This is a genomic window from Hymenobacter sp. R533113 (genome assembly GCF_056835965.1).
In genome coordinates this window covers 1,659,101-1,889,786 of the sequence record NZ_JAKWBD010000013.1, presented here as the reverse complement: position 1 = coordinate 1,889,786, position 230,686 = coordinate 1,659,101, and the positions used below count along the sequence as shown (strand labels likewise).

209 protein-coding genes, 1 tRNA gene and 4 pseudogenes (2 of these 214 cut by a window edge) are annotated in these 230,686 nt (G+C 56.3%); 112 read left to right on the top strand and 102 right to left on the bottom strand.

Going from position 1 to position 230,686, the window contains the following annotated elements:
* Together MKZ35_RS17695 and MKZ35_RS17690 are read left to right on the top strand one after the other, a co-directional pair.
* Positions 1-3,531, top strand: the 3' portion of a protein-coding gene (locus MKZ35_RS17695) for a right-handed parallel beta-helix repeat-containing protein (RefSeq protein WP_482514510.1). It extends 954 nt beyond the left edge of the window; the window shows 3,531 of its 4,485 coding nt (coding positions 955-4,485); its start codon lies beyond the left edge, outside the window; it ends in the stop codon at positions 3,529-3,531.
* Positions 3,532-3,622: 91 nt separating this feature from the next.
* Positions 3,623-4,588 carry an NAD(P)/FAD-dependent oxidoreductase gene (locus tag MKZ35_RS17690; RefSeq protein WP_482514509.1) on the top strand — a complete coding sequence of 322 codons (966 nt, stop codon included), beginning with the start codon at positions 3,623-3,625 and terminating at the stop codon, positions 4,586-4,588.
* A gap of 9 nt (positions 4,589-4,597) precedes the next feature.
* Here MKZ35_RS17690 and MKZ35_RS17685 read toward each other — a convergent pair whose 3' ends face one another.
* The 10 genes from MKZ35_RS17685 to MKZ35_RS17640 all read right to left on the bottom strand — a co-directional run bounded on the left by MKZ35_RS17685 (position 4,598) and on the right by MKZ35_RS17640 (position 15,788).
* Positions 4,598-5,977 (bottom strand): ATP-binding protein, encoded by a 1,380-nt coding sequence (locus tag MKZ35_RS17685; RefSeq protein WP_482514508.1) that lies wholly within the window; start codon positions 5,975-5,977, stop codon positions 4,598-4,600.
* 123 nt (positions 5,978-6,100) lie between these two features.
* Positions 6,101-6,409: a hypothetical protein gene (locus tag MKZ35_RS17680; protein WP_482514507.1), complete on the bottom strand. Its 309-nt coding sequence runs from the start codon at positions 6,407-6,409 to the stop codon at positions 6,101-6,103.
* 512 nt (positions 6,410-6,921) lie between these two features.
* Positions 6,922-7,149 carry a hypothetical protein gene (locus MKZ35_RS17675; protein WP_482514786.1) on the bottom strand — a complete coding sequence of 76 codons (228 nt, stop codon included), beginning with the start codon at positions 7,147-7,149 and terminating at the stop codon, positions 6,922-6,924.
* Between the two features lie 31 nt (positions 7,150-7,180).
* Positions 7,181-9,232, bottom strand: coding sequence for a transketolase (gene tkt / locus MKZ35_RS17670; RefSeq protein ID WP_482514506.1), 2,052 nt, complete (start codon positions 9,230-9,232; stop codon positions 7,181-7,183).
* 81 nt (positions 9,233-9,313) lie between these two features.
* Positions 9,314-10,645, bottom strand: coding sequence for a xylose isomerase (xylA, locus tag MKZ35_RS17665; RefSeq protein WP_482514505.1), 1,332 nt, complete (start codon positions 10,643-10,645; stop codon positions 9,314-9,316).
* Complete coding sequence (locus tag MKZ35_RS17660; protein ID WP_482514504.1) at positions 10,623-12,149, bottom strand: xylulokinase; 1,527 nt, start codon at positions 12,147-12,149, stop codon at positions 10,623-10,625. The genes xylA and MKZ35_RS17660 overlap by 23 nt, the downstream gene beginning before the upstream one ends.
* Positions 12,150-13,737: 1,588 nt before the next feature.
* A tRNA-Met gene (locus MKZ35_RS17655) sits at positions 13,738-13,810 on the bottom strand.
* Between the two features lie 135 nt (positions 13,811-13,945).
* The gene (locus MKZ35_RS17650) at positions 13,946-14,335 is read right to left on the bottom strand and encodes a BamA/TamA family outer membrane protein (protein WP_482514503.1); all 390 of its coding nucleotides are present in this window, start codon (positions 14,333-14,335) and stop codon (positions 13,946-13,948) included.
* Positions 14,263-15,159, bottom strand: coding sequence for a BamA/TamA family outer membrane protein (locus MKZ35_RS17645; protein ID WP_482514785.1), 897 nt, complete (start codon positions 15,157-15,159; stop codon positions 14,263-14,265). The genes MKZ35_RS17650 and MKZ35_RS17645 overlap by 73 nt, the downstream gene beginning before the upstream one ends.
* On the bottom strand, positions 15,072-15,788 hold the full coding sequence (locus tag MKZ35_RS17640; protein ID WP_482514502.1) for a hypothetical protein: 717 nt from the start codon (positions 15,786-15,788) through the stop codon (positions 15,072-15,074). Before MKZ35_RS17640 ends, MKZ35_RS17645 begins: the two co-directional genes overlap by 88 nt.
* A 227-nt stretch (positions 15,789-16,015) precedes the next feature.
* On the opposite strand from MKZ35_RS17640, the gene MKZ35_RS17635 reads away from it, so the two are divergent.
* The 7 genes from MKZ35_RS17635 (at position 16,016) to MKZ35_RS17605 (ending at position 21,241) form a co-directional block, all read left to right on the top strand.
* A complete protein-coding gene (locus MKZ35_RS17635; protein WP_482514501.1) occupies positions 16,016-16,597 on the top strand; it encodes an RNA polymerase sigma factor in 582 nt (193 codons plus the stop codon).
* A gap of 4 nt (positions 16,598-16,601) precedes the next feature.
* Positions 16,602-16,904: a hypothetical protein gene (locus tag MKZ35_RS17630; RefSeq protein ID WP_482514500.1), complete on the top strand. Its 303-nt coding sequence runs from the start codon at positions 16,602-16,604 to the stop codon at positions 16,902-16,904.
* A gap of 89 nt (positions 16,905-16,993) precedes the next feature.
* Positions 16,994-17,686, top strand: coding sequence for a ClpP family protease (locus tag MKZ35_RS17625; protein ID WP_482514499.1), 693 nt, complete (start codon positions 16,994-16,996; stop codon positions 17,684-17,686).
* A gap of 109 nt (positions 17,687-17,795) precedes the next feature.
* Positions 17,796-18,935 (top strand): radical SAM family heme chaperone HemW, encoded by a 1,140-nt coding sequence (gene hemW / locus MKZ35_RS17620; protein WP_482514498.1) that lies wholly within the window; start codon positions 17,796-17,798, stop codon positions 18,933-18,935.
* Positions 18,936-18,963: 28 nt separating this feature from the next.
* Positions 18,964-19,437 (top strand): hypothetical protein, encoded by a 474-nt coding sequence (locus tag MKZ35_RS17615; protein WP_482514497.1) that lies wholly within the window; start codon positions 18,964-18,966, stop codon positions 19,435-19,437.
* Positions 19,438-19,658: 221 nt separating this feature from the next.
* On the top strand, positions 19,659-20,342 hold the full coding sequence (locus tag MKZ35_RS17610; protein WP_482514496.1) for an alpha/beta fold hydrolase: 684 nt from the start codon (positions 19,659-19,661) through the stop codon (positions 20,340-20,342).
* Positions 20,343-20,470: 128 nt separating this feature from the next.
* Positions 20,471-21,241 (top strand): cyclase family protein, encoded by a 771-nt coding sequence (locus MKZ35_RS17605; RefSeq protein ID WP_482514495.1) that lies wholly within the window; start codon positions 20,471-20,473, stop codon positions 21,239-21,241.
* A gap of 119 nt (positions 21,242-21,360) precedes the next feature.
* Here MKZ35_RS17605 and rpmA read toward each other — a convergent pair whose 3' ends face one another.
* Complete coding sequence (rpmA, locus tag MKZ35_RS17600; protein WP_482514494.1) at positions 21,361-21,651, bottom strand: 50S ribosomal protein L27; 291 nt, start codon at positions 21,649-21,651, stop codon at positions 21,361-21,363.
* A 94-nt stretch (positions 21,652-21,745) separates the two neighbouring features.
* A complete protein-coding gene (rplU, locus tag MKZ35_RS17595; protein WP_133274414.1) occupies positions 21,746-22,051 on the bottom strand; it encodes a 50S ribosomal protein L21 in 306 nt (101 codons plus the stop codon).
* 471 nt (positions 22,052-22,522) lie between these two features.
* Here rplU and MKZ35_RS17590 point away from each other — a divergent pair, with 471 nt between their 5' ends.
* The 5 genes from MKZ35_RS17590 to MKZ35_RS17570 all read left to right on the top strand — a co-directional run bounded on the left by MKZ35_RS17590 (position 22,523) and on the right by MKZ35_RS17570 (position 29,547).
* Complete coding sequence (locus MKZ35_RS17590; protein WP_482514493.1) at positions 22,523-23,482, top strand: ribonucleoside-diphosphate reductase small subunit; 960 nt, start codon at positions 22,523-22,525, stop codon at positions 23,480-23,482.
* A 491-nt stretch (positions 23,483-23,973) separates the two neighbouring features.
* Positions 23,974-26,172 carry a ribonucleotide reductase N-terminal alpha domain-containing protein gene (locus tag MKZ35_RS17585; protein WP_482514492.1) on the top strand — a complete coding sequence of 733 codons (2,199 nt, stop codon included), beginning with the start codon at positions 23,974-23,976 and terminating at the stop codon, positions 26,170-26,172.
* Complete coding sequence (locus tag MKZ35_RS17580; RefSeq protein ID WP_482514784.1) at positions 26,064-28,739, top strand: ribonucleoside-diphosphate reductase subunit alpha; 2,676 nt, start codon at positions 26,064-26,066, stop codon at positions 28,737-28,739. The genes MKZ35_RS17585 and MKZ35_RS17580 overlap by 109 nt, the downstream gene beginning before the upstream one ends.
* A 245-nt stretch (positions 28,740-28,984) precedes the next feature.
* On the top strand, positions 28,985-29,173 hold the full coding sequence (locus tag MKZ35_RS17575) for a hypothetical protein (RefSeq protein ID WP_482514491.1): 189 nt from the start codon (positions 28,985-28,987) through the stop codon (positions 29,171-29,173).
* 68 nt (positions 29,174-29,241) lie between these two features.
* On the top strand, positions 29,242-29,547 hold the full coding sequence (locus tag MKZ35_RS17570; RefSeq protein WP_482514490.1) for a hypothetical protein: 306 nt from the start codon (positions 29,242-29,244) through the stop codon (positions 29,545-29,547).
* 57 nt (positions 29,548-29,604) lie between these two features.
* Here the strand turns inward: MKZ35_RS17570 and MKZ35_RS17565 are convergent, their stop codons facing one another.
* Positions 29,605-29,955 (bottom strand): type II toxin-antitoxin system HicB family antitoxin, encoded by a 351-nt coding sequence (locus MKZ35_RS17565; protein WP_482514489.1) that lies wholly within the window; start codon positions 29,953-29,955, stop codon positions 29,605-29,607.
* A 335-nt stretch (positions 29,956-30,290) separates the two neighbouring features.
* Between MKZ35_RS17565 and MKZ35_RS17560 the strand changes: the two genes are divergently transcribed.
* The 6 genes from MKZ35_RS17560 to MKZ35_RS17535 all read left to right on the top strand — a co-directional run bounded on the left by MKZ35_RS17560 (position 30,291) and on the right by MKZ35_RS17535 (position 33,128).
* A complete protein-coding gene (locus MKZ35_RS17560) occupies positions 30,291-30,887 on the top strand; it encodes a hypothetical protein (RefSeq protein WP_482514488.1) in 597 nt (198 codons plus the stop codon).
* Between the two features lie 697 nt (positions 30,888-31,584).
* Positions 31,585-31,818, top strand: coding sequence for a DUF433 domain-containing protein (locus MKZ35_RS17555; RefSeq protein ID WP_482514487.1), 234 nt, complete (start codon positions 31,585-31,587; stop codon positions 31,816-31,818).
* Positions 31,818-32,189: a DUF5615 family PIN-like protein gene (locus MKZ35_RS17550; RefSeq protein ID WP_482514486.1), complete on the top strand. Its 372-nt coding sequence runs from the start codon at positions 31,818-31,820 to the stop codon at positions 32,187-32,189. The genes MKZ35_RS17555 and MKZ35_RS17550 overlap by 1 nt, the downstream gene beginning before the upstream one ends.
* 58 nt (positions 32,190-32,247) lie before the next feature.
* Positions 32,248-32,526: a hypothetical protein gene (locus tag MKZ35_RS17545; RefSeq protein ID WP_482514485.1), complete on the top strand. Its 279-nt coding sequence runs from the start codon at positions 32,248-32,250 to the stop codon at positions 32,524-32,526.
* Positions 32,499-32,648: a hypothetical protein gene (locus MKZ35_RS17540; protein ID WP_482514484.1), complete on the top strand. Its 150-nt coding sequence runs from the start codon at positions 32,499-32,501 to the stop codon at positions 32,646-32,648. Before MKZ35_RS17545 ends, MKZ35_RS17540 begins: the two co-directional genes overlap by 28 nt.
* 3 nt (positions 32,649-32,651) lie before the next feature.
* On the top strand, positions 32,652-33,128 hold the full coding sequence (locus tag MKZ35_RS17535) for a dihydrofolate reductase family protein (protein ID WP_482514783.1): 477 nt from the start codon (positions 32,652-32,654) through the stop codon (positions 33,126-33,128).
* Between the two features lie 227 nt (positions 33,129-33,355).
* On the opposite strand, the gene MKZ35_RS17530 is transcribed toward MKZ35_RS17535, so the two are convergent.
* Positions 33,356-33,835 carry a YciE/YciF ferroxidase family protein gene (locus MKZ35_RS17530; RefSeq protein ID WP_482514483.1) on the bottom strand — a complete coding sequence of 160 codons (480 nt, stop codon included), beginning with the start codon at positions 33,833-33,835 and terminating at the stop codon, positions 33,356-33,358.
* A 471-nt stretch (positions 33,836-34,306) separates the two neighbouring features.
* Positions 34,307-35,299, bottom strand: a complete 993-nt coding sequence (locus tag MKZ35_RS17525) for a ScyD/ScyE family protein (RefSeq protein ID WP_482514482.1) — start codon at positions 35,297-35,299, stop codon at positions 34,307-34,309.
* 299 nt (positions 35,300-35,598) lie between these two features.
* Here MKZ35_RS17525 and MKZ35_RS17520 point away from each other — a divergent pair, with 299 nt between their 5' ends.
* Positions 35,599-38,337 carry a TPM domain-containing protein gene (locus tag MKZ35_RS17520; protein ID WP_482514481.1) on the top strand — a complete coding sequence of 913 codons (2,739 nt, stop codon included), beginning with the start codon at positions 35,599-35,601 and terminating at the stop codon, positions 38,335-38,337.
* An 80-nt stretch (positions 38,338-38,417) separates the two neighbouring features.
* Here MKZ35_RS17520 and MKZ35_RS17515 read toward each other — a convergent pair whose 3' ends face one another.
* Positions 38,418-38,963, bottom strand: coding sequence for a hypothetical protein (locus tag MKZ35_RS17515; RefSeq protein WP_482514480.1), 546 nt, complete (start codon positions 38,961-38,963; stop codon positions 38,418-38,420).
* 460 nt (positions 38,964-39,423) lie between these two features.
* On the opposite strand from MKZ35_RS17515, the gene MKZ35_RS17510 reads away from it, so the two are divergent.
* Positions 39,424-39,996, top strand: a complete 573-nt coding sequence (locus tag MKZ35_RS17510; RefSeq protein WP_482514479.1) for a GNAT family N-acetyltransferase — start codon at positions 39,424-39,426, stop codon at positions 39,994-39,996.
* Positions 39,997-40,219: 223 nt separating this feature from the next.
* Positions 40,220-40,936 (top strand): 3-ketoacyl-ACP reductase, encoded by a 717-nt coding sequence (locus MKZ35_RS17505; protein ID WP_482514478.1) that lies wholly within the window; start codon positions 40,220-40,222, stop codon positions 40,934-40,936.
* A 64-nt stretch (positions 40,937-41,000) separates the two neighbouring features.
* Here MKZ35_RS17505 and aspA read toward each other — a convergent pair whose 3' ends face one another.
* Positions 41,001-42,407 (bottom strand): aspartate ammonia-lyase, encoded by a 1,407-nt coding sequence (gene aspA / locus MKZ35_RS17500; protein ID WP_482514477.1) that lies wholly within the window; start codon positions 42,405-42,407, stop codon positions 41,001-41,003.
* 435 nt (positions 42,408-42,842) lie between these two features.
* Between aspA and MKZ35_RS17495 the strand changes: the two genes are divergently transcribed.
* From MKZ35_RS17495 to MKZ35_RS17425, 15 genes are all read left to right on the top strand, one after another.
* Positions 42,843-45,518 carry a substrate-binding domain-containing protein gene (locus tag MKZ35_RS17495; protein WP_482514782.1) on the top strand — a complete coding sequence of 892 codons (2,676 nt, stop codon included), beginning with the start codon at positions 42,843-42,845 and terminating at the stop codon, positions 45,516-45,518.
* 199 nt (positions 45,519-45,717) lie between these two features.
* Positions 45,718-47,040 carry a sugar porter family MFS transporter gene (locus MKZ35_RS17490; RefSeq protein ID WP_482514476.1) on the top strand — a complete coding sequence of 441 codons (1,323 nt, stop codon included), beginning with the start codon at positions 45,718-45,720 and terminating at the stop codon, positions 47,038-47,040.
* Positions 47,041-47,238: 198 nt separating this feature from the next.
* The gene (locus MKZ35_RS17485) at positions 47,239-48,117 is read left to right on the top strand and encodes a carbohydrate kinase family protein (RefSeq protein WP_482514475.1); all 879 of its coding nucleotides are present in this window, start codon (positions 47,239-47,241) and stop codon (positions 48,115-48,117) included.
* Positions 48,118-48,164: 47 nt separating this feature from the next.
* Positions 48,165-49,706 (top strand): glycoside hydrolase family 32 protein, encoded by a 1,542-nt coding sequence (locus tag MKZ35_RS17480; RefSeq protein ID WP_482514474.1) that lies wholly within the window; start codon positions 48,165-48,167, stop codon positions 49,704-49,706.
* A gap of 456 nt (positions 49,707-50,162) precedes the next feature.
* Positions 50,163-53,213 carry a SusC/RagA family TonB-linked outer membrane protein gene (locus MKZ35_RS17475; protein ID WP_482514473.1) on the top strand — a complete coding sequence of 1,017 codons (3,051 nt, stop codon included), beginning with the start codon at positions 50,163-50,165 and terminating at the stop codon, positions 53,211-53,213.
* A gap of 19 nt (positions 53,214-53,232) precedes the next feature.
* Positions 53,233-54,798 carry a RagB/SusD family nutrient uptake outer membrane protein gene (locus tag MKZ35_RS17470; RefSeq protein ID WP_482514472.1) on the top strand — a complete coding sequence of 522 codons (1,566 nt, stop codon included), beginning with the start codon at positions 53,233-53,235 and terminating at the stop codon, positions 54,796-54,798.
* Between the two features lie 212 nt (positions 54,799-55,010).
* Positions 55,011-56,699, top strand: coding sequence for a glycoside hydrolase family 13 protein (locus MKZ35_RS17465; RefSeq protein WP_482514471.1), 1,689 nt, complete (start codon positions 55,011-55,013; stop codon positions 56,697-56,699).
* A gap of 68 nt (positions 56,700-56,767) precedes the next feature.
* Positions 56,768-58,852 (top strand): kojibiose hydrolase, encoded by a 2,085-nt coding sequence (locus MKZ35_RS17460; protein ID WP_482514470.1) that lies wholly within the window; start codon positions 56,768-56,770, stop codon positions 58,850-58,852.
* Between the two features lie 157 nt (positions 58,853-59,009).
* Positions 59,010-59,606 (top strand): DUF4269 domain-containing protein, encoded by a 597-nt coding sequence (locus MKZ35_RS17455; protein ID WP_482514469.1) that lies wholly within the window; start codon positions 59,010-59,012, stop codon positions 59,604-59,606.
* Between the two features lie 27 nt (positions 59,607-59,633).
* A complete protein-coding gene (locus MKZ35_RS17450; protein WP_482514468.1) occupies positions 59,634-60,116 on the top strand; it encodes a hypothetical protein in 483 nt (160 codons plus the stop codon).
* Entirely contained in the window at positions 60,088-60,933 is an 846-nt protein-coding gene (locus MKZ35_RS17445) for a tetratricopeptide repeat protein (RefSeq protein WP_482514467.1), read from the top strand. Before MKZ35_RS17450 ends, MKZ35_RS17445 begins: the two co-directional genes overlap by 29 nt.
* 29 nt (positions 60,934-60,962) lie before the next feature.
* Entirely contained in the window at positions 60,963-61,730 is a 768-nt protein-coding gene (locus MKZ35_RS17440) for a creatininase family protein (RefSeq protein ID WP_482514466.1), read from the top strand.
* A 75-nt stretch (positions 61,731-61,805) separates the two neighbouring features.
* Positions 61,806-62,246, top strand: coding sequence for an alpha/beta fold hydrolase (locus MKZ35_RS17435; RefSeq protein WP_482514465.1), 441 nt, complete (start codon positions 61,806-61,808; stop codon positions 62,244-62,246).
* Positions 62,247-62,290: 44 nt separating this feature from the next.
* Complete coding sequence (locus tag MKZ35_RS17430; protein ID WP_482514464.1) at positions 62,291-62,743, top strand: alpha/beta hydrolase; 453 nt, start codon at positions 62,291-62,293, stop codon at positions 62,741-62,743.
* Positions 62,744-62,855: 112 nt separating this feature from the next.
* Complete coding sequence (locus MKZ35_RS17425; protein WP_482514463.1) at positions 62,856-63,677, top strand: haloacid dehalogenase type II; 822 nt, start codon at positions 62,856-62,858, stop codon at positions 63,675-63,677.
* Here the strand turns inward: MKZ35_RS17425 and MKZ35_RS17420 are convergent.
* Positions 63,613-64,044 (bottom strand): hypothetical protein, encoded by a 432-nt coding sequence (locus tag MKZ35_RS17420; protein WP_482514462.1) that lies wholly within the window; start codon positions 64,042-64,044, stop codon positions 63,613-63,615. The two genes, MKZ35_RS17425 and MKZ35_RS17420, sit on opposite strands and share 65 nt — an antisense overlap.
* A gap of 303 nt (positions 64,045-64,347) precedes the next feature.
* Entirely contained in the window at positions 64,348-64,542 is a 195-nt protein-coding gene (locus tag MKZ35_RS17415) for a M13-type metalloendopeptidase (RefSeq protein ID WP_482514461.1), read from the bottom strand.
* A 185-nt stretch (positions 64,543-64,727) separates the two neighbouring features.
* On the opposite strand from MKZ35_RS17415, the gene MKZ35_RS17410 reads away from it, so the two are divergent.
* A complete protein-coding gene (locus MKZ35_RS17410) occupies positions 64,728-65,585 on the top strand; it encodes a pirin family protein (RefSeq protein WP_482514460.1) in 858 nt (285 codons plus the stop codon).
* 165 nt (positions 65,586-65,750) lie between these two features.
* Here the strand turns inward: MKZ35_RS17410 and MKZ35_RS17405 are convergent, their stop codons facing one another.
* The 8 genes and pseudogenes from MKZ35_RS17405 to MKZ35_RS17370 form a co-directional block, all read right to left on the bottom strand.
* Positions 65,751-66,008 carry a hypothetical protein gene (locus tag MKZ35_RS17405; RefSeq protein ID WP_482514459.1) on the bottom strand — a complete coding sequence of 86 codons (258 nt, stop codon included), beginning with the start codon at positions 66,006-66,008 and terminating at the stop codon, positions 65,751-65,753.
* A gap of 63 nt (positions 66,009-66,071) precedes the next feature.
* Positions 66,072-66,611 (bottom strand): hypothetical protein, encoded by a 540-nt coding sequence (locus MKZ35_RS17400; RefSeq protein WP_482514458.1) that lies wholly within the window; start codon positions 66,609-66,611, stop codon positions 66,072-66,074.
* Between the two features lie 70 nt (positions 66,612-66,681).
* Entirely contained in the window at positions 66,682-68,067 is a 1,386-nt protein-coding gene (locus MKZ35_RS17395; RefSeq protein ID WP_482514457.1) for a M56 family metallopeptidase, read from the bottom strand.
* Entirely contained in the window at positions 68,067-68,435 is a 369-nt protein-coding gene (locus MKZ35_RS17390; RefSeq protein ID WP_482514456.1) for a BlaI/MecI/CopY family transcriptional regulator, read from the bottom strand. Before MKZ35_RS17390 ends, MKZ35_RS17395 begins: the two co-directional genes overlap by 1 nt.
* 167 nt (positions 68,436-68,602) lie before the next feature.
* Positions 68,603-71,929, bottom strand: coding sequence for an ExeM/NucH family extracellular endonuclease (locus MKZ35_RS17385; protein WP_482514455.1), 3,327 nt, complete (start codon positions 71,927-71,929; stop codon positions 68,603-68,605).
* A 180-nt stretch (positions 71,930-72,109) separates the two neighbouring features.
* On the bottom strand, positions 72,110-72,634 hold the full coding sequence (locus MKZ35_RS17380; RefSeq protein WP_482514454.1) for a GNAT family N-acetyltransferase: 525 nt from the start codon (positions 72,632-72,634) through the stop codon (positions 72,110-72,112).
* A 395-nt stretch (positions 72,635-73,029) separates the two neighbouring features.
* Positions 73,030-73,590, bottom strand: a complete 561-nt coding sequence (locus tag MKZ35_RS17375; protein WP_482514781.1) for a beta-xylosidase family glycoside hydrolase — start codon at positions 73,588-73,590, stop codon at positions 73,030-73,032.
* Between the two features lie 117 nt (positions 73,591-73,707).
* Positions 73,708-74,542, bottom strand: a pseudogene (locus MKZ35_RS17370) (glycoside hydrolase family 43 protein); the annotation flags it as partial.
* A gap of 702 nt (positions 74,543-75,244) precedes the next feature.
* Here MKZ35_RS17370 and MKZ35_RS17365 point away from each other — a divergent pair.
* A complete protein-coding gene (locus MKZ35_RS17365) occupies positions 75,245-76,276 on the top strand; it encodes a Gfo/Idh/MocA family protein (RefSeq protein ID WP_482514453.1) in 1,032 nt (343 codons plus the stop codon).
* Between the two features lie 184 nt (positions 76,277-76,460).
* Here MKZ35_RS17365 and MKZ35_RS17360 read toward each other — a convergent pair whose 3' ends face one another.
* On the bottom strand, positions 76,461-77,144 hold the full coding sequence (locus MKZ35_RS17360; RefSeq protein ID WP_482514452.1) for an alpha/beta hydrolase: 684 nt from the start codon (positions 77,142-77,144) through the stop codon (positions 76,461-76,463).
* A gap of 240 nt (positions 77,145-77,384) precedes the next feature.
* On the opposite strand from MKZ35_RS17360, the gene MKZ35_RS17355 reads away from it, so the two are divergent.
* A complete protein-coding gene (locus tag MKZ35_RS17355) occupies positions 77,385-77,765 on the top strand; it encodes an Hsp20/alpha crystallin family protein (protein WP_482514451.1) in 381 nt (126 codons plus the stop codon).
* 84 nt (positions 77,766-77,849) lie between these two features.
* On the opposite strand, the gene MKZ35_RS17350 is transcribed toward MKZ35_RS17355, so the two are convergent.
* Both MKZ35_RS17350 and MKZ35_RS17345 read right to left on the bottom strand, forming a co-directional pair.
* A complete protein-coding gene (locus MKZ35_RS17350) occupies positions 77,850-78,173 on the bottom strand; it encodes a hypothetical protein (RefSeq protein WP_482514450.1) in 324 nt (107 codons plus the stop codon).
* 228 nt (positions 78,174-78,401) lie between these two features.
* Positions 78,402-78,674 carry a VF530 family protein gene (locus MKZ35_RS17345; protein ID WP_482514449.1) on the bottom strand — a complete coding sequence of 91 codons (273 nt, stop codon included), beginning with the start codon at positions 78,672-78,674 and terminating at the stop codon, positions 78,402-78,404.
* Between the two features lie 146 nt (positions 78,675-78,820).
* Between MKZ35_RS17345 and MKZ35_RS17340 the strand changes: the two genes are divergently transcribed.
* From MKZ35_RS17340 to MKZ35_RS17330, 3 genes are read left to right on the top strand one after another with little or no spacing between them, the layout of a single operon-like run.
* Entirely contained in the window at positions 78,821-79,642 is an 822-nt protein-coding gene (locus tag MKZ35_RS17340; protein ID WP_482514448.1) for a glycoside hydrolase family 25 protein, read from the top strand.
* A 36-nt stretch (positions 79,643-79,678) separates the two neighbouring features.
* Positions 79,679-80,068 carry a septal ring lytic transglycosylase RlpA family protein gene (locus tag MKZ35_RS17335; protein ID WP_482514447.1) on the top strand — a complete coding sequence of 130 codons (390 nt, stop codon included), beginning with the start codon at positions 79,679-79,681 and terminating at the stop codon, positions 80,066-80,068.
* Positions 80,069-80,108: 40 nt separating this feature from the next.
* Positions 80,109-80,303 carry a hypothetical protein gene (locus MKZ35_RS17330; protein ID WP_482514446.1) on the top strand — a complete coding sequence of 65 codons (195 nt, stop codon included), beginning with the start codon at positions 80,109-80,111 and terminating at the stop codon, positions 80,301-80,303.
* A 65-nt stretch (positions 80,304-80,368) separates the two neighbouring features.
* Here the strand turns inward: MKZ35_RS17330 and MKZ35_RS17325 are convergent, their stop codons facing one another.
* Positions 80,369-80,782 (bottom strand): DUF6799 domain-containing protein, encoded by a 414-nt coding sequence (locus MKZ35_RS17325; RefSeq protein ID WP_482514445.1) that lies wholly within the window; start codon positions 80,780-80,782, stop codon positions 80,369-80,371.
* 168 nt (positions 80,783-80,950) lie between these two features.
* On the opposite strand from MKZ35_RS17325, the pseudogene MKZ35_RS17320 reads away from it, so the two are divergent.
* The 3 genes and pseudogenes from MKZ35_RS17320 (at position 80,951) to MKZ35_RS17310 (ending at position 82,721) form a co-directional block, all read left to right on the top strand.
* Positions 80,951-81,288, top strand: a pseudogene (locus MKZ35_RS17320) (DUF3140 domain-containing protein).
* Between the two features lie 116 nt (positions 81,289-81,404).
* Positions 81,405-82,352 carry a DnaJ C-terminal domain-containing protein gene (locus tag MKZ35_RS17315; RefSeq protein ID WP_482514444.1) on the top strand — a complete coding sequence of 316 codons (948 nt, stop codon included), beginning with the start codon at positions 81,405-81,407 and terminating at the stop codon, positions 82,350-82,352.
* A 45-nt stretch (positions 82,353-82,397) separates the two neighbouring features.
* Positions 82,398-82,721, top strand: a complete 324-nt coding sequence (locus MKZ35_RS17310) for a chaperone modulator CbpM (RefSeq protein ID WP_482514443.1) — start codon at positions 82,398-82,400, stop codon at positions 82,719-82,721.
* A 12-nt stretch (positions 82,722-82,733) separates the two neighbouring features.
* Here MKZ35_RS17310 and MKZ35_RS17305 read toward each other — a convergent pair whose 3' ends face one another.
* The 7 genes from MKZ35_RS17305 to MKZ35_RS17275 form a co-directional block, all read right to left on the bottom strand.
* Complete coding sequence (locus MKZ35_RS17305; RefSeq protein ID WP_482514442.1) at positions 82,734-83,471, bottom strand: ZIP family metal transporter; 738 nt, start codon at positions 83,469-83,471, stop codon at positions 82,734-82,736.
* An 83-nt stretch (positions 83,472-83,554) separates the two neighbouring features.
* Positions 83,555-84,295: a class I SAM-dependent methyltransferase gene (locus MKZ35_RS17300; protein WP_482514441.1), complete on the bottom strand. Its 741-nt coding sequence runs from the start codon at positions 84,293-84,295 to the stop codon at positions 83,555-83,557.
* Positions 84,296-84,538: 243 nt separating this feature from the next.
* Positions 84,539-84,913 (bottom strand): hypothetical protein, encoded by a 375-nt coding sequence (locus tag MKZ35_RS17295; RefSeq protein ID WP_482514440.1) that lies wholly within the window; start codon positions 84,911-84,913, stop codon positions 84,539-84,541.
* Positions 84,914-85,034: 121 nt separating this feature from the next.
* Entirely contained in the window at positions 85,035-85,658 is a 624-nt protein-coding gene (locus MKZ35_RS17290; RefSeq protein WP_482514439.1) for a hypothetical protein, read from the bottom strand.
* A 90-nt stretch (positions 85,659-85,748) separates the two neighbouring features.
* Positions 85,749-86,609 carry a carboxylating nicotinate-nucleotide diphosphorylase gene (gene nadC, locus MKZ35_RS17285; RefSeq protein WP_482514438.1) on the bottom strand — a complete coding sequence of 287 codons (861 nt, stop codon included), beginning with the start codon at positions 86,607-86,609 and terminating at the stop codon, positions 85,749-85,751.
* Positions 86,610-86,779: 170 nt separating this feature from the next.
* Complete coding sequence (locus MKZ35_RS17280; protein WP_482514437.1) at positions 86,780-87,178, bottom strand: DUF4783 domain-containing protein; 399 nt, start codon at positions 87,176-87,178, stop codon at positions 86,780-86,782.
* 45 nt (positions 87,179-87,223) lie between these two features.
* The gene (locus MKZ35_RS17275; protein ID WP_482514436.1) at positions 87,224-87,622 is read right to left on the bottom strand and encodes a DUF4783 domain-containing protein; all 399 of its coding nucleotides are present in this window, start codon (positions 87,620-87,622) and stop codon (positions 87,224-87,226) included.
* Positions 87,623-87,778: 156 nt separating this feature from the next.
* Between MKZ35_RS17275 and gpmI the strand changes: the two genes are divergently transcribed.
* Positions 87,779-89,329 carry a 2,3-bisphosphoglycerate-independent phosphoglycerate mutase gene (gpmI, locus tag MKZ35_RS17270; RefSeq protein WP_482514435.1) on the top strand — a complete coding sequence of 517 codons (1,551 nt, stop codon included), beginning with the start codon at positions 87,779-87,781 and terminating at the stop codon, positions 89,327-89,329.
* Positions 89,322-89,906: a hypothetical protein gene (locus tag MKZ35_RS17265; protein ID WP_482514434.1), complete on the top strand. Its 585-nt coding sequence runs from the start codon at positions 89,322-89,324 to the stop codon at positions 89,904-89,906. The genes gpmI and MKZ35_RS17265 overlap by 8 nt, the downstream gene beginning before the upstream one ends.
* 174 nt (positions 89,907-90,080) lie before the next feature.
* Here the strand turns inward: MKZ35_RS17265 and MKZ35_RS17260 are convergent, their stop codons facing one another.
* The 3 genes from MKZ35_RS17260 to prfA all read right to left on the bottom strand — a co-directional run bounded on the left by MKZ35_RS17260 (position 90,081) and on the right by prfA (position 93,266).
* Positions 90,081-90,512, bottom strand: coding sequence for a secondary thiamine-phosphate synthase enzyme YjbQ (locus MKZ35_RS17260; RefSeq protein ID WP_223284773.1), 432 nt, complete (start codon positions 90,510-90,512; stop codon positions 90,081-90,083).
* 8 nt (positions 90,513-90,520) lie between these two features.
* The gene (locus tag MKZ35_RS17255; protein WP_482514433.1) at positions 90,521-92,023 is read right to left on the bottom strand and encodes a hypothetical protein; all 1,503 of its coding nucleotides are present in this window, start codon (positions 92,021-92,023) and stop codon (positions 90,521-90,523) included.
* A gap of 172 nt (positions 92,024-92,195) precedes the next feature.
* Positions 92,196-93,266, bottom strand: coding sequence for a peptide chain release factor 1 (prfA, locus tag MKZ35_RS17250; protein ID WP_482514432.1), 1,071 nt, complete (start codon positions 93,264-93,266; stop codon positions 92,196-92,198).
* A gap of 393 nt (positions 93,267-93,659) precedes the next feature.
* On the opposite strand from prfA, the gene thrA reads away from it, so the two are divergent.
* The 5 genes from thrA (at position 93,660) to MKZ35_RS17225 (ending at position 100,842) form a co-directional block, all read left to right on the top strand.
* A complete protein-coding gene (gene thrA, locus MKZ35_RS17245) occupies positions 93,660-96,107 on the top strand; it encodes a bifunctional aspartate kinase/homoserine dehydrogenase I (protein ID WP_482514431.1) in 2,448 nt (815 codons plus the stop codon).
* Between the two features lie 178 nt (positions 96,108-96,285).
* Positions 96,286-97,215: a homoserine kinase gene (locus MKZ35_RS17240; protein ID WP_482514430.1), complete on the top strand. Its 930-nt coding sequence runs from the start codon at positions 96,286-96,288 to the stop codon at positions 97,213-97,215.
* Between the two features lie 102 nt (positions 97,216-97,317).
* Entirely contained in the window at positions 97,318-98,610 is a 1,293-nt protein-coding gene (thrC, locus tag MKZ35_RS17235; RefSeq protein ID WP_482514429.1) for a threonine synthase, read from the top strand.
* 86 nt (positions 98,611-98,696) lie between these two features.
* The gene (locus MKZ35_RS17230) at positions 98,697-99,386 is read left to right on the top strand and encodes a c-type heme family protein (RefSeq protein WP_482514428.1); all 690 of its coding nucleotides are present in this window, start codon (positions 98,697-98,699) and stop codon (positions 99,384-99,386) included.
* 196 nt (positions 99,387-99,582) lie between these two features.
* A complete protein-coding gene (locus MKZ35_RS17225) occupies positions 99,583-100,842 on the top strand; it encodes a protoporphyrinogen/coproporphyrinogen oxidase (protein WP_482514427.1) in 1,260 nt (419 codons plus the stop codon).
* Between the two features lie 90 nt (positions 100,843-100,932).
* Here MKZ35_RS17225 and MKZ35_RS17220 read toward each other — a convergent pair whose 3' ends face one another.
* The 6 genes from MKZ35_RS17220 to MKZ35_RS17195 form a co-directional block, all read right to left on the bottom strand.
* Complete coding sequence (locus tag MKZ35_RS17220) at positions 100,933-101,601, bottom strand: DUF4249 domain-containing protein (RefSeq protein WP_482514780.1); 669 nt, start codon at positions 101,599-101,601, stop codon at positions 100,933-100,935.
* A 205-nt stretch (positions 101,602-101,806) separates the two neighbouring features.
* Entirely contained in the window at positions 101,807-104,452 is a 2,646-nt protein-coding gene (locus MKZ35_RS17215; RefSeq protein WP_482514426.1) for a TonB-dependent receptor plug domain-containing protein, read from the bottom strand.
* A 28-nt stretch (positions 104,453-104,480) separates the two neighbouring features.
* The gene (locus MKZ35_RS17210; protein WP_482514425.1) at positions 104,481-105,320 is read right to left on the bottom strand and encodes a FecR family protein; all 840 of its coding nucleotides are present in this window, start codon (positions 105,318-105,320) and stop codon (positions 104,481-104,483) included.
* Positions 105,314-105,484, bottom strand: a complete 171-nt coding sequence (locus MKZ35_RS17205; RefSeq protein WP_482514424.1) for a DUF4880 domain-containing protein — start codon at positions 105,482-105,484, stop codon at positions 105,314-105,316. The genes MKZ35_RS17210 and MKZ35_RS17205 overlap by 7 nt, the downstream gene beginning before the upstream one ends.
* A 179-nt stretch (positions 105,485-105,663) precedes the next feature.
* Positions 105,664-106,194, bottom strand: a complete 531-nt coding sequence (locus tag MKZ35_RS17200; protein WP_482514423.1) for an RNA polymerase sigma-70 factor — start codon at positions 106,192-106,194, stop codon at positions 105,664-105,666.
* A 210-nt stretch (positions 106,195-106,404) separates the two neighbouring features.
* Positions 106,405-109,437: a M16 family metallopeptidase gene (locus tag MKZ35_RS17195; protein WP_482514422.1), complete on the bottom strand. Its 3,033-nt coding sequence runs from the start codon at positions 109,435-109,437 to the stop codon at positions 106,405-106,407.
* 316 nt (positions 109,438-109,753) lie between these two features.
* Here MKZ35_RS17195 and MKZ35_RS17190 point away from each other — a divergent pair, with 316 nt between their 5' ends.
* On the top strand, positions 109,754-110,176 hold the full coding sequence (locus MKZ35_RS17190; protein ID WP_482514421.1) for a hypothetical protein: 423 nt from the start codon (positions 109,754-109,756) through the stop codon (positions 110,174-110,176).
* Between the two features lie 54 nt (positions 110,177-110,230).
* Here MKZ35_RS17190 and MKZ35_RS17185 read toward each other — a convergent pair whose 3' ends face one another.
* From MKZ35_RS17185 to MKZ35_RS17150, 8 genes are all read right to left on the bottom strand, one after another.
* Complete coding sequence (locus MKZ35_RS17185) at positions 110,231-111,283, bottom strand: glycosyltransferase (protein ID WP_482514420.1); 1,053 nt, start codon at positions 111,281-111,283, stop codon at positions 110,231-110,233.
* Between the two features lie 290 nt (positions 111,284-111,573).
* Entirely contained in the window at positions 111,574-112,992 is a 1,419-nt protein-coding gene (locus tag MKZ35_RS17180) for an MFS transporter (protein ID WP_482514419.1), read from the bottom strand.
* Positions 112,993-113,231: 239 nt separating this feature from the next.
* Positions 113,232-113,711 (bottom strand): hypothetical protein, encoded by a 480-nt coding sequence (locus tag MKZ35_RS17175; protein ID WP_482514418.1) that lies wholly within the window; start codon positions 113,709-113,711, stop codon positions 113,232-113,234.
* A 76-nt stretch (positions 113,712-113,787) separates the two neighbouring features.
* Positions 113,788-115,626, bottom strand: coding sequence for an alpha-amylase family glycosyl hydrolase (locus tag MKZ35_RS17170; protein WP_482514417.1), 1,839 nt, complete (start codon positions 115,624-115,626; stop codon positions 113,788-113,790).
* Between the two features lie 109 nt (positions 115,627-115,735).
* Positions 115,736-116,443 (bottom strand): SDR family oxidoreductase, encoded by a 708-nt coding sequence (locus tag MKZ35_RS17165; protein WP_482514416.1) that lies wholly within the window; start codon positions 116,441-116,443, stop codon positions 115,736-115,738.
* Positions 116,444-116,482: 39 nt separating this feature from the next.
* Positions 116,483-116,893 (bottom strand): GxxExxY protein, encoded by a 411-nt coding sequence (locus MKZ35_RS17160; protein WP_482514415.1) that lies wholly within the window; start codon positions 116,891-116,893, stop codon positions 116,483-116,485.
* Positions 116,894-116,938: 45 nt separating this feature from the next.
* Entirely contained in the window at positions 116,939-118,849 is a 1,911-nt protein-coding gene (locus MKZ35_RS17155; protein ID WP_482514414.1) for a glycoside hydrolase family 13 protein, read from the bottom strand.
* Between the two features lie 185 nt (positions 118,850-119,034).
* Complete coding sequence (locus tag MKZ35_RS17150) at positions 119,035-120,480, bottom strand: hydrolase (protein WP_482514413.1); 1,446 nt, start codon at positions 120,478-120,480, stop codon at positions 119,035-119,037.
* A 377-nt stretch (positions 120,481-120,857) separates the two neighbouring features.
* On the opposite strand from MKZ35_RS17150, the gene MKZ35_RS17145 reads away from it, so the two are divergent.
* The 7 genes from MKZ35_RS17145 to MKZ35_RS17115 all read left to right on the top strand — a co-directional run bounded on the left by MKZ35_RS17145 (position 120,858) and on the right by MKZ35_RS17115 (position 127,263).
* Positions 120,858-121,430: an RNA polymerase sigma factor gene (locus MKZ35_RS17145; protein ID WP_482514412.1), complete on the top strand. Its 573-nt coding sequence runs from the start codon at positions 120,858-120,860 to the stop codon at positions 121,428-121,430.
* Positions 121,427-121,867 (top strand): hypothetical protein, encoded by a 441-nt coding sequence (locus MKZ35_RS17140; protein WP_482514411.1) that lies wholly within the window; start codon positions 121,427-121,429, stop codon positions 121,865-121,867. The genes MKZ35_RS17145 and MKZ35_RS17140 overlap by 4 nt, the downstream gene beginning before the upstream one ends.
* A 94-nt stretch (positions 121,868-121,961) precedes the next feature.
* Positions 121,962-122,366, top strand: a complete 405-nt coding sequence (locus tag MKZ35_RS17135; RefSeq protein WP_482514410.1) for a hypothetical protein — start codon at positions 121,962-121,964, stop codon at positions 122,364-122,366.
* 208 nt (positions 122,367-122,574) lie between these two features.
* Positions 122,575-123,444, top strand: a complete 870-nt coding sequence (locus tag MKZ35_RS17130) for a carboxypeptidase regulatory-like domain-containing protein (RefSeq protein ID WP_482514409.1) — start codon at positions 122,575-122,577, stop codon at positions 123,442-123,444.
* Positions 123,357-125,060, top strand: a complete 1,704-nt coding sequence (locus MKZ35_RS17125) for an outer membrane beta-barrel family protein (RefSeq protein WP_482514408.1) — start codon at positions 123,357-123,359, stop codon at positions 125,058-125,060. Before MKZ35_RS17130 ends, MKZ35_RS17125 begins: the two co-directional genes overlap by 88 nt.
* 554 nt (positions 125,061-125,614) lie before the next feature.
* Positions 125,615-126,961: an alpha-glucan family phosphorylase gene (gene glgP, locus MKZ35_RS17120; RefSeq protein WP_482514407.1), complete on the top strand. Its 1,347-nt coding sequence runs from the start codon at positions 125,615-125,617 to the stop codon at positions 126,959-126,961.
* Positions 126,958-127,263: a hypothetical protein gene (locus tag MKZ35_RS17115; RefSeq protein ID WP_482514406.1), complete on the top strand. Its 306-nt coding sequence runs from the start codon at positions 126,958-126,960 to the stop codon at positions 127,261-127,263. Before glgP ends, MKZ35_RS17115 begins: the two co-directional genes overlap by 4 nt.
* 192 nt (positions 127,264-127,455) lie before the next feature.
* Here MKZ35_RS17115 and MKZ35_RS17110 read toward each other — a convergent pair whose 3' ends face one another.
* The 5 genes from MKZ35_RS17110 to MKZ35_RS17090 all read right to left on the bottom strand — a co-directional run bounded on the left by MKZ35_RS17110 (position 127,456) and on the right by MKZ35_RS17090 (position 131,178).
* Positions 127,456-128,034, bottom strand: a complete 579-nt coding sequence (locus tag MKZ35_RS17110; protein ID WP_482514405.1) for an arylesterase — start codon at positions 128,032-128,034, stop codon at positions 127,456-127,458.
* A 72-nt stretch (positions 128,035-128,106) separates the two neighbouring features.
* Complete coding sequence (locus tag MKZ35_RS17105) at positions 128,107-128,718, bottom strand: TetR/AcrR family transcriptional regulator (RefSeq protein ID WP_482514404.1); 612 nt, start codon at positions 128,716-128,718, stop codon at positions 128,107-128,109.
* Positions 128,719-128,796: 78 nt separating this feature from the next.
* Positions 128,797-129,486, bottom strand: a complete 690-nt coding sequence (locus tag MKZ35_RS17100) for a carotenoid biosynthesis protein (RefSeq protein WP_482514403.1) — start codon at positions 129,484-129,486, stop codon at positions 128,797-128,799.
* Positions 129,487-129,709: 223 nt separating this feature from the next.
* Positions 129,710-130,081 carry a phytoene desaturase family protein gene (locus MKZ35_RS17095; protein ID WP_482514402.1) on the bottom strand — a complete coding sequence of 124 codons (372 nt, stop codon included), beginning with the start codon at positions 130,079-130,081 and terminating at the stop codon, positions 129,710-129,712.
* Complete coding sequence (locus MKZ35_RS17090; protein WP_482514401.1) at positions 130,057-131,178, bottom strand: phytoene desaturase family protein; 1,122 nt, start codon at positions 131,176-131,178, stop codon at positions 130,057-130,059. Before MKZ35_RS17090 ends, MKZ35_RS17095 begins: the two co-directional genes overlap by 25 nt.
* Positions 131,179-131,477: 299 nt before the next feature.
* Here MKZ35_RS17090 and MKZ35_RS17085 point away from each other — a divergent pair, with 299 nt between their 5' ends.
* Positions 131,478-131,975, top strand: coding sequence for a hypothetical protein (locus tag MKZ35_RS17085; RefSeq protein ID WP_482514400.1), 498 nt, complete (start codon positions 131,478-131,480; stop codon positions 131,973-131,975).
* A gap of 81 nt (positions 131,976-132,056) precedes the next feature.
* Here MKZ35_RS17085 and MKZ35_RS17080 read toward each other — a convergent pair whose 3' ends face one another.
* The 6 genes from MKZ35_RS17080 to MKZ35_RS17055 all read right to left on the bottom strand — a co-directional run bounded on the left by MKZ35_RS17080 (position 132,057) and on the right by MKZ35_RS17055 (position 136,693).
* Positions 132,057-132,482 (bottom strand): arsenate reductase ArsC, encoded by a 426-nt coding sequence (locus MKZ35_RS17080; protein ID WP_482514399.1) that lies wholly within the window; start codon positions 132,480-132,482, stop codon positions 132,057-132,059.
* Between the two features lie 23 nt (positions 132,483-132,505).
* Complete coding sequence (gene arsB / locus MKZ35_RS17075) at positions 132,506-133,504, bottom strand: ACR3 family arsenite efflux transporter (protein WP_482514398.1); 999 nt, start codon at positions 133,502-133,504, stop codon at positions 132,506-132,508.
* 206 nt (positions 133,505-133,710) lie between these two features.
* Positions 133,711-134,292, bottom strand: coding sequence for an ArsI/CadI family heavy metal resistance metalloenzyme (locus tag MKZ35_RS17070; protein WP_482514397.1), 582 nt, complete (start codon positions 134,290-134,292; stop codon positions 133,711-133,713).
* A 35-nt stretch (positions 134,293-134,327) separates the two neighbouring features.
* Positions 134,328-134,675 carry an ArsR/SmtB family transcription factor gene (locus tag MKZ35_RS17065; RefSeq protein WP_482514396.1) on the bottom strand — a complete coding sequence of 116 codons (348 nt, stop codon included), beginning with the start codon at positions 134,673-134,675 and terminating at the stop codon, positions 134,328-134,330.
* 259 nt (positions 134,676-134,934) lie between these two features.
* Positions 134,935-136,284, bottom strand: coding sequence for an NlpC/P60 family protein (locus MKZ35_RS17060; RefSeq protein WP_482514395.1), 1,350 nt, complete (start codon positions 136,282-136,284; stop codon positions 134,935-134,937).
* Positions 136,259-136,693 (bottom strand): hypothetical protein, encoded by a 435-nt coding sequence (locus tag MKZ35_RS17055; protein ID WP_482514394.1) that lies wholly within the window; start codon positions 136,691-136,693, stop codon positions 136,259-136,261. Before MKZ35_RS17055 ends, MKZ35_RS17060 begins: the two co-directional genes overlap by 26 nt.
* A 202-nt stretch (positions 136,694-136,895) precedes the next feature.
* On the opposite strand from MKZ35_RS17055, the gene MKZ35_RS17050 reads away from it, so the two are divergent.
* Complete coding sequence (locus MKZ35_RS17050) at positions 136,896-137,564, top strand: response regulator transcription factor (protein WP_482514393.1); 669 nt, start codon at positions 136,896-136,898, stop codon at positions 137,562-137,564.
* Positions 137,565-137,803: 239 nt separating this feature from the next.
* Here the strand turns inward: MKZ35_RS17050 and MKZ35_RS17045 are convergent.
* Positions 137,804-139,056, bottom strand: a pseudogene (locus MKZ35_RS17045) (class I SAM-dependent rRNA methyltransferase).
* A gap of 164 nt (positions 139,057-139,220) precedes the next feature.
* Here MKZ35_RS17045 and MKZ35_RS17040 point away from each other — a divergent pair.
* The 3 genes from MKZ35_RS17040 to MKZ35_RS17030 all read left to right on the top strand — a co-directional run bounded on the left by MKZ35_RS17040 (position 139,221) and on the right by MKZ35_RS17030 (position 140,918).
* On the top strand, positions 139,221-140,237 hold the full coding sequence (locus tag MKZ35_RS17040) for a Na/Pi cotransporter family protein (protein WP_482514392.1): 1,017 nt from the start codon (positions 139,221-139,223) through the stop codon (positions 140,235-140,237).
* A 223-nt stretch (positions 140,238-140,460) separates the two neighbouring features.
* Positions 140,461-140,691, top strand: coding sequence for a hypothetical protein (locus MKZ35_RS17035; RefSeq protein WP_482514391.1), 231 nt, complete (start codon positions 140,461-140,463; stop codon positions 140,689-140,691).
* A 2-nt stretch (positions 140,692-140,693) separates the two neighbouring features.
* Entirely contained in the window at positions 140,694-140,918 is a 225-nt protein-coding gene (locus tag MKZ35_RS17030; RefSeq protein WP_482514390.1) for a hypothetical protein, read from the top strand.
* 340 nt (positions 140,919-141,258) lie between these two features.
* On the opposite strand, the gene MKZ35_RS17025 is transcribed toward MKZ35_RS17030, so the two are convergent.
* From MKZ35_RS17025 to MKZ35_RS17005, 5 genes are all read right to left on the bottom strand, one after another.
* Positions 141,259-141,699 (bottom strand): SRPBCC family protein, encoded by a 441-nt coding sequence (locus MKZ35_RS17025; protein ID WP_482514389.1) that lies wholly within the window; start codon positions 141,697-141,699, stop codon positions 141,259-141,261.
* A 104-nt stretch (positions 141,700-141,803) separates the two neighbouring features.
* A complete protein-coding gene (locus tag MKZ35_RS17020; protein ID WP_482514388.1) occupies positions 141,804-142,784 on the bottom strand; it encodes a PorP/SprF family type IX secretion system membrane protein in 981 nt (326 codons plus the stop codon).
* Between the two features lie 72 nt (positions 142,785-142,856).
* A complete protein-coding gene (locus MKZ35_RS17015) occupies positions 142,857-144,431 on the bottom strand; it encodes a T9SS type B sorting domain-containing protein (protein WP_482514387.1) in 1,575 nt (524 codons plus the stop codon).
* Entirely contained in the window at positions 144,317-147,442 is a 3,126-nt protein-coding gene (locus MKZ35_RS17010) for a PKD domain-containing protein (protein WP_482514386.1), read from the bottom strand. The genes MKZ35_RS17015 and MKZ35_RS17010 overlap by 115 nt, the downstream gene beginning before the upstream one ends.
* Before the next feature lie 1,039 nt (positions 147,443-148,481).
* Positions 148,482-148,694 carry a hypothetical protein gene (locus tag MKZ35_RS17005; RefSeq protein ID WP_482514385.1) on the bottom strand — a complete coding sequence of 71 codons (213 nt, stop codon included), beginning with the start codon at positions 148,692-148,694 and terminating at the stop codon, positions 148,482-148,484.
* Positions 148,695-149,127: 433 nt separating this feature from the next.
* Between MKZ35_RS17005 and MKZ35_RS17000 the strand changes: the two genes are divergently transcribed.
* Positions 149,128-149,535 carry a BLUF domain-containing protein gene (locus MKZ35_RS17000; protein WP_482514384.1) on the top strand — a complete coding sequence of 136 codons (408 nt, stop codon included), beginning with the start codon at positions 149,128-149,130 and terminating at the stop codon, positions 149,533-149,535.
* Between the two features lie 37 nt (positions 149,536-149,572).
* Here MKZ35_RS17000 and MKZ35_RS16995 read toward each other — a convergent pair whose 3' ends face one another.
* Positions 149,573-150,187 (bottom strand): TlpA family protein disulfide reductase, encoded by a 615-nt coding sequence (locus MKZ35_RS16995; protein WP_482514383.1) that lies wholly within the window; start codon positions 150,185-150,187, stop codon positions 149,573-149,575.
* A gap of 254 nt (positions 150,188-150,441) precedes the next feature.
* Between MKZ35_RS16995 and chrA the strand changes: the two genes are divergently transcribed.
* Positions 150,442-151,632, top strand: coding sequence for a chromate efflux transporter (gene chrA, locus MKZ35_RS16990; RefSeq protein WP_482514382.1), 1,191 nt, complete (start codon positions 150,442-150,444; stop codon positions 151,630-151,632).
* 40 nt (positions 151,633-151,672) lie between these two features.
* On the opposite strand, the gene MKZ35_RS16985 is transcribed toward chrA, so the two are convergent.
* The 5 genes from MKZ35_RS16985 to MKZ35_RS16965 all read right to left on the bottom strand — a co-directional run bounded on the left by MKZ35_RS16985 (position 151,673) and on the right by MKZ35_RS16965 (position 157,995).
* A complete protein-coding gene (locus MKZ35_RS16985; protein ID WP_482514779.1) occupies positions 151,673-154,633 on the bottom strand; it encodes a DEAD/DEAH box helicase in 2,961 nt (986 codons plus the stop codon).
* A gap of 171 nt (positions 154,634-154,804) precedes the next feature.
* On the bottom strand, positions 154,805-156,034 hold the full coding sequence (locus MKZ35_RS16980) for an FtsX-like permease family protein (RefSeq protein WP_482514381.1): 1,230 nt from the start codon (positions 156,032-156,034) through the stop codon (positions 154,805-154,807).
* Positions 156,035-156,076: 42 nt separating this feature from the next.
* Positions 156,077-156,559 (bottom strand): hypothetical protein, encoded by a 483-nt coding sequence (locus tag MKZ35_RS16975; protein ID WP_482514380.1) that lies wholly within the window; start codon positions 156,557-156,559, stop codon positions 156,077-156,079.
* A gap of 85 nt (positions 156,560-156,644) precedes the next feature.
* On the bottom strand, positions 156,645-157,454 hold the full coding sequence (locus MKZ35_RS16970) for a class I SAM-dependent methyltransferase (RefSeq protein WP_482514379.1): 810 nt from the start codon (positions 157,452-157,454) through the stop codon (positions 156,645-156,647).
* Positions 157,455-157,566: 112 nt separating this feature from the next.
* Positions 157,567-157,995: a ribosome-binding factor A gene (locus MKZ35_RS16965; protein ID WP_482514378.1), complete on the bottom strand. Its 429-nt coding sequence runs from the start codon at positions 157,993-157,995 to the stop codon at positions 157,567-157,569.
* A 239-nt stretch (positions 157,996-158,234) separates the two neighbouring features.
* Between MKZ35_RS16965 and MKZ35_RS16960 the strand changes: the two genes are divergently transcribed.
* On the top strand, positions 158,235-159,218 hold the full coding sequence (locus MKZ35_RS16960; RefSeq protein WP_482514377.1) for a hypothetical protein: 984 nt from the start codon (positions 158,235-158,237) through the stop codon (positions 159,216-159,218).
* Positions 159,170-159,610, top strand: a complete 441-nt coding sequence (locus tag MKZ35_RS16955) for a hypothetical protein (RefSeq protein ID WP_482514376.1) — start codon at positions 159,170-159,172, stop codon at positions 159,608-159,610. Before MKZ35_RS16960 ends, MKZ35_RS16955 begins: the two co-directional genes overlap by 49 nt.
* A gap of 82 nt (positions 159,611-159,692) precedes the next feature.
* Here MKZ35_RS16955 and rpiB read toward each other — a convergent pair whose 3' ends face one another.
* The 3 genes from rpiB to MKZ35_RS16940 all read right to left on the bottom strand — a co-directional run bounded on the left by rpiB (position 159,693) and on the right by MKZ35_RS16940 (position 162,502).
* Positions 159,693-160,121, bottom strand: coding sequence for a ribose 5-phosphate isomerase B (rpiB, locus tag MKZ35_RS16950; protein WP_482514375.1), 429 nt, complete (start codon positions 160,119-160,121; stop codon positions 159,693-159,695).
* A 47-nt stretch (positions 160,122-160,168) separates the two neighbouring features.
* On the bottom strand, positions 160,169-161,038 hold the full coding sequence (gene tatC, locus MKZ35_RS16945) for a twin-arginine translocase subunit TatC (RefSeq protein ID WP_482514374.1): 870 nt from the start codon (positions 161,036-161,038) through the stop codon (positions 160,169-160,171).
* 171 nt (positions 161,039-161,209) lie between these two features.
* A complete protein-coding gene (locus MKZ35_RS16940; RefSeq protein WP_482514373.1) occupies positions 161,210-162,502 on the bottom strand; it encodes a serine hydroxymethyltransferase in 1,293 nt (430 codons plus the stop codon).
* A gap of 153 nt (positions 162,503-162,655) precedes the next feature.
* Here MKZ35_RS16940 and MKZ35_RS16935 point away from each other — a divergent pair, with 153 nt between their 5' ends.
* Positions 162,656-163,195 carry a hypothetical protein gene (locus MKZ35_RS16935; protein WP_482514372.1) on the top strand — a complete coding sequence of 180 codons (540 nt, stop codon included), beginning with the start codon at positions 162,656-162,658 and terminating at the stop codon, positions 163,193-163,195.
* Between the two features lie 99 nt (positions 163,196-163,294).
* Positions 163,295-164,095 carry a tetratricopeptide repeat protein gene (locus tag MKZ35_RS16930; RefSeq protein ID WP_482514371.1) on the top strand — a complete coding sequence of 267 codons (801 nt, stop codon included), beginning with the start codon at positions 163,295-163,297 and terminating at the stop codon, positions 164,093-164,095.
* Positions 164,096-164,190: 95 nt separating this feature from the next.
* On the opposite strand, the gene MKZ35_RS16925 is transcribed toward MKZ35_RS16930, so the two are convergent.
* From MKZ35_RS16925 to MKZ35_RS16915, 3 genes are all read right to left on the bottom strand, one after another.
* Positions 164,191-164,889 (bottom strand): metallophosphoesterase family protein, encoded by a 699-nt coding sequence (locus MKZ35_RS16925; RefSeq protein WP_482514370.1) that lies wholly within the window; start codon positions 164,887-164,889, stop codon positions 164,191-164,193.
* 163 nt (positions 164,890-165,052) lie between these two features.
* Positions 165,053-165,175: a hypothetical protein gene (locus MKZ35_RS16920; protein WP_482514369.1), complete on the bottom strand. Its 123-nt coding sequence runs from the start codon at positions 165,173-165,175 to the stop codon at positions 165,053-165,055.
* Positions 165,176-165,319: 144 nt separating this feature from the next.
* A complete protein-coding gene (locus tag MKZ35_RS16915) occupies positions 165,320-165,856 on the bottom strand; it encodes a hypothetical protein (protein WP_482514368.1) in 537 nt (178 codons plus the stop codon).
* A gap of 140 nt (positions 165,857-165,996) precedes the next feature.
* On the opposite strand from MKZ35_RS16915, the gene MKZ35_RS16910 reads away from it, so the two are divergent.
* The 5 genes from MKZ35_RS16910 (at position 165,997) to MKZ35_RS16890 (ending at position 170,372) form a co-directional block, all read left to right on the top strand.
* Positions 165,997-166,266: a 4a-hydroxytetrahydrobiopterin dehydratase gene (locus tag MKZ35_RS16910; protein WP_482514778.1), complete on the top strand. Its 270-nt coding sequence runs from the start codon at positions 165,997-165,999 to the stop codon at positions 166,264-166,266.
* 72 nt (positions 166,267-166,338) lie between these two features.
* The gene (gene rsmI, locus MKZ35_RS16905; protein ID WP_482514367.1) at positions 166,339-167,037 is read left to right on the top strand and encodes a 16S rRNA (cytidine(1402)-2'-O)-methyltransferase; all 699 of its coding nucleotides are present in this window, start codon (positions 166,339-166,341) and stop codon (positions 167,035-167,037) included.
* Complete coding sequence (gene lnt, locus MKZ35_RS16900) at positions 166,976-168,745, top strand: apolipoprotein N-acyltransferase (protein WP_482514366.1); 1,770 nt, start codon at positions 166,976-166,978, stop codon at positions 168,743-168,745. Before rsmI ends, lnt begins: the two co-directional genes overlap by 62 nt.
* A 103-nt stretch (positions 168,746-168,848) precedes the next feature.
* On the top strand, positions 168,849-169,661 hold the full coding sequence (locus MKZ35_RS16895) for an inositol monophosphatase family protein (RefSeq protein WP_482514365.1): 813 nt from the start codon (positions 168,849-168,851) through the stop codon (positions 169,659-169,661).
* 372 nt (positions 169,662-170,033) lie between these two features.
* Entirely contained in the window at positions 170,034-170,372 is a 339-nt protein-coding gene (locus tag MKZ35_RS16890; protein ID WP_482514364.1) for a hypothetical protein, read from the top strand.
* Positions 170,373-170,448: 76 nt separating this feature from the next.
* Here the strand turns inward: MKZ35_RS16890 and MKZ35_RS16885 are convergent, their stop codons facing one another.
* The 3 genes from MKZ35_RS16885 to MKZ35_RS16875 form a co-directional block, all read right to left on the bottom strand.
* The gene (locus tag MKZ35_RS16885) at positions 170,449-171,381 is read right to left on the bottom strand and encodes a mechanosensitive ion channel family protein (RefSeq protein WP_482514363.1); all 933 of its coding nucleotides are present in this window, start codon (positions 171,379-171,381) and stop codon (positions 170,449-170,451) included.
* A gap of 171 nt (positions 171,382-171,552) precedes the next feature.
* Entirely contained in the window at positions 171,553-172,575 is a 1,023-nt protein-coding gene (locus tag MKZ35_RS16880; protein WP_482514777.1) for an SPASM domain-containing protein, read from the bottom strand.
* 121 nt (positions 172,576-172,696) lie between these two features.
* Positions 172,697-173,158, bottom strand: a complete 462-nt coding sequence (locus MKZ35_RS16875) for a CHRD domain-containing protein (RefSeq protein ID WP_482514362.1) — start codon at positions 173,156-173,158, stop codon at positions 172,697-172,699.
* Positions 173,159-173,652: 494 nt separating this feature from the next.
* Here MKZ35_RS16875 and MKZ35_RS16870 point away from each other — a divergent pair, with 494 nt between their 5' ends.
* Positions 173,653-174,015, top strand: a complete 363-nt coding sequence (locus MKZ35_RS16870; protein ID WP_482514361.1) for a hypothetical protein — start codon at positions 173,653-173,655, stop codon at positions 174,013-174,015.
* Between the two features lie 66 nt (positions 174,016-174,081).
* Here MKZ35_RS16870 and MKZ35_RS16865 read toward each other — a convergent pair whose 3' ends face one another.
* Together MKZ35_RS16865 and radA are read right to left on the bottom strand one after the other, a co-directional pair.
* Entirely contained in the window at positions 174,082-175,560 is a 1,479-nt protein-coding gene (locus tag MKZ35_RS16865) for a TlpA family protein disulfide reductase (protein WP_482514360.1), read from the bottom strand.
* Between the two features lie 312 nt (positions 175,561-175,872).
* Positions 175,873-177,258, bottom strand: coding sequence for a DNA repair protein RadA (gene radA / locus MKZ35_RS16860; protein WP_482514359.1), 1,386 nt, complete (start codon positions 177,256-177,258; stop codon positions 175,873-175,875).
* Positions 177,259-177,546: 288 nt separating this feature from the next.
* Between radA and MKZ35_RS16855 the strand changes: the two genes are divergently transcribed.
* The 4 genes from MKZ35_RS16855 (at position 177,547) to MKZ35_RS16840 (ending at position 182,343) form a co-directional block, all read left to right on the top strand.
* A complete protein-coding gene (locus tag MKZ35_RS16855) occupies positions 177,547-178,935 on the top strand; it encodes a sensor histidine kinase (protein WP_482514358.1) in 1,389 nt (462 codons plus the stop codon).
* A gap of 256 nt (positions 178,936-179,191) precedes the next feature.
* Positions 179,192-180,844 carry an FAD-dependent oxidoreductase gene (locus MKZ35_RS16850; protein WP_482514357.1) on the top strand — a complete coding sequence of 551 codons (1,653 nt, stop codon included), beginning with the start codon at positions 179,192-179,194 and terminating at the stop codon, positions 180,842-180,844.
* 66 nt (positions 180,845-180,910) lie between these two features.
* Entirely contained in the window at positions 180,911-181,708 is a 798-nt protein-coding gene (locus MKZ35_RS16845) for a metallophosphoesterase family protein (protein WP_482514356.1), read from the top strand.
* A gap of 2 nt (positions 181,709-181,710) precedes the next feature.
* On the top strand, positions 181,711-182,343 hold the full coding sequence (locus MKZ35_RS16840; protein WP_482514355.1) for a hypothetical protein: 633 nt from the start codon (positions 181,711-181,713) through the stop codon (positions 182,341-182,343).
* Positions 182,344-182,443: 100 nt separating this feature from the next.
* Here the strand turns inward: MKZ35_RS16840 and MKZ35_RS16835 are convergent, their stop codons facing one another.
* On the bottom strand, positions 182,444-183,823 hold the full coding sequence (locus MKZ35_RS16835) for a lysophospholipid acyltransferase family protein (RefSeq protein WP_482514354.1): 1,380 nt from the start codon (positions 183,821-183,823) through the stop codon (positions 182,444-182,446).
* Positions 183,824-183,922: 99 nt separating this feature from the next.
* Here MKZ35_RS16835 and MKZ35_RS16830 point away from each other — a divergent pair, with 99 nt between their 5' ends.
* Together MKZ35_RS16830 and MKZ35_RS16825 are read left to right on the top strand one after the other, a co-directional pair.
* Positions 183,923-185,173 carry a hypothetical protein gene (locus MKZ35_RS16830; RefSeq protein WP_482514353.1) on the top strand — a complete coding sequence of 417 codons (1,251 nt, stop codon included), beginning with the start codon at positions 183,923-183,925 and terminating at the stop codon, positions 185,171-185,173.
* 288 nt (positions 185,174-185,461) lie between these two features.
* On the top strand, positions 185,462-186,226 hold the full coding sequence (locus MKZ35_RS16825) for a porin family protein (protein WP_482514352.1): 765 nt from the start codon (positions 185,462-185,464) through the stop codon (positions 186,224-186,226).
* A gap of 128 nt (positions 186,227-186,354) precedes the next feature.
* Here MKZ35_RS16825 and MKZ35_RS16820 read toward each other — a convergent pair whose 3' ends face one another.
* The 6 genes from MKZ35_RS16820 to MKZ35_RS16795 form a co-directional block, all read right to left on the bottom strand.
* Positions 186,355-187,806: a phytoene desaturase family protein gene (locus MKZ35_RS16820; protein ID WP_482514351.1), complete on the bottom strand. Its 1,452-nt coding sequence runs from the start codon at positions 187,804-187,806 to the stop codon at positions 186,355-186,357.
* A gap of 287 nt (positions 187,807-188,093) precedes the next feature.
* Entirely contained in the window at positions 188,094-189,194 is a 1,101-nt protein-coding gene (locus MKZ35_RS16815; RefSeq protein WP_482514350.1) for a chorismate mutase, read from the bottom strand.
* Positions 189,194-190,036, bottom strand: coding sequence for a prephenate dehydrogenase (locus tag MKZ35_RS16810; RefSeq protein WP_482514349.1), 843 nt, complete (start codon positions 190,034-190,036; stop codon positions 189,194-189,196). The genes MKZ35_RS16815 and MKZ35_RS16810 overlap by 1 nt, the downstream gene beginning before the upstream one ends.
* A 110-nt stretch (positions 190,037-190,146) precedes the next feature.
* Positions 190,147-191,334 carry a pyridoxal phosphate-dependent aminotransferase gene (locus tag MKZ35_RS16805; protein WP_482514348.1) on the bottom strand — a complete coding sequence of 396 codons (1,188 nt, stop codon included), beginning with the start codon at positions 191,332-191,334 and terminating at the stop codon, positions 190,147-190,149.
* Positions 191,335-191,543: 209 nt separating this feature from the next.
* Positions 191,544-192,377, bottom strand: coding sequence for a prephenate dehydratase (locus MKZ35_RS16800; protein ID WP_482514347.1), 834 nt, complete (start codon positions 192,375-192,377; stop codon positions 191,544-191,546).
* 501 nt (positions 192,378-192,878) lie between these two features.
* Positions 192,879-193,169: a hypothetical protein gene (locus tag MKZ35_RS16795; RefSeq protein WP_482514346.1), complete on the bottom strand. Its 291-nt coding sequence runs from the start codon at positions 193,167-193,169 to the stop codon at positions 192,879-192,881.
* A 164-nt stretch (positions 193,170-193,333) separates the two neighbouring features.
* Here MKZ35_RS16795 and MKZ35_RS16790 point away from each other — a divergent pair, with 164 nt between their 5' ends.
* Together MKZ35_RS16790 and MKZ35_RS16785 are read left to right on the top strand one after the other, a co-directional pair.
* Positions 193,334-193,960: an RNA polymerase sigma factor gene (locus tag MKZ35_RS16790; RefSeq protein WP_482514345.1), complete on the top strand. Its 627-nt coding sequence runs from the start codon at positions 193,334-193,336 to the stop codon at positions 193,958-193,960.
* Complete coding sequence (locus MKZ35_RS16785) at positions 193,947-195,419, top strand: TonB family protein (RefSeq protein ID WP_482514344.1); 1,473 nt, start codon at positions 193,947-193,949, stop codon at positions 195,417-195,419. The genes MKZ35_RS16790 and MKZ35_RS16785 overlap by 14 nt, the downstream gene beginning before the upstream one ends.
* Before the next feature lie 146 nt (positions 195,420-195,565).
* On the opposite strand, the gene MKZ35_RS16780 is transcribed toward MKZ35_RS16785, so the two are convergent.
* A complete protein-coding gene (locus MKZ35_RS16780; RefSeq protein ID WP_482514343.1) occupies positions 195,566-195,949 on the bottom strand; it encodes a dodecin family protein in 384 nt (127 codons plus the stop codon).
* Positions 195,950-196,108: 159 nt separating this feature from the next.
* On the opposite strand from MKZ35_RS16780, the gene MKZ35_RS16775 reads away from it, so the two are divergent.
* The 8 genes and pseudogenes from MKZ35_RS16775 to MKZ35_RS16740 all read left to right on the top strand — a co-directional run bounded on the left by MKZ35_RS16775 (position 196,109) and on the right by MKZ35_RS16740 (position 204,902).
* Positions 196,109-199,177 (top strand): DUF7948 domain-containing protein, encoded by a 3,069-nt coding sequence (locus MKZ35_RS16775; RefSeq protein ID WP_482514342.1) that lies wholly within the window; start codon positions 196,109-196,111, stop codon positions 199,175-199,177.
* A 76-nt stretch (positions 199,178-199,253) separates the two neighbouring features.
* A pseudogene (gene fumC / locus MKZ35_RS16770) lies at positions 199,254-200,653 on the top strand (class II fumarate hydratase).
* 110 nt (positions 200,654-200,763) lie between these two features.
* On the top strand, positions 200,764-201,825 hold the full coding sequence (locus MKZ35_RS16765) for a DHH family phosphoesterase (protein WP_482514341.1): 1,062 nt from the start codon (positions 200,764-200,766) through the stop codon (positions 201,823-201,825).
* Between the two features lie 101 nt (positions 201,826-201,926).
* Positions 201,927-202,520 carry a GNAT family N-acetyltransferase gene (locus MKZ35_RS16760; RefSeq protein ID WP_482514340.1) on the top strand — a complete coding sequence of 198 codons (594 nt, stop codon included), beginning with the start codon at positions 201,927-201,929 and terminating at the stop codon, positions 202,518-202,520.
* Entirely contained in the window at positions 202,513-202,905 is a 393-nt protein-coding gene (locus MKZ35_RS16755) for a diacylglycerol kinase family protein (RefSeq protein ID WP_482514776.1), read from the top strand. Before MKZ35_RS16760 ends, MKZ35_RS16755 begins: the two co-directional genes overlap by 8 nt.
* Before the next feature lie 172 nt (positions 202,906-203,077).
* On the top strand, positions 203,078-203,545 hold the full coding sequence (locus MKZ35_RS16750; protein WP_482514339.1) for a DUF6970 domain-containing protein: 468 nt from the start codon (positions 203,078-203,080) through the stop codon (positions 203,543-203,545).
* 140 nt (positions 203,546-203,685) lie between these two features.
* The gene (locus MKZ35_RS16745; RefSeq protein ID WP_482514338.1) at positions 203,686-204,177 is read left to right on the top strand and encodes a DinB family protein; all 492 of its coding nucleotides are present in this window, start codon (positions 203,686-203,688) and stop codon (positions 204,175-204,177) included.
* Between the two features lie 89 nt (positions 204,178-204,266).
* Positions 204,267-204,902, top strand: coding sequence for a thioredoxin family protein (locus tag MKZ35_RS16740; protein WP_482514337.1), 636 nt, complete (start codon positions 204,267-204,269; stop codon positions 204,900-204,902).
* Positions 204,903-204,989: 87 nt separating this feature from the next.
* Here MKZ35_RS16740 and MKZ35_RS16735 read toward each other — a convergent pair whose 3' ends face one another.
* A complete protein-coding gene (locus MKZ35_RS16735; RefSeq protein ID WP_482514336.1) occupies positions 204,990-205,829 on the bottom strand; it encodes a DUF4382 domain-containing protein in 840 nt (279 codons plus the stop codon).
* A 230-nt stretch (positions 205,830-206,059) separates the two neighbouring features.
* Positions 206,060-209,128 (bottom strand): AsmA family protein, encoded by a 3,069-nt coding sequence (locus MKZ35_RS16730; protein ID WP_482514335.1) that lies wholly within the window; start codon positions 209,126-209,128, stop codon positions 206,060-206,062.
* Between the two features lie 315 nt (positions 209,129-209,443).
* Here MKZ35_RS16730 and MKZ35_RS16725 point away from each other — a divergent pair, with 315 nt between their 5' ends.
* Together MKZ35_RS16725 and gldJ are read left to right on the top strand one after the other, a co-directional pair.
* Positions 209,444-210,454 carry a PorP/SprF family type IX secretion system membrane protein gene (locus MKZ35_RS16725; RefSeq protein WP_482514334.1) on the top strand — a complete coding sequence of 337 codons (1,011 nt, stop codon included), beginning with the start codon at positions 209,444-209,446 and terminating at the stop codon, positions 210,452-210,454.
* A gap of 76 nt (positions 210,455-210,530) precedes the next feature.
* A complete protein-coding gene (gene gldJ, locus MKZ35_RS16720; protein ID WP_482514333.1) occupies positions 210,531-211,805 on the top strand; it encodes a gliding motility lipoprotein GldJ in 1,275 nt (424 codons plus the stop codon).
* Positions 211,806-211,993: 188 nt separating this feature from the next.
* Here gldJ and MKZ35_RS16715 read toward each other — a convergent pair whose 3' ends face one another.
* Positions 211,994-212,695, bottom strand: coding sequence for a ComF family protein (locus MKZ35_RS16715; protein ID WP_482514332.1), 702 nt, complete (start codon positions 212,693-212,695; stop codon positions 211,994-211,996).
* Entirely contained in the window at positions 212,692-213,303 is a 612-nt protein-coding gene (locus MKZ35_RS16710; RefSeq protein WP_482514331.1) for a hypothetical protein, read from the bottom strand. The genes MKZ35_RS16715 and MKZ35_RS16710 overlap by 4 nt, the downstream gene beginning before the upstream one ends.
* Positions 213,304-213,439: 136 nt before the next feature.
* On the opposite strand from MKZ35_RS16710, the gene MKZ35_RS16705 reads away from it, so the two are divergent.
* From MKZ35_RS16705 to MKZ35_RS16640, 14 genes are all read left to right on the top strand, one after another.
* Positions 213,440-213,817, top strand: a complete 378-nt coding sequence (locus MKZ35_RS16705; protein WP_482514330.1) for a carboxymuconolactone decarboxylase family protein — start codon at positions 213,440-213,442, stop codon at positions 213,815-213,817.
* A gap of 2 nt (positions 213,818-213,819) precedes the next feature.
* The gene (locus tag MKZ35_RS16700) at positions 213,820-214,182 is read left to right on the top strand and encodes a hypothetical protein (RefSeq protein WP_482514329.1); all 363 of its coding nucleotides are present in this window, start codon (positions 213,820-213,822) and stop codon (positions 214,180-214,182) included.
* 77 nt (positions 214,183-214,259) lie between these two features.
* Positions 214,260-215,030, top strand: coding sequence for an exodeoxyribonuclease III (locus MKZ35_RS16695; protein WP_482514328.1), 771 nt, complete (start codon positions 214,260-214,262; stop codon positions 215,028-215,030).
* Positions 215,031-215,165: 135 nt separating this feature from the next.
* Complete coding sequence (locus MKZ35_RS16690) at positions 215,166-215,318, top strand: hypothetical protein (RefSeq protein WP_482514327.1); 153 nt, start codon at positions 215,166-215,168, stop codon at positions 215,316-215,318.
* Entirely contained in the window at positions 215,312-218,581 is a 3,270-nt protein-coding gene (locus MKZ35_RS16685) for a DUF4175 family protein (RefSeq protein WP_482514326.1), read from the top strand. The genes MKZ35_RS16690 and MKZ35_RS16685 overlap by 7 nt, the downstream gene beginning before the upstream one ends.
* 45 nt (positions 218,582-218,626) lie before the next feature.
* On the top strand, positions 218,627-219,088 hold the full coding sequence (locus MKZ35_RS16680) for an ATP-binding protein (protein ID WP_482514325.1): 462 nt from the start codon (positions 218,627-218,629) through the stop codon (positions 219,086-219,088).
* Entirely contained in the window at positions 219,085-219,576 is a 492-nt protein-coding gene (ybeY, locus tag MKZ35_RS16675) for an rRNA maturation RNase YbeY (RefSeq protein ID WP_482514324.1), read from the top strand. The genes MKZ35_RS16680 and ybeY overlap by 4 nt, the downstream gene beginning before the upstream one ends.
* 74 nt (positions 219,577-219,650) lie before the next feature.
* Positions 219,651-219,923, top strand: a complete 273-nt coding sequence (locus MKZ35_RS16670) for a hypothetical protein (RefSeq protein ID WP_482514323.1) — start codon at positions 219,651-219,653, stop codon at positions 219,921-219,923.
* A 62-nt stretch (positions 219,924-219,985) separates the two neighbouring features.
* Positions 219,986-221,854: a tRNA uridine-5-carboxymethylaminomethyl(34) synthesis enzyme MnmG gene (mnmG, locus tag MKZ35_RS16665; RefSeq protein ID WP_482514322.1), complete on the top strand. Its 1,869-nt coding sequence runs from the start codon at positions 219,986-219,988 to the stop codon at positions 221,852-221,854.
* A gap of 100 nt (positions 221,855-221,954) precedes the next feature.
* On the top strand, positions 221,955-223,118 hold the full coding sequence (locus tag MKZ35_RS16660; RefSeq protein WP_482511613.1) for an IS630 family transposase: 1,164 nt from the start codon (positions 221,955-221,957) through the stop codon (positions 223,116-223,118).
* A 65-nt stretch (positions 223,119-223,183) separates the two neighbouring features.
* Positions 223,184-224,077 carry a class I SAM-dependent methyltransferase gene (locus tag MKZ35_RS16655; RefSeq protein WP_482514321.1) on the top strand — a complete coding sequence of 298 codons (894 nt, stop codon included), beginning with the start codon at positions 223,184-223,186 and terminating at the stop codon, positions 224,075-224,077.
* 150 nt (positions 224,078-224,227) lie between these two features.
* Positions 224,228-225,865: an Ig-like domain-containing domain gene (locus MKZ35_RS16650; RefSeq protein ID WP_482514320.1), complete on the top strand. Its 1,638-nt coding sequence runs from the start codon at positions 224,228-224,230 to the stop codon at positions 225,863-225,865.
* A gap of 840 nt (positions 225,866-226,705) precedes the next feature.
* Entirely contained in the window at positions 226,706-227,197 is a 492-nt protein-coding gene (locus tag MKZ35_RS16645) for a DUF4385 domain-containing protein (protein WP_482514319.1), read from the top strand.
* Positions 227,198-227,244: 47 nt separating this feature from the next.
* On the top strand, positions 227,245-227,727 hold the full coding sequence (locus MKZ35_RS16640) for a hypothetical protein (RefSeq protein ID WP_482514318.1): 483 nt from the start codon (positions 227,245-227,247) through the stop codon (positions 227,725-227,727).
* 200 nt (positions 227,728-227,927) lie between these two features.
* Here the strand turns inward: MKZ35_RS16640 and MKZ35_RS16635 are convergent, their stop codons facing one another.
* Positions 227,928-229,328 carry an inorganic phosphate transporter gene (locus MKZ35_RS16635; RefSeq protein WP_482514317.1) on the bottom strand — a complete coding sequence of 467 codons (1,401 nt, stop codon included), beginning with the start codon at positions 229,326-229,328 and terminating at the stop codon, positions 227,928-227,930.
* A 319-nt stretch (positions 229,329-229,647) separates the two neighbouring features.
* On the opposite strand from MKZ35_RS16635, the gene MKZ35_RS16630 reads away from it, so the two are divergent.
* Positions 229,648-230,686, top strand: the 5' portion of a protein-coding gene (locus MKZ35_RS16630; protein ID WP_482514775.1) for a glycine--tRNA ligase. Its footprint extends 476 nt past the window's final position; the window shows 1,039 of its 1,515 coding nt (coding positions 1-1,039); it begins with the start codon at positions 229,648-229,650; its stop codon lies off the right edge, out of view.

Here is a 230,686-nt window from a genome sequence, read left to right as displayed (position 1 = left end):
GTTGAGCTAACGGGGGTTAGCTCCCGTAACGGCGTTCATGCCTGGGGTGGCCCAGCAGGTGACGCCAAAGTTGATGCCGGCGACAACTATTTGATTAATACCTACACCTACGGCAATACAGAGCAGCAAACGCAGCTATTTATCTTCAGCTACCTGTGCGACCCCGACGGCGACGGCATAGGGGATGTGGCCGATATTGATCAGGACAACGATGGCATCACCAACATCGCCGAAAGCGGCGGGGTAGACCCGGCTTTCATCACGACCAACAACGTGCCCCGCTACCTGGATGCCTTTGAGGCGAATTTCGTTGATATCAACAGTGATGGCGTCAACGACGTGTATGACCTTGATTTGGATGGACGCCCCAATTTCCTGGATATCGACGCCGACGGCGACGGAATTCCGGATGCTATTGAGGCCAACGGCGGCGCAGAACCCACTGGCTACAACGCTTCGCTTTCGCGCTTCCCCAGCACGGGCGTGGGGGCCAACGGTATGCCGGACGCAGCTGAAACTACGGTGGAGAGTGGCGTTACCAAACTGCCATTGACCAACACTGACAACATCGGCCGGCCCGACTACCTGGATATTGATGCTGACAACGACGGCATCGTGGATAATATTGAGGCACAAGCTTCGGCCGCTTACCGGGCTCCTACTGGCGTTGATACTGACCTGGATGGTCTTGATAATCGGTATGACCTGACGCCCGGTGGCGCAGTTACGGCCGGCGTAGCGGTACCCCTCACTAATACCGATGGTGATACACTACCTGACTACCGCGACCTGAACTCGGACAATGACTCACGCACCGACGCGGTAGAAGGCTGGGATACCAACAACGACGGCGTAGCTGAGAAAACGGCCTCCGGCCTAGACGCTGATAATGACGGCCTGGATGACGCCTTTGATAACGACGCTACCCGTACCAACCCCACCAATAACCAGACGCCGCAGTCGTTCCCGAACGTGAATATAACGGGCACGCCCGAGCTTGACTGGCGTGAGATCTTTACACCAGCCGCAATCAATACGACTATTAGTGGCCGCGTCTTCGAAGATGTGAACTACGGTGGCAGCGCGGGCCGGGACTACGCGACGGCTAATACTTCGGCCATGAATAGCGGCTTTACCACTGCTTCTATTCTGCGCGGCGGCGTAACGGTGGAGCTATATGATGCAAACGGAGGTTTTGCTGGTACGACCACGACTACGAATGGTACCTATAGTTTCTCTATAACTCAGCCGGGCTCCTACACCGTGCGGGTAGTATCCAGCACTGGTTTTACTTCGGTGCGAACGCCCGCAGCGACGGGTTTGGTGCCTGTTCAGACCTTTGCTTATGACCAGACTAATTTGGTTGGTGGTCAAATACCTAGCAAGGCGGATGGCCCCGCTCGCAGCGGCACCCAGACTTTGAACCAGATAATCAACGGTACCACAACGACTGCTCACTCTCTGGCTGCTGTATCGGTACCCACCACAGCTACGACTACGGCTGCTGTTACGAATGTCGATTTTGGCTTCAATTTCGATGTTATCAGCAATACCAATGATGCTGGTCAAGGGTCGTTGCGGCAGTTTATTATTAACTCTAACGCCTTGGCTAACACAAATCTGGCGCAAGCCGGCCTCCTAGCCGGCAAGGAAACTTCCATCTTCATGATTGGTGATGGTCGCACGACGAACGTTCCGGCTGGTTTGCGCAGCGGGGTAAATGGTGGTTTCAACACGGCTGCGCAAACCGCCACTATTGCGCTTGCCTCGGCACTACCCTCTATTACAGATAATAACACGGTGCTCGACGGTTCCCGGCAAACGGCAGTTACTGGCAATAACGTGCCCGCGGTAGCCGGAACAACTACCGGCCCGGAAGTGATTATTGATTTCAAGCTCTTTAGCGGACTAACAGTCACAGGTGCATCAGCTCGTATTGCTTCGCTGGGTTTTAGTAATGCCAAAGGAAATAGCACCAATACCGTTAGCATCGCACAAGGGGCCGCTGTGAACCTGAACACCGCAACTAGCGCGACGGTAACGGATGTGACGATAACAGAGAGTAATACGATTGGGATTCGTTTGAGTAATTCTGACGGGGCAGTGATAACGAATAATGTAGTGATTGGCAGTTCAACGCAGACCACTGGTGCTGACGGTATTCAGTTACTAGGAGGCACTGCTGATGCTTCCATCACTGGCAATACCATCAGCAAAAACCGCAACAACGGTATTGAACTTCTCAGCGGTAGCAATAATACCAACACGATCAGCGGCAACACAATCCGCGACAACGGCGCGGGTATTACTATCATCGTAGGTAACGACAATACACTCAGTCAAAATATTATCACTAATAACACCGGTGATGGTATCGTAGCCGCTCCTCTTACCTCCGGCAACCGCTTCACTCAGAATAGTATTTCTGGCAACGGCGACCTGGGTATCGACCTCTCGGCAACGGGAACAACTGGGGTTACCGGCGATGGCGCCACTAAAAACGCCGACAGCAAAACCGCAGCCAGCGGCGCAAACGGCCTCCTCAACTTCCCGGTCCTCACCCAGGCGGTGGTGACAGACGCAGTTACCGGCAGCCTCAAAATAACGGGCTTCGCCCCGGCGGGCAGCACCATCGAGCTATTTATCGCCGACCGCAATGCTTTGGCCTTCGGGCAGGGCCAGACGTATATATTCTCTGCCTTAGAAGGCGGCAGCATGGCGCAGGGCTTTACCGGAACCAGCGTTAGCATTACGGATCAGGATGCTAAAGTTGGCACTTACTCAGGCCTCATCAACGGCTTGGACCAAGGCAGCGAAACGAACGCGCCGCGCTTTGCTTTCAGCATTCCGATGAGCAGCCTGACTACAGCCCAGCGCACGGCACTTACTACCAACGGCGCCCGCCTGACGGCCACTGCTACTATGAATGGCACTGCTACCTCAGAATTCTCGGGTAGTATTCTCATTGGTCAAAATCAGCCGCTGCCCGTAGAGTTGGTCAAGTTTGAAGCTACTGCTCAAACTGGTAATGCCTTACTGACCTGGGCTACCGCTTCGGAGAAAAACAACGACCACTTCGACGTGGAGCGCTCCGTGAACGGCACTGCATTCGAGCGCGTGGGCACGGTGAAAGGCAATGGTACTACATCTAGCGCCCATCAGTACTCTTTTGTGGATGCAGGTGCCGGCCGCTTTGGCCAGCAGCTTTACTACCGCCTGCGCCAGGTAGATACTGATGGTAAGGAGAGTTTCTCGCCGGTACGCACGGTTACTTTTGCCCCCCAGACTGCACAGGTAACGCTGTATCCTAACCCGGCCAACACTACCGCTACCCTCGACCTGAGCACACTGCCTGCCGGGGCTTACTCGGTAATGCTGGTCGATATGACGGGTCGTACGCTGATGACGCAGCAGGTAGCCGGTGGATTGCATCAGCCGCTCGCCGTGAGCCAGTTGCCAGCGGGTACGTATTTGATACGCATACAAGGTATCAACACGAATCTGACGCAGCGGCTGGTAAAGCAGAAGTAGCGTATTAATACCAATTTTTTACGTAAAAAAGCCCCCCGGCCTAACCGCTGGGGGGCTTTTTTGGTATAGGGCTTTTAATCCTTCGTCTCTTATGCCTGCCTCAGTACCTCTGCCCAAAGCCGCGCGCCGCCTTCGGCCTGCTGCCGACTACGATGTTGTTATAATAGGCGCCGGAAGTGCCGGGCTCAGCGCGGCGCTGGTGCTGGGCCGCTGCTTACGCCGCGTATTGGTGTGCGATGGGGGCGCACCGCGCAATGATCCTTCGCCCGCGGTGTGGGGCTTCTTTACCCGCGACGGGGTGCAACCCAGTGAGCTGCTGCGCCTAGGTCTAGAGCAGCTGGCCGCTTATCCGAGTGTAGAAGTGTGCCCCCTGCGTGTTACCGATTTGACTGTAAGCGATATAGGCTTTACCATCGTAGCTGATACGGCAGCCAGCCGGACCCGGACCATAACGGCGCGCAAAGTACTGCTGGCAACGGGCGTGGAGGACGAATTGCCCCCTCTGGATGGCATGCGCGAGTTCTGGGGACGTGGCGTGCTGCACTGCCCGTACTGCCACGGCTGGGAAGTACGCGACCGGGCCATAGCCGTTTACGGGCGGGGAAAAGGCGTTACGGGCCTCGCACTGCTCGTCAGCCGGTGGTCGAAGGACGTGGTGGTGTGCACCGATGGTCCGGGGGGCCTTTCAGAAAAAGCCTGGCAGCGCCTGCAAAAGCAAGGTATTGCTGTGCGGGAAGAGTCTATTGAACGCCTGGAAGGCACCGAGGGCGAAGGTCTGCACCACGTACTTTTTAAAACCGGCGACAAGCTGGTGCGGGAGGCGCTGTTTGTGCACCCGCACCAGCATCAGCGCACCAATCTGGCCGAGCGGCTGGGGTGTCGCCTCAACAGCAAAGGAGCCGTGTGGACGGATAAAAGGCAGCAAACCTCGGTGCCAGGCCTCTATGCCGCCGGCGACACGACGACCGGGATGCAGCAGGCTATTCTGGCCGCCGCCGAAGGTTCGCTGGCCGCCATCATGATGAATGAAAAGCTAACAAAGGAAGAGTGCACCTGATGCGCTCTATCAGCCGGGTATGCGAATGGTAAACTCGGTGTATTCGCCTTCCTGGCTTTCTACCGTGAGCGAACCGTTGTGGCCTTTGGTAATGATATCATAGCTCAGCGACAGGCCCAGGCCCGTGCCTTCACCCGTGGGCTTGGTGGTGAAGAAGGGCTGGAAAATCTTATCCTTCACATTGGCCGGCATCCCCATGCCGTTGTCGCGCACATGCACTTCTACGTCGCTGGCCTCCGTGCGGCGGGTGCTTACGCTCACTGTCGGCACGTAGCCTTCCGGCATGCATTCTTTCTTTTTCTGAACTGCGTAGAAGGCATTAGTAAAGAGGTTGAGCATTACCCGACCTATATCCTGCGAAATAGCATTCACCAGCCCCAGCTCCGGATACAGGTTGGTGTAGAGAGTGGCATTAAAGGTTTTATCCTTAGCCCGTAAGCCGTGATACGCCAGGCGCAGGTATTCGTCGGCCAGGGTATTTATATCGGTAGGCTGAAGCTCACCCGTGCTGGCCCGGCTGTGCTCCAGCATGCCCTTCACGATGGATGCTGCCCGTTGGCCGTGGTGCGTAATTTTCTGGAGGTTCTGCTTCAGATCAATCAGCAGCTCGGTTTCCAGGTCGGCGTTGCGGGTAGGCTTGCGCTTTTCCTCCTCCAGCTCCGTAATCAACTCCGCGCTTACATCCGAGAAGTTGGTCACGAAGTTCAGCGGGTTTTGAATCTCGTGGGCAATACCAGCCGTCAACTCGCCCAATGAAGCCATCTTCTCGGCCTGAATAAGCTGGGTTTGCGTGGTTTTCAGCTCGGTCAGGGCCTGGCGCAACTCCTCCGTCTGCTTGGTAAGCGTGGCCGTGCGTTCGGCCACCAACCGCTCCAGCTCCGCGTTCTGGGCCGCGATGCGGTATTTTTCTTGTTCTTCTTCCTCGCGTAGCAGCCGTTCTTTCTCCAGGTGCTTTTTCTGATTGCGGGCAATCAGCACAAAGGTGATCATCCATATCACCGTAAAGCCCTGCGAGGCGTCGAAGGCATTTTCATAGTCCTCCGCCAGCTTCCAATCCGATACCGCCAGCAACAGCTCAATGGCGGAGTACAGGGTATACGGCACTACGGCCAGCAACAGTGTCCGGGCCGGGCGGTAGTCTCGCAACGATGTCGCTACCAGTATGACTACCCCAAAGACGAAGAGCATGTACACTTCGTCGAGCTGGTCGTTTCCAAAGTTGAAAAGAAGGTCAATAATACCCAGCCCCACCCCCGGCACCCAAATCCAAGTCAGCAGCTTATCCAAATGAGGCCGGCGCTTGGGCAAGTCAAAAAACCTACGCAAGAGCCGCACCACCAGCAGCTGGGCCAGCAGAATGCTAATTATTATTTGGCCATCAAATTTCATAGAGGAAGCCTGTTCTGAAACAGTAAGAAAACTGGCAAGCAAGAGGATCATTGCTTGCTAAGCTACTGAGTACCTATTTGCATGCCAGCTTGTCGGAGCGGTTCAGCTTAGTGGGAAATAGTGCTACTCATCTTTCGCTAACTTTTTGGTTAACCAGTTTTTGGGAAGCGGAACGGTAAAAACAACTGTTGGATTGCTGGTGCGCGGCCGGCGCCGGGTGGTGAGCTTTTTTACCTTGTCATCCTCTTTCGACAAAAGAATACTAGCATAATCTCTGATAAGCCCCACGGAGGAAGGAAGGGCGACGCGGACAGTGAGCTGCTGCTGCTGCGAGGTGTCGGGAGGTTTGGAGCCAGCGCGATTCTGCGCCTGGCTGCTCATGATGGAAAGCGGACAGGCAAGACATAGAAAGAATACTTTAACACCAGACATGGAGGAACGCGACGCTATACTACTGATTGTGAATAGAATTTATCCGGAACTCACTATCGAATTATGAACAAATCTACTGTGTTTGCTTTCTGAAGCAATAGGTCAGCAAACGCAACTACCCCCCGTTGCTTGTAAGGGAGTAACTGGCACTGTGGTAACGTGCCCTGTTCCTTCAAAGCCTGCTCTGGCAAGCGCTAATTCAGGGCATGTTACCGCGTAGCCACGCCTCAGAGCCCGTCTGCCCGATCAGTAAGTCTATCCAGGTTTTCCGTTGAGCTAATGGTGCAGCCAAATTCCTCGCTTCGTGCACCAGAAAAGAAGCCTGCCCACTTTGGACAGGCATCCTTGCAGAGCTAAGCTTCTTAAAATCAGCTTTTCCAGCAACGCGCCAAAGACGGTTCAGGCCGGTATGCAGGTAACGAGTTGGGGCACTTCATCATCGAAGGGGCGGCATAGCGCAAGCCTATGGCAGTCGTGAAATCCAACGCGTGGGACCAGCTATGCCTGCACCGTTACCGGGCCGCTGCCCATCGGCTGCATTCGATACTCCAGCTATGGACTGTTGCCGCGCTAGGCGTCTGGCTCCGAATAGTTCTGGGGAAAGCCGTTACACCCGAAAGCGTGCGGCCCAAATCTGAAAAAACGGTTTGCCATTTTACGCTGCTGCCGTTCGCGGCCTGGCTGCAGTGTTCAGCCGTCATTGATACATAGCCGTCGGTTTCTACAAAGACCTTCGCCAGCTTGGGTCAGGTGCAGCGTAGTCATTGAGATTTACGAAAGAATTTCTTTGGGCTCAGTTTCGGCGGGCTTATCTACTAATAAGGCTTTGGCCTTCTCCACCACATTTTCTACCGTGAAGCCAAAAAAGGCCATCACTTCCTCGCCAGGGCCCGACTCGCCGAAGCGGTTCATGCTGATGACGGTGCCTTCGTCGGTCGCGTACTTGTGCCACCCAATGGGCGAACCGGCTTCAATAGTGACGCGCTTGCGCACGGTGGGGGGCAAAACTTGCTGCTGATAGGCCTTGTCCTGCAGCTCAAACAGTTCCCAGCTCGGCATGCTCACCACTCGCGCCGCTACGCCCTGCTTGTGCAGCTCCTGCTGCGCCTGCATAGCTAATGACACTTCCGAGCCGGTTGCAACCAAAATTAGCTGGGGCTTGCCGCCGTCGGCTTCGCTCAAAATGTAGGCGCCTTTGGCCACGCCTTCGCGCGCCGAGCCGTACTTCTCCTGGTCTAGGGTGGGCAGCTTCTGGCGCGACAAAATCAGCACCACGGGCGAGGCCGGCTTGGTCATAGCCACGCGCCACGATTCTACGGTTTCGTTGGCATCGGCGGGGCGCAGCACGATGATGTTGGGAATGGTGCGCAGCGCGGCCACTTGCTCAACCGGCTGGTGCGTGGGTCCGTCCTCGCCCAGCCCGATGCTGTCGTGGGTGAAGACAAACGTCACGGCCGATTCGGCTAGGGCGGTGAGGCGAATTGCCCCCCGCATGTAGTCGGAGAAGGTGAGGAAAGTGCCGCCATACACGCGCACGCCTCCGTGGCGCGACATGCCGTTGAGGGCGCCGCCCATGGCGTGCTCGCGCACCCCAAACCAGATGTTGCTCTTCTCGTAGCTGCCCGGCTGGAAGCTCAGGTCGCCGCCGGGGGGCATTTCATTGGAGCTGGCCAAGTCGGCAGAGCCGCCAAACAGGAAGGGAATCGTTTTCTTCAACACCCCGAGCGCCTTGCCCGAGGCCTGGCGGGTAGCAAAAGCGCCGTCGGCGGGCGTAAAGACTGGCAGCTCCGCGTCCCAACCAGCGGGCAGCTCACTCGCGTAGGAAGTCAGGAACAGCTCGCTTTCGGGCTTGAACTGCTGCTGGTAGGTTTCAAACTTTTGCTGCCACTCCTGCTGCAGCTGAGCGCCGCGCTGGCCGGGCTCAGCCAGATGCTCACGCACCTCGGCGGGTACGATGAACGAATCGTCGGGATTCCAGCCAAAAAACTCCTTGACTTTGCGCAGATTCTCGTCGCCCAACGGGCTGCCGTGCACTTTGCTGGTGCCTTCCTGCGGACTCCCAAAACCAATAATGGTCTTGATGGAAATGAGCGAAGGCATGTTCGTTTCGGCTTGCGCCGCGCGGATGGCCTGCTCAATTCCGTCCAGATCGTTGCCGTCCATCACGCGCTGGGTGTGCCAGCCGTAGGCCTCAAAACGCATCAATGGGTCTTCCGTGTAGGACAGATTGGTGGGCCCGTCGAGGCTGATGTCGTTGTCATCGTAGAGGTAGATGAGCTTGCCCAGCTTCAGATGGCCGGCCAGCGAAGCAGCTTCGGCCGCAATGCCTTCCATCAGGTCGCCGTCGCTCACAATGGAGTAGGTGTAGTGATTCACTACCTCGTGGCCGGGCTTGTTGTACAGCGCGGCCAAATGCGCTTCCGCCATGGCCATGCCCACGCCATTGGCGAAGCCCTGGCCCAGCGGGCCCGTAGTTACTTCCACGCCCGCCGTGATGTTGGACTCCGGGTGACCGGGGGTTTTGGAGTGCAGCTGCCGGAAGTTCTTAAGCTCCTCGAGCGGCAGATCGTAGCCGTATAGGTGCAGCAGGCTATAGAGCAGGGCCGAGCCGTGTCCCGCCGACAACACAAACCGGTCGCGGTCGGGCCAGGCGGGGTCCTGGGGGTTGAAACGCAAGAACCGCGACCACAGCACGTATGCCATAGGCGCGGCCCCCAGCGGCAAGCCCGGATGCCCGGAATTAGCCCGCTGCACCATATCTGCCGACAGCAGTCGGATAGTGCTTACACTTTGTTCTTCTACGAATACCTGCTTCTCAACCATACGGCGCTACAATTAGAATAAAAAGCCCCCCAGCCGCCCGGATTGCATCCTAAGCAGCCAGCCAGCTTGGTTTTACTCAGTTTAGATGTATTGGTTGATAATACTTTCCAGCCACTCCTGCTTACCACTGCGCATAGCAGGTTCACCCGAGGCGTGCGCGATGCGGCGCAGGTCTTCCAGCGTGAGCTGGCCTTGCTCGAAGGCAGCGCCGTCGCCGCCGTCAAATGAGGCGTAACGCTCGGTACGGAACTTACGGTAGGGCGACTTTTCCAGAATATCGTTGGCCGTTACCAGAGCGCGGGCAAACGTATCCATGCCGCTGATGTGGGCCACGAAAATGTCCTCCAGGTCGGTGGAGTTGCGGCGCGTTTTAGCGTCGAAGTTGATGCCGCCGGGCGTAATGCCGCCGTGCTCCAGAATGATGAGCATGCACTCGGTCAGCTCGTTGATGTTGTTGGGAAACTGGTCGGTGTCCCAGCCATTCTGGTTGTCGCCGCGGTTGGCGTCCATGCTGCCAAGCATGCTGGCGTCGGCGGCTACTTGCAGCTCGTGCTGGAAGGTGTGGCCGGCCAGCGTGGCGTGGTTTACTTCCAGATTCAGCATGAAATCTTGGTCCAGGCCGTATTCTTTCAGGAAGCCGATAACCGTGGCCGCGTCGAAGTCATACTGATGCTTGGTAGGCTCGGCGGGCTTGGGCTCGATGAAGAACTTGCCTTTGAAGCCCTGCTTGCGAGCGTAGTCGCGAGCCATGCCCAGGAAGCGGCCCATGTGTTCGAGCTCCCGCTTCATATTGGTGTTCAGCAGGGTCATGTAGCCCTCGCGGCCACCCCAGAACGTGTAGCCTTCCCCACCCAGCGCGATGGTCGCGTCGATGGAGTTTTTCACCTGCGTAGCCGCGTGCGCCACCACAGCAAAGTCGGGGTTGGTGCTGGCGCCGTTCATGTAGCGCGGGTTGGAAAACACGTTGGCCGTGCCCCAGAGCAGCTTTACGCCGCTGGCCTCCTGATGCGCTTTGGCGTAGTCAACAATGGCTTGCAGGTTGCGCTCATACTCTTGCAGAGATTCACCTTCGTCTACCAGGTCGATGTCGTGGAAGCAGTAGTAAGGTGTGCCAAGCTTGGTAAAAAACTCAAAGGCCGCATCCATTTTATCCCTGGCCCGGCCAATGATTTCGTGGTGCCGGTCCCAGGCAAACTGCTTGGTACCGGGCCCGAATGGGTCGCCGCCCGTGCCGGTGAAGGTGTGCCAGTACGAAACAGCGAAGCGCAGATGCTCCTTCATCGTTTTGCCCCCCACCACGCGGTTCTCGTCGTACCATTTGAAGGCCAGCGGATTGTCCGACTCGCGTCCTTCGAAGCGAATAGTGTCAATGCCTTTGAAAAATTCCGTCTTAGAAAGTGTGTTGGACGACATTTGTCTGGGTAGTTGTGTGTGAAAGAAACTGTTGAGTAAGAGCCTGATGCCAGCGGGCATAGGCCGATTGATATTGTTTTTGCAGCTCCGGCGTGGGCTCCAGCGTCAGAATACGTTCTAGGCCCCCGAAGGCCTCGGCTGGGCTGGCATACACTCCTACCCCGATGCCGGCCCCGCGGGCAGCGCCCTGGGCGGCGTCAGTGTTATAAAGCTCCAGCGTCACGTTACCGGTATTCACGAAAGCCTCGCGGAACACCGGGCTCAGAAACATGTTGGCGTTGCCGGCACGCACCTTTTGTACTTGTACGCCCATACTCCGCATGGTGTCCATGCCGTAGTTCAAGGCAAAGACAATTCCCTCCTGGGCCGCCCGCAACACATGGGCCTGCGAGTGGATATTGAAGCTCAAGCCGCGCAGCTCAGCATCGGTAGAGCGGTTTTCGAGAATGCGCTCCGCGCCGTTGCCGAAGGGCAAAAACAGCAGGCCCTCCGACCCAATTGGCGCTTGCGCGGCCAGTTGGTTCATTTGGTCGTAAGGAATTTCGCCTACTACTTTGCGCAGCCAGCTGTTCAGAATGCCGGTGCCGTTCATGCACATCAGCACGCCGTTGCGCGGCTGCTCGGGCGTGCTATTTACGTGGGCGAAGGCATTGACGCGCGAATGCGGATCGGAGGCGGGCGCGTCGGTGATGCCGTACACGACGCCTGAGGTGCCGGCCGTAGCAGCTATTTCGCCGGGCTGCAATACGTTGAGTGAGAAGGCATTGTTGGGTTGGTCGCCGGCGCGGTAGCTGATGGGCGTGCCCGCGTGCAAACCCAGTTCCAGCGCGGCTTCAGGCGTGAGTTGGCCCTGGGGGGCAAAAGTATCGACCACTTCGGGAAGCAGGTCGCGGCTGATGCCGTAATAATCAAGCAAGTCTTGGGCAATGGCCTGCTCCCGGAAATTCCAGAAAACGCCTTCTGATAAACCAGAAACAGTCGTCTGCATCTGGCCCGTGAGCTGGTAGGCGATGTAGTCGCCGGGCAGCTGAATTTTATAGATCTGCTCGTAGATAGCAGGCTCATTTTCCTTCACCCACTTGAGCTTAGAGGCCGTGAAGTTGCCGGGCGAATTGAGGAAGTTCTGGAGGCAATACTCCTCTCCTAGCTCCGCAAACGCCTGATTGCCAAAATCTACGGCGCGACTATCGCACCATATAATGGCGGGGCGCAACACTTTGCCGGCCTTATCAAGCAGCACGAGGCCGTGCATCTGGTAGGTGATGCCGATGCCCGCCACTAGCGACGCATTGAAGCCGTACTCGCTTTTCAGCTCCTGGGTAGCATTCACTACCTCCTGCCACCACCGCTCCGGCCGCTGCTCAGCCCAGCCTACCGCCTCCGCAGTGATTTCCATTTCCTTCTTCGGCGACGTGACGCTGGCCACGCACTTACCAGTATCCACGCTGACTAAGGCTACTTTGATGGAGGAACTACCAATATCATAGCCGAGCAGGTATTTCATGGGTGGAATGAGGTTAAAAAGTGGGGTATTCTGGCGCAGGAAGCGCAACTCTTATACGCGATAAAGTTCAATTTACAAGGACCTCAACAACTATCTATCCTGTTCAGCTAGCAGGTATTTGCTATCAGGTTTTTCGCGCTTCGGTATCCGAATATACACTACAAGTCTCGATTGCCTTTCTTATAGACGTTGGCAAATAAGCTTAATTTTCAAATAAAAATATCGCAAACGTTACCGAAAACACTTTCAATAGGAATTCTCAAAACGCAGGAATATAAAAGATAACCTTGGATTATCTTCGGATGATTAAGGGACGTGAGTTGGTCTTAATAAAAGTCAAACCGGAGGCTGCTTCGAGCTACTCCTAATTGCTGGTTGCACAGTGGAAGTAACAGTACTGCCTAGGCACTGAAGATCATTTATGCCCGTGATTTACTTGGGCTCTTACTCTCCGTATTCCTCCCAGCTCATTTGACAAGCAAAATGCTCCGCTGGGTGGGGGCCGCACGCAACATAGCTATCTTTTGGAGTATGGTGCCCATCGCACCTAATGGCTTAAGCTACCTGTCGGGTCCGGCTGACCAAGGTGCCTAAACCCGTGGATTTGAGAGCAAACTCCTCATGTAGATGACTTTGGCCCGGTATTGTCTTGGGATAAGTAGAAGTACCCACTGTGATTTACTCGTGGCAGTAGTACTTAATATTTTTTCCACCCCGGCCTTTATGGTCGACTTTCCTCCTTCGCTTATGTATACGCTACTATTGCAAGGGGGCGGTTCCATCGGCAGCGATGGCATGCGTCTACCCGTATAAATTGCGGCTTGGTTCAGCTTGTGCGAAAAATACGTATTGTCGATCTTTGCAGTCCGTAATTATACGAATTGATCATGCGTGTCACCTCACCCTTAAGCCCCCGCCAAGCGCATCGCTTGGCAATCTCGTTAGCGCTCTGCTTCCCTTCATGCTCCTTTCTCACGCCAGGACCTTACCAGCACGAACTGCTTGAGGCTTTCGTGCACGGGGAATTGACAATTGATCAAGTACTGGTGCACTTAGAGGCCCACGAGTATGCGCCTGAAAGGCGGTCAGCAGCGTACTTCGCGTAATGCCGGAGCACGCGCAGAGTGAAGTGCGTTTGCTTCTTCGCTTAGGCGCGGCCTGCGGAAGCATCCGCACCGCCCGTTGGTGACTTGAATGTTGGAAATTTTAACCTGGGTCCAGGTGGCGGTAACGAGCATGACCACGTTCCTCTCTGCCTCGTCGCGGCTCTTGGCGTAGAGTTGACACGTTTCCCACCGCTCAATACCCAGGCCTTAAGGGGGTAGGAGCCGTTGAGCAGCCCCGTTCTGACTTGATAGGTAAAGAATCAGAAGTGATTTACACCGTGAAATTCGTGTACCAGTCAATAACCGTTCACTTAGTGCGGATAGCCTGATAGCCTAGTTATTCAACGGAATTTCGGCTTGGTGAAATCGTACGCCGGTGAAGATTACGCTACACATTAGCGGCTTATAGCACACAGAAAACGGGTGTGTACCCTCGAAAAAACAAGAGGCCCTTTCCTATCAGGAAAGGGCCTCTTCTAAGGTAGCGGGGACAGGACTCGAACCTGTGACCTTTGGGTTATGAGCCCAACGAGCTACCAACTGCTCCACCCCGCACTGTTTGGTTCTGCAAATGTAAGAGGCTTTTTCGGAATTAGATGGTGTAGAGTTGTAAAAAGTTGTTTTTCTAGCCTTCTATACTGATAATCAGCCGTTTTATTCTCTCGCAAAGTCATGATTGATAGCCTGATTCTAAAAGCGGCTGGTGATACCGAAGTGAATTTTGGAGGCATTGAGCGCCAATTTTTGATTTAGCTGCTCCGAACGCCCAAGAGAATAAACCAGTTGAAAAAGGCCGGCCCCAGTACGAAAGCTGATGCCTGCCCCTACCCCCGTGGGAACGTCTTCGTTGGTAGCTTGATTTAGCTTACGGTGCAAATAAGCCTGATCTACGAAGAGAAATACGAAGGAATCGGGGCCGGTGAACTGGCGGTACTCCAGGGTGCCAACGGCGTAAGAGCTGGCGTAAAAAGCAAATTCGCTGAAGCCGCGCAGGGTAGCCAGGCCACCTAAGCGAAACAAGTCGTTGAGAAACAGCCGGTCGTTGAGCAACGATTCGCCCCGCACCCGGCCCAGCAGCACACCGTTGCGGCCAATTGGGTAATAGTACTCGGCGCGGCCGCCCAGGGTAACCTGGGTGGAGCGCAGGGGCAAGCGGGTATAAAGCGAGTCGTTGAGGTCGGTGTTTTTGCTGATGCGCTTATTGCCGACGGCGGCCAGACCGCTAAAAAAGCCCCCCGACGCGGAAAATACAGGTCATCAAGCGTATTTTTTGAATAATCGAGGCCGTAGGAGGTGTACTCAGAATCGATGTTTTCGGGTAAAGCGGTGAACTCCCGGAACGTGGAATCGGAGAGCAGACGCGAGCTGCGAAACTCGGTGAAGAAGCTGATGCGCCCGGCCCGCGCCGTAGGATACGTAACCTGCAGGCGAGGCCGCAAGGTCAGAAAGGCGTCGGACTGGCGGTAGAGGTTAAAATTGCCCCCCAGCTCCAGGGGTGAGCCAAAGAAATTGGGATGCACATATTGGGCGTCCAGAAGCTGGGAGGCGGCGTCTACTTTGCGCCATTGCAAGCCAAGCTGCTTGCCCCCACCACGAATGTTGCGCAGGTTAATAGTCACGTCGCCGGTGAGCTGCACTTTGTTCTGACCCGGTCCGGGGTTTGGGTTGGGCAGCACGCCTACAATGGCGTCGAACTGGTTGGCGGGACGGTCGTCGAGGAGCAAGTACACCCGCGCTTTGCCTTGCGCGAAACGTACTTCGGGCTCGGCTTTTACCTGCAGGTACGGAAGTTGGCGCAGCAAGCGGGCGGCAGCTTCTACGCGCTGCTGGCTGTAGGGTTGGTTAGGAAAAATCTGTAAGTAGCGGAGCAGGAATTGCGTTCGGGTTTTCGTATTTCCCAGCACTTGCAAGGAGTCGAATACGATGACAGGGCCGCGGTCGAGCACCACGCGGCCTTCAATATCGGAGCCGGTGAGAGCCACGGAATCGAGACGCACGGTGGCAAAGGGTAACCCTGATTTTCAGCCTCAGCCAGTACGCGCTGCTGGAGCTGGGCCCACTCCTGGGGACGAAAGGGCTGGTCGCGAAAGAACTTTTCCCGGTAGCCAGCCTTGGTGAGCAGACCGTCGCCGAGGTTGCCATTGCGTAGCCGTGCCCAGCGGAACTGTTCGCCTATATGCAGGCGCACCTGCACCGTGTCGCGACTCCAGCGCATGGTGTCGGCCGAGGCAGTGAGGTAAGCGTCCGTTTGCAGGGCCAGTACCAGGTCGCGGATGGTGCGCAGGGCGGCGAGCGAGTCGGGGGCGCTGGGGCGAAATCGGTAGCGTCTCAGCGTGGACTGGTCGGCCTCCTCTGTGCTGAGCTGGATGAATTTTGCCCCCCGAAATGGTTTGCGCAGCCGCGCGGCGCTGGTATCGGAGCGGGCCGGGGGCAGCGGCGGCGTCTGCAAGGCAGGCTGGCCGGGCGCGGCTGGGGTGGGCGTTATCTGCGCCTGTACCGCGCCCAACCAGCCGACCAGCAGCAGACTTAACACACAGCGAAAGAGGGCGCGGGCAACCATTGGGGCAAAGAACGGGGACCGGTAGCACTTAATTTCAGGAGCTTCCCTAAAAGCAACCTAGCACCTGAAAGTGCGGCCTTTAGCTACTGCTGGTTTTGTGTTAGCAAGAAACCATTATAAGAACCTGAGCTTCACTTTCTTTCTTAACGGAGGGTGATACTTGCGATGAAAAAGGATTAACCACCAGACTGCTCGCTCCCATGAAACCACAGCCTCCATCCCAGACAATGCCAACAGCCGCGCTTCGGCAGGCATTGCAGCATGATCGTGAAGCCACGCTTACCCAGCTTTACCGGCACACTTTTCCGATGGTGCGGCGGCAAGTGAAGCAGCTAGGCGGCACGGAGCAGGATGCCCAGGATGTATTTCATGATGCGCTGGTTGTGTTTTACGAAAAGGCCGTGGGCGGCACGTTGGTTCTGACGGCTTCGGCCAGCACGTATCTGGTGAGTATTAGTCGGAACCTGTGGCGGCAAGAGCTAAGCCGCCGCCACCGGCAGCCTGCTATGGAGTGGCCGGAGGACATGCAGGCGGCCGATGATACGGCGCTGGTCACGCCCGAGTCGGAAGAGGCGTTTTCGGTGCTGGCGTATGTGGAGCAGCTGGGCGAGAAGTGTAAGAGCATTCTGCTTTCCTTTTACTATTTCCAGCAGCCTTTGGAGCAGATTGCGGCCACGCATCACTACCGGAGTGTGCGCTCGGCAACGGTGCAAAAGTTTAAGTGTCTGGAGCGGCTGCGTAAATCAGTGCGAGCCCTGCGGGCAGAACTATTAGCCTACTAACACTATGCGACCAGAGTTAGAGCGACTGCAACAGATTGAGCAGCAGCTTTTGGCTGTTTCGCCGCCGCTTGACCAAGCTAGTTGGGAGGTGCAGCTGCTACTTGACACCGATTTGCGTGCTGACATGGACGCGCAGCGCCTGCTCTACCAAGGAATTTTCTTGGCTGGTCAAAAGCAATTGCGCCGCGAGCTGGCCCTACTTCACCAGCGCCTGTATGGCCCGCGCCGTGGTAGCTGGATTCAGACGGCCGCGGCCAGTTTATGCTCTTTTCTGATGCGCCGCCTACGTGGCCGTGCTTCTGGCTGAGCCAATTTTCATTCCGCTCCTCACTTCTTATCGCACAAGGTAGCCTGTGCGCGGAAGATTTGTGTGCCTACTATTTAGCCTTTGTACTTATGTTGACGAAACAAGAATTCCGCAAGTTTGCCGTCAAAGGCCAGGGCCTGAGCGGCCTGGGCGTTGATCAGTACCTGCACCATATAGAAGGTCAGACCAGCCACTTTATTACGAACATGACCCGCTCGGTGATTGAGGAGCGCCCTACGCGATTCGCCGAAATTGACGTATTCTCCCGCCTGATCATGGACCGCATCGTGTTTCTGGGCACCGCGGTGGATGACCAGATTGCCAACATCATCACGGCTCAGTTGCTCTTTCTGGAGTCCGCGGATGCCAAGAAGGACATTCTGCTTTACGTTAACTCGCCCGGTGGCTCGGTATACGCCGGGTTCGGTATCTACGACACTATGCAGTATGTGGGCCCCGACGTGGCTACTATCTGCACGGGGTTGGCGGCCTCGATGGGGGCTTTTTTGCTGGCGGGCGGCGCGCTGGGCAAACGCTCGGCCCTGCCCCACGCCCGCGTCATGATTCACCAGCCCTCAAGTGGCGTGCAAGGCCCTTCGGCCGACATTGAAATTACGGCCCGCGAAGTGGTGAAGCTGCGCCAGGAGCTCTACGCTATTTATGCCGAACGCACTGGCAAAACCTACCAGCAAATCCACGACGACTCGGACCGCGACTACTGGTTGCGGGCCGATGAAGCCAAAGAATACGGCCTGATTGATGAGGTATTGGAGCGTAAATAAGCGAGGAGGAATCCGGGTTTAGGTAGCTTGCCGATTAATCAGAAAGAACTGAGCTAAACTAATTACACAGTTCGGGCTGTTATCCGGTACGCTCCCCTTCCTCTTCCGAATGCCTGGTCTTTACCTCCACATCCCCTTTTGCAAACAAGCCTGCCACTACTGCGACTTTCATTTCAGCACCTCTATGGCGCTGAAAGGCAGGCTGGTAGAAGCACTGGTGCGGGAGCTGGAGCTGCGCCATGAATACCTCGGGCCTCAGGCCACGCTCGACACTATTTACTTCGGCGGTGGCACTCCGTCGCTGCTAACGGGGCCCGAGCTGGATACTTTATTTGCGGCCATTCACCAGCACTTTAAAATTGCCCCCCAGGCCGAAATCACCCTCGAAGCCAACCCCGACGACCTTACCGCCGACAAGCTACGTGATTTGGCCGCTTCGCCCATTAACCGCCTGAGCATCGGGTTGCAAAGTTTCCACGAACCTCATTTGCGGCTTATGAATCGGGCCCACTCCGCTACCGATTCAGCAAGGTGCGTGCGGCTGGCCCAGGACGCGGGCTTTGAGAATATCTCGGTAGATTTAATTTACGGCGTGCCCGCCCCGGATCACGGCATTTGGGAGCAGGATATGGCGGCGGCGTTCGCGCTGCAAGTCCCCCATTTATCCTGTTATGCGCTTACTATTGAGCCCGATACGGTGTTTGGGCGGCGCCTGCGCAAAGGGCAGTTTACCCCGCCGCCCGACGACTTCGTGGCCCGGCAGTTTGAATTGCTCCTGGCAGAAATAGCCGCTCACGGCTATCAGCAGTACGAGATTTCCAACTTCTGCCGCCCCGGCCGGGAGTCGCGCCACAACTCGAACTACTGGCGTGGCGTGCCTTACCTGGGGTTGGGGCCGAGCGCCCATTCCTTCAACGGAGCAAGCCGGGAGTTCGCCGTAGCGAACAATACGCGCTACGTAACCAGTCTGTTAGAGCAGGACGAAGTGCCAACGACACGCGAATTACTTTCTCCTACCGACCGCGCCAACGAATACTTAATGACGAGCTTACGCACCGCTCGCGGTTGCGATTTAGCCCTACTACGGCAGGAATTTGGCGTCGATTTGCGCACTCAACGTGCTGATTACTTGCATGGTTTGCAGCAAAACAACTGGGCCACCCTTCACAATGAAGTTTTGGTGCTGACAGATCAGGGTAAACTGCTTGCCGACCACATCACCCTGGAATTATTTCAGGACCTTGGCTAAATCGACAAAATCAGCGTAATCTGTGCCTATGGAACGCCTGATTGATGCCCTCGCTGACGACGCCGACTTTTTTGTCGAGCACGTTCAAATCACCGCCATCGTCTTTGACACCACCGACGACGTGACCGTCTGGGCGACTACTTATTTTGATAACAATCTGCATTTCTTTCACTTAGGCCTGCAATTCCCGGCGCTGGATTTATTACTACGACTGGCGGGCGAGCGGGCGGAGGCCTTACAGGAGGAAGTTGCCGACGCCTTGGCCACCGTCACGGAGTGGCCCTGCCTGCTGGAGTACACCACCGAAGAAAAGCCCCCCGTACCTCTCCTAAACGTGGCTATGAAGCTGGCCTGTACTTATCCGGCTACATTGGTAGATGACGATGATGAAGGCGAGGAGGAAGAGGGCGCAGAGGAAGACGAAAGCGAGGACGATGACGCAGAAATTGCCCCCCACAACATCTTTTACCTGGAAGGTGTGTATCTGCGGCTGGAACCGTAGGTGTTGGTATTGTCGGTTATAGAGTTGAAGAACCTCTTTTTTCTTAGGCGAGACAAATACAACAAAAGAACGTCATGCTGACGAAGGAAGCATCTCGCTCGCTTTGTTGATTAGCATGGCAACATCAGCACACGAGATGCTTCCTTCGTCAGCATGACGTTCTGGTTTTAAGTAGTTGTTCAGTACTAGTTTAAACGCCCTTTTACCTTTCTAAACACTCCATGTTCTACCTGATTCCTGGTCTTGGAGCTGATGAGCGTGTTTTTCGTAAGCTACGGCCCTTACTGCGCGAACCATCTCAGGTGCTGGAATGGCTGAAGCCGATTGGCGATGAGCCATTGCCGGACTATACGCGGCGCATGGCGGCGACAATTCCGAAAGATCAGGCTTGCTTTATAGTCGGGGTATCATTTGGAGGAACAGTAGCCTTAGAAATCTGCCGCATTCGGCCTCGCGCCTGTGCTGTGCTGGTGTCCAGCATTCCAAATGCTGACCGCTTGCCTTCCCTGCTCCGCCTTATTCGGGCTACGCGGGTGTACAAATTGGTGCCGCCGCCCTTATTCAAGCTTTTTCCGTGGGCGGGGCGCTGGTATTTTGGTATTGATGACAACCTGGAATACCAGGTATTCAAGGCTATTCTGCGCGATATGGACTCGGCTTATACCAGTTGGGCTATCAAGCGCCTGCTGCATTGGGACAGCACCGGCGTCGGTAGCTGCGTGCAGATTCTGGGCTCCCGCGACCGGGTTTTTCCGCCTTCTTCTGCACCCATCGACTATCTTATTCCCGGCGGCACCCACTTTATGGTTCTCACACACGCTGAGCAAATCAGCCATATTCTGAATGACTTGCTGCGCCAACAACAGGCTACGAGTAATGTATGGGCGGCTTGCAGCCGCCCGTAGGAACGTCCCATCCATGTCCGAATTAGTGGCACTAGCTTGGTACGAATCATTTTTTTGTAGTCGCCTGCAACCGTGAAAACGGGCGGCTGCAAGCCGCCCCTACAGCTACACCACTTTATATTTACTTGATGCTCGCCACCTACCCCTACCAGGGCCATACCTTCTCCTTTGATCCCAGCGCACCTTTGGATATTTCGCTGACGCTGGCACCCGGCCCGAATCAAGTGAATTGCTTTTGGGCTGAGTCAGTGCAGTTTGACACGATTCGGGTGGGTGATTTTGTGGGGAGCGTGGCCGAGGGTGGTAGCACCAATTATAAGAGAGTGCACCTTACACCCCACGGCAACGGTACGCATACGGAGTGCTACGGACACATTTCCACTGATCCGGAGGCGACTATCAACCGCTGCCTGCGCCGCTTTTTATTCGTGGCACAACTTATTTCCGTCGAGCCACGCCAGCACGCGAATGGTAACCAGGTAATCATGCTAGCAGATGCGCAGTCGGCGCTGGGGGGCGTTTTTCCGGACTCTGAGGTGTTGCCGGAAGCTATTATTCTGCGGACGCTGCCCAATCATAAGGCCAAGCGTACGCGCCAGTATTCCGGCACTAATCCTACTTATATAGAGCCGGCGCTGGCCCAGTATCTGGCCGAACACCACATCGAGCACCTTCTGCTTGATCTTCCCAGCGTAGACCGGGAGGAAGACGGCGGCCAGCTGCTTGCTCATCATGCCTTTTGGCAATACCCGCATCATACCCGGCGCAGCAGTACTATTACCGAGCTAATTTTCGTGCCCGATGAGTTGAAAGACGGCTTATATCTGCTTAATCTACAGATCACCAGTCTGGAGCTGGATGCCAGCCCAAGCAAGCCAGTACTGTACCGGTTGAGCTAATTTTATTCCCAACTCAACAACAAGAACGCAAAAAAGCCCCCCAGGCAAATCTGGGGGGCTTTTTGATTGTCTCATCTTCTCCACGAAATCTGTGGAGAGCAACCAACTAGTGATTCAGACTAAGCAGCAGTTGCTTCGGTCAGTTCGGCGTCGCTGACAATGGGCACTACCGATACGAACGAACGATCCATGCGGCCCTTGCGGAACTGCACGGTGCCGTCGACCATAGCGAACAGGGTGTGGTCCTTGCCGATACCCACGTTCTGGCCGGGGTGATGCTTGGTGCCACGCTGACGAACGATGATGTTGCCAGCAATAATGCCTTGACCGCCGAAGATCTTCACGCCCAAGCGCTTAGAATGCGATTCGCGGCCGTTGTTAGATGAGCCGACGCCTTTCTTATGTGCCATTGTTGTATGTGTTGTGCGTTATGGGTGTTGTCTTGTCTGATGGCAATTCCGAGTTGAATAGTATTCCCACCCAGCAACCAATCAGTCAATTCAATTACCCGATGCTGTTGACCATTACTTTGGTGTAGTCCTGACGGTGGCCGTTGAGCTTCTTATAGCCCTTACGACGCTTCTTCTTGAACACCAATACTTTGTCACCTTTTACTTGGGCCAAGATGGTACCCTTCACTTTCACGTCCAGGAACGGAGCGCCGATAGTGAGCGAACCGTTATTGTCGGTCAGGAGCACGTTGCCCAGCTCAACTACGTCTCCGACGTTGCCGGCTAGTTTGTGGGTATAAACAAATTTCTCGGCTTCGACCTTGGTCTGCTTGCCAGCTATGTTGACGATTGCGTACATCGGCGTCTCGCGTGTTTTAAAAATGGGAAGGCAAAAGTAACAGGTTTAAGATTCAAAACCAAACCTAACTCTTTAGTCTTCATTTGGTCGGCTGTTCGAAACGAATTTCTGCCAAGCTTATCGGGAGACTTACAGAAGCGCGCACCGGGCACGCGAATACACTTTTTGTGGATAAGTTGGATTGTCCACAGGCCGAATGTTGATAAGTATTCAAAATTCGGGCGTTTTGGGGGCAATTTAGGCCGCTGCCACAAATTTCTTTCCAATAGTTGATCCGTAAGCCCGAAGAAAATTTAACCGAAGAAAATGATTTTCGGGGGGCATTTTGCCGGCTGCCGGGTTTATATTTGATCCCATAACCGGTCAAATTTTATCTAAAGCCGGCCCAAACATTTCTGTTTGCCGCTAGGTTGGCAAACCACAAGCCGATCATATTTCTGGTCGCGTTTCACCTTCAATACGCTATCTGCTATGGAACCTCTGCTCGTCGAAAACCCCAACCGCTTCGTGCTTTTCCCCATCCAGAACGACGACGTCTGGCAATTCTACAAGAAGGCGGAGGCCTCCTTCTGGACCGCCGAGGAAATCGACCTCTCCCAGGACCAGAAAGACTGGGAAAACCTCAACGACAACGAGAAGCACTTCATTTCCCATGTGCTGGCTTTCTTCGCCGCCTCCGATGGCATCGTGAACGAGAACCTGGCCGTGAACTTCATGCAGGAGGTGCAGATGCCCGAAGCACGCTGCTTCTACGGCTTCCAGATTATGATGGAAAACATCCACAGCGAGACCTATTCGCTGCTGATCGACACTTACATCAAAGACCCCAAGGAGAAAGACCGCCTCTTCAACGCCCTCGAAACCGTGCCGTGCGTGAAGAAAAAAGGCGAGTGGGCCCTGAAATGGATCAACTCTGAAGACTTCGCCGAGCGCATCATCGCCTTCGCGGCCGTGGAGGGCATTTTCTTCTCCGGCTCCTTCTGCTCTATCTTCTGGCTCAAAAAGCGCGGTCTGATGCCCGGCCTCACCTTCTCCAACGAGCTGATTTCCAGAGACGAAGGCCTGCACTGCGACTTCGCCTGCTTACTTTACGGCTACCTCCAGAACAAGCTTTCCGAGGAGCGCGTGCACAGCATCATCCGCGACGCGGTGCAGATCGAGCAGGAGTTTGTGACGGATGCACTGCCCGTGAACCTGATCGGGATGAACGCCAAAAACATGGCGCAGTACATCGAGTTCGTGGCCGACCGCCTACTTGAGTCGCTGGGCTACAGCAAGATCTACAACGCCTCCAACCCCTTTGATTTCATGGAGATGATCTCGCTACAGGGCAAAACCAACTTCTTCGAGAAGCGCGTGGCTGAGTACCAGAAAGCCGGCGTGATGAGCGAGCGTACCGAGAATGCTTTCTCGCTGGACGAGGATTTTTAAGTTGTTGATTCTTAATAAGAAAGCCCTCCAGTGTTGGCTGGGGGGCTTTTTTGTTGCTCAACGATTGGCCTCACCCCTAGCCCCCTCTCCCAGGGGAAAGGAGGGACTAGTTTTTAGTATTTCTAGATTAGTGGTGCTTTCTAGAAATATAGTGTTTAGAGCTAGTCCCCCCTCTCCCCTGGGAGAGGGGCCGGGGGTGAGGCCAATCGTTGAATATCTCTACCAAATTTCCCCTAACAGTACAACCCAATTTGCCCAGCAAAATTTAGCACCAATCCCCTAGCGCCACCCATCAAATTTGCCCCCCAGCGCCATATTTTAGGACTATGTGGATAACTTCTGTTGATAAGTCTTGTCCTACCCAATAGATAGAAATATCTTCCGCAACGATTAGCCGCATCCTACGGCTGCTTACCTCCCTTTCCTGACCCAACTGCCTGCTCTTGGCTGAGCCGGCAAACTCATATCCAACTACCAAAACACCCACGCTTATGCTGGTAATTAAACGCGACGGCCGGCGCGAATCCGTGAAATTTGACAAAGTCACGGCGCGCATCGAGAAGCTCTGCTACGGGCTCAACATGGTGTATGTCTCGCCCATTGAGGTGGCTAAAAAGGTCATCGATGGCATCTACGACGGCGTGACGACCATTGAGCTAGACAACCTGGCGGCCGAAACCGCCGCCTCACTCACTACCAAGCACCCGGACTACGCCATTCTGGCGGCCCGCATCGCGGTGAGCAACCTGCACAAGGTCACGAGTAAGTCGTTCAGCAGCACCATGAAGCGGCTGTACACCTACGAGGACCCCAAGACGGGCGAAAACGCCTCGCTTATTGCCAAAGACGTGTGGGAAGTTATCCACAAGCACGCGGCTACCCTCGACTCGGCCATTCTGTATGACCGCGACTACAGCTACGACTACTTCGGGTTTAAGACCTTGGAGCGCAGCTACCTGCTGCGCGTAGATGGCAAAGTGGTGGAGCGGCCCCAGCATATGCTCATGCGCGTGGCCATCGGCATTCACAAGGACGACATCGACTCGGCCATTGAGACCTACGAGCTGATGAGCGAGCGGTGGTTTACCCACGCCACGCCTACCCTGTTCAACGCCGGCTCGCCCAAGCCGCAGTTGTCGTCGTGCTTCGCGGCCGGCACCAAAGTCTTTACCGTGAACGCGGGGGTGAAGGATATTGAGGAAGTTGAAATTGGCGATTTGGTTGTAACCCACCGTGGCAACGTGAAGCCCGTAGTACAGCTACATAAAAATCCGCTCAACGGCCGACAGCTTTACAAGCTCCGCGCTTTCGGCTCGCCCGCGCTTTCGGTTACGGGTAACCACCGCTTCTGGTCGGTTACGAAGGAGCAGTTGGGCTGGGGCGAGCAGCCGCAGTGGAACGCTACGGAAGCCCTGCGCGAAGGCGACTACGTGGCTATTCCCAACAAAACCGAGGCCTACGTGCCCGAGGAGCTGGATTTGGCCGACAGCCTGCCTACCGGCTACGGCGGCATTGAGCTGGAAATAGAGCAGGATGAGGACTGGCTGTATCCACGGTCCGTGTGGGAGCGGGGCCACCAGCTCAACGCCACGGATACGGCGGTGCGGGTTTCGCGCAAGCACAGCCCCGTGAAGCGGCGGGTGCGCGTGAACAAGGACTTTGCCTTTTTACTAGGCGTCTGGCTGGGCGATGGCCACGTCATGCTGGGGCGCAACGCCCAGAAAACCCACCAGTTCGTGCGCGGCATTGGCTTCACGGCCCACCACGAAGCTTACGAGCTGATCGGCCGGATCACGGCGCTCTGTGAAGAGGTTTTTGGGGTGAAGGCAGCCGTCAGCGCCCCGACCAGCACCAACACGGTCAGCATCAGCGTAAGCTCCCACGTAGTAGGTCAGCTGTTTGACCAGCAGTTTGGTAAGCGGTTCGATGGCAAGAAGCTTTCCCCACTCATGTACCGCTGGGACGCGCCAATGGTGCAGGCGTTTATGGAGGGCCTGACCACCTCCGACGGGTGCGTAACCCCATGCGGCGACGTGCGCATTACGATGTCGAATGTAGGTTTGGTAAAGGAAATCTTTGCCTTGTGCCGCAACGTGGGCATGGAGGTTTCCTATTCTGAGGCGCAAGCCATCAAACAGGGAGCCACGGCCCGCACTGCCCGGATTTCGCTGCCCAAGCAGTCGGTGCTGCTGACCAACGTGTACAAGCAGTACACGGACAATCGCCTGGAGCGGATGCGGGAGAAGGAGTCGCATTCATCGCACATAAAGGAGATAAACGGACAGAAGTTTCTGCGCATCAGCGAGAAAGTCAAACGTAGCGACCAGCCCGAATTCGTGTACACGCTGGGAGTAGCCGACGACCATTCCTACTGCGTGGAAGGCGTAATGGTCGAAAACTGCTTTCTGCTCACCATGAAGGACGACAGCATCTCGGGCATTTACGACACGCTGAAGAACTGCGCCCAGATTTCGCAGTCGGCGGGCGGTATTGGCCTGAGCATTCATAACGTGCGGGCCACGGGCTCCTACATCAAGGGCACCAACGGCACTTCCAACGGCATCATCCCGATGTTGAAGGTATTCAACGACACGGCCCGCTACGTGGACCAGGGGGAGGAAAGCGCAAAGGCGCCTTCGCCATCTACATCGAGCCTTGGCATGCTGATATCTTCGACTTCCTGGATTTGAAGAAAAACCACGGCAAGGAAGAAAACCGCGCCCGTGACCTGTTCTACGCCCTCTGGACGCCCGACTTGTTCATGAAGCGCGTGGAGGACAACGGCGACTGGACCCTAATGTGCCCCAACGAGTGCCCCGGCCTGGGCGACGCCTGGGGTGAGGACTTCGAGCGCCTGTACCGCAAGTACGAGAAGGAAGGCCGCGGCCGCAAGACCATCAAGGCGCAGGAGCTGTGGTTTGCCATTCTGGAAAGCCAGACCGAGACCGGCACGCCCTACATGCTGTTCAAGGACGCGGCCAACCGCAAGTCGAACCAGCAGAACCTGGGCACCATCAAGTCGTCGAACCTGTGTTGCATTGCCGCCGACCAGCGTGTACCGACCAATAAAGGAATGCTTACCATCGGCGAGCTGTATGCCGACGGCACCGAGAGTCTGGTCGTGGGTCGGGAGCGCATCGAAACCGCCTCGGAGATGTACCTGCCCCGGCCTAATGCCGAGATGGTTAACATCATCACGCAGGAAGGCTACACCCACAAAGTAACCCCCGACCATAAAGTATGGGTGGAAAACGTGGGCTGGCGCGAAGCCCAGGAACTGCAAGCAGGCGACAAGCTCAGCATTCAGCAGATCGAAGGCTTGTGGGGCCAGGGCAAGTTTGAGGACGAAGCCTTCCTGGCCGGCCTCATCGCCGGCGACGGCACCTTCGGCAACAAGAACGTCTTCATTGATATTTGGGATAACGCGCTAGGGCTACGCTCGGAAATTGAAGCCGCCGTAGAGCGCGTGATTGAAAAATACGATGGCCTCCTGGATTACGCGCGCCTCACTGGCCACGAGCACGCCGCTACCTACGCTCCCGCCCAGCGGCCGAAGTTCCGGCTGTGCGCCACGCAGGATAACAGCACCAAATACCGCCTCTCGTCCAGCATTCTATTCCGCATTTTTGAGACGCTGGGCTTTACCCGCGCCAGCAAGCTGCGCGTACCGGAATTCGTGTGGAAAGGCAGCAAAAAGACGGTTTCCCGCTACCTGGAAGGTTTGTATATGGCCGACGGCACCGTGCAGGCCGGCGAAATCACGACCTGCTCACTGGCTTCGGTCAAGAAGTCATTGTTGGAAGAAGTGCAGCTGTTGTGGGCCAATTTTGGCGTGAAAGCCTCACTTACGCAAATGCGGGACGCGTCGTCGCGCTTGCTCCCTGATGGCCGCGGTGGCTACGCGATGGCGGAGTGCCAGCCGCTCTACCGCCTGCTGCTTACCTCCATTAAAGGCTGCCGCATCGCGGAGCGGGCTACGCGTTTAGGTGAATATCGTGGCAACGCGACGTACTTACAAAACCTCACTAAAGACGGCTACAAGCAAAAGCTGCACGCCACGTTTGAGCGCTTGGAGCGTCTGCCCAACGAAGACGCCTACTGCCTCATCGTGGACTCGGAGGAGCACTCCTGGACGGTGAACGGCTTGGTTACCAAGAACACCGAGATTATGGAGTACACCGACGAGCACGAAATTGCCGTCTGCAACTTGGCTTCGCTGGCCTTGCCGCGCTTCGTGAAGGAAGGCGAGCAGAAGGGCCAGCTGGTGTTTGACCACCAGAAGCTGTACGATGTCACGTACCACGCTACCAAAAACCTGAACAAGGTTATTGATATCAACTATTACCCCGTGCCTGAGGCCGAGCGCTCCAACCGCCGCCACCGCCCCATCGGGCTGGGCGTGCAAGGGCTGGCCGATACGTTTATTGCGCTGCGGATGCCTTTCGAGAGCGACGAAGCCACGGGCCTGAACAAGGACATCTTCGAGACCATCTACTTCGCGGCCTGCACGGCTTCCATGGATTTGGCCAAGAAAAATGGCCCCTACGAGACTTTCGCCGGCTCGCCCATGAGCCAGGGCAAGTTTCAGTTCGACCTCTGGGACGTGACGCCCGACTCGGGCCGCTGGGATTGGGAAGCGCTGCGCGCTCAGGTAATAGAGCACGGCATGCGCAACTCCCTGCTGGTGGCGCCTATGCCCACGGCCAGCACCGCCCAGATTCTGGGCAACAATGAGTCGTTTGAGCCTTACACCTCCAACATCTACGTGCGGCGCGTGCTGAGCGGGGAGTTTATGGTGGTGAACAAGCACCTGCTCAAGGACCTCATCAAGCTCGGCATCTGGAACGAGCAGATGAAGAACGAAATCATTGCCGCCAACGGCTCGGTGCAGAACATCGCTCGCATCCCGCAGCACATCAAAGACCTGTATAAGACGGTGTGGGAAATCTCCCAGCGCCGCATTATCGATATGTCGGCCGACCGGGGGGCATTTATTTGCCAGAGCCAGAGCCTGAACCTGCACGTGATGAACGTGAACTTTGGCAAGCTCACCAGCATGCACTTCCACAGCTGGAAGAAGGGCCTCAAAACCGGCATGTACTACCTGCGCACCAAAGCCGCCGCCGACGCCATCAAGTTCACGGTGCAGAAACAAGCCGCCGAGACCCTGGAGCCGCTGAACGTAGCCGCCCAGAACGCTTCGGATATGTCTTGCTCGCTGGATAATCCGGAAGGGTGCGAGGCTTGCGGGTCGTAGAGGAATGTTTGGAGGCTACAAGGTTGATTTTGGCAAAGTAAATTGGAATTGGTGCCACAGCTTAAATATCCAGATGGACGAAATAGAGGAGGTTCTGGAACTACCTGATCCCTCTTGGTTTTACTTATTGAACGACCGGCGCTGCGAGGTGCTGGCGTTCACTAAGTACCGGAAGTTTCTAGCAGTTTCTTTTAGCTTTGGGACTGACGATCACCTCATTATTGAAGACGTAAAACTGCCCGACTATGCAACCATCCAATCAGCCGTCATCCGACGATTTGTCGCAGAAGGCTAAGCTGTCCATGAACGGTTTGACCGATGAGCAGTGGAATGTCCAGCGCGTAACTGGTCCGTTGACGAAACAGGAGTTTCTAACTTATCTAAAGAAGATTGGCAAATTGCCCCCCAACGCTGATTTGAAGCAAGCTTCGTAACAAGTGCAGAAACAAGCCGCCGAGCCGCTGAACGTAGTGACTCATAAGGCGTTGGGTAAAAAGAAACCGTGAAATCTATTCCGTATCAGCAGTACGTGGCTTTGCTGAAAGTGCTGGGCTTGGTACACATTCGTACCGAGGCCAGCCATCAGCACTGGGATTTTCCGGCCGGCTCCGGTAAGACTTTGCTTCGCACGGTTACCATTCGGGAGAAGGACAGAGATATTCCACTGTTGCACATGCACACCAACTTAGTGACGCTGGAGCTGTCCGGTGTGGTCACGAAGGAAGAGTTTAATACGCTGCTGGCGGAACAAGCCAATCCGAAAGCGGCCCGTGCAGCGCGGAAGCGGCGCAGGAAAAACGAAGAATAAAAAAGAGCCTTTCCATGATGGAAAGGCTCTTTCTTCATGAAAAGCTAGCCACGGTTGCTAAGCAGGCAGCAGAATATCTTCGGTGAGGACGCGACGAGAACGGACGGGCGCATTCAGCAACTCCAGCGGCAAGCGGGGCGGCTCGTATACGGCCATAGGCTTCTTTACCAAGCGCCAGCCAAAGGCCAGCAATAGTTGGTCGAGAGTGCCCCGGCGGGCAGTGTCGGCGGCAAAGAAGCGTAAGGCTTCCTCAAAGGCCTGCCGGGCTTCGTCCTCGGTATCGCCGTAGGAGGAGAGCTCCAGCGCCGGACAGTAGGCCACATACTGGCCGCTATCGTCCAGCACGAGCAACACTTCCACCTGTACTTTCGTGACAGCGCCGTGGAGGTCAGTGGTGAGAGATGCCATAGTAGAACCAGATTCGGGGTTGAAGTAAGTAAAGTTACCAGAAAGGTTTCGTCCATAACAACCGAAGAAGGTCTTTCTGTTCGATAGCCCTTGCAAAGCATAACCAACCACGTACCTTCACTACCATAGCATGCCGGAGAGGCAGCTTACTTTCTGCGGTGCAGAAACAAGCCGCCGAGACCCTGGAGCCGCTGAACGTAGCCGCCCAGAATGCTTCGGACATGGCTTGCTCGTTGGATAATCCGGACGCTTGCGAGGCCTGCGGCTCGTAGGATAATCGAATTGTCATGGCATGAAGGGAGAGGCACTACCTCTCCCTTTTCATAAATGGTAGCATGAAAAACTTTATATACATAACAGCTCTTCTTATAATATGCATTGCCACTTCTTGTGGTAAGAACAAGAATAATCAAGTTAAAAAAGCTGTGCATGAGTATTTACTTAACAATCTGAATGATCCCGCTAGTTATGAAGAGGTAAGTTTTGGCCCTCTACTTATATATAGCAATCAGCTTACACCTTCTTATCATATAGAACACAAATATAGAGTCAAACCAAACGGAGATAATAAGCTTTTAATTAGAGCCGATTTTGCACTAGACTCTACATTTAGTATTGTAGGAGTCAGATATAAACAGAGTGATAATAACACATTCTTTGATGAGAATAACCAACCCATAAAAACAGTTCACTATACAATGAACAGTACAGAATCAATGATTTACAGTTTATTGAAAAGCAAAAACAAAATAAGAAATGATATACCAGCATATGAAGCAAAAAGTATTATCAGAAAATTCAACATATCGAATAATAATGACTCTATCCTATTAAATATATTCGACGACAACCAAATTAATAGAAGAAGATATGATAGCATATATATGAAGTATGAAGTTTTCAATAAATCTTTAGAGCCTGTTGAAAATTAGATACTCCCTATGTATCTGATGTTTCAAAAACGCCGTTGGAGGCACTTTTGAGTTGTCCACCTCAAGACATGCTACTTGAAAACAGGCTGTTTGTAGCCCTTTTTAGGGAAGCAAGCATTAGCAAATGCTAATTTTCAACAGGCTCTTATTTAATAGTGAATATAAATTCCGAGAGGTATATGATGAACTTATTAAAGAAGATATATCTGTACCTGAAGACTATCGTCTTTTTGTCGAATTATTATTCCAAGAGAATAGATTGCAAAGACTACATAAAAACGCTATTGATATGCACTGGAATACATCGAAAGATTTTAATTTTTTCAAACAAGAACTAATTGAAACGAACAACAAAAATATAGGACCCCATTTTTCAAGACAAATTTATGTTCTTTGCAAAAGACTGCGTCCAAACTTCTCAATCAGTTATGAAGATTTCATAACTGATATGAAAGATGACAATAACATAAAATCTTTACACAATAATTTATCCAAGCATTATACTGACATTCCCACTCTAGAAGTGTTCAAAATGAAAATTCGCGATAATTTGTATTAAATTTCACTAATTGGCGCGAGCTTATAAGTTTGTAGATTATAGCTCGTGACCAGCTTCGGAGTAGAGGTTTTACCTCCACTGCCGCATCAGCGGCAAGCCGGAACCACACCGCTTTCAGAAAATCCGTACTTTGGTTCTATGGCTGATTTACTTTCCCGTATTACCGTCAACCCCGCTATCTGCCACGGGCAGCCCACCGTACGCGGGTTGCGCTATCCGGTGCAAAACATCCTGGAACTGCTGGCTTCGGGTATGACAGAAGCCGAAATCCTGGCTGATTACGAAGACCTGGAAGTAGATGACTTGCGCGCTTGCCAAGCCTACGCTGCGGAACTGCTTAAAACCAAGACCTTCTATCGCCTGGCTTCTTAATGGCGCCGCCGCTGATTAAAGTATTGGTAGATGCGCAGTTGCCGAAACATCTGGCGCGTTGGCTCGCCCACGAAGCTGGCTTCGACGCGCTTCATACGCTCAACCTGCCGGAAGCCAACCACACTTCCGACGATTACATCAACGAGTTCTCGGCGCGTGAGAGCCGCATCGTGATTACCAAGGATGCCGACTTTGTGAACACATTCATTCTGCACGGTCGCCCTTACAAGCTACTGCTGGTTTCTACCGGCAACATCAGCACCAGTGAGTTGGTAGAGCTGTTCCGCCGGCATCTGCCAGAGCTAACAAAGACCCTGCAATGGCATAGCTACCTGGAGTTATCACGGGAGCAGCTGGTGATTCACCGATAATGACTAGCAGTTAGGTTTTCACATTACGTATGGCAAGACGTACATCTTCCTGCTACCTATGAAACCTCGGGTAATCTGCCACATGATGAGTTCCCTGGACGGGCGCACCATTCTCAGCCGCTGGGGCGACTCGCCCAACACCAAGGAGTACGAAACGACAGCCGCCACCTTTGAGGCCCAGGCCTGGCTGTGCGGGCGTGTGACCATGGAAAAGGACTTCACCCACGGCCTGGCCCCCGACCTGAAGCCCGTAGCCTCCCCCTGCCCCGCACCGACTTCGTGGCCGAGCACGCCGCCGAGTCGTTTGCCGTGGCCGTCGATGCCCACGGGAAGCTAGGCTGGGAATCGGCCGCCATCGGCGACGACCACATCATCAGCATCCTCACCGAGCAGGTAAGCAACGAATACCTGGCCTACCTGCGCGAGAAAGGCGTTTCGTACCTGTTCGGCGGCGCCTAGGAAATCGACTTTGCACTGGTCCTGAACAAGCTGGGCGAGCTATTCCCCATCCAGACCATCCTGCTGGAAGGCGGCGGCCACCTGAACGGCTCCCTGCTCAAAGCCGGCCTGATCGATGAGCTGAGCCTCCTGCATTACCCCGTGGTGGATGAAGCGCCCACCTCGCCCACCATTTTCGAGCAGGGCGATTCGCCGGGCCTAGCTACGTTCTTCAGGCTGCTCAGCGTAGAGCAGCGCCCCGACGAGATTCTGTGGCTTCGCTACGAGGCACAGCTTAAGAAATTTGCCCCCCAGACGGTGCTTGGCGGCGTGGGGGCTTTCTTCTTGTCAGGTGGTCTTACTCTAGGTTGTCATTCAGCGCAGCGCGAAGCATCTCGCGTGCAATCGTTGCCAAAGCATTTGTCATACTTGATCTGGCATCCGCTTGTCGAAGCATCTCTACCGCTTCGTTGCACTAGCATTGAGATTAGTCACCAGTAGAGATGCTTCGACAAGCGGACGCCAGATCCAGCATGACCGTCTTGTTAGTTGAGTTACTACTCAAATGACCGCACGCGAGATGCTTCGCGTTGCGCTGCATGAGAGCAACTCTTATCGTGCGTTCGTTTGGTGGTGAGAGACTTTCTGCAGTAAAATTCCTTGCTACCGTCACAAACACAAAAGGCCCAGCCGCAAGGTTGGGCCTTTTGTGTTTGTGACGGTAGTGATTAGCTCGCGCCCATGATTTGCTCTGCAATCTGCGTGTGCTGCTCATCGGCTTGCTTGGCCTCGTCCAGGCAGGCTTGCAGGTCCTGCTCGGCCTGACTCATTCCAACTTGCCCGGCGTAGGTGCGCAAGGTGCCGAAGGCGGCAATCCAATAGTGAAGGGCTAGCTGGCCGGCGGCGATGATGCCGAGGTCGCGGGAGGTATCGTCGGGGGCCTGCTGGCGAATCTTTTTGCTGACTTCGTAGTGGGCTTCCAGGATGGGATTCTCCTGCTCACCGGCGCCACCGGCTTCTTGCAGGGCCCGCTCGATGCGTTCCTTCCACTGTTTCGCGGTTTCGTTGCCTTGTTCGAGCGCCTGCTTGAGCTGGGGGTTGCGGGCGTCGTTCTGTATTTCAGCGGTTGCGCCCTCTGCAACTTTGCTGCCTGCCTTTAGCGCGGCCAAACCCTGTTGGACGAGGGTTTTCAGCTGTTCGTTTGCCATAGCGTCAGATATAAGTAATTGGTTAGGTATGCTTTGGAGTACGGAACAACCGGTATGAAAGCTATATAAATAGGCGTTTCTACGGTGTTTATCCGTATAAACGCCCAGCGATGCTGAGACCTGTTTGCACGCCGGCCGCAGTACTGCGAGGCACCATTGCCGTTAAGTGAAACGGTAGAGGAAACCGGGCGCTCACCTTATCAGCGCTCAGCCTCCTGACAGGATTCTGGGGCTTCCCTACGAGGCCGCAGCAGCTTCGTAAAATTTGCCCTCAGCAGGCTATTAATGGCGTGGAGACAACTGTTCTTTTCTAGGCCGTTCTGCTCTGCAGGACGGCCTATTGCCTAACGTAATGGTACCCTTTTCCTTAGTATAGTTGCTCCTGCGACCTATCCATAAGCAAGAACGCCCAACCTATTGGCTGGGCGTTCTGCGTTCTTAGCTCAAGAAAGCACCGATCATAAGGTTCATTTAAAAAGTTACGCGCCGTATCGTGCCGTTGCCGGTAGTTAATACATAGTAGGTGTTGCCGGCGATGCGCTCGATGTCGGTGGGCTGATCGAGACCGCCGAGCAGGGTGGTACCCGTTTCGCTGACGACGCGGCCGGTATTGGGCTGGAAGCCCACGGTAGGCGGCGCAAATACAAACTCCGCGTACTGGGTCACGATGGGCGTGTTGTTATTGGATAACACGATATCGGTGAGGGTGGTGAAGCCCGTGCGGTAGTCACTGACGACGCTGCTATTACTCACCTGCATTATTTTGGCGGTGCCGGTGGCGAAGGGGAATCCAGTGAGCAGACTAACCAGGAACCGGCTGCCATCGTGGACGATACCCGTGGGCACGGGCTGGGTCTGGGGCGTGAGGTTGGGGAAGCGGGCAAATACGCTGAGCGCCCCATCGTTCTTATCCCGCTTGATGATGGCATTGGCCCCCGCATCGGTGATGTAGAGGTTGCCATCGGGACCAAAGGCCATGTTGTAGAGGTTCGAATCGATGGGGTTGGAGAGGTTCTGGGAGCGCACGAACGTGCCGATATCCTCTGAGGTCAGACTGGAGGCGGGGCGGGAAGGGTCGCCAGTCCTGTACGCAGACACATCGACTCGGTAGAGCCGGCCCGAATAGCCCCCCAGAATGTACAAAATGCCGTCGCGGTAGAGCACGTGCCCCAAAGCGCCCAGTTCCCCATTCGGGAGCCGTTGCGAGCCAAAGCCGGTAAACACGGGGTACACTTGCCCCGCACCGTTCACGACCACCACGCGCGCATCGTTGTTGCCCGTACCGCTTTCGCTTACCCACACGCGGCCCTTGTTATCCACGCTCATGCCAATGGGAGCCTGAAGAGCAGTAGTTAGAACAGGGCGCGTAGAAGCCACCAGATCATCGAGGCCATCAATGTCGTTGCAGCCGGTGGTGAAGGCCAACAGAATAGTAGCACTCAGGAGGTAGCGTTTGTAGTTCATGGCGGTTGAGGTTTGGAGTGAAGAAAGATAATGTGGTTTTTCTAATCAAAATGCCTGTCTTTCAGCTTGTTACATCTAAATAATAAAGATAATCCCAGATTTCATAGTATTTTTTCTATCTATTTGGAGCTATTGTTTTGTAGCCGTTCAGTTTGTCGATCTTCCTCTTCTGGCTTTTAGCAAAAAGGGATGGTGGGGTTAAAGCAAATAAATTGCAATTACTCTATATTACTTGCGCTCTTCTCTTTGTATTCCAAGGCAAATAGTGTCTAACCCAATCTCAACTTCTTTTTAAGTCTATGGTGCTTCTCTACAAACGAACTCTCCTGCCAACGCTGGCCCTGGGCTTACTCATGGTCCCGGCTCTCGCCGCTCCGGCAGCCGTAGCCGATTCGGTTGCCGCTTTCAACATTGAGGCCGCCACTCAGCACTACCTTAACACGCTCACGCCGGCTCAAAAGGCCAGTTCCGACGCTTACTTTGAGGGTGGTTATTGGCTTCAAGTGTGGAACCTGGTGTATGCGCTGGGCGTAGCGGCTATCTTTCTGGTGCTGGGCCTTTCCAGGGTTATTAAAAGCTGGACGGTGCGGCTGCCGGGCAAAGTGCTGCCCACGCTGGCGTACGCGGCGCTGTACCTACTGCTGGCTTACCTGCTCAACTTTCCGCTAAGCCTCTACGACGACTATTTCCGCGAACATCAGTACGGCTTATCCAACCAGAGCTTCGGCGAGTGGCTGACCGATGATTTGAAGGGTTTGGCGCTGTCGTTGGTATTTGGGAGTTTGGTGTTGCTGGCGCTGTACGCGGCCATCCGGCGCACGGGTCGGAGCTGGTGGGTGTGGGGCACGGCCATTATTGCCTTCTTCCTGGTAGTGCAGGTATTTGTGTCGCCGGTGTTTATCTCACCCTTGTTCAACAAGTACACGCCACTGCCGGCCGGGCCCGTACGCGACCAGATTCTGAGCATGGCGCGGGCCAACGGCGTACCCGCCGACAACGTCTATCTCGTCGATGCTTCCCGGCAAAGCAAGCGCATCAGCGCCAACGTGAGCGGCCTGGGCAGCACCATCCGGGTGTCGCTTAATGATAACCTGCTCAACCGCTCCACGCCCGCCGAGGTACAGGCCGTGATGGGCCACGAGCTGGGTCACTATGTGCTCAACCACATTCCCAAAATGCTGATCTTCCTGGTCTTGATTATTGGCGTGGGCCTGTGGTTTGTCGATTGGGCTTTTCATCGCCTGATTGGGCGCTACGGGCTGCGCTGGGGCATTGCCAGCATCGCCGATGTGAGTGGGTTGCCGCTGGTAGTGGCATTGTTTGGGGTATTTTCGTTTCTGGCCACGCCGGCTTTCAATACCATTATCCGCACCCAGGAGCAGGAAGCTGACGTGTTTGGCCTGAACGCGGCCCGCCAGCCCGACGGCTTCGCCAACATTGCCATGAAGCTGTCGGAGTATCGTAAAATCGACCCTAGCTCGTGGGAGGAAATTATTTTCTTCGATCATCCCAGTGGTCACACCCGCGTGCTGACGGCCATGCGCTGGAAGGCCGAGCATTTGCAGGAAAAAAGCCCCCACAGCTGCCGACGGGTAACAGGCTTAGCGCAAAGAAGTAACAGCCACTTGCCAGGAAGCGACGTAGAAGGCAAAATAGTGCTGATCTCCCACTTCATCTATTGCGCCATGCATCGTTTCTTATTTGTCATCCTGCTGCTCGTATCGGCGGGGCTGAGCGGGCCGGTAAGGGGCGCTCAGGAGCCCACCGATGGGCTGCCGCCCCGACCTACGCCCTTTCGCTTCGTAACCGACCAAGCGCAGCTCCTCTCCCCGGCCGACGCCAAAACCCTGGAAGGGGGCCTGCGGCGCTACGCCGACAGCACCGGCACCCAGATTGTCGTCGTGACGGTGCCTACGCTGGGTGGCCGCACGGTGGCCGACTACGGCCGGGCTCTGGGCGAAGCCTGGGGCGTAGGTCAGCGCGATAAAAACAACGGTATTGTGCTGCTGCTTTCCGGACAGGAGCGCCAGGTCACGATTCAGGCGGGCAGCGGCCTGCGCGCTCAGATTACGCCGGAGCTGACCAATCGGGTTATCAGTCAGGACATGGCTCCTAGCTTCAAGCAGGGCCGTTACTTCGCGGGTCTGCGCTCCGGGCTGAACACGCTGATGCAGGCCGCAAACCCGAAATTTGCCCCCCAGGGTGAGCAGCAGGCAGCTACTGCGGCGGTTCCAGGCGCGGCCTCAGCATCGGGTGCTGCGGCAGGCTCAGGAATCACGACGAATGAATCGAGCCTGAACAATGAGCTGCCAGCAGCTTCTGATCCGGGCTCCGAACCCTATCGGCCGGCCGTATCGTCGGCCGAGCCTTCGTCTCCGGGTTTGGGCATCGGTACCATTGCCATCGGAGCTTTGGTTATTGGCGGGGTACTTTGGCTGGTGATGCGGTTATTTCGACGCAAAACGCCGGCCGCACCCCAAACTGTTTATTCCAACCAAAACCCCAACCAAACGCCCGATTTCCTGGGTACTCAATCGGCGGGCAACAACCGGCCTACGGGTCCGGCCGGCAATTATAACCGCGGCCCCGCGCCCCAACAATCCCCCGACTTTTTGGGCACCAACTCCCCGAACAGAGGCGGTGGTGGAGGCATAGGCAGCAACATGGGGGGTATTTTGGCAACAGGTGCAGCCGCTGCGGCCGGCGCTTACCTGGGCAACCGCATGGCCGGCAGCGGGCACAACGACCAACCTGGCCAAAACCTGGGCGGTCTTGGCAACACGTCGCCCCAAAACCTTGACCCAACTACTACTGCGGCCGCCGGGCTTGGTGGTGCCGCTGGTTCCACTGGCTTCCCGGCCCTGGACGGCGTAAACAGCGCCGACGAATCGTCTCCGGATTACTTTTCCAATCTGCCCGATAACTCCGAGCCCGACTACTTCTCGGCCGATGAGACCTCTTCCTACGACGACACTGCATCCGACGATACCGGTGGTGGCGGCTTCGATGATAACAGCGACAACAGTGGCTCCTGGTAAGCTTGCAGAAAGTTTGTTTATAGCAAGAAAGCCGCCCTATCTGGGCGGCTTTCTTGCTGTGTGCCATTCTTGCGTGAACATTATAGTCCAGTGCCATTAGCCGCAAGCGCGGGAGTTACCGCGACTGGTACTACCATGTCGAGGGCCGCCACCTGCTGACTTTTCCTGCCCAGCCGAACCTTCACGCTACGCACGGCGACCTCTTCGTTAGTGCCATCTGACAGCACCCGCAAAGCATAGCGGTAACTGTCCTTCCCGACCTTCAGGCACAACAGATAGTTGCCGGGCTGCAAATTCTCAAAGCTTAGGCGGCAGGAATAAAACGATTGGTCGAACGTTTCGTCGAATAGCTTTTGGCCGTTGGCGCGGTTGTAAACCTGCACCTGTCCATGCTGCTTGGCTAGGTTCTGGGTGCGCACCCGAAAGACGGCGGCTTCTACTTTGTCCACGGTCACGGGTTGCTGCTGCGCCACTGCCGGGCTGGCAAACAGAGCACCGCCAAACAACAGCACGCTCAAAGTGAACCGGCGCAAATAACCCAGAGGAGAGGAGCCCGGCCGGGCTTGAGCTGACTCAGGCGTGGAGGCCAAACGGGCGGCGAAGGAGGAGGTGAATGAGCTTTTCATGATAAAAAGTTTGGGGTTGGAAATGATGGAGGCAAGACCAAATGTGCTGCCTGGCAGCAGCTGGTTTCCTCTATAATCCCTCTGTTGTTTGCCAAACCCGTTGCGAAAAAAAGCAGCTCGTGTGCGGTTATGAACAGTTGAATTGTAGAGCTATAGGTACATTTCCAACAGCCATGCCATTTGTATAAGTTATTATAATGCAGCTATTTACACGAAACACAAGCTAAGCTTTCATACCAGAAAATGTTCGGTACCGGACAAGGCGTTCAGTTTTGAACCAGGTAGCAAGCCCCTATAAGTGCGCGGTTGAAAAGGCGTGGGGGCGCGGTGCGTTATCGTTGTCCGGCGGGCGGTTCATGCATCGGGCCACGCCTGGCTCACCCCACCGCCCGAGGGGCAGGTGGTATCGGTATGCTCGCGCTTATTACTTTAGCCAGCGCGTCAATATTAACTGCACTCTATGGAGTCAATTCCTACCCCAGTTCTCACTCCTCCCCTTCACCAGGTACCGGTGCTGAAAACCGCTCGCCTGGTTATGCGCGGGTACAAACCCACCGATTTTGAGCAGTATGTGGCCATGTGGGCCGACTCCAGGTTTTACCGCTACCTAACTGCCCGGCCGATGGTGGAGGAGGAAGTATGGGCCACCATGCTGCGCAGCATCGGCCACTGGGCCCTGATGGGCTACGGATTCTGGGCCATTGAGGAAAAAGCAACGGGCGCCTTTATCGGAGCGGTCGGGTTTGCCGACCCCAAGCGTGACATCGTGCCTAAATGCCACGGCATACCCGAGATTGGCTGGGTGCTGGCCGCCAACAGGCACGGCCAGGGCTATGCTACCGAGGCCGTAGAGGCAGCCATTGCCTGGGGCGACGCGCATTTTGAGGGCGCGCGTACCGTGTGCATCATTCACCCCGACAACCGCGCTTCCCTGCGCCTAGCCGAGAAGTTTGGGTACCGCAAATACCATCGCACTATGTATAAAGATGAGCCTATCATCATGCTGGAGCGGTTTGCCAAAGAGCTAATCTAACTATAGTCAACACCAACAAAAAAGCCCCCCAAAGCAGCTCTGGGGGGCTTTTTTATGTCAGGGTTCTATAGGCTTCGTGAGGCTTACGTTGTGGGGTGAATAACTGCACGCGGGTCAATTCATCTATTACTCGTCCGATCACCCAACCACTTACCTGAGGCAACCAAACACCTGCCTGCTTCGGTGGTTATGCCGTGTAGTACTCTCTTTTAGCTGAAATTTTATGGAATCATTAGCAGGAAAAGTCGCTTTGGTAACGGGCGCGGGCAAAGGCATCGGGCGCGCCGTAGCATTAGCGCTGGCCCAGGAAGGTGTACGCGTAGGCTTACTGGCCCGCTCCGAAGCGCAGCTACAGGCCGTTGCCGCTGAGATAAATGCCCTGGGGGGCAAAACGGCCGTGGTAGCCGCCGACATCACCGACCGGGCCGCCGTAGAAGCTGCCGCCGCGCAGGTAGCGCAGGAGCTTGGCCCCATTGACATTCTGATCAACAACGCTGGTATCGGCACCTTCGGCAAGTTTCTGGACTTCGACCCTACCGAATGGGAGCGCATTATTCAGGTAAATCTGATGGGCGTGTACTACGCTACCCGCGCTGTATTGCCCCAGATGATAGAGCGCCAGACCGGCGACATTATCAATATTTCGTCTACGGCCGGGCAGCGCGGCGCAGCCGGCACCAGCGCCTACAGCGCTTCGAAGTTTGCCGTGATGGGCCTTACCGAGTCGCTGATGCAGGAGGTGCGCAAGCACAACATCCGCGTGTCGGCCCTCACGCCCAGCACTATAGCTACCGAGCTGGCCATCAACAACAAGCTCACCGATGGCAACCCGGACAAAGTTGCCCAGCCCGAGGATCTGGCCGAGCTCATCATTGCGCAGCTCAAGCTGAATCGACGGGTATTCATAAAAGAAGCCGGCATGTGGTCCACGAACCCGTAGAAAGGTATCCAGTAAGATTGAAAAAAGCCCCCCAGAGAGAGTCTGGGGGGCTTTTTTATCGCTGTTACTGAATAAAGCTTGGCCTAATTAAATTCTCGAAGGTGAATATCTCGTCCCACTTGGCTTGGGTCAGCAGCTGCCGCTCGGTTACGGCTACGTCGTACACCGACTTGCCGGTGCGGAGAGCTTCTTTGGCAATTTCAGCGGCGGTTTCGTAGCCCAGCACGGGGTTCAGTTGAGTTACAATACCGATGCTATTGCGCACCAGCTGCTCGGTGTGCTCTTTATTGGCCGTAATGCCTACCACGCATTTCTCGCGCAGGGTGTGGCAGGCGCGGGTGAGGTAGGAAATGCTGGTGAACAAGGCAAAGGAAATAACCGGCTCCATCACATTGAGCTGGAGTTGACCCGCTTCGGCGGCCATAGTCACGGTGAGGTCGGCCCCGATAACGTAAAAAGCGGTTTGGTTGACTACCTCCGGCACTACGGGGTTCACTTTGCCAGGCATAATGCTGGAGCCGGGCTGCAAAGGCGGCAGGTTAATCTCGTTAAGACCAGTGCGCGGGCCGGAAGACAACAGGCGCAAGTCATTACATATTTTGGAGAGCTTCACCGCCGTCCGCTTCAGCACCCCGGATAGCTGCACGTAGGCGCCCGTATCGTAGGTGGCCTCAATCAGGTCGCCGGCTAGTACCAGGTCCAGGCCCGTAATCTGGCGCAGCTGCTCCGTCACGGCTTCGGCGTAGCCGGCCGGCGCGTTTACCCTGGTGCCAATGGCGGTGGCGCCCATGTTGATTTCGCTGATAAGATGGCGGCTGTCCTCAATGCGCAGCAATTCTTCGCGCAGGTTGGTGGCAAAGGCCTTGAACTCGTCGCCCATGCTCATAGGTACGGCATCCTGAAGCTGGGTGCGCCCCATTTTGAGCACGTTGCGAAACTCAGTGCCTTTTTCGGCAAAAGCATCGGCCAGCTGTCCCAGCGCCTGGCTGTAGCCCACCAGCTTATTATTCAGGGCAATGCGAAAGGCCGTAGGATACGCGTCGTTGGTAGATTGCGAGCAATTGACGTGGTTGTTGGGGTGGCAGAAATCGTATTCGCCTTTCTGCTTGCCCAGCAGCTCCAGGGCCACGTTGGCAATCACCTCATTGGCGTTCATATTCACCGAAGTGCCCGCGCCGCCCTGAATCATATCAGTGGTAAACTGGCTATCAAACTCACCCGCCGCCACCCGGTCGCAGGCCCGCACGATGCCCTCGGCAATGGTAGGGTCAAGCACGCCCAGGTCGCGGTTGGCCAGGGCGGCGGCTTTTTTTACGTAGGCCAGGGCCTGCACAAACAACGGCTCTGACCGGAGGGGAATACCCGTAATATCAAAATTTTCGAGGGCGCGCAGGGTTTGAATGCCGTAGTAGACATCGGTAGGTATGGCCCGTTCGCCAAGAAAATCGTGTTCAGTTCGGAATTGATTCATGGGTGGGAGGGGTGGAGTGCAGGAGGGTGGCTTGTCTACGTAAAGTAACGGATGAGGTCATTACCGCGAAGCACCCAGCCAGCAAAGGGTGACGAAGCATCTCTAATTCAAGAGACTGTTAAATTGATATTCAGGCACTTATATAAGTTTTCAGGCTCTTAGAGAAAAGCTTCAGCTCCGTAGTGCTGCGTACTCGCCTGCGGCTGCCGTTGCTCTTAACTTTATGGTTGCGGTAAAAGCAGTTAATTAAAACTTAACTTAACAAGCATAGCTGAGTTCTTCTCTTAGTTCATAAGCGCAGCTAATCAACTAGGTCTCCTTGCGGCAAATTCTCATTACTTGAGCACTTTACGCCTTACTCTTTGGTGGTATAAATGGCTGATTATCTCCTTATGGGCAGGGGTAGTCGGTTGCGCCCCAGCGGCCCAGGAGCCAGTGTACCGGATTGGGTTTTCGCAATGCACGACGAATGATGCCTGGCGACGGGCTATGCTGGCAGAGATGGAGAAAGAACTAAGCTTTCATCCGAATGTGCGGTTTCAGATGCTGGACGCCCACAACGACAGCGAGCTGCAACGACGCCAGGTACGCGCATTGATTCGCCAACGCGTTGATTTATTGCTGATTTCTCCTAACCAGTCGGGACCCTTAACGGCCCTGGCCGAAGCCGCCTACAACCAAGGCATTCCGGTAGTAATTCTCGACCGGCGCACCACCTCGCCCTTGTATACGGCTTACGTAGGAGGCAATAATCTAGAGGTAGGCCGCACGGCCGGACACTACGCTGCCCAGCTGCTGCGCCGGCGCGGCCAAGTGCTGGAGATTCTGGGCGCGCCCGGCTCCTCGCCCGCCACCGACCGCGACCTGGGCTTCCGGCAGGCGCTGGCGGCTTACCCCGACGTGCGAATGGTAGCTCAAGTGGAGGGTGACTGGCAGCCAGCCTCGGTGCTCCAACGTCTGCCAGCTGTACTGCGCGCCCACCCCGAAACGAACCTGATTTTTGCCCATAACGACCCCATGGCGCGCGCGGCCTATCAGGTAGCGCGCGAATTAGGCCTGGCCCAGCGTATCCGCATCATCGGCGTAGATGGCCTGTCCGGGCCCGGCAACGGGTTACAGCTGGTGGAAGACGGCGTCCTGAAAGCCACACTGCTTTATCCCACCGGGGGCGAAGAAGCCATCCGCACGGCCCTGCGCATCCTGCGCCGCGAGCCCTTCCAGAAGGACAACGTGCTAGGCACCATGATAATTGACTCGACCAACGTGAGCACCATGCGTACCCAAACCGAGCAATTGGCCACTCAGCGCCGGGATATTCAGTTGCAGCAGCTGCGGCTGCAAGCCCAGATGCGCCAGTACGCCAGCCAGAAAGCGACGGTGTACCTGCTGCTAATCAGCCTGTTGGGGGCCATATCTCTGGGGGCGCTGGCCTGGCGCTCCCTGCGTCGCATTCGCCGCATTCGGCGGACGCTGGAGGAGCAAAACGCCGAAATCAGCGCCCAGCACAACCAGATTGAGCGCCTGGCCGAAGAAGCCCGCCGCTCCTCAGAAGCCAAGCTGCGCTTCTTCGCCAACTTCTCGCACGAACTGCGCACCCCGCTCACCCTTATTCTGGGGCCGGTGGAAGATTTACTCACCAGTCCGGCCGAGCTGACGCCCACCCAGCGCCACGACTTGCAGCTGGTGCGCCGCAACACTCAGCGCCTGCTTCAGCTTGTGAGCCAGCTTCTCGACTTTCGCAAGATTGACGTGGGCAAGATGGCCGTGCGGGCTACCCAGAGCAATCTGGTCGTTTTCGTGCGCGAAATTATGGATGTGTTTGAGAAAACCGCCCACCGCCGCCACATCACCTTCCGGTTTTTGCCCGCCGAGCCGATCATTACGCTCTGGTTTGATGGCGATATTCTGGATAAGGTCTTTTCCAACCTACTCTCCAACGCTTTCAAATACACGGCCGATGGGGGACAAATTACAGTCAGCATTCAGCGCCGGCCGGCAGATAACACCGTGCGGGTGCGGGTAGAGGACAACGGGCGCGGTATCGCCGAAGCTGATCAGCCCCATATTATGGGCTGGTTTTACCAGGGAAGTCAGGCCTCGGCCAACGGCTCGGGACTGGGCCTGGCCCTGGCCGACGGCCTGACCCGCCTGCACGAAGGCACGCTCACGTTTCGGAGCCAGCCGGGCCAGGGCAGCACCTTCGACGTGACCCTGCCCCTGACCAAGCCGGCTACTTTCCTCGACGCGGCGGCGGTCCTGCCCCACACGCCCGCTACGGCCAACCTGCTCGACGATGACGAGCCGGCCGCGCCAGTTGCCGACGAAACCGCCCCGGCCCGCACCGCTACCGCCGTGCTGGTGATTGAAGACCACGAGGAGGTGCGCGACTTTCTAGTACAGAAGCTTCAGCCTCACTTTCAGGTAAGTACAGCCGCCGATGGCGCGACCGGCCTGCGCCTGGCCGGCGAAACCATTCCCGATGTGATAGTGTGCGATGTGAGCTTGCCCGGTTTGAACGGCCTGGAAGTAGCCACCGCCCTTAAAGGGGACTGGCGTACCTCCCACATTCCGCTGGTGCTGCTTACGGCCCGCGACGCGCCCGAGCAGCAAATTGCCGGCGTACAGGCCGGGGCCGACCTCTACTTGACCAAGCCCTTTAATCCGGCCTTTTTGCTCGAAAGCCTGCGTACGCTGCTGCGCAACCGGGACCAGCAGCGAGAGCATTTCCGCCGCGAACTGAGCGTGGACACGGCTACCGTGGCCCCGCAGCGCGTAGACCAGAAGTTCCTGGCCGACCTGACCGCCATCATCGAGGCCAACCTCGACCGCCCCGCCCTGAGCGTGGACGACATTGCCCGCAGCCTAGGCGTATCCCAGATGCAGCTCTACCGCAAAGTGAAAGCCCTGCTGGGCACTGGCGTCACCGACTATATTCAGAGCCTGCGCCTGACCAAAGCGCGCCAGCTGCTGCTGCAAGAGGGCAGCGCCATTGCACAGGTCGCCTACCAGACGGGGTTTTCCTCGCCTTCTTACTTCGCTACCTTGTTCAAGGGCAAGTACCAGGTGTCGCCCTCCGAGTACAAAGCCCTGCACACCCCCGCCCAGCACTGACGGATTTTTGCAAGTTGTGTCGGATTACTAAAGAGCTGCCCATAGCAGCAAAGTAAAATCTACACGCAAGCAATTGGTTAACAGGCGCTTAACACATAATAAGAAACTTGTAGGAATCGTATAACTATTTGAAAGAAAGCAGCAAGTCAGTAGCCATGAATAAGCTCAGCTTTGGGAAAACGTCTCAGTAGCGCTTCTCATGCTCCAACGCAAAGTACTTTTCTGGTCCATCGTTACGGCCCTGGGGGGCTTTTTATTCGGGTTTGATACGGCCGTCATCTCGGGGGCCGAAAAAGCCATTCAGCAACTTTGGCAGCTCTCAGCTTTCGAGCACGGCTTCACGATTTCAATTGCCCTCATCGGGACGGTGCTGGGGGCCATTTTTGGTGGTATTCCCTCCGACAAGCTGGGTCGTCGCCAAACCCTGCGCTGGATTGCCGTACTCTATTTAGTATCGGCGGTGGGGGCGGCGGTGGCACCGGGCTGGGTGTCGTTTATGGTGTTCCGGTTTCTGGGCGGGCTGGGCGTGGGCGCTTCCTCCGTGACGGCCCCGCTCTACATCTCAGAGATTTCGCCGGCCCGTTCCAGGGGCAAGCTGGTGGGCTTGTTTCAGTTCAACATCGTCCTGGGTATTCTCATCGCCTATCTCTCTAATTACCTGTTGGCCAACGCGGGCGAGCACTCCTGGCGGCTGATGCTGGGCGTACAGGCCGTGCCCTCCATCGCCTTTCTGATGTTCCTGTTTCGAGTGCCCGAAAGCCCCCGCTGGCTGCTGCTCCACGGTCACTTAGACGCCGGCCGCGAGGTGCTGCGCGTCATCAGCCCCGCTACAGTGGACGACGACGTAGCCGCCATTCTGACCTCCCAAAACCACGCGGCGCAGCAAAACGAGTCGCTTTGGGCAATGCAGTACCGCACGCCAGTGCTGCTGGCCGTAGCTTTTGCCTTTTTCAACCAGGTATCGGGCATCAACGCCATCATCTACTATGCCCCGCGCATTTTTGAGATGACCGGGCTGGGTCAGGACACGGCTCTGCTCTCGTCGGCCGGCATCGGGCTGGTCAACTTCATCTTTACTCTGCTAGGCGTCAACGTCATCGACCGGTTTGGTCGCCGCTTCCTCATGCTCGTCGGCTCATTTGGCCTGATTGCGACGCTGGGCCTGGTGGCGCGAGCCTTCTACACCCAGCAGTTTGGGGGCATGCTGGTGCCGGTCTTGCTCTTCGTCTACATCGCCTTTTTCGCTTTCTCGCAGGGGGCCGTTATCTGGGTGTTTATCTCCGAGATTTTCCCCAACACCGTGCGGGCCAAAGGTCAGGCCCTGGGCTCGTCCACGCACTGGGTGATGGCCACCGTCATTGCCTTCACCTTCCCTTACTTCGCCGAAAAGCTGGGCGGCGGCCACACCTTCGCCTTTTTCTGCGCCATGATGGTGCTGCAATTGATTTTCGTGTGGCGCTTTATGCCCGAAACCAAAGGCCGCAGTCTGGAGCAAATGGAGAAAACGCTGGTTATGCACTAATGATAATGGAGTGTAAGAGAACGTGATGCTGAGCGCAGCGCAGGGAAGTCGAAGCATCTCTACCACGAGAGTAAAATTCTACGGTGAGTGCTTTCGATTCGCTGCAACGAAGCGGGAGAGATGCTTCGACTCCCCTGCGCTGCGCTTAGCATGACGTTCTTTTCCAAATCAACCAGACCTAAAACAACTCATTTACTCATGCCAATCGCCTGCTTTGGAGAAATGCTCTGGGATGTGCTGCCGACGGGCAAGCAGCCTGGTGGCGCGCCCCTCAACGTAGCGGTGCACCTGCATAATTTCGGCTTGGACGCGCAACTAATCAGCCGGGTAGGCCACGACGATTTGGGGGCTGAGCTGCTGGCTTTCGTCGAAACCAAAGGTATCAGCACGCGCTACGTGCAGCGTGGCGAAACCCACCTGACCGGGGTGGTGAAAGCCAACGTGAGCGACAGTCAGGAGGTGACCTACCAGATAGTGAAGCCCGTGGCCTGGGACTACATCCGCTACGATGCCGGGTTAAGCCAACTAGCCGAAACTGCTGAAGCTTTTGTTTTTGGTAGTCTGGCCGCCCGCCACCCGCCCGCCCGCGAAACTCTGTACCGGCTGCTGCAACAGGCCCCGTTTAAGGTATTCGACGTGAACCTGCGGCCCCCGCACTACTCCCGCGACGTGGTTACTTACCTGCTCCAGCAAGCGGACATGGTAAAGCTCAACCACCACGAGCTAGCCGAAATAGCAGACTGGTTTGGTGTTAGCCCCGACGAAGCGACGGCCCTGCGCTGGCTGGCCGAGCGCTTTCAGCTGCAAGCCGTGTGCGTCACGAAGGGTGCCGAAGGGGCCGCGCTGTGGGTGGAAAACCAGCTTTACCGCAGCCCCGGCATTGCGGTGCGGGTGCAGGACACCATCGGCAGCGGCGACGCGTTTCTGGCGGCCTTGCTGCGGGGCTGGCTGGCCGGACAGCCCCCATCTGACTACCTGGCCTTTGCCTGCGCGGCCGGCTCGCTGGTAGCCACCTGCCGGGGCGCGACGCCCGCCATCTCCGAAGCCCAGATCCGGGCCATGGTTGCCGCCGCCTGATTACCACTTGTTTGCCCCTTATCCGCCCAAAAAAGCCCCCCACCTGCATGAAAAGAACGTTTCTATTCGCTTTCGTCCTGCTTAGCGCTCTTCCTGGTTTGGCGCAGGTGCCCGTCACTGACCCTTATCGGCCAGTGTATCACTTCACAGCGCCTAAAAACTGGATTAACGACGCGAATGGATTGGTTTACAGTAATGGGCAGTATCAGCTTTTCTACCAATACAACCCCTTCAGCGCCAACCCCGGCCACCTGAGCTGGGGCCACGCCGCTAGCCCCGATTTGCTGCGCTGGACCCATCTGCCCGTAGCCCTGACGGAGTACAAGGGGGCCGATGGTAGCAATACTATGATATTCTCGGGCAGCGCCGTAATTGATAAAGACAATACATCAAAGCTGTTTCCAGCCGCTAAAGCAGATAATTTGGTAGCCTTTTATACGGGTCACGTAGAGCGGGGCGGCATAACGGTGGCCCAGCACCAGAACCTGGCCACCAGCCAGGACGGGGGCCGAACCTGGCAGCGCTACGCCGGCAACCCCGTACTTGACATCGGCAGCAAGGAGTTTCGCGACCCCAAGGTGTTCTGGTACGCACCCCAGCAGAAGTGGGTAATGGCCACCGTAAAGGCCGACCAGCAGCTGGTGTACCTCTACGAATCAAAGGACCTGAAAAGCTGGACCTTTCTGAGCCGCTGGGGCCGGGCCGGAGATACCGTGCGGGAGTGGGAATGCCCCGACTTGTTTGAGCTACCCGTGCCGGGTGGCGGCACCAAATGGGTGCTGCTGATTTCCTCCGGCAACCCCACCGAGCAGTTTCGGGGGCAGCAGTACTTTCTGGGACAGTTCGACGGCAAGAAATTTATGCCCGACCAAGCCTACGACGAGCCAGCTTATATTGACTATGGTAAGGACTTCTTCGCCGGTGTCACCTTTAATAACGCCCCCAACGACCGGCGCATTCTGGTGGGCTGGACCAACAACTGGGCCTACGCCCGCGACGTGCCCACCGGCACCGAGTGGCGCGGCTCCTTCGCCGTGCCCCGCGAGTTGAGCCTGCGCCGAACAGCTGCCGGCCTCACGCTGGTGCAGCAGCCCGTGTCCGAGCTGCGCACGCTGGGTAAGGAAGCCGTGAACGTGAAAAATCAGCCCTTGAAGCCCGGTGCGACTGGCTATGAGGTGCCTTTCCGGGGCGAATCGTACGATTTGGAGCTGACAGTGAAGCCCGGCGCGGCGAAGGTGGTTACCCTCAACGTGCTTCAGAGCCAGACCGAGCGCACGGCCCTGCGCTACGACGTGGCCCAGCAGACCCTGACCCTCGACCGTACCCAGTCCGGCAACGTGGGCTTCAACCCCTTGTTCGCCGCTACCCTCGAAACGGCCAAAGTACCTCTACAAAACGGGGAGCTGCATTTGCGCATGCTGGTAGATAAGTCGGTGGTAGAAGTGTTTGCCCAGAACGGCGAAACGACCCTGACGGACCTGGTTTTTCCCCGGCAGCACGCCGGCCGCATTACCCTGACCGCTGAGGGCGGCCCGGCCCAACTGACCACGCTTCGCCTGACCGACCTGAGTAGACCAACGGTGCCTTAGTCATGGATTCCTCGATTTTACACTTTTTCCTGTTTCTCGCGCAATCGATTTTTTCTGCCATTGTTTCTCTCATACCTCCCCTGTAGCGCGGGGAGCCGCCCAGGGTCGGTGCTCACCTACCCATAGGCAGCCCCACTAAGCGCGTTGACTGAGGCAGCTTAATAAGCGTCTTTTCTTTAATTAGTTAGAGTTTACGCTGTCGAATTTCAGTGCTTTGAAAGTTGATTAGTTTCTAATAAATCAGCAGGGGTTGCGTCTGCCCAAAAAAGCCCCCCAGGGGTTGACGGACGAGTTCACAAATACACCTGTCTAAGTCCCGAACATTTTAGCACATTCTCTTTACTCAGTTCCATTTAGTCAAGCAGTAGCTACCGCGGCATTTCTTACAGAAACGGTTGCGGTAGGTAAGCCCGAGACTGGATGATTTAAGATTCTCACCATTTCACTTTTTCACTCATGGACAACAACTGGTACAAACGGTACAAATTGGATGAGCCAGCAGAAGGCCTTCTGACTGGCAGAAGCCTGCCCACGTGGCTACGGGTGCTGACGTCAGGCATTCTACTCCTGCTTTTTCCGCTCCTGAGTCAGGCCCAGGCCACCCGGACAATCTCCGGCAAGGTGACAGACGCCAATGCTTCCAGCCTGCCCGGCGTTACGGTCATTATTCCGGGCACTACTACCGGCACCAGCACCGGGGCCGATGGCACTTTCGAGCTAACGGTGCCCGAGGCGACGACGACTCTATCTTTTTCCTCTATCGGCTTCACCGCGCAGCAGGTTGATATTGCGGGCAAGTCTTCGGTGCAGGTAACGATGAGGGAAGATGCCCAGCAACTGAATGAGGTGGTAGTAACCGGTTACGGTACGACGCGGAAACAGGATCTGACTGGTGCCGTGGCGGTCATTGGCGAGAAGGACTTTAACAAAGGCACCTTCACCTCGCCCGACCAATTGCTTCAGGGCCGCGTATCGGGCGTGCAGGTGAGCAACAACAGCGGCCAGCCCGGCGGACCGTCTACCATCCGCATTCGGGGAAACTCGGCGGTAACCGGCACCGGCCAGCCCCTGTACGTGGTGGATGGCGTACCGCTTGATGGCCGCACGGCCCGGCCCGGCCTGGTGGCCTCAGCCGACGTGGGCAGCGGAGCCGACAGCAACCCACTCAACTTCCTTAATCCCGATGACATCGAGACCTTCACGGTGCTCAAGGATGCCTCGGCCACAGCCATCTACGGCTCCAGGGCCGCTTACGGCGTGGTGCTTATCACCACCAAAAAAGGCAATACCGGCGCTCCAACCCTCAGCGTAGGTGCCGCCACCGGCTTCTCGACCCTGCTGCGCCAGCCCGAGTTCCTCGACGCCGGCCAGTATCGGGAGGCCATAACCTACTACGGGGTGCCAGCGGCCAACGACAAGGGCAGCGACGTGGACGCGCTGGATGAGATTCTGCGCACCGGCTACCTGCAAAACTACAACGTGGCCATGAGCGGGGGCGGTGAAACCGGCCGCTACCGCCTCTCTCTGGGCTACCTTGATCAGGATGGCATAGTGCGCAAAACCGGCTTTAAGAAGTACAGCGCCAACCTCTCCACCAACCTGCAATTTCTGGAAAGCAAGAAGCTGGGCGTCGATGTGAACATCGCGACCAGCCAGTTCCGCGAAGAGCTGGCCAACATTACGACCGACGCCGGCTTCCGGGGCAGCCTCATCGGGCAGGCCTTGCAGTGGAACCCTACCCAGTCTCTGCGCAACCCCGACGGCTCACTCTTCATTCAGGCCGGCGACGTGGTGAACCCCCTGGCAGCCCAGGAGCTTTACAACGACGACTCGCGGGTAAACACCATTCTGGCTAGTATTGCGCCGTCGTATAAGTTCACCAGCTGGCTCGAATACCGGCTGTTGATGAGCGTAAACTACAACAGCGGCGAGCGGCGCACGTCCATTGATCAGCGCCTGATAAACTATCCCGGCATTGAAGGGCAGGGCTTTGCTGCCATCAGCAACAACGAGCTGACGACCCAGCAAATCGTTCACACGCTTACCTTCAACAAGCCGGTAGCCACCGATCTGAACCTGAACGCCCTGCTGGGTTACGAATACACGAAGTTTAGTAATTCAGGCTCCAACGTGAATGCATTTGGTAATCGCGATGAAGGGGGCTTTGGGAACTTCGGCCTCGATTATACTAACTACATTCAGTATTCGGCCGCCGGCAACCGCCTGGTGTCCTCCTTCTTTGACCCATCGTCGGAGCTGCAATCGGTTTTTGGCCGGGCCACTCTCAATTTTAAGAACCGCTATGTACTGACCGGTACGCTGCGCCGGGATGAGAGCACTAAGTTCGGCCCCAACAACCGGGTGGGCTACTTTCCCTCGTTTGCCGCGGCCTGGGACCTGAGCCAGGAGGCTTTCTTTCCAGCCGAGCAGCTCACCCAGCTCAAGCTGCGGGCCGGCTACGGGCTCACGGGCAACCAGGAGTTCCCGGCCGGCGCGGCCCAGTTTCGCTACACCCTCGATAACAATGGCGCCCAGTCGCCGCTCAATGATGCGAATGATGATTTGAAGTGGCAGGCAGATGCCCAGTTCAACGTGGGCATTGATATCGGGGCCTTCAACAACCGCCTCACCTTCTCGGCTGATTACTTCAACAAAACGACTACCGACATCTTGTTTCCGACTACCCCCGGAGAGCCCCGGCCATCCGTCGCGGCCATTCGCTGGGACAACCTCGACGCTAAGATTGTAAACAAAGGCGTGGAGATGGCCCTGGGAACCACGCTGGTAAGCAACGAGCAAGTAGAAGTAGGCCTCAACGTCAACGCTACCTTCATTCGCAACGAAGTGTCGGACCTGGTAGGAGCCGCCATTCCGACCGGAGCCATTAACGGGCAAGGCCTGTCAGGGGCATTGTCGCAGCTCATCACCAACGGACGCCCTATTAATGCCTTCTTCCTGCCTCAGTACAATGGCCTCAACGAAAATGGCCTGTCCAACGAGTTCGGGGCAATAGCTTATGCAGGCAGTCCTAATCCCCGCACGCTGCTGGGCCTGAGCGCCAACGCCCGCTACGGCAAATTATCCCTTGTTGCGAACATGACAGGTGTATTCGGCCAATACATCTATAACAACACGCTCAACGCGGTGGGTAACGTGGGCCAGATAGGAGCGGGTAAAAATATTGCCGTCTCCACGTTTGAAAACCCTATCAAGGAAGCAACCGGTAACCCGTCGGCGGCCACTACGCGTTACCTGGAAAAGGGCGATTATTTGAAAATGTCTAACCTGACGCTCGCCTACTCCTTTGGCGATGTGGGCAGTTTCGTGAAGGGTGCCCGCGTGTATATCACGGGTCAGAATCTGTTCGTACTTACTGACTACGATGGGTTTGACCCGGAAGTCAACACCGTGAAGCGCGGGGCCAACCAGGTGCCCTCTATCGGGATTGACTACCTGCCTTACCCCAGCGCCCGCACCTTCACGTTCGGCGTTAATTTCAATCTGTAACCTCTAATTTCTTTTCATTATGAGATACTCCAAGATTGCCTGTGCGGCTGCCGTTCTGGCTTTGCTACAGGTGGCCACCGGCTGTGAGCTTGACGAAACGCTGGAGGGACAGCTTACGGAGGACCAGGTTCGGCGCGGCGAGCTTACGTCGCTGCTTCAGGGCGTCTATAATGCCCAGCGCGACCCCATTCAGGGCCACGTAAGCGTGTTTGCCCTCCAGGAAGTGTCTACCGATGCCCGCGTCATGCCCACCCGCGGACCCGACTGGGACGACAACGGCAAGTGGCGGCAGCTCTACAACCATACCTGGGATGCCAATAACGAGCGGGTGCGCGAAACCTACACCCAGCTCAACGGCATCATCTACGCCTCCACCGACCTGCTGCGCTTCGAGCCTACCACTCAACAGGCGGCTGAGTCCCGGTTTCTGCGTGCCTGGGCGATGTTCCTGGTGCTCGACCTCTACGACCAGGTGCTCTATCGGGAGCCAGGCGAGAACCTGAGCGAGCTGGCGCGGGTGCGCAAGGGGACAGAGGCCCTCGACTACATTGTAAGTGAGCTGAACGCCATTCAGGCCAGCCTGCCCGACGCCCCCGTCAGCCGCGCCACCAAAGACGCGGCCAGGGTGCTGCTGATGAAGTGCTACCTCAACAAGGGCGTGTATGCCAACCGCGCGGCCCCGACCTTCGCCGCGGCTGATATGAACCAGGTCATTAAACTGGCCGATGAAATAATCAACAGCGGCAGATACTCCTTCACGGACAACTACTTCGACAACTTCGCGCCCAATAACTCGGCGATTGGCCGGGAGAACATCTTCACCCAGGCCAATACCTTCGGCAACAGCGGCCCCACGCGCGACTTATGGAAATTCGTCTCGCACTACAACATGCGGCCCGTGGACGGCTACAACGGCCCGGCCGCTACGGCCGAGTCATATGACCTGTTTGGGCCCACCGACAAGCGCCGGGGTATAGCTTACGACGTAGCCGGCGGCCCCGCTAACCCGGGTCGGCGCATCAATGTCGGCTTTCTCATTGGCCAGCAGTATAACCTTATCACTGATGCCCCACTCACCACGCGAAGCGGCGCGCCACTGGTTTTCACCAAGGAAATCAACCTGTTTGAGACCGGCGCCGACCTCGAAACCAAGGGCATTCGGCCCATAAAATACCCCGTCGACTACATAAGCGAGGCCAGAGGGGGCAATGGTGCTGAAAATGACCACGTGACCTTTCGGCTGGCCGATGTGCTGCTGATGAAGGCCGAGGCTATCCTGCGGGGCGGCACGCCCACCAACGCCGGAGGTTTTGGGGCTACGCCGCTGGCCATCGTTAACTCCTTGCGGACCCACCCCTCGCGCACTGCCGGCGCTCTACCCTCGCTCAGCCTCGACGTGCTGCTCGACGAGCGGGGCCGGGAGCTGTACAGCGAGTCGTGGCGGCGGCAGGACATGATTCGGTTCGGCAAGTTCCTGCAGGCCCGCAAGGATAAGCCCGTGAGCGCCCCGAAGTACCTGATTTATCCCGTTCCGCAGACTCAGGTGGATGTGAACTCTAACATCACCCAGAATCCGGGATATTAGCCCCCCATTAGCATTCGTCAGCCCATAAGCAGGCCGTTGGTTACTACTATTCAGCAGCAATCAGCGGTCTGCTTTTGCTTCTATAAAGTCCGCGCCTTAACTGATATTCATGAAAACTATCTTGGCCTTAGTAGCCGCGGCGCTGCTCCTGACTTACCCGAGCAGCGGCTGGGCACAGGCCGGCGGCAAGAAAAAAGCCCCCAGCTCCAGTAATGGCCCAAAAGCAAGACCAGACGTGGTGGAAAGAGGCCATCGTGTACCAAGTGTATCCGCGCAGCTACCAAGACAGCAACGGAGACGGAGTAGGCGATTTGCGCGGCCTTATTTCCCGGCTCGACTATATTAAGAGCCTGGGAGTGAACGTTATCTGGCTGAACCCGATTTACGCCTCGCCCAACGACGACAACGGCTACGACATCTCCGACTACCGGGCCATCATGCGGGATTTTGGCACCATGCAGGACTTTGATGAGCTGCTCAAAGGCATGCACCAGCGCGGGCTGAAGGTGGTGCTGGACCTGGTAGTGAACCACAGCAGTGACGAGCACGAATGGTTTAAGCAGTCGAAAAGCGCGCGTACCAGCCCCTACCGCGACTATTATCACTGGTGGCCCGAAGAAAAAGGCGTGCCCAACAAGCGCGTCAGCTTCTTCGACGTGAAAGGCGACGCCTGGGCCTACGACGCTGCCACCAAGGCCTATTACCTGCACTACTTCTCCCGCAAGCAGCCCGATCTGAACTGGGAAAACCCCAAGCTGCGCCAGGAGATTTACAGCATGATGCGCTTCTGGTTCGACAAGGGCATCGACGGCTTTCGCATGGACGTGATTCCCTTCATTTCCAAGGACACGACCTTCCCGCCCGTGCCGGCCAAGTACCACGTCGACTTCGGCCGCTACTACGCCCAGGGCCCGTACCGGCATGAGTACTTGCATGAGATGAACCGCGAGGTGCTCAGCAAGTACAACGTGATGAGCGTAGCCGAGGGCGCGGGCGTCACGCAAGCCGACGCGCTGGACTACGTGGACCCCGCCCGCCGCGAGCTGAATATGCTTTATCACTTCGAGGGCATGGGCGTGGGCCTGGTAGCGGGCAGCAAGTTTCGGATGCGCGCCCCCGGTCCTTACAGCCTACTGGAGTTCAAGGATATCTACACGAAGTGGGACAAAATTTTCGCGGAAAAAGGCTGGGGTACCATCTATCTAGGCAACCACGACCAGCCCCGCATGGTCACGCGCTGGGGCGACGACCGGCCTGAGTTTCGCACGGCCTCCTCCAAGCTGCTGACTACCTTTCTGCTTACCATGCGCGGCACGCCTTACTACTACGGCGGCGACGAGCTAGGCATGACCAACATCCGCTTCGACAAAATCGAGGACTATCAGGACATCGAAACCCGCAATCTGTACGCGCAGCTGAAAGCAGCCGGCGAGGACTTGCCGCAGTTTCTGGCGGCGCAGAAAATCACGGCCCGCGACAACGGCCGCACACCGTTTCAGTGGGACGCCACGGCTAACGCAGGCTTCACTACCGGCAAGCCCTGGCTGAAGATTAACCCTAACTACCAACAAATAAATGTAGCGGCTGAGGAAAAGGACCCCAATTCCACTCTTCATTATTTCCGCCGGGCCGCCGCTGCTCGCCGCTCGCATAAAGTGCTGGTGTATGGCCAGTATCAGCTGCTGGACGCGGCCAACCCCCACATTTACGCCTACACCCGCACCCTGGGACCAGAAAAGGTGCTAGTAGTGCTCAACTTTTCCGCCGATAAGCGCACTTGGGCTATGCCAGCCAATCTAAAGCTGAATGGGCAGCCCTGGCTTAACAACTATCCCACCTTCACCCCGGCCGCGACCCTGGCGCTGCTGCCTTGGCAGGCCGTGGTCGTGCCGTTGCGCTGAGCTTTGGACTGCTAAGCCAGGCTATGGCCGACCAGTTTCCCTTTCTTCCCGTCCCTCCCCCTTTTCAAATGCCAAAATTTGCCCCCCAACGCTCAAAAAAAGCCCCCCAGCGGTTGCCAGTCGGTGTATGCGCCTTGGTGCTGCTTTGCCTGACTTTTTTGCCCCCCGCCCTGGCCCAGCCCGACCCTTGGCGCATCGCCGCCAGCCAGATTGACCCGAGCAACTACTACGGCGTGACGGTGGCCAACGGCATGATTGGCATCGTGTCCTCGCCCGCGCCGTTTCAGGTCAAAAACGTGGTGCTGGCTGGGGCCTACGACCAGTACGGCCGGGGCCGGGTGAGCAACTTTCTCAACAGCTTCAACCTGCTGAATATGTACCTGGAAGTGGACGGCCGCCGGCTGTCGGCCCAGGACGCGACCAACTTCCGCCAGGAGCTGGATATGCGCCGCGCCGCCCTCACCACCAGCTTCGACTACCAGGACAAAGCCACCATCACCTACACCCACTATGCCCTGCGCCACCTGCCCTTCACGGTGCTGGCGGACGTAACGGTGACGGCCAAAAAAGACGTGGCCCTGACCGCCGCCAGCGTGATGGAGACCCCGGATGCCCTGCGTGATGCCCAGAACTACTACAACGAGATTGACCGGCCCCACGTCACGCTGAGCCTGCTTACTTCCTCGGCCAAAAGTCCCACGGGCAAGCTGCTGCTCTGTGCCTCCAATAGCTTTTTGTTCGGGGAAGCGCACGGGCAGGAGCCGCGGGTTATTCATGAGATGTGGGACAACAATATGCACCTGATGAAATTCAGCAAAAAGCTGAGCGCCGGGCAAACCTATAACTACGCCGTAGCCGGCTCATCCATCACCTCCGCCCACCACGACGATCCGCTGAATGAGGCCGAGCGCCTGACCATCTTTGCCCGCCTCGAAGGCAAAGAGCGCCTGTTGGATTTTCATGCCAAGGCCTGGAACGAGCTGTGGAAGAGCGATATACAGATTGAGGGCGATGCCCAGGCCCAGCAGGACGTGCGCAGTATGCTCTACCACCTGTACAGCTTCTCACGGGCCGGCACCGACTTGTCGCCCTCACCGATGGGCTTGTCGGGGCTGGGCTATAACGGCCACGTTTTCTGGGATACCGACGTGTGGATGTTCCCGGTGCTGGCCGTAATGCACCCCGAAATCGCTAAGTCCTTGATAGAGTACCGCTTCCGGCGGTTGGAACCGGCCCGGCGCAATGCCTTTGCCCATGGTTACCAGGGCGCCATGTATCCCTGGGAAAGCGCCGATACGGGCGTGGAGGAAACACCGGTCTGGGCCTTGAGCGGGCCGTTTGAGCACCATATTTCGGGCTGCGTGGCGTTGGCCGCCTGGCAGTACTACTGCGTAACCCAAGACAAGGAATGGCTGCGCGAAAAGGGCTACCCCATGCTCTCGGCCACCGCCGACTTCTGGGCAAGTCGGGTGGAGCGCAACGGCCCCGGTCACTACGACATCAAGAACGTGGTGGCCGCCGATGAATGGGCCGAAAACGTGGACAACGACGCCTTCACCAACGCCGCCGCCCAAGTGAATCTGCGCAACGCTACGGCCGCCGCCAAGCTGCTCGGCCTGCGCGCTAACCCCGATTGGCTGCACGTGGCCCAGAATATCCCAATTCTGAAAATGGCCGACGGCACCACCCAGGAGCACGCCACCTACAAGGGCGAAGGCATCAAGCAGGGCGACGTGAATCTGCTGGCTTACCCGCTGAACGTAATTACCGCGCCGGCTCAAATCAAAAAAGATTTGGCCTACTACGAAACCCGCGTCCCCAACGAAGGCACACCGGCCATGACCCAGGCCATTTTCGCCCTGCTCTACGCCCGCCTGGGCGACAGCGACAAGGCCCGGCTGTGGTTTAAAGACGCCTACGAGCCGAATCTGCTGCCACCCTTCCGGGTAATTGCCGAAACCAAAGGCGGCACTAATCCTTACTTTGCCACCGGCGCGGGGGGCGTTTTGCAGGCCGTGCTGATGGGTTTTGGGGGGCTAAACATTACGCCTAACGGCATTACGCAAACCAAAAGCACTTTGCCTACGGGCTGGAAATCAGTGAAGATTACGGGCGTGGGCGTGCAGCGCAAGACGTATTCCGTGGGGCGGTAAACCTGCTGCTTCCAGTTAGTGAAACGCCCCCCGATTGTTGCTTAGCCATTGGTTATCCTCATCTGGCATACCGAAAAAATTACCTTAGCCCAGCCATATACTAAGGAGGCTTTAGTTGCTTCCTACACTCGCTAAAAAGTTTCTTCTTGCAGGCAGCATGAGAAACTGGAAAGACCCGCGCTATCTACTTACTGGCAGTCCGCGCCAGCAACTGGCCTACGCCGCCCTGCAAAGCCTGGGCATACTTAACACGCTGCGTACTTTCGACCCGGCGCTGGCCGGCACCATTCCCCTGGCCATCGACATAGCCAGCAGCGATTTGGATATCCTGTGTGACGTAGATTCGGCGGAGACGGCGCGTTTCACCCAGCTGCTCCAAGCGCAGTACGCGCACTTGCCGGAGTTTGTAATAGCCCAAAAGCTACTCAACCAGAGCCCGTCGGTGGTGTGCTCCTTCCAGTATCAGGACTTTGTAGTAGAGGTTTTTGGGCAGGATTGCCCTACGGAGCGCCAGCAGGCTTTTCGGCATATGGTGGTGGAAGACCTGGTGCTGCAAGCCGGGGGCGAAACGTGGCGCGCGGCCGTACGTCAACTCAAGGAACAAGGCTTGAAAACGGAACCTGCTTTTGCTACGCTGCTCCAACTGCAAGGCAACCCCTATGAGGCGCTGCTGGCGCTGGAAGGAAAAAGCGTGGAGGAGCTTCGCGCTTGGCAAGCTACTCTCCCACCGCTTGCTATTAGCACAACTAATTGACTGCAAGACTTATACAATAGCTGATTCATGAAGTATTTTCTGGTCGCTCTTTTCCTGGTTATTGGCTTGCCTGGCATAAGTCAGAACTTCGTTCTTCCCAGCGGGGAATACATGGACACTACCACTACCCGTCACCCGGTGTGCGATAAGGTGGGCTACACCCGCTACTATAGCGTGGATGGCAAATATCCCCGTAGTTCTGCGACGCTGCTGAAGGAGACACGGGCGTTTCTACATCGGAAAAACCAAGTGTACGCGGGCAATGGCTACATCACGTTTCGGTTTGTGATTGACTGCATAGGCCGCCGGCAACCCTGGGTGCAGGTGCTTCAGACGGATGCCAACTACCAGAAATTTCACTTTCGCAAAGAGTTGGTTAATGAGCTATATAGCTTCCTAAATACCCTCACAGAGTGGCAGGCAGCCAAAACTCCGGGCGAACCAATTAACTATTTCGCGTATTTAACCTTTAAAATAAAAGATGGGCAAGTCGTCGCTGTTGTTCCTTAGCCTGCTGATTATATCGCGCCTGAATAGTTGTCAATCGGGGGCATACGAGGGGCCGGTGGATAAGTGCACCAGTCAGCAGTACCAGGACAGCCTGATTACCAGATATCTGGATAACGGCGCGCACAAATACGGCTATTTGCACCCCAACTGGACCTTATACTGCGACAGCCTGATTGCTATCTGTCCCAACATTGCCAGGGCCTATCAGCAGAAAGCTGTGCCGCTCATAAAAGATGGCAAGTACGAGCAAGCGTTTGCCTTGGAAGACAAAGCAGTAACGCTGGACCCAAAACGATGGATAGCGTACCGCGGTTTTCTCAAATGCATTTTTACCAAGGACTACGAAGGTGCTATCCTGGATTTTCAACAAGCCGCGCAGCTGACCCCCAACGGCTTGGAAATGGATCATACGCACTCATTTTTCGAGGGCTTATGTAACCTGGAGCTAGGCCGCTACGAGCAAGCCGAAGCTAATTTCAAAAAGGATATTTTAATTCAGAAAGGAGCGGACGGCAAACGCAGTGTTCATTTTAATACGCTGTTCTACGTCGGCGTTTTATACTTTGAAATGAAGCAATATGAGTTGGCTAAAACTTACTTGAAGCAATGTCTGCAAGTGTATGAGCAGCACCCGGAAGCCAACTATTATCTGGCTTTGACGCACCGCGCACAGGGCAATAACGAATTGACAGAGCAATATTTGAACGCCGCCCAGCAAGCTCTGGCCGCTGGCTACCGCTTGAATGAGGATAATATTTACTACGCCAATTATCCACACCAAATAACGGCCTACGAGGTGCGGCAGGCTTTACAATAAATCATATTCTTTACTCAACTTTCCTTCCCATGACTTCCCGCCCCTACATCTTAGCCGAAACCACTTGGCAGCAAGTCAAAGACACGAATTATGACGTAGTCGTGCTGCCCTGGGGCGCCACTGAAGCGCACAACTACCACCTGCCCTACGCCACCGACAACTACCAGTGCGACTATGTGGCGGCCGAAGCGGCGCGCAAAGCCTGGGACCGGGGGGCAAAAGTGGTGGTGCTGCCCACGGTGCCATTCGGCGTAAACACGGGTCAGCTGGATATTACGCTCGATATGAACCTGAACCCGAGCACGCAGCTGCTCATTCTGCGCGACATGGTGCAGGTGCTGGCCCGGCAGGGAATCCCGAAACTGGTGGTACTGAACGGGCACGGCGGCAACGACTTCCGGCAGATATTGCGCGAGCTGCAGGCCGAGTTTCCGCAGGTATTTCTCTGCACACTCAACTGGTTTAAGGCCGCCGACCGCAGCCAGTTTTTCACCGCCCCCGGCGACCACGCCGACGCGATGGAAACCAGCGCTATGCTGCATATTGCCCCCCAGCTGGTGCGCCCGTTGGCCGAAGCCGGCGACGGCGCTGCCAAGCAATTTAAAGTCAAAGCTTTTCGGCAGGGCTGGGCGTGGGCGCAGCGCGAGTGGAGCAAGGTGTCGGCGGATACGGGCGTGGGCGACCCCGCCGAGGCGACGGCTGAAAAAGGGCAAGCGTTTCTGGAAGCGGTGACGACCAACATCGGGCAGTTTTTGGTGGAGCTGGCCGCCGCCGACCCACGAGACATGTACGAATAAGCGGTGCTACCGCCTCGTCTGCCGAACATTGTGCAAGTTTAGCCCGGTGCTACCTTCGCCCTATTCTTTAACTATATGAAGCATTTGCTCCAGACCCGTTGCAAGCTGGTATTAGCCACCGTTCTGTGGGTGTTGGGGTTTGCCGCGCAGGCCCAACCACCTATGAAAGAAGGCTATATCGACGTGCCGGGGGGCAAAATCTGGTACAAAGTAATAGGAGCCGACAAGCCGGGTATTCCCTTATTGCTCCTGCACGGCGGGCCGGGCTCAAGTAGCAGCAGCTTCGAGGGCTTTGCGGCGCTGGCCGATGAGCGGCCGGTTATTCTGTATGACCAGCTCGGCTGCGGCAAATCGGATAGGCCCGACAACCCGCAGCTATGGACTATGGAGCGGTTTGTAATCGAATTGGAGCAGGTAGTGACGGCGCTGAGTTACCCGAAGCTGCATTTGCTGGGTCACTCCTGGGGCGGCACGCTGGCTGCGGAATATTTACTCACCAAAAAGCCCCCAGCGTAGTCAGTGTCATTCTTTCGAGCCCGCTACTGGATACCAAGCGCTGGGTGCAGGATGCGGAGCGCTACATTGCCCAGCTGCCGCCGGCCCAACAGCGGGCCGTACGCCTCTATGCCGCCACGGATGAGCCCAGCAAACAGGCCTATAAAGAAGCTGTGACGCTTTATAACCGGCAACACCTGTTCCGCAACGGCCCGATGCCGCCCAACCCCGGCTTCGGGACGCAGGTGTACGAGACGATGTGGGGCCCCGATGAGGCGCAGGCTACTGGCTCGCTGAAAAACTACTCCCGCGCCAACGACCTCAAAAAGCTCACGTTGCCAGTGCTTTACCTATGCGGGCGCTACGATGAGGCCGCGCCCGCCACGGTAGCTTATTTCCAGAAGCAAACCCCCAATTCGCAGCTGGTAGTTTTTGAAAATGCGTCTCATAAGGCCTATTGGGAAGTGCCGGAGCAGTATTTTCGGACCGCCCGGGCGTTTCTGCGAAAGCAGAAGTAAGACGTCCTGTTCTGCTACTCCGCCCCACAGAAAAATTTGATAGGCGCGGTCTGTGAATTGGTCTGCTACGTATTCTTGCTTACTTGTCCCTTTAGCCAGTCCTTATTCACTTATGCAGCAGCCCCGTTCTACCGGCAATTCTAAGGTTATTCTCTTCGACGTAAACGAAACGTTGCTGGATATGAGCAAGCTGAAAAATGCGCTCATCAAGGCCTTCAACAACAAGGCAGCCTTCCACCAATGGTTCGGGCTGTTGCTCCAGTATTCCTTGGTAGATACGGTTACCAATCATTACCATGACTTCCGCACCATCGGCGACGCGGCCCTGGACATGACGGCCGCTATGCTGCAGGAAAAAGCCTTGAAATCGGCCGACAAGCACAAGCTATTGGCGATTATGACCGAGCTGCCGGCGCATAAAGACGTGCCTGAAGGCTTGAAAATGCTGTCCAAAGCCGGTTATTCATTGGTGGCGTTCACCAACTCTACGCGCAGTGTGCTGGATGAGCAGCTGCGCTACGCCGATATCATCCAGCATTTTGAGCAGGGCCTAAGCGTGGACGATCAGCGCCTCTACAAGCCGTACCTGGGCACTTACCACACCGCAGCCCGCCAGGCCGGCGCCCCCGACCCAGCCGGCGCTATTCTGGTTGCGGCGCACGGCTGGGATATTACGGGCGCCTTGCACGCGGGCCTGCAAGCGGGTTTCATTGCCCGCAAGGGCCAAACGCTGTATCCGCTGGCGCCTTCACCTACTTACCAGGGCAAGACGCTGGTAGAGGTGGCAAAGCAAATCATCGAGAAAAAAGCCCCCAGCGACCTTAGCACGCCCTATTTCGCTGCTGCCAGCCGGTGGCTGCACTCCAGGCTCATGCCCGCAACCCGCGGGTTTGCTCCTGGGCAAGCCACTGCATCGCTTCGCCTTCATTGCTGAAAAAGGCTATTACGAAGGGCTTATCTTGGTAGGCGCTGGGTAATACGTAATCAGGTCCGTTGCTGATAGCCTCCAGCAGGGTGGGCCCCGTCAGGTAAGCTACATACAGGCGCCCGCCCAGCTTGACTGCCATTTGCGGGAAGAACTCCGTAAGCAACCAGCGGGTAATATCGGGGTCGTTGAAGGCGCGCCGCCGAATATCCTGCAGCCAGTAGCGGCAGCCAGCAGCCAGCGCATTGTGGGTCAGGTGCTCGTAAGCGCGGGGCAGCAATTCCGGCGCCGGCTGGTAACCCCAGCGCCCGACAAACAGGTTGAGGTCGGGCCGGTAAGTGGTTTGCAGTAGATCGGCGAGCTTTTCAGAAGCCATAATGCTATGTATTAAACGACGAAGGTAAGCTGTTGCGACGCATTATTGATTGATTTGGGGGCTGCTCAGTAGAACGTTATGCCCTATCTGGCGTCCGCAGCGCAAAGTATCTCGTTCGCGGTCATAGAATTAGTAATCAAACAAAACACGCGAGATGCTTCGTGCCTCAGCCTGACAAGATTCAGCACGCGAGATGCTCCGCTGAGCGGCTACCAGATAGAGCATTACTGCCTGATAATTTAAAAAAGCCCCCCAGACAATATCTGGAGGGCTTTTTTAGGCAAGAAACAACATTGAAAACGGCTACCATATCTTGGCCCTATCCGCTGCAACGCACACCATTTTCTGGCCTTCCTTGCAGCCGGACGCTTCGTAGAACTGGGGCATATTCAGGAGCGGGCCGATGGTGCGGTACTGGCCCGGTGAGTGCGAGTCGGGGAGCAGCTGCTGACGCAGGGCTTTAGGCCGGACGTTGGTGCGGCGCAGCTGGGTCCCCACGACAGGAAAAAGCGCTGCTCAGGCGTGAAACCGTCGTTTTTGGGGCGCGGGCGTCGTGCTGGTCGTGCAGCTGGCTCAGCTCTTGGGTAGCCCGCCGAAAACTATCTGGCTGGCCAACTGGTATTCCTCCACAAAAGCCACCGCCTCAGTGACGGCAACTCTAACTGATATTTGCCCCCCAGCTTATGCGCACCATCAAGCAGCAGCACCAAGCCGTTAGCGCCCCTATCGCCGACCTGATTACCTACCGGGCCCTGCCCACGCAATCGGTCGACCACCTCGATCCTTTTCTGTTTTTGAATCACCACGGCCCGCAGGTGTACCGCCCCAACAACCGGGGTTTGCCTTTCGGTCCTCACCCCCACCGGGGCTTCGAGACGGTTACGTTTATTCTGGCCGGCGACATTATGCACCAGGATTCCGGCGGCCACGAAAGCGTGATTGAGGCTGGTGGCATTCAATGGATGACGGCTGGCAGCGGCCTGATTCACGCCGAGGTATCGTCGCCCGCCTTCAAGCGCACGGGCGGCGACCTGGAGGTTTTGCAGCTGTGGGTAAATCTGCCCGCTAGACACAAGATGACGGAGCCCCAGTACACCGGTCTGCAAAAAGCCGATATCCCAGAGCTTGTGCAGAATGAGGGCCGGGTGGTTATCAATGCTGTTTCGGGCAACTGGTTCGACACGGCCGGGGCCATGCAGCCGCTCACCGATATTCAACTGGCCACCGTGGAAATGAAGGCGGGGGGCAGATTAGAGCTAACTATTCCCACCGAGCGCACCATTTTCTTCTACACCATTCGCGGAAAAGTGAGCGTAAATGGCCAGCAAACCGAAGCGCGCCGCCTGCTGGAGTTCAACTACGACGGCGACGAATTAAAGATTGAAGCTCTCGCCGATGCAGTGCTGCTGCTTGGCCACGCCGCCCCGTTTCAGGAGCCTATCGTGGCGGCCGGCCCGTTTGTGATGAGCTCAGATGCCGAAATTCAGCAAGCGTATCAGGATTACCGCGCCGGCAAGTTCGGCAGTTGGAAAGGGCAATAATTTCTCAACAAAAGCCTTACTCAAAATGGTGGTAATGCAGAGCAACGCGAAGCATCTCGCTCGCGGTAGTGGGAGTAGTAATCCACCATCAGCACGCCAGATGCTTCGCGTTGCTCTCATGACGTTCTTACGAAAAAGCCCCCAGAAACATCTTGGGGGGCTTTTTTAGATGTGCGATTTTCCTTTTAGGTCCCAGTGGCTGGATGCTACCTGAGCGCTGCCCGGCGTCCGCTTGATGGTGCGCTTGTACCGCTCGCCGATGATCACGCCATCGGGGCGGCGCTTGCCGATGAACAGCGTGACGGGCTCGCCATTTTCGTTGGTTACAAAGGTGACGTCGTGACCTTTGAACACATCATCAATCGTGGCAGATGGCTCGTACGTCTTGCTGAGCTTATCGGCTAAAAGGCGGTGGAGCGGCATGGCGGGCGGGTGAGTGACAGCACCGTTTACGCGGCGGGCCAGTTCCGGGGTTGGCTAAAGCGGCTACTTCGTCGTTATCTGCGCCGAGCCGTTTTTGCCTTTTTCCCCATAAGCTTCCACCGCTTTCTCCGGCGACAGAACGGTTATTTGCTGAATTTGGCTTGGCAGCAGGCGCTCAAATTCGGCGCGGGTTACTTCCTTATCATCTATAAGCAGCAACTTATCAGCGAGAACGACGCTACGATTCAGCTTTTTATTCAACTCCACGACAGCCGCGGCTTTTTCATTGCCTTTGGTCGTAACCAGAATGGCCTGTTGCTCAGGCACATCGCCTAGTATTCGCTGCACGCTGAGCCCCTTCAGCACATTCAGGTGGGCGATGCTCTCAGGCACTAGATTTTCGATAGTATACTTACTGGCTTTCTGCCCATTCAGATAATAGAGCACGGCATCGGGCAACCCTACGGCGCTCTGCGCTACGGCAGTTGGCGCGGCTGCATATGCGGCGGGAGCAATTGTAGTTAAGCTCACGGCAATTACCAATGGGCTAACGAACAAGCACTTGGCTACACGGCTAACAACGGTTTTCTTTCTTTTTGTCATGATGAGAAGTAGATAAGAATGAGAGTAAATGAATCTTAAGCTTTAGTTAAAACGATTCCGTGGCGGCATCTTACTCTGCCAGTGGTTTGCCGGCTGCATCGAAGCTCCCGAGCGCCTTGCCTTGGGTGTCAAACACAACATACTTGGGCCGCCGCCCCTGGGCAATTACAGCTTTATACCGCACCACGCTCGTGCTACCTTCCTTTATTTCAAGCAGTTCGATCAGGCGATGCCCCGGAAAGCGCTGTGTGATATAAGCCAGCGCCTCCGGATGCAGATTGCTGATGGGAACCGCCTTCTCCTCGGGTTTGGTATCTGCTTCCGGCAGCAAACTGCTGATTTTAGCATCCAATGCTTGCACGGCGGGCAGCCGCTCATTGACCTTCGTTGTCACTGCTACTACGCTGGTTGCGGCAGCATCATTCGTTAGCGCCTGGGCCGCTTCGCCTTTCAGCACTCGCACGTTGGCGATGGCATCGGGGGTAGTACTCAGCTTTTCCACCGCGGCTTGCACGGTGGGCTGCCCATCCAGATAATACTTCACGCCATCGGCTTGCGCGGTTGCTGGGCCGGAGGAAGCTGACTGCCCGGCCCGCGATGGAGCAAAGGCTAACAGCAACGTAGCCGCAAGCGGCAGCACCAGCGCATATTGCGCCAAATGCACGCGGGCCGAAGAAGGTTTGTTCATCATGGTAATCCGGGTTTTGAGGGTGAGAAGCGTGAAATGATTGGCCAGCGCGGCGCCCGATGCCAGGCCGCTGAGGCGGAGTAAGATGTATTGATATTCTTTTGAAGCCACTAAGCCAGCGCGTAGCACCGCGTCATCAGTCAGGAATTCCAGGTTCTCCTGCACGGCCCGCCCCAGCCACCACGCCGCCGGATTGAACCAGCACAGCACCTGGCCCACCTGCGCCAACAGTACATCCAGGGTGTGCCACTGCCGCACATGCACCCGCTCGTGCAGTAGAATGGCGGGCTGCTCGGCTGCGGGGCAGTGCTTAGGGTTTAAGTAAATAGTTGACCCAAAGGAAAAAGGGCTCCCGGTCCCCGGCAGGCATCGTACCAGCACGCCATTTACCATTTGGGGCACGGCTGTTCGGTGCAAGTGATAGAGCGAGAACAGTCTGCCCAGCAGGCGCAAGCTCATCAGCGCTACGCCCGTCCAATAAAGGGCAACCAAGGCGTCGGACCAGCCCAGCAGAGGCACAGCTGGCGCAGCCAGATTACCCGACCAATTAGGCACCATTGTGAGCAACGAACCGCTTAGGCGCTTGTGGGGGGCAAATAGGACCGCTATATCCAGCGCGGGGTACAAGGCCGAAAAAAGCAGCGCAAACAGCAGGTAGGCCCGGTTCAGTCTATAAAACGTGAGCCGCCGCAAACCCACATAATACAGGCCCGCGAACAATAGCAGCGCCCCATTTGCCTTCAGCAGATAAAGAAGCAGCGCCGTCATCAGTCCTTGTCTTGGCGGTTCTCAATCATGCCGATAATCTCCTTCAGCTCCTCAGCGCTGATCTTCTCGTCTTTGGCAAAAAAGGACACTACTTCCTTGTAGGAATTTTTGAAGTACTCACTCACAAAGGCACTCATGAAGCGCTTACGATACTCCTCGGCGGCAATCTGGGGGGCAAATCGGTAGGAGTTGCCGAGCTTCTCGCTGCGCAGATAGCCCTTGCGCTCCAGGTTACGGATGGTGGAGGCCAGCGTGGTGTAGGGCGGCTTGGGCGCGGGCAGCAAATCCAGTACATCTTTCGTGAAGCCGCCATTGAGCTGCCACAGCACTTGCATGGCTTCTTCTTCGGGTTGCGTTAATCTTTCCATAAGTCGAATATACGATATTTTCGTAATACTACGAAAATATCGTATTTATATATCAAATAGTTTAACCGGGCGGTATCTGAAAGGCAACAGAAAAGCCCCGTTCTCCAACGGGGCTTTTCACTGAGCAAACTACTGCGACAGAAATAGCCGCAGTAACCGTTTGACACTTACTGCTTTACTACGCGCTGAGTGTATACGGCATCGGCACTCACCAAGCGCAGAATGTAGATACCTGGGGCCAGCTGTGCGGAACGGGTGCCGAGCTGCTCTTGCAGGAATGGTAGGGCACCTTCCAGCGAGAGTAGCGGACGACCATCTTGGGCAGTTACCAGCTCCAGGTGAAATGACTGCTGGGGGGCCATTTTGCCCGTCAGCTCCATGTTCAACCGACCAATGAAGGGATTGGGATGCACTACCAAAGCATGAGACGAATTATCGCCGGGCTTGGTATTACCTGTGAAAGTAACGGCTACCGTGGCCGAGTAAATGCTGGTGCCATCGGCATCCAGCTGGCGGAGGCGGTAGGTGGCGGTGCCGGCAACGGGGTTATGATCCATAGCTGAGTACAGGCTCGCCTTCGGATCGTTCTTCTTATTCGCCTGTACGCGAGCTACTTCCTGAAACAGCTTGCCATCCTGGGAGCGCTCTACCACAAACTCACGGGTAGTAGGCTCCCGCACCGTCCAGGCCAGCTTAATCTTGTTGCCCGACTCCGTAGCCGTGAAGGCCGAGAGCTGGATGATGGTCGGGAAATCGAGGGCAATAAGCAGCGGATCGTGGTCAGACGAGCGGAAGGGGCTATTCACGTCCGTGTCGGCACCGGCTATATTGTACTGCAAAAACTCGGGCTCTTCGGCGTTGATGTTCCACTTCTTCACGGTTGCCAGCGGGGCCACGGCCGCTGACAGCACGGCGTGGTCCAGGGCACCGCTCTGTCCATCAAACACGTACGACACGGATGTAGGCGAGCCCGTAACGGTCAGGCCCGCAGCCCGGAAAATATCCAACGGGTCTTCCTCAAAATAAGCATTGTAGTCGCCTACGCTTACTATGTTATTGTTGCCGGCCGGAATGACGGTGGTAGTGAAGAAATTCAGCAAACCCAGGGCCTGGGCCTTGCGGTCACTATTGGAGGCTGCTTGCCCGTCGCCCTGGTCGGCATTGACACCGGAGCCGCTGCCCTTGGATTTGAAGTGATTTACTACGTAAGTAAACGTGTCGGGCGTGGCCGTGAGGGCAAATACCTGCGCGATGGGCGGACGATCAAACACCTCATCGGGGCTAAGCATCACGCCACCAATCGGCTTTACGGCGGCCGACTTATAGATAATTGCGCACCGGATAAAGTCAGGCCTCAGGTTAGGTATGGCGCGCTGCTCGGTCGCGCCATCGTCTATAATGCTGTAAATATTGCCCCCCAGTGCCGTGTTCAGGCCATTCACTAGATCCTGGATAGCAGAGTTGGGGCCAGTACCATCGTTCTCAATCTCAATCAGACCTACTACATCGGCGTTCATTTCCGTGAGGGCCTTGATGATTTTGCTGCGTTGCCGAGCGAAGTCGGCCGGGGTGCGGGCCCCGCGGGCAGTCGGAAATCCGCCCCCCAGACCGTCGCCATTAAAATAATTCAGCACGTTAAAGCTGGCCAGCTTCACATCGAGCTTGGCGAAAGCAGGCACGGCGGGCCGGGCTACCGATACCACGGGAGCATTGCCCGCGCCCGCCAGGGGCTGAATGCGATACGTACTGAAGCCGTACCCCAAAATTCCCTTCACATTCGACACGGTGCTGTTGACGCGTACGGTTTGCAGCGTCGCATCCAGGTAGGGCGTGGGCAATGGATTGGTGGCGGCGCTGCCGTCGTCCAGTACAATCGTCTTGTTGGTATTGGCCAGCTCGTAGGCCTTCACGGCGGCTACGTTGGTGACGCCGGCGCTGGTGGTTCCCGCGGCCGGATCATCGTTGGGGTCTACTACCTGCGTGGGCTGGTATACGGGCCCATTAGCTGACAGCTTCAGCTCGCCAAACCGCTTCACACGACTGGCGTCGGCAACGGTGAGGGGACCGGTAAACTGCACCAGCATTCCCTCGTATTTCTCTGCTTGGGCGGCTGAATAAGTGGTATTTACCAGCGTGGTGAAGGAGGGCAGCGCATTGCCCGATGAGAGAACCGTAACGGTGGGAGCAGCAAATACCCCCTGGTTGAAGGACGGGCTGCCGTCATTTTCCTGGGCCGTGCCCGTCACTTTTACCTTGTCGCCCACGGCTACCGAAGCACCCGTTTGGGCCACGAAGATGGCCTCGGAGGTGTTCACGTCGCCGTCGGAGTCCGCATCTTCTTCCTGAATATAAAAGCCCCCCGGATTGAGCGTGGCATACACGCCCGTCACGATGGCCTCCACATTATATCGTCCGGGCGCGAGGCTCGCACCCGCCCCCTGAATTGCGCTGATTTTGGTAATCACGTTCGGGTCGAAGCCGCTACCTGAAAGGCTCACGGTTTGAGCTTCGGCGCCGCCGCCCGTAGTGGTAACGGTACCCTGGGCCGGACCGTTAGTGGTGGGGCTAAACTGCACATACACTGGTGTGTTGCGGCTATTTAGCTCAGCGGCAGTATAAGTGAGGGAGGTAGCATAGGGGCCAGTTGGCGTTTTGGCTACCGCGAAAGGGGCCGCGGTGGCTACTAGCACGTCGGCGGTGGTAAGGTTGAAGGCGGTGAGCGTGAACGACTTCTCAGCGGAGACAGTGCCAGTATTTTGCGTACCAAAGCTTAGCGCAGCCGGGCTGATGGCCAGCGTGGGCGGGCCGGTAGCAGCATTGCTCCAGCTTAGCTCAAAGTCGTCGATGGCCGAACTAGGCCGATTGTTAGCGCCCGTAGTAGCGGTCAGCGTCACGACACGGATCCAGACGGTTTCGGCCGAGTTGTTCAGGTTTGGGCCAAAGTCAACGTTGATTTCGTTGTTGCTGAACGTGGCACCACCGGTTTGCAGGGTACCCGTCGCGGCCGCGGCCGTAAAGGTTGGGGTGGCACCCGTGCCGTAGTCGACGCGCCAGGTAGTGACGCGCGTCGGGACGACATCAAGCGACTGAAGCTTAAACTTTAGTCCGAAGCCAGTTTTGTTGATGGTGTTATCAACCTGAAAAACGAAGGCTGCGCCGGGGTCGCCAAATGTGCCCGTCTGCCGGACGCCCAAGGCCCGGTTGGTGGTGCCAGCCTGCTCAGCTGTAGTGGCGGCACTCCCCAAGTCAGTAGCGGAGGCGAAATTCTTAAACGCGCCGGCCGTGTTATTGCGGTTGGTCGCAGCAGTCGTCAGCGCAACCGATGTACCTAAAATAGTAGTCGTAGCACCGGTGCGAACCGTAAAACCCGTCGGCAAGCCCCCGCCAATGTTGTCGAAATTTTCCCGAAACGGTGATGTTGTTAAGGTTTGCTGGGCTACTGCACTCTGCGTTAGCAGAAGAGAAGCGGCTATTACGCGTAAAAAGTTCTTCATGAAGGGGGCGGGGGTATACAAGCAAAAAACAATACTTTAATGCAAAAGTACTACCCCTATGCTAGACCTACATTACCCCAATGTTATTTAACAATTTCATTATCAATATAATAAATCTCATGTGTATGAATATAAGCCCAAACATTGCTCAAAAGCACGCTTTTCGATTTGTTTAGGCAGCTACATTTTTTTATTCACAGCTACTACCTGCTTTTCATAACAGAAAAAGCGCAGACCGGGTCTGAAAGCCAATGTGATTTCGCCAGCAAAGCGGTAGCCCAGCTTGGGGAAAAGTCGCTGCGTGGCGCGGTTCTCGGAATTGGTATCGACTCGCAGCATGGGCAGGCCTTGCCCGATGGCTAGCTGCTCGGCTTGCCTGAGCAGAGCTATGGCCACTCCTTGGCCCTGAGCGGCGGGATCTACGGCCAGCCGGTGCGTTACGAGGGCGGGCAGCGAGGCATCCCAATCGGCTTGGGCATATTCGGGGTCTTGGTCGGTGGTGAGAGCGGCTACGCCCACGACTTTGCCCCCCAGCTCGGCTACCCACAGGTGCTGCTGGTCAATATCCTCTCGAAACACTGCTTCATTGGGGTAAGAGGCTTCCCACTGATAATTGCCGGCTGCGTGCATCAGCGGCACGACAAGCCTTATTAGCTGAAGAATACTGGCTAAGTCCTCAGTGCTCGCGCGACGAATGATTAGCATCGGTGGGTACGGCGGTTTGGGTTTGGGCTTTAAACGTAGTTGCCGAAAACTTTGAAGATGAGTAAGGGAAAAACTATGACGCGAGTCTAGAGGCTAGGTCCTGCCATTTTCGCCGGGCCGGCCACAAATGGGATGGACAGGAACTGTATTTACTATCTCGATTTATAGCAATAAAAAGCCCCCCAACTTGGTGCTGGGGGGCTTTTTTAACTTATATAGGACTTACGCACTAAGGATGTAGCGTGAAGCTTCCGCTTCGCGTATCGTGGCTGAGTATCAACTGATTCCGTTCAACGATACGCGAAGCGGAAGCTTCGCGCTACAAGCCTACGCCCCCTTTTTGCGTAAGTCCTGTTATAAAATTATAACGTATACAACTATAATAAGACTACATATTAGCGGCAGTTACGCAGCGCAAAATTATCAAAGGCTACGGTGGCGGTTTCGGGGCCTTGAGCCAGCAAACCGATGCGCACGCCCCGATCCCAGGGGGGCAGATACGTGCCGTTCAGCGCAAAGCTATCCAGCACGACGGGCTGCCAGGTGGTGCCGCCATCCGTGCTGAAGGCGAAGCGGAAACGGCTGCCGCCCCACGCCTCTAGGCGCAAACTGAGCATCTTGCAATTCTCTAGCTTTACTTCGGTTAAGGTCAGGTGCTTTTTGCCTTGCATGTGCCACAGCTGAAGACGGCCGTTGCCCGCTACCAGCGCCAGTGCATTGTTTGGGTCGCCGATAGCAGCCAAGCCCGCGTAGGTATTGGGCGCCAAGGCACCGTAATCGAGCGTGGTGGCCGCTTTGTAGGTGGCCGTAAACGTACGCTGAGCAACCAAGGCACCGAGACCCGTAGAACGAGCCGTCAGCAGTAGTTGACCGTCGCTGACGCCTACCGTGGGCTGCTCACTGACCGGCCATTGCCAGGCCGCCGACAGACGGTTGCCGGGAAAGCTGTCATCCACGTTCAGCACCCGCAAATCGCGCAGCGGCTCCGCCTGGGGGCTGCTATTCACAAACTCAGGCCAGCCTTCGGCGTTCCAGGTGAACTCGCTCAGCAGGCCCTGGCGACCCACAAACTCGTGACTATTGGTGTAGTAGGCGTGGTGCAGCAGGAACCAACGGCCTTCGTACTCCGTCACGGTGCCGTGGCCGGGGCATTTCCAAGTTTTATTTTTGGTCAGAATGGGGTTCTGGGGGCATTTCTCCCACGGCCCGAGCAGCTTTTGGAGCGTGCCACGCCGGTGGCGTAGTTGCAGCACTTGCCGCAGCAGCCGTTGCCCGCGTAAAACATATAGAAGTATTCGCCCTGACGCACGATGGCTGAGCCTTCCACCAGGCAGCCTTCCCACTTCTCCGTGTTGCGGAATAGCTCCTCTTTTTCCCTAGCAACGCCGTACGGCTTTCGTTCATGCGCTGGGCCCAGATCGGGGTATCTTTCTTGAAGGCGTTGCCATCCTCTTTCCACACCATATAGAGCACGCCGTTCTCGTCGCGTAGCGGAAAGCCATCAATGGAGCCCATGCGCTGGCCCACCAGTGGCCCGTGGTCGGTGTAGGGACCGGCGGGGTCATCGGCGCTGGCAATGGCTACGCACAGCTGGCCGCGCTTGCCTTTTTTGCGGGCCGTGTAGCAGATGTAGGTTTTGCCGTTTTCGTGGCTGATTTCTGGAGCCCAGAAGTTGGAGTCGGCCCACTCGGGCAGCTTATCCGGAAATACATAGCTCACGACTTCCCAATCGACGAGGTTGGTGGACTTGAGCAGTGGGAAAATTGGCCCCCATTCGGCCGAAGTGGCGCTGGCCCAATACGTATCACCAATTTTGGTAATGGTCGGATCGGGGAAGTCGCCGGGCAGAATAAGCTTATCGTAGATGGCCGCGGGGGCAGCCTCTATTAACGGCGCAGTATTTACCACCGGCTGGATAGCTACGGGGTAAGGGTGAGGCCATTCGCTGGGCGAACTGGCATCAGGGGCACCTGTTTCTAGATCGAAAGACACAACTGGAGAAAAGAGGGTGGGAAATTGATTCTCTCGGCCGCTGGAAAGGCCCGGTTTTGACGGGCGGGTGGCCCAAACCTTGCGAGCGGTATGTGTACCCTGAGCGGTTGCTCAGCGTATGTGAAGCAGAAAAAACAGACCGGAAAAGTATTGCGGAGGCCAATAACCTTGGGTAGTCATTAGCCTGGAAGCACCAGAATCAGAAAGGGTGAGGGGCAGCGTAACTGAACTTTCTTTGCGGGTAAGATACAGTCGTGCTACTCAGCTGTACTTTTCTTATAAATCTAAACTCTTTGATTTGATTCTCGTCAGCCAACTGACTAAGGTTTTAGCGTCAGTTGAAAGCAGCAAATATTATTTGGTTTAGCGCTTTCTACCTCCTTTCGGCAAACATTCTGCCAACAACAGCTGTCGAGCTATCCTTGGCCCGAATTTTTAACACTCTGTGTACAAGATAGATAATAAGCTATGTTATTTTTTGGATTCATGCAAGAATTATTTTAAAGAATACCCATTCCTTTTACCTCGCTTTAGCTGAGTATGAGTCAGCTCATTTAGATTGTTTGTCGCTGCTATCGACTAACTATGGGGCCTGCTTATGCTTACTCTCTGACTACTATGACAACGAACCCCATTCAAACCGGCCTGCTGGCTTATGGCATGTCGGGCAAGGTTTTTCATGCGCCGTTTTTGTCTGCTCACCCCGGATTTACCCTGCGTGCCGTAACGGAGCGCCACCAGAAGCAGGCGCAGCAGGATTACCCAGATCTTATCAGCTACGACAGCGTGGAGGCTCTGTTTGCAGACCCTAAAATCGAGCTTATAGTAGTAAATACGCCAAGCAACACGCACTTCGATCTGGCCCGGCAAGTATTGAAGGCGGGCAAGCATGTGCTGATTGAGAAGCCGCTGGTCACTTCTTCGGCCGAAGTACAGGAATTAGAGCAACTCGGGCAGCGCATGAAACGGCAAGTGCTGGCTTACCAGAACCGGCGCTGGGACAGTGATTTTCAGAGCGTGCGGCAGGTAATAGAAAGTGGTCAGCTCGGGCAGCTCATTGAGGTGCACTTTCGCTTCGACCGCTATAAGATGGCCCTAAACACGAAGGCCTTTAAGGAAACTCCGATTCCGGGCAGTGGGCTCGTGTATGACCTGGGGCCGCACTTACTAGATCAGGCCATTAGCTTGTTTGGCAAACCTTCATTCAGCCGCAAGACTACCGGCATATTCCGTCCCGGTTCGCAGGTAGCTGACTACTTTTCTTTTCACCTCCACTACCCCAATGGCTTGCAGGTGTTTCTGACCAGTAGCCTATTGGTAGCTCAGCCGCAAGCCTCCTTTGTGCTGCATGGCACGCAGGGCAGCTTCAGCAAGGCCCGAACCGATGTGCAGGAAACCCAGCTTCAGCAAGGAATTGCCCCCCAGGACGCTGCTTACGGCCTGGAAGCGCCCGGCCAGGAGGGTATTCTCACCTTAGCTACTGCCGATGGTCAATTGACCACTCATTCTTATCCTGCGCCGAAAGGTGACTTTATGCATCTGTTCGAGGCGGTATATCAAAGCATTAGGAACGGAATTTCTTACCCAATTACCTTGAAACAGATACGGTGGCAGATGGAGCTGCTGGAGCAAAGCGACGATACGCTGTAGGTATTCCAAGGTGAGGACATAAGCAATTTGCCTACCCAACTGCGCCGCCGGGCTTCGAGGTCTCAATGCTATCCTACAACGACTCGAATGAGATCCGCAGTTCCGAAAGAATAAAAGCTCAAAATCAGCGCTTTGTAGTTGTTGTATTCCATAAAAAAGCCACCTGAGCTGTTCGGGGGCTTTTTTATTCCGTAGGGTTAGGGTTTGACTCGTAGTTTATCGTTTCGGCGCCGGCACCCAGGGCTGCTAACGTGAGGCCATCTTCCGCGACATAGCTAAGCTGCGCCGTGAGGCCTACATCGAGCAAATCCTGCACGAGCCCTTCGCCGGCAACTTCGGGCGTGTACATCTCCACGGTGGTAGTTACCACGTTCACGGGACGTTCAGGTAGCCCAACTAGTGTAGCGCGGCGGTCGATTTCGGGCGGGAAGATGGCAGCATATAGAATCAGGCGGTCGTAGGTAATGCGGTTGCTGGCCAGCCAGCGACAGGCCGCCGCCGCGCCGTGCCCGTAGCCGAGCACCGTAACGGGAGTTTCGGGTGGGCAGGCGGCCAGAATCGTTTCGGCCAGGGAGTCGAGGTAATTGGTGAGGTCAGCGAGGTCGGGCAGCAAGTCGGAGGCGGCAAACCAGGTAGCGCCCGTGCTCAACGTACCATCGGGAGCAGGTGACAACGTGTAGCGCGACAGGGCTTCGGGCAGAATCAGCAGGCGTTCGGGCGTGACCAGGTTGCTGAGCTGGGCGGCAAAGTCGGCAACGGATTGGCCTTCGCCGTGCAGGCAAAACCAGACGTGACGAATCGTCGGGCCGGGTTCGCCCACACAATAGTAGCGGGCGGTACGTGTCGTATTAAACGTTTGGAGCTGCATACGGTCTAATTGGTGCTGTACGACAAAGTATTCTATACGGCAGCGACGCAAGCCATGGTTGGAAGGAGCCCAAAGTTGTGCTTAGGCACACCGCTTTTACCTGTCACTATGGCCGTTTAAATGGGTTTCAGACTGCTTTTGAGGCGTCAATCTGGCCGAAACCCGGCGCTAGTGACGTATAATAGAGGTTGGTACATCGTTTGAAATAAGTCCATCACAATCAAGATAAGAGACCTGACCATGAAGTTGATAAGCCAAGAATTCATTCGCAATATTGCCCCCCAGCTTAACCTGCTCAACACCTTGGGCGGCGGCACGGCCCAGGCGCAGCTGCGCGTCGATAAGGTGGCCAAGGGTGTGGTGGTACGGGTAGCGGCGCCTTCGGTGCGCCCCGAGAACTTTCACGTGTTGCTCGACAACAACCGTCTGACCGTGTACTGCGACTACCGCCACGAAGAGGGCGACAACATGAGCGCGCCGCTGTTTGCTCAAACGCTGGATCTGCCCGCTAATCTCGACCTCGACCGCATCGACGCCGTGCATGAGGCCAATGAGTTGCGCATCCGCATTCCGTTCCAGGACTCAGCCAGCCGCCGCGAAATCGATATCAAATTGCGCTAGGCTCCGCTTAGTTGCTTATAACGTCGGGACCGACCGACACCTTTTCACTGAAGCCACTGCGTAACCGCAGTGGCTTTTTTGGTTTTAATCGAAAAGCGGAATCAGCAGCAAAAACCCGGTAACCAGCGCCAAGTAAAACCAACCCATCACCTGCCCCCGATACCGGCGCGGCAGCCGGTTGCTGAGCACGAGCACCGCTACCACTATCACCAGCAGGTGTAGCAGCAGAAACACTACGGTTTTGACCCAGTTGCTGACAATCGTATTGTCGGGCTGGTACTGGTCGCTCATACCCAGCCCCGAAGTGGCAAAGCGCAGGACGTAGTACGTCACGGCTTCAAATACTACAAAGCACACGAAGCCAATCAGCAGCGCCTGGGAACCCGATTTCTGCGAAACGTCAGCCATTGTTTTTTGGTAAGCTACTATTGAATAATCGATCTCGTCTATTGGCCTATCAGGCAGAGCATCTCCTTTGCAGCCATTGAACAACTTGCGGTTGTCATGCAGAGCAGAGCGAAGCATCTCGCGTGTTTGGCCGGAGTACTAATCTAACGGTGCGAGCGAGATGCTTCGCTCTGCTCTGCATGACGTTCATATGAGAAGTTAGAAGACAACTGCCCAGCGTTACCCCACTCAGCTTTTCTTGCTCAACACCTCCTTGCTGCGGGTTTTTATGTAGAGTTCCTCCACTTTCGCTCGTGCCCAGGGCGTGCGGCGCAGAAACACCAGGCTGGACTTGATGCTGGGATCAACGGCGAAGCAATTAATGTGAATGCGCTCATCTAGTCCTGGCCAGCCATAATGAGCCACCAGATATTCCAGAATCTGGGCCAGGGTGATGCCGTGTAGCTCACGGATGAGGTGGCCCGATTCGTCGCGGGCGTCGGAGGGATGTGAAGTGGCCATGGGGCGGAGCGTTAAGAAGCGAAAGGTCGGGAAAAGCAGGGATTGGTGAGCTACATACGCTGGCGGGGGCTTTTTTCTGCGCCGCAACCGCTAGCTTAGGTACGAGCCAGGCACGTAAGTGCGTTACCTTTGCGATGGCCACGCTCATGAACCGACCCCGACGACGCCCTACTGCCTCACGCCGACCCGCTGCTCCTAGGCGGCGCTTGCCCCTGCTCATTGGCTTGGCCCTGCTACTGGCTGCGCTGGCTTTTTACGGGCGGTATTGGCGCCAGATCAATCGGTATGCCCGGCGCACTTATGCTACCTATACCGCCCATCAACTGACGGGCCGCGAGAAAACCCCGCTGCTCACCGGCTACACGGTGCACGGCATTGATGTCTCGTCGTATCAGGGCCGCATCGACTGGCCGGAAGTGGCGGAGCATCAGGTGCGTTTTGCGTTTATTAAAGCCACCGAAGGCGTTACGCTGCGCGACGCACGCTTTCAGCGCAACTGGCGCGAGGCCCGCGCCGTCGGCATTTACCGCGGAGCCTACCACTACTTTCAGCCCAACTACGACGGCGCTCAGCAAGCCGACCTTTTTGTGCGCAACGTACCGCTAGCCGCCGGCGATTTACCCCCCGTACTTGATGTGGAAGCGCCTAACTTTCACGATGTAGCCGTGATGCGGCGCAACGTAGCCACCTGGCTGCGCCTGATAGAGCGCCACTACGGCGTGCGCCCCATTCTGTATACCAACTATAACTTCTATAAGCGCCACTTAGCTGGTCACTTCGACCAGTATCCCTTGTGGCTGGCGCACTACGAAGTAGAAAAGCCCCTCCTACCCCGCGACAAATGGATTATCTGGCAGCATAGCGACGAATCGCACGTACCAGGTATTCGCGGCCCGGTCGACTTCAACGTATTTCAGGGCAACTTTGCCAAGCTGCTGGCCTTACGTATTCCCGAAAAGCCAGAGTAAGTGTAGGCTCTGGTTTGGTGTCATTTATATTTACTTATGCCTCCCATTTTCTTTCGTCGTTTTTGCTGGCTACTAAGCTTACCGTGGCTGCTGAGTGCCTGCGCCGGTGGCGCCAATACGTTCACCCAGAGCGGTCAGGGCTCCTACTACGCCAACAAATTCAATGGCCGGAAAACGGCTAGCGGCACCGTATATAGGCCCAATAAGATGACGGCGGCCCACAATACACTTCCTTTCGGCACGGTGGTGCGCGTGACCAACACGCGCAACAACCGCTCAGTAAAGGTAACCGTGACGGACCGGGGCCCGCACGTGAAAGGCCGCATCATTGACTTGTCGCGCAAGGCCGCCCGCAAAATTGATTTGATTGACGCCGGCGTAGTGCCGGTACAGGTAAAAGTGGTCAAGAAAGCTTCCTCGCGCTAATTGGGGGGCTTTTTTAACCTAATTTTTCTATTTGTCTCGCATGAGAATCCGCAAAAAAGTGCGCTGGACTGTACCTGCGGCCTCAAGTCGCTTCGTGGCGCTGGCCGCCTTCGTGAAAGCCGCCGAAACCCAGGCCTGGACCGAGGCCGAAATCCAGTACGTAATGGATGAAGTAGTAGAAGCCCGCGACGATGCCGAGGCCGCGCTGATCTTGCTGGACTACACGCAAGTCTAAAACGAAGCCGGGCAGCTCAGACCTTTATGGTTTGAGCCGCCCGGCCGCTTGGGAATTTGTGCAGGTTATCTCTTCTTTTTGCCTTTCGTTTTCAGATTTTCCTTCTTCACTAAAAGAAGGCTGTCTTGCTCGGCTTTTTGAGCACTTGTCGTGAGGCGACCACTCAGCGAAACCATATCGCCTTCCTGGAGTTGGGTGCTGACCCCAGCCGCCGTCACCACGCTACCGGCTGGGGTGATCTTGGTGCCATTGGTGAGGCTCATTTCCTGCGTGAGTGCCTTAGTCTGGCCCATCTGGGTTACCAATACCTTGCCCTCCTTCAGCATAGCGCCATCTTTCATGGTAGCGACGCCGGGCGTTACGGGCTTAGGGCGAGGAGCAGCGGCTGCCCTGCGTGGCGGCAGTTTAGTTTGGGCCGAGGCCGCTACGGCACTCGTAGTTAAGGCCAGAGCCAGGAGCGCGACAGTGCGTAGTTTCATACTGGAAGAGGGATAGAGAGTGGGAGTAATAAGTGAAGCGAATTCAACAAGCAATCGCCAACTGGGCAACAGCAACAAGCGAGCAACCCGGCTTAAGCTGAGCGCGTTAGAACAGGAAAAGAGCCATCGGTATGGCCATTATTTCTCTTTTCTACATCAGCTATTCCTATGGCAACTGAGAAAGCATCAAACAATATTTACGCCGATTTTAAGGCGCGAGTGAACATGACCGCGTCAGAGCTAGAGAAGTGGCTTGCCACGGAGGAGTCCAACTCGGTGGGGCAGGACAGCGGCGACGGTACCAGCATCGGTCACAAGTCGGGCGAGCGAATTATTGAGCTACTGAACAAGAAAAAACGGACCTGACGGAGGCCGACGAGGCGCACATGCACAAGGTTTACTCCTACATTAGCCGGCACTTAGCCCAGGGACCGGAAAAGGACATAGAGCACTCGCGCTGGCGGTATTCCCTGATGAACTGGGGCCACGATCCGCTGAAAAAATAGGCAACTTGGTGAAGGTTGAATTTTAATCAAGGTGCCCACATGCGAAAGGCGTTATTCAGAGGCCAGAGCAGTTCATGTCTTTAAAATTCAGCATTCATACGCCATAAATTCACAAAGTGGACTACAAGGATTATTACAAAGCGTTGGGACTGGATAAAACGGCTACCACCGACCAGATCAAGAAGGCTTACCGCAAGCTGGCGCGTCAGTATCACCCTGACGTGAACCCCAACAATGCGGAAGCTGAGCGCAAGTTCAAAGAGATAAATGAGGCCCATGAAGTGCTTAGCGACGGGGAAAAGCGCCGCAAATACGACCAGCTAGGCGCCGACTGGCAGCGCTACCAACAAACCGCCGGGGCGGGCCGCGCCGGCGGGGGCGGTTTTGACTGGTCGCAGTACGGGCAGCCCGGTGGGTATGGCGGCTACGGCCAAGCCGGCGGCGGCGACCCATTCGGCAACACCGACTTCTCCGACTTCTTCAGCTCCATTTTTGGCGATATGAACAGCGCTGGACGCGCTGAGGGGCATTCTGCACGGGCCAGCGCGGGCCATGACTACCAGGCCGAGCTGGAACTAACATTAGCCGAAGCTTACGAGGGTGGCCCGCGTACGCTCACCGTAAACGGCAAGAAGCTGCGCATCAACATTCAGCCCGGCGTCGAAGATGGGCAGACCATCCGGCTGCGCGACCAGGGAGCGGCTGGCAACAACGGCGGCCCGGCCGGCTCACTCTACATCACCCTGCGCATAGCCCCCGATCCGCGCTACACCCGCAATGGTGCCGACCTCACGATGGATGTTCCGGTGAGCATTTATACGGCTCTGCTGGGCGGGCAACAGGTAGTCGAGACGTTATCGGGGCCGGTTAAGATTAACGTAAAGCCTGACACACAGAACGGTACGCGCCTGCGTCTGCGGGGCAAAGGCTTTCCAATTTATAAGCAGCCCGGCCAATTCGGCGACTTATACCTGCGGCTGAATCTGACTTTGCCGCAAAACCTTACGGATAAAGAGAAAGAGCTTTTTCAACAGTTGGCTCAGCTTCGGGGCGAAGCTTCCTGATAATCGTTAGTCTTTGCTATTGCCACTCGCTATTCACTATCTGCTATGGAAACGTCAGCCTTTATCACGATTACCTTCCACGACTGCACCCTGCGTTACGGCCTGAGCGAACCTGACTTACATGAGCTTGTGGAGCTGGGCCTGCTGCACCCCGCGGATGCGCCCGACACCCTCCGTGCCGAGCTCGATCATCTGGCGCGGCTAGCCCGCTTGCACCATGAGCTAGGCCTAAATGCGGAAAACATCGATCTTGTACTGGCCATGCGTCGTCGGCTGCTGGAACTCCAAACTGAGCTGTCTCGTCAGCGCGCCCGCGTGGCTCAACTGGAGTATTACCTGAACAACTCTGGGCCGCTGGTAGATATGTAGCTGCCTTTTAAGTTAAACATCAATTGCCAGCGCCAGCAGCGTGCCGGCCAGCGTAGCGCCAAGCTTAGGCCAATTGAGACGGTGTTCCGGGCTGGTTTCGAAAAGAATGGTGGTGGATACGTGCAGAAAATTACCCGCTACCAAGCCCAGCAGCGCAGCGTATAAGCCGCCGGTCATCAGTTCCTCCAGCACGACGTAATTGCTAACTACGATGCCTATGGGCGCGGCCAGCGCGAACAGCACCAGATACGGCAAGGCCCGCTTAAAGCTGTGCAGGCGCAACAGTAAAGCCGCCATCAGGGCAAAAGCTGCCGGAATGTGGTGCAGGGCCACTCCCCCCAGAATAGCATAAAAGTTCTCGTTGCTGGGCGTGGCTTCGGGCTGCTTAATCAGAATACTGCCTTCCAGAAAAGAGTGAATTACCAGTGAGAACAACAGCAGAAATGGTACCTGCCCATCATGCGCCGTGTCGTGATGAATATGGCCGTGCTCAACGCCCTGCGAAAAAACCTCCAGCAATAACTGCCCGAAAAAGCCCCCCAGTACATAATATCCGATGCGGTGCATCTCATTGTTGGGCACTAGTAGTAGGGCTTCGGGCAGCAAGTGGGTGATAGTGAGCGTGAACAGATAGGCCCCACTAAAAGCCAGCAAGGGCTTCATCCAATTGGTGCGGGCCGTGGGCAGCAGGCGAGTGAGTAGGCCCGCGCCCAGCACGGTCAGAAATAGCAGCAGAACGGCAATCCACATGGATAATGTGTTGATTAGGTAGGCATTGATGAAGTTAAATAAACCAGCCGGCTACAGCCGGCCTGTTATTTAACTCACCAACTTTATTTCTTCACTATAAAAATCATGCGCGGGCTCAGTGCTTGGTTGTACGGGCCTAGTTGGTAGTCGCCCAGCACTTCGGCTAAGCGCAAGCCCGCCATCTGAAAATATTCCTCAAAATTGTTCAGGCCCAGGGCCCGAACCCGCTCTTCAAAGCGCTGCTCCTGTCCAAGCGCATCCTCGAAGCGAATCGTTTTGACTATAAATCCATCGTCGAGACGACGGGCGATGTGGAAGGTGATGCCACTTATGGTTTTCTTTTCCTCAAGTACCAGCTCACGCAGCGTGCGCTCGGTATTCATAAAGTCAATCACCATTTTGCCCCCCGGTCGCAATGCCTCTGCCGCGGAGCGCAACGCTACTATATTTTCCGTCTCTTGGGCGAAATAGCCAAAGCTGGTAAACAGATTAAAAATGAAATCGAACGCTCCGAACGGCAGCGGGTTGCGCATATCATGCACATGGAAGTGCAGGCGCTCATGCGCAAACCCTTGGGCGTAAGCGATGCTCTCCGGCGACAGATCGACCCCGGTAACCTCGTAACCTTTCTGACTCAGGTACACAGAGTGCCGGCCTTTACCGCAAGCCAGATCAAGCAGTTTCGCGTTCGGTTTTACCCGCAGATGACCCAGCAAAGCATTTATAAAACTCTTAGCCTCCTCCTCGTTACGGTCGCGGTAAAGCAAGTGGTAATAAGGCGAGTCAAACCAACTAATAAACCACTCAGTAGTAGGGTGCAACATTAATGTTATAAAAGAAAAAGCCTGCTGCTAAGTCATTGCCGCTGGAAGACACTAGCCGGCAATATTTGCAACAATGTTACAGATAAATTGTCTGGCTTCTGTTAATCTCCAGTCAGGGCCGTTGTCGTAAGCCAGCAATTTGCCCCCCTACAATACTATGGCAGCCAGCTAAAGCAATAGCCGCCGTCAGCATAACGCTAACGGCGGCTACTTCTAAGTCCTTAAAATTAAGCCATCTGTAACCTAGCGCTGAATCTCGCTACCATTTGCCATAGTATCGGCTTGGCTGGGCTTAGCGTTGATTTTAGCGGCTTCCTCTTTTCTGTTCGTACGCATTGCTTCCTCGGCGTTAGCCGAGATGCTGGCTTCAGCCGAAGGCTTGGGCTTGCCATTAATGCCTTCTAGTGCCGAGCTAACTGGCTTCGGAATAGCGGCACCTTTAGCCTGGTTGGTTTCGTAAGCCGTGCCTTGGTCGAAGTTGTCAGACGAACGTGAACCGGGCGCTACCAGATCAGTCGACACTTGATTGTCGGGGCGGAAGGCAGAAGGTTCGCTGCTACAGGCAGTCATTGATAACGCGAGACTGGCCACGCCAGCGAGCAACAGGTTCTTATTCATAAAGTTAAACTGAGTTGAGCTTGAGGGTTGAAGGCTGAGGAATCGCTTGGCTGCTTCATCTGAACAGGCAGCCAGCAAACCATTCAGCTACGCAAGGATTACCGATACCGGGGGGCAAATGTTACGCCGCCGACGCATCGGCGGCCGATGCTGGTGCTGTGGGCAGCAGGTTTTTACGGCGCAGCATGGCATCAAACAGCTTTATATCATTCGGCGAATTGAAAATACGCAGGGGCAGCAGCAAGAATACAGGCACATCGAAGGTGCGGGCAATCCAGCGGCGCCAGCCAGCTATTTCATCGGGCGCCTGGCCGGGGCGCAGCCACATGGTGAAGCCTTCGACATCGCGCTGGGCCCGATCAATCATGTCCCAGCTTAGGTTCATACCCTGCTTTTCATTGAGGCGCAGCAGAATCTGCCGCTGGTCAATCTCATAGTTAAAACGCTCAAAAAGTGGCTTGCTTTGCTCCATCTGCGTCACGCTTGTAATTTGGGCCGAGCGAAGTAATACAAACAGCACGGTCAGCAGTACTGCTAGCCCAACCCACCACCACGAGGGCCAGATGAGGGCTGGCAACAGCCCGATGGCCAGCGGGATAAGGGCATACCACCACTCCTTTTTCCACACCTGCGTCATGGCCATGCGGGTATAGGTGTTGGTGTTCAGCTGGTATTTCTTGGTACGGATGGCCAGCGGCGCGGCTCCTTGCGCCTGCCGGAAGCCCCGTTGATTTGGTTGCTGCATTGAAATGAATAATTGAATGGTTGACTGAGTGAATGGGTGAATATTTTTTGTTGAACAACCACTCATTCGGCCATTCACCCATTCACTCATTTAATACGCTTTTAAGCTCAAATCCAGGCTTTTAAGCGAATGAGTAAGTGCACCAACGGAAATAAAGTCGACACCCGTGGCGGCCACTGCGGCAATCGTGTCCTCCGTAATGCCACCCGACGCCTCGGTAGGAAAACGCCCCCCAATAAGCGCTACCGCTTCCCGCAGCTGGCTGGGGGGCATATTGTCGAGCATAATGCGGTCGATGCCGCCCGTATCAAGTGCCTCCTGCACTTCGGCCAGCGTCCGGGTTTCTATTTCGATTGGTAGCTGGCGACCCGTACGCTTCAAGTAAGTGTGTGTAGCTTCAATAGCCGCCCGAATTCCGCCCGCGTAGTCTACGTGGTTGTCCTTCAGAATAATCTGATCAAACAGGCCGTAGCGATGGTTCACACCTCCACCAATAAGTACGGCCCATTTCTCGCACAGACGAAAGTTAGGGGTGGTTTTGCGCGTGTCAAGGAGTTGGGCACGGGTGCCAGACAGCAGGCTGGTCAGATGCGCCGTGTGGGTGGCAATGCCGCTCATGCGCTGCATACAATTGAGCACCAGCCGCTCAGAGGTCAGAATACTCTGGGAACGGCCTTCCACCCGGAAAGCGATATCGCCTACCTGAACACGGACACCATCACTCAGCAATTCTTCCACCCGCAAGTCAGGGTCCACAGCGCGAAAAATATGATGAGCCAGTGCGACACCAGCCAGTATGCCTTCATCTTTCACTAGTAAATGCGCCCGATTCTGAGCATCCGCCGGGATGGAAGCGAGGGACGAATGGTCGCCGTCGCCCACATCTTCGGCCAGGGCCGTGCGGATAAACGTGGATATAGCTTCAGGCGTGAGGTAGGGAGCGTTTTGCACGGTGCAAAAATAGAAAAAGCCCCTGACAAAGCCTCTGCCCTAACATCTCTATCGTGTATTGTACCCTGCGAACGGGTGAACTCATCCTAAAGCAAAAACCCAGCATCAGTTGGATACTGGGTTTGAAATGTATGAATGAAGCTCGGCATTTGAGCCGACTATCTTAAACTCTACTCTTTCGTGAAATTGATGGAATCAATGACTAAAGCACCACCGATAGGTTTCATTTGCACAAACACCTGGTAAGAGCCTGTCTTGCCAATGTACTTGCCAGCGGCGTATTGAATGCTTTCGGCGCTGGTTTTTTGGTGGTCGTACTCAAAGCTGGCAGGTGAGTTCTTGGCGAAGAAATCCTTCATGACAAACTCTGCCTGCGTTGCGCTATAGCTTTGCTTATCGCCATCGAAGGCTAGCTCTACCGTGGGGCCAAAGAACTGGGAAAGGTCGCGGGCCGAGCCATTGCGAATTGCCCCCTTAACGGCCCCCAGCGACTCCCCTTGGGCTTGTACTCCAACAGCCAGCAAAGCAAACCATACAATGGCGCAGAACTGGAGTAGTATTCGTTTCATATAAAAAATTCTTTGTTCGGCTATAATACGCAGATTGGCCAGCCGTTATTCTTGGGTGAAATCAATTGTGTCGATGGTAGGCGAACCGCTGCCGGGCTTCATCTTCACGAACACGCGATAAGTACCGGTTTTGCCCGTGTATTTACCAATAGCGTACTTTGTTCCCTCATTACTGCTTCCCTGGTGAATAAACTCAAAAGCGGTAGGAGGGTTTTTGGTGAAAAAGTTTTTGAGAACCAATTCGGCTTCAGCAGCACTGTAGCTTTGCTTATCACCGTCGTAGCCCAATTCTACTTTCGCACCCAGGTAAGAAGCTAATTCCTGGGCCGAGCCATTGCGAATGGCGCCTCGAACGGCCCCAAAAGCTTCGCTTTGTGCGTAACTAGCAATGGAGAGCAGTCCTAGCCAAACCAGCAGGCAAACCCGAAAAACGTTGCGTTTCATACTAAGGAAAAGTACGAAAGAGTTAACTCCAAAACTATGCCAATAGGCAATAAATTGGTTTATTCCTCCACTAATTTGCACCAGTCCTAAGATAATTGAAAACATCCTGAAAGAACACAATCTAGGGTTAGGGTCCCTACCCTTATCTTTGCATGTATGAACAAACCAGTGTTGCTCGTTATTCTGGATGGCTGGGGTCTGGCTCAAAACAAAGCTGTTTCGGCTATTGATGCTGCTCAGACTCCCTTCGTTGACTCCCTTTTTCAGCGTTTTCCCCATAGCCGTCTTCAGGCCTCCGGTGAGGCCGTGGGCTTGCCTGATGGGCAAATGGGCAATTCGGAAGTAGGCCACATGAATATTGGGGCCGGCCGCGTGGTTTATCAAGATCTAGTGCGGGTCAATAAAGCTATCCGGGAGCGGAAACTGGGAACGGTGCCCGCGCTGGAAAAGGCGTTTGAGTACGCTCGCACCAACGGTAAGAGCCTGCACTTCATGGGGTTGCTATCCGATGGAGGTGTACATTCGCATATCGAGCACCTTAAAGCGCTTTGCACGCTGGCGCACGACGCCGATGTGTACAAAGTGTTCATTCACGCCTTTACTGATGGGCGTGACACGGACCCGAAAGGTGGCGTAAACTACGTCAACGACCTGGAGAAGCACCTGGAGCGGAATAGCGCCAAGATTGCCACTATTGTGGGGCGCTACTACGCCATGGACCGCGACAACCGCTGGGAACGGATTAAAGTAGCGTATGACTTGCTGGTAAACGGCAAAGGCACGCCGTCGCAAAACCTGATTCAGAGTATGCTCGACTCTTATAAGGAAGGCGTGACGGATGAATTTTTGCAGCCCATCGTGAAGGTAGGCGCTGATGGCCAACCGATTGCCACTATTCAGGAAGGCGACGTGGTTATCTGCTTCAACTTCCGCACCGACCGGGGCCGGGAAATTACGCAAGCGCTTACCCAGCAGGATTTTCATGCCTTCAACATGCACCGGCTCAACCTGCATTATCTCACCCTCACGAACTACGACGCCACGTTTACGGGCGTGACGGCCATTTTTGAGAAGGATAATCTGGACGACACGCTGGGCGAAGTATTGGCCGCAGCGGGCAAAATCCAGATTCGCATTGCCGAAACGGAGAAGTATCCGCACGTCACGTTTTTCTTCTCTGGCGGCCGCGAAACGGAGTTTGTCGGCGAAACCCGCATTATGCGCCCCTCTCCTAAGGTAGCTACCTACGACTTGCAACCGGAGATGAGTGCTTACGACCTGCGCGACGCGCTAGTGCCGGAGCTACAAGCTCGATCAGCCGATTTTATAGTGCTCAACTTCGCCAATCCCGATATGGTGGGCCATACTGGTGTGTTTAAGGCAGCCGTGAAGGCCGTGGAGACTGTAGATACCTGTGCGAAAGACGTGGTAGAGGCCGCGCTTGCCAGCGGTTACGCCTGCATTATAATTGCTGACCATGGAAACGCCGACATGATGATTAATCCTGACGGCACGCCCAATACGGCGCACACGACCAATTTGGTACCCTGCATTTTAGCTGACACTACTTATCGCGGTATACTCGCTGATGGAAAGCTCGGCGACATCGCGCCTACTGTGCTGGCCCTCATGGGTATAGCGCAACCGGCTGTCATGACGGGGCAGTCGCTGCTACAACCCGCTGCCACGAGCCCTGCTAATGCGTAAGGCTTTCTGGCTGCTGGGGTTACTCGCACTTGCTTCGGCCTGTGGGACTGAAGCGGTGGGCCCTGTTCCGAAGAAGGAGGCGCGCAAGCCTATGTATTTCGATATCAAGGCTTTTCTGGATGCTCAAACCCGAGAGCTGACACGACGTAATCCGGCGGTGGAAAAGCGCGTGGTGCTGCGTGGGGGGCAAATAGAAACTACCCGTGTGCCCAAAGTAGAGTGGAGCAAGGAACTGCAGATCTTTTACCAGGCTGACATCAACAAACCTGCTCTGCGCGGTGCCTATGCCGTCGACTCGGTAGCCAAAGACAAGACGCTGCTACGTACTTACAGCCGCAAGACAGGCATCGACAACTCGGTGGAGCGCATCACAGTTTTGTCGGCTGCGGCTAGTCCGGCAGTTGCCCAGGAAATTACGGCCACACTCACGCAGGATAATCCGCTGTTCTTCTCCCAGAAGCGCGTGGTAATGCACACCACCGATGGCCGCTTGTCTGACTATCAGGTAAAAGGCGTACAAAAGCTGGTGCTGTTCGACACGTTGCGCTATTCGGCGGCCGGGCGTGTTCTGGATTAGTACTGGGCAAAACCTGGCTTCGCAACGCGCAAGTCTTGAAGCTGAAGCGCAAGCCCGAGGGCAGCATTAAGACTATCAACCCGAAACTTCTACTTATTCAGAAAAAGCCCCCCACTGCTCTAGTGGGGGGCTTTTTTAGTGATAGTTTTATTGGAGATTTCTCTTGAGCGGCCGTTATTTGCTAGCCTTACCCATTAGCGTAGCCACTACCCAGCGACGCCCACCATCATTGCGGTGCTCACCCAAATAAATTCCCTGCCACGTTCCTAAAGCTAGCCGCCCACCGGTGATAGGCACGCTTACGGTAGTGCCCAGAAGTGCCGCTTTCAAGTGAGCCGGCATATCGTCGGGGCCTTCCTGGGTGTGGCGGAAATAGGGGGCATTTTCGGGCGCCACCCGATTAAAATATGATTCGAAATCCTGCCGCACCGTTGGGTCAGCATTTTCGTTGATGCTTAGGCTGGCGGAAGTATGCTGGATAAAAAAGTGCGCCGTGCCGACCTCAATGCCTTCCAACTCCGGCAATTCAGCCATGAGCAGGTCGGTGATGAGATGGAAGCCTCGCCGCACAGCAGGCAGGCGCAGACGTTTCTGAAACCAGATCATAAAACAAACTACGGATTCTGGCGCTCGTAGGCGCCCAGGTCGGGAGTGGCGGCCGCACGGGGCTTATTGAGCAGGTCGCGGGTGAGCAGAGGCGCAAACACGGGCCGGTTGCTGGCCGGTGAAAGCGTATCGAGGCGATAGTCAAACCGGTTGCCGCGGAGCCGGCCGGGCGTACTGATGAATTTCGGGTCGGTAAAGATGTTATTGGTGCCAGTGCCGTCAAACCCTAGTTGAGTGGCTGTGCTAGCTTCTGTACGCAGTAAGCTATTGCGAATGGTAACCTGATTTGCATAGCGGCTCACGTTTTCAAAGCCTAGCTCGTCTAGCTTATCACCCCAAATAATGGAATTCAAAATACTGACCGTGGGCAACACCGATGGGCCAGGCTGGCCGTTAGCCAACGTAAGCACATCGGAGAAAACCAGCGAAGGATTTAGCCGCACAAAGCCGGGGGTATAGTTGGCTACAGTGCAAAAATTGAGGGCAAAATTGCCCCCCTGCAAGCCCCGAATTGCAAACTCGCCGCAGTTGGTGAGCAGACAGTTGCGCAAGGTAAAATCGCCGGAAAAGCTTAGAATACCGGCGCCATCGAAGCTGGCGCTGCCGCTGGCAAAGTTGAGGCTGGCCCCGGAGATGTTCCGGATAATGCTATTCTCCACCAGCACGTTGGGCCGGGGCTGGCGGTTTTCGGGGTTAAACACCAGCAAGCCAAATCCGGCATTTTTGATTTCGGCGTAGCGAACCACATTGCCCTGGCTCGTCGCATCAAACTGAATGCCGCGCCATTGGCCTGGGATTTCATTGTACGCCGCTTCGAGCCTGTCGCCGGCGAAGCGCACGAAGCGGGGGTCATTGGGCTTCAATTCCTCACTGGGGGCCAAATCGGGGTTTACCAGCAGCCGTCCTTTGATAACAATTCCTGACCCCGCATGCACGTAAATGCGGGCCCCAGCTTCTATAGTAAGGGTGCAGCCCGCATCAACCCGCACAAAATCATAGATGACATGGGGCTTATCATTCCGCCACACGGTGTTGCAGGCTAGGGTTTCGGCCGTGTGGAAGTAGGCATTCTGCCCATAAGCCACCAGCGCTACTTGCTGCTCATTGCCATTGGTGCGAAACTGCACCTGGTCTTCCACCAGAAACGGCGTGTTTTCGGCTCCTGGTCCTAGCTTCGCCTTCACCAGCAACAGCAAACTATCACGGCCCCGAATTTCCACATCCTGAGCCAATGGCCCGGCAGCCCCGCTAACTGTCAGGGTGTAAGGTGAGTTGGCGGTTTTCAGGCTGATTTGCTCCACCCGCACGGCCCGCCGGTTGCGGTTGTATACCCACAGACGCTTCGTGACGGTGCCGGTTTGCACAAATACGGTGTCGAAAAGCAACGTATCGGCCGAAAACTCCAGGCGGGCGCTAGTGTCGCGCGTTACGAGTTCCTCCTTGGGCTCACAGCCCGGCAGCAGGGCTGCGAAGCTGATTAGAATGAGCAGTATAGGAAGAAATAAGCGCATGGAATAGATCGTTCAACGAAGCCTCACCCCTAGCCCCCTCTCCCGAAAAGAGGGGGAACTAGTTTCTAGTGCTTCTAGAAACCTAGCGTTCTATTAAAGTACTAGGGCTAGTTCCCCCTCTTTTCGGGAGAGGGGGCTAGGGGTGAGGCTTCGTTGAACGACCAGATTGAGGCTACGATACTCCCTCTTTCAGGCGCTCGGCGCTTTCAGCGATGCGCAGCTGCTCCACAAAGTCATCGATGTTGCCTTCCATTACGCTGGCCAGGTTGTACACCGTGTAGCCAATGCGGTGGTCCGTTACGCGGCCCTGTGGGTAGTTATACGTGCGAATCTTGTCGGAACGGTCGCCGCCGCCGATCATGCTTTTGCGCTGGGCGCCTTCAGCTTCGTTCTTCTTGGCTAGCTCTATTTCGTAGATGCGCGAGCGCAGCACTTGCAGCGCTTTATCGAAGTTCTTGAGCTGCGACTTCTGGTCCTGACACTGAGCCACCAGGCCCGTGGGCAAGTGGGTCAGGCGCACAGCTGAGTAAGTTGTATTAACCGACTGTCCTCCAGGACCCGACGACATAAATAGGTCCTTGCGCACGTCGTTCATGTCGATTTCCACATCTAGTTCCTCTGCTTCCGGCATCACTACGATGGAAGCAACGGAAGTATGAATGCGGCCCTGCGTTTCAGTGGCGGGCACACGCTGTACGCGGTGCACGCCGCTCTCAAACTTGAGCTTGCCGTACACGTCCTCGCCTTTCACCGACAGAATAATCTCTTTATAGCCGCCGCTGGTGCCTTCGGTAGCATCAATCAGATCCATGCGCAGGTTTTGCTTTTCGGCGTAGCGCATATACATGCGCTGCAAGTCGCCGGCAAAGATGGCCGCCTCGTCGCCGCCGGCACCGGCCCTAATTTCCATGATTACGTCCTTGGAATCGTTCGGGTCTTTGGGCAGCAGCAGGTCTTTGATAACGGTTTCCAGGCGCTCCTGCTCGGGCACCAGCTCGTCGAGCTCGGCCTTGGCCATCTCGCGGAAATCCTCGTCTTTTTCCGTGGATATAACTGCGCGGGCACCCTCAATATTAGAGAGCACCTCCTGGTATCTGCGATACTCAGCTACTATGCGGCCAAGGTCTTTGTATTCTTTATTGAGGGATTTGTAGCGCTTCATGTCGCTCATCGCCTCGGGCTGCATTAGCTGCTCATTCACGTCCTCGTAGCGTAGGCGAATGGCCTCCAGTTTTTCTAGCATCTTGCCTTCAGAGAATTATATTGGGAGTGCAAAGGTACTGAAAACAAACAGGTCCTGCGCACGGCAAGTTGCATTGCGCGGCGACAGGGCACTAGCCCACTTCTTTTCCAAGGATATAGATCTCATCAGAACTTATCCTTTCCAGAAAATCCCTACTTTACCGTCGTAAGTCTGCACCAATGACCGCACTTTTTAGTCTGAACTGCTTATTTCCCGCTCTGGGGGGCTTTTTTTCAGCGCCCATCTTTGGCTACACAACAGGTACCACAACCCGCTAGACGGGCTGCGCTACCTCTCCTTGTTTTGATGTTTCGCAGCCCGTCGCCGGCCGCTTCCTGACCAGAAGCCAAGCCGGTCCCGACGGGCTTTTTCATGTCCTTTAGCTTCTGTCTTATGCAGGTTCTCAAATTTGGAGGCACGTCGGTGGCTACGGCGGCCAACCTTCAGCGCGTCGCGCAACTCGTCGAAAAGGCGGCCCAGCAAACGCCCACCGTGGTGGTGGTATCGGCACTCGGAGGTACCACCGACGCGCTAATAGAAGCGGGCCGCCTGGCCGCCGCTGGCTCCGACGAATACCGGGCGCGGCTGCAACTATTGGAGGGGCGGCATCTGGAAGCCGTGCGGGGGCTGCTGCCCATCTCCGTCCAAAGCGCGGTTCTGAGCTTAGTAAAAACGCATTGCAATGAGCTAGACGGCATCTGCGACGGCATCTTTGCCTTGCGCGAGCTATCCGACCGCACGCTGGACCGGCTGATGAGCTTTGGCGAACTATTGTCGTCGCGGCTGTTGTCGGCCTGTCTCAAAGCGCAGGGCATTGCCCACCTCTGGCAAGACAGTCGGCAGCTCATCCGCACCGATTCGCGCCACGGCTTCGCAACGGTAGATAGCGAGACTACTAACGAGCAGATTCAGGCATTTGTGGCGACGCAGCCAAGCCCGATTTATGTAGTGCCGGGCTTTATCGGCAGCGATGCGAAGGGCGTTACGACCACGCTGGGGCGCGGCGGCTCCGACTATACAGCCGCCATTTTCGCGGCAGCACTAGCGGCGGAGCGATTAGAAATCTGGACGGACGTGAGCGGCATGATGACCGCCGATCCGCGCCTGGTGACGCTCGCTCGGCCTATCCCGCGCATCTCCTACCAAGAGGCCATGGAACTGTCACACTTCGGGGCCAAGGTATTGTATCCGCCTACTGTTCAGCCAGTAAGGACCCAGGGCATTCCGCTCTGGATCAAGAACACATTTGCCCCCCAGGACGCCGGCACGCTGGTAGAAGTGAATCCGCCGGCCAATAAAGACGTGATTCGGGGCTTATCAAGCATTGCTCAATTAGCTCTGCTCAACCTGGAAGGCAGCGGTATGGTAGGCATTCCGGGTTTCTCGCGGCGGCTGTTCGGGGCGTTGGCCCAGCAGCGCATCAACGTGATTCTTATTACCCAAAGCTCGTCGGAGCATTCTATCTGCGTGGCGGTTCGCACGGCCGATGCGGAGCTAGCCCAAAAGGCTGTTGATGAAGAGTTCACCTCGGAAATAGCGGCGGGCAAAGTAGAGCCATTGCGCTGCGAAAACGACTTGGCTATTGTAGCCCTGGTAGGCGACAATATGCGCAATCATCCCGGTATCAGCGGGCGCATGTTTGGCGCCTTGGGCCAGAATGGCGTGAATATCCGCGCCATTGCTCAAGGCTCGTCAGAGCGCAACATCTCGGCCGTGATTCGGGCTACCGATGTGCGCAAGGCCATTAACGTGCTGCACGAGGCATTTTTTGAGGCTACCGCTAAACAGGTCAACCTGTTTGTGGCGGGTGTGGGCAACGTGGGGGGCAAATTATTGGAACAGCTGGCTCGTCAACAGGAATGGCTGCGCGCAAAGCTTCGACTGAACCTGCGCCTGGTGGGGCTGGCTAATAGTCAGCGCTTTGTGTTGACGGAAGACGGAGGAATTGAGCTTAGCAATTGGCAGGAGGCACTGGAGCGTGGGCAGCCGCTTAATTTATCGGAGCTGGTTCGGCAGCTGCACGAGCTTAATCTGCGCAACACGGTCTTCGTAGATGTCACGGCCAGCGCCGATGTAGCCCAAATTTATGCTGCCTTGCTGGAAAAAAGCGTGGCAGTGGTGGCCTGCAATAAGGTGGCCTGCTCCTCAGAATATGTGAACTATGCCCACCTGAAAGCGCTGGCGCGGGAGTTCAACGCGGAGTTTTTGTTTGAAACTAATGTGGGTGCTAGTCTACCCATTATTGGCTCGCTCAACGACCTGCTGCGCAGCGGCGACGAGGTGCGCAGCATCGAAGCGGTGCTATCGGGCACACTCAACTTCGTTTTTAACCACTACAATGGCACGGTTCCCTTCGCCGACGTAGTTCGCCAAGCGCAAGCCGAAGGCTACACCGAGCCCGACCCGCGCCTCGACCTGAGCGGCACTGATGTAGCCCGCAAAATCCTTATTCTGGCCAGAGAAGCTGGTCAGGAAATGGAGCTGACTGATATTCACAATGAATCATTTCTGCCGGCTTCCTGCCTGGAAGGCGATGTAGAAGCGTTTTATCAGCAACTGGCCGTACACGAAGCACACTTCCGCAGTCTTTATGATGCGGCCGCGGCCCAAGGCCAGCGGCTGAAGTTTGTGGCGCGCTACGCCGATGGGCAGGCCAGCGTTGGACTGCAAGGCGTAGCGCCGGGCCACGATTTCTATGTATTGCAGGGCAAAGACAACGCTGTGCTCTTCTTCACCAATCGGTATTCTGAGCAGCCGCTGGTAGTAAAAGGTGCCGGCGCCGGCGCTGATGTCACAGCCTCAGGCGTTTTCGCTGATATCATCCGGGCCGCGCGGGCTTAATCCCAAGCTGTAGTTTGGGCGTCGTGGCAATGTAGCGCGAACTTTCAGTTCGTGTTTCGTTGAACGATGATAACTGGGGGGCATTTTTATTAACGATGACCCAACAAAACACGAACTGAAAGTTCGCGCTACATCACCATGACGCCCAAACCACAGCTTGGGATTACTCTCTTTCTTTATGCCTACTTCCGATTTTCTGACATTGTATTCGCCGGCTACTGTCGCCAATATGGTGTGCGGGTTCGATGTTCTGGGTTTTGCCCTGGAAGCACCTTACGATACCATGCACATGCGCCTCACCGATGAGCCGGGCGTACAAATTGTGCATGAGGACGACTTCAATCTGCCAACCGAACCAGCGCGCAATGTGGCGGGGGCGGCCTTATTAGCTTTGCTGAAAGCGGCCCCGGCGGGCACGGGCTTCGAGGTGCGCATCAACAAAGCCATTTTGCCGGGCAGCGGGATTGGGAGTAGCGCGGCCAGCGCGGCAGGAGCCGTAGTAGGTGCCAACAAGCTGCTGGGGGGCATTTTTTCGCAGCAGGAATTGGTTCGGTTTGCCATGTTTGGGGAAGAGGTAGCCTCGGGTGCGCAGCACGCTGATAATATTGCGCCAGCCATTTATGGGGGCGTCACGCTTATTCGCGCCACTGAGCCGCTGGATGTGGTGCTGCTGTCGGCGCCCCCGCTGCACGTGACGGTAGTGCATCCGCAGATAGAGGTACGCACCGCCGATGCCCGCCAGATTCTGAAGCAGGAGGTACCGCTGAAATCCGCTATCCGGCAGTGGGCCAATGTGGCTGGGCTAGTAGCCGGGCTCTTAAAGCCAGATTACCAGCTGATTGGTCGCTCGCTGGAAGACGTCATTGTGGAGCCGGTTCGCAGTATTCTGATTCCGGGGTTCGCGGCCGTGAAGTCGTGTAGTCTGGAAGCCGGGGCGCTGGGTGGGGGAATCTCAGGCTCGGGGCCGTCCATTTTTATGTTGAGCGAAACCGAATCTACGGCTCACGCGGTGGCCAGTGCCATGCGGACGGTATATGAGAAGATGAGCGTTGACTTTCATATCCACGTCAGCACCATTAACCCCGTTGGAGTGCGATTTAAGCAGTAGGACAAGTAGCCCGAAGCGGTGCTTGGGCCACAAGATGAGGCAGCCGTAAACCTGACGCAACGACCGAAGCGCCGCTTCGGGCTACATTCTATCTACAATATCATGCGTTACTATAGTCTCAATAAGCAAGCCCCGTCCGTCGATTTTCAGGCCGCTACCCTTGCCGGCCAGGCCCCGGATGGCGGACTATACTTTCCGGAGCAGATTCCAAAGTTTTCCTCAGATCTGCTCAATAACCTCAACACAATGCCGCGGGCGGAGGTAGCCTTTGAGGTCATCCGGCCCTACGTAGGCGACACTATCCCGGCAGATATATTGCGCGGCATCTGCGCCGAAACGGTGGATTTCGAGTTTCCCCTGGTGCCCGTAACGGAGCGAATAGCGGCGCTGGAGCTGTTTCACGGGCCAACGCTGGCCTTTAAGGATGTGGGCGCGCGATTCATGAGTCGCTGCCTGGGCTACTTTTCGCGGCAGCAGCGGGAACCCGTAACGGTGCTGGTGGCTACCTCCGGCGACACCGGCGGGGCCGTGGCCGACGGATTTTTGGGCGTAGAAGGCGTGGAAGTAGTTATTCTGTACCCATCGGGCAAAGTAAGCCCGCTGCAGGAACTACAGCTGACCACATTGGGCCAGAACATTACGGCCCTGGAAGTGCGCGGCAACTTCGACGACTGCCAGCGACTCGTAAAGCAAGCTTTTCTCGATCCGCTGGTTGCCCAGCACCGGCAGCTTACCTCCGCCAATTCTATCAATGTGGCCCGTTGGCTGCCCCAGCAGTTTTATTATTGCTACGCCCTGCAACAATGGACGCAAAAAAGCCCCCCAGTAGTGGCGGTGCCCAGCGGCAACTTCGGCAATGTCTGCGCGGGGTTATTGGCGCACGCCTCGGGGCTGCCCATCGGGCACTTTGTGGCGGCCTGCAATGCCAACTCAGCCGTGGCCGACTATCTGCGCACTGGCACTTTCACGGCGCGTACCGCCGTTGTCACGCTTTCTAATGCCATGGATGTCGGCAACCCCAGCAACTTCGGCCGGATTCTGGAGCTTTTTGAGCAGCGTCACGCCGCCATCAGCCAAGTAGTAAGTGGCGCCATCGTTTCTGACGAGCAGACCACGGCCACTATTCAGCGCGTGTATCAGGAAACGGGCTATCTGCTGGACCCGCACGGCGCGGTGGCGTTCTTTGCACTGGAAGACCACTTGCGGGAGCATCCCACAGAAAAAGGGGCGTTTCTGGAAACCGCGCACCCAGTAAAGTTTCCGGAAGTGGTAGAGCCGATAATCGGACAGGCGGTGCTGGTGCCAGAAGCCGTACGGGGCTTATTAAGCAGGACCAAGCACAGTATACTGCTGGAGCCTGAGTATGCTGCTTTGCAGGAGTTTCTGCTTCGGTAAAAGCGCCGGCGAAACATGGAGGCGGGGTGGCGGGTAGTTAGTGCGCTGGTTATCCTTTCTTTGCTGTGTCGATTTACTTTTTCCTCATGCGTTACGCTTATCGCCCGCTCGCCGGAGCTTTTCTGCTGCTTTTCGGACTGCTCAGTGCCTGTAGCTCCGACCAGATTGAGCACATCAAAGACGGCAACAAAATCGCCATCACGTTGGAAAACATGACGGTGAAGCGCATTATGCCCGCCGACCTGCTGCGCGCCACCCGCTGGGCCGGCGACTCGCTCACCGCCCACGCCGACCGCGAATTACGCCGCGTGCTGGCCGAAAAGCTGGCCGAGGGTGGGGTGGCGGTGGCCCTCCCCTACTGCCGCCCCGAAACGTTTGGCTCCGTCGATTCGCTGGCCAAGGTGTTGGAAGCCACGCCGCGCCGCCTGAGCCAGCGGGCCCGCAACCCACAGAATCAGGCCAAATTGCCCCCCAGCCAGCTTCAGTCCGATACCACCCGCCTCGTGAGTCGGCTAAATACGGAGCAGTTTAACTACCAGCGCCCTATTATTCTTGATAACAAACAGTGCTTGCGCTGTCATGGGCAGGTAGGCAAGGATATTAGCGCCGCCGATTACGCGCTAATCAAGCAGCGGTACCCGACTGATAAGTCCACGGGGTTTCGGCTGGGTGAGCCCATGGGCGTGTGGCGAGTACAGTTGCAGCGGGCCGGCGTAGCGGAGTTTTATACCATGAAGACGCGCAAAATCATGAAGCCCCGCCCCAAGTTGTTTTAGGTAAATTTCGGGGAGTGGGTGTGGTACTACGACTGAAGGAGTCGTAGTACCACTATTGTTGAACGACCTCACGTGTTACCGTTCAACAATAGTGGTACCACCAACCGCTGCGCGGAATTGGTAGTACCACGCCGCCCTGTTTTTGAGGGCGGCGGGACATTTACAGGCAAATTCCAGCATTACTTTTCAACAACTTATGTCTACTTCTGCGCCCACTATCATCGTCGGAGCTGGCTTGGCCGGCTTGGCTTGCGCCAATTACCTGCACCGCGCCGGTCGGCCGGTACTGGTATTGGATGCCGCTGATGCCGTGGGTGGCCGGATTCGTACTGACATCACGCCCGAGGGCTTCCGGCTGGATCGGGGTTTTCAGGTACTGCTCACGCGCTATCCGGAAGTAGAGCGCCTGCTTGATTATAGTGCCGCCGACTTAAAGGCCTTCCGCTCCGGGGCCGTGATTCGCCTGGCCGATGGCCGAGAAACAACCCTGCAAAACCCTTTGCAGCAGCCACTAGCCGCTTTTTCAGCTCTGACTTCGCCCATTGGCTCCCTTACCGATAAGCTGCGAATTGTGCAGTTGGCGCTCGATGTGCGCGCCCAAACGAGCCAGCAGCTACTGGAGCGACCCGCCACCGATACGCTCAGCTTTCTGCGGCGCTATGGCTGGAGTGAACAGATAATTAACAGCTTTTTCCGACCCTTTTTCGGTGGCGTTTTCCTCGACCGTTCTCTGAGCACGGCCAGCAATTTCTTCGAGTTCGTATTTCAACAATTTGTCATTGGCGAAGCCGTGGTACCGGCCCGCGGCATTCAGCAAATACCCGAGCAGCTGGCGGCTCGCCTGCTTGCGGGTAGTGTGCGGCTGAACACGCTTGTGGAAGCCGTGGGGGGCAATTTTGTGCGGCTCATGAGTGGCGAAACTCTCGCAGCCAGCGCCGTAGTAGTTGCCACCGACGGCGAGGCTGCTGCCCGCATTTTGCCCCCCAGCCCGCACGCTGCTCCAGCGTTAGCCTGGCGGCGCACTACCTGCACTTACTTCGCCGCCGACCGCTCCCCCGGCCGCGGCGATGGTTTGCTGCGGCTGAATGCCTCTCCCAACTCCTTGGCCCACAACGTCAGCTTTCCGAGCGATATAGCACCCGAATATGCCCCCCAGGGTCGCACACTGGTATCGGTGAGCACCCACGGCGAGCACGGCCTTGACGAGCAGACCCTCACTGAGCGCTTACGCCAGGAACTGACGGCTTGGTTTGGCTCTGAAGCGGCCCAGTGGCAGCATTTGCGCACCTATCATATTCCGTATGCGCTACCGGTGTATGCGGCGGGGCAGGCGCCGCGGCAGGAATTGCGGGTGGCTGAGGGCTTGTATCGTTGTGGCGACTACGCGGCCTACCCTTCGCAGAATGCGGCCCTGGCCACAGGGCGCGAAGTGGCAGAGCTGCTACTGGCGGGTTGACTTTTGAAGTGGTGTTTCATCTACTACAGCTATCAATTATTGCCTGTTGTCGCGTTTCGGGTTGCAAGTCCGATTTTGAAACGGGCCTACTCAAGGCCTGACAGTTATTACCCTAGCTGCATAGCTTCCGAATAAGCCGAAGCCATCTTGAATATTATTCGGTACGGGCACTGGGCCGGCCAGCGTAGCATTAACATCCGCGTAAGTCTGCCTGCGCAGGGTCCGGACGTACTCATAATAGGTTTTTGAGATGTGTGCCACGCGCACGTAAGCCGTTTTATCATGGCTGATGTCTAGGTTCAGCCGAACCTGAAGTGATTGGCCATTAAAGAGCCGGTCACTAAAAAAATAACGGTCCTCCATCGAAAAGTCTTCCTCCGCGGGAGAAAGGAAGCTCACGCTTATCGAGCGGTTATAGGGTTTTAGATTAGTAAATATGCTCGAATCAGGCGTGTATGCTTGCACGTAGTAAAAGTTCTCCTGCGCCGGATTATCGATTAGCACAAAGGATGCGTCCACGGATGCATCTATACTATTTGAAGTAGAAGCTATGGGAATTGCTTTTACGTCCGTTATGCTAGGCAACGCTGGCAGCGTGGTGCTAGCACTGGCGCCGGGAAAGCCGGGAGCCGTTACTTTTATCTCGTACTGCCGGAGTGCCTGCGGAAATTTGGCACTTCGGTAGCGGCCTTTGCCGGCATGGGTCAGGTCGTCCCAGTATTGTCCATCCTGGTACACTTGCACCGTAGCCTCCGTTATCAGGGTGTAAGGTTGAGTAACTAAAGCCCCCGGTTGGCACTAACTTCTACCATGAATACGCTATCGGGATTCACCACGCTGTTTACCACCAGCCGCGGCTCCGGGGTCGGTAATTCAAGCTCAACTATGGTCTCGCAGGCTGCGAGCAACCCGCCGAGAAGAGGCAGCCAATAGCGTATGTTGTTATAGGTTCTCATGGCGTCTTTTAAAAGGTAAAGCCGTAGCTGAACGAGGGCAGAATGGGGAATAGCGAAAACTGGGATACTCCACTGTAATTGCCACTCTTGCTCAAGTACACGTAATAAGGGTTTTTGTGATTATAAGCGTTGTACACAGATACGTTCCAAGTGCGCTCACCCCACTTCTTTTTCTTGCTGTGGGTCAGGCTTACATCCAGGCGGTGGTAGGCATTCATGCGGTAGTTGTTGCGCTCACCGAAACGATACACCGTCTCCACGAAAGGTGAACTGCCCCCCGGCCGGTAAACAGGCTCGTTATAGGCTTTGTAGTCTTCCAGGGGTAGCGTGGTAGCAAAGCCCGTACGGTATACCCAGCTAGCGCCCACGCTTAACTTATTGGTAAACTTGTGGTTGGCCACCAGCGAGAAGCTATGCCGACTGTCGTAGGTGTAAGGATATTTGCGGTCGAAGTTGATGCCCGGCAGCTGCCGCCACGACCAGGCCAGCGTGTAGCCCAGCCACCCCGTAGTTTTGCCCTGGTGCTTGCGCAGCAGCCATTCCGAGCCGTAGCTCCAGCCCTTGCCGCTCACCAGGCGCGTCTCATAGGGCGCTGAGAGAAGCGAGGCAAAGTTGGTTGCCGGACCATTACTAAGAAATTCGGTCAGAAAATCGCCCCCGTTGCTAAACTCCGTCACCCCGCGCATCTGCTTATAATACAGGTCGGACGTTAGCACCCACTGCGGCCCCAGCTGTTTGCTCGCGCCCAGCGTAGTCTGCCAGGAGCGCTGGGGCTTCACTTTATCAGTTGAGGGCACCCATACATCCGTGGGAGTACCAATGGATACATTACTGAGCAAGTGCAGGTACTGGGCCATCGTCACGTACGAGGCCCGAACGCTAAAGCCGCTCCCCGCCGTGTAGCCCACCGCTAGGCGTGGCTGCAACGAAGTATAAAAGGCGCCATTCACCCCAAAGCCCGAGGCGTGCAAACCAATACTGGCCTCTATCCGCTTCGTAAGCTGGATACGGTCTTCCGCGTAGGCATATACCTCGTGCGCCCGGATGCGGGAGAAGGAATTGGAAGTAAACGACAGACTGTCTGTTTTCAGCTTAAAAGCTTCGGGGTCGAACGTGTGAAAGGTGTAGTTGCTCCCAAACCGTATGCTGTGGCGCTCATTCGCGTAGAAGTCAAACTCGACTTTTGCCCCCCAGTCGGTGATATTGGAATAATAATCAGAAAACAGCCTCGTGCGGCGGTCACCTTGTTGCAGCTCACTGCTGGTTTGTTGACTAAAGCGGTAGCGACTGTAGATCAGCGTAGCGTTACTGAACAATCGCGGGCTGAACGTATGATTCCAACGCAGAGCCCCCGTAGCATTACCCCAGCGCATCCTGAACTTCCGGTTGTCGATTTGATCGAGCGCACTGCTTTTACTAACAAATCCATCCTGGCCGCCATACAAACTCAGGTAGAGCTTGTCCGTGGATGAAAATGTGTGATTTATCTTGGCGTTAAGATCATAGAAATGATAGTTAGTGCGGTCTTTATTTCCGCTAAGCAATGCGGCCGTTGTCGTTAGCAAGTCGAGATACGTGCGCCGTGCCGCTACCAGAAAGGACGTTTTCTTATTTTTGATGGGTCCTTCCAACAGCAGCTTGGATGAAATCAGACCAATGGCCCCTTCCCCGCCAAACTGCTGATTGTTACCTTCTTTCAGCCGCACATCAACCATCGAGGATAGCCGTCCGCCGTACTGGGCCGGGAAGCTGCCTTTGATCAGATCCACGCTTTTGACGGCATCGGGGTTGAAAACAGAGAAAGTCCCCAGCAGATGCGACACATTGTAAACCGGCACTCCGTCCAGCAATACCAGGTTCTGCTCCGGGCCACCGCCGCGCACACTCAAGTCGGAGGAGCCTTCGCGCCCGGCCTGCACGCCGGGCAGGAGCTGCAAGGCTTTGACGGCATCCGCTTCCCCCATCAGGCGGGGCAATTGCTTTAGCTCTGTACCGCGCAAGGATAGCCGGTTGGCTTGCTCCAGGTTGGTGACCTGTTCGCCCTGTATTTGCACTTCGGCCAGCTCCCGCGCCAGAGGCTGGAGCGATAAGGCAACCACCGTATCACGCTGATTATTAGGCAGCAGCACTTCCAACGGAGCATAGCCCAGATACCGCACCTGCAGCCGCACCGGACCAGTAGGCAAGCGCAGCGAATAGAACCCGTACGTGTTTGCGTTGACGCCGTTCGCCAAATCTCCGGCCAGCAGTACGCTAGCGCCAATTAGGGCTTCGCCAGAGGTTTTATCGGTCACATGTCCGCTAATGATTATTGTCTTCCTGCTCTTGTCTGGGTCGGGTTGGGGGGCAAATTGCAGCACTATCTGGGGGCCAATGAGCCGGTAACGGATGCCGGAGCCCTGAAATAGCTGGTCCAGCACTTGGCGCAAGGGCTGCTGTTCGGCCTGCAGGCTCACCTTTCGTTGCAGGGGCAGCCGATCGGGCGCGTAGGAAAAGCGGAGCTGGTAGGTAGCCGTCAAGTCGCTCAGCACTTGCTGGATTGAGCTATCAGTAGCCCTCACTGATACCTGTAGATCCAACGGTGAAGTTTGGCCAAAAGCCGAGAATATCACGGCTATCCAGCCAATGAAACCACACAGAAGATGTCTTCTCATAAAGGGATAAAAACCTGTTATAACTTGACTAGCGCTTTCTACAGCCGGGGCCCTGGAGCTGATAAACCTGCGCGGCCGGCTTGGTATAGCGCAATTGCAGGGTTGCTTCCAATACTTGCAGCACCTCTTCTAGTGGCGCACGATTGAAGGTGCCCGTGAAGCGGCAGTCTGCCAATGCCTCATCCGAGAGCCGGAGCGTTATGCCATAATAGTGTTCCAGCGCCGGCAAAACCTCACTCAGCGGCTGCCCCGCGAACTGTAGCCGCCCCGATTGCCAGGCCCAGGCATTTTCATCAGCCACGCGTACTTTAGTAAGCCGATTAGTCTGCTTCTCCAGCACTACCCCGTAACCCGGAGTAACAATAGCTGCGGCGCCCTGCTCACCGGTGAATGCTACTTTGCCCGTAGCCACTGTCAGCTCCACCATCGTGGCAGCCGGGTAAGCCCGCAGATTGAAAGAAGTACCCAGCACCTTTGTTGTGGCTGGCCCTGTTTCGACAATAAACGGCTGCCGAGGATTGCGGCGCACTTGAAAAAAAGCTTCTCCTTCTAGCTTCACCAAGCGCTCCAACTCATCAAACTCGGCTGCATAAGTGAGGGTACTGCCTTCATTGAGCCATACCCGGCTACTATCCGGCAACATAACTTCCAATCGTTTCTCCCCTGATTTTACTACCTGCATGGTGGGGCCAGAGAAGAAGGAGGCATACGCGAACCAGCCAATGCCCAGCAGCAGCAGCACCGAAGCCGCAATCCGCATCGCATACGAGTACAGCGGTATCACCTTCGCAACCGGTAGGGGCTCAGTAGCAGGTTGTACTTGGAGCTTAGCACTTACCTGCTGCCAGGCGGCATCAGTGTTTACCACCCCGACGATGGGTGGCGCAGTTTTCTCCCAAAGCTTTTTTGCTGCTGGTAGTATGCCTCGTTGGCCGGCTGTGCGGCGCGCCACTGTTGCAGTTCGCGCTGCTCGGCCGCAGTAGCTTTATTCGCGAACTCACGGGCTGCCAGATCCCAGTAGTAGGTGTCCAAATGAGTAGATGGTAAAGGGTTGATGAAACCACCACCTCTTCTCTACTGCGCAGAGGAAGACATTCTAGGTGGTTTCTGCTTCAATGACCAGTGAAAGTCACCGCACCGCTACTCGCTCTACAAAAAACTTATTACCTCCTTCTAAAAAGCCCCCCACCATAGTTTATACCCTTGTTTGTTCAGCTAATCAGGAACAAGAGCAGCCAACTCAATAACGCCTGCCGAAGAATGGTCAGTGCTTTCTTGATGTGATTATCCACGGTGTTGGGCGAGATACCTAAGAAATCGGCAATCTCCTGGTGACTCATCTCCTCGTAGCGACTCAGTAAAAATACCTTCCGGCACATGGGCGGCAGCCTAGCAAGAGCCTGCTCCAGCTGGAGCTGCAGTTCCTCCAATTGCAGGGCTTGGTCGGCGGAGCTGGTTGTGAGGGTTTGTTGGGCGCCATACTGTATTGCCAGCACGCTACGGCGCTGCTGCACACTGACGGCGTTGAGCGCTTTATTGATAACAACTTTGTAAAGCCACGCCTCCGGGTTCTCGATGGTCGGCCGCTGTTCGCTGTGCCAGTAACTAACGAATACCTCCTGCACAATATCCTCGGCCACAGCTAAGTCGCGCGTGATTCGCTGAACGCGCTGACAAAGAAGCGGATAATTGCGCCTAAATAACTCTTCGAAACGCGTAAGTTCTTCCGGATTGTCAGCCACTGTGGCGAGTAAAGAGCATAGTGAGGTTTATAAGCACGAGCTCTTCATGTTGTTGGCTTATATACTCCTGTTATAGGGACACGATGTCAGGTGATGCGAAGCTTATCGGCCGCAAGGTAGGTGTTACGAAGAAACCTGATCTTTTTAATCACACAAAAGCCCGGCTCCATGCGGAACCGGGCTTTTTAAATGGCAATCCAGAAAGCGAGGTTACTTAGTCTTCTCGCTCTTCTCTTTGATTTTCATCTTCTTGCCGTCGTCGGTCTTCATCTTCCGCTTGGCCTTCTTGTCGGTGGCGGCAGGAGCGGCTTCTGGGGCAGCGGCAGGAGCTACCACGTTGTAGGAAGCCGATATATCAGACTTTACCACCTTGCCATCAAGGTCAAGCTCCGTGATTTCGTAGCCTAGCTTCTGTAGCTCGGGCAGCTGTTTCCGGTCGCCGGTTACGACCATCACCATACTTTCGAGGGGCAGGTATTTCTCCGCGCTGGCCTTCACGTCCTCTTTGGTAAGATTTTTCAGAATCGCCTGCTGCTCCTTCAAATAGTTGGGGCTCAGGTCATACTCTAACAGACGGCCCAGGAAAGCGGCTTTCTGCTGACCAGTTTCGTAGCGTAGCGCGTCGTTCTGACCAACCGATGACTTCAGGAAGGCGAGTTCCTCGTCGGTAATCCCCTTTTTGCGATAGTCGTCGATTTCCTTCACAAATTCCTTCACCGAGGCCGCCGTGGCATCAGCTCGTACGCCGGCTGCGGCCGTAAATGGCCCTTTGTAGCGCGAGCCCGAGTAGCCCGAGCGGGCGCCATAGGTGTAGCCTTTATCCTCACGCAGATTCAGGTTGATGCGCGAGTTAAAAGCGCCCCCCAGAATGTAGTTGGCCAGATACGCCTTGTAGTAGTCACCCGTTGCGTCGTAGGGCAGGGCCAGGTAGCCAATACGAATTTCCGATTGCGCGGCATCGTCCTTATTCACGAAGTAGAGCTTCGTTTTTTCTGGCTTGGCTGCTGGCGTGCTGGCGGGAATAACTACGTCCTTACGGCCCCAGTTTTGCAAAAAGCCCAGCTTCGACACCAACGCTTTCTGCTCCACGTCGCCCACGGCTACCAGATACGACACGTTAGGCGCGTAGTTTTTGGCATAAAACTGCTTTACGTCGTCGAGCGTGAGGTTAGTTACCGAGTTCTGAGTGCCGCTGGTGGGCACGCTCATAATATCGCCAGGGCCGTAGAGCAGGCGGCTGTAGGTTTTATTGGCGATGGTTACCGGCTGGGTGTTCTGGTTAGCAATACCTTCCACGGTTTGCTTCTTAATACGGGCAAAATCGGCCGCATCGAAGCGGGGGCGCATCAGGCGCTCTTCTACCAAGGCCATCGTCTGGTCCAGGTTCTTGGTCAGCGACTCCACGTACACAGTGGTGTTGTCCTCACCGGCTATCACCTGTACGGTGCTACCGAGGCGGTCGAGGGCGGCACTGAACTCTTCACCGGTGTATTTCTGCGAGCCTTCATTGAGCATGGCCGCCGTCAGGGACGCGATACCAGCCTTGTCTGGGTCGGCCTGCTCCAGGCGGTGGCCACCCCGAATAGTGAGCAGCATGGTCACCGAAGGAATCTCAGTGTTGCGGGTACCCATCACGCGCAGGCCATTCTGGAACTGGTCCTGCCATACTGCCGGCACCTGCACCACGGGGTTAGCACCGCTCTTCGGCTGCTTGTTCCGGTCGAAGGTATCGGTAGCTTTGGCGTAGGTCAGGCCTTTGTAGATATCAGCCGGAGCCTGGTAGCCTTCTTTCGAAATGGTGTAGTTATCCGCCTTGGCGAGAAGGTTGGGGGCCGTTTTGGGCACTACACTGAGTATTACCGCTTTTTTGCCTTTGATGTACTGGTTGTACACCCGCACCACGTCAGCCTTGGTAAGCGCCCGCAGGCGCTTCAGCTCCTCGGTCAACCGGTTAGGGTTGCCGGTATACGTTTGATAGGCCGCCAGCTGCGATACTTTACCGCTCACGCTCGCCAGGCTGTTGACTACCTGTGCCTCCGTGCTCGACTTAAAGCGCTGCACTTGCTCGTCGCTGACGCCGGTCTTCTCAAACTCAGCTAGGGTCTGGCGCACGAGTACCTCCATGCTGTCGAGGCCTTTGCCGGGAAAGCTGAGAGCGGTAATATTGAACTCGCCGGCCAGCTCCGAGGAGCGATTAGAAGCCGAAGCCTGCACCGATTTCTGGTTCTTCACCAGGTTCTTATAAATCAAAGAGTTTTTGCCCTGACCCATAATTTCGGCTAACGCATCAAGCGCAACCTCATCGGGGTGATACTGCGGCACGCTTGGGAATACCATTTGCAGCATCGGGAAGCGCACGTTGTCTTGGTAGCTCACGTAGCGGTCGGCGGTCAGCTTCGGCGCTGGCAGCTTTACGTTTTCCACGGCGGGGCCGCGGCCGATAGAGCCGAAGTACTTTTCCACTAGCTTCACCACGTCGGCAGGCTTCACGTCGCCGCCCACGGTAATCGTGGCGTTGTTGGGGCCGTACCAGCGCAGGAAAAAGTTCTTAAGGTCGTTTACGTCCGAGCGGTCCAGGTCTTCCAGGTAGCCAATGGTCATCCAGGAATAGGGGTGGCCGTAAGGGTACAGGTTTTTAGATACGTTCTCGCCGGCCAGGCCGTAAGGGCGGTTGTCGTAGTTCTGGCCGCGCTCATTTTTCACGGTTGAGCGCTGTACTTCGAACTTTGGCTGCGTTACCGCATCCAGCAAAAAGCCCATGCGGTCAGCTTCCAGCCACAGGGCTGTTTCGAGCTGATTGCTGGGTACGGTTTCGTAGTAGTTGGTGCGGTCGCGGTTGGTGGAGCCATTGAGCGTGCCGCCTGAAGCCGTCACGGTTTTAAAGTGCTGCTCGTCGGCGACGTTATCCGAACCCTGGAACATCATATGCTCGAAGAAGTGAGCGAAGCCCGACTTCCCAATCTCTTCCCGCCCCGAACCGACGTGATAAGTCACGTCTACGTGTACCAGCGGGTCGCTGTGATCTTCGTGCACGAGCAGCGTTAAGCCGTTCGTCAACAGGTACTTCTCATAAGGAATAACCAGCTCGGAGCCTTTGCGGGTCACTTTTTCTACTAGCTTGGTGCCGCCGGTAGCAGCCGCTGGCTTCATTGTTTTCTTAGGCGCCGGGGTTTGTTGGGCCACTACTGGATTCAGCGCCAGTGTGAGGCCCAGGCCCAGCAGCCAAAATGATTTTGGGGTCATAAAAAGTACTTTCTACTGCGTGTGAGAAAAGGGATGGGTGAGCAAAGACACAGTGCCGTACCGTTAGGACGCACGTACTCTGATCCAAGATTACCTGTTTTTTACCATATTCCCCAGAGGTCAGCTCATTGGGGGGCATTTTGCCCATAACTTTCTGTATTTCAGCCTCTATATTGACTGATTCAGAAAATGCCTAGTTAGCTAAAGCGGGTGTGGAAAAGTTCTTAGCTGCGGGGCATAACTTTTTTAGCCGCTTCATGCTATTAACAGCCAATAAGCGCGGATACGCCGGTATCTTCGCAAGCTGTTTTGCACTATGCTTTCCCTCGACCTCAACTTTCTGCGTCTCTCTTACCGGCCCGATTTACAGGTGCTTTTTCTGCGCTGGGTGCGCCCGGTATCGACGGAGGAGCATCGGCAGGGCTACGCGGCGGCGCTGCACTTAGCGCGCACGGCCGGCTCGGGCCGCTGGCAGATCGACCTGCGCAGCCGCGGGCTGGCCTCGGCGGAGGATTTTGCCTGGGTTTTAACTGATTTTCGAACTCAAATGGGGGCTGCTTTGCCTCATACTCCGCGCCGCATCGCTTACTTAGTCGTGCCTTATCACAGCGAGCTGATCCGGGAGCGCCTTGCCTCGCTGGAGCCCACGTATCCGATAAGCGTACAGCAGGGCGCTGCCATTCGGGTTTTCACCGAAGAGCAGCCAGCGCAGCAGTGGCTGCACGCACACGTAGCCTGATTTGTGACGCCCATATTTTGCCCCCCAGCGCGGGTTTCTGGCTAAATCAGAGGCTTAGCCCTCAGCCCAGCGGTAGCGCCGCTCCTTCCACTGAATATAGCTTGGCCACAGCGTATAGGTCAGCACGGCCACCGACATTGCCGTCAAGTATAGCTCATATAGCAGCAGTACGGCTAATGACTCGCGGTGCCCAACCTGACGCAAAGTGATGTGTAGAAATAAGGTCTGCAGAATAAGTTTGGCGGTAAATACGCTGATAATGAGTCCGGGAGTAACTAACCCCGGCCAGTACAGCACCATATAAAACATGCCGTACAACCCGAATATAACGGATAGCTGCCAGGGTAAGCGCGTGGCGCCTCTCATCCAGCGCTTGCGCTGGCGCAGCAGGTGCAGCACCGTCGGTTGGGGCACGGACACGCCCAGCGTGCGTGGGTCCATGAGGTTGCGGTAGCCCCACCCCTGCGCCACGATTTGGGCAAACAGCTGTAAGTCCTCCGTGATGCTGAATGCCAGTGCCTCGTAGCCCCCAATCGATTCGTAGGCTTCGCGGGTGACGAGCATGTTATTGCCCACAGCGGTTACGGGTTGACCCATTTCGGTGAGCAAGCGAATTATGTTCAGGCCAAACAGCCAATCGAGACCCTGCAAGCGGCCAAATAAGCTGCCGTTGGCGGTGGTAGCGCCCGTCACGACGCCCACGCCGGCGGGAGCCGCGGCCAGCATGGTCAGGACCCAATCGGGGGCCAACGCCATATCGGCATCCGTAATAAGAAAAATATCAGCGGTGGCCGCCCGGCTCAGGTGAGCCAATACATTGCTTTTGCCCTTCGCCGTACCCAGGCGCTGTCGAATGGGAAGCAACCTGAACTGTGGCTTATCGGCAATAAAGCGTTGCACAACGGCCAGCGTGCTATCCGTCGAAGCGTCGTCGCCAATCAGGATTTCGAGCTGCTTGGGCGGGTAATTGAGTTGGGTAAGCGAAGTAAGGCAGCGCTCAATGATAGCTTCTTCGTTGCGGGCGGCAATCAGAATACTCACTTTCGGCCGTGCCGCGCCAAGTGGTGGAATGGGCTGTACGCGGAGCACGCGGAGTAAAATGAGCACACACAACCCGAAAAACAACCCAAAGAAAATCCAAGCAATTACCATAAGCTACCTTTTTTGATCTGTAGGCCGCACTCAACTGCTTAGGGCAGGAACGCGGCTAAATCCTCTAGAGGAATACGGCCGATTTTGGGGTTAGCGTTGCTGGGTAAATGCTGATTTTAAAGCGGTTATTCACGTACTAATACGGAGCTTCTATGGCGGGTTTCATTGCTGTCCTCAACTTTAGAAACACAAAAAAGCCCCCCAGCGGCCTGATATGGTCGCTGGGGGCTTTTTTAAAAGTATTATTATAGCCGTGGGTCGGTTTGAACGGGTGCGTCGTAGGCAGGAGTATCGAGAGTAACTGGCTCTGTGGTGGGAATGCGAATGTCATCGGCGTCATCCACGCGCAGGGTGAGCAGGCCGGAAATAATCATGGAAATGCCCCCCAGCACGAGGGTGTACACGGATTCGCCTTCAAATACAGTCTTGGTAAAAAAGCCCAGAATCAAGCCGGCTACTACCTGCGGAATCACAATGAAAAAGTTGAATACACCCATATAGTAGCCCATTTTGTTGGCGGGCAGTGCGCCGGCCAGCATAGCGTAAGGCACCGATAGAATACTAGCCCAGGCAATACCCACGCCCACCATAGAGAGCAACAGCAGGTTAGGATTCTGGATAAAATAAATCGAAATCAGCCCCAAGCCGCCCGCCACCAGACAGAGCATATGCGTGAAGCGGCGACTGGTAAGGCGGGCAATGCTGGGCAGCAGCAGCGCCGCAATAGCCGATACGCCATTATACACGGCAAAGCAGATGCCCACCCAATCGGCGCCTTCGTTGTATATTTTGGAGGTGGCGTCGGTGGTGCCGTAGATGTGGCTGGTAACGGCAGGCGTGGTATAAATCCACATGGAAAACAAAGCCAGCCACGAGAAGAACTGCACCAGCGCCAGCTGACGCATGGTTTTGGGCATGGCAAAAATACCGGCAAAGGACTCCCGCACGCCATTAAAAAAGCCCGCGTTGCGTAATTTTTCCTCCTCAAACTCCGCCATGTTTTCGGGTGGGTATTCGCGCGTACGCAGCACCGTCCAGAGCACGGCCAGAAAAAACGCCACCCCGCCCATATAAAAGGCGTACTTCACCGACTGCGGAATCTGGCCGGCGGGGGCGGTATTCGGGACGTCAAACCAGTTGGTAAACATCCACGGCAACGATGAGGCGACTACCGCGCCCACCCCAATAAAGAACGTTTGGGCCGCAAAACCCATCGTACGCTGCTCAGAAGGCAGCAAGTCGCCAACCAGCGCACGGAAAGGCTCCATGCTGATATTAATACTAGAATCCATAATCCAGAGCATACCAGCGGCCATCCACAGTGCTGTTACGTTGGGCATGGTCAGCAAAGCCAGCGAGGCTAAAATGGCCCCCACGAGGAAAAATGGCCGACGACGACCCCAACGCGGGCTCCAGGTGCGGTCGGAGAGGTAGCCAATGACCGGCTGCACCAGCATGCCCGTCACGGGCGCGGCCAGCCACAGAAAGGCAATGTTGTCGGCGTCGGCCCCCATTGTCTCGAAGATGCGGCTTACGTTAGCATTCTGGAGGGCAAAGCCAAACTGAATACCTAGAAAGCCGAAGCTCATATTCCAGATTTGCCAGAAGCTCAGGCGGGGTTTTTCGCGGGTACTGCTGGTCGGGGCGACGACGCTGGTGGCCATAAAGGGGAAGTTTTGGTGGGGTTGGGAGTAAGGGCGAAAAAGGTACAAAAAATCAGGGTAAAACGCAGCCGGCCGCGCCTGAGAGACAGACGCGGCCGGGGAGCGGACTTTCCTCGGACCCAAAAATAGTCGCGTGAACCACGACGATTTTTACTGGGATAAAGTAGGCTATTTCTTACGCTGAGCGGTTCTGCTGCCGAGTAGTGCAAGTAGGTGAGTTAGGTCATTGCCATCAAAACCTATTTATCCGAGCTATTGAGCTTCTCCAGAATCAAATCCAGCTTGCCATGTATTGCATTTTGCTGAGTTTTCGCTTTCTCCTGTTCAATCCGAACTCCTGTTAGCTCCGTTTTAATTGTCACCACATCGACTCTAATAGTCAGCTGGTCGGCTTTTATCTCTGCTTGGGCGGCTTGCACGTCCGCCACCTGCGTTTTCACTTCTACCTGCTCTTGCAGCATGAAAACGATATTATCGCTTTGCTGGATCACAGCAGTATTAAGTTGAGTAAGCAAACTCGTGTGCTGGTTCAGCAAGCTCGTGTGCTGGTTCAGTAAGCCCGTGTGCTGGTTCAGTAAGCCCGTGTGCTGGTTCAGCAAGCTCGTGTGCTGGTTTAGGATAACCGTGTGTTGCTTGAGTTGGGCCGTGTGGCGGTCCAGAACCGCTAAAGCTTCGGAGAGTAGCGGTTCGAGTTGGTCGAGGCGTTCATCGGGGGTCATGGGGGGCAAAATTCGTGTGCTGGAGGCGAATATCGGGATTATTTAACCGGGAAGTTTCACAGAATTAACGGTTTCGTTACTGCTTCGGCTTAATCTCAAACACGTAGGCGCTGAGCGGGGCCAAAGTCAGGTATAGACTGTTGGTGGGGGGCGCTTCGTTGAGCAGGTCGGTGTAGGTAAACTGCTGTTGCGTATTCAGGCCCATAGCGGCCATCGCCTCTTTAGGTATAACGATGGTAGACTGCATTGTTTTGTCGCGGCTGAAGTTGGCCACAATCAGCAGTTTCTGCTTGTCGGTGTAGCGTAGATAGCTGTATATGCGCTTCTGATCATACTCTTTGTTCAGGTTGTTGGCGTCCTGCAACTCATAAAACTTGCCGCGGCGAATGGCGTCGGAGCTGGAAGTGAGGTTGAGCAGGCGGGAGTAGAAACTGCGGAGCTGGCGCTGCTCGGCGCTGAGTCGGCCGCCGTCGAACTTGCCGCCGTTCATCCACTTTTGGTGTTCGGGCACGCCCCAATAATCGAAGATAGTGGTGCGGCCGTCGCCGGTATTAAAGCCTGCTACGCCTTTGGCGGGCTCCCCTACCTCCTGGCCCGAGTAAATCATGACCGGGCCAGAGGCGAGGGTGGCCGATACCGTCATGGCCGGAATAGCGGTGCGTGGATCAGTGGCAAATTCGGAGGAAGCAATGCGCTGCTCGTCGTGGTTTTCCAGAAAGCGCAGCATGTGCGAGCTAAAGCCCCGGCTTTCTTCCTTCCAGACTTTGGTGATGTCGTCCGTGTTGCCTTCGCCGCGCATGAGGCGGCGCAACCCATCATAGAGGCCAACTTTATCGTAGAGAAAGTCAAAGTTGCCCTGCTCGAGGTAGCGCTTGTATACTTTGGGGTCGTAGGCTTCAGCAATAAAAACCAGGCTGGGCTTCACCTTTTTCACCTCCGGAATTACCCAGGCCCAGAACTCCACGGGCACCATTTCGGCCACGTCGCAGCGGAAACCATCCACATCTTTTTTGGCCCAGAAAATCAGAATATCGCGCATCTTTATCCAGGTATCGGGCACGGGTTCGAAATACGTTTTGCGCTCCTGCTGGTAGTCCACGCCATAGTTGAGCTTGATAGTCTCGAACCAGTCGTCGATTTTGGGCTCGGCCGTAAACACATCGTTACCGGTGGCTTTGGCCGGCGTCTCCGCAAACTTCTTGTCTTCTTTTGGTCCCAGCGCTGCCCCTAAGGGATTGTTAGCCTTGGGCACTACTAATGTTTTGCCGGGCAGGTAATAGAAATTGTTCTGGGGGGCAAATGCCTTGGTTTTATCGTCTTTCTCACCCAGATCTACCACGCCCGCCGGTTTGGCATCCGACTTATAAGTGCGCGCTACGTGGTTGGGAATGAAGTCGATAATGAGCTTGAGCTTGTTGTCGTGGGTGCGCTTTACGAGGGCCTCAAACTCCTGCATCCGCTTGGTCACGTCCACGGCCAGGTCGGGGTCCACGTCGTAGTAGTCCTTGATGGCGTAGGGCGAGCCGGCGCGGCCCTTTATCACGTCGGCATCGTCGAGCGGGATGCCAAACTTGGTGAAGTCGGACATGGTAGCGTGCTCGATAACGCCTGTGTACCACACATGGGAAACGCCCATTTCGCGTATGGCCTGGAGGGCAGGCACGGTAATGTCATTGAACTTGCCGGTGCCGTTTTCAGCGCTGGTGCCATAGGGCTTGTTCACGGCCTTCTTATTGCCGAACAGACGGGGCAGCAACTGATAGATAACGAGCTTGTTATCCTGCGGAGTTTCGTCGGTGGTATTGGGGTCCGGTAGCGTAGTAGAGTCGGTCACGGAGGCAGGAAATGTCGAGGAAGAAAGCTTGAACGCCGTCAAAGCCAACGCGCAAGCGGCGATAGGAAGGAGTTTGTGCATAAGGTGAGATAGTGAAGTAGTGAGTTTGACGTTCTGGCGGCGTGGACTGGAAGGACTGTAGTAGCAAGAACGACAAAATCACCATCTCACCACTTACCATTTCACCGCTTCACCACTCCTGAGTAAGTGGATGGAGCATAAGCTCATCGACGACTACGTGGGGTGGGGCTTCCAGGATGTAGCGCACGGCCTGAGCAACATCAAGCGGCCGGAGGTGGGTTTTTTCAGTTTCGGGGCCGCCGGGGTGGGAGTCATTGAAGTAGGTATCGACCAGGCCCGGATAGATGGTGCTGACTTTTACGCCGTGCGGGCGCATTTCTTTGCGCAGGGCGCCGAGCACGGCATCCTGCGCATACTTGCTGGCTCCGTAGGCCGCTCCCGTGGCAAAAGTGCGCTTACTCACGTCGGAGGCAATACCGATAATATGGCCGTAGCCCTGCTGCTTAAAGTGAGGCGCGGCGGCCTTGCACAGCAGAAAGGTCCCCTTCACGTTTACGTTGAACATACGGTCCCACTCGGCGGCTTCCACGTTTTCGAGCAGGTTGAAGCTGCCTACGCCGGCGTTGCAGATAATCATATCGAGGCGGCCAAAGTGGCGTAGGGCCACTTCAACGACGTTCTGGGCGTCGTCCTCGTCGGATATGTCGGCGGGGACGGCCAGGCCGTTTATTTTATGGGCCACATCGAGCAGGTCGTCGGTGGAGCGGGCCACGCACACCACTTTTGCCCCCTGCATGGCCAGCAGCAAGGCAATAGCCCGGCCGATGCCCCGGCTGGCCCCGGTGACGATGGCAACTTTATCGGTGAGGTCGGTCATGTTGTTCTGACGTTTTTAGCCCGCAGAGGGCGCTGAAGTTTACGCAGATGACGCTGATTGTTCTTGTAAGCCGTTGACTTTACGGAAGATCCCACTCTTAATATACGGCACATTGAAGTTTATCAACAGACCAAGCTTGTGTCCAGATAGCTTCAGGTAGGTTAGTAGTTGCATATGATGGACTTCCAGCAGGACTTCCACTGATTTCAACTCGACTACAACTTTATGCTCTACTACCAAGTCCATTCGAAACCCATTCTCCAACTGCAAACCATCATACACAACTGGTAGCGCAACCTGACTCTGCACATCAAGCCCAAGCTTCCGAAGCTCATGGCACAGCAGCGTTTCATACACTGATTCCAGCAGCCCCGGCCCCAGGGTTGTATGAATGGTATAAGCGGCTTTCCTTATCAAATAAGAAACGTCATTCTCGTGCCTCTGCGTCATCTGCGTAAACTTCAGCGCCCTCTGCGGGCTAAAAAACAGAAGAACTTATTTCCTAAGCTCCAGCACCCAAGCCGTTTGCCCCGGAACGCGCAGGGTCTTCAAATCTGGAACAGTCGCGCCCGAAACCACATTCACCGCCGAAGAAAACCCGTTCAACCGCTCCGCAAAACGCCCCCCAGCCACGGCTTTTTCCTGCTTGGTGGCATTCATCATTACCATCACCGTTTCGCCCTTGTCGTTGTAGCGGAAGTAGGTGTACACGCCGTCTTCCGGGATGTAGTGCATAAGCTTGCCACTGTGCAAAGTCGGGTGAGCCTTGCGGTAGTTAGCCAGCTTGCTTACCAGCGTAAACACCTCCTGCTCAGGCGCTGTGCGGCCCGCAGCAGTAAACTTATTCACTTTATCCCCCGGAAAGCCCCCCGGAAAGTCGGAGCGCACGAGACCGTCGGGATTGGAGAAGTTCTTCATCAAAATCTCGGTGCCATAGTAGAGCTGCGGGATGCCGCGGCAGGTGAGCAGCCAGGTCAGAGCCATTTTCTGCTTGCTCACATCTTCGCCCAGCACCGAGAAAATCCGGCTCAGGTCGTGGTTGTCGAGGAAGAGAACATTACGGTCAGGATTCTCATAGAGCCAGTCGCTTTGGAGCGTGTAGTAGATCTTCGAAATGCCCTCCGACCAACCGGGTTCCTTGTTGAGCGCCTCCTGAATGGCATAATACAGCATGAAGTCGGTGATGCCGTTCAGGTTGCTTTTAAAGCCATTGATGGGCGGGAAAGCGTTGCGCGCCCAGTAGGCTTGTTGCGCTACACCTTCGGCGGCTTGCACCCAGGTTTCGCCAAACATGCCCAGCTGCGGGTACTCGTCCTGAATGGCTTTGCCCCATTTCATCAGAAAGCCCGGCTCCGAGTATGGATACGTGTCGATGCGGTAGCCATCGAGGCCGGTGTATTCTACCCACCACAGAAAATTCTGGATGAGGTACGTAGCTACCAGCGGGTTTTCCTGGGCCGGGTCGGGCATGGTGGTATCAAACCACGTGGTATTGAACAGCTTGCGGTCCTCGGCCGAGGCGTAAGGGTCATTAACCGTACCGTCGCGGTAGTTGCCGCGCGTGAAGGTGGGCCACTGATGAAACCAGTCTTTGGCCGGCTGATCGAGGTACAGGTAGTTCTTGCTGCCCATGTGATTGAGCACCACGTCGTGAATTACCTTCAGGCCGTTGCGGTGGGCATTGCGCACGAAGTTCACATAGTCTTCATTGGTGCCGTAGCGGGGGTCGATGGCGTAGTAGTCGGTGAGGGCGTAGCCGTGGTAGCTGGCCCTAGGCATGTCGTTTTCGACCACGGGCGTAGGCCAGATAGCCGTGACACCCAGCTCTTTGAGGTAGTCGAAGTGGTTTTCGATGCCCAGCAAGTCACCGCCGTGGCGGGCATACATGGAGTCGCGCGCCACGCGGTTGACGAGGGTAGCTTTTACCACGTCGTTTTTGGGGTCGCCGTTGGCAAAGCGGTCGGGCATGAGCAGGTACACGAAGTCGGCGCTCGTAACGCCCTGAATACGGCCGGGCTCCGTGCTGCGGGCGCGCAGGTCGTACTCGTATTTAATCTTTCTTTCGCCGTCAAACTCCAGCGGCAGCTTGCCGGGCTTGGTGTTGGGACTTATGGTCAGATTAACGAGCAGATAGTTCGGATTCTCCAGCTTTTGTATGCCGTCCAGGCTCACGCCGGCGTATTTCAAGCTGACTTTGCTGGCGCTAATTTTTGGACCATACACCAGCAATTGCAGCTTCGGATTCTTCATGCCCACCCACCAAAACGTGGGATCTATGCGGGTGATGGGGCCGGCTTTTTTCTTCGATGCAGTGGTAGACGCGACCTCGGGCGCAGCCAGTGCGGGAACCGTATTAGCCGCCAGCAAACCGGACGCGAGCAGGAGCAAGACGCGAAAAGATTTCATGGGAAAGAAGAATAGGAAGTGAGTAGGTGAGCAAGGTAAGCACATTCGAAAAAGTACCCTTATGGTGGTCCCACTCCCTGCACTTCCCGCCTCAAGCGAACTAGGAGCATAGGGCTGGGACCACCATCAAAAAAAGCCCCCAACCTAAGTTGGGGGGCTTTTTTTAAGTAATCTGAAACGATGGGCTACTGTAGCTTAGCCAGCCACAGCGACGCATTCATGTGCAGGCGCGGGTGGCTTACATTTTCACCCCAGCCGTCGTACACGGTGTTGCCGGGCGAGCCGGTGCCGTCGTCGGCCGGCGAGGAGTCGCCGATAATTACCACCCGGCCGGTGCCGAAGGTGCAGGAGGCAGCCATAGCTAAGTTATTGCCCTGGGTGGAGCTGGTGCGCCAGATCAGGCCCTGCACGGTGGAGTTGGTCGTCGGGTTCAGCGTCATGCTGGCTCCGTTATGGAAGGACAACTGGCTAACAGCACCTTGCGAGCCGTTCAGGATGGGGTTGGTGCTGGATACGCGCACGTTGCGGCTGTCTTCGGAGAAGTTGTCCAAGTTTACTTTAAAGCCAAAAGGATTGGCCTGCACCGAATTATTGGCCATCAGATCATTCCAGATGTCGGGCGAGTCGTAGCCGTCGTTGTTGCGGTCGGAGATATCGTGGTCGGAAATCATGAACAGGCCGCCGCCGTTTTGCACGAAACGCACGATGGCCGTTTTCTCGGCTGCCGTGAACAGAATGTTGGGCTCATCGACCACAAAAACGCTGTAGTTGGCTAAGTCCTGCGGATTGGAAGTGTTGCCGTAGGTGAGGGCCGCGCCGGCAGGAAGCTGCTCTACCTGGTGGCCTAGCTTGGCCAAAGCCACGCCCCAGGCCGAAATAGCGCCCGTCCAGTAGGTTTCGGCGGTGGTGCTGGTGATGCCGCTTTGGGCGGGCGACGGATAGCGCACGGCCACCCCGTTTTCTACGTCCAGCACCCAGTCGGCATTGCCGGCCAGCTCGCCGTGCGAGCCGTCAAACAAGAACTTTTTGCCCCCCGTGGCGGGTGGCGGCGTGGTGGTGGTGCTGTACTGCTGAATGTCAATAGTATCGAAGTTGACGCGGTTTGTACCGCCCGACATTTTGCGGACCTGAAAACGGAGGTTACCGCTTTGATTTACCGTAAAGCTCACCGTCTGCAACGTCGTGCTGCTCGTGGTAATGGTGTTGCCGACTTTGGCGTACGTGCTGCCGCCATCGGCCGATTTCCATAGTTCCCAGGTGCTGGCGCCATCGGTGCCGTACACAGCGTGGCTTACACTTACGGTACTGGCCCCAGTGGTTACATTAAAGTTCATGCCCACGATGCCCAGGTTGCGTACCCGCGCCGACTGCGCGCCGCTTTTACGGTCGGCGGTGGTGTTGCCGATGAGCGCGTCGCTCAGCGTCCAGGAGCCCGAGCCGAGCGTGACTGAGCCGGTGGTGTAGGCGGTTTTGGTGCCTGTCTCGAAGGTTTCGGGGAAGCCGGCCGAGCTGACGTCCTGCGGCGTGCTGGTGGCCGTGACGGTAGAAGCCTGCGGACTGAGGTCTTCTACTTTGGCGCAGGCAACAGATAAAGCCAGCAGCGCGGCAGTGAGTACGCGGGATAGTTTCATAGACGGGATAAGAGTGGAAAGAAGTATTGTCGGGTAAAAGTATTGGTTTACCGGCGGGCACAGCAGTATGTCATAATTATGTTTTAGTTACTAAATCCTATTTATGAGTTAGTTAGAACAAGCTATTGGGCCAGCGACTACCCGTATAGCGCCAACTCTTACCGCTCGCCACCGTTTGCTAAGGGGCTCTCTCAGAGAACGGAAAATATAGCACGTTAAGGGGCCCGGTGCCTCTAGTGAGTAGGCTGGATACCTCTCGGCTGAACTGGCTCCTCAGACCGCAGTCGAAAAATGCCCTTGTGCAACATCATTCCAGCTGACCGGTCTCATTCGTAGATGAGCTACTTGCCTACCCCCTCGCGACCGACCAGCAGCTTGTGGCGCAGGTGCTAGGAGGAAACACCGCCTCTTTCGGGCATCTCGTACAGCGCACGGAAGGGCTGGTGACGCAGCTGGTATTCAAGATGATTCGGAATCCCGCCGACCGCCCGGATGTCGCGCAGGAAGTGTACCTGAAGGTTTTCAAGAATTTAGCCGGGTTTAAGTTTCAAGCAAAACTCTCCACATGGGTCGGCCAAATCACCTACAATACGTGCCTTCATTACCTGGAAAAGAAGCAGCTAGTGCTGGTGGACCTGTCGGAACAAGCGCCGGATGACCCATCGGAAGAGGGCCGCAGAGCCCCGCCCGCGCCGGTCGCTGGTACGGACTACGACCCCGAAATGGTCCTTTTTGGCCAAGACCTGGCCAGCATTCTGGGCACGGCCATCGAGCAGCTGCCCCCGCTCTACCGCACCTTGATTTCCTTGTACCACCAGCAGGAATTGAGCTATGAGGAAATCGCCCAGATAACCTCCTTGCCGGACGGAACCGTGAAAAACTACCTCTTTCGGGCGCGGAAACTCTTAAAGCAACACCTATTGGCTACTTATCAACGCGACGACTTATGACTAGGCTCCATCTTTCCGAACGCGACCTCCAGCAGGCGGCCGAATCCACCCCCACGCTGCCTGCCCCCCAGGCGGCTCATCTGCGCACCTGCCGCCTGTGCCAGGGCCGGGTCGCTACTTACCAACACCTGTTTACGGCGGCGGCCCGACTGCCGCAGCCGGCTTTTGCTTTTGACCTTACAGCGCTGGTCCTGGCACAATTACCCCAGGCCAAACCCGCTTTCCCCTGGGTACTCAGTGGCGTGGCCGCCCTCGTGTTGGGAGTGGTGGTGACGTTCCTTGCCCTGTTTGGCGGCCTACTGGTACCGGTTTTCCAAAGCTTGTTCACCGGGCTAGGGGCCGGGCTGGTGGCAGTAGCCGGCTTCCTCATGGCCGGCCAGTGCCTGGAGCTGCTGGCCCGGCATCGCCGGCAAATGAGCCTGCTGGCTTTGTCTTAATTTTTTTGCAACATGACCGGCGCTGGCCGGTCTCATCCGGTACCGCCACCCGGCTCGACCTATGAAACGTTTTTGGCTGCTTCTGCTTTTCTGCGTGACTTCTTGGAAGGCTTCGGCCCAAAGTGCTGGTGCGCTGGTACCGGTCCTCGATGGCAACGCGCTGGAACTCGCCCGTCGGGTCTTCTTGCCCGTGGTGGGACTTTTCCTGCTCTGCAATTTCGTCTTGGCCGCCGTAAAACTGGTCTTGAACTACCTGCTGAAAAAGCAGATAGTGGCGGCCGCTACCTCGGAAAGTATTGTCGAGCGCCTGCTGCCCCGCCCGCAGGACGAGCAAAACAAGGTAGTGAAGTGGGTCGCGCTACTCCTCAGTACCGGCACGGGGCTTACGCTGTGCAGCCGGTACCTGCCCTTGGGCCTTCACTCCGTCATCATCCTGTTGTTCAGCACGGCCCTTGGATTTCTGGCCTACTACCTCTTCCTGCGGCGCCAACCGAAGTAGTACCGCGCAATGCTTCAGTGCCCAGTCATTTTTCGGTGTCCCTGACCGCAGTTTTAGCGGCTGGCCAGGGGATACTGTTCCCCCAGCCGCGTCTTTTTCCCGTGTCACATTAACTTCAATCCCCATGAATCAAGCGGCATCCTTTGCTCAATTTACTAGGTATTGCCTGGTAGCTTGTATTGAAATTAACTTTAATAATCAAGTAGTTATGAAAAACGGTGACAAATTAGCGGCGCAGTGGCGGCATTGTCTTTCCCTACGCTTACCCGTGGCGCGGTGGTTGGGGTGTCTCGGGTTGATGTTAGCCGGCCTGTTGCCCGGTACGCTATTCGCCCAGTCGTTGGGCGAAGTGTCCGGTAGGCTGCTGGACCAAGGCACGCGCCAGCCGCTGCCCTTTGCCAACGTCTTGCTGCTGCGGCTGTCCGACTCGACCCTAATCGGTAACACTCAAACCGCTGAAAACGGCACCTTTGCCCTGACCAACCTCGCGCTGGGCCGGTACTTCGTGCGGGCCGAGGCGCTGGGCTACCAGTCCGCCCGCCGACCGGCCACGCTGGACGCTGCCGCTCCGGTAGTTCGCCTGGGGGAGTGGTTGGTGGCGCCGGCGGCCGTGCAACTCGGCAGCGTGGTCGTGCAGGGCGAAAAAGCGGCGCTGGTCCACGAGCTGGGTAAAATCATTCTCACCGTGGGCAAAGACCTCAACAGCGCGGGCGGTACGGCGGCGGACGTGCTCCAGAAAGTGCCCTCGGTGGCCGTGGACGACAACGGGCAAGTCAGCTTGCGGGGCAATGCAAGCGTCACGCTCTACCTCGACGGCCAGCCCGCGCCCCCCAACCTGCGCCTCGACCAACTGCCCGCCAGCCGCCTCGAAACCATTGAGGTCATCACCAATCCCGGCGCGCAGTACGCGGCCCAGGGCACGGGGGGCATCATCAACCTGGTGCAGAAAAACCAACCAAGACCAGCTGGAACGGCGACGCGCTGGCCACGGTGGGCACCCGAAACAAGTACACGGCGTCGCTCAGCGGCAACCGGCAGGTCGGCAAACTCACCTTTTCTGGCAACGCCGACGGGTTGAGCAATCGGTTCCGTGGCAGCTCGGCCTTGCGGCAGGTCGCCACGGTAAACGGCCGCACCAACCGCACCGACCAAACGGGCGCCAGTACGCGCCAGCAAACCAACTACAGCCTACGGCTGGGGGCAGAGTACGCCCTCACCGACGAACAGCGCCTGACGCTCACGGCCCAGTACTACGCCCAGGACTTTCGCACCACGCAGGCCTTTGCCACCCGGCTCGCCCAGGACCCCAACCCCTCGTTCCGCCTGCGCAACCAGAACACGCAGGCCGAAAACCTGTACGGCGGCCGGGTCTCGGGTACTTACCGGCACACCTGGGCCGCGTCCCCTGGCCGGGCGTTAACCGCCAGTGCCTCGTATTACCTGGACGGCGGCACCGTCACGACCCAGCAGCGCGTCTTGGACGGGCCGGCCCGCTACCCGCGCAACGCCCGCCAGCAACTGCTCGACGTCACCATTCAGATGCCTTCGGGGCAGGTAGACTACGTGCATCCCCTGGACAAGAAGCGGCGCTGGGAAGCGGGCGTCAAGACCGACGCCCTGGTGACGCCCGGCACGGCCGATTATGCGGTGCAACCCACCCCGGGGGGCGAATTTGTTCGGCAGGAAGCGGGCTCGTACCGCTTCGAGTACCGGCAGCTCATTCCGCAGGCCTACGGGTCCTACCAACACAAATCGGATGTGTGGGAGTACCAGGCCGGATTGCGGGCTGAATTTACGGGGCTCTCCGCCCAGGTGCTGCCCACGGGCGCGGTCCGCCAACGGATTCTCAACGTCTTCCCCTCGGCAACGGTGGCGCGCACGCTGCCCCACGACCAGCGCCTGCAACTCAGCTACTCGCGCCGCGTGAACCGCCCCAACTTTGTGCAAATCATTGCGCTACCCATCTATTCCGATGCCCGCAATTACGTAGTGGGCAACCCCGACCTGCGCCCCGAGTACGGGCACGTCGCGGAACTGGGTCACCAGCTAACCTGGCGCGCCACGACGCTGAACACGACCCTGTTCGGGCGCTTGGCCAGCCAGTCCATCCAGAGCCTGCGCACCATCGATACCCTGGCCACCCGCCGCAGCGGCCAGCCCGATTTCATTGCCCGCACCAGCTACGCCAATTTTGGCCGCACGGCCAGCTACGGGCTGGAACTCTCGCTGACGCAGCCCGTGACCAAGTGGTGGAAACTCACGGCGAACGGCTCTTACTACCGCAATCAAGTGGCCAGCTTTACCGGCGATGGCACCCGGGCCAACTTCACCGGCACGGCGTATCTGCTCAACCAGTTTAGCCCGACCAAGACCCTGGCCGTGCAGCTCAGCGGCAACTACCGGGCCCCGCTGGTGGTGCCGCAGGGCCGCTTGTTGGCTGTGTACGGGGTGGATGTGGCCCTGCGCCAACGCCTGTTTCGCGACCGGGCGGCGCTGACCCTGCGCGTGAGCGACGTATTCAACACGCGCCGCCAGTACACGCAGCTCGCGGCCGACGGGCTTGCCGCCGACATTCAAACCAAATACGAAACGCGCGTGGGCTACCTGGGACTCTCCTGGTTTCTGGGGGCCCATAAGCCCGCCAGCACCATTGAAAACCAGCCGCAGGGCGATACGGGTGGTTTAGGTGGTTAGCGCCAAGCGACATAAGCTAGCCGTGCGCGCAAAGCTCGAAACTATGATGCCTGTCATCCTACGCTTTGGGTGAGTGGCACAGTATATATCTGCACTAGCTGATGGAACGCACGATGGGCAAACTCCAGCCCCTGGGGTCACTTTTTACGCCTTAACGTGCTATGTTTTCCGTTTTCTGAGAGGACCCGTACTTCTACCTGATCCGTACAGCGGTGAAGCGTCAGTTTTATACTTCAGCGAAGACACATAAGAAACTCAAGAAGCTGAAGCACAATCACTAAGCTATTCCCTGAAATCGTTTGTCAGGTAAAGCAACGCGAAGCATCTGGCGTGCTGACGTCTGGTTACTAAGCTCACATCAGCGAGCGAGATGCTTCGCTCTGCTCAACATGACAACCAGAAAGTCTCAACAGCAGTAATCCAATATCCGCCTAACCAGCGGGAGCCGAATAATTAATTCGGCTCCCGCTTTTTTTGAAACGAAATGCTGACCTTGGCCGCCGCAAAGGCCGGGCTTAGCCCGCCTCTACCATTTCATTCCGACTTTTCCCCTTATGGCATTTAACTTTAATTCTTACACGCCCGCCCCAGAATTTGCCCCCCAGGCCGCGTATTTCTCCATGGAATTTGCCCTGGATCAAGCCCTCAAAACCTACTCCGGTGGCCTGGGCTTCCTGGCCGGCTCGCACATGCGCTCGGCCTATGAGCTCAAGCAAAACCTCGTTGGTATCGGTATTCTGTGGTCGTTTGGCTACTACGACCAGGACCGCAATGAGGACCAGACCATGCGCGCCGACTTTCGCCAGAAGCACTACTCATTTCTGGAAGACACGGGCCTCGTATTTCCCATCGTCATTCATGATGCAGAGGTGATGGTGAAGGCCATGTATCTGGCCCCTGATACTTTCGGCACCGCCCCTATGTTCTTCCTCACCACCGATATTCCGGAGAACGACTTCATCTCACGCACCATTTCCCATCACCTCTACGACGCCGATACGGCCGCCCGTGTGGCGCAGTCCATTCTGCTGGGCGTAGGCGGGGGCAGGCTGCTGGATGAGCTGGGCGTGAAGGTGGACACCTACCACCTCAACGAAGGCCACGGCCTGCCGCTGGCTTTCTACCTCTACGATAAGCACGGCCGCAAGCTGGAGGAAGTGCAGAAGCGCCTGGTATTCACCACGCACACGCCCGAGCTGGCCGGCAACGAGGAGCACGACGTGAAGCTGCTTGCTAAAATGAGCTTCTTCGGCAACGTGCCCGCCGAGGAAATAACCCGCGTGGCCGGCGTGGAGCATGACCGCCTGAACTACACGCTCACCGCGTTGCGCTTCGCGCGCAAAGCCAATGCTGTATCGAAAGTGCACGGCATTGTGGCCAATCAGATGTGGGGCAAGAATGCGGGCATCTGTCCTATTATTCCTATCACCAACTCCCAAAACGGCACTTACTGGCGCGACCAGCAGCTGCATGAGGCCCTAAAAGCCAAAGACGATGTGGCGCTGAAGGCCCGCAAGCGGGAGCTGAAAAAGCAGTTGTTTGACATCGTAGCCGACCAAACCGGCACACTGCTAGACCCTGATGCCCTGACCGTGGTGTGGGCCCGACGCTTCGCCAGCTACAAGCGCGCCGACCTGATTCTGCGTGATTTTGAGCGCTTCAAGGAGCTGGTTTCTAACGCTGATCGACCTGTGCAGGTAATTTGGGCTGGCAAGCCCTATCCGAAAGACTACGGCGCTATCAACCTTTTCAACGACATCATCCGGCAGACCCGCCCCCTGAAAAACTGCGCCGTACTCACTGGCTACGAGTTGGCTTTGTCGGCGTCGATGAAGAAGGGCTCGGATATCTGGCTCAACACGCCCCGCTTCCCCGCGAAGCGTCGGGCACCAGCGGCATGACGGCCGCCATGAACGCCTGCGCCAGCCTGAGCATCGCCGACGGCTGGATACCAGAATTTGTGCGCCACGGCGAAAACGGCTTCCTCATCCCCCACGCCGACCTAAACCGCCCCGAGCACGACAAGGACGACTTCGAGGCCGACAGCCTGCTGACGGTGCTCGAAAATGAAGTAGTGCCATTGTACTACGACCAGCCCGAGAAATTCCTGGAGCTGGTAAAAACCGGCATGCGCGAGGTAGAGCCCGAGTTTGAGTCGCACCGCATGGCCACGGAATATTACGAGCTGATGTATAAAGTCTGAATCGCGGATTTTGCAGATTAGTCGGATTGCCCGGATTTTGGTGACGATTCCGCTTTAATCACCCAGTTTTAGTAAAAAAAGCCCCCCAGAGCAGTTCTGGGGGGCTTTTTTACTCAATACAAGCGGCGTATCTAGCAGAAAGTAATCGTCACCGAAATCCGGGCAATCCGACTAATCTGCAAAATCCGCGATTCAGACACTGATAACCGTTTGCAATACGGCCCACACGTTGTTGGCCAGAATCTTCTGGCCCTCGGCATTGGGGTGCACGCCATCCGGCAGGTTCAGGGCGCGCACGCCCAGCACATTTTGCAGCAGGAAGGGCACGAAGGCAACGTTGTTTTTATCGGCCAGGGTACGGAAGGACGCCTTGAATTCGGCAGCGTAGCGGCCGTACTGGTGGCTGCCAAAGGCGCTCAGGTCAAAGGGAAACTCTAGGCCTACCAGCACGATTTTGGCCTGTGGGTGCTTGATTTTTACCAGGTCAATGATTTCCTGTAGGTTCTGAGTCGTTTCGCGCACAGGAATGCCGCGCAGACCGTCATTAGCCCCCAGCTCCAGCACAAATACATCCACCGGTTGGCGCGCCAGCACGCTCGCTACGCGCTGGCGGCCGCCGGCCGTGGTTTCGCCGCTCACGCCGTAGTTCAGGGCTTTGTAAGGCAGCGTCAGCGAGTCGAGGCGCTGCTGAATAAGGGCTGGGAAGGCCTCGTTGGCGCGTAGCTGGTAGCCAGCCGTAAGGCTGTCGCCGAAGAAGATAATGTTTTGCATATGAACGGGTTAAGTCACTAGGGGGCTTCAGTGCGCTGCTACCGGTACCCACCACTGATTGGGGGGCTTTTTCTAAAGCTTCAGAAATTGCGCGGCCGCCAGGCGCAGCCCCTCCGTGGTGCAAAGCCCGCGGATGTAGTAGAAATACACCCCCCGAAATACGTCGGCGCGGCTGTATTGGTCGGGCGGGAACAGCTCGTGGTTGAACACCATGTTCATCTGCTGCATAATAATCTTGGTAACCAGTTCAATATCAATATCGTGGCGGAACTGCTGCTGCAGTACGCCTTCCTGAATCAGGTTGCGCAGCTGCGGGTAGGAGTAGTTGGCCAGATGATCGAGTAGCATATTCCAGGCTTTGGGGTGCAGATGCTGGATTTCCAGAAAGCTGTTGCCGGTTACCTTGTTCATCTCGTGAAAGCCATGCGCGTGCAGGGCCATCATTCGCTCTACGGGCGAAGAAAAATTGGCGAACAGCTCCGTATGCTCCTGCTTTTGCCGCTCCAAATCGTGCTGCATCGCCTGAAAAACCAGGTCGTCCTTGCCCCGGAACATCCCATAAAAAGTGGCCGGTGCTACCTGGAGCGCCTCGATCAATTCGCTTTCAGACAAGCGGCTAACGCCGAGGCGTGCAAACACCAGCTGAGCCTCTTTCAGCAGGTTGCTCTTAAAGGATTGCATCATAGGATAATAGCGGAAAACAGGCGCTGAGCAAGCGCCATTCCCGACACGTAAATACTTTGCTTTTAGAGATTTACCTCTTTACTTAACCAACCCTAAACCGAAGAAGAACAGCAGCTGTAACAGGTACACGAAAGGCACCAGTGCATTACGTTTGGCAAACTGTGTGCGGTTGAAATAGATCTGCAGAATGAATGAAATGACAAACCAGCCTTTGAAATTGAGTAGCGGAATCAGGTCGTATTGCCACTGCCAGAAATCCAGTGGGCCGGCCACGGGCTCAATACAGGCATCGAGGCCCACCATGAGCAGGGCCGCCACCACTGCCCGCCCGATACTGGGAAGCGGCAGATAGCGGGCCAGGATACCGGTGCAATAGGTTAATATCCACCAGTTTACCCCAATCAGCAAGGGCACGCCCAGCATCTTTATGCCCAGCGTATCGCCGTAGCTGTACTGCCCAAAGAGGTAGCCCGTATTGATGCCCACCACTTCCACAAAGAAGCCCACCACCATCACCACCAGGCTAAACCAGATGAACGTGGGGCTGCGGTCGGGGTGAAAAGCCAGCAGCAGAGCCGCCGTCAGCAGCAGATTGAGCGGGGTGAATTGCAGGAAAAAGCTGGGGTCCTGGGAAAGCGCCAAGCCCAGGAAGCCCGTGACGTGGAACAGAAGCAGAATGCCCTGCGCTATGCGCAACCGGCGATGCCCTGGGTCGGTGCCCGTAGGCGGCGCGATGGGCAGGCTTTGCGTGGATTCGGAAAAAGACACAGAGGAGGAAATTATCAGTAAGCGTTCTGAATGGAGTTTAGCAGTAGCTGGAAGAACGCATATTTTCGGAATTAAGATAAACCATTCAATAGAACGTCATGCAAAGTAGCGCGAAGCATCTCGCTCGCGCCGTTAGATTAGTAATCAGATGTCAGTACACGAGATGCTCCGCTCTGCATAACGTTTCGGAGACTGATTGACGATCTTAAGTTGAAGGGAGTTCTTAGCTTTTGATTAGTTCGGCCGCAATTTTGGCCGACAGCAAACACAGCGGAATGCCGCCGCCAGGATGCACGCTGCCGCCACAAAAGTACAAGCCATCGAGTTGGCGTGAAAAATTGGGATGCCGCAGAAAAGCGGCCAGTGCATTATTGGAGCTGCTGCCATACAATGCGCCGCCAAAGGATGACGTGCGCTCCTCAATTCCCCGCGGGTCCCAGACGCGCTCGGCCCGAATCAGGGGCTCTACGGCAATGCCCAGGGTGCGGGTTATTTTGGCAAGCACCGCTTGGCGGGTTTGGGCAATCAGCGCGTCCCAGTCCTGGCCCTGATGGTGGGGCACGTTCACCATCACAAACCAGTTTTCGTGGCCCACGGGCGCGTCGGGGGGCGTTTTTTGGACGTCACGTTCACGTACACCGTCGGGTCAGCGCTGACGGTTTTGTGCTCAAAAATGGCTTTAAACTCCTGCTGATAATCCTGGGAAAAGAAGATGTTGTGCAGGTCCAGCTCCGCGAATTCGTGGGCGATGCCCCAGTAAAAAATAAGCGCCGAGGACGAGCGGGGCTGACTAAGCGTGCGCTCGGGCGCGGGCTGCTTGGGCAGCAGGCGGCGGTAGGTCGGCACCACATCCATGTTGCTGACTACCAAGCCAAAGCTGTACACATTCAGGGGCGTGCGCACGCCGGTTACGCGGCCCTTCGCCGTCAGAATTTCCTCGACGGGCTCGTTGTAGCGAAACTCTACGCCTAGCTCTTCGGCCAGGCCAACGAGGCTTTGGGCGATGCTATAAATGCCCCCCACGGGATAAAAAGCGCCAATGCCGTGCTCCAGGTGCGGAATCAGGCTGAGCGTGGCGGGCGCTTGATAAGGGTCGGAGCCGTTGTAGGTAGCGAAGCGGTCGAAGAGCTGCACCAGGCGCGCATCGTTGAAGGCTTTGGTGTGGCGCTGGTGCATGGTGCCCGTGAGGCCCAGGCCCGGCAGCGCCGCCACGGCCCGCAGTACTTCCGGGCTGAGGTAGGTGGCCGCTTTGTGCAAAGACTTATGCAAAAAAGTGCTTTCCGTGGCCTCATAAGCGGAGGCGCTGCGACGCAGGAAGCTCAGCACATCGGCGGCTGGCACGCCCAGCTTGTCTTCTATTTCGGCGGCAAACTTTTCTTCGTCGGCCCAGGCTTTCAGGCGGGTGCCGTCGGCGAAGAAGTAATGGGTTATGGGGTCGAGGCGCTCGTAGCGAAAATGATCCTGCGGGTCGCGGCCGGCCAGCCGAAACAAGTCGTCGACAAGCTGAGGCAGGGTGAACAGCGACGGACCCGCATCGAAGCGGTAGCCGCCGGGCAGCTCAAACTGATACATTTTGCCCCCAAACGACTCCTGCGCCTCAAATACCGTGACGGCGTGGCCCTTGAGCGCCAGTCGCACGGCCGTAGCAATACCGGCAATGCCGGCTCCAATGATGGCGGCGGGTTGTTTCAAGCAGATCAGGTCTAAAAATCAGGAATGAGAAACGCGAAGTAAATGCGGTTTGCTTGTACTACCATTCCGGCATGATAGTAGTTTTATGTGCAATAAAATATTTCCTTCTTCTAGTTTCTTCTCATCATGGTGGCCATTCAATTTATGAGAGGGCGAGCTTTAGGGGCGGTCCTGATTGTTATTTTCTGCTGGTTGCTGTCCACCGGCTGCGCCACTCCCTTCGTACCTATACGAGCCCAACCCTGCACGCCGCCCACCAACGTCCCCGTACCATCGCCATTCTACCTATCTATCTGACGGTGAACAGCAACGAGGTATCGAGGGCTGAGCAAGTAGCGACCTCCACCACGGGCGAGGCTGCTATGTTTCAGCAGATGCTCTACTCTATGCTGTTGCAGCAGGGGCACCGCCGGCCTGTCGTTATCCGTAACATTGACCAAGGCCAGCTACCATCCAGCGAAGCTTCTTTGACCAACATCCTGCCGCTGGCCCGGCAGTGGGGCGTCGAAGCCCTGCTCGTCACCCGGCTCCACCGTACCCAGATTCCATATTCCGTAGCGCCGTCTACGGTCAACGTCTACAACGACGCGGCGGCTACGGCCACCAGCACCAGCACCAGCCCGGCGATTACTTCATTTAGCGAAGTGATGCTGGATATGGCTTTATATGACCTTGAGGGGCAGCTGCTTTGGAAATATAATGGCCGGGCTACCCCTCTGCTGGCGTCTACCACGGCTGGCCGCCTTACGGAGCGTTTGATGGAAGAAGGTCTTGGTACGTTTCCTTTTCGCCGCTGAGTAAATGGCGTAACAAACACATAAAAATGCCCCCCAGGTCCGTCGTATAGACTTAGGGGGCATTTTTATGGAGTAGACGAACTACTGAAAATACTGGCGTACAAAATCCTGAGCATAGGCTTTCACCTGCTCGCGCACGGCCCGAAACTGGTTCATGACCTCGTCAGCGGTACCGGTAGCTTTGGCGGGGTCGGGGAAGTTGTGGTGCAGCTTGGTGGCCGACGACGGGAACACCGGGCAGGCCTCGCGAGCGTTGTCGCAGACGGTAATGACGTAGTCGAACGGCACGGCCGCGTACTCGTCTACGTGGTTGCTGGTGTGGTGCGCTATGTCCACGCCGTCTTCCTGCATCACCTGAATGGCTTTGGGATTAACGCCGTGCGTTTCGATGCCGGCGCTGTACACATTGGCCTGCTCGCCCAGACTTTGAGTTAGATAGCCGTGCATAAGCTGACTACGACAGGAATTGCCGGTGCACAGCACCAGCACGTTTTTCTTATCAGACATAGGAAGAAGGAATTAACGAGTGCCTAGGCTTGAGCCGCCACCGTGCGGCCCGCGTACCAGCGACGGCGAAACCAGAAGGCCACATTGACCAGCGCAATGAGGGCCGGCACCTCAATCAGCGGCCCGATAACGCCGGCAAACGCCTGGCCCGAGTTCAGGCCAAACACCCCGATGGCCACGGCAATGGCCAGCTCGAAATTATTGCCGGTGGCGGTGAAAGCAATGGAAGCATTTTCGGCATAATCGGCCCCCAGCCACTTGCCCGCGGCAAAGCTGATGACGAACATGATACCGAAGTACAAAGCCAGCGGCAGCGCCACACGCAGCACATCCAGCGGAATGCGCACAATCAGCTCGCCTTTCAAACTAAACATGACTACGATAGTCAACAGCAAGGCAATCAGGGTGATCGGACTGATGGCGGGAATAAAAACCTGCTCGTACCAGGCGTCGCCCTTGAGCCGGCGCAGCACGTAGCGCGACAAAAAGCCCCCCAGAAACGGAATGCCCAGATACACCAGCACGCTTTGGGCAATATCCCAGATGCCGATGTTCACGGCGTAGCCTTTCAGCCCGAAATAAGGCGGCAGCACCGTGATAAACAGCCAGGCCAGCACCGAGTAAAACAGCACCTGAAAAATGGAGTTCAGAGCGACCAAGCCGGCCGCGTACTCGCGGCTGCCGTCGGCTAAGTCATTCCACACTAGCACCATCGCAATGCAGCGGGCAATGCCAATCAGGATCAGCCCCATCATGTATTCGGGCTTGTCGGGCAGCAGCCAGATAGCCAGGAAAAACATGAGCAGCGGCCCTACAATCCAGTTCAAAACCAGCGACAAGCCGATAATGCGGGTGTTCTTAAAAACCGTGGGCAGCTGCTCGTACTTCACCTTAGCCAAAGGCGGATACATCATCAGAATGAGGCCGATGGCAATGGGCACATTCACAGTACCCACCGTGAAGTAATCCACGGCCCGCTCTACGCCCGGCACAAGGTAGCCCAGCGCTACGCCCAGCCCCATAGCCAGGAAGATCCAGAGCGTCAGTCCTCTATCGAGACCGGAGAGCTTTTTTGGGCTACTGCTTCGGGCGGAGGACTTGAAGGAGCAGTGGAAGTTGGTTTCATGCGGTAATAATGGTCAGAAGGGCAGGAAAAAGCCCCCCGGAGTCAGCTAGTTGAAAGTAAATCAGCGGAAAGCAGGACTAGCCAGCAGAGGCACACTCTTTTTTAGCAGCACCCGCCGCCGGGCGTGCAGGACGCCTCGGCAGAGTTGGCCGGCGTGGCGTCGACCAGCGTGAAAGCCATAGGCGCGGTAGTCAGTATTTCCTCGGCTGCCGGCGCGGCTTTGGCGGCTGGCGCGATGCAGCACTGGCTATTGCTGCCAGTGGCCTGGTCGTATTCTTCCTGGTAGCGCGGGTCGTTGAACTCGGCGTCTTCGTGGAAGTAATACACTTCCCATTCCACGCCGTCGGGGTCGTTTACCCAAAACTTGTCCTGCTTGGCGTAGCAGCAGCTGGTGCCCATCTCTTCGCGGGGCAGCAGGCCGGTTTTGCGCGCCACTTCCAAGCGTTGCTCCATCTCTTCCACGGTCTCGACCTGAAAGCCCAGGTGCCCGAAATTACTGGCCACGCGGTCGGGGTTTTCCACGAAAGAAATAATCAACGAGGGCTTATCCAGCACATACTTAGCGTAGCCGCGCCGGATTTTGGCGGCCGGCTGACCAAAGAAAGCCGTGTAAAAGTTGACCGTAGCGGTCAGGTCAGACACGTACAGCGAGATGTGCATCCGGGGGAAAACGGTGGTTTCCATAGGTTTGAAAAGCTTAAAATGTGGTAGAATAATGTTTAGCAGCAGGCGCTACCCGGCGCGCACGCATCGGCCGCGGTAGCCTCGACGAAGAAAGCAGTGAACTGCTGGTACACCTGGCGCAGCAGCTCGGTATTAAGACAGTAGCAAACGGTGAGGCCATCAATCTCACCCCGAATCAAATCCAGCGCCTTCAGTTCCTGCAGATGTTGAGAAACCGTAGTGCGCGAAAGCGGCAGCTCGGCCGCGATATCGCCGGAGATACAGGTTCTCTTGGAAGCCAGCAGCTGAATAATAGCTACTCGCGCTGGATGGGCCAAGGCTTTGGCCACGCGGGCTAGCTGTTGCTGCTCTTCGGTAAAGGCGGTGGTTTTGGCGTATGTCATGGTACAACTATGAAGTATGACGTAAATATACGACATAGTATGACAAGATTTTACGCCACAGATAAAATTCATTGCGACTAAGCTTCTTGGCCCTTATCAGAATATCAGCGGCCGCTTGTCGAAATCAGCTGCCAAAATGTCGAACGCTGCCACTCGGCCGGGGGGCTATTTTGCCCCCCCGGCGCGCGGAAACTCACATTTAAACCATTTCCCAACTTTGTCCAGCTTAGCCAGACCACCTCAAAATAAGCCCCTATACTCAGTTCAACACGTAGGTATGGACTCCATCCTTACAGGCTGCGGAGGCACCGACCGAGTTATCGTCATAAATAGATATATAATTGGGGGTAACAACTTTGCCTTGTTCAAGACGAATAACGCCCGCCTGCAGGCTTAAGATGGCCTCACCCGAGCAAACGTAATAAATGTAAGCATGGTGTAGGGAAAAACTCCAGTTGTAGGTTCCCCCATTACTGCCATCCCCGAAGGTCATCGTGTACTTCCCGTCTGCCCCAAATTTGAGTGCGATAGGCGAGAGAGGCTTGCCCGCGCTTTTACCAAAGTTCCCGTAGTCACAGCTGATCGTCTGCCCCACGATGCGCGCATAAGCCTTATTGGAAAGCGTAACATCTAGCTTGAGGATGACCTCCCGATTGTTGGTAGCATCCCAAATCTTCACTTCATAGGAGGGATTATTGATATCCACCGCGGAAACAGGAGTCGCACCAAACTGCAACGCATGCCAGGGTAACCCAAACGGCCCAACTTTCACAGGCTTGTCATCGAGCGTCAAGCGCACCATCTGGCTCATAAAGTTGGGGACTGTGAGCTTGTCCTTCTCCTTGTAAGTTGCTTGGGAGGTAATTAAGTCATAATTAGGATTGTAGTTACCAATTTGCAGCTTGTAATCCAGGTTGGCCTCAAAGCGAATAGCGCCGATGTATCGGAGTGTGCCCAAACTAGAATTAATTCCAGCGACCGTAATTGTTCTAGGCCCCCTGGTTGGTCCATAGTTCAGAGAGCAAGGCTTGGCCGGTTTCGCCGGTATAGCTGGCTTAGCCGGTGAGGTAGGGGTCGCGGGTACTGCTGCGACGGCGTCTTCTGCTGGTTTAGCCGTATTACTTCCATTGGACTGATAGATTAGTAAGTTACCCCCTGTTTGCCGCAGGACAATGCCGGTATGGGCTATATTGCCACTACCGCTAGCAGGATCCGTCCAGAAAACAATATCTCCTACCTGCAGTTGCTCCTTTGGTAACTCGGTGGCCGTCTTTTTAACGGCTTCTAGAGCACTTAGGTCACTAGCCTTGCCTTTTGTGGCTTGCAACGCGCTATTCCAGTTATCTGCATTAAATTGCTGGGCTGCGTTATAGTCAATCATAGTGGGAAGACCGGCATTGGTTGCCATTAGGCCGATAAAGCCTGAACAGTCGACACCACGTATTTTTTCCGTACAGTACAGCGCGGGCGTAACAGGTGGCTGGCCGGCTAAGCGAATTTCCTCGGCACTCTTCCGAGTAGCAATCTGCTTGGAACCGAATACATAGCCTAAGCTGGTCTGCGCGGGCATATCAGGTTCTTCATCAGGCCGGAAGTGCTGCGGAGCCATCAATAAAGTTGGCTCCAACTTGCAGCATGTGAGCAATAAGCCATCGTTTTTGCACTGCCTCCGGCAATTCGCCCACGGTGACTCTGCTTGTTTCGGCAATCCCTTTTCCTGCGGGGAAGAGCTTGATAAACGCGGGGTCATATTCGGCGAGAAAGCTGGTGACACTTACACCGGGGGCCAGCAGCACGTCTTTCATGCTGACCTGCTGACTGGGTAAGCTATCTAAGATATCAATGACCCGCTGTGGAATAAACGGCGCTGTCACCGGCACTGGAATCACCGGTGGGGGAATTGGAGTAGTGGGCGGCGCCGGTGAAGGTGTGGCTGGCTCAGTGCCACTCTTCTCGCAGCCAAACCAAAACAGAACCGGCAGCAAGAGCAGCCAACGCAGGCGTAGGGGTGTTGTCATATATAGGGAGATAAGCTCCAAATTGAAGTCACCCCAAAGTACTATATCAACGCCAATTAATGATATACCCAATAGTAGGTATATTGTATTTCTGTGCCCGATATTTAACGGCAGAGAATCAGCAGAATAATCATTCCCGCTCTAGTCTAAAAAGCGCGGTCAAGCTATTTACTTTTCCCGTGTACCCACCCTCCAGCTTACCATGACCGACGAGCAGCGAATCCAGCAGACCCTAGCAGCAATTGCCGCCGTAGCCGATTCCCTACCCGGCGTGGTAATCATCCTCAACGACGACTGCCGCCGCGTGCTGTATATGTCGGGCCGGGGCCTGCGGCAGCTGGGCACCACTCAAGCGGAGGTGACGGCGCTGGGCGAGGAGTACTACGCCCGCTATTTCAATCCCGACGAAGCCCATGAGTACGTACCTAAGGTCGTGGAGCTGCTGGAGCGCAATGACCCCAGCTACGCGGTGACCTTCTTTCAGCAGGTGCGCACTGGCCCGCAGAGCCGCTTTGAGTTGCATTTGAGTACGGCCCGAGTGTTGCTGCAGGGTCAGCACGGCCAGCCCCTGCTCACCGTTTGCCTGTCCTGCGTCATCGACCCCGACAGCCATATCACGACGAAAGTGCAGCGGCTGCTGGACGAAAACGCCTTCCTGCGGGCCCACGCCGCCCGCTTTGCGGCCCTCACCAAGCGGGAGCGCCAAGTGCTGGCCGGCATTTGCCGGGGTCAGAGCTCAGGAGAAATGGCGGAGGTATTGTTCCTCTCGCCTCAAACCGTGGACACGCACCGGCGCAACCTGCGCCAGAAATTGCAGACTACCTCGGCCTTCGAGCTGGGGCAGTACGCGCGCGCCTTCGACTTAATCTAGTGGCGAGTTCTGGCTAACCATTTTCCTCGATTTCCCTTCTATGCCACAGGGTACTCTGGAAGCAGCAAGCCAATGAAAAAGCCCCCCAGCGCACCTAACAGAGCAAAAAGCCAAAGTCACAACGCTCCAAGAATATTTGGGGTGTTATGACTCCGGCTTTGCACGGCGGCTGAAGTCAGGCGCCAGCTCAGGCTGGTTCCAGCTTCTTCTTTGTCTTAGTGACCTTATGTTCTCCTCGCCTACTCCACCGCCAATACGAGTCCCTTCAGATACTCGCCTTCTGGGTGAAACAGGCTTACCGGATGGTCGGCGGGCTGGGTGAGGTGGTGGAGCACCCGCACCTGCCGGCCCGCCTCTATGGCTGCCGCCAGCACCGCGCCCTGAAACAGCTCGCGGCTCACGACCTGCGAGCAGCTGAAGGTAAATAAAATGCCCCCCGGCGCGATGCGGCGCAGGCCGGCCGCGTTCAGGCGCTTATAACCCATCAGAGCGTTGTGCCGGGCCGAAAGGTGCTTGGCAAAGGCTGGCGGGTCGAGCACGATGAGGTCGTACTGCTCCTCGCTGGCTTTCATAAACGTGAACACATCCTGGGCGTAGGCGGCGTGCTTGTCCTCCAGGCCGGTGAGGGCCGCGTTGCGCTCGGTTAGCTCGATGGCGCGCTTGGAGCTATCCACGGAATGCACCAGGGTGGCGCCGGCTTGCAGCGCATACACCGAAAAGCCCCCGTGTAGCAAAACGTATTCAGTACGCGCCGGCCGGCCGAGTAGCGAGCCAGCAGGTCGCGGTTGTCGCGCTGATCGATGAAAAAGCCCGTTTTCTGGCCCGTTTCCCAGTCTACGGCAAATGGGTGGGCGTTTTCGTGCACCAGGTGCTCGGTACCGGTGGAGCTGCCCAGCAGGTAGCCGTTCTGAGCATCCGGGGCGGCTTTGGCGGGCACGGTTTCGGCGCTTTTATCATAGATGGCCCGCAACTTATCGCCCAATACGGCCTTCAACGCCTCGGCTATCTGCGGCCGGGCCAGGTACATACCCGCGCTGTGGGCTTGCAGTACGGCCACGTCGCCGTACACATCCACAATCAGGCCCGGCAGCCCGTCGCCCTCGGCGTGAATTAAGCGGTATACGTCGGTGGCGCTGAATTTTGCAGACTGGGGGGCATTTTCAGCACCTTCAGCAACTTGCTGCAACGAATTTTCTCCCTGAGTCGTAAGGCCCAGGCGCTGGCGCAATTGGTACGCGTTGCGCAGCTTCCCTTCCCAAAAAGCAGCATCGGGTTCCGTGGCTTCAGGGCCAAAACCCAGCATACGTACCGCAATTGAACCCGGTGCGTAGTGGCCCACGCCCAGCTGCTCGCCATTTGAGGCCTGCACTATCACTACCTCACCTTCCTGGGGCTGGCCCTGCATGCGGGCAATGGCGCCCGAAAACACCCACGGGTGCAGGCGACGCAGGGATTGATCTTTACCAGGTTTGAGGGTGACGATGATAGGCATACAGGTGGCTTGGGGGAGAAACGAGCCCGCAAAGGTCGGCATTTCAGGCGCTTATCCCCGCCTGCGGTGCCCCTTTTTGTTTGAAATGGACACAGTTTGTTAACCTGCTTTAGCTACGAAGTTGCTCACTAGTTGCGTATTATGGTATTCAAAGCGCTAGCAAAATGACCAACGATATCCAAGTAGGACACATCATGCTGCTGGTAGCGGCCGGCCTGGTGATGTTTCTATACGCCGTCAATCGCCTGTCGCTGGCCCTACGCTCGGTGGTGGGCGAGCGGGCCAAAACCCTGCTTCAAAAGTTTACCCACAACCTGTTCATGGGCATCCTGACCGGCACCGTGGTCACGGTGATTCTCGATTCGTCCTCGGCCGTTATCATTATCGTTATTGCGCTGGTCAGCGCCGGGGTGCTCACGTTTCGGCACGCGCTGGGCGTGGTGCTGGGGGCTAATATTGGCACCACCATTTCCAGTCAGCTGTACGCCTTCGACCTGGGCGAATACGCGGCGGTGGTCATGGTGCCCGGCTTTTTGCTGTTGATGCTGGGCAAAAGCAAAGAGGTGCGCACGGCCGGCCGGGCGTTGTTCAGCTTTGGCTTGTTGTTTTTCAGTCTTTACTTCATTGGTGAAGCCGCCGCCCCGCTCAAAGACAGCCTGGCCTTCCGCGACTGGCTTCAGGGTCTCGAAAGTCCGCTGAAGGGGCTGTTGGTAGGGGCTGGCGTCACTTTCCTGATTCAATCGTCATCTGCTACGGTGGGCATGGTGGTGGAATTTGCCTCCAAAGGCCTGATGACGTTGCCCGCCGGAGTAGCCGTGATGCTGGGGGCCGAGCTGGGCACCTGCTCCGACACCCTGCTGGCCACCGTTGGCCGAGGCCGGGCAGCCTTAAAAACGGCGCTATTTCACCTGAGCTTTAATATTCTGACTATCACGCTTGGGGTCATCTTCGTTGATGCCCTCGTCGGACTGGTTACGCAGCTAGCCGGCCACGCGCACGTAGAGCGGCAAATTGCCCACGCTCACGTCTTATTTAATGTGCTGGGCGTGCTCCTTTTTGCCCCCTGGTACCGCTGGCCCAGCGCCTGCTCGACGCGTTGCTGCCAGATAAAGCCACGGCGAAAAAGAACAGCAATAAAGCGCTCCAAGTTTCTCCAGCTTAGGCAATTGGCATTTTGCTGACCGAAACAGCCGCTCATAGATACGCCGGCGCCAGGCAAATTGCGCCCACATGATGGGGTATAGCAGCGCGTCCGGCACTGGTGAAGCCGTGCGGAATTATATTACGTCGCCGCCGACAAGTGCCACTTTGCTAAAATGTCAGGCAATTGCTAGGATGGAACACTCGCATTAATTTTCTTTAGATTCGATACTTCTCCTCACTATTCCACTACCCTTCTCTAATATGGCGTTTTCTCAGCGCTTTTTCCGGACTGCTGCACCAATGGGACTGTTGCTGGCCACCCTGGCTGGTTGCTCCCGCCAAGACCCGACACCCGCCGCCCCGATGGGTCTCACTTGGACCGTTGATAACAAAACCATGTCAACGGTCTTCGATCAGCAGACCACGAATGGCCCCGATATTGAGGTCAGTGGGAGCGTGGACGCCTCCCAGGGGGCGCGTCAATGGTGTTGAATATGCCCAGACGTCTGGGTACCTATACGCTGACTCCAAACAGCTGGGACGTGTATGCGGCTTACTCCGGCGACGGCCTCTACCGCTCGACCAGCGGCTCCATTACCGTTTCCACCCTGACGGCGACCGTTATGAAGGGCACCTTTACCTTTATAGGCACGAGTAATTTAGGTAGCACGCCCCGGACAAAAACGATTACTCGGGGCACCTTCAACGTTGCTTTATAAGGGGCTGCCAGAAGCAGGACTCAGCTAATACTCCCCCGCAACCAGCCTGTCTACTCTAACGAAATTCTTTCTTCATTAGAGTTGCTATGCGTTGAATTTCACATTCGGAATTATCTTTCTGGATGCCCTCGTCGGACTGGTTACGCAGCTAGCCGGCCAGGCTAACGTAGAGCGGCAGATTGCCCACGCCCACATTTTGTTCAACTTGCCGGGCGTGCTCCTTTTTGACCCCTGGTGCCTCTGGCCCAGCGCCTGCTCGACGCGCTGTTGCCGGATAAGGTGAAGGCGAGAAAGGGTAGAAATAAACGTTTACAGCCCCACCTTAAAGCCAAAGCATTCTTCACCGAAACAGCCGCCGATAAATAGGCTGGCGCCAGGCAAACTGCGCCCACATCACCGGATATAGCAGGGCATCCAGCACCCGCGAGACTGTTCTGAATTCGACAGCATCGATAATAACGGTGCCGCCCTCAGGGCTGGGCTGCATGAGGTGGCGGTGGCGCCAGAAGCGCAGCGGGCCGGGCAGCTTTTGTCCTTCGTCAATGAAATAATGCGTACCGCCGGGCATCACACCATCGTCGGTAATCAGGCTGGTCCAGCGCTGGCTGATGGGGCCAACCGCCAGCTCGATTTCTACCTGGTCGCCGCGGCGGCTGCCATCGAAGCGGTGCAGGCGCATCTGAGGGAACGGGGGCGCCAGTTGCAGAAATAGCTCGCGGGTGAAACCGGCCATAACCTGAGCGGGCGGCTGCGCTACGCGGGTGCGGAGGGTGAGGTGCATACCACCTCAAACAGCCTACTGAGGGCTTAGGTTGCGGGGGGCTTTTTCTTCGCTTAAAATAACTTCAACTGCCAGGCCGGAGCTTGCCCGATTAACGGTAAGCCCTACCAGAACCGATTGGTGCACACCACTTGGGCTTTTTTCTTCAGCCGCAAACCCACCAGTACCTCATGGCTGCCGCCGTGGTAGCCAGTCAGCTCGGAGAGACCAGCGTCGTAGGAATAGCCCACCGTGAGCTGCTCGTAGCTGAAGCCCACCATCCCCACGAACGAGTCGAAGGCGCGCCAGGATACGCCGGCCCACAGCAGATCCTGGTACTTGAGCTTGGCATTGATGTCGAGCGAGAGCGGGGCCGGGTTCACGGCCTTTACCAGCACCGACGGCACCAGCGACCAATCACTACTGAGCGGTACCCGCACCCCGGCCGTAGCGAAGTAGTGCCGCTTCAGGGAGTTGCCAGGCGCGCCCTCACCTACCGTATTAGGTCCGTAGGAGAAATTGAGCTGATTGCCCAGCAGCTGCGCCCCCGATACACCCACGTAGAAATCCGAACTGTATACCCACAGGCCCACTGACCCATCCAGCACCCGCGAGGCGGCGCTGGCCGCCTGGGTCGTGGGGTCGAAGAATCGCAGCTTCTGCCCATCCACGGCAAACTGCTGCATGCCCACCGACACGCCCAGCGCCGCCCGGAGGTTGGGCCTCAGCACCAGATTGTAAGCATAGGAAGCGTAGGCACCGGTTCGGCTCGTGGGGCCGGTCTCGTCTCTATACACAATGCCCCCCAGCGCGTGAAACGGTCGGCGCAGGTCGCGGAGAGTGCGCTTGCTGGTAGAGCGCCACTTGCCCAGCGAGGAGCTGGCGCTGGCGTAGTAGGTTTTGGGCGCCCCTTCCAGGCCCGTCCACTGGGTGCGGTAGCTGAACTTGACGTCGATATAATCCTCCACACCGGTCGCGCCGGGGTTCAGGATGTAATTGTTGTTCATGTACTGGCTGTACTGCGCCTGCTGCTGGGCCCAGGCCGGCGCGGCGGCCAGTAGCAGCGGGAGCAGCGGGAACAGCAGTAGAGTTAAAGCTCTTTTCATAACAGGTATTATCTTAATCGTCTGTCTGAGAAGCAGATGCTCCTGCTTTGACAAGCGCAGCATGATGTTTAGTTAATACAGAATCGTAATCGACCCACTATAAGACTTGCCCAGCGGGCCTTTCGTGACGACGACGTAATAGTAGGTGCCGACCGGCGCGGGCTGGCCGTTAATGTCGCCGCGCCACTCATTGGCCCGGCTGTAGTTATTAGCCGAGAAAATCTGATTGCCCCAACGGTTGAAGACGCTCACAGTATTGTCGGGAAATTGCTCGATGAACTCAATCTGCCAGGTGTCGTCGCGACCGTCGCCGTTGGGTGTAAAGGCGTTGGGAATGCGGATAGGTGGGCGCACGGTTACCGTAACCTGGTCGCTGTCGGCGCAGCCACCTTCCCCGGCCGAGAGAGTGTAGGTTGTGGTCACCGTGGGCGAGGCCAGGGGACGCAGCGGGTTGTTGGCCGGGATATTCAGCCCCAGTGCTGGCGTCCATGTCACGGGGTAAGTGCCATCAGCGCGACCTTCCAATATCACCGATGTACCGGCCAGAATCTCCTTATCGGGGCCGGCATCCACGTCAACCGGTGGTTGAATCCGGACCGCTACGCCATTGGAAACGGCCGTGACGGGCTGCCCGCACACGTTGATCGTGCGCAGGCGCAGTGTCACGGTCTGGCCCTCGCGTAGCGTCGTGCTGGTGAAGACCGGACCCGTGGCGCCGGCCACGTCGTTGCCGTTGATCTGCCACTGGTACTCGGGAGCTGGCCCGGCTTCCGTCACACTCGCTATGTTGAACGTGAGCGGTGCGCCCAGGCAAACGGGCCCACCCGGCTGCACGGCAATTGCCAGCGTAGGCGCGGGCGTGGGTGTGCGCGTCACCGTGACCGTAGCCACGGCCGGACCAGTGCTGCACAGCCCCACCGTGGGCGTCACTTCCACTCGTACCTGGTCACCGGTTACTAAGGTGTTGCTGGTGAACGTGGGTCCACTGGCGGCGGCTACATTGTTGACAAACCAGCTGAAAGTAGGCGCGGGGCCTGCGTTTGTCGCTACAGCCGTGAAGGTAAGGGCAGTGCCGGGGCACTGCACGGGCGGAGCCGCCAAGCTCACACCGGGCGTCACTACCGGTTGCACCCGCACCACCACGGCATTAGAAACCTGCGTGGCGCAAGTGCCGGTGCCCGACGTTACCCGACGCCGGTAGTAGGTGGTGGCCGTGAGCGGACCGGGTGCGAAAGTCGGGCTGGTAGCGCCCGGAATTGCCCCCCAGTTCGTGTTATTCGCCGAGGACTCCCACTGGTAAGCAAATGTACCCGTGCCACCGCCGGCCTCGCTGGTGCTGGTGAGGGGAGCGGGCGTGGCGCCCGCGCAAATATCCTGGTCGGCCGCAATGCCGCCCGCGCTCAGTGCTGGCAACACCGTCAGAACCACGGATGCCGTAACTGTTGACCCGCAGAGCCCCGATGTCACCCGGCGCCGGAAGTAGGTAGTAGCCGTGAGCGAACCGGGTGCGAAGGTTTCGCCATTGGCGCCCACTATGGGCGTCCAGATGGCGTTATCTCCAGATGATTCCCACTGGTAGCTATAGTCGCCGGTACCGCCCGTGGCCGGGGCGGTGCTCGTAAGGGGGCGGGGGTAGCGCCCAAACACAGTGTCTGATCGGTGCCGATGCTGCCGGCCGATAGCGCTGGCGTCACGGTGATGGTCACGACATTGGAGAAGGCTGGGGCGCAGGCGGTGCCCGAACTCGCCTGGCGGCGGAAATATGTGGTGACGCTTAATTGTCCCGGCGCATACGTAGGCTCAACGGCCCCGCCAATAGGCGTCCAGGTGGAGTTATCCAGTGACGATTCCCATTGATAGACAATGGCACCCGTGCCGCCCGTGGCCGGGGCGGTGCTGGTGAGCGGCGCGACGGCACCGCCGGCGCACAGCGCCTGGTCGGCGGCTATGCTGCCAGCCGTCAGGGCAGGCACCACGGTCACGGTCACAACATTGGATAAGACCGGAGCGCAGGTGCCGGAGCTTACCTGACGGCGGAAAAAGGTAGTGGCCGTAAGCTGGCCCGGTGCGAAGGTCTCGCCGGTAGCGCCGACAATGGGCGTCCAGATAGCGTTATTTCCGGACGACTCCCACTGATAAGTAAGGGTGCCGGCGCCACCCGTGGCCGGGGCCGTGCTGGTAAGCGGCGCAATGGGGCTGCCGACGCATACAGTTTGGTCGGCGGCAATGGTGCCGGCTGTTAGCGCCGGCGCCACGGTTATCGTAACGACATTGGAGAAGGCTGCGGCGCAGGCGGTACCCGAATTTGCCTGGCGACGGAAATACGTGGTAGCGTTCAGCCGCCCTGGCGCGTACGTTGCCTCGTTGGCCCCGACAATAGGTATCCAGTTTACATTATCCGCCGAGGACTCCCACTGGTAACCAATAACGCCCGTGCCACCCGTGGCCGGGGCAGTGCTGGTGAGGGGAGCAGGCGTAGCGTCGGCGCACAGCGCCTGGTCGGCGGCGATGGTACCGGGCACCAGGGCGGGCACCACGGTTATCGTAACGGTGCTGGATAGCGAGGCGCACGGACCAGAGCGTACCTGGCGCCGGAAGAAAGTAGTAGCCGCCAGCGAGCCAGGAGCAAAGGTTTCGCCGGTGGCACCGGGAACGGCTGTCCAGGTGGTATTGTCCGGCGAAGATTCCCACTGATAAGTAAACTGTCCGGTGCCGCCCGTGGGGGCGGCGCTACTTGTGAGCGGCGCAACGGGGCTGCCGGCGCATACGGTCTGGTCGGCGGCGATGTTGCCGGCCGTCAGAGCCGGGAGAACGGTGATGGTGATAGGTGCCGTGGGGGTGCGGGGGGCACAGAAACCGGAGGTAACCAACCGCCGGAAATAGGTCGTGACGCTGAGTGGGCCCGGCGTGAAAGCCGGAGCGTTGGCACCGCCAATATCGGTCCAGTTGGCGTTGTCCGGCGACGACTGCCACTGATAGGTGAACTCCCCGGTACCGGCGCCGGCCGGGGCAGTGCTGGTGATTGGTGCCGGCGTAGCCCCGGCGCACAGCGTCTGGTCGGGTCCTACGCTGCCCGGCGTGGGCGCGCCGGGCACCCGAATAATGCCGCGGGTTTCGCGGCAAAAGCAGTCATTGGTGATGCGCAACGTAACGGTGTAGTCGCCGGGCGCAGGGTAGGTGTGGACGGGATCTTTTGCAGTTGAGGTGGTACCATCACCGAAAGTCCAGGCGTACACCAGATCGGGGGTTTGAACGGCAAAGCTGGCCCGAAAGGATATCTCCAGACAAGCCGTAGACTGAGCCCCGATGCCGACTCGCAGCAAAGAGCTTTGGTTGAAATTAGGCAGCCCCAACCCGCCACGACGCCCGCTCAGCGCCAGGCTGTCGTCGGCGTAGGCTATTTTTGCCCCCAGCGAATCGGGGTAAGAGATAAAGCCCAGGGCAGGTGCGTTTTCGCGGGCCACGTAAATCTTGCCATCCGGAGCGGCCTGCATGGAGCCCAGATTGACCGGAGGATTCTGATTGAGGGGAATAATCTGCTTGCTACCTGGTATGTCGGTGGCGTTCAAATCAAATTGCAGCAGCTGAGGCGGATTCTGTACGGTGGCATAGAGGCGGCTGCGGCTGGGTGAGAACTCGACACCATAGTAGCGCCCCGCCCCGCTGTCGAGAATCTGGGGGTTACTGACCACGCCCGTTTCGGCATCAAAGTCAAACAGCTCGACGGTGCTGCTGTTGTCGCCCAGGGTTTCGCTGAAGCGGGCCACAGCCAACTGCTCGCCGTCGGGTGATACTTTCATTTGGCCGCGGTAGCCCTGGGCCGCCACGCTCGGCGCGTGCAGGGCTCCAACAGTTGAAATTATGGGTGTGGGCTGTACGCCGACCGGCGTCACACGGTAAGCCAGAAAAGAGTCGCCGCGATTCGCGGCATTGGTGGTTCCATTTCCCCAGCCGTGCACGATTATCCAGATATCGCAGCCGTTTTTGTGCAGCACGCCCGTCATCTTCTCGGCCGTACCGATGGTAAGGGGCGCATTCTTGGTGGCGGCTACCACCTCACCTTGGCCCCCAACGGGGATAACAATTTCCGAGTAGCTTAGACCTTTGGGCCCACCCTGCGCATCTTGAGTGAAGAGAAGATAGCGTGTGGGGGCGCCCGGCGCTACTATGCCCGGCAGCTTGATAGCCAAAGGGCCGTCGGTGCCGAGGCCATTGCCCCCCAGGCCGGTGCCGTTGGGCATAATATTGTGGTCGCGGCTCCAGACGGTGTCACCGTTAGTATAGAAGAGCAGCCCACCATTACGATCCGACATCACCCCGGAGCCGGCGGGCGCCACCATCCGGCCATCAGTTAGTACCACGGGCTGAATAGAGTCCGTGGCTTGGTTGAAGTCCAGGCCCGCGCGCTGGCCGAAATACCAGTTGTTGATGAACTTCTCATCATCGCTGCACTCAGGGGCGGGCGTCGCTTGCCCCAGGGCCGTGGTGGCCGCCCCGCTCAGCAGCAAGAGCAGCAACGTCAGCAGCCAATTAGTCACCGTTCGCACCCGCCCAGCCGAGTACCGGCTGCTGACGCGAGCCAGCTGACCGGGCTTAGAAGTATGCTGAGAAAAAGCGCTGGTACTGGATAGTATGGGATGCGGTAGCTTTACGGGCATAGTGGAGCAGATAAGTAGGCGGACAGGCTAGCAGGTACCTATAAAGAGGAGTGCTGCCCGCCGTCCTTAAGAAACGAAGCCGGCTGGCTATCTATTGCTAAAAGGAAAGGGCTGTTAGCCGGCTTTAGTAAAGCTACGCACTGTTAGTCAAGTTTGTGCAAGGCAATGTCTGAATAGTGATGAAGGCCACCGCCAACCGACCCTTTCGGGCCAATTCGGCCATACTAGCACCTTGGGTGGCTTCCTACACTCCCTGTTTTCATCCTGATATGACGCAACTATTTCCCGCACCTTCGAATGGCTAGCCAGCTTAGTTATCTTAGCTAACTTGCTTTTTTTACTGCCTGTTAGCGGCGACAGTGCTGAAGATGAAGTGAGGTAATCCAGTTACGCCGCACAGAGGTGGGACTTGATTTGAAAGCAAGATTAGTTTGGGTTAGCCGTACGGAAGCAGAACGTATCTTTCCTGAGTCATGAGCGCAAAAAGCGCTACTCCACGCCAAATAAACGGCGTAAATACAATGACAGCTTTAAATGAGGCCCTGTATCATGCTTAGAGCGTGTTAATGACTTAGCAGGTGGATTTATATGCTTTGAAGAGCATAAAGCAGGTAAATACGAGGTAGTGTAGTGCATTCCTTGCAGGGTGATGGCGAGTCATTCCTATATTACGGGATAATCGCCGCACTTTTTGCATGCCCGAATCGGGGCCCGCAAACCCTACCAGCGCCAGAAGCAAAACCTAACTCGCTGCGTATTATTTTTTCATACCGGCAGCCGGCCACAAGAGGGGCGCAACCGCGAACGAGGTAAGCGGCGCTTGGCAAAAAGCTATATTTCGTGAACTAGCATGGAAAGCCAAAAAGCCCCCCAGCTTATTTTATTTATCCTTTTATAACCAAATCTTCTTCCAACAAATCAGCCCTTTCCACACAGCCTAACACGACAAAGCCCGCACTTTAGGAGTGCAGGCTATTATACAATGCTTTACTGGTTCAATAACAGAATCAGGAAGCCAGGTTGGGGAGAAAGTTGCTTTTTAGCGAACTGTGAAGCCTTTAGCTTCCCAAACGGGTACGTTTTGGGTGCGCACGAAGCGCGTTTCAACATGGCCCCAAGCATCCTGCTTGTACATCACCGTTTTGCCCTGCTCGCGCGTGTGCAAGGAAATCAGATGGTCGGCGTGCGACATTGCAGGGCCAGTAGTTTCAACGGGTTTGCGCGCCCGTGGGCGCTTAATGGAAGTAGACATAGACTGCTAACGTCAGGACTGACAAAAAAGGGTCAGTATGGTCAATTTAAATTATCATTTTTACGAATAGTAGCGCTTTTGAGGGCGTACGACCCGGTTTGGTGATCCTTGCACGGGCACATCACACACAGTATCGGCGCTACTTAGGTGCTGGCAGGCCTCTGGCAGATCCATTCAGGTTCTGGCTTAGACGCCAGAATGCTTTGTTTGCCGGCTCTTGGGGGGCAAATTTGCCCTCTGCAACACATCAACGCAGGATGCAAGGTCCGGGTTTTTTCTTGATTTATTGCTAGTGCCCGTTCAGCTTGCTACCAGAAGCATCCGCGCAAGTGCTGTTGCAGGAGAAGAAAGTGCAAGCGATTTTGTATCTTCTACTACCCAAACGCAACCCCAGCCGTGGTTAGTGGCGAAGCCCTGTTGTGCGCGGGCCGCTATGTTCTACCAACTAATCTATGTCAGCCGAGCGGTGGCGCACTTGAGTGCGGAGGAGATGCAGTCCTTAATTACGCACGCCCGCAACTTCAACTCGGTCCATCATATTACGGGGGCCTTATTCTATGACAGTGAGCACTTTGCCCAGATATTGGAAGGAGCGGAGAAAGAGGTGGACGACTTGTTTGCTCGCATTCAGGTCGATACCCGACACCAGCAGGTAACCGTTGTGACGCGCTCTCATCGGGCACGGCGCGAATATCCGCACTGGGGTATGGCAGGCCACCTGCTGGCGGCGGCGCAGTTTGCTGAGTTAGTAAAGTGTCTGCCAGACGAGGCCGAGCAGTCGGCGCCCCGTTCGTTGCGCGTCCGCCTGGAGCCTTTCATAGCGCATAGTCGGCGGCTGTAGCTATTATTCTATGCTTTTGAAAGCTCAAATGCTTTGTTTAGCCAGTAGGAACAAATAAATTCTCTAGCGCCGCTCTAAACTCGGGGGTATCATAGTCGGCCATGCCGTCGTGGCGGGCGGCTACCTGCCCATCGGGGCCCAGAATAACGGTAGAGGGAATCGCGCGGGAATTGAATGGAGTCACCAGCGGGGCGGCGGGAAAATACACCGGGAAGGTGTAGCCGCGCCGCCGGACCAGCGCCCGCGCCTTTTCCGGTTTTTCATCGAGTGAAATCATCACAAAAGCGACTTTCGACTTATCCACCTTCTTGTACAAAGCGTGTATGCCTGGCATTTCGGCCACGCAGGGCGGGCACCAGCTGGCCCATAAGTTCACAAATACCACCTTTCCTTTTAACTCACTCAAGTTGACATTTTTGCCCCCCAGCGTAACCAAGGACAGATTGTGAGGGTAAATCATGTCACCTGCGGACGTTGTCTTATCCGTTGGCGCGACGGTGGCAGTAGCTAATGTCGGAAGCTCAGGCTTCCACAGCCCGGTGGCCAGCAACCCGCGCTGCATGCCTCCCAAGACAATAGGACGCAGGTCGGTGAGCATAACGAGGGTCAGAATGGCGAGAGGCAGCCATTGCAGCAGATTTCTACGATTCATAGACGGATAGTTAAGAAGAAAACAAAGAAGAAGAGAAAAAGCGGCCGGCTTATGTCTCGGCAGGCTAGGACTCGGCCATAATTAATGGCTGCCAGCGGTCAAGCTTTATAGCAACTGTACCTCTCCCCTTATATTTCCGTTATTGCCATGTCTGCCTCAACGCTATCATACCACTACTAACATCATTATCTGCATGACCTTGCTGCTCAACGATATATTCTAGTCAGTAAGTGAGCACCTGCAACGGGGAACCCATGCGTGACTCTGGTGCCACCACTCTCGGCGAGCTGGCGCTGTTGTCTCTGCGCTTGGGCGCCACTGCCTTCGGGGGCCCCGCGGCGCACATAGCTATGATGGAGGAAGAAGTAGTGCGCCGGCGGGGCTGGCTTACCCAAGAGCGGTTTTTGGACTTGCTAAGCGCCGCCAACCTCATCCCTGGCCCCAACTCTACCGAGTTAGCTATTCATATTGGTTACGAGCGGCGCGGCTGGGCGGGGCTGCTGGTGGCGGGCAGCTGCTTTATTCTGCCAGCCATGCTCATCGTTATGGCCTTTGCCTGGGCCTACGTGCGTTTCGGCACCCTGCCGGCCCTGACCGGCGTGCTTTATGGTGTGAAGCCGGTTATCGTGGCGGTGGTAGCGCAGGCACTGTGGAGTCTGGGGCGCTCGGCGCTCAAAACCAGAACATTGCAGCTCCTGGCTGGCAGCGGTCTGGCGCTGGCGCTGTTAGGTGTAAATGAGCTACTGCTCCTATTTGGGGCCGGGGTGGCGATGGGCGCCCTGCGCTGGCCAACGCTGGAAAATAAGCGGGTGCCCCCGGCACTATTGCTTTTAATGGGAGCCGTGGCGGCACTGGCCTTGTTGCCCCTGGTCTTTGGGTTAAAGCCGGGTGAGGCCGCTGGCAGTGCGCCGCTGGGGCTGGGGCCTTTATTTTTGGCGTTTGTCAAAATCGGCTCGGTGCTCTACGGCAGCGGCTACGTGCTGCTGGCTTTCCTTGATGCCGACCTGGTACAGCGCTTCCACTGGCTTAGTCAGGCGCAATTGCTCGACTCGGTAGTGGTGGGGCAGGTTACGCCAGGGCCAGTGTTTACTACCGCCACCTTCGTGGGCTACGTGCTGCTGGGCTGGAGCGGGGCCCTAGTGGCTACGGGGGGCATTTTTCTGCCGGCCTTCGCTTTTGTTAGCCTGAGCATCCCACTGCTGGAGCACCTGCGCCAGTTCCCTTTGGCCAGTACCTTCCTCGACGGGCTGAACGCCGCTTCATGGGCACTCATGGCCGCCGTTTCGTTCACGCTGGCCCGCACCGCCGTTGTGGATGCTCCCACGGTGGCGCTTGTTGTGATCAGCGTGGTGCTCCTGCTGCGGTATAAGATCAACTCGGCATGGCTGGTGCTGGGCGGGGCCATACTTGGCTACGGTCTGCACGCGTTGGGCCTGGTTGGGTAGCCTAACGCGCCCAATGGATATAAGCGCACTTTATATAAAGCTACCCCAGTAGCTCCTCAATATCTTCCTTGGTCAGGCGCTTGATAATCGTCTCGTCGGTGGAAATCAGGTCCGTCACGAGCTGGATTTTCTTGTTCTGTAGAGCCAGAATCTTCTCCTCCACGGTGTTTTTCGAGATAAACTTATAGGTAAACACCGTGCGCTGCTGCCCGATGCGGTGGGCCCGGTCAACGGCCTGCGCCTCCACCGCCGGGTTCCACCACGGATCGAGGATAAATACATAGTCAGCGGCGGTGAGGTTGAGGCCGACTCCACCGGCTTTAAGCGAAATAAGGAAAACGCGCAAATCTTCCGTTTCCTGAAAGCGGGCTACTTCCTTGTACCGGTCGCGCGTGTTGCCGTCGAGGTAAGCATACTCGATCTGCTTTTCGTCCAAAGAAGCCCGCACAATATCCAAATGCTTCACAAACTGACTAAATACTAGCACCTTGTGGCCTTCGGCTACTACGCTACGAATCATGCGCACTACTTCGCGTAGCTTGCCTGACTCCGCTTCGTAGGTTTCGTCGGCCATGCGCGGATGATTGGCAATTTGGCGCAGCTTGGTAAGGCCTTGGAGCAGCATAAACTGCGTGCTGGCCGTGCCGTGCTCTTCGATATTGCGCAGAATCTTATTGCGGTAGAAGCTCTTGGTTTCCTCGTAGCACTGGGCCTGCTCGTCCGTCATGGAGCAGTAGCTGAGGTGCTCTATCTTCTCCGGCAGCTCCTTGGCTACCTGCGCTTTATGACGACGCAGGATAAAGGGTTTGATAAGGGCATGAAGCTTCCGGGTGCGGGTTTCGTCCTTGCCTTTTTCAATGGGCTTTAGGAATTCCTTGCGGAAAAATGCCTGCGAGCCCAGCAATCCGGGGTTGATAAACGACATCTGCGACCACAAATCCATGGTGCTATTCTCGACGGGCGTACCGGTCAGGATAAGCCGGTGGCGCGAGTGCAGCCCGCGTACGGCCTGCGAAGTAGTAGATGAAGGGTTCTTGATAGCCTGCGACTCATCCAGAATCACGTAATCGAACTTGTAGGTTTTGAGTAGCTCCGCGTCGAGGCGCACGATGCCGTAGCTGGTCAGCACTACATCGTAGTCGGAAAACTGCTCTACGTTTTTGTCGCGGTAGGTGCCGGTATAGATGAGCAGGCGCAGGCTGGGCGCAAACTTAAAGGCTTCGCTCATCCAGTTGAAAACCAACGAGGTAGGCATCACGAGCAGCGAAGCCGAGCCGGAGCTGTCGCCGCTTTCTTTGCGCTGAAGTAGCAAGGCCAGGGTTTGAATGGTTTTGCCGAGGCCCATATCATCGGCCAGGCAGCCACCGAAGCCGTAGTCTTTCACGAAGTGCAGCCAATCGTAGCCTGCCTTCTGGTACGGCCGCAATTTGCCCCGAAAACCAACCGGCATAGCCTGCTCTTCTACTATTTCGAACCCGCGCAGCTTCTCCAGCTTCCGCGACATGGTAACGGTGGCCAGATTGCCGTTTTGCAGGTCCGAGACCAACGCCAAATGGTGCTTGCGCAGGGTAAGCGTATTATCGTTTTCCTCCGAAAACGCGAACAGTTCCAGGTACTGCGAAAACCACTCTTCCGGGATGATGGCAATCTGCCCGTTGGGCAAACGATACTCGTGGCGCCGCCCCAGAATGTAGGAGCGCAGCTTCACGAAGGGGATTTCGAACTCCCCGAAGCGCACCGTGCCGTGTACATCAAACCAGTCGTTGGACTCGGTGATGCCGACCTCCACCGTAATGGCGCCGATGAAGTAGTCTTTGCCCGACGTGGTGCTCTGCTGCACGGTGAACCCCAGCCGCGACAGGTCTTCAGCGTGGCTGTGGAGCCAGCGAAAAGCAGTGGCTTTTTCGAGCACCGCACGGCCGTTGCGCACCTCCAGCGCCCGATCGGCGAGCTCCTGTATCATGGCCTCCTCGTGGTCGATATTGCGAATGAGGCGATGAAAAATGTAGCTGTCGGCGGTCTTTTCCAGCTTTACGCTCACCCGCTTATCGAAGCTGTTGGGCACGGTGTGGTCGCCGTAGCGGAAGGAAAGATCGAAGTGGATATGGCCGGAAGAAACAGCAGGCGTGGCGCTGGGGGGCAAATTTCCGTTCCGGGCGCCGTTACGCGGCAGCGTTTCCTCTGCCACTACCAACACACCCGGCACATCGGAGAAGGTAAGCTGAGGCCGAGCTACGTAGCGCTCCGAGCGAATATCAAAGCCGCGGGCGTGCACGTCAAATGACTCGACCAGCGGGGCCACGAAGCGTTGAAAATAGCTGTCTTCCACCTGCCGTGGAATGACGATAAACTTCTTATTCAGAAAGGGTTGCAGCTTCTTGCCATCCACGTCATTACGGAAGCTGTAGAGCACATCATTGACCAACAGCCACGCGGGCTGGGCACATACGACTACCGCGTTTTTAAACTGAAAATCCAGCTTTTGCCCCTTGAACTGAATGGTGGGGAAATAGTGGGTATTATCCTCGTTGCGACGAAAGTGAAAAAGCACCGAGGCAGGCTCTTCGGCCATACTTATTTCGTGCCAGGTGGGCTCTCCGTCTTTGCCCATAATAAAGACCCATTTGCCCCCCAGACGAGCCAGAATCTGCCCCATGCGCTCCTGCACATAGCGGGCTATCTGCTCCTGCAAGCCTTTATCTCCCTTGTCAGGATCATAGATCTTGAAGAAGAAATCGGCTGGGGTGGTCTTTTTGGGCCAGAACTCCTTGATGACGCAGTCTTGCTGAACCTGGTCAGTGAGGGCAATCAGCTCGAAATCGATTGCGTCGAGGCCGGCGGCAAACTCGGGGGCATTCTTAACCGAAACCGTCTGATGCTGAAGGGTAAGCTGGCCGCGCGGATTGCGCTGCACCACGTAGGACTCAAATAAATAGCCTAAGTATTCGTGTTCGAGCAGCGAATAAACAATTTGAAACGGCTGCGACGTAGAGACCTTCATAATCAGCGCCGACAACGGCGTAGAAATCAATGACAAACATCAAATATTAACTTTTCTAGCGAAAAGCGAAGTATAATCTGTCACTAATTATGATAAGCACAGACTACATCCCGGGCGGTTATAGCACTCCGGCGGGTTTATAGTGTGCATACTCTGATATGGTCTCCGGCGTTACAGATTTTCGCGTACGTCGAGGCGCGAGGCATTCAGCGCAGGTCGGATGGAAACCGCAATGGTGATAATAATGATGGCAATACTCGTCAGTACGATGTCAGAAGATTGCATTTTCACCGGGTAAGAATCGACGACGCTGGTGGCCATACCCATGGATACTAGCCCGAAGGTTTGCTGGAGCCAGCAGATTGTCATGCCCAGAACAAGTCCAACAATGGCGCCGACAAAAGCCACAATGGCGCCTTCCAGCAGGAACACATTGCGCACGGTGCGGTTGGTTGCCCCCATAGCCATCAGAATGGCAATGTCCTTGCGCTTGTCGATGACCAGCATGGAAAGCGAGAAGAAGATATTGAGCGAGGCAATAAGCAGGATGAAGGCGAAGGTGATAAACACGAACATCTTCTCTACTTTGATGGCCTTCAGCAGACTTACGTGCTGCTCATCGGAGTTTAGCACCCGAAACTTGGGGCCAATCAGGCGCTGAATATCGACTTGAGTATCCCCCACTGGGTAGTCCTCAGCTACGCGCACCTCCAAGGACGTGCGCCGGTTGCCGTATTGCAGCAGCTCCTGGGCAAAATCGAGGGGCACGAACACGTAGCTGTTGTCGATTTGCTGCTCAATCAGAAAAACGCCCCCCGCCAGAATAGATTGCTCGGAAAAGGCATTTTCGGGATTTATGGAAAGCGTGCGCTTGCCCGTATTGCGCGGATAAAGCAGGCGCAGGGGTGAGAAGCGGTTGTCGAGGGCGATGCTCAACTCGTGCTGCACGCCGGCCCCGATGAGGGCATACGCTTCGCCGGCGCGGCGCAGGCGGTGGTCACCCTCCACGATGGACGAATCGATATTGGTTTGGGCGAAATAATTGCCGGTCACGCCTTTCATCTTCACCACCATCTGCCGGTCGTGGTACTGGAGCAGGGCGTTATCCTCGATTACTTCAGTCACCAGACTCACGCCGGGCGCGGTACGCAGACGGTTGAGCAGGGTGTTGTTTACCCCGAATGACTTCCCTTCCACCGCCGTTATCAGCAAATCGGGGTCGGATTTGCCGTAGAGCGTACGCACCAGGTCTTCCAGCCCATTGAACACGGACAGCACAATAATCAACGACATGGTGCCCACCGCCACCCCAATCATGGAGATGTTGGAGATGATGCTGATGATGTTGCGCTTTTTCTTGGACGAAAAGTAACGCCGGGCTATGAGCAACGAAACGTTCATGCGGAGCGCAAACGGGGAATAAAAGCGGAGCTTATCAAGGATTTAACTGGCGCGACGCATGAATTCTTCGAGGCGGCGCAGGCGCTCCTCATGGTTATTGAGCACTATCTCTTTTACCTCACGCACATCCGTTCGGATGGCGCGCAGCTCGTGCAGCAAGCCCAGATTTACTTCTTCCTGCCGCTCATTGTATTGTTCCTGTCGCTCATTAAACTTCTCCTGTCGCTCGACAAAAGTTACCAGCCGCTCATTGAATTGCTCCTGGCGGGCGTTGAATTGCTCCTGGCGGGCGTTGAATTGCTCCTGTCGGGCGTTGAAGCCTAACTGCCGGTCATTGAAGCCTAACTGCTGAGCTTTAAACTCCTGCTGACTCGTGTAAATCAGCTCCATTTGATTGAGCATCCGGCCTTGCACATCCACAACAGTCCGCAGAATCTCGTTGGTCTGCTGGATGTGTCCATTCTGCCGATCCATGCGCAACAGCATTTCGGCTAATAGCTCCGAGAAGTCGTTTTTGTCAGGCATAGGTAAAAAAGGCGGACAGCGCAGCTAGCAAGTGAATAGGTCAGGCAAGATACGCTGCTTCGCGGAAAGGTGATGCGTTGGGGGGCTATTTCCAGGCTTTCACGATGAGACCCGTACCCGAATCGTGCTTAGAGTTGGCATCGACCCAGTTTAGAATTAAGCAGAACGGAAACGTGATGAGATAATAGAACGGCAGCAGTACAAAGAACCACTTGGAAGCGCCCAGCATCAGAATGGGGTACTTCATGCTCAGCCGCCACGAAATCTGGCCGGGCTCACCGTAGCTGTACTGCGCCTCAATGCGGTCGAAGCCGGCGGTGCGCAGCTTCTGCTGAATCTCGTGGATGTTGTAGCCATCGCGCACGTGTTCCTCGATAAAGCTGGTTTCGTCGTCGCCGTGTACGTCGGAGCCGCCCTGGTCGGAGGGCGTGGAAATAAGCAGCATACCGCCGTCTTTGAGCGACGCGTGAATGTTCGTGAACACTTCCACGTCTTCCAGAATATGCTCCATCACATCCACCGACAACGCCAGATCGAACGTATTCGGCTCCTGATACAGTACCAGGTCCTGCACGGCAAACTGCACATTCACCCGACCGATTTGGCGAAAAAAGCGGTTGGAATCGGCAATCTGCTCGTCTTTCACATCGACGGCCAGAATCTGCCATTTCTTACTCAGCCCGGATAGCCAGTAAGTATACTGTCCGTAGCCGGAGCCCGCATCAAGAATATTCAGGGCCTCATCGGTGCGGCCTTTGGCCCACTGCCGCAACTCGCGATGCACATGCCAAGTGCGCAGCAGCAGCAAATCGAGCAGATAGTAGAAGAGGCGGCGCAGCCAGGGCGTGCGGTTAAACACCTCCCCCAGCGACTTTTTAATCGGGTCGTAATACAAATGGTGAAATAGTGAGTGGTGAGATAGTGAGTGGTGAGGTGATGAGCTTCATGGTTTCAGTGCGCAAGTTGAACGTCAAACTCACTACTTCACCATCTCACCATTTCACTTTTTATTCGTCTTCGTCGGCAAATAGCTTAGGGCGCTTGCTCTCGGGCGGCGTATCAGTTTCGTCGTCGGAGGCAGGCACGGGCGGAATATGCAGGGTGCTGATTACCTCATCCATGCGCGCGGCGTACGAGGCGCTGTCATCGAGAAAGAAATTCAACTCCGGTATGACGCGCACTTGCTTGCGAATCCGCTTGGCTAAGGCTTGGCGAATGGCTTTGGCATTGTCGCGGATGTCGCGGAGCATGGCCTCACTGTCTTTCACCAATAGCAGGCTCAGGTACACGCGGGCCACGCCCAAATCGGGGGATACACGCACGGTGCTGATGCCGGGGGGCAAACCGGGAAACAGGTGAGGCAGGTCGCGTTGAAAGACGGCGGCCAGATCCTGTTGCAACAAGCTGGCGAATTTTTGCTGACGTTTACTTTCCATAATAGCCGACAAAGGTAAGATTTAGGTAATCAGTAGTTCATACTCCGGTAGCAGACTTCAAATGCAAGGCAATAATCAAAGCCGGGGGGCCACATGGAGCCTTCCATGCGCTTTCGTTCTAGCTTTACGCAGCAAAAGCTGATTGAGTATTCGGTTCAGCGCTTTTGGCTGCCTTTTACCTAAACCCTTCGCCCACGCTTTTCCTTGCTGCGTTTTTTAAAAGTCCGCTTTCTACCCGGTTGATCACGCTGCTGGTGCTGGTGCTGGCCATTCGGCTGCCGTTGCTCTGGCTGGGCGTGCCTCTTACGGCGGCCGAGCTGCGGGCTTTGCTGATTGGAGAGCGGATGCACGCGGGCGCCCTCCTCTACCACGACCTGTACGATAGCACGGCTCCGTTGGCGGCCGTCGTTTTCGCCGCCCTCGACCTGGTAGCTAGCCGGCCGCTGTGGCTTTATCGAATACTGGCCCTGGCGCTGCTTCTATTCCAGGCACTGCGGCTCAACCTGGTACTCAACCGCGCCGATGTTCATCCGGAACGAGGCTACGTGGCGGCCCTCACTTATCTGCTCGTGGCCAGCACCACCGCCGAGCTCGATACGCTTTCACCGCTGCTACTGGGCCACACGTTTATTGTGGTAGCAGTCAGCGCGTTGTTGCCTACCACCCGCGAGGGCTACGACAACCGCCGCCTGTTTCGGGCCGGATTTCTGACGGGGCTGGCCGCGCTGTGCTACTTGCCGCTGGCGCTGTTCCTGCTGGTAGGGTTATTTGCCGTTATCATCTTCGCCGCTAACTCTTTCCGTAGCTTTTTGCTGCTGCTGTGCGGTTTTTTCTTTCCGTATATCGTTGTCGCCACCTTTTTCCTTTACACCGAGAGCCTTCCCGGCTTCGTACAATTTCATCTGCGGCCCACGCTGCAAGGCCTGGTCGCTGGCACCGATGGGCTGCCCTTGTGGGTGCAGCTGCGGCTTCTGATTCTGCCTGGCTTTATTCTGCTGCTCGCGCTGGGGCGCGCCTTTACTACGTCGCTGGGGCTGGTATTTCAGGTAAAATTTCGGCAGCTGATGCTGGTTTGGCTGCTGGCTTCGGGACTGATGATGGCAGCCGGCGGCGGTGTAGCTCCCGGCACGCTGGTGCTGGCCTTGCCGCCGCTCACCTATTTCGGATTATTTCTGTGGCAAAAAGCCCCCGCCCTTGGGTGCCCGATGTGCTGCTGTTGGTAGTATTGGGAGGCATTTTGGTGGTTCGCTACCGTGCCGTACTTGGGCTGGAGCAGCTGGTTCAGATTCCGGCCGAAAGCAATTATGCCATGCAGCCGCACCCGGCGTATACGGCCGTGCAGGGGCAGCGCCTTCTGGTACTCGGCCCCGACCGGCGCCCTTACGTGCAAAACAGCCTCGCCTCGCCTTACCTCGACTGGCGACTAGCCCAGGCTGATTTCGGTCACCTGAACGAGTATGCCGCCGTCTTTCGGTTAGCGCAGAATTTTGCCCCCCAGCCCCCGACTTACCTCATTGATGAGGTAGGATTGCTGCCGGAGCTGCGCTACAAGCTGCCCGCCATCTTCGGGCGCTACCAGCCGACTAGCACGCCGCGCGTATATCAGCTGAAATAAATGGTTAAATGGTTGTGCGTTCTGACCACATATTCAACGCCAGTAAAACAACCATTTAGCCCCCAGCCATTTAACCATTCAGCTAACAATCAATCTTATTGACGCGCGTTTGGTGGCGACCACCTTCAAATTCGGTGGTGAGAAACCTCTCCGTAATTGCGCGGGCGGCGTCCTCACTCACGAAGCGGGCTGGCACGCACAGAATATTGGCGTCGTTGTGTTGGCGGGCCAAGGAAGCCAGCTCGGGCTCCCAGGCAATGGCCGCTCGTATGCCGCGGTGCTTGTTAGCGGTAATACATACTCCGTTGGCGCTGCCGCAGACCAGAATTCCCTGCTTGAACTCATCGGCCGTTATGGCCGAGGCTAATGGATGCACAAAATCAGGGTAATCGACGGAATCGGGCGAATGGGTGCCGAAATCCTGCACCTCATGGCCCGCTTCGCGCAGCCACTTGGCCAGCATCTGCTTGTACTCAAATCCGGCGTGGTCAGAGCCAATAGCGACTTTCATGTTGGTGCTGTACGACAGTTTATGAATGATAAAGCTTAGTAAGCCGCTTAGCTCTGGCCATTATTGGCCACTAAATCAGCATTAAGCTTTTTGAGGCTGTTACGCCGCACGATGCGGGCAATATTGATGCTCACCTCATACAGCAGCAAGATGGGGATGGTAACGATAAGCTGAGACGAGACATCGGGAGGCGTAATAATGGCCGCTACAACAAGAATTACCACAATGGCGTGCTTACGGTACATACGCATGATTTCGGGCGTAATAATTCCGGCTTTGGCTAAGAAAAACACGATCATCGGCAGCTCAAAGACAAAGGCGCAGGACAGCGACATCGTGGTGAGTGTGCTCAGATAACTTTGTAAGTCAATCTGATTTTCGATGCTGGGGTCGAGCTGATAGGAAGCTAAGAAGTTGATGCTCAGCGGCGCGGCAATGTAATAGCCAAACAGCAGGCCTAAAATGAACAGAATCGAAACGAAGAATACCGCGCCCTTTGAGTTAGCCTGCTCGTGCGGATACAACCCCGGCTTTACAAAGCGCCATATTTCCCAAAACGTATAGGGAAAACCCATTGCCAGCCCCACAATAAACGAGCTACTGATGTGCATGGTCAGTTGTCCGCTCATCTGGCGGTTCTGAATATCAAACGTGACGGGGTCCACACATAGGTCGGGGGCGTGTACGAGCTTCCCGAACTCACAGAACATGCGGTACGTCCAGAAATCGGGGCGCGAAGGGCCCAGAATCAGGTCGTGAAAGAGAAAGTCTTTTGCTAAGAAAGCCCCAATCGTGAACACTACGATTGCAATAGCGGCGCGAATGATATGCCAGCGCAGGGCTTCCAGATGATCGATAAAAGACATTTCCGGATGCTCGGCCGGCCGCGTTCCGGCTTGGATACTAGTCTGATCCACTGATGCTTAGATTAATAAAATGAAGAAGGTAGCGCACATGCGACGAAGTGCTTGCGCCAGACGTACGAAGTTTTTGGCTGCCTAGATAGCGTCTGGCCAAAAACTATGGGAATAGGGGGCCTTTTTAATTATTTACCCACGCCCGGTTCGCTCATCGGCGCTGATTTTCGGCTAGGCAAACAGCGGAAATGCTTGCATCCACTCGTTTACCTGCCCACGTACCCGACTGAGGTGCGTTTCGTCGGCGTGGTGCATAAGCACATCATCAATCAGCTCCACGATGCGCGTCATGTCCGTTTCAACGAGGCCGCGCGTGGTGACGGCCGCCGAGCCAATGCGCATCCCCGACGTCACGAAGGGAGACTTGTCGTCGAAGGGCACCATGTTTTTATTGATGGTGATATCGGCTTTGATGAGGGTGTTCTCGGCCAGCTTGCCCGTGAGACCTTTGCTGCGCAAGTCAATCAGCATCAAGTGATTATCGGTGCCGCCCGAAATAATTTGGTAGCCGCGCTCTGTGAAGGCCGTAGCTAGCGCGTTAGCATTTCGGATAACCTGGCGGGTATAGTCGGCATAGGTATCAGTGAGAGCTTCGCCAAAGGCAACCGCCTTCGCACCAATTACGTGCTCCAGAGGCCCGCCCTGCGTACCGGGAAACACCCCGGAGTCGAGCAGCGCCGACATCATCCGCAGCTCTCCCTTCGGCGTCTTCAGGCCAAATGGATTCTCGAAGTCCTTGCCCAGCAAAATAAGCCCCCCACGCGGGCCGCGCAGCGTTTTGTGGGTGGTGGTAGTTACGATATGACAATGCTCAAACGGGTCATTGAGTAAGCCTTTGGCAATCAGGCCGCTGGGGTGAGAAATATCGGCCAGCAGCAGAGCGCCTACTTCGTCGGCGGCCTCGCGCAGGGCCTTGTAGTCCCAGTCGCGGGAGTAAGCCGAGGCTCCGCAGATGATGAGTTTGGGCTGCTCGCGGCGAGCCGTGTCCTTTACCTTCTCCCAATCGATGAGGCCCGTTTCGGGCTCTACGCCATAAAAAGAAGGCGTATACAGCTTGCCAGAGAAATTGACGGGCGAGCCGTGCGTCAAATGCCCCCCGTGGCTTAGGTCGAAGCCCAGAATTTTGTCGCCGGGGTTCAGGATGGCCAGCATCACGGCGGCGTTGGCCTGAGCGCCGGAGTGGGGCTGCACATTCACCCATTCCACGCCAAAGAGCTCCTTCGCACGATCAATGGCCAGCTGCTCTACCTGGTCTACAATTTCGCAGCCGCCATAATAGCGCTTGCCGGGCAAGCCTTCGGCATATTTATTGGTGAGGATAGACCCTTGCGCCCGCATCACCTGCTCCGATACATAGTTTTCGGAGGCGATGAGTTCAAGACCGTGGGTTTGGCGCTCTTTTTCCTTACGAATAAGGTCGAACAGCACGGTATCGGGGGCGAGAGTAGTTGTGGTCGTTTCCATAGCCTCAAAGGTAGGGGTGAATCATTTAGCAATAAATAGACAACTAGTGGCAATGTTCAGTAGCACGTACCAGCAATTTACTAATAAGTGGCCGGCAAACTGGGGATCTTTCTTCCGCATGTCGATTGTTCCTCGTTACTTGCCCTACGCTACGTGAGCACTTCTATGGTATCGCCCCTCGCCGAACTTCTGGCCCAGCTTCGTGTGGGCAACCAGAAGTCCTTGATTACCTTTTACGAGCAGAACCGCGACCATTTTGCCCGCTGGGCCAAATGGCACTATAAACAGGAGCCCGCCACCGCTCATGCCACGCTGAGGGCCGTATTGCTGGAGTTTTATGACCGCGCCACCGATGGGCGCCTGACCAAAATGCCCCCCGATCTGCGCGCGTTTATTTATGATATGGCCCGGGAGCGCCTCGATGAAGCCACCGCTGAACGGTTGCCCCAGGCCGAAGCCAACCGGCGTCAGCACTTGCTGCGGGCATTTCATGCCTTGGGCGCCGACTGTCGGCAGGTACTTTCTTACTTTTATTTTCGGGGCTATAACTTCGAGAAAGTAGCCGGCAAAATGGGCTATCCTAATGCTGTAGTGGCTCGTATTCAGAAAGCTACTTACCTGCGTAAGCTCTACGAAGTAGCTCTGCAAACCCCCGACGCTGATCACCAAACGCTACCCTCTACCGACAATTAACCGGATGCTGGCCCCTTTCTTGTTTAGCGGCCTTCACGTCTTATTCCTCATGCTTCTCTAGCTTTTCGCGCTGCCTTGGTTCAAAGTTCCACCTCTTCTATGACGTCGTCCTTCGACTTACGCCCGTATTTGGAAGATATGGAGCGCTTCGCTGACGGGCAGCTTTCGGCGGCCGAGCAGGAGGCCTTTGAGGAACGCATGCTCGAAAACCCTGAGCTGCTTAAGGCGCACCAGGCCTACGAGCAGCTGACGGCCGATTTGCGCTGGGCGGCCGGGCATGAGATATTGCAGGAGCAGCTTCAGGCGCTGGATCAAAGCTTAGACCAGCGCCAGCAAGCCCTAACCAGAGTACAGCGTAGTCCGGCTACCACCCGCCGCCGCTCCCGCCGCTGGCTGCTCGCCATTATGGGAGTAATTCTGGTAAGCATTAGTGCTTGGCTGATGCTGCGCCCAGGCGAAGCGGACGCACCTGCCGCCTGGAGCCGCTATTATCAGCCTGATATGGGCTTGTCGGAAGATGACCCCAGCATCAGTCGTCGGCCTTTGCTAGCCGAGGCCATGCACCAATATCAGGCGGGCCGCTACCCCGATGCGCTCCGCATTTTGCAGCGCCTCTCCCCCGATCAAGTGGGCCAGGATACGCTACTCTACTACAATGGCATTTTTCTGCTTCAGCAAGACCGGGCCACGGCCGCCCGCTCTTACCTGCGCCGCGTAAGTCAGCAGTCGAACTCTCCGCTGGCCGGCAAGGCGCTATATCACTTGGGCATGGTGCATTGGCGCAATAAGCACCCCGTTGAGGCCCGCGCTATTTTGCGGCAGGTAGCCGACGACCCTAACAATCCGTACCGGGAAGACGCCCAGCTTGTCCTGCACGACAACGTACTGCAAGACCAATAAAAAAGCCCCCCAGTTATGAAGCTGGGGGGCTTTTTTATTGGTGGTTGATTTATTAACCGATGACTCTTCTCCAAAACCCTGATCTGCTCGCCTGCTCAGCGGCGCGCTATCGGGTACGGCTCCTCCTGATTAGGAGTAAGCCCAAGTTGAAACGTGTCCAGGTTCAGCACGGCTAAGTGAGCCAGCTCCGGATTGTGGCGGTAGACGCAGCCCGTATCGAGGCCAATTGCTCCCTGCCGGACATCTACTCGCCGCTGGACCTCAGCCGTGGGCGTGGGAACGTGGCCATGCAGCAAGCGCCGCCCCTGCAGCCGCGAGGCATCAAACACGAACTGCTTGGTATTTAGCATCGTGTTCCAATCCTGGCGCATTTCATTGGGGGGCAAATGAAAGTCGAAGCCAGCGTGAACGAGCGTGAAGCCTGAAATATCCAGCTGGTAAGGCAACGCATCGAGCCAGTGGAGGTAGGGCTCAGGAATCTGGGCTGCCTCTGTTACCCCAAAGCTTTGTAGCGTCAATGCCCGGTCATCGGCTGAAGCCCAGGTGACGGAAGCCCGGCCATGAGCGGCATCGAGCAGCTCCTGATCATGGTTTCCGCGCAAGCAGTATACCTGAAAGCCAGCGGCTTGCAGCTGCATCAGGTAATCGAGCACGCCGCGGCTATCGGGACCTTTATTTACGTAGTCGCCCAGCACGTACAACTCATCCGTAGGGCGCAGACGCAACTTCGTTTCTACCGCGTAGCGGAAGGTGTGCAGGCAGCCGTGCAGATCGGTGGTGGCGTAGCGGGCCATGAGAGCAGGCTGGTTGTTGGCAAAAATAGATAGTGGGGATACCCCGGACAAGCGGCCCGCTGAGCGGTGCCGGGCGGTCAAATCTTACCTGTTTGAAACCTAAAAAGCACTTTCTTCGCAGGAAGAAGTGCTTTTTAAGCCTAAAAAAGAGACACCGGACGGCTTAGGTATACGGCGTGTTGTCCAGGTCCGTCTTATCGAGGTTGCGGTTGGGGTTGTTGGTCAGGTGAGGCGGCACCTCGTCCAGCCCATCGTCGGTGTACTCATCGGCCAGCCGCTGCTCCAACTCGCCGCTGTTGAGGGGGTGCTGGTCGGGTCGCCTTTGGACTGGCCATCGCCGGCTGGATTGCCTTTGTTCTCCTGGGACTGCTGATTGCTTTTTGCCATGATTTCAATGCGTTAGATGATAAAACAGGGGCGATAATCTGGTCTACTCGCCCCGCAGGATGCCCGATTCCTGGGCGTTGGGGTCGTTTAGATCAGCGTTGGTTTCGGGCGTAGCCCGACCAGCCGGGCTATCTTGCACCGTAGACACATCGTGGTCATCCTTGGTTAGGGTATTGCGGATGCCATCTACGTCGCTCTCGCCGGCGCCGTGCAGGGTGCGTTGGGCCTTAGTAGCGTTGTTTTCCGACGGGGAAGGTGGCCGCCGAACCGTGTCAGCACTGGGCAGGTCCTGGTCGGGCATATCCTGGTCGGCGCGCTCGTCGCGGCCTTCTTCCGTGGTCAGCATATTATCGCCGGGGTGGCCTACTTTATCTGCATCTTCGTTCACCGAAATGGATGTATTGCCGCTGCCGCTATCTGTACCATAGCCCTCTTTGCCGTCGCGGTTGCCAAACCCGCCGCGGGCAGCTTCGTTTTTGGGTGGATCGGCATCGGGAATGATGTGTCCGGCAGCTAACTCCTGCTCAGTAGTGTCGTCATTGATGACGCGCACGGGACGATTATTAGGATCAATGGCCATAGAAAGCGTCGTTTAAAGTCGTGGGTGGATTACTTTAAAGTGTACTCTGGTTTGCGAATTTTGGTTTAAGTTGAACCGAAACAGCGTGACTTACAGCGAGTAAAAGGCGGTCGTGTCGAGCGTTTTATTTTTCGAATATCATCTCCTTAAAAAAGCCCCCCATGTGGACCGAACATGATAACGCCCTCACCCGCAGCTTCCATTTCCCCGACTTCAAGGCCGCCTTCGCCTTCATGACGGCCGTGGCCGCCGAAGCGGAGCGCCAGGATCATCATCCGTGGTGGTCTAATATGTACGACATTGTCGAGTTTCGCCTCTACACCCACGATGCGGGCAATACCGTCACCAAACGCGACCACCGCTTGGCGGAAGCCATCGACCGGATTTACGCTGCGCTCAATGAGCAATGAAGAATGTATTAGCGGACGACCTTCATTGCTCATTTTTCATTAAGCGAAGCGTCAACTTACCTTTGTGCAACTATGCCCGACGAAGCCTTTACGACCACTGTTCTATACCTCGTGCCCACCCCCATCGGCAACCTGGAGGATATCACCCTGCGGGCCATTCGCATCCTGGGCGAGGTAGATACGGTGCTGGCCGAAGACACCCGCAACAGCGGCCGCCTGATGCAGCATCTGGGTTTGAAAAAACCGCTGCTCAGCTACCACCTGCACAATGAGCACCAAACCGTGGCTCGTCTGATTGAGCGCCTGGAAAAAGGCGAACGCATGGCTTTGGTATCGGATGCGGGCACGCCGGGCATTTCTGATCCGGGCTTTCTGCTGGTGCGCGAGTGCCTGAATCGGGGCCTAAAAGTAGAGTGTCTGCCGGGCGCCACGGCGTTTGTGCCGGCCCTGCTCAAGTCAGGTTTCGGAGCCGAACGCTTTGTGTTTGAAGGGTTTCTGCCCGTTAAAAAAGGACGCCAAACCCGCCTGCGGGAACTGGCCACCGAAACCCGCACGTTGATATTCTACGAATCGCCGCACCGAATTGTGAAAACGCTGGAGCAGCTGGCTGAGGTATTTGGCCCTGAGCGGCAGGCGTCGGTGAGCCGGGAATTAACCAAGTTATTTGAGGAAACCGTAAATGGTACGCTGCCCGCGCTGGCAGCCAACTTTGCGGGTCGTTCATCCATTAAAGGAGAAATCGTTGTTGTCGTTCAAGGAAGTAAAGAATAGCCCGGCCGTTGCCGCGGCTCCGCGCCCCCTGGCGGGGTGGGCCTACTGGCAACCTTCGCTGCTGGCGCTGCTCAGCGCCGTGCTTTTGTGGGCCGGCTGGCCCGTACACCCCGCTGGCATGGCTCTGCTGCTGCTCGTGGGGTGGGTGCCGTATCTGCGGATGGAGCAGCTGCTTACGCGGCGCGGCGCGAGCGGCTGGAAGGTGTTTCGCTACACCTATCTGACGCTGGTGTTTTGGAATGCATTTACCACCTGGTGGGTGAGTTACAGCACCCTGGGCGGCGGCATTGCGGCCGTGGTGCTGAACGCGTTGCTGATGTGCCTGCCTACTATGGCGTTTTATCACACCAAAAAGCTGGCGGGTCCTACGCTGGGCTACCTGTCGCTGCCCGTTTACTGGATTGCCTTCGAGCAGCTGCACCTGCACTGGGACCTCACCTGGCCCTGGCTGACGCTCGGCAACGGCTTTGCCCAGGCCAATAGCTGGGTGCAGTGGTACGAATACACCGGCTTTCTAGGCGGCTCCGTCTGGATTTGGGTAGTGAATATTTTGGTGTTCAAGGCTTTGTTTAGCCTTAAAGCCAAAACGCCCCCCAAAGCTACTATCCTTGCCGGCGACGTTACTTTCCGCCCCGGTGAATCGTTGCCAGGTCGTCCTTTTGCCGCTCGCTGGCTGGCACCTGTGTTAGCCGCTTTGCTGCCGATTATGCTGTCTTACTTTATTAAGGCGGCTTATCAGGAAAAAGGCCCCCCAGCCGAGGTTCTGGTTATTCAGCCGAATATTGACCCCTATCAGGAGAAATTTCAGGGGGCGTCAAACTTCATTCCTGTTGAGGCGCAGGTTACCCGGCTCATTACGCTCACTACCGAAAACCTGACCTCCAAAACCCGCCTCGTGCTATGGCCCGAAACCTCGCTGGATCAGGCACAGTGGGAAAACCAGTTTGATGCCAACCCCAATACCCAGCGCGTACGGGCCATGCTGGCTCAGCACCCGAACCTGGAGCTGATAACGGGTATTACTACTCTAATAGCGTATCCGAGCAAGGAAAAGGCCACCATCACGGCCCGCTTCCGCGACGAGACGGGCTACTTCGATGTGTTTAATACGGCTGCCTTTCTGCCCAATGCCAGCACACCGGCTACTTTTTACCACAAATCCCGCCTCGTGCCGGGCGTGGAAAAAGTACCACCGCTCCTCACGCAGCTCATCGCCAACATTGATCTGGGTGGCACGGTGGGCAGCTACGGCAGCCAAACGAAGCGCACCGTATTTCGCTCTCCCACCGACTCCTCATTGCGGGTGGGTCCGCTCATCTGCTACGAATCGGTGTATGGCGACTTCGTGGCCGAATACGTGCAGAATGGGGCAACACTGCTGGGCATCATCACGAATGACGGCTGGTGGAGCGACTCGCCCGGCCACGAGCAGCACCTACAATACGCTACCCTGCGAGCCATCGAAACCCGTCGGGCCATTGCGCGTTCGGCCAACACGGGCATTTCGGCCTTCATTAATCAGAAAGGCGAAATCACGACTCAGACCGGTTGGTGGGTACCCGCCGCTAGCCGCGCTACCGTGCAACTTAACTCCGAGCTAACGTTTTACGTGCGTCACGGCGAGCTGATTGGCCCGACGATGCAAGTGCTGGCCGGATTGCTGCTGGGCTTCACGCTCGTGCGTCGGTTTTCGGGGCCGAAAAAATAGTTTAACCAATCATCCGTCATGCAGAGCGCAGCGAAGCATCTCGCGTGCTGACGCAGGATTAGTAATCAGACGACCGCGAGCGAGATGCTTCGCTGCGCTCTGCATGACATCTGTTCAACCTATGGATTTCAACTCACTAAGCCTGCAAGTAGCGGATATAGCGCGCCGCGCCGGGCAGTTTATTCGCCAGGAAGCGGCCAATTTCGACCTAGCCAGCGTGGAGCACAAAGGCTTGCACGATATGGTTTCGTACGTCGATCAGCGGAGTGAAAAGCAATTAGTCGACGAGCTGCACGCGCTCCTGCCTGAAGCGGGCTTTATCACGGAAGAAGGCACGGCGGCCAAGGAAAGGACCGAGGAGTATAACTGGATCATCGACCCGCTCGATGGCACGACTAACTTCATTCACGGCCAGCCCGCGTATTGCGTGAGCGTGGCGCTCATGCACCGCGACGAGCTAGTGGTGGGCGTGGTGTACGAAATAAACCAGGATGAGTGCTTCCGCGCGGCGCTAGGCGCGGGTGCTTTCTGCAACGAGAAGCCGATTCATGTATCGACCGCATCCGATTTACATGAGTCGCTTTTGGCCACGGGCTTTCCTTACTACAAGTTCGACAAGCTGGACGCCTACCTGAAAATCATGGGCGCATTTATGCAGTCTACGCACGGGATTCGCCGCGTCGGCTCGGCGGCGCTGGACCTGGCTTACGTAGCTGCGGGCCGCTTCGATGGCTATTTTGAGTTCAATATCAACTCCTACGACGTAGCGGCCGGCGTGCTGCTCGTGCGGGAGGCCGGCGGCCACGTCACGCAGTTTCTGACTGCTGGTGACCCCATATTTGGCCGGGAGGTGTTAGCCACCAACGGCCAGATACACCGCCAGATGCAGCAAACTATTGGCGATTACTGGAAGTAGTCAGCGCCAGCGCCAAACTTTTTTCGGATTGCGTAGTTTTGTGGGTGTTATGCTGTTCCAATATTTTCTCATCGGCGTTTTGTTTCTGGCGGCCACTTTTTATGTGGGCCGGATATTCTGGGGGCTTTTTTCTCCCCCGGCACGACGGGCTGCGCCAAGGGCTGCGGCGGCGCCTGCGGTACCATTGATGTAGATCGGCTGCAACGCACCATTGAAGCGGCGGCGCTGAAAGCTGAATCCCTTCCCAGTAAATAACTTTCTGTAGTGTCGATTCAGACAACCTCGCCCCGTGCCTACTGCGTATAGTCGGCACGGGGTTCTTTTTTGTTCCCTGCTCTGCCGCACCGTTCCACTCCCAAACGCCCCCTGATTATGCAAGATAAAGAAGAAGAACGCTCCCTGATTATGGTAGAACAGAAGCTGGCCAAAGACGGTTTTACCGAAGATTTTCGGGTCGCCGATGGCCGCCTGCGCCCTTTTAGCTCCGAGACTATCAGCTATGGCCCCGAAGACGTGACCATCGTGGATTTTTACCGCTTCGAAGGTGAAAGCGACCCTGATGATATGTCCATCCTCTACGCTATTGAGTGCACCGACGGTACTCGGGGCACGATTGCCTCGGCTTATGGCCCAGCGGGTGACTCCGATAACATGGAGTTTTTTAAGCAGGTAGAAGACTTAGGCAAAAATCTTCGGAAGGACCACAAGTAAGAAAACATTACAGTCAAAAAAGCCCCCCAGAATAGTTCTGGGGGCTTTTTTGACTGTAGACAGTACTCGCTGCTACTTATGCTTTCCTGTCCGTGTCGACTTCTTCATTTTGCAGCGCAATAGGCAAAGCGACTCCGCCCGGCACATGCAGCGTGCGAATAGGGAAGGGAATATTGATACCGGCCTCATCGAAGGCTTTCTTGATGCTCATAATGGCAGCGCTTTTGGCCCCCACGAAGTCGACTTGCCGCTTGTAAGGAATCCAGAAGCGGAGCTGAAATGTGATGGCGCTGTCGGCAAATTCGGTGAACATGACCTCCGGTGCCCGCTCGCGCACCAGGTGCGGCACTTGCTGCACGGCTTCTAATACTACCTCGCGCACCTGCTCCAGATCGGAATCGTAGCTCACGCCGCAGTCCAGATCGACGCGGCGCATGGTATTGACGGAGAAGTTGATGAGCGCATTTTCAAACACTTTGCGGTTCGGCACCAGCACCAGCTCGCCGGTGGGTTGGCGCAGGTCTACGGTGCGCAGCCGGATGCGCTCAATGACACCGAAGTAATCGTTGGTTTTAATCACGTCGCCTACGTTGAACGGGCGCTGAATAGCGATGATAATGCCGCTAATGAAGTTGGCCGCGATGTCTTGGAAAGCAAAACCCAAGGCCAAGCCAATGATACCAACGCCAGCCAGCAGCGAGGTCACGGTTTTGTCCAGGTTCAGAACCGACAGCACGAAAAACAGCCCAAATAGCAACACCACAAAATACACCAGCGTCGAAATCAGGCTATTAATTGTGACGCTGTGCGATACGCGCGGCAGAAAGCGGGTGGCGAAGCGGCTCAGCAGCCGGGCGGCAAAAATGGTTACTGTCAGCAGCAAGACGGCGACCACCAAGTTGGGTAGCATTATCACAAACTGCTCGGCCCAGGCAATGAGCTTATCAGTGACGAGGCTAAACGTATTTGAAAAATCAGAAGTCAGGGCAAATACTGCTTGTAATAGCATAGAATGAAATGCAGAAGCGTAACACACGGAAAGCCCACCAGAGCGGGCTGCTATGCTAGTAACAACGCGCTCAACTGAATAGAGGTTATTTTATTGACATCTAACGCGTTTCTATTCAAATCTGCTATGTTACCTCGCAGAATCGGGTGAGTACGAACCAGAAAAGCGGCTTCAGCCCCACACGCGGGTGCCCTCGGTGCAGTTGCGGCACATCTCAATCTGGTCGCGGCCTTTGAGCAGGGAAGCGCGAAACTGCCGGTATTTTGGCCCCTGCCATAATCCCCGAAAGGTTTGCTGGGATAAGTCGCCGAGGCGATACTCGGCGTCCTTATCGAAGCAGCAGGGCACCACCAACCCGTCCCAGGTGATGACGCAGGAGTGCCACATCTTCCAGCAATGGTTCAGCAGGCGGTTTTTGATGCTCCAGGTGCCGTTCTGGTTATTCTCGTAGCGCGAGTAGTAGTCGATGGTCGGGATGAGGGGCGAGCCGTGCTGGTAATCGTAGATCTGGGCGGTTTTGAACCACACATCGTCCACGCCCATTTGCTTCGCCAGCTGCCTGGCGTCCTCTATCTGATGCTCGTTGGGCTGCACTACCAGAAACTGAAACACCACGCGCGGCGTGCTCGATTTCAACTCTTTGCGCCAGCGCAGCACATTGCGCGTGCCCTCCAGTACTTTGTCAATTTTGCCCCCCACGCGATACTGCTGGTAGGTTTCCTGCGTGGTGCCATCCAGCGAGACAATCAGCCGATCCAGCCCCGACTCTACGGTGCGCCGGGCATTCTGGTCGTTGAGATAGTGGGCGTTGGTGCTGGTAGCGGTATAAATGCCCTTGTCAGCCGCGTATTTTACCAGCTCCAGAAAATGGGGATGCAAATAAGGCTCGCCCTGAAAGTAAAAAATCAGGTACCAGAGCCGCGCCGCTACTTCATCGATGGTGCGCTTAAACAGCTCGTCGGGCAGCATACCCGTAGGCCGGGTAAAGGAGCGCAGCCCGCTGGGGCACTCCGGGCAGCGCAGGTTGCAACTGGTAGTCGGCTCAAACGACAAAGCCATTGGCAGCCCCCAATGGTGCGCCCGGCCGGTTAGCTTGCTCAGGGCGTAGCTTCCTACCACCTGCGCAGTATTCAGCGCCCGCCGGGGCGTGGTTTTGGAAAGCAGGTTAAGCGCGTCGGTGAGCGTAGAGGCCATGGTGCGGGCAAAGGTCGGCAATGCCCAAGCAAAAACGCTCCCCAAAGTTTCGGCAGCGCTTCTGAAGCACAAAAAGCCCCCACGCTTGTCGTATGAGGGGCTTTCTAAGAAAAACAGAGCCTTACTTCACCTTAATATCACCCCGAATTTCGCCACCGGGGAATGCAGCACTATGCAGATTGGCATAAAAACCATTGTTCAGCAATAAAGCCTCATCGGCTTCGGTGAAATTAGCCGTTGCGGTGACGGGGGAGGTGAGCTGCGGAAATGGGAAAATTACGGGGCCGTTCATACCAGGCATACCACGGTGCAGGTGTCCAGCCACTGGTGTCAGTCCAGCATAGGTTACCGTGTAAGTTAATATGTTGGTGTTTTTGTCATAAACTCCTGTAAAAGTACCGGTGGCCGCAGAAGAGTTTGTGGGTACTTCCTGGCTGCTGTTCAGAACGGCCGTCAGGTTTACTTTAGTGCTAGGGGCCGGCTGCGCTATTTTGATGAACTCCTCTAAATCTGCTTGATCACAAGCGGAGAAAGAGACCAGGCCGGCGGTTAGGAGAAAGAGAGAAGTGAGTCTTTTTAGCATTGGTTAGGTAGTAAAGAGTGGATTAATAGGAAAGAAGAAAAGTGAACCCGCTGGCGCGGAAAGCTGAACCAGAAAATGTGCCGGTAGAACCTACGGCAAAACTGCGAAGTCGGTTCGTAACAATTTGGCTTTCTTGTATTTCCAGCAGACCAGAGGCTGCCTTCTTGCCTCGTCAGTCCTCCAGCCCCAACTGGTCGCAGGCCGAAAAGATCAGGAAGCGCAATGCCAAGAGGCAACAGCCGGTAAGCTTGTTTAGCATATATCGGGGAGTGAGGAGTGGAGATAAAACCGGTAGATAACTGCCCATCGAGGTGGAAATAGCTTGAGCCAAATCACTACTTTGAAGGCAAGGAAAGTGTTGTCATTCTTTTACAACACACTGAACATCTTATTGTTGAACAAATAAATAAGTATATCACAGCGGTTTTATACCATCTCTTAAAACCTCACCCCGACCCTGCCGTTAATCAATATCTAACCCTGATGCGCAAGCCATGAAAATTCCAGTTGAAAAAGGCCAGGAAAAAGGCTTTTTGCCCGATGGGCGCCACGTAGTAGAGATTACTGATATTCAAGAAGGCACCAGCGAGCACCAGCAAGTGCCATTTTTCGCGGCGCGCATGGAAAACGAAGACGGCTTCGTGACCCAGCGCTTCTACACTTCGGCGGCGGCCATGCCCATTTTACTCTCCCTTTACTCAGCCGTTGGCATTCATGCCGAAGGCGGCAAAGACCTCGACACCAAGCAGCTGCTGGGTAAGAGGCTTTCCATTGAAGTGAGCGACCATAGTTACGCCGAGCCAGCTTCCGGCGCCGAGCGCACTATCAAGCAAGCCACCGGCTTCCGGGCCGCTTAGCTGTTAACTAGATAGCAAAAAAGCCCCCCAGATCTAATCTGGGGGGCTTTTTTGTATTGGTTCAGCTTATTTATCGCCTATTACGGGCAGGGCACTGGTATACGTAGAAGCTTTCCCGAACGACTCTTTAATCTCATCGATGGCCGCGTGGCTGCTTAGGCGCTTGGGCTTGGTATTGAGGAAAGAGCCGTCTTCTGCCAGCAGAAAATACGAGGGCACTTCCTGCAAGGCGTAAGCCCGCGCCAGCGTCGAGCGCAAGCCGCCCGCCGCCCGTACATGGACGCCCGGTAGCTTCTTGCTTACTACCAGCTGCTTCCAGGCTGGGTCATTCTCGTCGAGGGCGATGTTAAGAAACACGATGTTCTTGCCTTCAAATTTCTTTGCTAAGTCTTGGGCATAAGGCAGGTCGCGCAGGCTCAGACCGCTGGTGGTGCGCCAGAAGTTCAGATACACCAGCTTGCCGGCAAAGTCGCGCAACGAAACCGTGTCGCCCTTCACCGTTAGGAGCTTGAAATCGGGGGCCGGGGCGCCAATAGCAAAGGCTTTGTGGCTTTCAAAATCGCGCTGCAACAGCGGATAAAACTCGTTTTTAGCATCTACGCTGCGAAAGTCGGTCAGCATAGCAGCCGACTGCTTCACATGGCCAAACCGAAATGACTCCTGCAGAATACGGCCCATCACTAGGGGTTTTGCCGGTCCCGTCAGCTGCTTCTTGGCCAGATCATAGCATACCCAGTAAAAATCGGGGTCGGTGCGCTGATGGTTGGCAGCCACCGCCGTGTGATGAATGTAGTTCAGCAAAAACTCCTGATGCTGCTCGCTCTGGGCGGCGCCGGGGTTGTTGATGAGCGTCGCGTCGTTGAGGAAACTGTAGTACTCTGGTGTCATTTTCAGGCGGCCTTCGGTGGCTACTACCTGCTCGCGCAGATCCTGAAAGGTGAGGCGGTCGTTGGCGTAGCTATAGTCAATCTCCGCTTGGGCGTAGGCCTTGAAAGCGGCCGACACCTGATTGTCCTCCGCGTAGCCATCCAGAAACTTCTGCTCCGCCTTGCGGCGATAATCCAGGAAAGACAGGAAGCCGGTCTCATACAGCATGATGTTATCGGGCAGCACCTGAAAACCGTCGTTTTCGATAAACTGCTCATCCAGCTCAACCAAATAGTTACTGGCCTCCGAACCAGGGCCTTTAAACTTAATACTGGACGCCAGATCGTTGCCTTTGAAACGCACTTCGATAGTATTGCCAGGCTCCAGAAAGAGGTCGGCTACGTCGTCGCCGTACACCAGGTCGGCGCGAGTCGGACCGGGCACGGCCACCGCCAGCCGAAACTCCCCTTTGCTATCGAGGCGCGCGTAGGTGATATGTTCCTTCGCGTCAAGTGGATGCTCGCGAAAGGAAACGGCGATAGTATCGGTCTTGTGGCTGCTTACTTTACCGGTAAGCACAACGGTGCCCTGAGCCCTACTTATAGCAGGCGCTAACAGCGCAACGGTCAGCAGACCAAGCAGAAAACGGAAAGGCGATTTGTTCGAAGCAGAATTCATGTAGTAGGCAATCGACAACACGGGGGATTCGTGGTGAATACTTAGCTAAATACTAATGACTGATTGAGTGAATCAATTCAGTATATTCTCGGTATAAGACAATTCTCAACCCAAAGATAAGGCATAAAAACCTATAAAATCCAATATCGCGGCTTACTTTTTCGTAACATCTTGTCAGGGTACGACTTTGAAATTATAAAGCTAAGCCGCCGAAAAGCTCTTTAGGCTGCCTTAGAAGAGGCAAAAAGGTATTTTACCGGAGTAGCAGCAGCGCCTAGCCATTTATTCCCAGCTATAAGCATGCCTAAATTTTTACCCAAACAGCCCTGTTAATACTTCATCTAGCCTCCCAACCGGGTGTACCCGAATGCCAAAGCGCCCTAAGTCTAATCCTCGGGCATTAAACTGCGAAATGTACATTTCCTGAAAACCAAGCTTTTCAGATTCTGACAAACGCTGATCAAGCCGACTTACGGCCCGTATTTCTCCGCTCAAACCTACCTCGGCAGCTAAACAGGTTTCGCCGCTGAGGGGAATGTCATTGAGCGAGGAAACCACAGCCGCGCATACAGCCAAGTCAAGAGCGGGATCTTCGAGGCGCAGACCGCCGGCAATGTTTAAAAACACGTCGTGCTGCCCCAGGCGCAGGCCGCTGCGCTTTTCGAGTACCGCCAGCAGCATTTGCAGGCGTTTGGAGTCGAAGCCGGTGCTGCTGCGTTGGGGCGTGCCATAAGTGGCAGGGCTCACCAAAGCCTGTACCTCTACCAGCAAAGGCCGATTGCCCTCCAAAGTAGCTCCGATGGCAATGCCGCTTAGGGTTTCGGTACGCTGACTGAGCAAAATTTCGGAAGGGTTGGACACCTGGCGCAGACCCGCACCCTGCATCTCGTAAATGCCCAACTCGGAAGTAGAGCCGAAGCGGTTTTTGATGGTGCGCAGAATACGGTAGCTTAGGTGCCGGTCGCCCTCGAACTGCAACACCGTGTCCACCATGTGCTCCAGAATTTTGGGGCCGGCAATGGAGCCGTCCTTGGTAATATGGCCGATGAGCAGTACGGGTACGCCGGTTTCCTTGGCGTACTTGAGCAGCTCAGCCGTGCACTCACGCACCTGCGACACTGACCCCGCTCCCGACTCCACGAGGCCCGATTGCAGGGTTTGGATAGAATCGACCACCACCACGTTGGGCTGGAGCTGGTCGATCTGGCGGAAGATGTTTTGGGTATTTGTTTCGGTGAGAATGTAACAGCCGGGGTGCTGGTCGCCGAGGCGCTCGGCGCGCATCTTGATTTGCTGCTCGCTTTCCTCGCCCGAGATGTAAAGCACTTTGAGCTGCCGTAAGCTCATGGCAATCTGGAGCATAAGGGTGCTTTTGCCAATGCCCGGCTCGCCACCGATGAGCACCAGAGAGCCCGGCACGAGGCCACCGCCCAGCACACGGTTTAGCTCGCCGTCGTGGGTGTCGATGCGGGCTTCTTCTTCGTAGTGAATCTCGCCGAGGGGGCGAGGCTTAGCGCTGGTTTTAGCGCCGGGCGAAGCCGTGGGCGGCTTCCAGGAGCCAGTAGACTGGTTGTTTTCTTTTTCGACTACTTCCTCCACGTAGGTGTTCCACTCCCCACAGGAAGGGCAGCGGCCAATCCACTTGGCGGATTGAGCACCGCATTTTTGACAGAAGTAGAGGGTTTTGATTTTGGCCATGAAGTCAGGTCAGATGAACCTATAGAATGCTCGGTGGGAAGGAAAAGTTTGGCAAGATCGGGATTTGCCGGGGCTCAGCGGGCAAGGTCGCGGCAACAGCGGAAGCAGAGGAAAGAGCAGCCGTGCTAACTTGCTTTCCTGGTATTGACTGAGCATCAGACCGTCAGGCTTTTACGTAGCTTAGCTAATTCAGAAAAGCCCCCCAGCAGGTTGCGGGCGGGCTTTGCAAACCCGGGCTCGGTTCTGCTTGTTACTGATCGATTTTTCTCTCCCTACCGTCTCTTTGCTATGGCTAGCCTTCCCCTTACTGATCTGGCCACCATTCCGGTGTTTGCCGATTTGCCCCCCGAGACGATTGACTGGCTACTAGACCATGGCGAGCGGCGGGAGTACGCGACTAACGACGTGATTTTTAAGCCCGGCGACCCGGCTGAATACATGGTAGCCCTGCAGGAGGGCGAAGTACAGTTTTTTGCCGTTCGCAACGGTAATCGTGAGCCGCTATTCCGGGTTGGAGCGGGGCAGGTGACGGGGGTACTGCCTTATTCCAGGCTGCGCGTGGTGGGTGGCTATGCCATAGCTACCGCGCCCATTGTCGCATTTGCGCTGCACCGCGACTTATTCCCCGAGTTGGAGCGCGTCAGTCCGGAGCTGATCCAGCGCCTGGTAGCCCTGATGAGCGACCGGGCCCGCGACGAAGCGCGCGCGCAGGAGCGCGACGACAAGCTACGGGCACTGGGCAAGCTCTCCGCCGGTTTGGCCCACGAGCTGAACAACCCCGCCGCCGCTATTGCCCGCGCCGCGCAGGCCCTCCACGACCTCGCGGCCGCCAAGCCTGGGCAGCTGCTCGACTTGCTCCGGCATTGTCCTACCCCCGAAGCGCTGTCGGCTTTGACCAGGTTAGCCACCGACCCAACCCAATTTGCCAAGCCAATGTCGGCGCTGGAGTGCGCTGACTATGAGGACGATCTGGCCGATTGGCTTGAGGAGCAAGGCGTAGCCGACGGGTATCGCCTCGCGGCCGGGCTGCTGGAAGCGGGTGTAACAAAGGATATATTGGCTCCGGTAGCCGCCAACTTACCCAAAGCGGCGCTACCGGCCGCGTTTGCCTGGCTGGAAGGTCAGCTCACCACGCAGCGCCTGATCCGGGATGTGCAGGAGGCGGGCGGCCGTATCAGCACCTTAGTGGCCAGCGTGAAAACCTATTCCCACATGGACCGCGCCACCGACCGTGCTCCGATGGATGTACAAAGCGGCCTGGAAAGTACACTCACGATGCTGGGCCACCAGCTGCGCGACAAAAAAATTCAGCTGATCCGCGATTTTGCCCCCCAGCTTCCGGTGGTGCGAGGTCAGGTCAGTAGCCTAAACCAGGTGTGGACGAACCTGCTCGATAACGCCATCGACGCCGTGGCCAGCGGGGGCGAGATTACCGTGCGTACCCACTTGCAAAGCGGCTTTGTGCGCGTGGCCATCATCGACAACGGCTCGGGCATCGCGCCCGAGGTGCTCAATCATATTTTTGAGCCCTTCTTCACCACCAAAGAAGCGGGCGCCGGTTCCGGCCTGGGCCTCGACATCGCCCAACGTATCGTACGCAGCCACGACGGACGTTTGGAGGTTAACTCAGTGCCTGGCCGCACCGAGTTTAGCGTGTGGCTCCCGGCGCTTACGTAAGTATTGGGGGGCTTTTTTTAGGAGCGTGGTACTACGACTCCAAAGTAGTAGTACCACTATCGTCGCTGATGTTGTTCGCTGTGTTAGGTTGTTCAACGATAGTGGTACCACGACAGGAAAAGTTGTAGTACCACAGCCACCAGAGCCGCGATTAAGCTATGTTTAAATGATTCGTTTTCAAGCAAATGAATCATTAGTTCGTCCACTATACTAGCACTCATCAGGCATCCACACTCTTCTCAGCCTATTCACCGCTATGAAAAAACCAGTTCTCCTTGTTGTGGATGATGATCCGCAGGTGCTCAGCGCCATCGACCGGGATTTGCGAAGCGAGTTTCGCCGCGACTACCGGGTACTGCGGGCCAGCTCGGGTCCGGAGGCATTGGAAATCTTGAATGAGTTGGCCACTCGCGCCGAGCCGCTGGCGTTACTTCTTGCCGATCAGCGCATGCCCGAAATGGAAGGCGTGGAGCTGCTGGAGAAAGCGCGCGGCATTTTTCCGGATGCCAAGCGGGTGCTGCTCACGGCCTACGCCGATACCGAGGCGGCCATTCGGGCCATCAACAATGCTCACCTCGACTATTACCTGCTGAAGCCCTGGGACCCACCTCAGGAGCTGCTTTATCCTACGCTGCGCGATTTGCTGGCCGCCTGGCAAGCCCACTACAAGCCCCGCTTTCAGGGACTTAGGCTGATCGGGTTTCAATGGTCGCCGGTTTCGCATGAGCTAAAGGACTTTCTGGCGGGCTACATGGTGGCCTACCAGTGGCTGGATTTTGAAACGAATCCCGAAGCAAACACGCTGTTGCAAAGTACTGGCCTCACCCCTGCCGATTTGCCGGTGGTCGTGTTTGAGGATGGCTCTGCGCTGGCCCGACCCGAGCGGGCGGCAGTGGCGCTCAAAATTGGCTTATCGCAGAAAGCTTCGGCCGAGCTTTATGACGTAGTCGTAATCGGGGCCGGACCGGCGGGTATGGCATCGGCGGTGTACGGCGCTTCGGAAGGGTTAAAAACGCTGGTTATTGAGCGCGGGTCGCCGGGCGGACAGGCTGGCAGCAGCTCGCGCATTGAAAATTACCTCGGCTTCCCCACGGGCCTGAGCGGAGCCGAGCTGGCGCACCGGGCGTGGGCTCAGGCTGTGCGCCTGGGGGCCGAAATAGTAGCCCCCCAGGAAGTCACCAGCCTCTGCCTGCAGGACGAGTACAAGGTATTGACCCTAGCCGATGGCAGCGAGGTACGCACCCGCGCCCTGGTGCTGGCCACCGGCGTAAGCTACCGCACCCTGAACGTGCCCGGCGAGCATCACCTCAGCGGAGCCGGCGTGTACTACGGCGCGGCCCGCACCGAGGCCCGTTCCTGCGACCAGCAGGATGTTTACATTGTGGGGGGCGGCAACTCGGCCGGCCAGGCGGCCATGTATCTGGCCACGTATGCGCGCCGTGTGTTTATTCTAATTCGGGGCGAAAGTTTGGCGGCTTCTATGTCGGCGTACCTGATTGACCAGATTGGGCAAACCGAAAATATTGAGATTCTGCCCTTTGCGGAGGTGAAGGAAGTATGCGGCCAGGATCATCTGGAGGAAGTAGTTATTATAAATAAGGGGCAGGAAGAAGTGCGGCCGGCGCGCGCCATGTTCGTCTTTATCGGGGCCAAACCCAGCACCGAGTGGGTCCAGGACATTATCCTCTGCGACAAGCGCGGCTTTATGCTCACTGGGCGCGACCTGGTTGGTGACCCACGCTTCGCGGCTGCCTGGAAGCGCAACCGCGAGCCGTATCTGCTCGAAACCTGCGTGCCCGGCATCTTCGCCGCCGGCGATAATCGGGTGGGCGCCATGGCACGGGTGGCATCGGCCGTGGGCGAAGGCTCGATGGCTATTAAGTTTGTGCACGAATACCTGGATGAATAAGCAGGCAACAAAGGGCAATCCGTTGATTTGATGATTTTTACTTTATTGATACGCAGTTGTCAGCTGATGCTTCTGACGGCGGCTACACTACTGCTCACCAGCTGCGAGCTGTTTGAATTCAGCCCCAATGACGTGCGCGCTCCCGCCGCCGACCGCGACCTGACGGCCAAAAATCTGGCGCGCCTGCAAGCCCAGCCGAAGCCGACTGGCGGCGACACGCTGCGCTTTGTGTTTACGGGCGACTCTCAACGGTTTTATGATGAAGCGGGGCCGCTGGTGGAAAGTGTGAACCGGCAGCGCGGTATTTCGGCCCTGCTGGTGGCCGGCGACATCGCCGATTTTGGCCTGCGCCGCGAGATGCAGTGGGTGAACGACCGTTTGCGCCATCTAACCGTACCTTATCTCACCGTAATTGGCAACCACGACCAAGTAGCCAATGGCCGGCAAGCGTATCAGGAAATATTTGGCCCCCTGAACTACACCTTCACTTACGACCGCACCCGCTTCATCCTCATTGACACCAACAGCCGCGAATATGGCTTCAATGGGCGCGTGCCCGACATTGGCTGGCTCCAGCAGCAGCTCGCTGATACCGTGGGCGTACGCCGCCAAATCGTGCTGTGCCACGTGCCGCCCACCAACGAGGACTTCGACCCCGCGCTGGTGAAACCCTACACCGAAGCGCTGGCAAAAGCCCCCCGCCTGCTCTTCCACCTCAACGGCCACGCCCACAGTTTCAGCACCGGCGAGCCGTACGCGGATGGCGTTACCTACATCAACTCCTTTGCTTTCGAGAAGCGCCAATACGTGATTCTGACCGTGTGGGGCGCCGATCAGTTTAAGCTCGAAAAAGTTGCCTTTTAGCTATGCGTATTCTTCTACTTCTGGGGGGCTTTTTTGGGCTGGTTCTATCTGCATTGCCTGCGGCGGCCCAAGTCCCGGCTGATTCGGCAGCCACGACACTTTTGGCGCGGCGGTGGTACGTGCCACAACATGCTGTACTGCAAACGGCCGGCGGCATCGGCATGATGAGTGGCGGCGTAGGCTACAGCCTGTTTCGGAAGCGCCTCGACGTAGATGTACTGGCTGGCTACGTGCCCCGGCGCTACGCGGGCCGCGAAGCCCTGGGCATTTTCACCCTCAAAACCACGTACACGCCCTACACGATTACGCTCCGCAATACGGCGTGGCGGCTGCATCCGCTGTCTTTTGGCGGCTTAGTAAACTACACGCCCTCACGCACGCTCAACCGCTCCCGCGACGAGAAATACTACGATGGCTACTATTGGTGGTCGTCCACGGTGCGCTTCGGGGCTTTTGTGGGCGGGCGGGTCACGCGCGGACTGAAGCCTACCGCAACAGGCCGGCCGCGGGCGGTGTCACTGTATTATGAGCTGGGCACCAATGACTTGTACGTAGTGAGCTTAGCAACCAACTTATCGGGGCTGAAAGTGACGGATGTGCTGACGCTGGGCGTGGGGGGCAAATTCACGTTTTGAGCGCGTGTAGCGCGAACTTTTAGTTCGCGTATCGTTACGGTCTTTGTTAGAAAGCGCTTCAACTATCCTCGTTCCACGACCCGCGAACTAAAAGTTTGCGCTACAGCTCCAGGCCCGCCAGGTACGCCGCCCGCGCCTCACCCAGCAGCCGCACAATAGTGGCCCGCTGACGCAACAGCTTCTCCACCGCCGGGCGCTGCTGCCGAAACAGGCGTAGCACGCGCAGGCGTTGGCGGCGGGCTTGCAGATTATTCCAGTAATAAAGGGCATAAAACCCGGTAATCGGTAAGCTCAGGGCGTAGAGCGTAGTCAGGCGCCAGTCTTGCACAAAGTGCTGCACGAGAGCAATCTGGGCGACGTAGGCAAGGCTGAAGGTAACCATGCCCGTTACCATCAGAATAGGGGCCACAAACTCTACTTCCTTCGTCGCGCGGCGGGCTACCACCGACGGAATCCGGTAGGGCAGGTAGTTGTTCACTACGCCGTACACATACACGGGGAAGCCCAGCGCCAGCCGCAGCGCCGTTTTTGCCCCCCGGAGCCACCGCTCGCCTTTATGGCCCGACTCTAACGACTCGTCGGTCAGGCGCAGAGCTTGCAGCTCGCGCAGGTACTCATTCAGCTTTTCCCGCACTTCCTGTAGGCGGGCGGGGTCGTGTTTTTCGAAGTAGCTAATAGCCTCCGACAAGTTGCGGCTAAGCTCGAAGTTGTCATACAGCGTTTCTTCATCGTCGGGGGCGAGGTGTTCGCCAAAGGTGCGCTCCACTTGCTGCACCAGCTCGTCCTCGGCCGCGTCGCGGGTAATGACCAGGTTTTCTTCCAGCCGCCGCCGGATTTCCTCGGTCAGCTCATCGGCGGCCGCGATGGGGTCCTGGGCGTACAGGGCCGCATAGTCGGTTACCTGAATGGGCAGGGCCACGTTGAGCAGCACATCGGAGCGAAACCGGCTGGGGTCGAAATAATTAATGCCCACCGGCAAAATCTGCACCTCCCGCTTAAAGTCATGGCGCGCCGCCGCGCCTAGCGCTATGCGGGCGGCCCCGGTTTTGAGGGGGCGCAGGCGCCGCTCGGTTACGCTGGTGCCCTCGGGGAAAATCATGATGGTGCCACCCTGATCGAGGTAGTCGTAGCTGCGGCCGAACGTGGCTTCGTTGCGGCGGGCCAGCTCGGCGGGACTTACCGGGGCGGCAGTGTCGGTGCCCTCCGTATCCTGGCGGCGGTAGATAGGAATGGAGTTGGTTTGGGCCATCAGCCACTTCATAAATGGCCCCTTAAAAAAGGTGCTCTTCGCCAAAAAAGCCACTGAGTCGCGCCGATTGGCCGCTACTACCAGCGGGTCCATGAGCGTATTCGGGTGATTGGCGGCGATAAGTAGTGGCCCCGGAGTTTGTAGCCGTTTGCGGTGGCGCACTTCAATGCGGCGGAAGAAAACGCGCAGCCCCAGTTGAATCAGGGGCTTGAGTAAAGCGTACGATAGCATAAACGGGAACAGTAAAACGTTAGCGAAAGTCAGGATTATTTCTCAACCCGGTATCTTCGGCGGGGCTTCGCTGCCACATTCATTTTTCCCGCTCTATTCATGCGTTCCGTCTTCTCGTTTTTTCTCGCTTTCCTGCTGACTCTCACGGCCGCTTCGGCCCAGACCGACAAAGCTGAATCAGCTGCCTTAAAACAGGCCAATGACCTGGTAGCTCAGCGCAAATACAACTCAGCCTTTGCCCTGCTCCAGCAGTTTGACCGCCAAAATACCCGGCCGGCCGTGGTCCTGCGCAAACAGGAAATTGCTCTGTCGTATTATATTACTACCCGCGAGTATGAAACGTTTTCGATGAAGGATCTGGCCTTGGTTGAAACGCTGGAGCAAATGCGCGCCCAGCGCTCCTACGACTCGGCGTATCGCTTTCCCATCGAGACGGCCCTGCTCAACCTCAAGCGGCGCAACCCTACCAACTATAAGCTGGATAAGGCTCTGGGCGACTACTACTTCAGTGCCCAGCAGTGCGACTGCGCCGAGAAAGCCAAGGGTGAGGATAAGCTTTTTGCTCTGATGGTCCGGCATTATGAAGTGGCTCACCTGCGCGGCTACGGCGACTACCTCTCTTACTACGCCCTGGGCTATGCCCACGAGCGCCTCGGCAACTTTGCTCAGTCGGTAGCGCCTTTCCGGCGCTCTATCCAGCTAAAGAAGGATTTTCCCGACGCTCATTACCACTTTGCTTACTCCCTGCTCGAGCTTAAGCAGCTGGAAAAATCGCGGGACGAGGTGCGCATAGCTATGAATCTGTACCAGGATGAGCAGTTCAAATCCGATGCCGCCTACATGCTGGCCGATATTGAGGAGCAGATAAAGCGCAAGGCGGAAGGTAAACCGCTCAAGACTTCGGCCCGCTCGAAGCCCCTTATTGCTTCCGCTTCCGCCGACCCTGAGCCCATCGACCCAACGGAGCTGGCGACGGTAAAGCCTAAGCTGCTGGCCGCTCTCAAAGGCAACAACAAGCCTGAAATCGCGCGGCTCACCAATCAGCTTTACCAGCTGGCGCCCAAGGATGAAAACACCTACCGCGAACTGCTCGAGTTGTATGTAGCTAATAATCAGGCATCCGACCTGATTACCTTTCTCACGGAGCAAGCCGCGGTGCCCAATCAGGAGCCGCTGGCTCAGGGCTATCAGCGCTTATACCTGGGCCACTTGTACCTCGACCAGAAAAATGCCCTCCAGGCGCATAATCAGCTTGTGCTGGCGCGCCAGTTTTTGGTGCAGGCCCTCCCCGCCAACAATCCGGCTTTCGCCGTGATTGATCAATTGCTCGCATCAACTCCGCAGCAGTAGGCGGGGGGCAGATTGCCAGCATTGCCAGAGCGGTCCAGGAAATTAAAATCTATGGACTTCAAATCACTTTACAGATAATTTTTGGGACCAGGCCAAGAAGTATAGCCGAGATTGCATGTTCATATTCTGATTTTTAATTGGCTATAAATCAGAATACTACAGCCATAAAGACTGCGTAACGCAGTGATTGGCACGGTTTTGCAACACTACCTTGCAACGCTCAGCTATTCCGAAGTGCACGTAGCGAATAGCAGCGTTTCGTTTCTTCTTCTCTACTACTTCCTGGATATGAAAAATCTGCGTCTTTGCGGTCGCCTGGCCGCGCTTGCTCTTCTCCTTTCTACTGGCTTCGGGGCCCAAGCTCAGGTTCGGCAGCCTTACAATGCGCCGTTGGCGCCCCGTCCGAAGCAATATTCTACGACTACTACTCTTGCTTCTCCTAGCCAGGGAGTGCGCTTTGGCCTGAGGGCCGGCGTCAACGTCGCTGACTGGTCGGGTGATGCCGTGCAAAGCGTGCTGGACGTAGCTGAGCTAACCAACGGCGCCGTGACGCAAGAAATGCGGCCTGGCTTCCACGCTGGCTTATACGCCACCTTACCCCTGGGTACTCACTTCGCTATTGAGCCCGGCCTGATTTACTCCGAAAAAGGCACCCAACTCTCAGGGCGCGTTCCTTTTGAGCAGTTCGACTTTCTAAACACCCGCGTAACCGCCACCGCCCGTATGGCTTATATCGACGTGCCGGTATTGGCCAAGGCGTACCTGACTCGCGGCTTATACATCTACGCCGGTCCTCAAGCTTCTTATTTAGTCAGCAATAAAGTGCGGGTGGAAGCGGGCGCGTTAGGCTTCTCTGCCTTCAAACAGGACTTCGACGTGCGCAATCAATTCCGGGAGCTGGACTTCGGGGTGGTTGGCGGTTTAGGCTATCAGTTCGACAGCGGCCTGGGTTTGAGTGCCGGCTACGACTACGGCCTCTCGTCCTTGGACAAGAGCAACCGCTTCGACGCGCAGAACCGCGTGATTAAAGCGTCAGTAAACTTTTCTTTCTGACCTTTCTACCTGTTCTTTCAACAACCACAAAAAAGCCCCCCAAGCATCTTGGGGGGCTTTTTTGTGGTTAACGGAATTCGTCACCGCTAGGGTTTTAACTGTCGAGTTGGGTGAAGCTTCCTTAAACTTTACGAGGCCACTAACGGCGCTGGCTGGCGCTTAAACACATCCTGCAAGGCCTGTAGGGCGGCGTGATGCCCACACATACCATGCACGCCGCCACCGGGAGGCGTGGAGGACGAGCAGATATAAATGCCGTTTGTGGAAGTACGGTAGGGTGAAGCTCGCAGGGCTGGGCGGGTGAAGAGCTGGGTCACGTTCAGCAGGCCCCCGTTGATGTCGCCGCCTACCAAGTTACTGTTAAACGCCTCCAGCTCATTCGTATTAAACGTGTGCCGGGCCAGTATTCGGTCACGGAAGCCGGGGGCAAAGCGCTCTACCTGGTTTTCAATGGCCGTGGTCATGTCAACGCGGGAGCCGTTGGGCACGTGGCAATAGGCCCACGCGGTGTGCTTGCCGGCGGGCGCCCTGGTCGGGTCGAAAAGGCTTTGCTGGGCCAGGAGCACAAAGGGCCGCTCGGGGTGCTTACCTTCGCTGGTTTGCTGCTCGGAAGCCGTAATTTCCTCCAATGAGTTGCCCAGATGGACGGTACCGGCCTCGCGGCACTCCGGCGCGGTGAATGGTATTGACCCATCCAGGGCCCAATCGACTTTGAAAACGCCCATGCCGTAGCGGTAGCGCTCGAGCTGCCAGCGGTAGAGCGGCGAAAAAGTGTGTCCCGCGATTTGGAGTAGCTGCCGCGGCGTTACGTCGAAAAGTACGGCGTGGGTGGAGGGCAGTTGATTTAGGGAGCTAACAGGAGCATTTGTTTCAATTTTGCCCCCCAGCGACACGAAATAGAAAGCCAGCGCCCGCGCTATTGTCTGCGCCCCGCCCTGCGGGAGCGGCCACCCGCGCACGTGCCCCATGGCCATCAATACCAGCCCGATGGCCGAGGTAGTGACATTGGTAAGGGGCTGAATGGCATGCGCGGCCATGCCGGCCCACAAGCCTCGCGCTTCCAGCGTCTGAAACCGCTTGGCCAGCAGTGTGGCCGAGGTAACCGCGTCAATGCCGAAGCGAGCCATAGCCAGCGGGTGCTTGGGAATACGCAACGGGCCCAGAATAGCGGGTGCCAGCACCGGCCAGTCGCGCACAATGGGCTGTATTAGCTGACGGTACGCTTTTTCGTCGGGACCCAGTCGCCGCGCCGTATCGGCCAAAGAGTTGTCCAGGGTGGCCGCCCGCCCGGTATCAAAGGGGTGCGCGGCGGCTACCGGCGGGGTGAGGAACTGTAGGCCGTGCTCGGCGAGGGGCAAGGTTTTGAAAAACGGCGACTCCGCCGCCAGCGGGTGAATGGCCGAGCCGATGTCGTGCACGAAGCCGGGCAATGTCAGCTCCGCCGAGCGCAGCCCGCCGCCAATAGCTTCTTTAGCTTCCAGAATGAGCACCGACAGGCCGGCTTGTTGCAGCGTAATGGCCGCGGCCAACCCATTCGGCCCGGCGCCAACCACGACGGCATCGAAATCTCGCTTATCCACTAGAAATGGCGTTTATAAAGTAAGTATCGCTTAAACAAGGCCTCACCTGAAAGGTAACTAACCATTAACAATCCATTAGACGGTCATGCAGAACGCAGTGCAGCATCTCGCGTGCTGATGTGAGAGTAGTAATCCCAACGACTGCACGCGAGATGCTGCACTGCGTTCTGCATGACCGTCTTCTAGGAGATGGTCTTACGGTAAACTCCGTGATTTGCTAGTCTACTTCCAAGCGCTGTTGGTACATTGCTAACCATACTCCTTTCAAGCAAAAAGCCCCCCAGGCCTTACTTGACGTCGTCGTGGGGGTTCATCACGCGGTTTTGACGGTTGATTGATTCCAAGTGAATGGCGTCGAAGTACTTGAGGATGAAATCTTTGGTGAGGCCCAGTTTGGCGCCCTTCTTTACGCCACGATCTAGGATTTCATTCCAGCGGTTGGGTTGAAGGATGGTGATGTCGTTCTCCTTTTTGTAGGTACCGATTTTCTCGGCTACGGCCATGCGACTGCTAATGAGCTGCATAATCTCGTCGTCGATGTGGTTGATCTGGTCGCGCAGCGTGGCCAGCACCGTGAGAAATTCCTGCTTGTCGGTGGTTTCGTGGCGCCAGATGAGGCTATCGAGCAGGACCACCAAGTTGGTGGGCGTTACCTGCTGGGCGGCGTCGCTCCAGGCCTGGTCGGGGTCGCGATGCGACTCCAGCATCAGGCCATCGAAGTCGAGGTCGATGGCTTTCTGAGCCACGTCGGCGAGCAGGTCGCGGCGGCCGCAGATGTGGCTGGGGTCGCAGATGAGGGGTAGCTCGGGCATGCGGCGCTTCATTTCAATAGGAAGCTGCCAGAGCGGCGCATTGCGGTATTCCGTGTTGCCGTAGCTGGAAAAGCCGCGGTGAATCAGGCCAATTTGCTTCACGCCCGCTTTGGCCAGCCGCTCCACTGCCCCGGCCCACAGCTCCACATCGGGGTTGATCGGATTTTTGATGAACACCGGCACGTCAATACCGCGCAGCGCATCGGCCACGGCCTGCACCGAAAATGGGTTCACGGTCGTGCGGGCACCAATCCAGAGCACGTCCATTTCGAAGGCCAGGCTGTCTTCTACGTGTTTGGGCGTAGCCACTTCCACCATCACGGGCAAGCCGGTTTGCTCGCGGGCCTTTTGCAGCCAAGGCAAGCCTTTGGTACCGATGCCCTCGAAGCCGCCGGGCTTGGTGCGCGGCTTCCAGATGCCGGCGCGCAGCATATCTACGCGGCCGGTTTGGGCTAGTTGGTTGCAGGTGTCGAGGAGCTGTTCCTCGGTTTCGGCGCTGCACGGGCCGGAGATGAGCAGGGGCTTCTTGCGGGTAAGCTCGGCGGCCGACGTGGTGTTTGTTTGGGTATTTTCCATTATTTCAAGATTTTACGAATGAGATTGGCTTGCTCGATGAGCTGATGAAAAGCGGGGTAATCCTCCTGTTCCAGCACGTCTTTCATGTGCTGGAGCTGGCGCAAATGCTCACTGAGTACATCGAGCACGTTGAGGCGGTTTTGACGAAAAATAGGCACCCACATATCCGGCGAGCTTTTGGCCAGCCGCACCGTCGACTCGAAGCCGCCGCTGGCGAGGTCGAATATTTGCTGCTCCTCTTTTTCCTTATTTAAAACGGTGAGTGCCAGCGCAAAAGAGGTTATATGCGAAATGTGAGAGATGTAAGCCGTGTGCAAATCGTGGGCAGCGCCGCCCATATATACCAGCCGCATCCCGATTTGCTCAAAAATGCCCCCCACGCGACTTACGGCAGCCGGGTCGCTGTGCTCGGCGTCGCAGATGACCAGCGTTTTGCCCTCAAATAAGCCCGACACCGCCGCTTCCGGTCCCGAATACTCGGTACCGGCCATCGGGTGCACGGCCACAAAACGGGCGCGGCGCGGGTGCTGCTCGACGCAGCCTAGCAGCTTTTGCTTGGTTGAGCCGACGTCGATAACTATTTGATTTTCAGTTACTGAGTCCAGCACCTGGGGCAACAGCGTGAGCATGGCATCCATGGGCACGGCCAGCACAATCAGGTCGGCGCGGCTGATGCCCGATGCGAGGTCAGCTACCTCATCGACAAGGCTCAGAGCCAGGGCTTTCGTTTGGTTTTCGAAGCTTTGGTCTACGCCAATGATGTGGGTAGCCAGGCCAGCTTCCCTGAGGCTCAGGGCTAAGGAGCCGCCAATCAAACCAATACCTATAACGGTGACTATCATTTCTTTAGTTGAAAATGTAGAGACGCGACACTTCGCGTCTTTTCGTTGCTGATGTTGTTATCACTGCGCGGCTCGTGTTGTTTAACGTGTAGACGCGAAGTGTCGCGTCTCTACATCGTGCGAGAAATAGCTGCGGAGGCTCGCGCTGTGATAATCCGCTCCAGCGCCGCCGCCAGCACGCTTTCAGGCTGGCACAGGCTCACGCGAATAAAGTCGTTGCCGTTGCTGCCAAAAATGCCCCCCGGCGTGATAAATACCTTGGCTTGGTGCAGCAGCTCGTCGCTGAGGGCGTACCCATCGGCGTAGCCCGCCGGAATTGCCCCCCAGACAAACAAGCCCGTTTGCTGCCGATCAAACTGGCAGCCGATGGTGGTGAGCAGGTTGAAAACCTGTTCCCGGCGGGCTCGGTAGGTAGCATTCAGCTGCTCAAACCACTCAGCCCCCAGCCCCAGCGCGACAATAGCGCCGCGCTGCACCGGCAGAAACATGCCCGAATCAAGGTTGCTCTTGAAGCGCAGTACCTGTTGCAGCCACTCAGCCCGGCCCACCAGCATGCCCACGCGCCACCCGGCCATGTTGTGCGATTTGCTCAGCGAATTCAGTTCCAGGGCCACTTCTCTGGCGCCCGGCACGGCCAGCAAACTCTGCGGGTTGTCGTTGAGAATGAAGCTGTACGGGTTGTCATGGACCAGCAGAATGTGGTGCTGCTGCGCGAAAGTTACCAAGCGCGCCAGAAACGCCATATCGGCGGGGGCACCGGTGGGCATGTGCGGATAGTTGACCCACATGAGCTTTACCCGGCTCAGATCGCGCTGGGCCAAGGCGTCGAGGTCGGGCTGCCAGTTGGTAGCGGCGGCCAGGTCATAGTCGACGGGCGTGGCACCGCTGAGCTGGGCGGCAGCGCGGTAAGCGGGGTAGCCCGGATTGGGAATCAGCACCTCGTCGCTGGCTTGCAGAAACGTCATGCTAATATGCATGATGCCCTCTTTAGAGCCTAACAAAGGCAGAATTTCATTGGCTGGATTCAGCTCTACCTGGTAAGCACGCTGGTACCACTCGGCCATGGCCTGGCGCAGGGCCGGGCTGCCCTGGTAGCCCTGGTAGGCGTGGGTGTTCGGCTGCTCAGCCGCCGTGCTCAGGGCCGCGATTACGCTGGGATGCGGCGGCAAATCGGGACTGCCGATGCCCAGGTTGATAACGGCGGCGCCCGCCTGGTTCATGGCCTCAATTTCGCGCAGCTTTTGGGAGAAATAATATTCTCCTGTGTGCTGGAGGCGGTCGGCGGTGGAGATATTCATGGGAGTAGCGCGTTTGTAGCGCGAAGCTTCCGCTTCGCGTATCGTTGCTGATGTTGTTCTGGTGGCGCGGCAGTGGGACCTCACCCCCCGGCCCCGCATCTGCTTTAAGCGCAGAGTCCCAAAGAGAGGAGGAGCCGAACGATGATTACTGGCAGGAAATCATTTAAATGGCTTAATCATCATTATTTACAGAAGTATATCTCTTATTTCTAGTTTCTCACTTCTCCTCTCTGATAAAGCCCCAGCACTCGTAGGTCTTCCGTTAACGGCTTCAAGTCACGGAGTACTTCGTGGAACTGATCGGCGTGATCGAACTCCAGGTCGGCGTGGAAGAAATATTGCCAGGCGCGGCCGGGCTGGGGAAATGACTGGAGCTTGGAGAGGTTCAGGTCGTGGTCGGCGATTTTGTTGAGCACCCGCGCCAGCGCGCCCTTCATGTGGGAAGTGTGGAAATACACCGACGCTTTGTTGGCCGTAGTCGGCTGGGGGGCTTTTTTGGGGGTGTTAATAATGAGAAAGCGCGTGTAGTTTTCCGGCACCGACTGGATATCAGCCGCTCCTATCTCTAAGTCAAAAAGCTCGGCGGCAGCCTGGCCGGCTACGGCGGCTATGCCGGTCAGGTGGCCTTCGCGGATGCGCTGAGCGCTTAGCGCTGTATCCTCGGTTTCAACCAGCTTCCAATCAGGGTGTTGGTTGAGAAAATCGGCGCACTGGAGCAAGGCCATCGGGTGAGAATGCACTTCGCGTAAGTCAGCCAGGGTTTGGCCGGGCAGCAGCAGTAGGTGCTGCCGAATGGGCAGGTACACCTCGCCCGTCACCCGCAGCTCCGACTGTTGGAGCAAATTGTAATTAGGCAAAATACTTCCGGCAATGGAGTTCTCAATCGCCATCACGCCCGCCGCCGCCGTACCACGCGCCACCTGCCGCACCACCTCAGCAAAGGTAGCGCAGGGCGTAACCGCGGTTTCGGGGCCGAAGTACTGGTGGGCAGCTAGCTGATGAAAGCTGCCAGCGAAACCCTGAATGGCGATGGTTGGCCTCATGAGGTGAGAAGTAAACTACGTAATATAAAAAAAGGCCCCCTGGGGTGCAGGGGGCCTTTTTTGTTGCTTCTTTCACTTAAGCATTATAAAAGACTCCCTGTTTCTCCCGGTAGAAGAAATAATAGAAGCCGTAAGTGAAAGAAGCGGAGAACTGCATGATCGGAGAATACTTAGGAGATAAAAAAAGCGCCTCTCGGGGGTCCGAAGGCGCTTGGTTGGTCAGGGTTGGTGTGGGGCAAGCGGCCTCGGTTCTACGCGGTGGCGTAGAAATAATAGCAGGTAAAATAATACCGAGTGGAGACCGTGCGCATGAAGAAAGTAGCCGTTTAGCTGCCCAAATCTGAAGAAAGCCAGGCAGGAAAACAAGTTTTAGCTGAATTTTTCTGATTTTATTGATCGGCCACAAGGCATTTACAACCTGGCTATTCGGCGGCCTAACGCTTATACTGACTGCTTCGTGCACCCTTGAGACAAGCCGCCACGCGCACCAAACCACGGGCTTTATTCCGTCGCTTGTGGATACTTCTTCCTCAGCTTTTTGCTTTGACGCTGCACTTGTTTTTCGCGGCGGACAGCTTGGGCAGGTGCCTCCTTAGCTTCCAGCGCCCGAATTTCAGCGCACTGCGCGGCCGTGGGTAACCACCAGGGCAATGGTACCGCTGTGGTATGTTGGGACGGCTCGGCAGCAGCAGCCAGCGTATCGGTGGGCGGCGCTGACGTTGGGGTAGTCTGGGCCGCGGCTGATACAGAGCCTAGCAACCCGGCGGCTAGCAAGAGGTATCGATAGTTCATTGCACAAATGAGTTGGTATAACTATTACCCTGATGCTGACTTTGGCTGGATTCCATACGGGTTGGTCGAATTAAATAGCGTTGCGGCGCGTCCGAAGCTTAAAAGCGAAACTTTGCCCCCCAACCCGTAGCTTCCCAATTCATTCGCTGGTCGTTCCGCCTTGTATGTTTTTTAAACGCCGTCGTCCTGAGTTGCCCGCTGCGCTATCCGATGCGGAGCTGTTGGTGCGCTACCGGCAGCACGGCGACGTAGTCGACTTAGGCACTTTGTATGAGCGACATATGGTAGTGGTGCTGGCTATTTGTCGGCGCTACCTGCGCGACGAGGACGACGCCAAAGACGCGGTGATGCAGCTATTTGAAAAGCTGGTCGAAAGTCTGCGGCGGCATGAGGTCGATAATTTTCCGGCCTGGCTGCATACTACGGCGCGCAATCACTGCCTGATGATTTTGCGCGCCCGACAGAGCGCTGGCCCGGATGGCGGCGCGCTCGTGCTGCACTTTCCCGACGCAGCGGGTATGGAATCGGCGGTGGCCGCGCATCTACCTCTTGATGACCCCGACGAAGCCGCTTTGACCGAAGAACGCCTGCAAGCGCTGGAACTCGCCCTAGCCGAGCTGCCGCCCGGTCAGCGACGATGTTTGGAACTGTTTTACCTCGAAAAGCAGTGTTATCGTACTATCGCCACTATCACCGGCTTCGAGCTGGGCTTGGTGAAAAGTCATCTGCAAAACGGCAAGCGCAACCTCAAACGTTACTTAGAATCTTCTGCTCCCGATGCGGCCCACTGACCAGCTACCTATTCCACTCTCGTCTGCCGAACCCGGCGGGCACCTGCCCGTGGCCTTGCTGCGACAGTACGTGGCTGGTACGCTCGCGCCGGCCGCCCAGCATCGCGTGGAGGCCCATACGCTTGACTGTCAGCGCTGCGCGGAGGTTCTTGAAGGTCTGGAAATGACCGACGCCGCGACTACTGACCACAGCCTGACGGACCTGCAAAGCCGCCTGCGCACCCGCGTAGCGCAGGACGCCGGCCGCAAGTCCGCGGCAGATTGGCCCTGGCTGCAAATGGCCGGCGCATTCTTGTTGCTCATAGCCAGCATTGTCGGCTGGCGCCTGAATCAAGCGAAAACCGAAGCGCAGTCGGAGCCGGTGGCGGCTGTGATGAGCAAGGAAGTCGGCGCATCGGCGCAACGCGAGGCAATAACGCCAGCGGAGCCCAAACCGGAATTGGAGGCGATGGAATCGAAGCCGGCACCCGCGGAGATAGCAGCGGCTAATGCGGCAGAATCCGAAGTAACCCGGCCCGCGCCGTCGCTGGCGGCGGCTTCCGTCCGCCAAAAAGCACCTAGTCGTACTCGCCCTGCGCGAGCTGCTGCACCGGCCGGCATTGATATAGCAGCAATAAGGACAGAAACCTTTAGCAATAAAGATAAAGTAGCAGCCGACACCGTTTCCCAACCAGATGTGGCCACCACTTCCGAAGCTCCGGCAGCGGCTACAGCTTCAGCCCCTCTCCCACCCGACCGGGCGCGCACTTCCCTTGCCCGTGTTGCTGCCCCAGCCGCTGGCGCTACTTCCGAGGCCAGTAAGCAAGCAGCAAAAATGCCCCCCAGTAGCAATACACGGTCTTTGGCTAGCAACAGTGCTCCGGCTTCAAGCATGAGCATGGTTCGAGGACGCATCACCGACCAAGCATCTGGCCAAGGACTGCCCGGCGTGACAGTAGTAGTGAAGGGTACCAAACAAGGCGTAAGTACGCAGGCTGATGGCTCGTTCGCGCTGCCCGTAACCGATAGCCAATCGATCCTGACCATCGCCTCCATTGGCTACCAAACCCGTGAGTATAAACTAACTAACCCAAGTGCTCCGCTCACGCTGGCGCTGGCCACCGATGCCAAGAGTCTCAGCGAAGTAGTGGTGACGCGGAAAGGCAAAATGCCTGCGCCTCCAGCCGTTGCGCCCACGCCTACTGGAGGCTTACTGGCTTTCCACGAGTATCTAAAAAAGGAGCTGGAATACCCCGAAAAAGCCCTTCAGGATCGAATCGAAGGAACTGTAAAACTGAAATTTACCGTGACACCCAGCGGAGCCATTGAGAATCTGGCGGTGGTGCGCAGCCTTAGCAAGGAGTGCGACGCGGAAGCCATGCGCCTGGTGCGCGAAGGTCCGGCTTGGTTTCCGGGTATTACAGGTGGTCGCCGCACCGCCCAGCAAGTGCGCATATCAGTACCATTTCGACTTCCGTAATTTTTTATCTAGTGCTTCGATAAGTTTGGGTAAATGGTAATGCGACGCATAACTGCTACTGGCCAATGTTGATATGCGTCGCTGCGTCGCACAGAAAAGCCCCCCAGAGCAGCTCTGGGGGGCTTTTTTATTCTTTCAAAGAATTCCTAGCCGCTGTAGCCGCCGCCGCTTTCTGGGGTGGTGGCGCTGCCACCGGGCTCTACTTCGCGGGGCAGATCGGGCTGAGTTCTTATTTCTACCTGGCTGTAGTCGGGAGTGCCGCCGCCGGTTCCGGGAGTTTCGGCTTGCACGGTTTCGGCGTTGCCTACGGCACCGGCGTTCCACTTGTGCAGTACTTCAAAGGTGATTTTGGCCGTGATGCGGTACTCCACAATCTTGTTGTCCTGCACCTTGCAGCTCTGATCTTTGATGTAGATAGAGCGAATGCCCTTGAGCGTGGTGCTGGCTTCGGTGAGGGCGCGCTGGAGGGCGTCTTCAAAGCTTTTGTCGGAGCTGGCCAGTACTTCAATTACTTTTTTGATGCTACTCATAGCTGGGGCGTTTGGAGGTGGAAAAGAGCGTAGGCGGTTGTCGGGCAACCGGGTAGCGTTATACGCGGCGGCTAACGAAAAGGGTGGCATTGGCAAAGTTTGTGACTTAATGTTTCTTTGCTAATTCATATATAGTACTCCTCCCTCATCTGCGTGCGAATGTCCCTTTTTACTCCTGGTTGGCGACTACTGGTAGTTGCCCTCCTATGCCTGTTATCAAACAAGTTAGCCGCTGAAAATTCACCGCGGAAAGCCAGCGTTTCTTTTATCGAGAATAAAAGCCAGTGGCCGGCGGCGGTTCGCTTTAAGGCCAGCGTGCCGGGCGGCGACGTTTATTTGAACGCCAGCGGCTTAGTGTACGATTGGCACAGCACCGCCGATTTAGCTAAAGCCCACACCGACTACGAGGCCGCCACTACTTCGGCCACGCCGCACCCGCCGCTACCCACCACCGCCATTCGTGGCCACGCCGTATTCGTCGATTTTGTGGGCGCGCGGCCAGCTGTGGCTCCCGTGGGAGAGCAACTTCAGGCGGCGCACCACAATTACTTCCTGGGCAACGACCCCGCGCACTGGGCCAGTAATGCCCGCTCGTTTGGCGCTGTTGAGTATCCGGCGCTTTATCCGGGGGTAGGGCTACGGGTGTACGGTACCGGGGCGGGCAACCTCAAATACGATTTTACTATTGCGGCCGGGGCCAGCCCGGCGCCTGTTGCGCTGCGTTACCGGGGAGCTTTGGGCCTCACGTTGCGGCCCGATGGGGCCTTGCTCGTGCGCACCTCCGTGACCGATGTAGAGGAGCAAAAACCGTATGCCTACCAAACCGACGCGCATGGTGCGCGCCAGACCGTGGCCTGCCGCTACCAGCTGACAGGCAGCACCGTACGCTACGAGTTTCCGGCCGGCTACGACCACAAGCGGCCCCTCGTAATCGACCCAACGGTAGTGGCTTGTACGTACTCGGGCAGCGTAGGGTCGGTGTGGGGCGAAACAGCGAGCTATGATAAGGAAGGCAACATATATACGGGGGGATTGGCGCAGCAAACGGGCTACCCCATTACGCCGGGCGCCTACCAAGCTACGTTTCGGGGGAGTAATGACGTGGCGATCAGCAAGCTGAACCCCACCGGCTCGGTTCTGCTCTACGCTACTTACCTGGGGGGCAGTGGCTACGACGAAGTTCGCAGCCTGGCTACCTCACCAACCGGGGAGCTGTATGTTTTAACGCAAACTTTATCCAATAATTTTCCCGTCACTTCAGCCTACGACCCAACCTTCAACGGGGGCATTGACTTGGTTATCAGCAAACTGAGCCCGACCGGCACGGCTTTACTTGCTTCTACTTACTTCGGTGGTGATGGCCCTGAAGCGGGCGGCGACCTGGCCTTAGCTAACACGGGTGCGCTCTACTTCGTCGGCAGCACCGCTTCTGGCAATTTTCCCGTCAGCGCCACGGCCTACGACCGGACGCTGAACGGCGGCCAGGACGTGTTTGTGGCGAGCTTCGATGCGAACCTGACCAGTCTGAACTGGAGCACCTTTCTGGGGGGCAATTCTTCCGAAACGTTATTCGCCCTCAGCGTCACCCCGACGGGTGAACCCCTGGTAGGCGGCGCCACCACCAGCCCCGACTTTCCGGTTACGGCAGGGGCCCTGGTACCGACATACCGCGCGCCGGGCGATGCTTTCGTTACTCGCCTACGAGCCGATGGCACGGGCCTCGTTGCCTCTACTTTTTATGGCTCGGCCAATAGCTCCGATAACATTACCAACCTTCTGGTAGATAAGGCCAATGAGGTGTACCTGTTTGGTACCACTAACGGCACCTTGCCCGCCACGCCGGGCGCCGTATCGGCCAGCACCGGCTCCGCGTTTATCACCAAGCTATCAGCGGATCTACGCGAGCTGCGCTTTACGGCCCGACCAGCTATGGGCTTTATTCAGCCAACTGCTTTCGGGCTGGATGCCTGCGAAAATATCTATGCCGCTGGCTTCACCAGCACATCGGGCTTACCCCTGGTGAATGCGTTGCCCAACAATACCAGCGCCGGCTACTACACCCTGACTTTGGGCCGCAACGCTACCCAGCAACTATTCGGATCCTATTTTGGCCCTAGTGGCGCGCACGCCCACAGTGCGGTGCACCGCTTTGATCCGCAAGGGCGGCTTTATCAGGTCCTTTGCACGAACAACATCTATCCCCCTACCCCGTCGGCCTACTCACCCTTCAACCGCACTGGCGGCTCGCTTGATATGCTGGTTTTTAAGATTGACCAGGGCGCCGCGGGCACAAGCATGCCCTTGCAAGCGGCCATTGCGGCCGTCGATTCGGCCTGTGCGCCTTATGCCATCACCTTCGCCAACGCTAGTATGGGCGCGGGCAAGCTGCGTTATCGTTGGAATTTTGGGGATGGCACCCCCGCGGATACTGCCCGCCAGCCTTCGCATATCTTCACCGCGCCGGGCCGCTACCGGGTACAGTTATCGGTTTTGTCGTCTAACACAACCTGTGGTGGTACGGGCCGCGACTCAACAGTAGTGTTTGTGCGCGTGAAGGCCAAGCCTACCGTAACGCTGCCCAAGAACCTGATTTTGTGCGCAGGTAGTCCACTGACTATCAGTGCCGCAAGCCCTGGCAACACCTACCGCTGGAGTACGGGCGCCACCACGGCCAGCATCAACATTGCCCAGCCGGGCAAGTACTTCGTAGTCGTAGATAACGGCCGCTGCACCGCCCGCGACAGTACAATTGTCCGGCTGGTGGCTGCGCCCACGCTCACGCCCGACACGACGGGCTGCGTGGCCGGCGGAATACGGCTGCGCACCACCGCTGAGCCGGGCAGCACCTATGTATGGTCGACCCAGGAGACAACGGCCAGTATTATGGCTCCCGCTTCGGGGCGCTATACGGTGCGCATTACGCAGAGCGGCTGCGTGACTGAAAAAGCGGTGAACGTGACGCTGCTGCGGCCCATTTTGCCCCCCAATATCATTACGCCCAATGGTGACGGCAAAAATGACGTGTTCAAGCCATCGGAGGCTATGGGCATTGAGCCCGGCACGCGTCTGCACCTCTATAACCGCTGGGGCAAAGAAGTATATGCGTCTGATAGCTACGCCAATGATTGGAGCGCCGCCGGGCAGCCGGCCGGGCTGTATTACTACACCTTCGAAAACGAGCGGTTTTGCACCCCGCGCGTAAAAGGCTGGCTGGATGTAGTGAAGTAAAAGGGGCAGACAGTTGCTCCCAGGTTTCTTACTTTTACTGCCTCGAACCAATCAGCCACCTTTAGCTTTCCGCTTCATGAATTTTCGCACCGAGAAAGACACCATGGGCCCCGTACAGGTGCCCGCCGACGCCTACTACGGCGCCCAAACCCAGCGCTCCATCGATAATTTCCGCATTGCTCAGGATATCAACCGGATGCCCAAGGAAGTCATCCGCGCCTTTGCTTACCTGAAGAAAGCGGCCGCTCTCACCAACCGCGACGCCGGCGTGTTATCGGCCGAAAAAGCTGAGCTGATTGGCCGCGTGTGCGATGAGATTCTGGAGGGCAAACTGGACGCGGAGTTTCCGCTGGTGGTGTGGCAAACCGGCTCGGGCACGCAGAGCAACATGAACGTGAACGAGGTGGTAGCTTACCGCGGCCACGTACTGCAAGGCGGCCAGCTCAGCGACGAGAAGAAAGCGTTGGCTCCTAACGACGACGTAAACAAGTCGCAAAGCTCGAATGACACTTTTCCCACGGCCATGCACATTGCGGCCTACAAGATTCTGGTGGAAGTGACCATGCCCGGCATTGAGAAGCTGCGCGACACGCTCAAGCGTAAGTCGGAGGAGTATATGCACGTAGTAAAGATTGGCCGTACTCACCTTATGGACGCCACGCCGCTGACCGTGGGTCAGGAGTTTTCGGGCTACGTATCGCAGCTCGACCATGGCCTGCGGGCTATCAAAAATACGCTAGCGCACTTGTCGGAGCTGGCCTTGGGCGGCACGGCGGTAGGTACGGGCATTAATACGCCCCCCACTACTCCGAAAACGTAGCCAAGCACATTGCCGACCTGACGGGCCTGCCCTTCGTTACAGCTGAAAACAAGTTTGAGGCCCTGGCTGCCCACGATGCCATCGTAGAAGCACACGGCGCGCTGAAAACGGTAGCGGCCTCGCTAATGAAGATTGCCAACGACATTCGGCTGCTGGCTTCCGGCCCGCGCGCCGGCATTGGTGAGCTATATATTCCGGATAATGAGCCCGGCTCCAGCATTATGCCCGGCAAAGTAAACCCCACCCAGAGCGAGGCCATGACCATGGTGGCCGCGCAGGTGATGGGCAACGATGTAGCCATTAACATCGGTGGTATGAACGGCCACTTCGAGCTGAACGTGTTTAAGCCGCTGATGATCTATAACTTCCTGCACTCGGCCCGCCTCATCGGGGATGTGTGCGTGTCGTTTAATGACAAGTGCGCGGAAGGCATTAAGCCTATTGAGGAGAATATTCAGAAGCACGTAAATAGCTCCTTGATGCTGGTAACGGCCCTCAATCCGCACATTGGCTACTACAAAGCCGCCGAAATTGCCCAAACGGCTCACCGCGAAGGCAGCACGCTGAAGGAGACTGCATTGAGGCTCGGCTACCTGACTGAAGAGCAATTCAACGAGTGGCTGAAGCCGGAGGACATGGTAGGCGAGATTAAGTAGGATGTAACGCGAAGCGGTGTTTCGCTCGTTGAACGACTAACGCTAGGGGCTTTCTTCCCGCGTCGGCCGTTCAACGAGCGAAGCACCGCTTCGCGTTACATCTTGTTTTCATGCCTGCCTATCCTCAATTTGCTGCCCCCTTTCGTGCCTTTCTTGACCAGATTCCCGATGCTGGCCGCGTTGTCGTGTTTTGCCACTTTGACGCGGATGGACTGGCTGCGGGGGGCTTATTTGGGCGTGGGCTGAACCGGATTAATGCCAGTTGGGAAGTAGAAGTCTTGCCGTCAGGCAAGGGTGAAAACGCCTTTCTAACACCTGTGGTGCGTGAGAAGCTCCTGGATTTGAAACCTGATGCGCTTATCGTCACCGACCTCGGCGTGCATGAAAATGGCACGCTGGAAGCTGATGGCGTGCCCGTGCTTTACGTGGATCATCACATTCCCGAAGGCCAGCCGCCGGCCGGTGGCACCGTGCTCACGGGCTACGGCCTGGAACCGGTGCCTTGCTCGGCTTGGCTGGCGTATGAGCTGCTAGCTACCGAAACCGACATAACAGACCTGCGCTGGGTGGCGGCCATCGGTATTCTCTCCGATTTGGGCGACCAGGCACCGTGGCCGCCGCTGTCCGAAACCAAAAAGCAGCATACCGCCAAGTGGCTCAAGGAAGCGGTAGCCATGTGTAATGCGGCCCGCCGCGCCGCCGCCTTCGACCTGGATTTGCCCTTACAGTATTTGCTGCACGATGATAATCCGCGTGCCTTAGCGCAAGATTCTACGCTGGCCGCCTACCGGGCCGAAGTGGCGGCCGCGCTGGCTATTGCCCGAAAAATGCCCCCCAGGTTTCCGCCCAAGGGCCCGGAGGCTGCGCCTGTGGCTGTTATCACTATTAATTCGCCCTGCCAGATTCATCCGCTCGTGGCCCAGCAATGGATTCAGCGCCTGCCGGACAGAGTAGTGCCGTGTGCCAACCTGGGCTATTTGCCGGATGGGGCAGTGGCCATTTCGGGGCGCGCCGCCAGCCGCGACCTCCATATCCCGGATATGCTACGGGCGGCGTTTGCCCGGATTGGGGCTACGCCGCCTGCCAACTTCGCCCATGGTCATCCACAGGCTAGTGGGGGGCATTTACCTCCTGCTGAGTTTAAATTGTTGTTGCAAGGTTTGGGGTTTTAGCGCAACGTATACTTTACCAAAAGCCGCTACTCCGTGTGAGCGTGGTGGCTTTCCTTTTTTCCAGCATCTTTAGGGCTGTCTTTCACGCATCTACCGTCTCTATGGATTTCGCCCAAGACATTATCCTTGAAAATAACCGGGCCCAGCTGCGCCCTTTGATTGCTGACGACTTTGAGGTTCTGCAGCCCGTTGCATTCGACCCTGAGCTGTGGCAGTTTACCCTTACTCGCGGCGACGACCGCATCGGTCTGGCGGCTTACATTGCGGCGGCGCTACAAGGCCGGGAGTCGCAGCAGCGCTACCCCTTCCTCCTTTTTGACAAGCAAACAAATCAGGTAGCCGGCAGCACCAGCTATTACAATATCAATCTGGAAGATGGGCGCTTGTCTGTTGGCTATACCTGGGTGGGCACGGGGTTTCAGCGCAGCGGCCTGAACCGGGCGGCGAAGCACTTGCTGTTTCGGTACGCCTTTGACGTGTTGGGCTGCGAGCGGGTAGAGCTGGAAACTGATGCCGATAATCTGAAGTCGCAGGCGGCGATGCGGCGTATGGGAGCGACGGAAGAGGGCACCCTGCGCAGCCACCGCTACACCCAGGGCGGGCGGCGGCGCGACACCGTGATTTTCAGCGTCCTGAAGCCGGAATGGCAGCAGTTGCGCGCCACCACCTTTAAGGATTTTGAAAACCGTGGCTGATTTGCCCCCCAGCCCACGCAGCCTGCTGCGCCGCCGCGCCGACAGCTTCGGGCATGCCTTCCGCGGCGTGGCGTCGGCGCTACGCTCGGAGGTGCATCTGCGCTTTCACGCACTGGCGACGGTGGTTGTAATCGGGTTGGGATTTTACTTTAACATCAGCCGAACGGAGTGGGCGTTGGTGGCCTTGGCGGTCGGCACCGTCTGGACGGCGGAGCTGGCCAATACGGCCATCGAGGCACTTACTGACTTGGTGTCGCCGGAATATCATCCGTTGGCTGGTAAGGCCAAGGACGTAGCTGCGGGGGCCGTTTTGCTGGCGGCGCTGGCCGCGCTAGTAGTGGGGGCGCTCATATTTGCCCCCCGACTGCTGTCATTTAACAATTAACATTTACCATTTAACGTCCGGCCATTAGCGCTCAGCAGGCTATGCTGAACAATTACCGGGAGGCAGCGTAAGCACCGTTGTCGAATTAAGCGCACTCTGGTGAGAAATCAGGCCACGCAATGAGCGCAGGACAACTGCCTGTTAATTGTTAAATGATAACTGTTAAATGATCATGCGCTCTGCTTTACTTTTTGCTTCCCTATCGGTGACAGCCTTACTATCAGTGGGTTGTCAGACCGGCGTGAACGTGACCACCCCCACCGATGCCCCCGTGACGGGCAGCGTATATGGCAACAACACCCCCGCCCCTACCAGCGCCAATACAGTGATGCCTACCCCCGTTCGCTCTTCCATAGTTGATACCACAGGGCGGCCAGTCTGGCTTAAGGAGCGTATTCAAAAAATACTGGCCGAGGAGCCCGCCAACCCGCCCGTACAAGTATTCCGCTACCTCTACAACGACCAGGTGGTGTACTATGAAACGGCGCCCTGCTGCGACTTTTTCACTACGCTTTACGCCGCCGATGGCGAAGTTATCTGCCAGCCTGATGGTGGTATTACAGGCAAGGGAGACGGCAGATGCTCGGATTTTCTTCAAAAGAGGGCGCGCGAAAGACTTATTTGGCAAGATCCGCGGTAGACTGAGCTACTTGATTTCAGATAAATTTGCTCGTCGTCCTTGGTAGCACAGCATATCTCGAAGGTTACTTGCTGTGTTTCAATTTACTGATTACGAAGGCCTACGGTTAATTTCTTATCCGTTTTTATTACTTAACACCCATGATTAACACCATCGAAAAACTGGCCGCTTATAATGTATGGGCCAATGATACGCTGCTCGCTCATCTGGATAAAGCAGTGGCGGGCGGCGCCGAAATTCCGGCCGTGGCCCTGCGCCTGTTCAGCCATGTGCTAAACGCGCAGGCTATCTGGATTGCGCGCCTCACCGACACGCAGAGCCCGGTGAAAGTGTGGCAGGAGCACACGCTGGAAGGATTGCACCAGCTGCACGCTCAAACCTCTGACCGCCTGCTGCAGATGGCTCAGGCCGCCGATGATACTGAGCTGTACCGCATGATTACTTACACCAATTCCGTGGGTGATGCCTACGTGAGCCAGGTATCGGATGTGCTGACCCATGTGCACGTGCACGCCAACTACCACCGCGGCCAAGTAGCTACGCGCCTGCGTGACAATGGATTAGAGCCCATCAACACCGATTTTATTACGTACTGCCGCGAGCTTTCCGCTCAGGAAACAGTAAGCTTATAAGATATCCAAATAGAACGTCATACTGAATCTGGCGTCCGCTTGTCGAAGCACGACCACCTGTTGTTTTAATTACAAATCTGCTCGTTTCTATGTCAGTTCCCTTATCTCCGGTTTTGGCCCCCGAGCGCCTGGCTTCTGCTTATACCTACGCCACGTACCGTCAGCTTATCGACGAATTGATGGCTCAAAATCTTACCACCGGCACCAACCAAACTGAGCAGATTTTGCAGTATGCCCGCCTGAATGTGCAGCGTATGCGGCGCGTTGATAAAACCATTGTATTGCTGCCCGAGCTGCGCGAGGCCTTGGCTAATCTGCAAAACAGGTATGTGTGGCTGACGCTCACCGAAGGCTGGTGCGGTGACGCGGCCCAGATCGTGCCGGTACTCGAAGCTATTGTGCAAGCCAGCAATGGGAAGCTGGAGTCACGGTATCTGTTGCGCGACGAGAATCTGGACCTCATGGACCGTTACCTCACCGATGGGGGCCGTTCTATTCCCAAGCTACTTGTGCTGCGCGCTGATACGCTCGCCGAAGCCGCGACCTGGGGCCCGCGTCCGGTCCCGGTGCAGGCCATGTTTCGGGAGTTGAAAAGCCAGAATCTATCTTTTGAAGACTTCGCCACTCAACTTCACACTTGGTACGCCCACGACAAAACTCAATCGACCCAACGGGAACTGCTGGAGCTGGTACAGACTCTTGAATCTGCGCTTAGCGCTAAGTAAGCGCAGATTCGGTTTACCAACGTCTTGTTTAAAAACAAAAAGCCCCCCAGGTTACGTCTGGGGGGCTTTTTTGGGTTGAAGCTAAACTTAATCCAGCTTGGTCTGACCCAGCTCAGTTATCTGGTTATTGGTAACGGTAATGTCGGTACGAACCACGTTTTTGTAGGCAGGCTGGTTAGTTGGCGCGGTGGTAGTGGGAAAAAACTCCACGCGGTAAACCCCTGAAGGTAAGCTACTCAACTGGTAGCCACCCGCTGCATCGGCCGAGGTGCTAAAGGTATCGGCAGGCGTGATAGAAGCGCGGATGGCCAGGATCTGCGGCAAAGAGGCGGCCGGAGTAACAGTGCCGCGCAGGCCGCCAGCAATATCCTGAGCGATAACGCGAATAACCGGCTTCAACAGAAAGCGCTCCTTCTTGTCGTTGCCGGGGCGCCAGCTGCCGCGCTGCACGATAGATTTAGCTACGTCGAAGTCGAGCAGCAGCTGGAAGGTTTCACGCTCCCGCAGGGTCGCCTTATCCAGCTTCAGCTTGACGCCGGAAGTCTGGCCGCTGGGCGTTTTCAGGTCATAAGTCTGCCCGTCACGGGTCATGACGGTGCTGTTTGGGCCTAGGATTAAGCGAATTTCTTTTAAGTCGCCGGGTTCGAAGTCGGTATCTACCAGCAGGGCGGAGCGACCATTTACATAGTCCAGCACGTTTAGCGTTCGAGGGGAAAAAGGCAGTAATTCCCAGCCGTCCGTGCTTTGCTCATCCTTGAGATGCACCTCAATCTGACGCACATCCAGCATTACTTTCTGGAAGTCGCCGGGCGCATCCGTCAGGCTGATTTGCAGCTTGGTGGCATTAGCAGTGCTTTTATCATCGGCGCAGCTTGCCAACGTAAGGCCACCGAGTAATGCAATAGGCAGGTAGTGAGATATTTTCATAAAAGAAAACGGAGGAAGAGGGAAGGAAAAAGGCTTAATTCGTTGCGGAACGGACTAGCTATATTCAAGCCATGATTATTGTTTTTATTATATCCATAAGAAATAAATATGCTTTTATATTGAAGGCAAAGCCCTCTGGTTATTCCCTTGCATATTTATAAGCACAAAAAAGCCCCCTACCAGCAATTGATAAGGGGCAGTTTGTGAGGAGGAAATAGCACTGCTATTTATTACCTGTTACCTGCGCCGGTAGTATCGGCGGGAGTGGGCTCAGTGCTGGCTGGCTCGGTTGGCTCGGTAGGGCGGGTTTTGGGCTTGCCGAACAGAATACCGTTGAGCTTATCCTTGGCCTGACTACGGAGCTTGGTTTCTGCTTCGAGGCGCTTTTTCTCGATTTCGAGGCGGGCTTTTCCCTCCAGGTCTTGTTGGCGGCGGGCCAAATCGCGCTGTAGGCTGTCCTGCGCTACTTGCGCGCGGGCTTGCAGCTGTGATTTCGCATCGGTTACTTTCGCCTGCACGATGTTCTGCACCAAGTCTTTGGCCTGCGCTTTCACACTGCCACTGTTTAGCTTCACCTGCGGATTCTTGACAGTGCCGCCAATAGTCAGGCCGAGGGTCACACGGTCGGTGCCCTGTAGGTTCTGAACGCCGGTAAGAGCGGTGAGGCGCGTGTTGAGCTGGTTGCCCAGCTTGCCGGTGGGCACGTTCAGCGCTGTGACGTATTCAAGGTTGCCGTTCACGTTGTTGGAGCCGCCCACGGTCATCTTGATCTGGCCCACGTTTACGTCAAACGGCTTCACGATGAAATTACCGTTGAGTATTTCAGCGGCCACGTCTTGGTTTTCGACGGCAAACTTCTTCAGCTCCTGAAACTGCGTGAGGGTGCTGATTTTGTCCATCACCTCGGAGCCACTGACGGCGGCCCGCACGACTTCGAACAAGCCTTTGCCGGTAAGGGAGCTGTACACGGGTAGCATATCCGGGCCCATTTCGCCACTCACGTTGAAATTGGTGGAGAATATACCTTCCAAATTGGCGGCCAGGGGCACCAGGGTTTTGACGGAGTTGAAGGCCTGAAAAGCGTTCTGGAAGTTCAGGTTTTTGATGTTTAGCCCGAGGTTAAACTTGGGATGCTGCAAATCTTTGCTGCTGTAGCTGCCGGTAGTAGCAAAATTGCCCCCCAGCGTGTTGAAGTTCAGCCCATCCATGCGCACGGTTTCGTCGCGGACTACTACGGTGCCCTTCACGTCGTCGAGTTTGAGGTTATCGTACACCACCTGGCCCACAGTGCTATTCAGGGTCAGGTCGAAGTATTTCGGGATTTGGAGCACGCCCTGGGCCTGGGCGGGTGCAGCGGTTTTGGCGGTGGTAGTAGGCTTGGCAGTTACCTCATCTACCATCCACTCATTCACGTTGAAGCGGTTGCTGTTCACCGTCAGGTTGCCGCGCAGGGGCTGGCCCGGCGTAAACAAGTAGCCCATATAGTTGCTGATGGTGCCCGAAGCGGCAATGTCGGAGCTGCCCACGAAGCCACTCATGTTTTGCAGCACGATTTTGTCGTTGTTGAACGTGGCCGTGGCGCGCGTCACTTTTACGCCCTGGGGCAAATCAGCGCTTTTATAGGTTACGTTTTGGGCATTCACCGTGCCCGAGGCAACTACGTTCTGGTAGCGCTCGGCTTCGATATCGGCCATGCTGCCTTTGGCGGCGATGTTGCCGTTCAAGCGCCCGGTTACGGTCATGCCTTCCAGCGGGAATATTTTGGTTAGCTTGGTCAGGTCCACGGTGCCGCGCACGTCGGTGTCGAAGATGGGCTTGTCGATATTTTGGGCAGCCAGGCGGCCTTCCAGCGGCTCGCCATCGAGCAGCATTTTGAACTGCGGAATATTCAGGCGCGTGTCGTTGGGCTTGCCCGTTGTGTTGGTGACGGTACCGTTCAGGGTCAGGTTTTCAATGGGCGCCGGGAACTGCTTCGACTTTACGTAGCCATTGGTCAGGCGCATAGCGGCCTGCACTACCGGCATTTGGGTGGCTGAATAGACGCCTTTGGCCGTAGCATCCACGAATAATTGCCCCCTGAGCAGCAAATCCTCAATCGGATACACCTTCATTACTTCCGCCAAATCGACATTAGCTTTTACCCGACCATCCACGCGCATCGGCTCCAGACCATCGATGGCTACGGTGCCGTCCACGGGGTTTTTGCCTAAGTCGAGGTGAAATTGCTTCACGTTCACTTTCACGTTGTTGGTGAAGCCCGAAGGATTATCCACCACCATATCCACATTGATGTTGCGGGCCGCCTGCGGCAAATCGGGGTAATGAAACATGCCGTCTTTGACTTGCAGATTCACGCCGTAGCCCGGCGACTTCACGTCGTTCATGGTGCCTTTGTAATAGCCATCAAACGCCATTTTGCCCCCCGTCTCGATATTCTTGAAGCGCTCCGTAAACACGCCGGGCACGATGCTCAGGATATTTTTAAAATCAGTTTCGAGGGCTTTAAAGGTCAGGTTGAAGTCGATATCATCCTGGGGCATGGCGATGGTGCCGGCAAAGCTGGCCGGAAAGTCATTGATGCGTACCTGGTTATCCTTAAACGTAAACAACATCTTGTCCAGGTCCATGGCCATGGTCACGTCGGCGTTGAGCTTGGTATTGGATAAATAATCCGTGCCAGCGTAGTTCATCGTGAAACGGTCGGCCGTAGTTTGCGACACCATATCAAACACGTTCTGCGTGAAGTCACCCGAGCCGGTGTGGTTCACGTTGTGGGCCTGCATGGCAAAGGGAATCGTCAGGTCTTCGTAGCGCATTTTGCCCCCCACGATTTCCCAGCCCTTTATTGCAATGCTCAGCTGGCTCGTGTCTTTGCCTTGGGTGGCCAGGGTAGAATCAGAGAGGAAAATATCCCAGTTGGCGCGCCCGCTTTTTAGTACCCGCAAGTTGATATCGGGCTGATCGAGCTGAATAGACTTAATTTTGATCTGCTCGCCCCGCACGACACTCATCAGATCCAGGCCTACCCGAAAAGCAGGCAGGTAAGCCAGCGTATCGCGGGCAAACGAATCCTGCCCGATTATGCGCAGCTTATCGATGCTTAGCGCCAGATCGGGGAACGTGCGGAATAAGCTTAAGCTTACATTGGCCGGATCGTATTCTACCTTTGCCGCGACGCGCTCCGCCAGCTGCCGATCCAGGGCTTGCTTGATCTTATCTTTGAACAATAGCGGCGCGAGGGCAACAGCGGCCACCAGCACCACTAACAATACCAGCAGGCCAACAAAAAATTTACGCATGAGTAAGAGGCTTTGAAACAGGAGAAGCGTACAAGTTCGGGACACGGCACGGCCGTCGAAACGGGTGCTACCTGAATTTTAAATCCTGAATGGGCAAAAATAGTGCAATGTTAGCCGGATGGGCACCGCTGAGACTACCATTCGATCCACGGGCATTTTACTTACTTTATTGGGCAACATTGCCTTTTATCTTCTTGCGCCACCCAGGTCCCATGTACCAAACGGGGTGGGTGGCGCGTTAGTGTTTTTCTTTATGCGTCTACTTCTACTTTCCTTTTTGCCCCCCAGCGGCTTCGTTGTACTTGGAGCCGCTTTGTGGCGCCGGTAGTGTTGATAGTAGGTTGTAGTATTGGCTTGCACCCCGTTGTGCAGGCCCAAGACCTGTACTTCTCGCAGCCCTACGCTACGCGCTTGCACACCAACCCGGCTTTTGCCGGCCTGCTCGACGATTATAGTGTCTCACTTAACTATCGAAATCAATTCCCAACCCTAGCCGGCACCTTCCAAACCAGTCAGCTAGCCGCCGACTACCGCATGCGGAACCAACGCAGCGCGGTCGGTTTTTTGCTCAACTACGACCGCACGGGTTCCGTCGGCTACACGCGTTTTGAGGTCGGGGGCCTGTATGCTTATCACACTCGCCTCACCGAATACATAAGTTTAAGCGCGGGCTTGCAGGCTAGCTACGGAAACCAGCGCGTGAGCTACGGAAACCTTGTTTTTGGCGACCAGCTTTCGGATGAAGGCCTCACTGGAAACCCCACCGCAGAGACGCTGGACGTGGATCCGGTAAATTATCTGACCATTGGAGTGGGAGGTTTACTATATACGGAACGGTTTTGGATAGGAGCTGCCGCACACCACTTAAATCAGCCAGATCTGGGGTTTGCTACCCAAACGAAGCTGCCGATGCGGTTGAACTTTAATACCGGTTACAAACATTATTTCGTGCGCACCTCTACTCCCATCAAAACTCGTGAGATTAGCCTGACCGGTACGGCCGGCTACACCCGGCAGGGTGGCTCGCAGCGAGCGGAAGTTGGGTTGTATGGTACCGTTTCGCCCATTACACTTGGAGCCGTGTATCGGGGAATGCCGCTGCCCGGCGCTCCTCAACCGCAGCAGATCATCGCGGCTATTGCCGGCATAAGCACCGGGGTTTTTCGCTTCGGCTACAGCTACGATGTCAGCTTGAGTGATTTTAGTGTCGATTTGGGTGGCGCGCATGAACTTTCGGTCAGCGTCCGCAATTTTGACCGGATAGAGGATGCCTGGCGCCGCTTGCGGCACCGCAACTTCAAAGCCATTCCGGTTCCAGCCTTCTAAACAACAGTACAAATAAGTACCTTGCGTCAAATTACCTTCTCTAACTCATTTTCTCTCAGGTAGTTTCTATTTCATCATGAATCTTTCCAAATACTTACGCTTTGCCATCGTGGGAGCCTGCGCGCTGGCTGCCTGCAGTAAAGGGGCGCCGACCGCCACCAAACCTGGTAAGTACAGCTCCACGACGGGCATCGAGTACAACACCGAAGAGGGCATGAAGGTATCCGACTACGCCGGTATTCCAGAAGGTCCGGGTCTGATCTTCATTGAAGGCGGCCGTACGGTACTCGGCTCGGCCGAAGAGGACGTAGCCATGACCCGCGACAACGTGGAGCGGACGGTCACTATCGCGTCGTTCTACATGGACGAGGCCGAAGTAGCTAACATTCACTGGTTGGAGTACCTGCACTTTGCTCGCAAAGACTCGGCTGAAGAATTTTATCAGTCGGCTCTGCCCGACACGACCGTATGGGCGCGTGAGCTATCTTTCAATGATCCTTACGTAGATTACTATCTGCGCTACCCCGGCTTCCGCTACTTCCCTGTAGTGGGTGTTAGCTGGTTACAAGCCAATGATTATTGCACTTGGCGTACTGCTAAGGTGAATGAGACCTTAGCAAGTGGTGGTGGCTCTAGCAAGAAGAAGGGCGGCGGCTTATTTGGCCGCAGCAAAAAGAACGCTGCTGCTGATGAGGCCGCTGATGCAGCTGAAGGTGCTGGCGCTGCAAAGCCCTCCATCGAAGATGGCAACACCCTGCCTAACTATCGTCTGCCTACCGAGGCTGAATGGGAATTCGCGGCTCAGGCCCTTGTCGGAACGCAGGAAGTTGGCAACGAGAACCAGGAGAACAAGCGTATTTACCCTTGGGATGGTCGTCAGGTGCGCAATCCCTATGGCAAAAAGATGGGCCAATTCCTGGCAAACTTCAAGCGCGGTCGTGGTGACTATGCCGGTATTGCCGGTAGCCTGAACGATGGCGCCATGATTACGGAGTACATCTATAACTATCCTCCGAACGACTACGGCCTGTATAACATGGCTGGTAACGTAAACGAGTGGGTACAGGATATTTATCGTCCGCTCTCGTTTGAGGACGTAGAAGATTTGAACCCCTTCCGCCGCAACGGCTTCCTTGACCCCGCCGAATCAGGTAACGGCAGCAGCACCGGCTACGACAAGAAAGGCTACCAGTCGCTCATCGACGACCATGTGCGCGTGTACAAAGGTGGATCATGGAAGGACGTAGCATATTGGTTGTCGCCTGGCACGCGTCGCTTCATGGCTGAAGACTCAGCTACGGCTGCTATCGGTTTCCGCTGCGCCATGATCAACGCTGGCTCAAACAAGTAAGGATCACAAATTACGCAGATTTTTGCGCTGATGCCGCTGATTTTGACGTCAATTAATTAAAGCAACCAGTACAAAGAAGGCCACTCTTGGGAGTGGCCTTCTTTGCTTTATAGTATTTGATAACTGTCGGCAGCAATACAAGCCATTCGAATCAGCGGCATCAGCGCAAAAATCCGCGTAATCTGTGATCAGTGCTCGGCGCAGGCAATGGTAGCAATGCTAACCTCACTGCAGCCAGCGGCCAGCAAGGCAGCCGCGCAAGCTTCGAGCGTGGCGCCCGTAGTCAGCACATCATCTACAAGAAGTACGCGTTTATTCATAACGTCGGCGGTATGCGCTACTTTAAATACATCCGCTACGTTTTGCCAGCGTTCCGCACGGTTTTTCTGCGTTTGGGAAGTAGTATGCTCGGTGCGGCATAGCGTAGTAGCATTCCACGACACCTGTAGGCCCAAGGACAATCCCTCGGCGAAGGTATCCGACTGATTATAGCCGCGCTTGGCCAGCTTGCGCGGGTGCAGAGGCACAGGCACAATCACATCGAACTCCGTGGCAAGGCCATGGTCGGCAAGCTCAGCACCGTACCAGCGACCTAACACGCGCCCAATATCACGCTGCCCCTGATATTTGAGCTGATGCAGCAAATGCTGCACCCGACCGCGCCGCAAAAAACGCAGATAGCTCAGGGAATAACGCACGGGCAGCTTACCCCAGAACTTGCGGGCCACCGGATTCTCGCTGGGGGGCAATTTGTGGTAATCGGTATAGGGAAATTGCGCGCGGCAGCCCGTGCAAATATGGTCTTCGCCGCGCGCTAAGGGCTCGTCACAAGCCAGGCATACGCGCGGAAAGATCAGAGAAACAAAATCGGCTAGCGCGGTACGAATCATGAAGCGCCGGGGGGCAAAAACGTAGCCACCCTTCGCCGGCGGTCAACTAACGGGCTAAGCCAGGCCAGCAGTAGGCCACTTCCCACCAGCCAGTAACTAACGCTTAGCGCCTGGTAGGAAACAAAAACGGCGGCTATTACTAACACTAAGCCCAATGACCAAAGCAGGTGACCGGTCAAAGTATGTTTAACCTGGCTTGTAAGACGAGGAGTATAGGCTTCATCGGCCCAAAGCACCCGCAAACGTGGATATTCTGACAACAGTAAAGCCAGGTTCATCAACAATAGAACCCCTACCAAGTATGACGTAGTGCCCCATTGCTGCGAGATGGTGATAAGCAAAATATTTAGGAGCATGGGCATCAGCGCTATTGCTCCCAGTAGCCAAAACCTTCGCGTAAGCAGCAAGAAGCCAGTCACAACCTGGCTAAGCGCAATAAAGGCGGCGTACATACCCAACTGATAGGCCTGCAGCTTCTCAATCAGCCATACGGGTCCAATCCAGCCCGGAAAGTAGTGACCGGCGTACAGCTTAGCCATGCCGGAAGTAAAGAAAGTGACTCCCAGAAATACCATCAGGCCAACACGCCACAACCGAACAATACGCATAGCCAGAATAGCAAAATGATAGAAATCGAGCGACGAGTAAGGTAGCCGGCTTCGCAATACCTAGCAAATAAGCGGGTCTTTTCTGCCTACTTTCGTGTTATAGATTCTCACTTCTGACTTATTTCCTCCACCTAATATGAGTCTCATCACCGAATTCAACGACTACCGGGAGCGCATGAACGAAAAGATCATGGCCGCCGACAACAAGGTCATCAAGCGTTTTTTCAACCTCGACACCAATACCTATCAAGCCGGTGCCATCGACGTCAAGACCAAGGAAATGCTGGGCTTGGCCTGCTCTATGGTGTTGCGCTGCGATGATTGCATCAAATATCACTTAGGTAAATGCCACGAAGAAGGCCTTACCGACGAAGAAATCTATGAGGTGTTTGCCATTGCTAACCTCATCGGCGGCAGCATCGTGATTCCGCACTTCCGGCGGGCCGTGGAGTATTGGGAAGCCCTAAAAGAGGAAGCCGTAACAGCTGCTCCTCTCCACGCCCACGACGCATAAGTATGGACGCTCAGGAAACCGAGGCTGAATTTGAAGCCCGCTGGTGGCAACTCATGAATGAGATGAAGGAGCGGTTTGGCAAAAAGCCGGACCTGAACGCGTTGCTACTACTAATTGGTGTGCAGGAACTCGGTCAGGGTGCGGGCCCGTTTACTAAAGAGCAGAAGCAGGACCTCATGCATATTGCCACCTGCATGCTCTTCAGCCTCTCGGGGCACTACGAGCTGGAACGCGTAGATGAGGAAGGCTGGCCGCACTACAAGCTCTTGCAGCCCGTGCCTTTTGCTAACCTCAAAGAGCAGGAACGCATGCTGAAGTGGCACATTCTGGAGTATTTTGATAAGTGGATGAAAGATGAAAGCTAAATGGCTGGATGATTAAATGGTTGATCGTTCAACGATGTGATGGAACGACTAGCCATTTAGCCATTAAATATTTTCCCTTGAAGATCATCAGCTATAACGTCAACGGCCTGCGCTCGGCTTTGAGCAAAGGCTTGCTTGACTGGGTGCGGGAGGCGGCGCCCGACGTACTTTGCCTCCAGGAAATAAAAGCCGGCCGCGAACCGCTCGACGTGTCGGGCTTCGAGGCGCTGGGCTACCACGCGTACTTGCATCCGGCGGCCAAACCTGGCTACAGTGGTGTGGCTACGTTTTCCAAGCACAAGCCTAATCATGTGGCCGTTGGCTCGGGCACGGCATGCTACGACTGTGAAGGGCGGGTTTTGCGGCTGGATTTCGACGATTTTTCGGTGCTGAACACCTACATGCCTTCGGGCACCAGCGGCCCTGAGCGGCAGGCGTTTAAGGTAGAATGGCTGCACTTTTTTCGCCAGTATGTGCGCGACTTGCGCCCCGCGCTGCCGCCCCTCATCATTGTCGGGGACTTCAACTGCTGCCAGCGCGAGATAGATCTTCACAACCCAAAGGCTAACCAAAACAGTACGGGTTTCACACCCGAGGAGCGGCGCTGGTTTGCCGATTTCCTGGCCGATGGCTTCACCGATTCCTTTCGTCACCACCATGGCGACACTGGGGGGCATTATTCGTGGTGGACGTATCGGGCCGGGGCCCGCGCCCGCAATGTGGGCTGGCGCCTCGATCATCTGCTGGTAGATGACGCCCTGCAACCGCGCCTGGCTAGTGCTGGTCTTTTGCCTGACGTGGTGCACTCCGACCATTGCCCAGCCGTAGTCGAGCTGCAACAGTTGTAAGCTTCAGCTTGGTGCATCGTTATCTTGGAACAATTGCCCCCCAGCGGTTGTCGTTCCGAAATAGCCCAGTGGAGCGGGTCATGCGCGGCTTTAACGCGTACCTTTCCTCAGCCTGGAAAGGCGTTTTTACACTTTGTGAAGAAAGAATCCGTGTCAGAAATCAACGCAACTACCACTACTCGCTTGCCGGCCCTGCAACAGGTGCTCGGACAGCTGGATGCGTTTAAGCGTAAATTCTACCTCAACCTGCTCGTGCGCGGCGCGCTGGTGGCTGGGGGCTTTTGCTGACGTTATTTTTGGTCCTGAGCCTGCTGGAGTATTTCCTGTACTTGCCTACCTGGGTGCGGGGCGGCTTGCTGTTCGGCTTTTTGGGCTTGGTGGTGTACACCTTCATGCATTGGATTTGGGAGCCCCTGGCGGCCCTCGCCAATCTGCGACGTCTACTTTCCGACGAACAGGCTGCGCAGCGCGTGGGTGAGCTATTCCCACAGGTGCAGGATAAGCTACTGAATGCGCTACAATTGCAGGGACAGGCCCGCGAGAATGCGCTGATTGCGGCTAGCTTGGAGCAGCGGGCGGCTCAGTTTACCGGCCTTGAGTTCAGCGAAGGCATTAAGATAACCGAGCAAAGCCGGCCGCTTTGGAAGTATGTAGCGGTGCCGGCAGCAATCGTATTGGGGGTGCTGCTCGTGTATCCGAGCCTGTTTGTGCAGGGTACGGGCCGCATTCTGAACTACCGCCGGGCATATTCGCCACCCGCTCCGTTTGCGTTTGTTGTTGAAAACAAGAACCTGCAAGCCTTTCGCAACGAAGACTTTAAGCTGCAGGTAAGAATAGAGGGCAAGGCCTTGCCCAACGAAATTACCATCCGCTACAACGGCCGCGAGCGTCGCCTGACCAAGGAGCCCGGCAGCGGCAACCGCTACAGCTATGAGTTCCGGCAGCTTCAAAGCAGCACCGAGTTTCAGCTGGCCGGCGCGGGCTTTATCTCCGCCGACTACGACCTGACCGTACGCGCCCGCCCCGATCTGCGCGATTTCGCGGTGCACGTTTCTTATCCTACTTATCTCGGCAAGCCCGCCGAAACCATCCGCAACAGCGGCAACCTGACGGTGCCGGAAGGTAGTACCGTGCGTTGGGAATTCGCCACCACGGCCACCGATGAGCTGCAATTGCTATTTAAAAACCCCGATGAAACGGTAACAGCTACCGTTGCCAACGACCAGTTTCAGGCCACGCGGCGGGTGATGCGCAGCCAGGAATATGCGGTGCGCCTGCGCAATGCAGCCAGCCTTAACCGCGACCCCATTCAGTACCAAATCACAGCCATTCCTGATCAGGTGCCAGAGATAACTCTGGAAGCATTTTCTGATACAACATCCTTACGTTATCTGGCGCTGGGGGGCAATTTGCGCGATGACTATGGGTTTACGCGCTTGCAGCTAAACTATCGGGTCACGTCGGGCCCTAAGTCCAACACGGGCTATAAGACGCGGGCGCTGCCCTTGCAAGGTGGTCCGGCGCAAGCCTACGCTTACCAGTGGGATTTGGCTGGCCTTGACATGAAGCCCGGCGACCGGCTCGAATACTTTGTGCAGGTGTGGGATAATGACGGCGTGAACGGGCCTAAAAGTGCCCGCACGCGCAGCTCAGAGTTCCGGCTGCCGGCCCGCAAGGAGTTGCGTGAGCAGCTAAATGCCCAGTCGCAGTCGGTGCAGAACCAGATGAGCAAGTCGGCCGAGCAGTCGAAGAAGCTGGAGCGGGAGCTGGCCAAAACTGAGGACAAGCTTAAAACCAAGCGCGAGCTGAACTTCCAGGACCGCAAGCAGCTCCAGGATATGTTGGAGCAAAAGCAGCAGATGGATCAGCAGCTGGCCGAGATGAAGAAGCTGTTTGAGCAGATGAACCAGCGCGAGGAACAGCTTGATCCTAAAAGCCAGGAAATGGCGGAAAAGGCCAAAGAGTTGGAAAAGCTGATGGAAACTCTGCTCGACCCCGAAACCAAGAAGCTATACGAGGAGCTGCAAAAGCTGCTGGAGCAGCAACAAGACCAAACCCAGCCCGAAATGCAGAAATTGCTGCAACAGCTCGAAAACAAGGAAAATACCCTGCAAAAAGAGCTGGAACGGGCCCTGGAGATGTTCAAGCAACTCCAGTTTGAGCAAAAGCAGGAAAACGCCATCAATAAGCTGGAAGAGTTGGCTAAAGAGCAGCAGCAGCTAGCTGAGCAAACCCAGCAGAACGATAAGTCGCAGCAAAAAGGCCCCCAGCAGCAGCAAAAGCAGCAGGAGTTACAAAAGCAGCAGGCCGAAAAGCAGCAGGAGTTTAACGACGTTAAAAAAGACCTCCAGGACCTAAAAAAGCTCGACGACCAACTCGACGGTGAGAATGGCGCCGATGAGATGAAAGATCAGCAGCAGCAGGTGGACGAGGAAATGCAGGACAGCCAGGAGCAGCTCAGCAAAAACCAGAACCAGAAGGCCAGCCAGAGCCAACAGGATGCCGGGCAAAAAATGCAGAAAATGGCCCAGCAGATGCGTGAGCAGCAGGAAGAAGAGGAAGGGGATAAGCAGCAGGAAAACATTGACAGCTTGCGCGACATCCTTGAAAACCTTCTCAAGATCAGCTTCGACCAGGAAGGCTTGATGAAAGACTTCCGCCAGGTGGACCAGACGGACCCGCGCTTCGTGCAGCTTGGCCAGACTCAGCGCAAGCTCAAGGACGACGCGGCCATTGTGCAGGATTCGCTGTACGCGCTGGCTAAAAAGGTATTTCAGATCCAGAGCTTCGTGACCCGTGAAGTAGGGGAAATGAACAACCAAATGGATGAGTCGTTGAACCAGATTCGGCAGCGCAACGTGCCCCGTGCCACGAATAGCCAGCAGCTGGCCATGACGAGCATGAACAACCTTGCTCTGATGCTTAACGACGCCCTGCAGCAAATGCAGGAGCAGCAGCGCCAGAGTCAGCAAAGCCAGCAGGGCGATGGCAAGCCGGGCAAGAAGAAAAAGAAAGGCCAGGCGGCCGGCGAAGGTCAGATGGGCCGTATGCAGCAACAGCTCAATCAGCAGATTCAGCAGTTGCAGCAGAGCGGTAAGCAGGGGCGCGAATTATCAGAGGAACTGGCGAAGCTGGCGGGCCAGCAGCAAATGCTCCGCGAGGCCCTCAAAGAGCTGGACAAAATGCAGCAGCAATCTGGGGGGCAAAAAGGCAAAGGCCAGGAAGGCCAGGGCGGCACCGGCGACCTAAAAAAATTAATGGAACAAACCGAAACCGACCTCGTAAACAAGCGGCTGACGGAGGAGACTGTTATGCGCCAGCGCCAGATCCTGACTCGCTTGCTGGAGGCCGAGAAATCGGCTCGGGAGCGGGACCTTGATGACAAGCGTGAAGCGCAAACAGCCCAAGCGAAGTCACCCGTTTTTCCACCCGCTTTTGATCAATATAAGCGGCAAAAAGAGCGGCAAACCGAGCTACTCCGCACGGTACCACCTGCCCTTACGCCGTACTATCAACGTGAGGTAAGTGAATATTTTCAGAAAATGAAGTAGCTCCTCGCTACTTTTACTGCTGCTGCCCTCCCTCTTACTTTTACTATGAAGCAGGTTAAAATACAGATTCCTTCGCTTGTTGAGAATATTCGCGTGGTAGAAAGCTTCATCGACAATTCGAAGGAAACCTTTGAAATCGAGGACGATATCTATGGCAACATCATGGTGGCCGTTACGGAAGCCGTCAATAATGCCATTCGCCACGGCAATAAATTCGATAAGGATAAAAACGTTTATCTGTCGCTCCAAATAGCCCCCGACCGCATCAAATTTGAGGTTGAGGATCAGGGCGACGGCTTTGACTATACCAACCTGATTGATCCTACTGCTCCTGAAAACCTGGAAAACCCAGGGGGCCGTGGTATCTTCCTGATTCGCCACCTCGCCGATGAAGTGGAATTTCAGAAAGAAGGCCGCAATGTGCAGCTTACGTTCCTGTTAGCTCCCACTTCCGATCTGGAAGCCTCGGGCTCCGATACGCTATCTTCCGATCATAACGCGGCATGAACCAACACCCGCCCGGTACTGAGGACGAAATGAACAACGGCCTGCCCGAGCAGTCGCACGAGGTACACGGCATTGAGTTTATTGTAGAAGACGTAGAGTTCGAGCTGGCCGAGGCCGAGGCGCTGACGAGCTGGATTGAGCGCATAGCTGAGGTACACGAGCACGAAATCGTGCAGCTCACGTACATTTTCTGCTCCGATGAGTATCTGCACCGCGTCAACGTAGAGTACCTCGACCATGACACCTACACCGACGTTATCACCTTCGACAACGCGGATATCTCAGACATCATCGAAGGCGATATTTTTATCAGTGTGGATAGAGTGCGCGAAAACGCCGGGCAGCTGGGCGTACCCTTCTGCGACGAGCTGCACCGCGTCATGATTCATGGCATGCTGCACTTGCTGGGCTATCAGGACAAAGACCTGCTGAGCCAGACGGCCATGCGCGTAAAAGAGGATTACTGCCTATCTTTGCGCACGTTCTGAACGGGTTAGACCACATTTTCATTTGAAATATAAACCGTTTCCGCTAGCGTGGAAGCGGTTTTTAGTTTAGTAAAATGAAAAAGCAAGTCGGCACATTTGCAGTACAGGAAGCTTTCCATGTTACTGGTCGTGGATGGTTTTTATCTGGCGATATCAATGGCGAAGTATCTACCGGCAATCAGTTGTTTTTCGAAAGCGGAGCCATACTGGTAGTCAGCAGGATTGAAATGGTCCAGAGTCACACTTTTTCAGGAAAATTCGCTTTGCTTGTTGCACCTCAGTTTGAGTCTCGGCAGGAATTAATTAATCAGCAGATTATCGGCGTTGAGGCGCAGATTCTTGAATAATTACTCGTCGGGCACAATTCACTAGCGTTATCTGTTGCTCGTCTTTGAACAACTCCCCAGCCATGTTTCAGCAAGAAGAATATGATGTCATTGTAGTAGGAGCCGGCCACGCGGGTTGCGAAGCGGCCGCCGCGGCTGCCAATCTGGGTTCCAAGGTGCTGCTCGTGACGATGAACATGAACACCATCGCCCAGATGTCGTGCAATCCGGCAATGGGTGGGGTGGCCAAGGGGCAGATTTTGCGGGAGGTAGACGCGCTTGGGGGGCAAAGTGGCATCGTGACCGACAAGACCATGATTCAGTTCCGAATGCTGAACCGGTCAAAAGGGCCGGCCATGTGGAGCCCGCGCGCCCAGAGCGACCGGATGCGCTTCGCCGAGGAGTGGCGCCTGACTCTGGAGCAAACACTAAACGTGGACTTTTGGCAGGAAGCCGTAACTGGCTTGGTGGTTGAGAATGAGACGGTAATTGGCGTGCGCACGGCGTTGGGCGTGGAGTTTCGCGGCAAAGCTGTTGTATTGACTAACGGCACTTTCCTCAATGGCCTGATTCATATTGGGGAGAAGCAGTTTGGCGGTGGCCGCGCCGCCGAAAAAGCTAGCTCCGGCATCACCGAGCAACTTATTGAATTAGGGTTTGAGGCCGGCCGCATGAAAACCGGTACGCCGCCCCGCGTGGATGGTCGCTCCCTGGACTTTTCCAAAATGGAGGAGCAGCCCGGCGACGAGATACCCGGCCGCTTCTCTTACCTCGACACGCCTACGCTGGTCAAGCAGCGGCCGTGCTACATCACCTATACCAACCCAGAAGTTCACGAAATTCTGCGCACGGGTTTCGAGAAGTCGCCGATGTTCCAAGGCCGTATCAAGGGTCTGGGGCCGCGCTATTGCCCGTCGGTAGAGGACAAAATCAACCGCTTTGCCGACAAGGACCGTCACCAGATTTTTGTGGAGCCCGAGGGCAGCAGCACCGTGGAAATGTACATCAACGGCTTCAGCAGCTCGTTGCCGGAAGACGTGCAGTACCGGGCGTTGCGCAAGATTGCGGGCTTCGAGAATGCCAAGATGTTCCGGCCCGGCTACGCCATTGAGTACGACTTTTTCCCACCAACTCAGCTCAACCTGACGATGGAAACCAAGCGCGTGCGCAACCTCTATTTCGCGGGCCAGATCAACGGCACCACGGGCTATGAGGAGGCAGCCTGCCAGGGCCTGATGGCTGGTATCAACGCCCACAATCGGGTACACGGCAAGCAGCCTTTCGTTCTGAAAAGGAGTGAGGCCTACATCGGGGTGCTCATCGACGACCTCGTAAACAAAGGCACCGACGAGCCTTACCGCATGTTCACGTCCCGCGCCGAGCACCGCATCGTGCTGCGCCAAGACAACGCCGACCTGCGCCTCACGCCCATGGGCTACGAACTTGGTCTGGCCTCGAAGGAGCGTATGCAGCGCGTAGAGCAAAAGCAGCGTGAAACGGCGGCGGTAATTGAGTATTTGCAGAAGAAATCCATTGAGCCGACGGAGATAAACGGGCTGCTCACGGAGCTAGGTTCGGCTACTATCAGCGAGAAAACGCGGGCGGTAAACCTGCTGCGCCGGCCCAACGTGGAGCTAGAGCATCTCACGCGCCACCTGCCCACGCTGGCGTTGGAGCTGGGCCAGTATCAGCCCGATAGTTTGGAGCAGGCCATTATTACCATCAAGTACGAATCATATATTCAGAAGGAGCACTTGCAGGCCGCCCGCGTGGGCGAGTTGGAGAACTTCGTGATTCAGGGCCGCCTGGATTACAAGCAGATGCCGGCTTTGTCGCACGAGGCCCGTGAGAAGCTACTGCGCGTGCAGCCCGAAACTATTGGTCAAGCCGCCCGCATTAGCGGTGTGTCGCCGGCCGATATTTCGGTGTTGATGGTCTATCTTGGCAAATAATTTCTTAGAAGTGAGAAATGAGAAGTGAGAAATGAGACTCATACTACTGCTTAGTCAGGGGGATTGGTTAACAAAACAAGCGGGTTAGCGTTGGGAATCTATGGCCCGTCCAATCACTCCCTTTCCCCTGCCGGCTGCTGACCAAGCCGCCCTCGAAAATTTTACGCGCACTGGTCGCCGGTCGGTACGGGCGGTGCGTCGCGCCCAGGCCCTGCTGGCGCTGGCCACCGGTATCGGCCAGCAGGCCGCCGGCCAAGCCGTGGGCTTAAGCCGACAGGCGGTGAGTCAGCTCCGCCGCCGCTACGAAGAAGGCGGCTGGCAAGCCGCCCTCAGTGAAGCGCCACGGAGCGGCGGCCCGCGGCGTTTCGACGGGGCAGACCGGGCCGCTATCACGGCCCTGGCCTGCACCCAGGCCCCGGTGGGGCACAGCCGCTGGACCCTGCGTTTGCTGGCCGACAAAGCCGTGGAACTGGCCCTGGTGGAAACCATTTCCCACGAAACAGTGGCGCAGGTGCTCAAAAACGAATTGCAGCCTCACCGCCAGCAGCACTGGTGCCTGGGGGCGGTGAATGCGGCCTTTGTGGCGCGGATGGAAGACGTGCTGGCCGTCTACGAGCGGGCCCACGATCCACGCTTTCCCGTTGTCTGCTTCGATGAGCGGCCCTGCGTGTTGCACGGCCAGCCCGTCGAGCCGCTGCCGCCTGTGCCGGCCCAACCCGCCCACGACGGCCAGCGCGCCAAAGCCGGCCGGCCCCGGCGCGAAAGCAGCACCTATGTACGCCAGGGCACGGCCTGTTTGCTGGCCGCTTTTGAACCAGCAACCGGCCAGCGCCTGGTCGAGGTTTCCGCCCGCCGGACCGGGGCGGACTACTGCCGTTTTATGCAGCGCCTGGCGGCGGCCTACCCGCAGGCGGAGAAAATCGTGTTAGTGCAGGATAATCTCAACACCCACACCGATGCCGTCTTTTACCAGCACCTGCCCGCCGCGCAGGCCCGCGCCCTGGCCGCGCGCTTCGAGCTCCATTACACGCCCAAAAATGCCTCCTGGCTCAACATGGTCGAACTTGAACTCTCGGCCATTGCCCGCCAGTGTCTCCACCAGCGCATCCCCACCCAGGACGAGCTCACCGCCCACGTGGCCGCTTGTGTAGCCGAGCGAAATGAGCGCCGGGCCACGGTCAACTGGCAGTTTTCCCTCGAAAAAGCCCGCACCAAACTCGGCCGACATTACCAGAAAATTAGGGTGCCTAATTCCCCTGACTAAGCACTACTATGGGTTTTGCTTCTCACTTCTCATTTCTCATTTCTCACTTCTAATATCTGCATTCAGTGTCCTACGAACGTCTGTTAGCCTGCCCGGTGTGCGGCAAAAGCGAGTTTCGCAACAAGCTGGTAGTAGAAGATAAGTCGGTCAGCAAGGAGAGTTTTGCCATTGTGCAGTGCGAGAGCTGTGGCTTTCAGTTCACGAACCCGCGGCCCGGCCCGGCCGATATTGGGCGCTACTACGAGTCGGACGAGTACGTGTCGCACAACAGCGGAGCCCAGGGCGTCATCAACCAGGCCTACAAAGTCGCGCGATTTTTTACCATGCGGCGCAAGGTGGCCTTGCTGAATAAAAAAGCCCCCCGCAAAGGAATAATCTTGGATTACGGCTGCGGAACCGGTCATTTTCTGGCGGCCTGCAAGTCAAATGGCTGGCAGGTAGCAGGCCTAGAGCCAAATGCCCGCGCCCGGGAAGAGGCCACGCGCCGCGTAGGCCAGCCCATTGGCGCGGACGATCTGGGGGGCTTTTCTGCTGAGTCGTTTGATGCTATTACGCTCTGGCACGTACTCGAACACGTACACGAGCTGACCGGTACGCTCAAGCAGCTTATCAGCTTGCTCAAGCCCGATGGTGTGCTGATGATTGCCGTGCCCAACGTGGAAAGCTTCGACGCCCAGCACTACCGCCAGGATTGGGCTGCCTACGACGTGCCCCGCCACTTGTACCATTTCAGTCCCAAAACCATGACCCAGCTGCTCAAAAAGCATAAGCTGGTGGTGCGGGAAACGCTGCCGCTGCCCCTGGATGCTTACTACGTGAGCATGCTGAGTGAAAAGCACCGCGCCGAGCGAAATGGTGGACTACTAAGCGTACTCAAAGCCGGCTATAAATCCAATCAATACGCTTCCGAGCACGAGGGGCAATATTCCAGCTTAATTTACGTAGCTGCTAAAAGGTGAGATGGTGAGTGGTGAAATGGTGAGTTTGAGGTTCTGGTTGTCGCCCTAGTGTGGTCGGCGGTGCGAGAACATCAAACTCACCATCTCACCACTTCACCATCTCACCACTTCACCATCTCACCACTTCACCATCTCACCACTTCACCATTGATGTCTATACGTGCTGGTCTGCTGTTTTTACTGGGAATTGGAGGTGGACTAAGTGGGTGCGCGTCAGTTGGCTCACCCCAAGGCGGACCCAAAGATCTGGAGGCGCCCAAGCTGGTGCGTACTTCGCCGGAGCAGGGCGCCCGCAACGTGTCGCAGCGCAGTATTCGGCTGGAGTTTTCGGAGACGGTGCAGCTGAAGGACTTGCAGAAGAACCTCATTATTGCGCCCGTTATTCCGGATGAGAATAAATATCAAGTGCGGGAAGACAAGGGTGGCATTACGCTCACCTTCGAACAGCCCCTCGATAAAAACACGACCTACTCGTTCAACTTCGGCCCAGCCATTACGGATATTACGGAGAGCAATGTAGCTCCCAACGTGATGCTGAGCTTCAGCACGGGTGCTACTCTTGATTCGGGCCGGGTATTCGGGCGCGTCACGGACCTGCTTACCAAGCGGACGGCCGAGGATATTTCGGTTATTCTTTACCCCGAAGCGGATACCGCCAACATTCGTCGGGGCAAGCCCTACTATCTGGCGCGCACCACCAAAAATGGGCAGTACGCTTTCCAAAACCTGCGGGAGGGCCGCTACCGTTTGTTTGCTTTACAAGACAAAAACAACACCCGACGCTACGAGGAAGGGGAGAAGATAGCCTACCTATCCGATTTGGTTACCGTGGCCCCCGGCCTTGACTCCATAGCGCTAGTGCTGGTGCGGCCCGATGCCCGCCGCCCCTTGGCCACCGGCCGGCAGGGCGCGCCTACGCAGTTTAAGGTGAGCTACAACGAGGGTGTCCGCCAAGCCGTGCTGGCCCCGCTGCCTGAAGGCGGCGCAACCGCTTCTCCCGAGGTGGTGAATCAGCTAAACAATGCCTTGCAGGTGACTGACCAGGGCAAGTCGGTGGTGCTTTACAAAACGAAAGCCGTTACAGAAGGACGCTATGTACTAACTGCTACCGACAGCGTGGGCAACATTGGCCGCGATACCATCAACGTCCGTTTTCAGGGCAACGCGCCGGCGCGGCGCGGGCCAGCCTATACGGTCGAAGGCAATCCGCAGGAAGTGTATCAGCAGGGCCAGGTCCGGTTTCTGTTCAATGAGCCGGTTATTTTGCCCCCCAACCAGCCTTTTGGCACGCTGGTAGAAGACTCGACGGCCCGCCGCGCGTTACGCCTGCCCCAGGATGGTACGCTGAGCCCTGACCGCGCACGCCTGACGCTTAAACTGAATTTGAAGTCCCGGAAAACGGCTACCATCATCCTCGATAGCACCGCCATTACCAGCGTCACGGGTCAGTCGTTGGGATTGCGGCCGTTGCGGCTGCGCATCTCTGAGCAGTCGCCGACGGGTACGCTTTCCGGCGCTATTCAAACCAAGTTCACGCGCTACCAAATTCAGCTGATAAACGACAGTTTTCAGCCCGTAGCTGTGCTGGACAATCCGAAAAACCGCTACGTATTCAGCAATATTGCCCCCGGCTCTTACCAGATTCGCGTTCTGATTGATGCCGATGCCAACGGTACCTGGCGGGGCGGCGACCCACAGTTTCGGGTGCCCGCCGAGCCGGTGTACCTGTTTCCGAAGAAGCTCGAAGTACGCGCAAACTGGGAGCAGGAAGAAAACCTTTCTTTTTGAAAGAAGCGCCTTCTCGGACCAAGCATCCTTAGTATGGTGGCCATCTGCCCAGCTGTATCAGGCACAGCGGTGTGTAGGCTCCCCTCAGAGCTTAGCGCAATTGCTGGCTATCGGAAAGCTGCTGAATCAAATGCAGTACAGCCTTCCTTAGCGCAGCCTTCGATTCTGATTTGCCTTTTCTGCCGCTTCCTGAGTTGCCGCGTTATAGCTGCTTGCTACCAGGCTTCGAAATACGGGCGCTAACTCCATCACAACCTATCCACACTGTATGAATTACCTTCCAGATGCACTGGGGGGCTTTTTTATGGTTTTCCACAAGCTATACACCAGGTTATCCACGGGGTTATCCATACGTCGGTAATCTGTGGATAATACAGGCGTAACGTGGGGATAACTCGTGGAGAAATTGAGGACAAGTTTTTTTGCACGCCTGGCAGCCAACACAGCACCGTTTGACTGTGGATAAGGGTGGACAACTTCGCCCCGAAAAAGACCTAATCCACACTGCCTGGCTCGTGTGAATTGTGGATTCGTGGATAACGTCGTGGATTGTGAATAAAGTCAATAAGCTGTTTTCAGTCAGTCACTTATAATCCACACACCCTGTTGATAGCTGGTGCATAAGCCCAAGCTTGTGCACAAGTTTTCAGCACTGTTTATAACTCTCAAATCTTATCAACTTATGCACAGCCCTAATGGTAGGGGATTAAAAAAAATTTCTTAAAATCTCTTTTAAAAAGTTATTAACCCTGTGGATAAATCGGCCGGTGCTCAAAAAAAGCCCCCAACATAATCCACCGGTTCTCGCGTATACAGCAGTTCAGCTTCCGTGCGTCTAATATGCCGTTCGATTACTCGCTCGATTTCAAAAAGGTCAATTTTCGGCAGCAGCCCGAGCTGTACCGCGTGGGTAAAGGCGAGCAGGGCGTACTTTTAGTTGAGCCATATAAATCGGAAATACTGCCGCATTGGCGCTTTCGGACGCCCGAAATAGCCCAGGAATCCTCGGAGCGTATCTACGAGTTGTTTCTGGCTTACCTGAAAGACGAGGACTTTGTAGGTGCTGATATGGCGCGCAAGTTTCTACAAATGGGCTTCACAAGGGCCCGGCGCTACGCCAATCATAAGGGTGGCAAAAAGTACGATGGGCCAGTGCCCGACGATAAAAAAGGCCAGAGTGGCGCCCACGGCCGCGCCGAGCTACCCCGCGCCCCCGAAGACCCCGAAAAGGCGGCGGCGGCGGCCATATTCAAACAGAAATGGGACCAGGCCCAGCACCACCCCGAGTACGAGCGGCAGCGCGCCGAATTTCAGGCGCGCTACGGCAAGTGAGCCGCAGATTCCTACCTTTAGCTAAACTTAGACCTCACCCTACGGCTATGACTAAGCCTGACCAACCAACCAGCATGGAAGAAAACGAAATCACCCTGGGCACCGGCATGGGTCCTCTGAAATTTGGAGCCTCCATGGACGAGGTGCGCGCCCTGATGGGCGAGCCCGAAGAAATTGAAGAGTCGGAGGATGACGACGAGTTCGAGCATCAGGCCTGGAACTACCTGGAGGAAGGCTACTCCCTTTATTTCGACCGTGAAGACGACTACCGCCTCAGCTGCATCGAAACCGATCATCCGGGCTTGCGCTTGTTTGGCGAGCCAATTCAGGGCAAAAGCCAGGCTGCCATTGAGGAGCTAATGAGTCGGCATGGGTATAGCAATCCCGAAATGGAGCGTATGGAAACCGGCGAAGTGCGCCTCTCTTACGAGAAGGAGATGATTGACTTATACTTCGATGAAGACGAACTGCAGTTCGTCAACTTCGGGGTGTTTATATCCGACGATCTGGAAGTACAGTGGCCAAGCTAGTCAGGTAGTTATCCACAAAATACCCATCTACCCCTGTGGAAAAGTGGATAACTCACTGCTGTCTCGATATTTAACACAAAATGATCATTGAAAAATGCCACTAGTAGCTTTTTCACATTTATTCCCATAAGAGACGAATCAAAAAAAGCCACCCTCCTGGAGGGTGGCTTTTTTTGGCTCTATTCAAGATAATCAGACCTTTATAGGATAGCTCGGAAGAACAAAAACAGGGCTCCCGACAGCACCATCGTGACAGGTAGCGTGAGCACCCAGGCTAGGGCAATGTTGCGCACCATCTGGGGGTTAAGGTTCTTCACGCCACGGTTGGCCACCATGGAACCCGCAATAGCCGACGACAGCACGTGAGTAGTAGAGCTGGCTAGTCCCAAGCCGGTGGAGGCCCCGATCATCGTGGCCGCGACCAGCTCGGACGAAGCCCCTTGCGCGTAAGTCAGGTGTTCCTTGCCGATTCGTTCGCCAATGGTTTTGACGATGCGCTCCCAGCCCACCATTGTGCCGATGCCCAGGGAAGTAGACACCATCAGCAGCACCCACCAAGGGGCATAATCCGTGTAGGAGCGCAGGTCGGTGACGCCAGTGCGGTAAATTTCCTGGTCGGTGGAGCTGAGGCTGAGCCGCTCGCTGCCCAGCAGCTTCTTGGTGCGATTGTCGAGCAACAGAATGGCCTTGCGAATCTCGAAGCGAGCATTCTGGGGCAAATCCCGCACGCTGGTCTTACCCGCGAAAACCTGATCCAGAGAAGCGGTCTGGGTTTGAATATCGGTGAGGGTTTTGCGGTCGTCAGCGCTTAGCTCTGCCGGATTTACCTTGGCTACCACCTGCTCGATGCGGGCCAGGGAGCTGCGCATATCCAGGGGGTTCAGATCATCATTGAGGGCGAAAAAAGAGGGTACGATACCGATGAGAATCAGCATGATCAGACCCACGCCCTTCTGCCCGTCGTTTGAGCCGTGAAAAAAGCTCACCAGCGTACAGGTCGCAATCAGAATCAGGCGAATCCAGAGGGGCGGGGGCTTGCGCTTGTGGGGCTCGCGGAAGATGGCTTTGTTGCGCACGAAGCGGCGCAGCAAAAACATGAGCAGAATAGTAAGCGTGAAGCCAAACAGTGGCCCTACGAGCAAAGCCACGCCCGTTTCGATGGCCTTGCTCCAGTTTACAGCCGCCCCGCCCGAGTCGGGCAGGAGCGAAAAGGCGATGCCCACGCCCAGAATAGAACCGATTAGGGCGTGGGAGCTAGAGGCCGGAATGCCGTAGTACCAGGTGCCCACGTTCCAGATAATAGCCGCCAGAATAAGTGCCCCCACCATAGCAATCCCGTGATACACATTTTGGTCGACAAGACTCTCGACGGGTAGCAGGTACACGATGCCCATGGCCACGGCAATGCCACCAGAAAATACACCAATGAAATTCCAGAAAGCCGACCAGATAACGGCTACCCACGGGCGCAGTGTGTTAGTATAAATGACCGTCGCGACGGCATTGGCCGTGTCGTGGAAGCCATTGACAAACTCAAAGGCGCAGGCTGCTACTAAGCATAGCATCAGCAGCAGTAACACTTGAGGCTCTAAGCCAAACATAGGAGGGGAAATAGGTACAAAAAAATGGGCGCCCAAAGGTAATGCCACCAAAAACGGGGCAAGATTATCAAATTGTTACCGGAGGTTGTTAGCCGGCAGTAATAAGCAAGCCGAAGAAAGCGAATTTGTGGGCGACATCAGCATGCGTAAAGGCCCCGATACGCAAGGGGCCGGGTGGGCGGCTAACTCAGCCTTGGAAAAGATTACGCCGGCGGCTGGGGGGCAAATTTGCCCCCCAGCCGCCGATGATGGCGGGCGGCCCGGCCCGAATCTGCATTTTCCGCCTACGCAGTTAACTCAACGAACTATCTTTGCCCGCATGAGCAACCCGACGCAGAAACCCTCTCTCGAAAATACCCAGCTAAAGGACATTGTGGCCCACGCCAAGGAATACGGCTTCGTGTTTCCTTCGTCCGAAATCTACGATGGCCTGCAGGCTGTGTATGACTACGGCCCCAACGGTGTGGAGCTGAAAAACAACCTCAAGCAGCTCTGGTGGCGGGCCATGACCCAGCTTAACCAAAACGTGGTGGGCATCGACGCGGCTATTTTTATGCACCCGCTCACCTGGAAAGCCAGCGGCCACATCGACGGCTTCTCCGACCCCATGATTGATAATCTGGACTCGAAGAAGCGCTACCGGGCCGACGTTTTATTAGAAGAAAAAGCTGCCCAATACGAAAACGCCGGCGACAAAGTGCGCGCCGATATGTTGCTTGCTGACATGGGCCGCCTGCTCACGGCCGAAGATCTGACCGGCGTACGGCAGCTCATCATTGATGAGAAGATAACTTGCCCAGTTTCGGGCACTGCCAACTGGACCGAAGTGCGTCAGTTCAACTTGATGTTCTCCACGCAGGTAGGCTCGGTGGAAGGCGACTCAACCTTGATTTATCTGCGGCCCGAAACGGCTCAGGGCATTTTCGTGAACTTCCTGAACGTGCAGAAGTCGGCGCGAATGAAGATTCCGTTCGGTATTGCCCAGATTGGTAAGGCCTTCCGCAATGAGATTGTAGCCCGGCAGTTCATCTTCCGCATGCGGGAGTTTGAGCAAATGGAAATGCAATTCTTCGTGCGCCCTGGCACTGAGATGGAATGGTACCAGCAGTGGAAAGAAACGCGCAAACGCTGGCACGAAGCTCTGGGTTTGCCCGCCGCGAAGCTGCGCTTTCATGACCACGAGAAGCTGGCGCACTACGCCAACGCGGCCGTGGATATCGAGTTTGAGTTCCCTTTCGGCTTCAAGGAAATAGAAGGCATTCACTCCCGCACCGACTTCGACCTGACCCAGCACCAGGCCCTGAGCCGCAAAAAGCAGCAGTTCTTCGACAACGACCTCGACGAGAACGGCAAGGCGT

Excerpts from the sequence above, each read along its gene's own strand:
- MKZ35_RS17350 (WP_482514450.1), bottom strand. The coding sequence starts at position 78,173 with ATGGCTGACGTTTCGCAGAAATCGGGTTCCCAGGCGCTGCTGATTGGC.
- MKZ35_RS17405 (WP_482514459.1), bottom strand. The coding sequence starts at position 66,008 with ATGCCGCTCCACCGCCTTTTAGCCGATAAGCTCAGCAAGACGTACGAG.
- MKZ35_RS16915 (WP_482514368.1), bottom strand. The coding sequence starts at position 165,856 with ATGGCCATTGATCCTAATAATCGTCCCGTGCGCGTCATCAATGACGAC.
- xylA (WP_482514505.1), bottom strand. The coding sequence starts at position 10,645 with ATGTCGTCCAACACACTTTCTAAGACGGAATTTTTCAAAGGCATTGAC.
- MKZ35_RS16645 (WP_482514319.1), top strand. The coding sequence starts at position 226,706 with ATGCCGTTCGATTACTCGCTCGATTTCAAAAAGGTCAATTTTCGGCAG.
- MKZ35_RS17050 (WP_482514393.1), top strand. The coding sequence starts at position 136,896 with ATGACCGACGAGCAGCGAATCCAGCAGACCCTAGCAGCAATTGCCGCC.
- MKZ35_RS17265 (WP_482514434.1), top strand. The coding sequence starts at position 89,322 with ATGCGTAAGGCTTTCTGGCTGCTGGGGTTACTCGCACTTGCTTCGGCC.
- MKZ35_RS17380 (WP_482514454.1), bottom strand. The coding sequence starts at position 72,634 with ATGCTAATCATTCGTCGCGCGAGCACTGAGGACTTAGCCAGTATTCTT.
- MKZ35_RS17305 (WP_482514442.1), bottom strand. The coding sequence starts at position 83,471 with ATGTGGATTGCCGTTCTGCTGCTATTTCTGACCGTGCTGGGCGCGGGC.
- MKZ35_RS17010 (WP_482514386.1), bottom strand. The coding sequence starts at position 147,442 with ATGCCCGTAAAGCTACCGCATCCCATACTATCCAGTACCAGCGCTTTT.
- MKZ35_RS17275 (WP_482514436.1), bottom strand. The coding sequence starts at position 87,622 with ATGAAACGCAACGTTTTTCGGGTTTGCCTGCTGGTTTGGCTAGGACTG.
- MKZ35_RS17400 (WP_482514458.1), bottom strand. The coding sequence starts at position 66,611 with ATGACAAAAAGAAAGAAAACCGTTGTTAGCCGTGTAGCCAAGTGCTTG.
- MKZ35_RS16740 (WP_482514337.1), top strand. The coding sequence starts at position 204,267 with ATGTCAGTTCCCTTATCTCCGGTTTTGGCCCCCGAGCGCCTGGCTTCT.
- chrA (WP_482514382.1), top strand. The coding sequence starts at position 150,442 with ATGCGTGACTCTGGTGCCACCACTCTCGGCGAGCTGGCGCTGTTGTCT.
- MKZ35_RS17505 (WP_482514478.1), top strand. The coding sequence starts at position 40,220 with ATGGAATCATTAGCAGGAAAAGTCGCTTTGGTAACGGGCGCGGGCAAA.
- MKZ35_RS17140 (WP_482514411.1), top strand. The coding sequence starts at position 121,427 with ATGACTAGGCTCCATCTTTCCGAACGCGACCTCCAGCAGGCGGCCGAA.
- MKZ35_RS17150 (WP_482514413.1), bottom strand. The coding sequence starts at position 120,480 with ATGAAACTATCCCGCGTACTCACTGCCGCGCTGCTGGCTTTATCTGTT.
- ybeY (WP_482514324.1), top strand. The coding sequence starts at position 219,085 with ATGAACCAACACCCGCCCGGTACTGAGGACGAAATGAACAACGGCCTG.
- rsmI (WP_482514367.1), top strand. The coding sequence starts at position 166,339 with ATGCCCGACGAAGCCTTTACGACCACTGTTCTATACCTCGTGCCCACC.
- MKZ35_RS16795 (WP_482514346.1), bottom strand. The coding sequence starts at position 193,169 with ATGAACTATCGATACCTCTTGCTAGCCGCCGGGTTGCTAGGCTCTGTA.
- tkt (WP_482514506.1), bottom strand. The coding sequence starts at position 9,232 with ATGGTTGAGAAGCAGGTATTCGTAGAAGAACAAAGTGTAAGCACTATC.
- MKZ35_RS17660 (WP_482514504.1), bottom strand. The coding sequence starts at position 12,149 with ATGAAATACCTGCTCGGCTATGATATTGGTAGTTCCTCCATCAAAGTA.
- MKZ35_RS17455 (WP_482514469.1), top strand. The coding sequence starts at position 59,010 with ATGAGAAACTGGAAAGACCCGCGCTATCTACTTACTGGCAGTCCGCGC.
- MKZ35_RS16825 (WP_482514352.1), top strand. The coding sequence starts at position 185,462 with ATGAAAAATCTGCGTCTTTGCGGTCGCCTGGCCGCGCTTGCTCTTCTC.
- MKZ35_RS16840 (WP_482514355.1), top strand. The coding sequence starts at position 181,711 with ATGCGTATTCTTCTACTTCTGGGGGGCTTTTTTGGGCTGGTTCTATCT.
- MKZ35_RS17000 (WP_482514384.1), top strand. The coding sequence starts at position 149,128 with ATGTTCTACCAACTAATCTATGTCAGCCGAGCGGTGGCGCACTTGAGT.
- MKZ35_RS17465 (WP_482514471.1), top strand. The coding sequence starts at position 55,011 with ATGGCCCAAAAGCAAGACCAGACGTGGTGGAAAGAGGCCATCGTGTAC.
- MKZ35_RS16850 (WP_482514357.1), top strand. The coding sequence starts at position 179,192 with ATGAAAAAACCAGTTCTCCTTGTTGTGGATGATGATCCGCAGGTGCTC.
- prfA (WP_482514432.1), bottom strand. The coding sequence starts at position 93,266 with ATGCTAGAAAAACTGGAGGCCATTCGCCTACGCTACGAGGACGTGAAT.
- MKZ35_RS16870 (WP_482514361.1), top strand. The coding sequence starts at position 173,653 with ATGAAAATTCCAGTTGAAAAAGGCCAGGAAAAAGGCTTTTTGCCCGAT.
- MKZ35_RS16855 (WP_482514358.1), top strand. The coding sequence starts at position 177,547 with ATGGCTAGCCTTCCCCTTACTGATCTGGCCACCATTCCGGTGTTTGCC.
- MKZ35_RS17630 (WP_482514500.1), top strand. The coding sequence starts at position 16,602 with ATGCGACCAGAGTTAGAGCGACTGCAACAGATTGAGCAGCAGCTTTTG.
- MKZ35_RS16705 (WP_482514330.1), top strand. The coding sequence starts at position 213,440 with ATGAGTCTCATCACCGAATTCAACGACTACCGGGAGCGCATGAACGAA.
- MKZ35_RS17450 (WP_482514468.1), top strand. The coding sequence starts at position 59,634 with ATGAAGTATTTTCTGGTCGCTCTTTTCCTGGTTATTGGCTTGCCTGGC.
- MKZ35_RS17425 (WP_482514463.1), top strand. The coding sequence starts at position 62,856 with ATGCAGCAGCCCCGTTCTACCGGCAATTCTAAGGTTATTCTCTTCGAC.
- MKZ35_RS16680 (WP_482514325.1), top strand. The coding sequence starts at position 218,627 with ATGAAGCAGGTTAAAATACAGATTCCTTCGCTTGTTGAGAATATTCGC.
- MKZ35_RS16730 (WP_482514335.1), bottom strand. The coding sequence starts at position 209,128 with ATGCGTAAATTTTTTGTTGGCCTGCTGGTATTGTTAGTGGTGCTGGTG.
- MKZ35_RS16925 (WP_482514370.1), bottom strand. The coding sequence starts at position 164,889 with ATGGCCCGCTACGCCACCACCGATCTGCACGGCTGCCTGCACACCTTC.
- MKZ35_RS16800 (WP_482514347.1), bottom strand. The coding sequence starts at position 192,377 with ATGAGGCCAACCATCGCCATTCAGGGTTTCGCTGGCAGCTTTCATCAG.
- MKZ35_RS16940 (WP_482514373.1), bottom strand. The coding sequence starts at position 162,502 with ATGGAAACGACCACAACTACTCTCGCCCCCGATACCGTGCTGTTCGAC.
- MKZ35_RS16880 (WP_482514777.1), bottom strand. The coding sequence starts at position 172,575 with ATGGCCTCTACGCTCACCGACGCGCTTAACCTGCTTTCCAAAACCACG.
- MKZ35_RS17330 (WP_482514446.1), top strand. The coding sequence starts at position 80,109 with ATGAGAATCCGCAAAAAAGTGCGCTGGACTGTACCTGCGGCCTCAAGT.
- arsB (WP_482514398.1), bottom strand. The coding sequence starts at position 133,504 with ATGGGGCTGGGCGTAGCGCTGGGCTACCTTGTGCCGGGCGTAGAGCGG.
- MKZ35_RS17460 (WP_482514470.1), top strand. The coding sequence starts at position 56,768 with ATGCCAAAATTTGCCCCCCAACGCTCAAAAAAAGCCCCCCAGCGGTTG.
- MKZ35_RS17310 (WP_482514443.1), top strand. The coding sequence starts at position 82,398 with ATGGAAACGTCAGCCTTTATCACGATTACCTTCCACGACTGCACCCTG.
- MKZ35_RS17480 (WP_482514474.1), top strand. The coding sequence starts at position 48,165 with ATGAAAAGAACGTTTCTATTCGCTTTCGTCCTGCTTAGCGCTCTTCCT.
- rpiB (WP_482514375.1), bottom strand. The coding sequence starts at position 160,121 with ATGAAAGTCGCTATTGGCTCTGACCACGCCGGATTTGAGTACAAGCAG.
- MKZ35_RS16780 (WP_482514343.1), bottom strand. The coding sequence starts at position 195,949 with ATGAGTAGCATCAAAAAAGTAATTGAAGTACTGGCCAGCTCCGACAAA.
- MKZ35_RS17215 (WP_482514426.1), bottom strand. The coding sequence starts at position 104,452 with ATGAGAAGACATCTTCTGTGTGGTTTCATTGGCTGGATAGCCGTGATA.
- MKZ35_RS16830 (WP_482514353.1), top strand. The coding sequence starts at position 183,923 with ATGCGTTCCGTCTTCTCGTTTTTTCTCGCTTTCCTGCTGACTCTCACG.
- MKZ35_RS17195 (WP_482514422.1), bottom strand. The coding sequence starts at position 109,437 with ATGACCCCAAAATCATTTTGGCTGCTGGGCCTGGGCCTCACACTGGCG.
- MKZ35_RS16670 (WP_482514323.1), top strand. The coding sequence starts at position 219,651 with ATGAAAAAGCAAGTCGGCACATTTGCAGTACAGGAAGCTTTCCATGTT.
- MKZ35_RS17290 (WP_482514439.1), bottom strand. The coding sequence starts at position 85,658 with ATGCAGCAACCAAATCAACGGGGCTTCCGGCAGGCGCAAGGAGCCGCG.
- MKZ35_RS17475 (WP_482514473.1), top strand. The coding sequence starts at position 50,163 with ATGGACAACAACTGGTACAAACGGTACAAATTGGATGAGCCAGCAGAA.
- MKZ35_RS17180 (WP_482514419.1), bottom strand. The coding sequence starts at position 112,992 with ATGGCCACCAGCGTCGTCGCCCCGACCAGCAGTACCCGCGAAAAACCC.
- MKZ35_RS17280 (WP_482514437.1), bottom strand. The coding sequence starts at position 87,178 with ATGAAACGAATACTACTCCAGTTCTGCGCCATTGTATGGTTTGCTTTG.
- MKZ35_RS17590 (WP_482514493.1), top strand. The coding sequence starts at position 22,523 with ATGGAACCTCTGCTCGTCGAAAACCCCAACCGCTTCGTGCTTTTCCCC.
- MKZ35_RS16640 (WP_482514318.1), top strand. The coding sequence starts at position 227,245 with ATGACTAAGCCTGACCAACCAACCAGCATGGAAGAAAACGAAATCACC.
- MKZ35_RS17025 (WP_482514389.1), bottom strand. The coding sequence starts at position 141,699 with ATGCACCTCACCCTCCGCACCCGCGTAGCGCAGCCGCCCGCTCAGGTT.
- MKZ35_RS17345 (WP_482514449.1), bottom strand. The coding sequence starts at position 78,674 with ATGGCCACTTCACATCCCTCCGACGCCCGCGACGAATCGGGCCACCTC.
- MKZ35_RS17020 (WP_482514388.1), bottom strand. The coding sequence starts at position 142,784 with ATGAAAAGAGCTTTAACTCTACTGCTGTTCCCGCTGCTCCCGCTGCTA.
- MKZ35_RS16735 (WP_482514336.1), bottom strand. The coding sequence starts at position 205,829 with ATGAAAATATCTCACTACCTGCCTATTGCATTACTCGGTGGCCTTACG.
- MKZ35_RS16765 (WP_482514341.1), top strand. The coding sequence starts at position 200,764 with ATGCCTGCCTATCCTCAATTTGCTGCCCCCTTTCGTGCCTTTCTTGAC.
- MKZ35_RS17615 (WP_482514497.1), top strand. The coding sequence starts at position 18,964 with ATGGAACGCCTGATTGATGCCCTCGCTGACGACGCCGACTTTTTTGTC.
- MKZ35_RS17550 (WP_482514486.1), top strand. The coding sequence starts at position 31,818 with ATGGCGCCGCCGCTGATTAAAGTATTGGTAGATGCGCAGTTGCCGAAA.
- MKZ35_RS17190 (WP_482514421.1), top strand. The coding sequence starts at position 109,754 with ATGCTTTCCCTCGACCTCAACTTTCTGCGTCTCTCTTACCGGCCCGAT.
- MKZ35_RS16875 (WP_482514362.1), bottom strand. The coding sequence starts at position 173,158 with ATGCTAAAAAGACTCACTTCTCTCTTTCTCCTAACCGCCGGCCTGGTC.
- MKZ35_RS16710 (WP_482514331.1), bottom strand. The coding sequence starts at position 213,303 with ATGCGTATTGTTCGGTTGTGGCGTGTTGGCCTGATGGTATTTCTGGGA.
- MKZ35_RS17130 (WP_482514409.1), top strand. The coding sequence starts at position 122,575 with ATGAAAAACGGTGACAAATTAGCGGCGCAGTGGCGGCATTGTCTTTCC.
- MKZ35_RS17110 (WP_482514405.1), bottom strand. The coding sequence starts at position 128,034 with ATGCAAAACATTATCTTCTTCGGCGACAGCCTTACGGCTGGCTACCAG.
- MKZ35_RS17325 (WP_482514445.1), bottom strand. The coding sequence starts at position 80,782 with ATGAAACTACGCACTGTCGCGCTCCTGGCTCTGGCCTTAACTACGAGT.
- MKZ35_RS16775 (WP_482514342.1), top strand. The coding sequence starts at position 196,109 with ATGTCCCTTTTTACTCCTGGTTGGCGACTACTGGTAGTTGCCCTCCTA.
- MKZ35_RS16965 (WP_482514378.1), bottom strand. The coding sequence starts at position 157,995 with ATGGAAAGTAAACGTCAGCAAAAATTCGCCAGCTTGTTGCAACAGGAT.
- MKZ35_RS17410 (WP_482514460.1), top strand. The coding sequence starts at position 64,728 with ATGCGCACCATCAAGCAGCAGCACCAAGCCGTTAGCGCCCCTATCGCC.
- MKZ35_RS17175 (WP_482514418.1), bottom strand. The coding sequence starts at position 113,711 with ATGACCCCCGATGAACGCCTCGACCAACTCGAACCGCTACTCTCCGAA.
- MKZ35_RS17545 (WP_482514485.1), top strand. The coding sequence starts at position 32,248 with ATGAAACCTCGGGTAATCTGCCACATGATGAGTTCCCTGGACGGGCGC.
- MKZ35_RS17575 (WP_482514491.1), top strand. The coding sequence starts at position 28,985 with ATGCAACCATCCAATCAGCCGTCATCCGACGATTTGTCGCAGAAGGCT.
- MKZ35_RS16930 (WP_482514371.1), top strand. The coding sequence starts at position 163,295 with ATGACGTCGTCCTTCGACTTACGCCCGTATTTGGAAGATATGGAGCGC.
- rplU (WP_133274414.1), bottom strand. The coding sequence starts at position 22,051 with ATGTACGCAATCGTCAACATAGCTGGCAAGCAGACCAAGGTCGAAGCC.
- thrA (WP_482514431.1), top strand. The coding sequence starts at position 93,660 with ATGCAGGTTCTCAAATTTGGAGGCACGTCGGTGGCTACGGCGGCCAAC.
- MKZ35_RS17420 (WP_482514462.1), bottom strand. The coding sequence starts at position 64,044 with ATGGCTTCTGAAAAGCTCGCCGATCTACTGCAAACCACTTACCGGCCC.
- thrC (WP_482514429.1), top strand. The coding sequence starts at position 97,318 with ATGCGTTACTATAGTCTCAATAAGCAAGCCCCGTCCGTCGATTTTCAG.
- MKZ35_RS17060 (WP_482514395.1), bottom strand. The coding sequence starts at position 136,284 with ATGGCTCCGCAGCACTTCCGGCCTGATGAAGAACCTGATATGCCCGCG.
- MKZ35_RS16865 (WP_482514360.1), bottom strand. The coding sequence starts at position 175,560 with ATGAATTCTGCTTCGAACAAATCGCCTTTCCGTTTTCTGCTTGGTCTG.
- MKZ35_RS17690 (WP_482514509.1), top strand. The coding sequence starts at position 3,623 with ATGCCTGCCTCAGTACCTCTGCCCAAAGCCGCGCGCCGCCTTCGGCCT.
- MKZ35_RS16975 (WP_482514380.1), bottom strand. The coding sequence starts at position 156,559 with ATGCCTGACAAAAACGACTTCTCGGAGCTATTAGCCGAAATGCTGTTG.
- radA (WP_482514359.1), bottom strand. The coding sequence starts at position 177,258 with ATGGCCAAAATCAAAACCCTCTACTTCTGTCAAAAATGCGGTGCTCAA.
- MKZ35_RS16985 (WP_482514779.1), bottom strand. The coding sequence starts at position 154,633 with ATGAAGGTCTCTACGTCGCAGCCGTTTCAAATTGTTTATTCGCTGCTC.
- MKZ35_RS16715 (WP_482514332.1), bottom strand. The coding sequence starts at position 212,695 with ATGATTCGTACCGCGCTAGCCGATTTTGTTTCTCTGATCTTTCCGCGC.
- MKZ35_RS17030 (WP_482514390.1), top strand. The coding sequence starts at position 140,694 with ATGCCCAGACGTCTGGGTACCTATACGCTGACTCCAAACAGCTGGGAC.
- MKZ35_RS16750 (WP_482514339.1), top strand. The coding sequence starts at position 203,078 with ATGCGCTCTGCTTTACTTTTTGCTTCCCTATCGGTGACAGCCTTACTA.
- MKZ35_RS17170 (WP_482514417.1), bottom strand. The coding sequence starts at position 115,626 with ATGCACAAACTCCTTCCTATCGCCGCTTGCGCGTTGGCTTTGACGGCG.
- MKZ35_RS17055 (WP_482514394.1), bottom strand. The coding sequence starts at position 136,693 with ATGACAACACCCCTACGCCTGCGTTGGCTGCTCTTGCTGCCGGTTCTG.
- MKZ35_RS17520 (WP_482514481.1), top strand. The coding sequence starts at position 35,599 with ATGGTGCTTCTCTACAAACGAACTCTCCTGCCAACGCTGGCCCTGGGC.
- MKZ35_RS17635 (WP_482514501.1), top strand. The coding sequence starts at position 16,016 with ATGAAACCACAGCCTCCATCCCAGACAATGCCAACAGCCGCGCTTCGG.
- MKZ35_RS17440 (WP_482514466.1), top strand. The coding sequence starts at position 60,963 with ATGACTTCCCGCCCCTACATCTTAGCCGAAACCACTTGGCAGCAAGTC.
- MKZ35_RS16980 (WP_482514381.1), bottom strand. The coding sequence starts at position 156,034 with ATGAACGTTTCGTTGCTCATAGCCCGGCGTTACTTTTCGTCCAAGAAA.
- MKZ35_RS17300 (WP_482514441.1), bottom strand. The coding sequence starts at position 84,295 with ATGTTGCACCCTACTACTGAGTGGTTTATTAGTTGGTTTGACTCGCCT.
- MKZ35_RS17365 (WP_482514453.1), top strand. The coding sequence starts at position 75,245 with ATGACAACGAACCCCATTCAAACCGGCCTGCTGGCTTATGGCATGTCG.
- MKZ35_RS17155 (WP_482514414.1), bottom strand. The coding sequence starts at position 118,849 with ATGAAATCTTTTCGCGTCTTGCTCCTGCTCGCGTCCGGTTTGCTGGCG.
- MKZ35_RS16790 (WP_482514345.1), top strand. The coding sequence starts at position 193,334 with ATGTTTTTTAAACGCCGTCGTCCTGAGTTGCCCGCTGCGCTATCCGAT.
- MKZ35_RS17390 (WP_482514456.1), bottom strand. The coding sequence starts at position 68,435 with ATGGAAAGATTAACGCAACCCGAAGAAGAAGCCATGCAAGTGCTGTGG.
- MKZ35_RS16745 (WP_482514338.1), top strand. The coding sequence starts at position 203,686 with ATGATTAACACCATCGAAAAACTGGCCGCTTATAATGTATGGGCCAAT.
- MKZ35_RS16885 (WP_482514363.1), bottom strand. The coding sequence starts at position 171,381 with ATGCTATTACAAGCAGTATTTGCCCTGACTTCTGATTTTTCAAATACG.
- MKZ35_RS17165 (WP_482514416.1), bottom strand. The coding sequence starts at position 116,443 with ATGACCGACCTCACCGATAAAGTTGCCATCGTCACCGGGGCCAGCCGG.
- MKZ35_RS17115 (WP_482514406.1), top strand. The coding sequence starts at position 126,958 with ATGACGGCCGCCATGAACGCCTGCGCCAGCCTGAGCATCGCCGACGGC.
- MKZ35_RS17565 (WP_482514489.1), bottom strand. The coding sequence starts at position 29,955 with ATGGCATCTCTCACCACTGACCTCCACGGCGCTGTCACGAAAGTACAG.
- glgP (WP_482514407.1), top strand. The coding sequence starts at position 125,615 with ATGGCATTTAACTTTAATTCTTACACGCCCGCCCCAGAATTTGCCCCC.
- MKZ35_RS17295 (WP_482514440.1), bottom strand. The coding sequence starts at position 84,913 with ATGAATAAGAACCTGTTGCTCGCTGGCGTGGCCAGTCTCGCGTTATCA.
- MKZ35_RS16760 (WP_482514340.1), top strand. The coding sequence starts at position 201,927 with ATGGATTTCGCCCAAGACATTATCCTTGAAAATAACCGGGCCCAGCTG.
- MKZ35_RS17340 (WP_482514448.1), top strand. The coding sequence starts at position 78,821 with ATGAACCGACCCCGACGACGCCCTACTGCCTCACGCCGACCCGCTGCT.
- MKZ35_RS17105 (WP_482514404.1), bottom strand. The coding sequence starts at position 128,718 with ATGATGCAATCCTTTAAGAGCAACCTGCTGAAAGAGGCTCAGCTGGTG.
- MKZ35_RS17470 (WP_482514472.1), top strand. The coding sequence starts at position 53,233 with ATGAGATACTCCAAGATTGCCTGTGCGGCTGCCGTTCTGGCTTTGCTA.
- MKZ35_RS17525 (WP_482514482.1), bottom strand. The coding sequence starts at position 35,299 with ATGAACTACAAACGCTACCTCCTGAGTGCTACTATTCTGTTGGCCTTC.
- MKZ35_RS17510 (WP_482514479.1), top strand. The coding sequence starts at position 39,424 with ATGGAGTCAATTCCTACCCCAGTTCTCACTCCTCCCCTTCACCAGGTA.
- MKZ35_RS17560 (WP_482514488.1), top strand. The coding sequence starts at position 30,291 with ATGAAAAACTTTATATACATAACAGCTCTTCTTATAATATGCATTGCC.
- gldJ (WP_482514333.1), top strand. The coding sequence starts at position 210,531 with ATGAATCTTTCCAAATACTTACGCTTTGCCATCGTGGGAGCCTGCGCG.
- hemW (WP_482514498.1), top strand. The coding sequence starts at position 17,796 with ATGCCTGGTCTTTACCTCCACATCCCCTTTTGCAAACAAGCCTGCCAC.
- MKZ35_RS17685 (WP_482514508.1), bottom strand. The coding sequence starts at position 5,977 with ATGAAATTTGATGGCCAAATAATAATTAGCATTCTGCTGGCCCAGCTG.
- MKZ35_RS16815 (WP_482514350.1), bottom strand. The coding sequence starts at position 189,194 with ATGGAAAATACCCAAACAAACACCACGTCGGCCGCCGAGCTTACCCGC.
- MKZ35_RS16810 (WP_482514349.1), bottom strand. The coding sequence starts at position 190,036 with ATGATAGTCACCGTTATAGGTATTGGTTTGATTGGCGGCTCCTTAGCC.
- MKZ35_RS17035 (WP_482514391.1), top strand. The coding sequence starts at position 140,461 with ATGGCGTTTTCTCAGCGCTTTTTCCGGACTGCTGCACCAATGGGACTG.
- MKZ35_RS17240 (WP_482514430.1), top strand. The coding sequence starts at position 96,286 with ATGCCTACTTCCGATTTTCTGACATTGTATTCGCCGGCTACTGTCGCC.
- MKZ35_RS17335 (WP_482514447.1), top strand. The coding sequence starts at position 79,679 with ATGCCTCCCATTTTCTTTCGTCGTTTTTGCTGGCTACTAAGCTTACCG.
- MKZ35_RS17490 (WP_482514476.1), top strand. The coding sequence starts at position 45,718 with ATGCTCCAACGCAAAGTACTTTTCTGGTCCATCGTTACGGCCCTGGGG.
- gpmI (WP_482514435.1), top strand. The coding sequence starts at position 87,779 with ATGAACAAACCAGTGTTGCTCGTTATTCTGGATGGCTGGGGTCTGGCT.
- MKZ35_RS17040 (WP_482514392.1), top strand. The coding sequence starts at position 139,221 with ATGACCAACGATATCCAAGTAGGACACATCATGCTGCTGGTAGCGGCC.
- mnmG (WP_482514322.1), top strand. The coding sequence starts at position 219,986 with ATGTTTCAGCAAGAAGAATATGATGTCATTGTAGTAGGAGCCGGCCAC.
- MKZ35_RS16785 (WP_482514344.1), top strand. The coding sequence starts at position 193,947 with ATGCGGCCCACTGACCAGCTACCTATTCCACTCTCGTCTGCCGAACCC.
- MKZ35_RS17530 (WP_482514483.1), bottom strand. The coding sequence starts at position 33,835 with ATGGCAAACGAACAGCTGAAAACCCTCGTCCAACAGGGTTTGGCCGCG.
- MKZ35_RS17230 (WP_482514428.1), top strand. The coding sequence starts at position 98,697 with ATGCGTTACGCTTATCGCCCGCTCGCCGGAGCTTTTCTGCTGCTTTTC.
- MKZ35_RS17680 (WP_482514507.1), bottom strand. The coding sequence starts at position 6,409 with ATGTCTGGTGTTAAAGTATTCTTTCTATGTCTTGCCTGTCCGCTTTCC.
- MKZ35_RS16650 (WP_482514320.1), top strand. The coding sequence starts at position 224,228 with ATGTCTATACGTGCTGGTCTGCTGTTTTTACTGGGAATTGGAGGTGGA.
- MKZ35_RS17625 (WP_482514499.1), top strand. The coding sequence starts at position 16,994 with ATGTTGACGAAACAAGAATTCCGCAAGTTTGCCGTCAAAGGCCAGGGC.
- MKZ35_RS17070 (WP_482514397.1), bottom strand. The coding sequence starts at position 134,292 with ATGGAAACCACCGTTTTCCCCCGGATGCACATCTCGCTGTACGTGTCT.
- MKZ35_RS16835 (WP_482514354.1), bottom strand. The coding sequence starts at position 183,823 with ATGCTATCGTACGCTTTACTCAAGCCCCTGATTCAACTGGGGCTGCGC.
- aspA (WP_482514477.1), bottom strand. The coding sequence starts at position 42,407 with ATGAATCAATTCCGAACTGAACACGATTTTCTTGGCGAACGGGCCATA.
- MKZ35_RS17160 (WP_482514415.1), bottom strand. The coding sequence starts at position 116,893 with ATGACGCAGAGGCACGAGAATGACGTTTCTTATTTGATAAGGAAAGCC.
- MKZ35_RS17355 (WP_482514451.1), top strand. The coding sequence starts at position 77,385 with ATGAAGTTGATAAGCCAAGAATTCATTCGCAATATTGCCCCCCAGCTT.
- MKZ35_RS16660 (WP_482511613.1), top strand. The coding sequence starts at position 221,955 with ATGGCCCGTCCAATCACTCCCTTTCCCCTGCCGGCTGCTGACCAAGCC.
- MKZ35_RS17255 (WP_482514433.1), bottom strand. The coding sequence starts at position 92,023 with ATGCGCTTATTTCTTCCTATACTGCTCATTCTAATCAGCTTCGCAGCC.
- MKZ35_RS17485 (WP_482514475.1), top strand. The coding sequence starts at position 47,239 with ATGCCAATCGCCTGCTTTGGAGAAATGCTCTGGGATGTGCTGCCGACG.
- MKZ35_RS17005 (WP_482514385.1), bottom strand. The coding sequence starts at position 148,694 with ATGTCTACTTCCATTAAGCGCCCACGGGCGCGCAAACCCGTTGAAACT.
- MKZ35_RS17445 (WP_482514467.1), top strand. The coding sequence starts at position 60,088 with ATGGGCAAGTCGTCGCTGTTGTTCCTTAGCCTGCTGATTATATCGCGC.
- MKZ35_RS17385 (WP_482514455.1), bottom strand. The coding sequence starts at position 71,929 with ATGAAGAACTTTTTACGCGTAATAGCCGCTTCTCTTCTGCTAACGCAG.
- MKZ35_RS16700 (WP_482514329.1), top strand. The coding sequence starts at position 213,820 with ATGGACGCTCAGGAAACCGAGGCTGAATTTGAAGCCCGCTGGTGGCAA.
- MKZ35_RS17555 (WP_482514487.1), top strand. The coding sequence starts at position 31,585 with ATGGCTGATTTACTTTCCCGTATTACCGTCAACCCCGCTATCTGCCAC.
- MKZ35_RS17360 (WP_482514452.1), bottom strand. The coding sequence starts at position 77,144 with ATGCAGCTCCAAACGTTTAATACGACACGTACCGCCCGCTACTATTGT.
- MKZ35_RS17585 (WP_482514492.1), top strand. The coding sequence starts at position 23,974 with ATGCTGGTAATTAAACGCGACGGCCGGCGCGAATCCGTGAAATTTGAC.
- MKZ35_RS16845 (WP_482514356.1), top strand. The coding sequence starts at position 180,911 with ATGCTTCTGACGGCGGCTACACTACTGCTCACCAGCTGCGAGCTGTTT.
- MKZ35_RS16995 (WP_482514383.1), bottom strand. The coding sequence starts at position 150,187 with ATGAATCGTAGAAATCTGCTGCAATGGCTGCCTCTCGCCATTCTGACC.
- MKZ35_RS16890 (WP_482514364.1), top strand. The coding sequence starts at position 170,034 with ATGCAAGATAAAGAAGAAGAACGCTCCCTGATTATGGTAGAACAGAAG.
- MKZ35_RS16635 (WP_482514317.1), bottom strand. The coding sequence starts at position 229,328 with ATGTTTGGCTTAGAGCCTCAAGTGTTACTGCTGCTGATGCTATGCTTA.
- rpmA (WP_482514494.1), bottom strand. The coding sequence starts at position 21,651 with ATGGCACATAAGAAAGGCGTCGGCTCATCTAACAACGGCCGCGAATCG.
- MKZ35_RS17395 (WP_482514457.1), bottom strand. The coding sequence starts at position 68,067 with ATGACGGCGCTGCTTCTTTATCTGCTGAAGGCAAATGGGGCGCTGCTA.
- MKZ35_RS17435 (WP_482514465.1), top strand. The coding sequence starts at position 61,806 with ATGAAGCATTTGCTCCAGACCCGTTGCAAGCTGGTATTAGCCACCGTT.
- MKZ35_RS16805 (WP_482514348.1), bottom strand. The coding sequence starts at position 191,334 with ATGAATATCTCCACCGCCGACCGCCTCCAGCACACAGGAGAATATTAT.
- MKZ35_RS17225 (WP_482514427.1), top strand. The coding sequence starts at position 99,583 with ATGTCTACTTCTGCGCCCACTATCATCGTCGGAGCTGGCTTGGCCGGC.
- MKZ35_RS16895 (WP_482514365.1), top strand. The coding sequence starts at position 168,849 with ATGACATCTGTTCAACCTATGGATTTCAACTCACTAAGCCTGCAAGTA.
- MKZ35_RS17260 (WP_223284773.1), bottom strand. The coding sequence starts at position 90,512 with ATGATCTGGTTTCAGAAACGTCTGCGCCTGCCTGCTGTGCGGCGAGGC.
- MKZ35_RS17605 (WP_482514495.1), top strand. The coding sequence starts at position 20,471 with ATGCTCGCCACCTACCCCTACCAGGGCCATACCTTCTCCTTTGATCCC.
- MKZ35_RS17065 (WP_482514396.1), bottom strand. The coding sequence starts at position 134,675 with ATGACATACGCCAAAACCACCGCCTTTACCGAAGAGCAGCAACAGCTA.
- MKZ35_RS17080 (WP_482514399.1), bottom strand. The coding sequence starts at position 132,482 with ATGTCTGATAAGAAAAACGTGCTGGTGCTGTGCACCGGCAATTCCTGT.
- MKZ35_RS17610 (WP_482514496.1), top strand. The coding sequence starts at position 19,659 with ATGTTCTACCTGATTCCTGGTCTTGGAGCTGATGAGCGTGTTTTTCGT.
- MKZ35_RS17515 (WP_482514480.1), bottom strand. The coding sequence starts at position 38,963 with ATGAAAAGCTCATTCACCTCCTCCTTCGCCGCCCGTTTGGCCTCCACG.